Source organism: Herbidospora daliensis (genome assembly GCF_001570585.1).
GTDB classification, from domain to species: Bacteria; Actinomycetota; Actinomycetes; order Streptosporangiales; family Streptosporangiaceae; genus Herbidospora; species Herbidospora daliensis.
This window is the reverse complement of sequence record NZ_BBXF01000002.1, coordinates 512,969-736,200: the sequence shown is the minus strand read 5'-3', so window position 1 is coordinate 736,200 and position 223,232 is coordinate 512,969. Positions and strand designations below refer to the sequence as shown.

At 69.3% G+C, this 223,232-nt stretch carries 232 protein-coding genes, 6 tRNA genes, 1 pseudogene and 3 riboswitches (1 of these 242 cut by a window edge); of the genes and pseudogenes, 104 read left to right on the top strand and 135 right to left on the bottom strand.

The genetic code is table 11. The features are described 5' to 3' along the window. Nucleotides 1-121: 121 nt before the first annotated feature. Nucleotides 122-250, bottom strand: a riboswitch (cobalamin riboswitch). Nucleotides 251-315: 65 nt separating this feature from the next. The 3 genes from AW274_RS09845 to AW274_RS09835 all read right to left on the bottom strand — a co-directional run bounded on the left by AW274_RS09845 (nt 316) and on the right by AW274_RS09835 (nt 2,681). Then, nucleotides 316-1,095: a hypothetical protein gene (locus AW274_RS09845; RefSeq protein WP_157519968.1), complete on the bottom strand. Its 780-nt coding sequence runs from the start codon at nt 1,093-1,095 to the stop codon at nt 316-318. A gap of 23 nt (nt 1,096-1,118) precedes the next feature. Beyond that, nucleotides 1,119-1,688, bottom strand: coding sequence for a DUF6461 domain-containing protein (locus tag AW274_RS09840; protein ID WP_062430735.1), 570 nt, complete (start codon nt 1,686-1,688; stop codon nt 1,119-1,121). A gap of 426 nt (nt 1,689-2,114) precedes the next feature. Then, nucleotides 2,115-2,681, bottom strand: coding sequence for a TetR/AcrR family transcriptional regulator (locus AW274_RS09835; protein ID WP_062430734.1), 567 nt, complete (start codon nt 2,679-2,681; stop codon nt 2,115-2,117). Between the two features lie 82 nt (nt 2,682-2,763). On the opposite strand from AW274_RS09835, the gene AW274_RS09830 reads away from it, so the two are divergent. Both AW274_RS09830 and AW274_RS40135 read left to right on the top strand, forming a co-directional pair. Continuing rightward, complete coding sequence (locus tag AW274_RS09830; protein ID WP_062430733.1) at nt 2,764-3,762, top strand: NAD-dependent epimerase/dehydratase family protein; 999 nt, start codon at nt 2,764-2,766, stop codon at nt 3,760-3,762. Nucleotides 3,763-4,140: 378 nt separating this feature from the next. Continuing rightward, nucleotides 4,141-4,326: a hypothetical protein gene (locus AW274_RS40135; protein ID WP_157519966.1), complete on the top strand. Its 186-nt coding sequence runs from the start codon at nt 4,141-4,143 to the stop codon at nt 4,324-4,326. Between the two features lie 244 nt (nt 4,327-4,570). Here the strand turns inward: AW274_RS40135 and AW274_RS39050 are convergent, their stop codons facing one another. From AW274_RS39050 to AW274_RS09800, 4 genes are all read right to left on the bottom strand, one after another. Next, nucleotides 4,571-6,172 carry a 3'-5' exonuclease gene (locus AW274_RS39050; protein WP_083973957.1) on the bottom strand — a complete coding sequence of 534 codons (1,602 nt, stop codon included), beginning with the start codon at nt 6,170-6,172 and terminating at the stop codon, nt 4,571-4,573. Between the two features lie 552 nt (nt 6,173-6,724). After that, nucleotides 6,725-6,797 (bottom strand) — tRNA-Arg (locus AW274_RS09810). 201 nt (nt 6,798-6,998) lie between these two features. Further along, on the bottom strand, nt 6,999-7,250 hold the full coding sequence (locus tag AW274_RS09805) for a hypothetical protein (RefSeq protein WP_062430729.1): 252 nt from the start codon (nt 7,248-7,250) through the stop codon (nt 6,999-7,001). A 39-nt stretch (nt 7,251-7,289) separates the two neighbouring features. Next, entirely contained in the window at nt 7,290-7,934 is a 645-nt protein-coding gene (locus AW274_RS09800; RefSeq protein WP_062430728.1) for a hypothetical protein, read from the bottom strand. Nucleotides 7,935-8,044: 110 nt separating this feature from the next. Here AW274_RS09800 and AW274_RS09795 point away from each other — a divergent pair, with 110 nt between their 5' ends. Together AW274_RS09795 and AW274_RS09790 are read left to right on the top strand one after the other, a co-directional pair. After that, nucleotides 8,045-9,139, top strand: coding sequence for a sensor histidine kinase (locus tag AW274_RS09795; protein WP_063813197.1), 1,095 nt, complete (start codon nt 8,045-8,047; stop codon nt 9,137-9,139). After that, a complete protein-coding gene (locus tag AW274_RS09790) occupies nt 9,136-9,747 on the top strand; it encodes a response regulator (RefSeq protein ID WP_062430726.1) in 612 nt (203 codons plus the stop codon). Before AW274_RS09795 ends, AW274_RS09790 begins: the two co-directional genes overlap by 4 nt. On the opposite strand, the gene AW274_RS09785 is transcribed toward AW274_RS09790, so the two are convergent. After that, on the bottom strand, nt 9,732-10,187 hold the full coding sequence (locus AW274_RS09785; RefSeq protein ID WP_062341919.1) for a MaoC family dehydratase: 456 nt from the start codon (nt 10,185-10,187) through the stop codon (nt 9,732-9,734). The genes AW274_RS09790 and AW274_RS09785 overlap by 16 nt on opposite strands. A 95-nt stretch (nt 10,188-10,282) precedes the next feature. On the opposite strand from AW274_RS09785, the gene solA reads away from it, so the two are divergent. After that, on the top strand, nt 10,283-11,401 hold the full coding sequence (solA, locus tag AW274_RS09780) for an N-methyl-L-tryptophan oxidase (RefSeq protein ID WP_083973956.1): 1,119 nt from the start codon (nt 10,283-10,285) through the stop codon (nt 11,399-11,401). 5 nt (nt 11,402-11,406) lie between these two features. Here the strand turns inward: solA and AW274_RS09775 are convergent, their stop codons facing one another. The 7 genes from AW274_RS09775 to AW274_RS40130 form a co-directional block, all read right to left on the bottom strand. Continuing rightward, complete coding sequence (locus AW274_RS09775) at nt 11,407-12,012, bottom strand: response regulator transcription factor (protein ID WP_062430725.1); 606 nt, start codon at nt 12,010-12,012, stop codon at nt 11,407-11,409. A 10-nt stretch (nt 12,013-12,022) separates the two neighbouring features. After that, nucleotides 12,023-13,129, bottom strand: a complete 1,107-nt coding sequence (locus AW274_RS09770; RefSeq protein WP_062430724.1) for a sensor histidine kinase — start codon at nt 13,127-13,129, stop codon at nt 12,023-12,025. After that, a complete protein-coding gene (locus tag AW274_RS09765) occupies nt 13,126-13,857 on the bottom strand; it encodes an ABC transporter permease (RefSeq protein ID WP_062430723.1) in 732 nt (243 codons plus the stop codon). The genes AW274_RS09770 and AW274_RS09765 overlap by 4 nt, the downstream gene beginning before the upstream one ends. Beyond that, nucleotides 13,851-14,741 carry an ABC transporter ATP-binding protein gene (locus AW274_RS09760; RefSeq protein WP_062430722.1) on the bottom strand — a complete coding sequence of 297 codons (891 nt, stop codon included), beginning with the start codon at nt 14,739-14,741 and terminating at the stop codon, nt 13,851-13,853. Before AW274_RS09760 ends, AW274_RS09765 begins: the two co-directional genes overlap by 7 nt. A gap of 69 nt (nt 14,742-14,810) precedes the next feature. Beyond that, the gene (locus AW274_RS09755) at nt 14,811-15,722 is read right to left on the bottom strand and encodes an RDD family protein (protein ID WP_157519964.1); all 912 of its coding nucleotides are present in this window, start codon (nt 15,720-15,722) and stop codon (nt 14,811-14,813) included. 24 nt (nt 15,723-15,746) lie between these two features. Next, nucleotides 15,747-16,691: a ribonuclease HI gene (locus AW274_RS09750; protein ID WP_157519962.1), complete on the bottom strand. Its 945-nt coding sequence runs from the start codon at nt 16,689-16,691 to the stop codon at nt 15,747-15,749. A gap of 388 nt (nt 16,692-17,079) precedes the next feature. Next, nucleotides 17,080-18,321 (bottom strand): hypothetical protein, encoded by a 1,242-nt coding sequence (locus AW274_RS40130; protein WP_157519960.1) that lies wholly within the window; start codon nt 18,319-18,321, stop codon nt 17,080-17,082. 621 nt (nt 18,322-18,942) lie between these two features. Between AW274_RS40130 and AW274_RS42930 the strand changes: the two genes are divergently transcribed. Then, nucleotides 18,943-19,485: a tyrosine-type recombinase/integrase gene (locus AW274_RS42930; RefSeq protein WP_083973955.1), complete on the top strand. Its 543-nt coding sequence runs from the start codon at nt 18,943-18,945 to the stop codon at nt 19,483-19,485. On the opposite strand, the gene AW274_RS09740 is transcribed toward AW274_RS42930, so the two are convergent. Both AW274_RS09740 and AW274_RS09735 read right to left on the bottom strand, forming a co-directional pair. Next, nucleotides 19,467-19,556, bottom strand: a tRNA-Ser gene (locus AW274_RS09740). The genes AW274_RS42930 and AW274_RS09740 overlap by 19 nt on opposite strands. A 125-nt stretch (nt 19,557-19,681) precedes the next feature. Continuing rightward, entirely contained in the window at nt 19,682-20,245 is a 564-nt protein-coding gene (locus AW274_RS09735; RefSeq protein WP_062430718.1) for a YceI family protein, read from the bottom strand. Nucleotides 20,246-20,353: 108 nt separating this feature from the next. Here AW274_RS09735 and AW274_RS09730 point away from each other — a divergent pair, with 108 nt between their 5' ends. The 3 genes from AW274_RS09730 (at nt 20,354) to AW274_RS09720 (ending at nt 22,714) form a co-directional block, all read left to right on the top strand. Next, nucleotides 20,354-20,836 carry a MarR family winged helix-turn-helix transcriptional regulator gene (locus AW274_RS09730; RefSeq protein ID WP_062430717.1) on the top strand — a complete coding sequence of 161 codons (483 nt, stop codon included), beginning with the start codon at nt 20,354-20,356 and terminating at the stop codon, nt 20,834-20,836. 142 nt (nt 20,837-20,978) lie between these two features. Further along, a complete protein-coding gene (locus AW274_RS09725) occupies nt 20,979-21,914 on the top strand; it encodes a hypothetical protein (protein WP_062430716.1) in 936 nt (311 codons plus the stop codon). A gap of 5 nt (nt 21,915-21,919) precedes the next feature. Then, on the top strand, nt 21,920-22,714 hold the full coding sequence (locus tag AW274_RS09720) for a MauE/DoxX family redox-associated membrane protein (RefSeq protein ID WP_062430715.1): 795 nt from the start codon (nt 21,920-21,922) through the stop codon (nt 22,712-22,714). 78 nt (nt 22,715-22,792) lie between these two features. Here the strand turns inward: AW274_RS09720 and AW274_RS09715 are convergent, their stop codons facing one another. Continuing rightward, the gene (locus tag AW274_RS09715) at nt 22,793-23,965 is read right to left on the bottom strand and encodes a DUF8462 domain-containing protein (protein ID WP_439648754.1); all 1,173 of its coding nucleotides are present in this window, start codon (nt 23,963-23,965) and stop codon (nt 22,793-22,795) included. 262 nt (nt 23,966-24,227) lie between these two features. On the opposite strand from AW274_RS09715, the gene AW274_RS09710 reads away from it, so the two are divergent. Further along, nucleotides 24,228-24,962 (top strand): M15 family metallopeptidase, encoded by a 735-nt coding sequence (locus AW274_RS09710; RefSeq protein ID WP_062430713.1) that lies wholly within the window; start codon nt 24,228-24,230, stop codon nt 24,960-24,962. A 9-nt stretch (nt 24,963-24,971) separates the two neighbouring features. Here the strand turns inward: AW274_RS09710 and AW274_RS09705 are convergent, their stop codons facing one another. Next, entirely contained in the window at nt 24,972-26,006 is a 1,035-nt protein-coding gene (locus AW274_RS09705; protein ID WP_062430712.1) for a S66 peptidase family protein, read from the bottom strand. Between the two features lie 326 nt (nt 26,007-26,332). Here AW274_RS09705 and AW274_RS09700 point away from each other — a divergent pair, with 326 nt between their 5' ends. Further along, the gene (locus AW274_RS09700; protein WP_062430711.1) at nt 26,333-27,136 is read left to right on the top strand and encodes a CHAP domain-containing protein; all 804 of its coding nucleotides are present in this window, start codon (nt 26,333-26,335) and stop codon (nt 27,134-27,136) included. A gap of 61 nt (nt 27,137-27,197) precedes the next feature. Here AW274_RS09700 and AW274_RS09695 read toward each other — a convergent pair whose 3' ends face one another. The 3 genes from AW274_RS09695 to AW274_RS09685 all read right to left on the bottom strand — a co-directional run bounded on the left by AW274_RS09695 (nt 27,198) and on the right by AW274_RS09685 (nt 29,972). After that, nucleotides 27,198-27,866 (bottom strand): TIGR03943 family putative permease subunit, encoded by a 669-nt coding sequence (locus AW274_RS09695; protein WP_198169113.1) that lies wholly within the window; start codon nt 27,864-27,866, stop codon nt 27,198-27,200. A gap of 5 nt (nt 27,867-27,871) precedes the next feature. Beyond that, nucleotides 27,872-28,864 carry a permease gene (locus tag AW274_RS09690; protein WP_232320057.1) on the bottom strand — a complete coding sequence of 331 codons (993 nt, stop codon included), beginning with the start codon at nt 28,862-28,864 and terminating at the stop codon, nt 27,872-27,874. Between the two features lie 244 nt (nt 28,865-29,108). Continuing rightward, nucleotides 29,109-29,972 (bottom strand): NUDIX hydrolase, encoded by an 864-nt coding sequence (locus AW274_RS09685; RefSeq protein WP_062430708.1) that lies wholly within the window; start codon nt 29,970-29,972, stop codon nt 29,109-29,111. A 735-nt stretch (nt 29,973-30,707) separates the two neighbouring features. Between AW274_RS09685 and AW274_RS40125 the strand changes: the two genes are divergently transcribed. Next, nucleotides 30,708-30,905 (top strand): hypothetical protein, encoded by a 198-nt coding sequence (locus AW274_RS40125; RefSeq protein ID WP_062341885.1) that lies wholly within the window; start codon nt 30,708-30,710, stop codon nt 30,903-30,905. A gap of 132 nt (nt 30,906-31,037) precedes the next feature. On the opposite strand, the gene AW274_RS09670 is transcribed toward AW274_RS40125, so the two are convergent. The 8 genes from AW274_RS09670 to argG all read right to left on the bottom strand — a co-directional run bounded on the left by AW274_RS09670 (nt 31,038) and on the right by argG (nt 39,354). Continuing rightward, nucleotides 31,038-31,661, bottom strand: a complete 624-nt coding sequence (locus tag AW274_RS09670) for a hypothetical protein (protein ID WP_062430705.1) — start codon at nt 31,659-31,661, stop codon at nt 31,038-31,040. A 10-nt stretch (nt 31,662-31,671) separates the two neighbouring features. Continuing rightward, the gene (locus AW274_RS09665; RefSeq protein WP_062430704.1) at nt 31,672-33,543 is read right to left on the bottom strand and encodes a bifunctional copper resistance protein CopD/cytochrome c oxidase assembly protein; all 1,872 of its coding nucleotides are present in this window, start codon (nt 33,541-33,543) and stop codon (nt 31,672-31,674) included. A 42-nt stretch (nt 33,544-33,585) separates the two neighbouring features. After that, the gene (locus tag AW274_RS09660; protein WP_062430703.1) at nt 33,586-34,182 is read right to left on the bottom strand and encodes a copper resistance CopC family protein; all 597 of its coding nucleotides are present in this window, start codon (nt 34,180-34,182) and stop codon (nt 33,586-33,588) included. Between the two features lie 27 nt (nt 34,183-34,209). Beyond that, nucleotides 34,210-35,355, bottom strand: a complete 1,146-nt coding sequence (locus AW274_RS09655) for a cytochrome P450 (RefSeq protein ID WP_232320056.1) — start codon at nt 35,353-35,355, stop codon at nt 34,210-34,212. A gap of 68 nt (nt 35,356-35,423) precedes the next feature. Then, nucleotides 35,424-35,894 carry a hypothetical protein gene (locus AW274_RS09650; protein WP_157519956.1) on the bottom strand — a complete coding sequence of 157 codons (471 nt, stop codon included), beginning with the start codon at nt 35,892-35,894 and terminating at the stop codon, nt 35,424-35,426. Nucleotides 35,895-36,030: 136 nt separating this feature from the next. Next, nucleotides 36,031-36,435, bottom strand: a complete 405-nt coding sequence (locus AW274_RS09645) for a hypothetical protein (RefSeq protein WP_062430700.1) — start codon at nt 36,433-36,435, stop codon at nt 36,031-36,033. A gap of 38 nt (nt 36,436-36,473) precedes the next feature. Continuing rightward, nucleotides 36,474-37,775: a serine hydrolase gene (locus AW274_RS09640; RefSeq protein ID WP_157519954.1), complete on the bottom strand. Its 1,302-nt coding sequence runs from the start codon at nt 37,773-37,775 to the stop codon at nt 36,474-36,476. Between the two features lie 133 nt (nt 37,776-37,908). Then, nucleotides 37,909-39,354, bottom strand: a complete 1,446-nt coding sequence (gene argG, locus AW274_RS09635) for an argininosuccinate synthase (RefSeq protein ID WP_062430698.1) — start codon at nt 39,352-39,354, stop codon at nt 37,909-37,911. Between the two features lie 102 nt (nt 39,355-39,456). Here argG and AW274_RS09630 point away from each other — a divergent pair, with 102 nt between their 5' ends. The 4 genes from AW274_RS09630 to AW274_RS09615 are packed head-to-tail and all read left to right on the top strand — an operon-like array spanning nt 39,457 to nt 41,424. Beyond that, nucleotides 39,457-39,753, top strand: a complete 297-nt coding sequence (locus tag AW274_RS09630) for a hypothetical protein (protein ID WP_062430697.1) — start codon at nt 39,457-39,459, stop codon at nt 39,751-39,753. Then, nucleotides 39,753-40,082 carry a type II toxin-antitoxin system PemK/MazF family toxin gene (locus AW274_RS09625; protein WP_062430696.1) on the top strand — a complete coding sequence of 110 codons (330 nt, stop codon included), beginning with the start codon at nt 39,753-39,755 and terminating at the stop codon, nt 40,080-40,082. Before AW274_RS09630 ends, AW274_RS09625 begins: the two co-directional genes overlap by 1 nt. A 14-nt stretch (nt 40,083-40,096) precedes the next feature. Beyond that, nucleotides 40,097-40,471: a hypothetical protein gene (locus AW274_RS09620; RefSeq protein ID WP_062430695.1), complete on the top strand. Its 375-nt coding sequence runs from the start codon at nt 40,097-40,099 to the stop codon at nt 40,469-40,471. Between the two features lie 32 nt (nt 40,472-40,503). Next, entirely contained in the window at nt 40,504-41,424 is a 921-nt protein-coding gene (locus AW274_RS09615; protein ID WP_062430694.1) for an NAD(+)/NADH kinase, read from the top strand. On the opposite strand, the gene cobF is transcribed toward AW274_RS09615, so the two are convergent. Together cobF and AW274_RS09605 are read right to left on the bottom strand one after the other, a co-directional pair. Beyond that, on the bottom strand, nt 41,403-42,134 hold the full coding sequence (gene cobF, locus AW274_RS09610) for a precorrin-6A synthase (deacetylating) (protein WP_062430693.1): 732 nt from the start codon (nt 42,132-42,134) through the stop codon (nt 41,403-41,405). The two genes, AW274_RS09615 and cobF, sit on opposite strands and share 22 nt — an antisense overlap. A gap of 13 nt (nt 42,135-42,147) precedes the next feature. Further along, nucleotides 42,148-42,573, bottom strand: a complete 426-nt coding sequence (locus AW274_RS09605; RefSeq protein WP_062430692.1) for a MarR family winged helix-turn-helix transcriptional regulator — start codon at nt 42,571-42,573, stop codon at nt 42,148-42,150. A 62-nt stretch (nt 42,574-42,635) separates the two neighbouring features. Between AW274_RS09605 and AW274_RS41195 the strand changes: the two genes are divergently transcribed. After that, a complete protein-coding gene (locus tag AW274_RS41195; protein ID WP_198169112.1) occupies nt 42,636-42,812 on the top strand; it encodes a hypothetical protein in 177 nt (58 codons plus the stop codon). Here the strand turns inward: AW274_RS41195 and AW274_RS09595 are convergent, their stop codons facing one another. Further along, entirely contained in the window at nt 42,813-43,643 is an 831-nt protein-coding gene (locus tag AW274_RS09595; RefSeq protein ID WP_062430690.1) for an undecaprenyl-diphosphate phosphatase, read from the bottom strand. A 134-nt stretch (nt 43,644-43,777) separates the two neighbouring features. Here AW274_RS09595 and AW274_RS09590 point away from each other — a divergent pair, with 134 nt between their 5' ends. Then, nucleotides 43,778-45,445 carry an alpha-keto acid decarboxylase family protein gene (locus AW274_RS09590; RefSeq protein ID WP_062430689.1) on the top strand — a complete coding sequence of 556 codons (1,668 nt, stop codon included), beginning with the start codon at nt 43,778-43,780 and terminating at the stop codon, nt 45,443-45,445. Here AW274_RS09590 and AW274_RS09585 read toward each other — a convergent pair. Beyond that, entirely contained in the window at nt 45,415-45,762 is a 348-nt protein-coding gene (locus AW274_RS09585; RefSeq protein ID WP_062430688.1) for a hypothetical protein, read from the bottom strand. The genes AW274_RS09590 and AW274_RS09585 overlap by 31 nt on opposite strands. A gap of 116 nt (nt 45,763-45,878) precedes the next feature. On the opposite strand from AW274_RS09585, the gene AW274_RS09580 reads away from it, so the two are divergent. Next, nucleotides 45,879-47,855, top strand: a complete 1,977-nt coding sequence (locus AW274_RS09580) for a SpoIIE family protein phosphatase (protein WP_198169111.1) — start codon at nt 45,879-45,881, stop codon at nt 47,853-47,855. Here AW274_RS09580 and AW274_RS09575 read toward each other — a convergent pair. After that, the gene (locus AW274_RS09575) at nt 47,830-49,053 is read right to left on the bottom strand and encodes a hypothetical protein (protein ID WP_157519952.1); all 1,224 of its coding nucleotides are present in this window, start codon (nt 49,051-49,053) and stop codon (nt 47,830-47,832) included. The two genes, AW274_RS09580 and AW274_RS09575, sit on opposite strands and share 26 nt — an antisense overlap. 19 nt (nt 49,054-49,072) lie before the next feature. Between AW274_RS09575 and AW274_RS09570 the strand changes: the two genes are divergently transcribed. Together AW274_RS09570 and AW274_RS09565 are read left to right on the top strand one after the other, a co-directional pair. Further along, entirely contained in the window at nt 49,073-49,402 is a 330-nt protein-coding gene (locus tag AW274_RS09570) for a VOC family protein (protein ID WP_062430686.1), read from the top strand. Nucleotides 49,403-49,725: 323 nt separating this feature from the next. Beyond that, complete coding sequence (locus AW274_RS09565) at nt 49,726-50,160, top strand: hypothetical protein (protein WP_062430685.1); 435 nt, start codon at nt 49,726-49,728, stop codon at nt 50,158-50,160. Between the two features lie 40 nt (nt 50,161-50,200). Here AW274_RS09565 and AW274_RS09560 read toward each other — a convergent pair whose 3' ends face one another. From AW274_RS09560 to AW274_RS39040, 6 genes are all read right to left on the bottom strand, one after another. Beyond that, nucleotides 50,201-51,169: an ABC transporter permease gene (locus tag AW274_RS09560; protein ID WP_062430684.1), complete on the bottom strand. Its 969-nt coding sequence runs from the start codon at nt 51,167-51,169 to the stop codon at nt 50,201-50,203. Nucleotides 51,170-51,172: 3 nt separating this feature from the next. Beyond that, nucleotides 51,173-52,030 (bottom strand): ABC transporter ATP-binding protein, encoded by an 858-nt coding sequence (locus tag AW274_RS09555; RefSeq protein WP_062430683.1) that lies wholly within the window; start codon nt 52,028-52,030, stop codon nt 51,173-51,175. Further along, nucleotides 52,027-52,419 carry a GntR family transcriptional regulator gene (locus AW274_RS09550; RefSeq protein ID WP_232320054.1) on the bottom strand — a complete coding sequence of 131 codons (393 nt, stop codon included), beginning with the start codon at nt 52,417-52,419 and terminating at the stop codon, nt 52,027-52,029. The genes AW274_RS09555 and AW274_RS09550 overlap by 4 nt, the downstream gene beginning before the upstream one ends. A 488-nt stretch (nt 52,420-52,907) precedes the next feature. Continuing rightward, nucleotides 52,908-54,155, bottom strand: coding sequence for a hypothetical protein (locus AW274_RS40120; RefSeq protein ID WP_157519950.1), 1,248 nt, complete (start codon nt 54,153-54,155; stop codon nt 52,908-52,910). A 341-nt stretch (nt 54,156-54,496) separates the two neighbouring features. Next, a tRNA-Ser gene (locus AW274_RS09535) sits at nt 54,497-54,585 on the bottom strand. Between the two features lie 79 nt (nt 54,586-54,664). Further along, the gene (locus tag AW274_RS39040) at nt 54,665-56,674 is read right to left on the bottom strand and encodes a MinD/ParA family ATP-binding protein (RefSeq protein WP_232320053.1); all 2,010 of its coding nucleotides are present in this window, start codon (nt 56,672-56,674) and stop codon (nt 54,665-54,667) included. A 115-nt stretch (nt 56,675-56,789) separates the two neighbouring features. Here AW274_RS39040 and AW274_RS09525 point away from each other — a divergent pair, with 115 nt between their 5' ends. Beyond that, nucleotides 56,790-57,749 carry an NAD(P)H-quinone oxidoreductase gene (locus AW274_RS09525; protein WP_062430679.1) on the top strand — a complete coding sequence of 320 codons (960 nt, stop codon included), beginning with the start codon at nt 56,790-56,792 and terminating at the stop codon, nt 57,747-57,749. 5 nt (nt 57,750-57,754) lie between these two features. Next, nucleotides 57,755-58,264: a bacterial proteasome activator family protein gene (locus AW274_RS09520; RefSeq protein WP_062430678.1), complete on the top strand. Its 510-nt coding sequence runs from the start codon at nt 57,755-57,757 to the stop codon at nt 58,262-58,264. Nucleotides 58,265-58,391: 127 nt separating this feature from the next. Here the strand turns inward: AW274_RS09520 and AW274_RS09515 are convergent, their stop codons facing one another. After that, complete coding sequence (locus AW274_RS09515; RefSeq protein WP_062430677.1) at nt 58,392-59,201, bottom strand: HAD family hydrolase; 810 nt, start codon at nt 59,199-59,201, stop codon at nt 58,392-58,394. Between the two features lie 240 nt (nt 59,202-59,441). Here AW274_RS09515 and AW274_RS09510 point away from each other — a divergent pair, with 240 nt between their 5' ends. Then, entirely contained in the window at nt 59,442-59,645 is a 204-nt protein-coding gene (locus AW274_RS09510) for a cold-shock protein (protein WP_030455233.1), read from the top strand. Between the two features lie 59 nt (nt 59,646-59,704). Here the strand turns inward: AW274_RS09510 and serS are convergent, their stop codons facing one another. The 4 genes from serS to AW274_RS09490 all read right to left on the bottom strand — a co-directional run bounded on the left by serS (nt 59,705) and on the right by AW274_RS09490 (nt 63,589). Then, complete coding sequence (gene serS / locus AW274_RS09505; protein ID WP_062430676.1) at nt 59,705-60,967, bottom strand: serine--tRNA ligase; 1,263 nt, start codon at nt 60,965-60,967, stop codon at nt 59,705-59,707. Nucleotides 60,968-60,977: 10 nt separating this feature from the next. Continuing rightward, nucleotides 60,978-61,904, bottom strand: a complete 927-nt coding sequence (pheA, locus tag AW274_RS09500) for a prephenate dehydratase (protein ID WP_062430675.1) — start codon at nt 61,902-61,904, stop codon at nt 60,978-60,980. Between the two features lie 106 nt (nt 61,905-62,010). Next, complete coding sequence (locus AW274_RS09495; RefSeq protein WP_062341803.1) at nt 62,011-62,469, bottom strand: DUF4446 family protein; 459 nt, start codon at nt 62,467-62,469, stop codon at nt 62,011-62,013. A gap of 22 nt (nt 62,470-62,491) precedes the next feature. Beyond that, a complete protein-coding gene (locus AW274_RS09490; protein ID WP_232320052.1) occupies nt 62,492-63,589 on the bottom strand; it encodes a glycosyltransferase 87 family protein in 1,098 nt (365 codons plus the stop codon). A 113-nt stretch (nt 63,590-63,702) separates the two neighbouring features. Here AW274_RS09490 and AW274_RS41880 point away from each other — a divergent pair, with 113 nt between their 5' ends. Next, nucleotides 63,703-65,865, top strand: a complete 2,163-nt coding sequence (locus AW274_RS41880) for a hypothetical protein (protein ID WP_062430673.1) — start codon at nt 63,703-63,705, stop codon at nt 65,863-65,865. A 502-nt stretch (nt 65,866-66,367) separates the two neighbouring features. Here the strand turns inward: AW274_RS41880 and mptB are convergent. From mptB to AW274_RS09470, 3 genes and pseudogenes are all read right to left on the bottom strand, one after another. After that, nucleotides 66,368-67,051, bottom strand: a pseudogene (gene mptB / locus AW274_RS43190) (polyprenol phosphomannose-dependent alpha 1,6 mannosyltransferase MptB); the annotation flags it as partial. A gap of 96 nt (nt 67,052-67,147) precedes the next feature. Continuing rightward, nucleotides 67,148-67,897 carry a glycosyltransferase family 2 protein gene (locus AW274_RS09475; protein ID WP_062430671.1) on the bottom strand — a complete coding sequence of 250 codons (750 nt, stop codon included), beginning with the start codon at nt 67,895-67,897 and terminating at the stop codon, nt 67,148-67,150. Further along, a complete protein-coding gene (locus tag AW274_RS09470; RefSeq protein ID WP_030455225.1) occupies nt 67,894-68,241 on the bottom strand; it encodes an STAS domain-containing protein in 348 nt (115 codons plus the stop codon). Before AW274_RS09470 ends, AW274_RS09475 begins: the two co-directional genes overlap by 4 nt. Before the next feature lie 164 nt (nt 68,242-68,405). Here AW274_RS09470 and AW274_RS09465 point away from each other — a divergent pair, with 164 nt between their 5' ends. Then, a complete protein-coding gene (locus AW274_RS09465; protein ID WP_062430670.1) occupies nt 68,406-68,795 on the top strand; it encodes a hypothetical protein in 390 nt (129 codons plus the stop codon). Here AW274_RS09465 and AW274_RS09460 read toward each other — a convergent pair. Then, a complete protein-coding gene (locus AW274_RS09460) occupies nt 68,777-69,418 on the bottom strand; it encodes a winged helix-turn-helix domain-containing protein (RefSeq protein ID WP_157519948.1) in 642 nt (213 codons plus the stop codon). The genes AW274_RS09465 and AW274_RS09460 overlap by 19 nt on opposite strands. 51 nt (nt 69,419-69,469) lie before the next feature. Here AW274_RS09460 and AW274_RS41185 point away from each other — a divergent pair, with 51 nt between their 5' ends. The 3 genes from AW274_RS41185 (at nt 69,470) to yidC (ending at nt 70,590) form a co-directional block, all read left to right on the top strand. Beyond that, nucleotides 69,470-69,631, top strand: a complete 162-nt coding sequence (locus AW274_RS41185) for a hypothetical protein (RefSeq protein ID WP_198169109.1) — start codon at nt 69,470-69,472, stop codon at nt 69,629-69,631. Nucleotides 69,632-69,634: 3 nt separating this feature from the next. Next, nucleotides 69,635-69,868, top strand: coding sequence for a hypothetical protein (locus tag AW274_RS09455; RefSeq protein ID WP_062430669.1), 234 nt, complete (start codon nt 69,635-69,637; stop codon nt 69,866-69,868). A gap of 62 nt (nt 69,869-69,930) precedes the next feature. Beyond that, nucleotides 69,931-70,590, top strand: coding sequence for a membrane protein insertase YidC (yidC, locus tag AW274_RS09450; RefSeq protein WP_232320051.1), 660 nt, complete (start codon nt 69,931-69,933; stop codon nt 70,588-70,590). Here the strand turns inward: yidC and AW274_RS09445 are convergent. After that, nucleotides 70,587-71,018: an ATP-binding protein gene (locus AW274_RS09445; RefSeq protein WP_062431840.1), complete on the bottom strand. Its 432-nt coding sequence runs from the start codon at nt 71,016-71,018 to the stop codon at nt 70,587-70,589. The genes yidC and AW274_RS09445 overlap by 4 nt on opposite strands. Before the next feature lie 158 nt (nt 71,019-71,176). Next, nucleotides 71,177-73,069 (bottom strand): PAS domain S-box protein, encoded by a 1,893-nt coding sequence (locus AW274_RS09440; RefSeq protein WP_062430667.1) that lies wholly within the window; start codon nt 73,067-73,069, stop codon nt 71,177-71,179. Between the two features lie 88 nt (nt 73,070-73,157). On the opposite strand from AW274_RS09440, the gene AW274_RS09435 reads away from it, so the two are divergent. From AW274_RS09435 to AW274_RS42600, 3 genes are all read left to right on the top strand, one after another. Further along, nucleotides 73,158-73,727 (top strand): methylated-DNA--[protein]-cysteine S-methyltransferase, encoded by a 570-nt coding sequence (locus AW274_RS09435; RefSeq protein ID WP_062430666.1) that lies wholly within the window; start codon nt 73,158-73,160, stop codon nt 73,725-73,727. A 96-nt stretch (nt 73,728-73,823) separates the two neighbouring features. Further along, nucleotides 73,824-74,591, top strand: a complete 768-nt coding sequence (locus AW274_RS09430; RefSeq protein WP_062431838.1) for a bestrophin-like domain — start codon at nt 73,824-73,826, stop codon at nt 74,589-74,591. Continuing rightward, on the top strand, nt 74,591-75,262 hold the full coding sequence (locus AW274_RS42600) for a hypothetical protein (protein ID WP_198169108.1): 672 nt from the start codon (nt 74,591-74,593) through the stop codon (nt 75,260-75,262). The genes AW274_RS09430 and AW274_RS42600 overlap by 1 nt, the downstream gene beginning before the upstream one ends. Here AW274_RS42600 and AW274_RS09420 read toward each other — a convergent pair. The 3 genes from AW274_RS09420 to AW274_RS09410 all read right to left on the bottom strand — a co-directional run bounded on the left by AW274_RS09420 (nt 75,227) and on the right by AW274_RS09410 (nt 79,637). Further along, nucleotides 75,227-76,594: a purine-cytosine permease family protein gene (locus tag AW274_RS09420; RefSeq protein WP_062430664.1), complete on the bottom strand. Its 1,368-nt coding sequence runs from the start codon at nt 76,592-76,594 to the stop codon at nt 75,227-75,229. The two genes, AW274_RS42600 and AW274_RS09420, sit on opposite strands and share 36 nt — an antisense overlap. Continuing rightward, a riboswitch (TPP riboswitch) is annotated at nt 76,586-76,697 on the bottom strand. Its footprint overlaps the gene before it by 9 nt. Before the next feature lie 82 nt (nt 76,698-76,779). Then, on the bottom strand, nt 76,780-77,238 hold the full coding sequence (locus tag AW274_RS09415) for a hypothetical protein (RefSeq protein WP_157519946.1): 459 nt from the start codon (nt 77,236-77,238) through the stop codon (nt 76,780-76,782). 74 nt (nt 77,239-77,312) lie between these two features. After that, on the bottom strand, nt 77,313-79,637 hold the full coding sequence (locus tag AW274_RS09410; RefSeq protein ID WP_062430662.1) for a ThuA domain-containing protein: 2,325 nt from the start codon (nt 79,635-79,637) through the stop codon (nt 77,313-77,315). Between the two features lie 294 nt (nt 79,638-79,931). Between AW274_RS09410 and AW274_RS09405 the strand changes: the two genes are divergently transcribed. From AW274_RS09405 to cqsA, 3 genes are all read left to right on the top strand, one after another. After that, entirely contained in the window at nt 79,932-80,429 is a 498-nt protein-coding gene (locus AW274_RS09405) for a C40 family peptidase (protein ID WP_157519944.1), read from the top strand. 79 nt (nt 80,430-80,508) lie between these two features. Beyond that, complete coding sequence (locus AW274_RS09400; protein WP_062430660.1) at nt 80,509-81,051, top strand: EF-hand domain-containing protein; 543 nt, start codon at nt 80,509-80,511, stop codon at nt 81,049-81,051. A gap of 1 nt (nt 81,052) precedes the next feature. After that, nucleotides 81,053-82,252 carry an alpha-hydroxyketone-type quorum-sensing autoinducer synthase gene (gene cqsA, locus AW274_RS09395; RefSeq protein WP_062430659.1) on the top strand — a complete coding sequence of 400 codons (1,200 nt, stop codon included), beginning with the start codon at nt 81,053-81,055 and terminating at the stop codon, nt 82,250-82,252. On the opposite strand, the gene AW274_RS09390 is transcribed toward cqsA, so the two are convergent. Both AW274_RS09390 and AW274_RS09385 read right to left on the bottom strand, forming a co-directional pair. Continuing rightward, nucleotides 82,240-82,563: a rhodanese-like domain-containing protein gene (locus tag AW274_RS09390; protein WP_062341775.1), complete on the bottom strand. Its 324-nt coding sequence runs from the start codon at nt 82,561-82,563 to the stop codon at nt 82,240-82,242. The two genes, cqsA and AW274_RS09390, sit on opposite strands and share 13 nt — an antisense overlap. 27 nt (nt 82,564-82,590) lie before the next feature. After that, a complete protein-coding gene (locus AW274_RS09385; protein ID WP_062430658.1) occupies nt 82,591-83,469 on the bottom strand; it encodes an Fpg/Nei family DNA glycosylase in 879 nt (292 codons plus the stop codon). Between the two features lie 26 nt (nt 83,470-83,495). Here AW274_RS09385 and AW274_RS09380 point away from each other — a divergent pair, with 26 nt between their 5' ends. Beyond that, nucleotides 83,496-84,143 (top strand): GOLPH3/VPS74 family protein, encoded by a 648-nt coding sequence (locus tag AW274_RS09380; protein ID WP_062430657.1) that lies wholly within the window; start codon nt 83,496-83,498, stop codon nt 84,141-84,143. Here AW274_RS09380 and AW274_RS09375 read toward each other — a convergent pair. Continuing rightward, the gene (locus AW274_RS09375) at nt 84,140-85,294 is read right to left on the bottom strand and encodes an LCP family protein (protein ID WP_232320050.1); all 1,155 of its coding nucleotides are present in this window, start codon (nt 85,292-85,294) and stop codon (nt 84,140-84,142) included. The genes AW274_RS09380 and AW274_RS09375 overlap by 4 nt on opposite strands. Before the next feature lie 243 nt (nt 85,295-85,537). Here AW274_RS09375 and AW274_RS09370 point away from each other — a divergent pair, with 243 nt between their 5' ends. Further along, nucleotides 85,538-86,959 carry a hemolysin family protein gene (locus AW274_RS09370; RefSeq protein ID WP_063813195.1) on the top strand — a complete coding sequence of 474 codons (1,422 nt, stop codon included), beginning with the start codon at nt 85,538-85,540 and terminating at the stop codon, nt 86,957-86,959. Then, entirely contained in the window at nt 86,956-87,954 is a 999-nt protein-coding gene (locus tag AW274_RS09365; RefSeq protein WP_062430656.1) for a hemolysin family protein, read from the top strand. Before AW274_RS09370 ends, AW274_RS09365 begins: the two co-directional genes overlap by 4 nt. 318 nt (nt 87,955-88,272) lie before the next feature. Here AW274_RS09365 and AW274_RS09360 read toward each other — a convergent pair. Further along, nucleotides 88,273-88,355: transfer RNA gene (locus tag AW274_RS09360), tRNA-Leu, on the bottom strand. A gap of 108 nt (nt 88,356-88,463) precedes the next feature. Here AW274_RS09360 and AW274_RS09355 point away from each other — a divergent pair. The 7 genes from AW274_RS09355 (at nt 88,464) to pknB (ending at nt 97,162) form a co-directional block, all read left to right on the top strand. Beyond that, nucleotides 88,464-89,207, top strand: coding sequence for an FHA domain-containing protein (locus AW274_RS09355; RefSeq protein WP_030455206.1), 744 nt, complete (start codon nt 88,464-88,466; stop codon nt 89,205-89,207). Between the two features lie 17 nt (nt 89,208-89,224). After that, nucleotides 89,225-89,698, top strand: a complete 474-nt coding sequence (locus AW274_RS09350) for an FHA domain-containing protein FhaB/FipA (protein ID WP_030455205.1) — start codon at nt 89,225-89,227, stop codon at nt 89,696-89,698. Next, a complete protein-coding gene (locus tag AW274_RS09345) occupies nt 89,695-91,005 on the top strand; it encodes a Stp1/IreP family PP2C-type Ser/Thr phosphatase (protein WP_062430655.1) in 1,311 nt (436 codons plus the stop codon). Before AW274_RS09350 ends, AW274_RS09345 begins: the two co-directional genes overlap by 4 nt. 35 nt (nt 91,006-91,040) lie before the next feature. Continuing rightward, a complete protein-coding gene (locus tag AW274_RS09340; RefSeq protein WP_062430654.1) occupies nt 91,041-92,390 on the top strand; it encodes an FtsW/RodA/SpoVE family cell cycle protein in 1,350 nt (449 codons plus the stop codon). After that, the gene (locus tag AW274_RS09335; RefSeq protein ID WP_062430653.1) at nt 92,387-93,850 is read left to right on the top strand and encodes a peptidoglycan D,D-transpeptidase FtsI family protein; all 1,464 of its coding nucleotides are present in this window, start codon (nt 92,387-92,389) and stop codon (nt 93,848-93,850) included. The genes AW274_RS09340 and AW274_RS09335 overlap by 4 nt, the downstream gene beginning before the upstream one ends. Then, nucleotides 93,847-95,193, top strand: a complete 1,347-nt coding sequence (locus AW274_RS09330) for a serine/threonine-protein kinase (protein ID WP_062430652.1) — start codon at nt 93,847-93,849, stop codon at nt 95,191-95,193. The genes AW274_RS09335 and AW274_RS09330 overlap by 4 nt, the downstream gene beginning before the upstream one ends. 64 nt (nt 95,194-95,257) lie before the next feature. Further along, complete coding sequence (gene pknB / locus AW274_RS09325; protein ID WP_062430651.1) at nt 95,258-97,162, top strand: Stk1 family PASTA domain-containing Ser/Thr kinase; 1,905 nt, start codon at nt 95,258-95,260, stop codon at nt 97,160-97,162. Nucleotides 97,163-97,240: 78 nt separating this feature from the next. Here the strand turns inward: pknB and AW274_RS09320 are convergent, their stop codons facing one another. From AW274_RS09320 to AW274_RS09315, 3 genes are read right to left on the bottom strand one after another with little or no spacing between them, the layout of a single operon-like run. Continuing rightward, nucleotides 97,241-97,807, bottom strand: coding sequence for an anthranilate synthase component II (locus AW274_RS09320; protein ID WP_083973951.1), 567 nt, complete (start codon nt 97,805-97,807; stop codon nt 97,241-97,243). A gap of 4 nt (nt 97,808-97,811) precedes the next feature. Beyond that, nucleotides 97,812-97,967, bottom strand: a complete 156-nt coding sequence (locus AW274_RS41175; RefSeq protein ID WP_198169107.1) for a hypothetical protein — start codon at nt 97,965-97,967, stop codon at nt 97,812-97,814. A 57-nt stretch (nt 97,968-98,024) separates the two neighbouring features. Continuing rightward, nucleotides 98,025-98,642 (bottom strand): class E sortase, encoded by a 618-nt coding sequence (locus AW274_RS09315; protein ID WP_062430650.1) that lies wholly within the window; start codon nt 98,640-98,642, stop codon nt 98,025-98,027. A 167-nt stretch (nt 98,643-98,809) separates the two neighbouring features. Between AW274_RS09315 and AW274_RS09310 the strand changes: the two genes are divergently transcribed. Next, entirely contained in the window at nt 98,810-99,058 is a 249-nt protein-coding gene (locus tag AW274_RS09310; protein WP_030455197.1) for a cell division protein CrgA, read from the top strand. Nucleotides 99,059-99,133: 75 nt separating this feature from the next. On the opposite strand, the gene AW274_RS09305 is transcribed toward AW274_RS09310, so the two are convergent. Next, nucleotides 99,134-100,000, bottom strand: coding sequence for a rhomboid family intramembrane serine protease (locus tag AW274_RS09305; RefSeq protein WP_062430649.1), 867 nt, complete (start codon nt 99,998-100,000; stop codon nt 99,134-99,136). Between the two features lie 107 nt (nt 100,001-100,107). Next, nucleotides 100,108-100,638, bottom strand: coding sequence for a peptidylprolyl isomerase (locus AW274_RS09300; RefSeq protein WP_062430648.1), 531 nt, complete (start codon nt 100,636-100,638; stop codon nt 100,108-100,110). Between the two features lie 144 nt (nt 100,639-100,782). On the opposite strand from AW274_RS09300, the gene AW274_RS09295 reads away from it, so the two are divergent. The 4 genes from AW274_RS09295 (at nt 100,783) to AW274_RS09280 (ending at nt 104,002) form a co-directional block, all read left to right on the top strand. Next, the gene (locus tag AW274_RS09295) at nt 100,783-101,334 is read left to right on the top strand and encodes a hypothetical protein (RefSeq protein ID WP_157519942.1); all 552 of its coding nucleotides are present in this window, start codon (nt 100,783-100,785) and stop codon (nt 101,332-101,334) included. Nucleotides 101,335-101,418: 84 nt separating this feature from the next. After that, complete coding sequence (locus tag AW274_RS09290) at nt 101,419-102,597, top strand: AI-2E family transporter (protein WP_062430646.1); 1,179 nt, start codon at nt 101,419-101,421, stop codon at nt 102,595-102,597. 66 nt (nt 102,598-102,663) lie between these two features. Next, entirely contained in the window at nt 102,664-103,140 is a 477-nt protein-coding gene (locus AW274_RS09285) for a SigE family RNA polymerase sigma factor (protein ID WP_062430645.1), read from the top strand. 1 nt (nt 103,141) lies between these two features. Next, entirely contained in the window at nt 103,142-104,002 is an 861-nt protein-coding gene (locus AW274_RS09280; RefSeq protein ID WP_062430644.1) for a hypothetical protein, read from the top strand. On the opposite strand, the gene AW274_RS09275 is transcribed toward AW274_RS09280, so the two are convergent. After that, a complete protein-coding gene (locus AW274_RS09275) occupies nt 103,999-104,820 on the bottom strand; it encodes a DUF72 domain-containing protein (protein ID WP_062430643.1) in 822 nt (273 codons plus the stop codon). The genes AW274_RS09280 and AW274_RS09275 overlap by 4 nt on opposite strands. Nucleotides 104,821-104,824: 4 nt before the next feature. Continuing rightward, nucleotides 104,825-105,562 (bottom strand): methyltransferase domain-containing protein, encoded by a 738-nt coding sequence (locus AW274_RS09270; protein WP_198169106.1) that lies wholly within the window; start codon nt 105,560-105,562, stop codon nt 104,825-104,827. Between AW274_RS09270 and AW274_RS09265 the strand changes: the two genes are divergently transcribed. From AW274_RS09265 to AW274_RS09245, 5 genes are all read left to right on the top strand, one after another. Next, nucleotides 105,561-105,944 carry a helix-turn-helix domain-containing protein gene (locus tag AW274_RS09265; RefSeq protein ID WP_062430642.1) on the top strand — a complete coding sequence of 128 codons (384 nt, stop codon included), beginning with the start codon at nt 105,561-105,563 and terminating at the stop codon, nt 105,942-105,944. The two genes, AW274_RS09270 and AW274_RS09265, sit on opposite strands and share 2 nt — an antisense overlap. Nucleotides 105,945-106,040: 96 nt before the next feature. After that, entirely contained in the window at nt 106,041-107,354 is a 1,314-nt protein-coding gene (locus tag AW274_RS09260) for an extracellular catalytic domain type 1 short-chain-length polyhydroxyalkanoate depolymerase (RefSeq protein WP_062430641.1), read from the top strand. Between the two features lie 54 nt (nt 107,355-107,408). Beyond that, nucleotides 107,409-107,894 (top strand): tryptophan-rich sensory protein, encoded by a 486-nt coding sequence (locus AW274_RS09255; RefSeq protein WP_062430640.1) that lies wholly within the window; start codon nt 107,409-107,411, stop codon nt 107,892-107,894. Between the two features lie 51 nt (nt 107,895-107,945). Further along, the gene (locus AW274_RS09250; protein WP_062430639.1) at nt 107,946-108,587 is read left to right on the top strand and encodes a response regulator transcription factor; all 642 of its coding nucleotides are present in this window, start codon (nt 107,946-107,948) and stop codon (nt 108,585-108,587) included. Between the two features lie 51 nt (nt 108,588-108,638). Next, the gene (locus AW274_RS09245; protein WP_062430638.1) at nt 108,639-109,043 is read left to right on the top strand and encodes a pyridoxamine 5'-phosphate oxidase family protein; all 405 of its coding nucleotides are present in this window, start codon (nt 108,639-108,641) and stop codon (nt 109,041-109,043) included. A gap of 51 nt (nt 109,044-109,094) precedes the next feature. On the opposite strand, the gene AW274_RS09240 is transcribed toward AW274_RS09245, so the two are convergent. Further along, nucleotides 109,095-110,636 (bottom strand): sensor histidine kinase, encoded by a 1,542-nt coding sequence (locus AW274_RS09240; RefSeq protein WP_062430637.1) that lies wholly within the window; start codon nt 110,634-110,636, stop codon nt 109,095-109,097. Between the two features lie 95 nt (nt 110,637-110,731). Here AW274_RS09240 and AW274_RS09235 point away from each other — a divergent pair, with 95 nt between their 5' ends. Next, complete coding sequence (locus AW274_RS09235; RefSeq protein WP_157519940.1) at nt 110,732-111,403, top strand: hypothetical protein; 672 nt, start codon at nt 110,732-110,734, stop codon at nt 111,401-111,403. Here the strand turns inward: AW274_RS09235 and AW274_RS09230 are convergent. Both AW274_RS09230 and AW274_RS09225 read right to left on the bottom strand, forming a co-directional pair. Continuing rightward, nucleotides 111,400-112,395, bottom strand: coding sequence for a ribonucleotide-diphosphate reductase subunit beta (locus tag AW274_RS09230; RefSeq protein ID WP_062430635.1), 996 nt, complete (start codon nt 112,393-112,395; stop codon nt 111,400-111,402). The genes AW274_RS09235 and AW274_RS09230 overlap by 4 nt on opposite strands. Continuing rightward, the gene (locus tag AW274_RS09225) at nt 112,395-114,680 is read right to left on the bottom strand and encodes a ribonucleoside-diphosphate reductase subunit alpha (protein WP_062430634.1); all 2,286 of its coding nucleotides are present in this window, start codon (nt 114,678-114,680) and stop codon (nt 112,395-112,397) included. The genes AW274_RS09230 and AW274_RS09225 overlap by 1 nt, the downstream gene beginning before the upstream one ends. A 75-nt stretch (nt 114,681-114,755) precedes the next feature. Beyond that, nucleotides 114,756-114,974: riboswitch (cobalamin riboswitch) on the bottom strand. Nucleotides 114,975-115,064: 90 nt separating this feature from the next. On the opposite strand from AW274_RS09225, the gene AW274_RS09220 reads away from it, so the two are divergent. After that, on the top strand, nt 115,065-115,838 hold the full coding sequence (locus tag AW274_RS09220; protein WP_062430633.1) for an MBL fold metallo-hydrolase: 774 nt from the start codon (nt 115,065-115,067) through the stop codon (nt 115,836-115,838). Here AW274_RS09220 and AW274_RS09215 read toward each other — a convergent pair. Further along, nucleotides 115,835-116,674: a hypothetical protein gene (locus AW274_RS09215; protein WP_062430632.1), complete on the bottom strand. Its 840-nt coding sequence runs from the start codon at nt 116,672-116,674 to the stop codon at nt 115,835-115,837. The two genes, AW274_RS09220 and AW274_RS09215, sit on opposite strands and share 4 nt — an antisense overlap. Further along, a complete protein-coding gene (locus AW274_RS09210) occupies nt 116,671-117,177 on the bottom strand; it encodes an RNA polymerase sigma factor (protein ID WP_062430631.1) in 507 nt (168 codons plus the stop codon). Before AW274_RS09210 ends, AW274_RS09215 begins: the two co-directional genes overlap by 4 nt. A gap of 255 nt (nt 117,178-117,432) precedes the next feature. Between AW274_RS09210 and AW274_RS09205 the strand changes: the two genes are divergently transcribed. Next, nucleotides 117,433-119,889: a DUF8508 domain-containing protein gene (locus AW274_RS09205; protein WP_062430630.1), complete on the top strand. Its 2,457-nt coding sequence runs from the start codon at nt 117,433-117,435 to the stop codon at nt 119,887-119,889. A gap of 58 nt (nt 119,890-119,947) precedes the next feature. On the opposite strand, the gene AW274_RS09200 is transcribed toward AW274_RS09205, so the two are convergent. The 5 genes from AW274_RS09200 to AW274_RS09180 form a co-directional block, all read right to left on the bottom strand. Then, nucleotides 119,948-124,126 (bottom strand): nSTAND1 domain-containing NTPase, encoded by a 4,179-nt coding sequence (locus AW274_RS09200; RefSeq protein ID WP_062430629.1) that lies wholly within the window; start codon nt 124,124-124,126, stop codon nt 119,948-119,950. Further along, entirely contained in the window at nt 124,107-124,490 is a 384-nt protein-coding gene (locus AW274_RS09195) for a CU044_2847 family protein (protein ID WP_062430628.1), read from the bottom strand. The genes AW274_RS09200 and AW274_RS09195 overlap by 20 nt, the downstream gene beginning before the upstream one ends. Nucleotides 124,491-124,534: 44 nt before the next feature. Continuing rightward, nucleotides 124,535-125,020, bottom strand: coding sequence for a protein-tyrosine phosphatase family protein (locus AW274_RS09190; protein ID WP_198169105.1), 486 nt, complete (start codon nt 125,018-125,020; stop codon nt 124,535-124,537). A gap of 14 nt (nt 125,021-125,034) precedes the next feature. After that, a complete protein-coding gene (locus tag AW274_RS09185) occupies nt 125,035-126,111 on the bottom strand; it encodes an aldo/keto reductase (protein ID WP_062430627.1) in 1,077 nt (358 codons plus the stop codon). Between the two features lie 90 nt (nt 126,112-126,201). Further along, entirely contained in the window at nt 126,202-126,654 is a 453-nt protein-coding gene (locus AW274_RS09180; protein ID WP_062430626.1) for a nitroreductase family deazaflavin-dependent oxidoreductase, read from the bottom strand. Nucleotides 126,655-126,726: 72 nt separating this feature from the next. Between AW274_RS09180 and AW274_RS09175 the strand changes: the two genes are divergently transcribed. Continuing rightward, nucleotides 126,727-127,143 carry a MarR family winged helix-turn-helix transcriptional regulator gene (locus tag AW274_RS09175; RefSeq protein ID WP_062430625.1) on the top strand — a complete coding sequence of 139 codons (417 nt, stop codon included), beginning with the start codon at nt 126,727-126,729 and terminating at the stop codon, nt 127,141-127,143. 4 nt (nt 127,144-127,147) lie between these two features. On the opposite strand, the gene AW274_RS09170 is transcribed toward AW274_RS09175, so the two are convergent. From AW274_RS09170 to AW274_RS09160, 3 genes are read right to left on the bottom strand one after another with little or no spacing between them, the layout of a single operon-like run. Beyond that, nucleotides 127,148-127,675, bottom strand: a complete 528-nt coding sequence (locus tag AW274_RS09170) for a hypothetical protein (protein ID WP_062430624.1) — start codon at nt 127,673-127,675, stop codon at nt 127,148-127,150. After that, nucleotides 127,672-129,048, bottom strand: coding sequence for an ATP-binding protein (locus tag AW274_RS09165; RefSeq protein WP_062430623.1), 1,377 nt, complete (start codon nt 129,046-129,048; stop codon nt 127,672-127,674). Before AW274_RS09165 ends, AW274_RS09170 begins: the two co-directional genes overlap by 4 nt. 24 nt (nt 129,049-129,072) lie before the next feature. Beyond that, nucleotides 129,073-129,750, bottom strand: coding sequence for a response regulator (locus AW274_RS09160; protein ID WP_198169104.1), 678 nt, complete (start codon nt 129,748-129,750; stop codon nt 129,073-129,075). Nucleotides 129,751-129,880: 130 nt separating this feature from the next. Here AW274_RS09160 and AW274_RS09155 point away from each other — a divergent pair, with 130 nt between their 5' ends. Continuing rightward, nucleotides 129,881-130,195 (top strand): hypothetical protein, encoded by a 315-nt coding sequence (locus tag AW274_RS09155; protein ID WP_062430622.1) that lies wholly within the window; start codon nt 129,881-129,883, stop codon nt 130,193-130,195. After that, nucleotides 130,192-130,788, top strand: coding sequence for a class F sortase (locus tag AW274_RS09150; protein WP_062430621.1), 597 nt, complete (start codon nt 130,192-130,194; stop codon nt 130,786-130,788). Before AW274_RS09155 ends, AW274_RS09150 begins: the two co-directional genes overlap by 4 nt. Nucleotides 130,789-130,803: 15 nt before the next feature. Here AW274_RS09150 and AW274_RS09145 read toward each other — a convergent pair whose 3' ends face one another. The 3 genes from AW274_RS09145 to AW274_RS09135 form a co-directional block, all read right to left on the bottom strand. Further along, on the bottom strand, nt 130,804-131,133 hold the full coding sequence (locus AW274_RS09145) for an ArsR/SmtB family transcription factor (RefSeq protein WP_062430620.1): 330 nt from the start codon (nt 131,131-131,133) through the stop codon (nt 130,804-130,806). Further along, on the bottom strand, nt 131,126-131,554 hold the full coding sequence (locus AW274_RS09140; protein ID WP_062430619.1) for an SRPBCC domain-containing protein: 429 nt from the start codon (nt 131,552-131,554) through the stop codon (nt 131,126-131,128). Before AW274_RS09140 ends, AW274_RS09145 begins: the two co-directional genes overlap by 8 nt. A gap of 71 nt (nt 131,555-131,625) precedes the next feature. Beyond that, the gene (locus tag AW274_RS09135) at nt 131,626-132,579 is read right to left on the bottom strand and encodes a helix-turn-helix transcriptional regulator (protein WP_062430618.1); all 954 of its coding nucleotides are present in this window, start codon (nt 132,577-132,579) and stop codon (nt 131,626-131,628) included. 61 nt (nt 132,580-132,640) lie between these two features. Here AW274_RS09135 and AW274_RS09130 point away from each other — a divergent pair, with 61 nt between their 5' ends. Continuing rightward, nucleotides 132,641-133,147, top strand: a complete 507-nt coding sequence (locus AW274_RS09130) for a DinB family protein (RefSeq protein WP_062430617.1) — start codon at nt 132,641-132,643, stop codon at nt 133,145-133,147. Here AW274_RS09130 and AW274_RS09125 read toward each other — a convergent pair. Continuing rightward, nucleotides 133,144-134,559 (bottom strand): cellulase family glycosylhydrolase, encoded by a 1,416-nt coding sequence (locus AW274_RS09125; RefSeq protein WP_062430616.1) that lies wholly within the window; start codon nt 134,557-134,559, stop codon nt 133,144-133,146. The genes AW274_RS09130 and AW274_RS09125 overlap by 4 nt on opposite strands. Nucleotides 134,560-134,802: 243 nt before the next feature. On the opposite strand from AW274_RS09125, the gene AW274_RS09120 reads away from it, so the two are divergent. Together AW274_RS09120 and AW274_RS09115 are read left to right on the top strand one after the other, a co-directional pair. Beyond that, the gene (locus AW274_RS09120; protein WP_062431827.1) at nt 134,803-135,435 is read left to right on the top strand and encodes an SRPBCC family protein; all 633 of its coding nucleotides are present in this window, start codon (nt 134,803-134,805) and stop codon (nt 135,433-135,435) included. An 88-nt stretch (nt 135,436-135,523) separates the two neighbouring features. Next, complete coding sequence (locus AW274_RS09115; RefSeq protein ID WP_232320048.1) at nt 135,524-136,237, top strand: carbonic anhydrase; 714 nt, start codon at nt 135,524-135,526, stop codon at nt 136,235-136,237. Here the strand turns inward: AW274_RS09115 and AW274_RS09110 are convergent. Continuing rightward, a complete protein-coding gene (locus AW274_RS09110) occupies nt 136,218-138,683 on the bottom strand; it encodes a hypothetical protein (RefSeq protein WP_157519938.1) in 2,466 nt (821 codons plus the stop codon). The two genes, AW274_RS09115 and AW274_RS09110, sit on opposite strands and share 20 nt — an antisense overlap. 59 nt (nt 138,684-138,742) lie before the next feature. Here AW274_RS09110 and AW274_RS09105 point away from each other — a divergent pair, with 59 nt between their 5' ends. Beyond that, the gene (locus AW274_RS09105) at nt 138,743-139,303 is read left to right on the top strand and encodes a DUF1707 SHOCT-like domain-containing protein (RefSeq protein ID WP_062430614.1); all 561 of its coding nucleotides are present in this window, start codon (nt 138,743-138,745) and stop codon (nt 139,301-139,303) included. On the opposite strand, the gene AW274_RS39025 is transcribed toward AW274_RS09105, so the two are convergent. Further along, nucleotides 139,281-140,393 carry a GNAT family N-acetyltransferase gene (locus AW274_RS39025; protein ID WP_198169102.1) on the bottom strand — a complete coding sequence of 371 codons (1,113 nt, stop codon included), beginning with the start codon at nt 140,391-140,393 and terminating at the stop codon, nt 139,281-139,283. The two genes, AW274_RS09105 and AW274_RS39025, sit on opposite strands and share 23 nt — an antisense overlap. Nucleotides 140,394-140,518: 125 nt before the next feature. On the opposite strand from AW274_RS39025, the gene AW274_RS09090 reads away from it, so the two are divergent. After that, nucleotides 140,519-140,752 (top strand): hypothetical protein, encoded by a 234-nt coding sequence (locus tag AW274_RS09090; RefSeq protein WP_062430613.1) that lies wholly within the window; start codon nt 140,519-140,521, stop codon nt 140,750-140,752. 38 nt (nt 140,753-140,790) lie between these two features. Further along, nucleotides 140,791-141,075: an antibiotic biosynthesis monooxygenase family protein gene (locus AW274_RS09085; RefSeq protein WP_062431821.1), complete on the top strand. Its 285-nt coding sequence runs from the start codon at nt 140,791-140,793 to the stop codon at nt 141,073-141,075. Here AW274_RS09085 and AW274_RS09080 read toward each other — a convergent pair. Then, nucleotides 141,072-141,950, bottom strand: a complete 879-nt coding sequence (locus AW274_RS09080) for an oxidoreductase (protein WP_198169101.1) — start codon at nt 141,948-141,950, stop codon at nt 141,072-141,074. The genes AW274_RS09085 and AW274_RS09080 overlap by 4 nt on opposite strands. Before the next feature lie 83 nt (nt 141,951-142,033). On the opposite strand from AW274_RS09080, the gene AW274_RS09075 reads away from it, so the two are divergent. The 6 genes from AW274_RS09075 to AW274_RS09050 all read left to right on the top strand — a co-directional run bounded on the left by AW274_RS09075 (nt 142,034) and on the right by AW274_RS09050 (nt 144,781). Further along, nucleotides 142,034-142,408, top strand: a complete 375-nt coding sequence (locus AW274_RS09075) for a MerR family transcriptional regulator (protein WP_062430611.1) — start codon at nt 142,034-142,036, stop codon at nt 142,406-142,408. After that, nucleotides 142,405-142,764 (top strand): DUF488 domain-containing protein, encoded by a 360-nt coding sequence (locus AW274_RS09070; protein ID WP_062430610.1) that lies wholly within the window; start codon nt 142,405-142,407, stop codon nt 142,762-142,764. Before AW274_RS09075 ends, AW274_RS09070 begins: the two co-directional genes overlap by 4 nt. A gap of 151 nt (nt 142,765-142,915) precedes the next feature. Further along, complete coding sequence (locus AW274_RS09065) at nt 142,916-143,719, top strand: hypothetical protein (RefSeq protein WP_062430609.1); 804 nt, start codon at nt 142,916-142,918, stop codon at nt 143,717-143,719. Further along, entirely contained in the window at nt 143,716-144,093 is a 378-nt protein-coding gene (locus AW274_RS09060; RefSeq protein WP_062430608.1) for a GntR family transcriptional regulator, read from the top strand. The genes AW274_RS09065 and AW274_RS09060 overlap by 4 nt, the downstream gene beginning before the upstream one ends. Nucleotides 144,094-144,139: 46 nt before the next feature. After that, a complete protein-coding gene (locus AW274_RS40110; RefSeq protein ID WP_157519934.1) occupies nt 144,140-144,445 on the top strand; it encodes a hypothetical protein in 306 nt (101 codons plus the stop codon). 75 nt (nt 144,446-144,520) lie between these two features. Further along, entirely contained in the window at nt 144,521-144,781 is a 261-nt protein-coding gene (locus tag AW274_RS09050) for a hypothetical protein (protein ID WP_062430606.1), read from the top strand. A 71-nt stretch (nt 144,782-144,852) separates the two neighbouring features. On the opposite strand, the gene AW274_RS09045 is transcribed toward AW274_RS09050, so the two are convergent. Further along, nucleotides 144,853-145,569 carry a Pr6Pr family membrane protein gene (locus tag AW274_RS09045; protein WP_062430605.1) on the bottom strand — a complete coding sequence of 239 codons (717 nt, stop codon included), beginning with the start codon at nt 145,567-145,569 and terminating at the stop codon, nt 144,853-144,855. Nucleotides 145,570-145,744: 175 nt separating this feature from the next. Between AW274_RS09045 and AW274_RS41865 the strand changes: the two genes are divergently transcribed. Beyond that, complete coding sequence (locus tag AW274_RS41865; RefSeq protein ID WP_157519932.1) at nt 145,745-147,004, top strand: helix-turn-helix transcriptional regulator; 1,260 nt, start codon at nt 145,745-145,747, stop codon at nt 147,002-147,004. 98 nt (nt 147,005-147,102) lie between these two features. On the opposite strand, the gene AW274_RS09035 is transcribed toward AW274_RS41865, so the two are convergent. The 3 genes from AW274_RS09035 to AW274_RS09025 form a co-directional block, all read right to left on the bottom strand. Next, nucleotides 147,103-147,600 (bottom strand): winged helix-turn-helix transcriptional regulator, encoded by a 498-nt coding sequence (locus AW274_RS09035; RefSeq protein WP_062430603.1) that lies wholly within the window; start codon nt 147,598-147,600, stop codon nt 147,103-147,105. A gap of 14 nt (nt 147,601-147,614) precedes the next feature. Beyond that, nucleotides 147,615-148,196 (bottom strand): NAD-dependent epimerase/dehydratase family protein, encoded by a 582-nt coding sequence (locus AW274_RS09030; protein WP_062430602.1) that lies wholly within the window; start codon nt 148,194-148,196, stop codon nt 147,615-147,617. 133 nt (nt 148,197-148,329) lie between these two features. After that, nucleotides 148,330-148,692, bottom strand: coding sequence for a VOC family protein (locus AW274_RS09025; RefSeq protein WP_439648753.1), 363 nt, complete (start codon nt 148,690-148,692; stop codon nt 148,330-148,332). A gap of 233 nt (nt 148,693-148,925) precedes the next feature. On the opposite strand from AW274_RS09025, the gene AW274_RS09020 reads away from it, so the two are divergent. Further along, on the top strand, nt 148,926-149,390 hold the full coding sequence (locus AW274_RS09020; RefSeq protein ID WP_157519930.1) for a hypothetical protein: 465 nt from the start codon (nt 148,926-148,928) through the stop codon (nt 149,388-149,390). Nucleotides 149,391-149,445: 55 nt separating this feature from the next. Here the strand turns inward: AW274_RS09020 and AW274_RS09015 are convergent, their stop codons facing one another. Beyond that, complete coding sequence (locus tag AW274_RS09015; protein WP_062430599.1) at nt 149,446-150,075, bottom strand: class I SAM-dependent methyltransferase; 630 nt, start codon at nt 150,073-150,075, stop codon at nt 149,446-149,448. Nucleotides 150,076-150,138: 63 nt separating this feature from the next. On the opposite strand from AW274_RS09015, the gene AW274_RS09010 reads away from it, so the two are divergent. Further along, on the top strand, nt 150,139-150,789 hold the full coding sequence (locus AW274_RS09010) for a TetR/AcrR family transcriptional regulator (RefSeq protein ID WP_062430598.1): 651 nt from the start codon (nt 150,139-150,141) through the stop codon (nt 150,787-150,789). Between the two features lie 16 nt (nt 150,790-150,805). On the opposite strand, the gene AW274_RS09005 is transcribed toward AW274_RS09010, so the two are convergent. Then, nucleotides 150,806-151,639 carry a helix-turn-helix transcriptional regulator gene (locus AW274_RS09005; protein ID WP_198169100.1) on the bottom strand — a complete coding sequence of 278 codons (834 nt, stop codon included), beginning with the start codon at nt 151,637-151,639 and terminating at the stop codon, nt 150,806-150,808. 50 nt (nt 151,640-151,689) lie between these two features. Between AW274_RS09005 and AW274_RS09000 the strand changes: the two genes are divergently transcribed. The 3 genes from AW274_RS09000 to AW274_RS08990 all read left to right on the top strand — a co-directional run bounded on the left by AW274_RS09000 (nt 151,690) and on the right by AW274_RS08990 (nt 154,626). Beyond that, entirely contained in the window at nt 151,690-152,619 is a 930-nt protein-coding gene (locus AW274_RS09000) for an NAD-dependent epimerase/dehydratase family protein (protein ID WP_198169099.1), read from the top strand. A 385-nt stretch (nt 152,620-153,004) separates the two neighbouring features. Then, nucleotides 153,005-153,283 (top strand): hypothetical protein, encoded by a 279-nt coding sequence (locus AW274_RS08995; protein ID WP_062430597.1) that lies wholly within the window; start codon nt 153,005-153,007, stop codon nt 153,281-153,283. Between the two features lie 419 nt (nt 153,284-153,702). Then, the gene (locus AW274_RS08990; protein WP_062430596.1) at nt 153,703-154,626 is read left to right on the top strand and encodes a nucleoside-diphosphate kinase; all 924 of its coding nucleotides are present in this window, start codon (nt 153,703-153,705) and stop codon (nt 154,624-154,626) included. Nucleotides 154,627-154,738: 112 nt separating this feature from the next. Here AW274_RS08990 and AW274_RS08985 read toward each other — a convergent pair whose 3' ends face one another. Together AW274_RS08985 and AW274_RS08980 are read right to left on the bottom strand one after the other, a co-directional pair. Beyond that, entirely contained in the window at nt 154,739-155,299 is a 561-nt protein-coding gene (locus AW274_RS08985; RefSeq protein ID WP_062430595.1) for a GNAT family N-acetyltransferase, read from the bottom strand. A 403-nt stretch (nt 155,300-155,702) separates the two neighbouring features. Next, nucleotides 155,703-156,407, bottom strand: a complete 705-nt coding sequence (locus tag AW274_RS08980) for a hypothetical protein (protein ID WP_062430594.1) — start codon at nt 156,405-156,407, stop codon at nt 155,703-155,705. 577 nt (nt 156,408-156,984) lie between these two features. On the opposite strand from AW274_RS08980, the gene AW274_RS40105 reads away from it, so the two are divergent. From AW274_RS40105 to AW274_RS08970, 3 genes are all read left to right on the top strand, one after another. Next, nucleotides 156,985-157,176: a ricin-type beta-trefoil lectin domain protein gene (locus AW274_RS40105; protein ID WP_157519928.1), complete on the top strand. Its 192-nt coding sequence runs from the start codon at nt 156,985-156,987 to the stop codon at nt 157,174-157,176. An 86-nt stretch (nt 157,177-157,262) separates the two neighbouring features. Further along, a complete protein-coding gene (locus tag AW274_RS08975; protein WP_062430593.1) occupies nt 157,263-157,457 on the top strand; it encodes a hypothetical protein in 195 nt (64 codons plus the stop codon). Nucleotides 157,458-157,704: 247 nt separating this feature from the next. After that, a complete protein-coding gene (locus AW274_RS08970) occupies nt 157,705-160,875 on the top strand; it encodes an FG-GAP-like repeat-containing protein (protein WP_062430592.1) in 3,171 nt (1,056 codons plus the stop codon). Between the two features lie 173 nt (nt 160,876-161,048). On the opposite strand, the gene AW274_RS08965 is transcribed toward AW274_RS08970, so the two are convergent. Continuing rightward, entirely contained in the window at nt 161,049-161,588 is a 540-nt protein-coding gene (locus tag AW274_RS08965; RefSeq protein WP_062430591.1) for a TetR/AcrR family transcriptional regulator, read from the bottom strand. Between the two features lie 93 nt (nt 161,589-161,681). Here AW274_RS08965 and AW274_RS08960 point away from each other — a divergent pair, with 93 nt between their 5' ends. The 5 genes from AW274_RS08960 (at nt 161,682) to AW274_RS08940 (ending at nt 165,294) form a co-directional block, all read left to right on the top strand. Further along, a complete protein-coding gene (locus tag AW274_RS08960; protein ID WP_062430590.1) occupies nt 161,682-162,599 on the top strand; it encodes an NADP-dependent oxidoreductase in 918 nt (305 codons plus the stop codon). 72 nt (nt 162,600-162,671) lie between these two features. Continuing rightward, entirely contained in the window at nt 162,672-163,607 is a 936-nt protein-coding gene (locus AW274_RS08955) for an aliphatic sulfonate ABC transporter substrate-binding protein (protein ID WP_062430589.1), read from the top strand. After that, nucleotides 163,604-164,362, top strand: a complete 759-nt coding sequence (locus AW274_RS08950; RefSeq protein WP_062430588.1) for an ABC transporter permease — start codon at nt 163,604-163,606, stop codon at nt 164,360-164,362. Before AW274_RS08955 ends, AW274_RS08950 begins: the two co-directional genes overlap by 4 nt. Continuing rightward, nucleotides 164,335-165,054, top strand: coding sequence for an ABC transporter ATP-binding protein (locus AW274_RS08945; RefSeq protein ID WP_062430587.1), 720 nt, complete (start codon nt 164,335-164,337; stop codon nt 165,052-165,054). Before AW274_RS08950 ends, AW274_RS08945 begins: the two co-directional genes overlap by 28 nt. Nucleotides 165,055-165,102: 48 nt before the next feature. After that, nucleotides 165,103-165,294 (top strand): hypothetical protein, encoded by a 192-nt coding sequence (locus AW274_RS08940; RefSeq protein WP_062430586.1) that lies wholly within the window; start codon nt 165,103-165,105, stop codon nt 165,292-165,294. A gap of 59 nt (nt 165,295-165,353) precedes the next feature. Here AW274_RS08940 and AW274_RS08935 read toward each other — a convergent pair. From AW274_RS08935 to AW274_RS08920, 5 genes are all read right to left on the bottom strand, one after another. Next, nucleotides 165,354-165,426 (bottom strand) — tRNA-Ala (locus tag AW274_RS08935). A gap of 62 nt (nt 165,427-165,488) precedes the next feature. Beyond that, a complete protein-coding gene (locus AW274_RS08930; protein ID WP_232320047.1) occupies nt 165,489-166,217 on the bottom strand; it encodes an HAD-IA family hydrolase in 729 nt (242 codons plus the stop codon). Beyond that, nucleotides 166,187-166,306: a DLW-39 family protein gene (locus tag AW274_RS41860; protein ID WP_212735470.1), complete on the bottom strand. Its 120-nt coding sequence runs from the start codon at nt 166,304-166,306 to the stop codon at nt 166,187-166,189. Before AW274_RS41860 ends, AW274_RS08930 begins: the two co-directional genes overlap by 31 nt. Before the next feature lie 1,370 nt (nt 166,307-167,676). Further along, a complete protein-coding gene (locus tag AW274_RS08925; protein WP_062430585.1) occupies nt 167,677-168,051 on the bottom strand; it encodes an ATP-binding protein in 375 nt (124 codons plus the stop codon). Nucleotides 168,052-168,087: 36 nt separating this feature from the next. After that, on the bottom strand, nt 168,088-168,600 hold the full coding sequence (locus AW274_RS08920; protein WP_083973947.1) for a DUF305 domain-containing protein: 513 nt from the start codon (nt 168,598-168,600) through the stop codon (nt 168,088-168,090). A gap of 94 nt (nt 168,601-168,694) precedes the next feature. On the opposite strand from AW274_RS08920, the gene AW274_RS08915 reads away from it, so the two are divergent. Then, nucleotides 168,695-173,086 carry a HAMP domain-containing protein gene (locus AW274_RS08915; RefSeq protein ID WP_439648765.1) on the top strand — a complete coding sequence of 1,464 codons (4,392 nt, stop codon included), beginning with the start codon at nt 168,695-168,697 and terminating at the stop codon, nt 173,084-173,086. On the opposite strand, the gene AW274_RS08910 is transcribed toward AW274_RS08915, so the two are convergent. Together AW274_RS08910 and AW274_RS08905 are read right to left on the bottom strand one after the other, a co-directional pair. Next, nucleotides 173,083-174,465, bottom strand: coding sequence for a sensor histidine kinase (locus tag AW274_RS08910; protein ID WP_062430582.1), 1,383 nt, complete (start codon nt 174,463-174,465; stop codon nt 173,083-173,085). The two genes, AW274_RS08915 and AW274_RS08910, sit on opposite strands and share 4 nt — an antisense overlap. After that, nucleotides 174,462-175,130, bottom strand: a complete 669-nt coding sequence (locus AW274_RS08905; protein ID WP_062430581.1) for a response regulator transcription factor — start codon at nt 175,128-175,130, stop codon at nt 174,462-174,464. Before AW274_RS08905 ends, AW274_RS08910 begins: the two co-directional genes overlap by 4 nt. A 113-nt stretch (nt 175,131-175,243) precedes the next feature. Between AW274_RS08905 and AW274_RS08900 the strand changes: the two genes are divergently transcribed. Then, nucleotides 175,244-175,891, top strand: a complete 648-nt coding sequence (locus AW274_RS08900; RefSeq protein WP_157519926.1) for a hypothetical protein — start codon at nt 175,244-175,246, stop codon at nt 175,889-175,891. Nucleotides 175,892-175,895: 4 nt separating this feature from the next. Here AW274_RS08900 and AW274_RS08895 read toward each other — a convergent pair whose 3' ends face one another. From AW274_RS08895 to AW274_RS08880, 4 genes are all read right to left on the bottom strand, one after another. Beyond that, nucleotides 175,896-176,474 (bottom strand): methyltransferase family protein, encoded by a 579-nt coding sequence (locus AW274_RS08895; RefSeq protein ID WP_062430579.1) that lies wholly within the window; start codon nt 176,472-176,474, stop codon nt 175,896-175,898. After that, on the bottom strand, nt 176,471-177,418 hold the full coding sequence (locus AW274_RS08890) for a cation diffusion facilitator family transporter (protein WP_062430578.1): 948 nt from the start codon (nt 177,416-177,418) through the stop codon (nt 176,471-176,473). The genes AW274_RS08895 and AW274_RS08890 overlap by 4 nt, the downstream gene beginning before the upstream one ends. Beyond that, nucleotides 177,411-177,776, bottom strand: coding sequence for an ArsR/SmtB family transcription factor (locus AW274_RS08885; RefSeq protein WP_232320045.1), 366 nt, complete (start codon nt 177,774-177,776; stop codon nt 177,411-177,413). Before AW274_RS08885 ends, AW274_RS08890 begins: the two co-directional genes overlap by 8 nt. 92 nt (nt 177,777-177,868) lie before the next feature. Further along, the gene (locus tag AW274_RS08880) at nt 177,869-178,219 is read right to left on the bottom strand and encodes a hypothetical protein (protein ID WP_062430576.1); all 351 of its coding nucleotides are present in this window, start codon (nt 178,217-178,219) and stop codon (nt 177,869-177,871) included. A gap of 129 nt (nt 178,220-178,348) precedes the next feature. Here AW274_RS08880 and AW274_RS08875 point away from each other — a divergent pair, with 129 nt between their 5' ends. Together AW274_RS08875 and AW274_RS08870 are read left to right on the top strand one after the other, a co-directional pair. After that, nucleotides 178,349-178,663: a DUF5709 domain-containing protein gene (locus AW274_RS08875; protein ID WP_062430575.1), complete on the top strand. Its 315-nt coding sequence runs from the start codon at nt 178,349-178,351 to the stop codon at nt 178,661-178,663. Nucleotides 178,664-178,765: 102 nt separating this feature from the next. Beyond that, nucleotides 178,766-179,578, top strand: a complete 813-nt coding sequence (locus AW274_RS08870) for an SAM-dependent methyltransferase (protein WP_062430574.1) — start codon at nt 178,766-178,768, stop codon at nt 179,576-179,578. Here AW274_RS08870 and AW274_RS08865 read toward each other — a convergent pair. Next, nucleotides 179,575-179,772, bottom strand: coding sequence for a DUF5999 family protein (locus tag AW274_RS08865; RefSeq protein ID WP_062340876.1), 198 nt, complete (start codon nt 179,770-179,772; stop codon nt 179,575-179,577). The two genes, AW274_RS08870 and AW274_RS08865, sit on opposite strands and share 4 nt — an antisense overlap. A 380-nt stretch (nt 179,773-180,152) precedes the next feature. Between AW274_RS08865 and AW274_RS42925 the strand changes: the two genes are divergently transcribed. After that, complete coding sequence (locus AW274_RS42925; protein ID WP_369408632.1) at nt 180,153-180,566, top strand: ribosomal maturation YjgA family protein; 414 nt, start codon at nt 180,153-180,155, stop codon at nt 180,564-180,566. On the opposite strand, the gene AW274_RS08860 is transcribed toward AW274_RS42925, so the two are convergent. Continuing rightward, nucleotides 180,460-182,406, bottom strand: coding sequence for an MMPL family transporter (locus AW274_RS08860; protein WP_062430573.1), 1,947 nt, complete (start codon nt 182,404-182,406; stop codon nt 180,460-180,462). The two genes, AW274_RS42925 and AW274_RS08860, sit on opposite strands and share 107 nt — an antisense overlap. Nucleotides 182,407-182,489: 83 nt before the next feature. Between AW274_RS08860 and AW274_RS08855 the strand changes: the two genes are divergently transcribed. Beyond that, nucleotides 182,490-182,903: a MarR family winged helix-turn-helix transcriptional regulator gene (locus tag AW274_RS08855; RefSeq protein ID WP_062430572.1), complete on the top strand. Its 414-nt coding sequence runs from the start codon at nt 182,490-182,492 to the stop codon at nt 182,901-182,903. Here AW274_RS08855 and AW274_RS08850 read toward each other — a convergent pair. Continuing rightward, on the bottom strand, nt 182,896-183,504 hold the full coding sequence (locus AW274_RS08850; RefSeq protein WP_062430571.1) for a class I SAM-dependent methyltransferase: 609 nt from the start codon (nt 183,502-183,504) through the stop codon (nt 182,896-182,898). The genes AW274_RS08855 and AW274_RS08850 overlap by 8 nt on opposite strands. Before the next feature lie 68 nt (nt 183,505-183,572). On the opposite strand from AW274_RS08850, the gene AW274_RS08845 reads away from it, so the two are divergent. The 3 genes from AW274_RS08845 to AW274_RS08835 are packed head-to-tail and all read left to right on the top strand — an operon-like array spanning nt 183,573 to nt 185,139. Continuing rightward, nucleotides 183,573-184,001: a hypothetical protein gene (locus AW274_RS08845; RefSeq protein WP_062430570.1), complete on the top strand. Its 429-nt coding sequence runs from the start codon at nt 183,573-183,575 to the stop codon at nt 183,999-184,001. Next, entirely contained in the window at nt 183,998-184,207 is a 210-nt protein-coding gene (locus tag AW274_RS08840; protein ID WP_425460169.1) for a helix-turn-helix transcriptional regulator, read from the top strand. The genes AW274_RS08845 and AW274_RS08840 overlap by 4 nt, the downstream gene beginning before the upstream one ends. 5 nt (nt 184,208-184,212) lie before the next feature. Next, on the top strand, nt 184,213-185,139 hold the full coding sequence (locus AW274_RS08835; RefSeq protein ID WP_198169097.1) for an NAD(P)-dependent alcohol dehydrogenase: 927 nt from the start codon (nt 184,213-184,215) through the stop codon (nt 185,137-185,139). Here AW274_RS08835 and AW274_RS42595 read toward each other — a convergent pair. The 4 genes from AW274_RS42595 to AW274_RS08815 form a co-directional block, all read right to left on the bottom strand. Then, nucleotides 185,129-185,452 carry a DivIVA domain-containing protein gene (locus tag AW274_RS42595; RefSeq protein ID WP_062430568.1) on the bottom strand — a complete coding sequence of 108 codons (324 nt, stop codon included), beginning with the start codon at nt 185,450-185,452 and terminating at the stop codon, nt 185,129-185,131. The two genes, AW274_RS08835 and AW274_RS42595, sit on opposite strands and share 11 nt — an antisense overlap. A 6-nt stretch (nt 185,453-185,458) precedes the next feature. Further along, the gene (locus AW274_RS08825; RefSeq protein ID WP_062430567.1) at nt 185,459-186,538 is read right to left on the bottom strand and encodes a ZIP family metal transporter; all 1,080 of its coding nucleotides are present in this window, start codon (nt 186,536-186,538) and stop codon (nt 185,459-185,461) included. A 149-nt stretch (nt 186,539-186,687) separates the two neighbouring features. Continuing rightward, entirely contained in the window at nt 186,688-188,184 is a 1,497-nt protein-coding gene (locus AW274_RS08820; protein ID WP_062430566.1) for an aldehyde dehydrogenase family protein, read from the bottom strand. Nucleotides 188,185-188,225: 41 nt separating this feature from the next. Next, nucleotides 188,226-188,726, bottom strand: coding sequence for a PadR family transcriptional regulator (locus tag AW274_RS08815; protein WP_062430565.1), 501 nt, complete (start codon nt 188,724-188,726; stop codon nt 188,226-188,228). 27 nt (nt 188,727-188,753) lie between these two features. Between AW274_RS08815 and AW274_RS41165 the strand changes: the two genes are divergently transcribed. After that, nucleotides 188,754-188,939: a hypothetical protein gene (locus tag AW274_RS41165; protein WP_062340887.1), complete on the top strand. Its 186-nt coding sequence runs from the start codon at nt 188,754-188,756 to the stop codon at nt 188,937-188,939. A 3-nt stretch (nt 188,940-188,942) separates the two neighbouring features. Here AW274_RS41165 and AW274_RS08805 read toward each other — a convergent pair whose 3' ends face one another. Beyond that, nucleotides 188,943-192,947 carry an nSTAND1 domain-containing NTPase gene (locus AW274_RS08805; protein WP_062430564.1) on the bottom strand — a complete coding sequence of 1,335 codons (4,005 nt, stop codon included), beginning with the start codon at nt 192,945-192,947 and terminating at the stop codon, nt 188,943-188,945. A gap of 92 nt (nt 192,948-193,039) precedes the next feature. On the opposite strand from AW274_RS08805, the gene AW274_RS08800 reads away from it, so the two are divergent. Beyond that, complete coding sequence (locus AW274_RS08800; protein WP_062430563.1) at nt 193,040-195,265, top strand: FUSC family protein; 2,226 nt, start codon at nt 193,040-193,042, stop codon at nt 195,263-195,265. Here the strand turns inward: AW274_RS08800 and AW274_RS08795 are convergent. Genes AW274_RS08795 through AW274_RS08780 form a run of 4 tightly spaced genes read right to left on the bottom strand, consistent with a single transcriptional unit; the run spans nt 195,262 to nt 198,105 of the window. Further along, the gene (locus AW274_RS08795) at nt 195,262-195,771 is read right to left on the bottom strand and encodes a CAP family protein (protein ID WP_062430562.1); all 510 of its coding nucleotides are present in this window, start codon (nt 195,769-195,771) and stop codon (nt 195,262-195,264) included. The genes AW274_RS08800 and AW274_RS08795 overlap by 4 nt on opposite strands. Nucleotides 195,772-195,811: 40 nt before the next feature. Beyond that, nucleotides 195,812-196,303: a CAP domain-containing protein gene (locus tag AW274_RS08790; protein WP_062430561.1), complete on the bottom strand. Its 492-nt coding sequence runs from the start codon at nt 196,301-196,303 to the stop codon at nt 195,812-195,814. Nucleotides 196,304-196,339: 36 nt separating this feature from the next. Next, entirely contained in the window at nt 196,340-197,758 is a 1,419-nt protein-coding gene (locus AW274_RS08785; protein ID WP_062431814.1) for a multicopper oxidase family protein, read from the bottom strand. Beyond that, nucleotides 197,755-198,105: a hypothetical protein gene (locus AW274_RS08780; protein WP_062430560.1), complete on the bottom strand. Its 351-nt coding sequence runs from the start codon at nt 198,103-198,105 to the stop codon at nt 197,755-197,757. Before AW274_RS08780 ends, AW274_RS08785 begins: the two co-directional genes overlap by 4 nt. Nucleotides 198,106-198,217: 112 nt before the next feature. Between AW274_RS08780 and AW274_RS08775 the strand changes: the two genes are divergently transcribed. Both AW274_RS08775 and AW274_RS08770 read left to right on the top strand, forming a co-directional pair. After that, nucleotides 198,218-199,324, top strand: a complete 1,107-nt coding sequence (locus AW274_RS08775) for a sensor histidine kinase (protein WP_062430559.1) — start codon at nt 198,218-198,220, stop codon at nt 199,322-199,324. Next, the gene (locus AW274_RS08770) at nt 199,321-199,977 is read left to right on the top strand and encodes a response regulator (RefSeq protein ID WP_062430558.1); all 657 of its coding nucleotides are present in this window, start codon (nt 199,321-199,323) and stop codon (nt 199,975-199,977) included. Before AW274_RS08775 ends, AW274_RS08770 begins: the two co-directional genes overlap by 4 nt. On the opposite strand, the gene AW274_RS08765 is transcribed toward AW274_RS08770, so the two are convergent. The 5 genes from AW274_RS08765 to AW274_RS08745 form a co-directional block, all read right to left on the bottom strand. Then, a complete protein-coding gene (locus AW274_RS08765; RefSeq protein WP_062430557.1) occupies nt 199,964-202,111 on the bottom strand; it encodes an MMPL family transporter in 2,148 nt (715 codons plus the stop codon). The two genes, AW274_RS08770 and AW274_RS08765, sit on opposite strands and share 14 nt — an antisense overlap. A 12-nt stretch (nt 202,112-202,123) precedes the next feature. Then, complete coding sequence (locus tag AW274_RS08760; protein WP_062430556.1) at nt 202,124-202,669, bottom strand: TetR/AcrR family transcriptional regulator; 546 nt, start codon at nt 202,667-202,669, stop codon at nt 202,124-202,126. A gap of 51 nt (nt 202,670-202,720) precedes the next feature. Then, nucleotides 202,721-203,554 carry an alpha/beta hydrolase gene (locus tag AW274_RS08755; RefSeq protein ID WP_062430555.1) on the bottom strand — a complete coding sequence of 278 codons (834 nt, stop codon included), beginning with the start codon at nt 203,552-203,554 and terminating at the stop codon, nt 202,721-202,723. A 233-nt stretch (nt 203,555-203,787) separates the two neighbouring features. Continuing rightward, nucleotides 203,788-204,927 (bottom strand): glutathione-independent formaldehyde dehydrogenase, encoded by a 1,140-nt coding sequence (locus AW274_RS08750; protein WP_062431812.1) that lies wholly within the window; start codon nt 204,925-204,927, stop codon nt 203,788-203,790. 140 nt (nt 204,928-205,067) lie between these two features. Then, nucleotides 205,068-205,496: a hypothetical protein gene (locus tag AW274_RS08745; RefSeq protein ID WP_062430553.1), complete on the bottom strand. Its 429-nt coding sequence runs from the start codon at nt 205,494-205,496 to the stop codon at nt 205,068-205,070. A gap of 154 nt (nt 205,497-205,650) precedes the next feature. Here AW274_RS08745 and AW274_RS08740 point away from each other — a divergent pair, with 154 nt between their 5' ends. After that, entirely contained in the window at nt 205,651-206,220 is a 570-nt protein-coding gene (locus AW274_RS08740) for a histidine phosphatase family protein (RefSeq protein WP_062430554.1), read from the top strand. A 132-nt stretch (nt 206,221-206,352) separates the two neighbouring features. Then, a complete protein-coding gene (locus tag AW274_RS08735) occupies nt 206,353-206,781 on the top strand; it encodes a hypothetical protein (RefSeq protein ID WP_062430553.1) in 429 nt (142 codons plus the stop codon). Nucleotides 206,782-206,836: 55 nt separating this feature from the next. Here AW274_RS08735 and AW274_RS08730 read toward each other — a convergent pair whose 3' ends face one another. Genes AW274_RS08730 through AW274_RS08720 form a run of 3 tightly spaced genes read right to left on the bottom strand, consistent with a single transcriptional unit; the run spans nt 206,837 to nt 209,224 of the window. Then, on the bottom strand, nt 206,837-208,045 hold the full coding sequence (locus AW274_RS08730; RefSeq protein ID WP_157519924.1) for a hypothetical protein: 1,209 nt from the start codon (nt 208,043-208,045) through the stop codon (nt 206,837-206,839). 14 nt (nt 208,046-208,059) lie between these two features. Next, on the bottom strand, nt 208,060-208,725 hold the full coding sequence (locus tag AW274_RS08725; RefSeq protein WP_062430551.1) for an ABC transporter ATP-binding protein: 666 nt from the start codon (nt 208,723-208,725) through the stop codon (nt 208,060-208,062). Beyond that, nucleotides 208,718-209,224: a PadR family transcriptional regulator gene (locus AW274_RS08720; protein ID WP_062430550.1), complete on the bottom strand. Its 507-nt coding sequence runs from the start codon at nt 209,222-209,224 to the stop codon at nt 208,718-208,720. Before AW274_RS08720 ends, AW274_RS08725 begins: the two co-directional genes overlap by 8 nt. A gap of 201 nt (nt 209,225-209,425) precedes the next feature. On the opposite strand from AW274_RS08720, the gene AW274_RS08715 reads away from it, so the two are divergent. Beyond that, complete coding sequence (locus AW274_RS08715; protein WP_062430549.1) at nt 209,426-210,037, top strand: DUF6461 domain-containing protein; 612 nt, start codon at nt 209,426-209,428, stop codon at nt 210,035-210,037. Nucleotides 210,038-210,443: 406 nt separating this feature from the next. Here AW274_RS08715 and AW274_RS08710 read toward each other — a convergent pair. From AW274_RS08710 to dnaA, 9 genes are all read right to left on the bottom strand, one after another. After that, nucleotides 210,444-210,517: transfer RNA gene (locus AW274_RS08710), tRNA-Ile, on the bottom strand. A gap of 81 nt (nt 210,518-210,598) precedes the next feature. After that, complete coding sequence (locus AW274_RS41850) at nt 210,599-211,480, bottom strand: DUF3566 domain-containing protein (RefSeq protein ID WP_232320044.1); 882 nt, start codon at nt 211,478-211,480, stop codon at nt 210,599-210,601. Next, nucleotides 211,477-213,996, bottom strand: a complete 2,520-nt coding sequence (gene gyrA, locus AW274_RS08700; protein ID WP_062430548.1) for a DNA gyrase subunit A — start codon at nt 213,994-213,996, stop codon at nt 211,477-211,479. Before gyrA ends, AW274_RS41850 begins: the two co-directional genes overlap by 4 nt. Before the next feature lie 37 nt (nt 213,997-214,033). Next, nucleotides 214,034-215,980 carry a DNA topoisomerase (ATP-hydrolyzing) subunit B gene (gyrB, locus tag AW274_RS08695; RefSeq protein ID WP_083973942.1) on the bottom strand — a complete coding sequence of 649 codons (1,947 nt, stop codon included), beginning with the start codon at nt 215,978-215,980 and terminating at the stop codon, nt 214,034-214,036. A 334-nt stretch (nt 215,981-216,314) separates the two neighbouring features. Further along, entirely contained in the window at nt 216,315-216,917 is a 603-nt protein-coding gene (locus AW274_RS08690; protein WP_083973941.1) for a DciA family protein, read from the bottom strand. 118 nt (nt 216,918-217,035) lie between these two features. Further along, entirely contained in the window at nt 217,036-218,208 is a 1,173-nt protein-coding gene (gene recF / locus AW274_RS08685) for a DNA replication/repair protein RecF (RefSeq protein WP_062430546.1), read from the bottom strand. Between the two features lie 49 nt (nt 218,209-218,257). Then, a complete protein-coding gene (gene gnd / locus AW274_RS08680) occupies nt 218,258-219,205 on the bottom strand; it encodes a phosphogluconate dehydrogenase (NAD(+)-dependent, decarboxylating) (protein WP_062430545.1) in 948 nt (315 codons plus the stop codon). A gap of 77 nt (nt 219,206-219,282) precedes the next feature. Next, the gene (gene dnaN, locus AW274_RS08675; protein WP_062430544.1) at nt 219,283-220,419 is read right to left on the bottom strand and encodes a DNA polymerase III subunit beta; all 1,137 of its coding nucleotides are present in this window, start codon (nt 220,417-220,419) and stop codon (nt 219,283-219,285) included. A 598-nt stretch (nt 220,420-221,017) separates the two neighbouring features. After that, the gene (gene dnaA, locus AW274_RS08670; RefSeq protein ID WP_439648764.1) at nt 221,018-222,556 is read right to left on the bottom strand and encodes a chromosomal replication initiator protein DnaA; all 1,539 of its coding nucleotides are present in this window, start codon (nt 222,554-222,556) and stop codon (nt 221,018-221,020) included. 610 nt (nt 222,557-223,166) lie between these two features. Between dnaA and rpmH the strand changes: the two genes are divergently transcribed. Next, nucleotides 223,167-223,232: the beginning of a 50S ribosomal protein L34 gene (rpmH, locus tag AW274_RS08665; RefSeq protein ID WP_155339926.1), read on the top strand. The gene runs 72 nt beyond the window's last position; only the first 66 of its 138 coding nucleotides appear in the window; the start codon lies at nt 223,167-223,169; its stop codon lies beyond the right edge, outside the window.

Here is a 223,232-nt window from a genome sequence, read left to right as displayed (position 1 = left end):
GGGGCGGATCTAAGAAAGGGATCGCTGAAGGGTCTCGCGGCGTCACCACCGGCCTGCCAGGCATCGAGGCCCGCTCCTCTCCGGGGAAATCCGCCCCAGTTCATCGAGGAGGCGACCGCGTGAGTCTCCTGGCTCTCGGGTCGACGCTCGTCCCCGCCTTCCCACCCCTTCGCCGGGGCAGTGGCACGCTTTCGGGACTCGCTCACCGATCACAGTGGCGGGACCGCACCGGATTCACACCGGTTTCCTCAGTCCGCGCTCGCCTTCGCCGTCATCATCACACGGGACGGACGGCCGTCCACGAGCGGGGCTCTCTCAATCTCGGCTGACTTCCCAGACCTCGCTCATCAGCCCGGCCAGGGGCGTGTACTTGAGCTTGACGTACACGGGCTGCTTCAGCCGCTTGAAAACCGCGGTGATGTGCCGCGCGCCGCAGGCATAGGAGCCCAGGCCGTCCTTGTCGGCCGCGTCGAGCGGGGCGGAGAGCCAGTCGGAGCCGCACGCAGCGGCGATGCGGTGGAACCCGGCCCACTCGTCATACCGGAGCGTCATCGGCCGCCCGCCCTCGGGGGTGAAGGTCACGATCCCGCTGATGCTGGGACCCGGGGTGCCGTCACCGCGATACCGCAACATGCCGAAAGCGGTGATGGGCCTCTCGGTCGCGGGACCGGCCCAGAACTGATGGATCCCGACGGCCTTGGTGCCGTTGTAGACGACGCGGACCGGCGTGGGGCCGAGATCGAAAACAAAGGCGAGGTCGCGCGGAGCACATTTGGTCGTGCCGAGCCCCTTGGCGCTCACGGCGAATTTACCGCCGATGTCTCGGGCGGCGCAGGTGGACGAGATCCGATAGAAGGAGGCCGACGAGTAGTCAAGCCGCATTTCCTTCGCTCCGGCGACGGCCTTCAGACGGTACGTCTTGATGCCGTTGTAAGCCGTGTACAACTTCGCCGCGCGCGGCACGATACGAAGCTTTCCCTTGCCGTCTGGCCAAGCCCAGCCGTAGGCGACCTTCGGAGAGGCGGCCTGGGCAGGCGCGGCGGACAGACCTGTCGCAACGAGAACGGCGACGGCTGCGGCGGCTGATAAGCGCACGGGGTTCTCCTCGGAGGGGTTGATCAGTCGGGATCGTAGACGATGAATCGATTCCTGCCGGCATACCAATCCCCGGTGAACCGCTCTCCCGTGAGGCGTTCGGCCAAAGTCAGCCCCGCGGACGCGAATTCGCGGTCATCATTCCAGGTCAGGTCACGAATCAGGGCGTCGAGTGCATCAGGTTGGGTGCCCTCGCGGCTTGCTGGGCCATACGAGACGAGGCGCGTGACCGACTCGCCGGCGATGGCGTACTGGAAGACACAGAGCGTCGGGCCGACGAAGAGAGCCAGCGCCCTTCCCTCGGCCGACAATTCCGCGAGGCGGTCTTTGGCTCGCCAGCCGGCCTCCATCTCACACGTGAGGACCCATTCGCCGAGGGGGCCGATGAGAGCGGTGCAGGGGATGCCCTCGTCCTCGTGGATTTCGTATGCGGCTTCGTCGGCGCCATTCCAGTCCAGCATGACCACGCGGTCGTCCCGCGCACCAAGGACCACCGCGACGTCGTCGACCGTCTTGCCCTGACACCAGGTGAGGCTGATGAGCTCCTCTGCGCCCTCCAACTGTCGGTGATAGCCGGCCTGCTCGTCGTTCATCAGCCTCTCTCCATGTCACAGTGTTCGGGATTCACACGGAATTGCGGCATCCAGCTGCAGGAATAGGTCGCGGTCTTTCCACCAGGCGCATTCCCGTTTGACCACATCAGGGCTGGTGGCCAACATATCTGAACGATCGGTAGCGGCATACACTCTAGGTTTCCGCAGGACCAACGAATGGGTCTAACACATGCCCTTTTGGTTGACGTCACCATCGCGCGGTAACTGCGTAAGTCCGCCTGCCAAGGCGAGATTTTGGCACCTTTGATTGACCCACCGAGCGATGGCATCGAGGTAAGGCAAGTCCACTGCCTCACGTATCCGCTCAGCTGATTGCCGACAGGGATTAGCCACTCACTTTGCGGTCTTGAGTGTATTCGCCCTCACCCTGGGCATGACCGACGCCCACGACGGCTTCTCGATTGGTTAGTCGGCAGGGAGCGCACCGAGGAGAGTTTCGAGGATCTCGTCGGCGTCGGTTCGCCATTTCTCCCGGGTGAGCTGGCCGCTCGCCTCCATGCCCAGGATTCCGTGCACGCTGGTCAGCAACAACGCCCCGTAGTGATGCGCCCGATCCGGGCCGACAAGATCGCCTAGGACGGCGAGGAACGGTACCTGGCTGCGGGCCGCCGCCCGGAGCATCTCCTCGGCGGCCGGCGGGCGGTGCATCAACCGGTAGAGGTGCGGCCTCTCGCGACCGATGGCGAGCAGGCCGGAGAGCATGGCGCGCAGCTTGTCGTGCGCCGGTCGCGCCGGGTCGGCGCTCAGTGCCACGGCCTCGTCGGCGAGCGCGTCCCAGGCCTCGGTCGCGACCGCCGTGAGCAGATGGTCCTTGTCGTCGAAGTGCCGATAGGGCGCACCCCGGCTGACCCCGGCCCGGGATCCGACCTCTCGCAGTGTGACCGCCTCGGGCCCGCCCTCACCCAGCAACGCGGCCGCCGCATCCAGCAGGGATCTGCGGGTGGCGGCGGCGGATTCAACGCGGCTGATCACGGCGGCATCCTACCCAGTTGACACCGTCAACCGCTCGATGCAACCTTTCAGATGACAACGTCAACTTTAACGGAGGGCGCTCATGGACATCCTTCTGACCGGTGGATCCGGTTCTGCTGGCGACGTGATCATCCGGAGACTGGTGGCCGACGGACACACGGTGCACGCCCTAGCGAGATCCGCCTTGGCCGCACAGAAGGTCACGGCCGCCGGGGCGACCCCGGTGCGCGGCGACCTGGCAGAGCTCACCGGCCCCACGCCTCCGGCCTGGTCCGACGTTCTCGACAAGATGGAGGCCGTGGTCCACGCGGCGGCGTACATGGAGTTCTGGGGACCCGACGACCTGTTCGTCCAGCGCAACCTGCTGCCCACCCTCGCCCTCTACCAGGCGGCGGTGACCGCCGGGGTCAGGCGCTTCGTGCTGCTCTCGGCGGCCAGCGTCTCGACCGGCGCCAACCACGCGGCCACCGTCGACGAGACGACCGAGACGGGCCGGCCGAACATCGCCTACAGCCGGGTCAAGCTACGTACCGAACAGGAACTGCTCGCCCTGCCCCACGGCGACACAACGCTGGTGATCCTCCGGCCGCCCTTCCTCTGGGGAAAACGCGAAGCCGGCAACCTGCAGGGCTTCGTCGAAGCGGTCGAAGCCGGCCGTTTCTCCTGGATCGACGGCGGCCGCCACCTGATCGACTTCTGCCACTTCGACAACCTGGCCCACGCGATCTCCCTCGCCACGACACGCGGGGAACACGGCCTCACCTGCTACATCACCGACGGCGACCCCCTGCCGGCCCGCGACTTCTTCACCCCGCTGCTCGCAACCCGCGGCCTCGACGTGAGCAAGGCCGCCAGCGTCCCGCGCCCGATCGCATCGACGCTGGCCACCCTCATGGAGACCGCCGCCAAGGCCTGGCGCAGCACCACCCCGCCGCCTCTCACGAAGTGGATCGTCGCCTTCATGGGCCGCGATCGGACCTACGACATCACCCGCGCCCGCACCCGGCTCGGCTACTCGCCCGTCACCACCGTGGACGACGGCCTCCGCCAGATGTCTCCTTCGGGAAAGACCCACCGATGAGGCAGTTCCACCTCAGACCGTGACACCCGCATCCGCCGGTCAACCTCATCAGGCCGGACATCCTCACCGAGTTGTCCCAGGCGGTCGACCTGCTCACCTGTGACGAGCAAGTCCGGAGCCCCGGCTACTTCCTCAACCACGCCGAGTCCGCCCAGTCGCCGAGCTACCGGCGATAACCGGCTCCGACTGGGTCGTCCCGATCTTCATCGACCTGACCACCCGACGATCCACCACGCCGTTCGTGGGCATCGCCTCTATCCGAGGCCGAACACGCGGCCGTTGAACTCAAGCTCGCCCTCGAACTGCGCTAAGCCAGATAGAGGCCATCCTCAACCGACTGGAAGACGGGGCTGAGCCTGATCCCGGGCGGCAGCACCCGTGAGCGACTGCGCCACAGCCACACGCATCGCCGCGCTCGATGAACAGGCGCTGATGGCAGCGCAAGACCCAGATCAACAGGGCGACCTTGCCGCCTGCGACGGACCTGCGGGACTTCTCCTCGAGATCGGCGTGGAAGAAGCGGAACGGCGTCTCGGTCACCATCTCACCGAGCTGGCCGCCTGATCTTCGGCGCCCTAGATAACACGAAAGCCCAGGTCGGCGAGACGCTGACCTGGGCTTTCCGCTGCTCAACCGAGAGAACTCAACGCCTGACCCTCTGATCCACAGGGCAAGACCAAATGCGTGACGGGGGCGGTATCTTCTCCGCGACCACGATTCAGCTTCTCCGGGATCACGCGAGTGACGACCACCCGAACGTTTCACCAAAGCGGGTGGCTCGGCGGCTGCGGCCTCGGCTCGCAAACGATCAGCCGATGATGTTGCGCATGGCTTCGGCCAATACGGCGCCGAGCCCTGATGCAAGAAGCACAAGCCCAGCGCAGCCACCGCTCTTCTGGTTGGTCGTAGCAGGGACGCCCCGAGTGGCACTCGCCGTTCTCACCGGAGAGTCGACGACAACCGAATAACGCGACCCTCGAGGGTCCCAATCGGAGTACGGGTCGATGAACTCGGCTTTGTACTGGGCGGCCGTAAGCGCATGTGGTCGCCATGCCGCGTGCCACTCCGGACCGCGCCGCCGGGCCAGTTGCTCGTGCTCGAACGCCAATTGTTCGGCGACCTCCTGACCACGTGCCGTTGCGAAAAGACTGGCGCCAGCCTGTGTGATCTCCCTGTTCAGCAGTTCTTGCGCCTCATCGGCGGTCACCACGGGAATACCAGCGGCTCGGGCTTTCACAAGGCGAGGGTCGGCGTTGTCCACATCGTCGGTGAGAACCAGTCGGACGGTCTTGGTGACGTTTACCGCAACCGCAGCTCCGTTGGCGGTCGCAAGATCCATGACCTCGATGACGGCTGAAGTGTCGGCAACCGGCAAAATGCGCCACCCCTTGAGCGGCCCATTCTTCCGCGCACGATCAGCGGCGGCGGCCTGCTCCAGGTCGCCGATCAAATGCGTGGCAGCCAGTTCCTTGGCCGCTTTCTGGAGTTCCTTCACCTCAGCTGCAGAGACCACCCCGTCGGCTTCAGCCTGAGCGCGTACGTCCGCGAGAAAGCGTTCGTGGAGGTAGCGCGCCGTCGTCTGGGTCAGCCCCGCCCGTGCCGCGAGCAGTGCCAGTTGTTGTGCTTCCTCGCCGACGATCCGCCCGTCTGCGAGGGCATGCCCCAGCATCGCTTGATAATCGGCCACTCCTGAGGCTCGCGGGCTGGGTGGATAGGTCATCAGAGGGAGACGAGCAGTGAGGGTGGCGAGCCACCCTTCGGTGCCCCGGCGCAACCCTGCGGCTCGTGGCGAGATGAATCCACTTCGCTGGAACGTCGGCAGAGCGATCGGATGGATGCCCGACCAGGAAAGCGGTGTCGGCGCTTCCTGGATGAATTTCGAGAGAACCCATGCCAGCGTGCGCGCGTCGCCTAATGCGGAGTGTGCGGCAGCCGGCCATTCACCCGTGACGAGGCTGGCGATCTCGTCGAGGCGGTAGCCGTGGCGGTCGAGGTGGGTACGTGCCATGACCAGCGTGCAGAGACCTGGGATACCGCTAAGGCGAATACCGAGTCGGCCGAACTCGGCTGTCAGGAATTCTTCCTCGTAGTCGAGTTTGTGTCCGACCACGATCGCGCCGTCCAGGTAGGCGAGCACGTCTCCGGCGATGTGATCGAACCTCGGCGAACCCTTGACGATCGTGTCCGTGATTCCGTGATACACATCATTCGTTATTGGAGACATCGGGTCGACGAGGGTCGAATACTCATCGAGAACCACTCCATCTCCGCACATTCGTACGATGCCGATTTCGCAGATCCGCGCACCCTCATGGGCATCCAGACCAGTGGTCTCGACATCCACCACCGCGAAGGTGAGGGAGCGGGGGTCGATACCGCGAGCGCGCGTGAGCTGGCCATAGGCGAACATGGCGGCCTCCAGGGGTCGGGGAGCCGAGTCGCATAATTGCACGTCAGACCAGATTGGACACCGAAATTATTGCCGCATGCCAGGAAAAGTAACTGGGTCGTGATGCCTTGTCCCCCAATCGGCCGTCATCTCCGCGAATAGAGGTATCTCAATACAGTCGGAGGTAGGCAGCGGCTTTTGACGGACAGAGTCATTGGAGGGTAATTGCCAGCCGCCGGGAAGTCTCGGGTGCCTCAGTCATGCGGCCCTTCTCTCCACGACACACAAGGTGGGGTGGCCCAGAGAACCATGGGGCCGAGTGGGTCAGTGACAGCGTCGACGTCCTCCACCGGACCTACGAGCAGTGCCTTCTCGGCAACAACACCCTCGCGAGGGCTGGTATCAGCCCAGTCTCGAACGCCAGTTTGCATAGCAGGCCCACAACGGAGGGACGCCGTAGAGCATCTGATCTAGTGAACGTGCGGACGTACCTGGCACGATCACCCGCCACTCCCCGCCCCCGTACAACACGAAAGCCCAGGTCAGCGAGACGCTGACCTGGGCTTTCCGCTGCGCGGCCGAGAGGACTCGAACCCCTAACCTTCTGATCCGTAGTCAGATGCTCTATCCATTGAGCTACGGCCGCTTGCAGAAGTAAGCATAGCGGGTCCCCGCCCCTACTCCGAACCAGTTAACCGAAGACACCCTCGTCCAACTCCCGGCAAAGTCCCCAACCCCCCGGGCATACCCCCGATCACCGCCGGTTAAGAACCGACATAACCGCACAGATCAGGGGCCTAATGTGCTGAACCTGGGCATCCTCGCCATCGTCATCCTGCTAGCCACCTCAACCATCGTCCACCGCCGGAAAAGACGCCGCACCGAGGAGGCCGAGCGTCTGCTGGTCGAGCGCATCAACGGGGTGCTGGGCGCCGACCATCGCAGCCTCTCCGACCCGATGGACCTGCTGCACCGCAGCAAGCAGGCGGGGCTGACGACGCGTCTGCACATCCAGGGGCCGACCCGCGATCTGCCCAGAGAGGTCGATCTGGCCGGCTATCGAATTGTCCAAGAGGCGCTGACCAGCGCGCTTGAGCACGGCACCACCTCGGCGACGGTCATGATCTCCTACCTGCCGTCATCGATCACGCTGACCATCGACAGCCCGATCGGCGTCCGGCCCTCGCGCAGGTCGGGGGTCCGGCTGATGCGGGCTCGGGCCACTCCGCTCGGGGGGAGCGTCCATGCCGGGCCCCACATGGGCGGGTGGCGGGTCACCGTGCGGCTTCCTACCGAACTGACGCCCCAGTGAGTCGGTGACGGGCCAGATCAGGGCGATCAGCGGGACTTTCAGGGCGTTGAGCATGAAACCGGTCAGGGCGGAGGTCCGGGAGGGGTCGTCCACCATGACGATGGCCCCGAAGAGCAGCAGGCACATGATCGTGTACGCCCCCGCGATCCTGAACCAGATCGCCCACTCGCCGAGCACTTTCGGCGGCTTCTTGAAGCCTCGGGCGACCCACTCGTCGGCCCACGTGATGGTCCGGTGGCCGAAGACGATCGAGTAGGCGATGTACGCCCCGGCCAAGCCGTGTTGCCAGGTCGCGACGGTGCCCGAGCGCATGTCGATCACGGCGGCCACCAGCAGCACCAGGTCGAGCACCGGGGTCAGGGCCAGGATCGCCCAGCTGGTGCGGCGCAGGCGCAGGCCGTACCGGACCAGCAGGCCCGTGGCGAGCAGGATCCAGAAGCCGGCCTCGACCGCGATGATCAACCAGAGCATGGAATCCATGCTCGTCTCGAAGTCGACGCCCTACCTCGCCGGTTCGGACGAACTTCTGTACATCCAAAGATGTATGCCCATTTCAGACGGGTCGTGGTGAGATTGACCGCATGACCCCCCACCGGCAGGACGCGTTGATGGCCGTCGCGGCCTTCGCGGTCGGGGTCGTGCTGCTGGCCGCGGGGGCCTACGACCATTCGAGGGGCGTGCCGGTCCAGCTGTTCCTCGTCCCGCTCGCGGTCACCTGCGTCGGCGTGGTGATCCGCCGGCGGCGGCCGGTGACGGCGTTCGTCATCGGGGTGGTCGCGCTGGCGGCCGACGCGACGATGGGGCCTTCGCTCGGTACGGCCGTCGTGTTCACCGACAACATCTACGCGGCGACCCTCTACGGGCCCCGACGGCTGATGACCGTTCTGCTGCGGATCAGCCCGCTCTGGGTGCTGGCGGCGGGCGTGTCGACGGGGCTGCAGGCGCATTCGTGGGCCTGGGGAACGGTGATGGGGTTCCAGGTCGGGCTGATCACCGTCATGCCGGTCGCGTCGGCGGCGATCGTGCGGAACCTGCGCGACAACGCCCGGCAGGCGGCGCTGATGGCCGATTACGACCGCAGGGCCGCCATCGCCGCCGAGCGCAACCGGATGGCCAGGGAGCTGCACGACATGGTGGCGAACCATTTCAGCGCGATCGCCATCCAGTCGAGCGCGGTATTGTCCAGAACCGATTTGGACGCGAGATCTGTCCAATCGATCATGGAGTCGATCCGGGAGAACAGCGTCCAGGGCATGGCCGAGATGCGCGGCATGATCGGGCTGCTCCGCGCCGAGGGCGTGGACGAGGCGCTCAGGCCGAGCCTCACCGAGGTCGACGACCTGGTCAAACGCACGGGGGTGACGGCTGTCGTCGACGTCCAGGGCACGCCCAGAGATCTGCCCCCAGCGGTCGATCTGGCCGGATATCGAATTGTCCAAGAGTCGCTGACGAATGCGCTCAAACACGGCTCCGCGCCGGTTTCGGTGGCGATCGACTATCGTCCGGACGAACTGGTGCTCACCATCGACAACCCGGTCACCGACCGGCCGCGCGACCTGCCGGGCGCGCGGGCGGGGCTGATCGGCATGAAGGAGCGCGCCAACCTGCTCGGCGGCACGTTCGAGGCGGGGCCGTGTGAGCGCGGCTGGCGGGTGACCGCCACCCTGTCGACATGATCACGGTACTGATCGCCGACGACCACGCGGCGGTGCGGACGGGCATCCGGCTGGTCCTGGAGGGCGCCAGCGACATCCGGGTCGTCGGGGAGGCCGCCGACGGCCGGGCGGCGGTCGCGCTGGCCCAGGAGCACCACCCCGACGTCGTGATCATGGACATCCGGATGCCGCGCCTCGACGGCATCGAGGCTGCCCGGCAGCTCGCCGGGCAGACCGAGATCCTCGTGCTCACCACGTTCGACCTGGACGAATACGTCTTCGGCGCACTGCGCGCGGGCGCCGCCGGGTTCCTGCTGAAGAACACCGACGCCGCCACGCTCGTCGAGGCGGTCAGGCTGGTGGCCGGCGGCGACGGGCTGATCTCGCCGCAGGTGACCAGGAAGCTCATCTCGGCCTTCGCGCGCACGCGACCGGCGGCGATGCCCGACAACCTCACCGCCCGCGAGCGGGACGTGCTGTCGTGCCTCGGCCGCGGCCTGTCGAACGCCGAGATCGCCCGCGCCCTCGACATCGCCGAACCGACCGTGAAGACGCACGTCAGCCGGGTGCTGGCCAAACTCGGCCTGCAGAGCCGGGCCCAGGCGGCCGCCTACTACGCCGGGATGTAGAGGATGAGCTGCTCGGCGACGCAGGCCGGTTTCGGCACGCCCTCGACCTCGATGACCAGTTTGAGGGTGCCCAGCACCCCCTGAGCCGTGTCGGTGAGGTCGAGGATCTCCCCTCCGGCGCGCACGCGCGACCCGACTGGGACGGGGGTGGGGAACCTGACCTTGTTGAGCCCGTAGTTGATGCCCATGGCGAGCCCGTCGACCCTGATGAGCTCGCTCGTCATGGTGGGGAGCATCGACAACGAAAGGAACCCGTGGGCGATCGTCGCCCCGAAGGGCCCTTGGGCGGCGCGTTCGGTGTCGACGTGGATCCACTGGTGGTCGCCGGTGGCGTCGGCGAACAGGTTGACCTGTTCCTGGGTGACGGTACGCCACTCCGTGAAGCCGAGATGCGTACCTTGAGCGGCTTTGAGCTCGGAGACGTTCGAGAAGATCCGCATGTCTCCGAACTTTATTTTGTCATTCGGCGTGGAGGTAGAGGCACATTCAACTCGGTATTTTAGGTAGGGAATACAGGTAAATCAGGAGGTTGCGTGTGGCCAGGCATGTGGTGGACGTCGTCGTCGTTGGCGGGGGCGGCATGGGTTCGGCGGCGGCGTGGCGGCTGGCCGGGCGCGGCGCCGACGTCGTGCTGTTGGAACGTTTCGAACCCGGCCACGTGCGCGGCGCCTCCCACGGCGCCTCCCGGATCTTCCGGGTCTCCTACGGCGACCCGGTCTACATCCGGCTCGCCCGCGAGGCCCACGACCTGTGGCGGGAGCTGGAGTCCGAGTCGGGAGCCGCCCTGCTCACCATCACCGGCAGCGTCAACCACGGCCGCACGCCCGACCTCGACGTGCTCTCCGGCGCCGTCGAGGCGGCGGGCGTGCCGGGCCAGTGGCTGGCCGCCGAAGAAGCCGCCGAGCGCTGGCCCGGCCTGCGCTACGACGGCAAGGTCTTCTTCCATCCGGCGAGCGGGCGGCTGCACGCCGACCACGCCGTCACCGCGCTCCAGCGACGTGCCGCCGCCCTGGGGGCCGACGTCCGGCATCGCACCCCGGTCCTCGCGATAGCCGTGCGCGGTGACGACGCCGTCGACGTCGTCACCGAAGACGACGTCTACCGTGCGAAACGGGTGGTGGTCGCGGCCGGCGCGTGGACGGAGAAGCTGCTCGGCGCCCTCGTGCCGTTGCCGCCGCTCCGGGTCACCCAGGAGCAACCCGCTCATTTCGCTCCGCTTCGCGACAGTGATGAGTGGCCCAGTTTCGTCCACCACCTCGACCAGCAGACCCTGGCGGCCACCGGCTTCCTCAGCGGCGTGTACGGACTGGCCACCCCCGGCGAAGGCGTCAAGGTCGGCTTCCACGGCACCGGGCCGGTCGTCGACCCCGACGACCGTGACTTCACGGCCGAGCCCCATCAGCTCCGCGTCCTGCGGGACTACGCGCGCCGCTGGCTGCCGGGGGTCGACCCGTGGGCCTGCACCCCGATCAGCTGCACCTACACCACCACGCCGACCTCCGACTTCGTCCTCGACCGGGTCGGGCCGGTCATCGTGGCCGCGGGTTTCTCCGGGCACGGCTTCAAGTTCGTGCCCGCGGTCGGGCGGGTCCTGGCAGACCTCGCCCTCACCGGGGAACGGCCGGACGCGCGGTTCGCACTGGCCGGCCGGTGAAGGGGCTACAACCAGCCGTTCCGCTCCGCGGCCTGGGCGGCCTCGATGCGGTTGCGCACCCCCACCTTCGTGATGGCCGACGACAGGTAGTTGCGGACGGTGCCCTCGGAAAGGTGCAGCCGGGAGGCGATGTCGGCGATCGTCGCGCCGACCGCCCCCGCCGCCAACACATCGCGCTCACGTTGTGACAGCGGATTCGGACCGGCGCTCAACGCCGCCGCGGCCAGGGCCGGGTCGATGACGCGTTCCCCCGCCACCACCCGCCGGATCGCCGCCGCCAGCTGCTCGGCCGGGCTGTCCTTGATGAGGAAGGCCGACGCGCCCGCCTCCATCGCCCGGCGCAGATAGCCGGGCCGGCCGAACGTGGTCAAGATCATTACATGGCACTCGGGCACCGCCGCGCGGATCTGCCCCGCCGCGGTGAGGCCGTCGGCGCCGGGCATCTCGATGTCGAGCAGGGCCACGTCGGGCCGCTCCCGCCGGGCCACGGCGACCGCCTCGACGCCGTCGGCCGCCTCGGCGACGATCTCCAGGTCTTCTTCCAGGCCGAGCAGCGCCGCCAGGGCGCCGCGCACCAGATTCTGGTCTTCCGCCAGCATGACCCTGATCATGAGGCCGACCCTACGGGCACCCTGACGGCGACGCGGAAGCCGCCGCCCGGCAGCGGGCCCGACTCCAGCGTGCCGCCTTCGCCCGTGACCCGTTCGGACAGGCCGGTGAGGCCGTTGCCCGGAACGTGCTGGCGCCGACCTGGCCGTCGTCGCGGATCTCCAGGGTCGCCGCACCGTCGCCGTGGGCGATCTCGATGACGCAGCGGGACGCGCGGGCGTGCCGGACCACGTTGGTGACCGACTCGCGTACCGCCCAGCCGAACACGCCGTCGGCCGCATCGGGCAGCGGGCCGCCCGCCATGCGGACCGTCGCGTCGACCCCGGCCGCCGCCAGCGTCGCCCGCGCGCCGTCGAGCTCCTCGCTCAGGGCCCGTCTGCGGTAACCGCTGACCACCTCGCGGACGTTGGCCAGCGCCGACCGCGCCGCCGACTCGATGTCGCCGATCTCGCCGACGGCCCGGTCGAGGTCACGGCCGGCCAGCCGGCGCGCGAGCTCGCTCTTCAGCACGATCAGCGACAGCGTGTGGCCGAGCACGTCGTGCAGGTCACGGGCGATGCGCAGCCGTTCGTCGGCGGCGGCGAGCCGGGCCACCTCGTCGCGCGCCTCCTGGAGTTGCAGCACCAGCGTGCGCGCGTGCCGCAGCGCGGCCATCAGGATGCCCAGCGCCAGCACTCCGCCGGCGACCGCGCCGTACACGGCGGGCGGCGCGCCGATGAACAGGCCGGTCCCGGCCGTCACCACCGCAGCGGCCACCACCGCGGCCGGGGCCCACCGCAGCGGCAGCGCCATCGAGTAGGGGAACGCCAGATACAACATCACCCCGAGCCAGTCGAGGCCGAAGCCCACCGGCAACCCCACCGTCAGCAGGGAGAACGTCACCAGCACCAGGATCTCCCGGCCGGTCATCGCCTCGTCCCAGCTGCGCCCCACGAACGCCACCGCGTAATAGGTGAGGACGAACACCAGCAGACCCGCCCATCCGAGCCAGCGCCGCACCCCCTCGTAATAGGCCACGTCCACCACGACCGGGGTGAGGAAGAGCAGCCCGAACGACGTCCAGAAGGCCCGTTGCAGCAGCTCGGAGCCTTGGACGTCGCCGACGAGGAGCCGTCTCACCAGGCCCGCCGGTAGGCGGCGACGGCGAACACGCCCAGCGCGACCGTCCAGGCGGCCAGCACCAGCCCGGCCGACACCGGCGGCGCGTGCCCGGCGGCCACCGCCCGCCCCAGCTCGGCGAACCGGGTCGACGGCAAAGCCGTGGCGACGTCCCTGATCACCTGCGGCAACACCGACAGCGGCACCCACATGCCCCCGGCGACCGCCAGCCCGAAGTAGGCCCCGAGGGTGATCGGCTGGGCGGCGTCGGGCCCGGCCAGCGACCCGATGAGGGTGCCGAGCGCGGCGAAGGGCAACGTGCCGACCCAGAGCAGCCCGATGATCGCGACCCACTGCGGCGCGTCGAGCCGCACCCCCTGCCAGAGCACCGACGCCAGCCCCACGAGGACCACGGCCGGCAGCCCCAGCGACATGGCGGCCAGCGTCTTCACCACGATCACCGTCGTCGGCGTCAACGGCGTCACCCGCAGCTGCCGCAACCACCCGCTGCGCCGCTCGGCGGCCAGCCGCACCCCGGTGCTCATCAAGGTCGCACCGAGTGCGCCGTAGGAGGCCATGGAAATCATGATGTCGACCGAAGACGGCAACCCGGTCACGGGATCGAGCCGATCCGAAGAGAAGATGCTCGACCACAACAGATAGAAGGCGACGGGCAGAGCGAGCGCGAAGAACAGGTAGTAGCGGTCCCGCAGGACCTGGAGCAGTTCGAGACGGAGATAGTTCAGCATGCCGGCCCTCCGGCGGTCAGTGAGAGAAAGGCGTCTTCGAGCGCGGGAGTGGTGATCTCCAGTTCGCGGACCGTCAGCCCGGTCGAGTAGAGCGAGGCGACCACCGTGTCGGGATCGCCCGTGTGCAGGGTGACGAACCCGCCGCCGACTTCAACGGCCGTGACCTGCGGCAATTTCTCAAGCCCCGCCGCAGGCTGATCGCCGAGCCGGAACCGGACCGTCCGCCCCCCGGCCCGCCGCTTGATCTCGGCCGGCGTCCCGTCGGCGACGATCCGCCCCCGCGAGATCACGACGACACGGTCGGCGTTCTCGTCGGCCTCCTCCAGATGGTGGGTGGCGAACAGAACGGTGCGCCCGCCCTCGGCATAGCGGCGAATGGCCGACCAGAAGATCCGCCGAGCCTCGACGTCGAGCGCAGCCGTCGGCTCGTCGAGGACGAGCACGTCAGGCGCCCCCGCGACGGCCATCGCGAACCGCACCCGCTGCGCCTGCCCGCCGGACAACCGCCCGGTCCGCCGTCTGGCCAGCTCGGTCAGCCCGGCGAGCTCCAGGACGTCGTCCAAGGGCATCGGCCTCGGATAAAGACCGCCCACGAACCCGACGACCTCCCGCACGGTCAGGTTCGGGACCAGCTCCCCCTGCTGGATCATCGCCCCGACCAGCCCCCGAGCGGCCGCCTCAGCCGGGCTCTTCCCCAGCAGCTCGACCCGCCCGGCATCCGGCGCGACGAGGCCGAGCATCATGCCGATCAAGGTGCTCTTGCCGGCGCCGTTGGGTCCGAGCACCGCGACGACCTGCCCGGCAGGCACTTGCAGGCTCTCCTGTACGACGGCCTGAACGGCCCCGTAGCTCTTGGCCACGCCCTCGACGTTGATCGCATCCATGTGGACAACGGTAGAAAGGGTGGAAATGTGGGGGTAGTGAAGCTTGTCGGGCGGTCACGCTGACAAAAGTCACACGCCCACTTCGTCGCGCACCGTGCGGGTGACCTCGGTCTTCAGCAACCGGTCGTGCAGCGCCCGGCCTTCGGGGTCGAGCAGCGCCCACATCCCGTCGACGATCAGAACCACGGGCCCGACGACCGCGACGAAGACGAGCAGCGACAACACGGTGCGGAGCGCCATCCGGCGGTTGGGGACGATATGAACGCCCGCGAGGCGCTTGCCTAGCGTCTGCCCCCAGAGCCGGTGCTGCACCCAGAAGTACAGAAAGACGACGAGCACGACCAACCACCGGTCGAAATCGATGACGTCCAACTGGACCGTGGCCGAGTTCAGCAACCCGTAGCCGAGGCTGTACGACAACCCGGGCAGCGAAAGGATCACGATGAGGGCCAGGTAGTCGACCAGGAACGCTACTACCCGACGCCAGGTCCTCCCGGTCGATGACGAGGCGCTTTTCCGCCAGGTGACGAGGAGGACGAGGACGGCGGCGGCGATGAGGCAGACCTGGGTGCTCCCCCAACTGTCCACCACCGTGGCGAACCACTCGCCGCTGAGGATGAGGATCGTGCCACCGCACTCCTCGGGCGAGCTGTAGAGAGGAGTGGCCGGTTTGACGACCGCGATCAGAACGAGGACACCCGCCGTTCGCCGCCCTGCGCGCCGCGCGTCCTGGCGGGCGAAGAATGCTCCCATGATGATCAGTAGCGATGGGATGGCGAACGCTTCGACGTCCATCAAGAGCGTGTCGAGATCGCCTCGCAGGGGATCGAGCGGCGACACGTCCAGCCATCCGTCGCCTAAGCAGAAGAACTCCAGCGGACCGGGGTCGAGGCGGAAGCGCCATTCCTCCCAAGTCGGATAGGCGGCGACGGCCGCGGCCACCAACCAGGTGAGCAACGCGGGTCTCGACAGGGTGGACAAAACGGTCCTTCCGAAGGCTGGGCCTCAGCGTAGCGATCTCCCGTGCCACGCCCGGAGAAAAGCGTCGACGACACCTTCCGCCCTTTCATGCCTGTCGGCCGGATTCCGCATGGCGATATCCGCGAGCGCGTCCGCCGCTTCATTTAACGGATGCCCCGTGTGACCTTTGACGTGCTCGATGCGGAGCATGGGCAACTTCGCGACCTTGGCCGCGAGGCTCACCAAAGTGGGCCGGGCACCGCTCATCCGAGGCCGGAGACTGTATCCGGCCGGCATACGCTCGACATCGCCTTTCTGCCAGGAACGCAGATAAGCAATGGCACCCGAACTGTCCAGGAGAAGCGAAGCCTTGCCCGCGCGGTCGCCGAGCGCCTTGATGGCCATGGCCGCCGCGCGTAACTCCGCGACCAGGACCTTTGACTGCCCACTCGGGTCCAGCAACCGCATGCCGGCGTCAGGCGGCCAGTGCTTCATCCCGTAATGACCGTCGCTCACGACGAACCCCAACCCACCGAACCTGCCCTTGTACGCCGCATCCGAAGCGGCGACCAGAGACCTGTGCTTCCCGAACCCGGGGACGACGCTGACGCGCTGCTCCACCTGGGGCTTCACTTGCGTCGAGGTGCCGTGGGGGTGTGCGGCGGCCTCCTCGGCGGAGGCCAGCCAGACCCACTCTTGGGCGCTTCTGCAGCGGGTGCAGTTGGAGCAGGTCAGGGCGTATTTGCGCAGGTCTTTGGCGCGTTCGGCCAGGTCGGTTGTCAGCAGGATCAAGGAGGACTCGAATTCGGCGGCTGACCTACTGCTCATGGTTCGCCCCTTCGATTCCGTTGACCGGATCGCACCGATATGCGCAAGGGTAGAGGGTGGCGAACGCGGCTGTTCAGGAAAGGGCGAACACAAACGACCAACAACCGAACCTTTTTTATCCTCTATCCATCGAACCAAAATTGATGCGAGCGCTTCCAGCACCTCCTAGGAGGCGAAGTTGCACAGCCGCCGGGCCGCATGTTTCCTGTTGTCGGATTCGACCGCTATCCCAAGTCGCTCAGCTGGTGCCGTCCACTTGTCGCGCGCTGATGCTGATAGAGCTGCTGCCACAAAGGCGTGCTTCGCTTTCCACGCGATCTAAGCTTCCCAAGCCGCCGAGTAACACAGCCTCCGCCTGGCATGGCGGCGAGCGCGACACAACGGCCCGGCATCCTAAAGGAACACCGGTCCAGCTCGGAACACTTCTCGCCAGCCACCAGCGAATGATCAGACTTCCCCGTATGAGCCCCCATGGGCGCTGATTGAGGACGGGTCTCCTATCAGAGCCGAAGGCATCGCCTCCGCTAGTGTGTAAAACAGGCCACCTATGTCACCGTCGGAAGCGATTGTCGTAGTGCCATGCGAAGTAGCGGCGACTACCTTCAGTGAACGACAGGCAAGCCCGGCCAGCCAGATACAAAAGCCGAGCTGATAGGAAGTCCTCGTTTTCTACGGCTGCTGCTACGACCTTCCCGTCTTGATCAACGGAGATGTAGCCCGTCTCATAGAGAGCATCGCAACCGAAGTGGCATGCCGGCATCGCAATATGCGCGAGGTCGCGGCGTTCTTCGTCCGTGCAGAGGCTCCGCATTTTGATGTGAGCGGCGACAAGGAAGCGCACAGGAAAGGTATCGCCGCATAGGGCGCACACTGCAACGGTGTCTGATCCGAAGAGCCTTCGGCGCAAGCGTGCTTGCTCCCCACGTTGCGCAGCCGTGACGGGCCGGTCCAGTTCACCTTCGTAGCTGAGGCTTTCCTGGTCCTGTGTTGGCGTGTCAGGCGCATCAGGAGGACGTACAGCGATGACTGGCGGTGTGCCTTCTCTTAGCTCGACCCCTGGGAAGGTAAGAAGCACCGAGCCGATGAAAGCACTCCGGTAACCCACCTCATCGGGATGGATCGTGACGCTTCCCCGAGACTGGAGTCTGGCGAGGGCAGCCTCTACGTCTGCAATCGGAATTAACTTGCCTTCGGGGGATCGACTGGTCGCGACTCGAACATTGGGAGGTTGCACTTCAAGAATACGGTTGCGCTGACCAGAGATGGTGGTGAGCTCCTCGCCGAGAAGCCGCCGAAGAACATTGGTGGCGCTCTCGTTCGCCTCCGCAGGTAGCGCCGCGGAAACGCCAGCGAACCGGTCACCGAACTGGTGCATAAACCGGTCGCTAAAGTCATCGTCCACTCGGAAGAGGTACCCCTGGTTGACACCACCGTCACGCTTAAACGGACCGCCCGGTGATGAGTGTCCTGTGCGCCACTGTTGCGGAATCTCAGTCAGCGAGACGGGCCGGGTCGCCCGACGGTAGACAGCCTCTACGAGTCGACCGTCCCGATCCCAGTCGTCCGGCAAGTCCATTGGCCGGCGAGCATCGACAGCAGCGGCAGTGACCACGCTCACCGCGACCACCGCCTTGGACGCGTAGTGGATGACAGTGTCGCCCGGACGCACCTCCGTCATGGTGTTCCAGTGTGACTTGCGATGTCCGTTTCTGTCGGCCTTGGGAGCCCAGAGAATCCCGGCCGCGAGCTCTTGATCGAACGTGTGCCGCTGGTTAACCCACCAAACCGCCATAGAGCAGATCCCTTCTCACTATCGGCGCTCAGAGTAGAGACCGATACCGACAAAACGGATCATTACGAAGGACCATCACCTATGCCAACTTTGCTGTCCTGTAGGACTTCTCGCCCATATCGCCTGCCAGGTCGCTGAAGTCGCCATCGATGCGCGGCGACGCACTTTGGGCGGCAAGACCGGTCCCGGCTGAACCTCAACGCCCCGCATCTGAGGTCAGCCGTCGAGGGGACGAACATCGGCAGCGCGACGAGGTGCGCTGGCCGGAAGCACCCGGCCTCAGTCGAGCCGGTCTAGCGCCAAGTCCGGTCGAGCTCCTTGGTGAGCACATCGACGGGCTCGAGGCTGCACCCGAGGGCCGCCGCAACGGCGGCGTGGTTGCGTTACATCTCGCCCGATGCCCATACAACCGATGGTCTGGCTGAGGAATGAAGTCCTGGCCCGCCGATCGTCACCGACAACCTGCGGCGCCCTGCGGCTAGAAATAGCACCACGTGCCGCGCATGGGGGAACTACAAGATCCACTCGCACGAACCCTCATGCAAAGAGGACCGCAAGAAGTCCGGCCACGCCTGATACCGGTGCCCCCCGCTTGAAAGACCGGACGGCCCACGCGGACAAATGCCCCCCAAATCAGGCGGCGGCCTGGAGTTCCGCCAGCGCAAGGGCAAGTCCAAACTCACCCTTCAATGCCCGCCCGCCCTCCTTGCCCTGCTGAGGGAACACCGCCGACTCCAGGCCGCCGAACGTCTGAAGGCCGGCGACAGGTGGGAAGACAATGACCTCGTCTTCGCGACCAGGCTCGGCGGCCCCATCGAACGAACCGAAGACTGGAAGGTCTGGAAGTCGGTCCTCCGTCAGGCCAAGATCCGAGACGCCCGAGTCCACGACGCCCGCCACACCGCCGCAACGCTCCTCATAGAACAGGGTGTGCACATCTGCGTCGTGCAAGAGGTCCTCGGCCACACCAAGGTCACCACGACCGAGCGCTACACCCACGTCGCAAGCCTCCAAATGAAGGACGCCAGCGACCGCCTCGGCCCCGCTCAAACTGCAACCCAAACTGCGACCCAAACTGCAACACTGACCCGTTTCAGGCAGCAAAAAGGCCCTCGTCCCGTTAAGGGAAGAGGGCCTCTGAACTGCGGAGGTTCGGGGATTTGAACCCCGGATGGGCTTGAGACCCAAACCGCATTAGCAGTGCGGCGCCATAGACCGGACTAGGCGAAACCTCCTGGCAGCCATATCGGCTCCCGACAGAGTACCGGCGATCCGCCGACGCGGCAAAGTGGATGCGCGTCGCGTCGCACAGACCTTATCCACAGCCTGTGGACAAGGTCCGCGCGACAGGGAGGAGGCGTCAGGCCTGACGCACGGCCTCGCCCTCGATCTCAATCTTGATCTTCTTGCTGACCAGCACGCCACCGGTCTCCAGCGCCTGGTTCCAGGTCAGGCCGAAGACCTCGCGGTCGATCTCGGTCTCGGCGGAGAAGCCGAAGATCTCCTGGCCCCACGGGTTCGTGGCGGCGCCGCCGAACTCGACGCGGAGCGGGACCTCCTGGGTCACGTCGCGGATGGTGAGCTCGCCGACGAGGGTGAACTCGTCGCCGGAGACGTTCTCGACGCGGAGGCTCTTGAAGGTGATCTGCGGGTACTTGTCGGCGGCGAGGAAGTCGTCGCTGCGGAGGTGGTTGTCGCGGTCGCCGACGTGGGTGGTGATCGACGCGGCCTCGAGGGTGACGTCGACGCTGGACTGGAGCGGCTCTTCGGCGACGGTGATGGTGCCGTCGAACTTCTCGAAGTTGCCCCGGACCTTGCTGACCATCATGTGCTTGGCCACGAAGCCGACGCGGGTGTGTGCGACGTCAAGGGTGAAGGTGCCGGCCGTGGGGATGGTCTGGCCGTTCCACTCGCGTACGCTCATGATCGTTAACTCCAGGAGAGGCGGTAGTTGTCCTGCGGATGTTTGCTCCAACAAATGTCTACCGGACAGATATTCCTGCCGTCAACCATCGTGGCGTAGACTCGACGCATGGATCCATTCGACGACCCTCGGCTGACCGCAATGGGGCTGTTCGCCGAGGTCTACACGGGCATCGCCGACAAAAATCGGCGCGCCTTCGCGGAGGCCGGCCTCTCCGAGGTCGACTTCGAGACGCTGATCCGGCTGGCCCGATCCCCTGGCCAGGGGCTCCGCATGAGTGACCTCGCAGCTCAGACCAACCTATCCACCAGCGGCATCACCCGCGTCATCGACCGGCTGGAGCGCGAGGGCCTGGTCTCCCGCGAGGCCTGCGCGACCGACCGGCGCGCCTTCTACCCCCAGATCACCGACGCCGGGCGGGCCCGGCTGATCGAGGTGCTGCCCCGGCACCTCGAAGACATCGAGCACTGGTTCACCGGGTTGCTGCAGCCGGCCGAGCTCGATCATTTCCTGGAGACCCTCCGCCTCATCCGGGACGTCGTGCGGCCCTGCGCCACCGCCGGCGCCGAGGAAATCGAAGCCGCCACTTAAAAGGGACAAGCCGTCGAGGTGGTGATATGCCCTGACACGGGGGACATGGGATTCCATCCAGTACGAGGATTCTGATCCCGCTCGGCAGTCAACGCCTGAATTATGCCTCTATTAGGGCAGACGACATGTGAGGCTACAGAGCGTGGGGATACCAGCGAAACGCCGGAGAGCCTTGGCGGCGGCCGTGCTCGGCCGCGAGCTCGAACCGCCGCGCGCGCACGCCGAGACGGGAGTGCTGCTCGACGCCGTCAGCGGCACCATTCTCGACGTCAGTCCCCACCTGATCATCATCGAAGACGACGAGGGCCGCGAGGAGCGCCTGGTCATCGCCCATTGGGCGAAGGCCTGGCGGGGGGGCTTCGTGGCCCCGGCGGACCTGCCGGTGGGCGCCCGGGTGATCATCCGGGCGCTCCGGCAGGGCAAGGTCGTCGACCGCATCTGGGCCGACGTGACCCGGATGACCGGGATCATCCTGTCCGTCTCGGGTCGTGATGACATCTCCGTCGTGCTCGACTGCGGGCCACACCGGGGCCGCCGGTCGGTGGTGATCCCCTATCGGTCGTCGGGCCGGGTCAGGGTGCGTTATCCGCGGCTCGAACCCGGCTTCCTGTTCGACGCGATCGGCACCGTCGAGGGCACGACCGCGCTCGCGCAGATCCCGGCCACCTCGCAGCCCGCCTACCGGGCGGCCCACGTCCCCGATCCTCCGGGGGCTTATGGCGGCGTACAGTCGAAGATCTCCGGGACGGCCGTCTGGTCAGACCACATCGAAGCGGGCGCGGCCTACCCGATGCTGGAGCAGTCGGACACCGGTTGCGGCGACGCGGGCGTCTCGTGCGCCGCTCTCCCTTATCTCGCGCTCGGTTCGAGCGTTCATGTACGGAATGTCTGCGCCGATCGCGCGACCGTGCTTCCCGTGGTGGCCTGTGGCTGCATGGCGGGGCGGTTCTGCGACCGATGCGTGGAATGTGGCACATCCCCCCGGGGGCGGGTGGTGGAGCTGTCGGCCATGTCTTACGTGGAACTCGGCGGCGATCTGACCAACGGCTGCTTCAACGTGCGCGTGGGATTGGGGTGAGCGGAATGGTCGCCGGGGCGGCGCAACCCATTCTGGTGTTCATGCTGGTGATCGGCGGGGTCGCCAAGCTCGTCACGGCCGGGCGAGACTCGGAGCCCGGCGCCTTCGGCCGGCTCGGACCGGCCGTGCTGGCCCCCGAGAGCTGGCGCAAGAACGCCCTCATCTGCTGCGCGGTCGGCGAGTTCGGCCTGGTCGCGGGCCTGCTGCTGATCGACCACCCGGCTCCCCGCTGGATGACCGTGGCGTTCTTCACGGTCGCCACCTATGTCCTGTACGACCTGCGCCGCCGCCGCCCCGACGCCGGCTGCGGCTGTTTCGGCGACGTGAGCGCGACCCCGGTGGGCCTGCGCGCGATCATGCGCACCCTCGTCCTGACCGGCATGGCCGTGGTCGTCGCCCTCGACGGCTCCCCGGGCCTGCCGTCGCCGACCTGGCAGATGCTCGCCTGGCTGGCCGGTTTCACGGTGGTGTTGCTGGCGCTGTCGCCGGAGATCGAGGAGACCTACGCCCGGCTGAAGTATCGCGCGCCCTGCGAACTGCGCCCCTTCGCTCCCGAGCGGGCCGCGGCCCGGCTGCGGTCGAGCACGGTCTGGCGCAACCACGCCCACCTGCTCGGCAGCGAGATGCCGAGCGACTCGTGGCGGGAACTCTGCTGGCGCTTCTACGTCTTCGAGGCGCTCAACGGCGCGGAAGTCGTCTTCGCGGTCTACCTGAGCGGGCGGCGCCCGCCGGTCCGCGTCGCGGTGGTCGGCGGGCACACGCCCATCCAGCAATCTATCCGTGTCTCGGCTTCTCTCTAGAAACCCTTAGACACGGCTGATTTAGCTCTCTACGACTCTCTAGCTTCCCCTCTAGAAAGCCGTAGAGAGGACAAGGGATCAGACGGGCTGCGCACGCAGGAACCGGCCGAAATGGGGAACGGTGAACGCGATCAGGCCGCGTTCGGCGCTGTAGATCAGGCCTTTCTTGATGAGACTGTCGCGGGCCGGCGACAGGCTGGACGGCTTGCGCCCCAGCGCCTCGGCGACCTCGGCGGTCGCCACCGGGTCGTCGCCGAGCTGCGCCATGGCGTGCATGTAGTCGCGCTCGGCCGGGGTCGCCCGTTCGTAGCGGCTACCGAAGAACCCGACGGCGAGCTCCTCCTCGGCCTCGGGCGCCGACACCTTGATGTCTTCGGCGGTGATCGGGCTGCGCGGCGCCAGGTCCCAGGCGACCTTGCCGTAGGCCTGGACGAAGTAGGGGTAGCCGTCGGCGGCCTCGTAAAGGGCGTCGAGGGCGTCGCTGGTGAACGCCACGCCTTCTTCCTCGGCCGGGACGATCAACGCCATGTCGGCGGCTTCCCGGTCGAGGCGGTCGATCCTGGCGTACCGGAAAAGCCGTTCTGAATAGCTCTTGGACGCCGACAACACCGACGGCAGGTGCGGCAGCCCCGCACCCACCACGATCAGCGGCCCGCCTATCTGCGACAACTCGTGACAGGCCGCGCAGAGCGCCGAGATGTCGGCGGCCGGCACGTCTTGCATCTCGTCGATGAACAGCGCGATGCCGACCCCGAGGTCGGTCGCCACGCCGGCGGCGTCGCTGAGCAGCTCGGTCAGGTCGATCTCGAGGTCGCCGGAGTCGGCGCGGCCCCGCGCGGCGGGCACGTCGATGCCGGGCGACCAGTGGGTGGTGCCCTTGGCGGCCGACGGATCGCGCATCGCGAACGCCTTCAGCACGCCCAGGAACTCGTCGATGCGCTCGGGCGCCCGATGCCGGGGCGCCAGCTCGCGGACCGCCATGTGCAGCGCCGCCGCGACGGGCCGCCGGATCGACTGCTCGGGCCGGGCCTCGATCTTGCCCGTCCCCCACAACCGCTGGATGGCCATCGACTTGAACGTGTTGAGCAGCACGGTCTTGCCGACACCCCGCAGCCCCGTGATCACCATGCTCCGCTCGGGCCGCCCGCGGGCCACCCGCTCGAGCACGACCTCGAACTGCTGCAGCTCACGATCGCGCCCGGCCAGCTCGGGAGGGCGCTGCCCCGCACCGGGGGCATAGGGGTTGCGCACAGGGTCCACGGTGTCGGACTTTATGACCGGATATAGCGGCCGTCGTAGATTTCCGTAGAAAGACCTACGGCGTGTCGCGCCGTGAGGCCGCGCCACCAGCCCGACCGCCATCGCACACCACCTACCAGGGCTTTCACAGGGAACATCTGTTCGATCCGATGCGATCGACTGTAGCGCGGATCCGAACACATGCGCGAGCGTTTCACCGTAAAACCCTGACGCTGATCGGAAAGTCCGACATCGGCGTGGGTACGCTCGAAGCATGTCAATCCGCAGGTCAGCGCTGGCAGTGGGGCTGACGGCAAGCCTGGGGGCGGTGGCGTGCGGCGCCACGACCACCCCCGCGGCCGTCTCGCCCGCCCCGATCGTGACGGAGACGACGCCCGCGGCCTCGGCCGCCGCGAGCCCATCGCCGACACCGACGGCCCCGCCCGAGTTCACGTCGAAGATCACGAAGGTGACCCGTGACCAGGTGAGATATTCCTGGCGTCCGGGCTGCCCGGTCGGCCTGAACGACCTGCGGATGATCACCATGACGTACTGGGGATTCGACGACAAGGCCCACACCGGCCAACTCGTCGTGAACGCGTCGGTGGCCGAAGACGTCGCCTCGGTCTTCAAGAAGTTGTACGACTTCCGCTTCCCCATCAAGCGCATGGAACTGGTCGACAAGTACAAGGGCGACGACTACGCCTCGATCGACGCCGACAACACCTCCGCCTTCAACTGCCGCGCCGCGACGGGCTCGACGAACTGGTCGCAACACGCCTACGGCCTGGCGGTCGACCTCAACCCGAGGGAGAACCCCTACGTGGAGGCCGACGGCGCGCACGCCCACAGCAACGCCGACGACTTCGTCGACCGACCGCTGAAGAAGCCCGGCGTGATCAACGCCGGCGACCGAGTGGTCGAGGCGTTCGCGAGCATCGGCTGGGGCTGGGGCGGCGACTGGACCGGCACCAAGGACTACCAGCACTTCAGCAAGAGCGGCCGCTGAGAGACGCGGTCAGTAGTCCACGGTGATCTTCCGAGCAGGCCCGTCGAGCCGCATCCGCCCGCCATACGGGATGACCACCTGCGGGTCGGTGTGCCCGAGGTCCACGTCGAAGACCGCCAGCGCCTCCGGCGCGTAGACGGTCAGCGCCCGGAGGATCGCCTCCCGCTGCTCCCGCGCGTACCGCGCCTTCTCCTCGGGCCCGTTCCGGTGCTCGAACGACCACGCCTTCGCCCGCCCGCACACCACGGCCGCGAACCGCCCGAGGATGCCGCGCTCCCCGAGGTTGCGCAGCATGCGGAACACCTCGGCCGCCGACGGCATCTCCTCGCTGGTCTCGATGAAGAGCACCATGCCCGTGTACGTCTGCGGCGCCGCGACGTCGCGATCGGCGGCCAGCATCCAGTGGAGGATCTCCAGGTTGCCTCCCCACGTGACGCCCTCGACCACCCGGTCGGCGTTGTGCCATATCCAGCCGCCGCATTCGGTCATGAGCGGCGCGCCATTGACGAATTCCGGATCTTCCCAGTCCTGTTCGACGTCGCCGTATTCGTACGACTCCGTCAGCTCGTACGGACCGGAGGTAAAGAAAGCGGCATGTAAAGACGCCTTGGTGATCGGGTGCATCGCGCCGCCCCGGCCGAATTGCACCATCACCGAACCCCCGTGATAACCGACGATCCCCAGCCGCCACAGGTGCGCGAGCAGGTTGGTGTTGTCGCTGTAGCCGAAGAACGGCTTGGGATTGCGTCTGATCACCTCGTCGTCGAGATGCGGGATGACGGTGATCTGGTCGTCGCCCCCGATGGCCGCGACGAGCGCCTTGATCGACGGATCGGCGAAGGCCGCGGTGATGTCGGCGGCCCTTTCCTGCGGCGTCGCGTTCATCCGCCTAGTGGTCGGCAGCTCTACCGTGACCAGCCCGAACTCGTCTCTGAGGCGCCGCAGACCATGATCGAACGGGATCGGGAAGACCTCGGGGAGACCTCCGGAGGGCGCGACGACGGCGACACGATCACCCTGTTTGAGCTTCTTTGGGTAAAGCATCCGTCGACGCTACCAGGGTCGGCGATCTTCCCGACAGTGCGCGATCCCCGTGCCCGCAAGGGAATTCGACAAAAGTAAAATCGCTTTACCTGAATCGATAAACCGGTTCGAAAGTAAAGAACCCCGCGAAGCGTTTGACCCCGGCTTGAGCGTGGATAGATTGGGACCTGTCGCGGTAATCCGTGACCAAAGTTGCCGCAAGGATCGCCCCACTCCGGTGCCCACGCCGGTAAAGCGAGAACTGCCCCACTGTCTACAGAGAGCGATTCCGGTCTACCGCCCTGCGGCGCGGTCGACAGACAGGATCGGAAACGTTCAGGATTCTCATGACGAACTATGCTGACGCGCTGATCAACGTGGCCAACTCCCAGATGGGCTACGCCGAGGTCAACGGTTCATCCAAGTTCGGAGAGTGGTTCGGCCAGAACGTCGTCAAGAAGGCCGGCTACAAGGACGCCGCCTGGTGCGACATGTTCGTCTCCTGGGCCGCCCACCAGACCGGCCAGGCGCAGGACGTCGGCCAGTTCGCCTACACCCCCGAGCACGCCCAGTGGTTCGAGAACCAGGGCGCCTGGGGAACCACGCCCGTGCCCGGCGCGGTCGTCTTCTTCGACTGGGGACACTCGAAGAACATCAGCGCGATCGACCACGTCGGCCTGGTCAAGAAGGTCATCAACGACCACACGATCGAGACGATCGAGGGCAACATCAGCAACATGGTCGTCTCCAAGGTCCGCACCGACAACACCATCGTCGGCTACGGCTACCCGGAGAAGATCCGCGAGAAGTTCCAGGCCAAGGAGAAGGTCGTCAACCTGGCCGCCAAGAAGGCCGCCGCCGAGACGGCGCTGTCGGCCACCACCAAGCAGGCCAAGTCGGCCGACGTGAACGGCATGCTGACCGGCACCCCCGAGATGGTGTCCGTCAAGCAGCCCGTCGCCGAGACCACCCAGTCGATGACGGCGCAGAAGGTCAACACCCACGACGTCAACGGCCTGCTGGCCGGCACCCCCGAGCCGCTGGCCGCCGGCACCCTGCTGCTGCCGGTCGCGCTCGGCCTGGCCGCCGCCAAGAAGAGCGGCGCGCTCAAGAAGCTCATCTCTCACTGGGTCGCGTGCGGCAAACGCTGACCCACCCTCGATCGGGGCGAACGCCGGGATTCCCCTGCCCGGCGTCCGCCCCGATCGTCTTTCACTCGTAGGGCTCGACCGGCCGCGGAATCTCCGTCACGCCGGTCGCCTCCAGTTCCGGGGCGACCGTGCCCGGCTCGGGCCCGCCGGCCGTCGGCGGCACCCACGTGCCGGTGACCTCGATCCACTGGTCCTCCGCCGGGGCCGGCCACCCGAGCACCGACACCTTCAACGGGACCGCGTCGGCCGCGCAGCAGGCGATCTGCATGCGCGCGACGTACCACTGCCCTTTGTTCTTGGACGACACCGCGAACCCGGTCAGCCGCACCTGCTTGCCCGCCAGCGACTTCGTCGGGTCGCCCCAGGCCCGCCCGAGGAACTCCCCGATGGTCATCGTGGAGACCGGCGCGGTCAGCGGCGTGTACGCCGTCAACGCCCCCACCGGCCGCGCGGGCGCCTCCTCCGACCTGGCGGCATAGCTCCCCAGAGGCGGCGGCGCGACCAGGAAGATCGCGAACACGGGCAGGGTGAGCAGCCAGGCCACCCACGGCCCCCGATGGCCGTCCTCCTTCTTGAAGAGCCCCACCGCGCCGACCACCAACACGGTCGCAGCGGCGGCGATCAGCAGGTAGCGGAACCCCGGCTTGACGTAGTTGAGGTATTCGTTCGACACCGTCGTGATCCGCAACACCGCCCCGCCGAGCAGGACGAGCACCAGACTCTGGGTCACCCGGTTCACAACAGCACCACCCCGGTGACGACGCTGACCAGCACGGCCAGCGAGAACGTGAGCGGCACGAACCTGACCGCGAACCGGCGGCCGAACGTACCGACCTGGAGGGCGATCAGCTTCAGATCGACCATCGGCCCGACCACGAGGAACGCCAGCCGCGCCGTCGGCGAGAAGGCGGTCAACGAGGCGGCCACGAACGCGTCGGCCTCCGAGCAGATCGACAACACCACCGCCAGCAACGCGAGCACGAGCACCGACACCCAGAAGTCGTCGGCCAGCGCGTCGAGCCATGCACGCGGCACGACCACGTTCATCGTGGCCGCCGCCATGCCGCCGACGACCAGGAACCCCCCGGCGTGCAGGAGATCGTGCCGCATCGCCTCGGCGAACCCGGCGTGCTCGTGCCGCCGCCGCGCCCGAAGCCACTCCCCCTTGCCGAACCGCAACCAGACCCACCCGACCAGCACGGCCACCACCAGCGACGCCACGAACCGCGCCACCGCCATCATCGGCTGCCCCGGAAACGCGACCACGGTCGCCACGACGACCACCGGATTGATCGCCGGCGAAGACAACAGAAACGCCAGCGCGGCCGAAGGGCTCACCCCCCGGGAGATCAGCCCGGACGCCACCGGCACCGAGGCGCACTCACACCCCGGCAGCACCGCCCCCGCCACCCCCGCCACCGGCACGGCCAGCGCGGGCCGCCTGGGCAGCGCCCGAGTCCAGAACGACGCGGGGACGAAAGCCGTGATCGCCGCGGAGAGCAGAACCCCGAAGACGAGAAACGGCAGCGCCTGGACGCAGATGGCGACGAACACCGTCGACCAGGTCTGCAGCGCGGGCGAGGTCAGGTAGGGCGCGTAGAAGAACTGCCCGAGCAACAACAGGCAGAGCACCACGACGAACACCCAGGAGCCGAACGACGCCTGCCCGGTGCGCTCATCGTCGGCGTGCGGCACTTCGGCGGGAGAAACCTCAAGACGCTCAGCCACGCCCCCGATGCTGACAGACGGCCCGAAGCTCCGACGACGACAACGCGGCCCCTGTGGAAAAGCCCGAACAACACCAGGGTTTCCGAGCACCAGCACCTCGGAACGCCCATCAGCAGTAAGGCACCCTCGCCGGCCATCGCCAGGCCCGACAGGCAGGGAAGCTGACTTCGGGCCCGCTCGCCAAGGCAGTGACCAGCAAAACCAGCAGCCGCCTCGTCTCGGTCACCAAGACCATCAGCCCGATTCAGGGCAGTTGGCCTAGTAGCCACTTAGGCCCGGTCACCAACGCCCCCTCCGCCTGCACCCGTTCGCGCAGCCCCCGGTCGGCCGTCACCACCAGCACCGTCTCCCACACCGGAGCCTCTCTGACGACCGCCACGATCGTGTCGTCGCCGCTGCCCTCCGCCGACCGGACGTCGATCGGACCCTCCGGCACCCTCGCCCCCCGCGCGGCCCCCTCCACCACCACGACCAGTTGGGGAAAGCGCCGGGTCAGCAGCGGCAGGCCCTCGATCGGGGCGATCACCCCGTCGACGGCCAGGGCGACCAGTTCGGCCAGCAGGCGCGACGTCGCCCCGGCGCGGTCGCGCCACCAGCCGTGTTCGGCTCGTGCGCCGATCACGTTGGCCGCGTCGACCACCACGACCAGCGGTTTCAGCATCTCCCTCACCACTGGCCACGTCTCCGCGAATCCGGGGTGCAAACGCCGCCGGGGGAGTTCGGCCAGGGTGACCCATCGGAGAGCGGTGCTCTCCATGTTCAGGTGGACGGGGAGTTTTTCCACAGCCGTCGCGATCACGGTCTGGTAGGTCCAGCCGCCGTGGTCGTCCAGGTACACGCCCCGCACCCGCAGGGCGTCGCGCGAAAGGGCGGTTTCCTCATGTGCCTCACGCAACGCGCCGGTGATCGCGTCCTCGTGGCTGTCGATCGCGCCCCCGGGGAGCCCCCACGTTCCGCCGTGGTGACTCCACAGGGCTCTTTTCTGCATCAGGACGTAGGAGGCACGCGCCGTGTGGTGCACGGCGAGCAGGCCCGAGGCTCCATACACGCCCCAGTGCTGGTGGCCGCGGCCGCAGTGGGTCCAGCCGTCCCCGTCCTTGGCTGTCATGGGGTCAATGATCGGCTACCACGACTCCAACGGAACCACCGCCTTGGTGTCGAAAAGGACGGTCCCGTCGTCGATCCTGACGACCGTCACATGGGTGACCCACCCTGACGACATCAGGTTCTCGGCCGACTCAAGCGCCAATTCGGCGAAGTGATATCGGTCAACAGATGTGAAATCGGGCGCCGGTCTGGTGCTCTTCACCTCATACCGGTCAGTCGGCCACACCTGCGGTAGTGGGGTCGATCGGTGCCACTGTTGCATCGCTGGTCTTCTCTCTGTCGTGCCTGTCATGTTGACCTGGGGCGCCGACAGAAGTTGACCCTGAGGGCGACGGCTACCGGCTGGTTGTGACGGGCCCGATGGCTGATCGTTATGGACTGGTAAGTCATCCTTCCCGATCCGTCCGGATGAGACGGTTAACGTATGGCTTCTCACCTGCGAACCGCATTCGTCGCCATTCCACGACACGCGGGAGCGGGCTGTCCATAGCACGGCAATCCACGCCCGCCCCTCCCCCGGGAGGGGTGGGCGCTAGGGTGATTTTTCATGATTCGACTCGCTACCACTCTCGCTGTTGCCGTCATCGCCGTCGCAGGGTGCGCGGGAGACGCGGAAACGGCGGCTCCGGCGACGTCAGAGGCAACGACGGCCGCAGTCCAGGCCAGCCCGACGGAGATCACGGTCCCCGCCGCCCCCGAACCTTCCGAAGGCCAGAAGAAGGCTTTCTTCACCGCTTTGGCCTCTGTCGACCCGGCCCTCGCGACCAACCAGGAGAAGGCCCTCACGGTCGGCTCCCAGGTCTGCGAGAAGATCCTCGCCTCACCCGAAGACCCCATGCAGTTCTCCGCGTTCGCCGCCGAGCAGCTCGCGGTGGCGGCCCCGACGGCGGAGGGTTTCGTCGCCGCCGTCGCGGAGTGGTGCAGCCCCGAATAGGAACGTCCCAAAACGACGGCCCGGGTTCCGCCGGGTCGCCGATGCGTCAATATCCGCGGGTCCATGGGCTTGCGGTCCCGGTCCGGCGGGTGGACGCGACCACACCCGCCGGAGCCCGATGGAGGACCGAGGTCACTCCGTGCCTTCCGGAATCTCATCCGCGTGCATGCCGCCCTCGCCGGGAGCGCCCGACAGGTAGGCGTGCTGGTGGCCGTAGCCCGCCTCGACGTTCAGCTGGTCGAGCTGGGTGGCGGCGACCGACCAGGTCGTGACCGCGAGCGTGCGCTGGCGGGTGGCCAGTTCGATGTACGGCGCCCGGTCGGCCTCGGGCAGCTTCTGCGCCGCGGCCAGCAGGTCGACGGAGATCGACAGAGCGTTCACCGCGCTCCGGAAGCCGCCCCGGGCGACGTTGGTCTCGGTCATGCCGCTCGGCGTCTCAGAGTGGCGTTCGACCGCCTTGCGGATGGCCTCCTGCCACGCCGGGACGTCCGGCGGGCCGGGCTCCCCCATGGCGGGCAGGATCTTGTCGAGCTCCTCGACCGTCAGGCGCGCCTGGTCGGTCAGGGTCTTGATCTGCTCGGCGTCCCGCTTGAGGTCGGCGATCTGCATCTTCTCGACCGAGTCGGGACGTCCGACCAGATAACCGATGCCCGCACCCACGGCCAGCACGACGACGAGCAGAACCGCGATGAGGTACGGCTTGCGGGGGGCGGGGGCCGGCGGGGGAACCGGCCGGCGGCTTACCTTGACGGCCATGGGGGTGACGTTACTTCTTCTGCCGACGATCGTCCATCTTTTGTACGTTGGGAATCGGAACCCGGCGGCGGGCCGCGAGGACCCGTACCACCAGACTCACCAGCACCCCCAGCAACACGACCAGCGTGATCCCGGTGCCGAGCAGCGCGCCGAGCTGCTGGTCGGCGGCCCGGTCGGGCACCCAGTCGACGGCGACCAGGGCATACCAGTCCTCGGCCTGCAGCGGCCCGAGCAGCAGCAGCACCCCGACCGCGACCTGCACCGCGATGGCGATCCCGACCAGCTGAATGCGCGTGTACGTGTGCACGGCCCTCGGCAGCGGATCGACGCCCGCCACCACGATGAAGAACACCAGCCCGGCCGCGACCTGGACGACGACCATCGCCACGTGCAGCGCGTGGCTCGACTGGGCCAGCTCGAAGAACCCGAGCAGGTAGAGGAAGACCGGCGAGGCGACGTAACACGCCAGCGCGACGGCCGGATTGGCGAGGAACCTCGGCAGCAGCTCCCGCCCGCCGGCGAGCCCGATCGGCGCGCCGTAGGCCAGCAACGCCGGCACCACCGTGCCGAGCAGCGCGTACTCGACCGAGACGACGGAGAAGACCGCCGGGCCATACGCGGACAATCCACCCGTGGAGGCGTAGAGCAGCACCAGGATGCCCGCGAACCAGGCGACGGTCCGCCCGACCGGCCAGACCTGACGGCGCAGGCCGACCAGATAGGCGATCACGAGCCCGGCGATGCCGAGCAGGATGATCGGGTCGAGCCGCGACTCGGACAACAACCGATCGAAGGAGATCGACGGCAGCACATAGCCGAGGGCCGCGTTGACGTTCGGCACGTCGGTGGTCGTGGGAGGCGCGGTCCGCGACAACCCGACGGCGAGCGCCATGGTCGCCGTCATGATCGCCACCTCGACGGCCGCCAACCGCAGGAAGGGCCGCCGATCCCCGGCAAGCCCGGTCCCCGATTCCGGCCCGTCATCGGCAGACTCGGCTGAGTCCCCGCCCACCGGCTCGTCCTGAGCCGGCTGCGCGGCCCCGGCCTCCAGGCGGGCGATCGTCACCTTCCGGTGCCGCCAGCCGAACCAGCCCAGGACCGCCAGAGCCGCGATCTTGGCGAGCACCAGCAGCCCGTACCGGGACTCGAACAGCGGTGCCAAGCCGCCGAGCCTGACCCACGCGTTGATCAGCCCAGACGCGCCCACCGCCGCGTACGCGCACAACGCCACCGTGCTGAACCGGCGCACCCCCCACACCAGGTCGCGGTCGCGGCGGACGAGCGTCAGCACGCCGTACAAGCCCCCGACCCAGATCGCGGCGGCGGCGATGTGCAGCATCAGGCTCGACACGGCCAGGTTGTGGTCGGCGGCCGAGGCCGAATGGCCGACATACGCGGGGGGCAGGGCGGCGAAGACGGCCGCGCCCAGGAGGACCGGTTCGGCCCCCTTGAGCATCGCGCAGACCGCGATCACCAGGGCGATCATGGCCACCAGCAGGAACGCCTGGCCCTGCGGGATGTAGAGCACGAACGTCTGGAACACCCCGGCGCCCAGGGCCTCGGGGATCGGCAGGCCCAGGAAGTCCGACAGCGTCAGGGCGATCGTGGCCAGGGCGGTCAGCGCCCAGGCCGACGACCACCACACGACCTGCCGCCGCGCGGCGGTGCGGATCGCCTCGTCGCGGGTGAAGGCGACCGACGTCAGCAGCAGGCCGACCGTCGCGACGGCGCAGACGTCGTGCAGCAGCCGGACGAGCGGGAGCCCCCATTCGGTCAGCAGGCCGGGCGAGGGCAGCCCTTCGACGAGCGCGGCGGGACGCCCGCCGCCGTACCAGAGGACCGCGAACAGGACCGTGACCGCCGCGACGACGGTGACGGCCACCTGAGCACGTGGGGGGAACCTCATATCCAGCCTTCCGGGGGGTCAGTCGCCCTTGTTCGGTTTCCGGCGCGTCGCCATGACCACGGCCGCCACCGCGACCACGCCCACCCCGATCGCCAGGATTAGGAACCCGCCGCCGCCACCGGAGTCGGCGTCTTCGGCGCTGCTCTGCGGGGCGACGTCCACCGTCGGCGGCGGCGTGGAGGCCACGACCGGGGTCGGTTCGGCGGAAGCGGAAGGAGTCTCCGCCACCTCCTCGGAAGGTTCAGGAGTCGGGGTGTCCGGAGCGGTCACCGTGAACGGCACCTCGCCCGTTCTGGGGTGCCCGTCGGAGGAGACGATCCGGTAGGCGATGACGTACTTCCCGGCCGGCAGCGGGCCCGACACGGCCTGGATCACCTTGTGGCCGTCGCGCTCCGCCTCGCCCGACGCGTAGTTCTTCTCGTCGGGGCCGTTGACGACCACCTTCGGGAACCGCACGGAGTTGCTGAACTCCAGCACCACCTCGGTCAGGCTCTCGACCTTGGCGTTCTCCTTGGGGTTGCTGCTCTTCAGTACGTCATGCGCCTGCGCCGCCGAAGCGGGCCAGAGCGTCGCGGCCGCCACGAGAATGAGCGCCGCCGTCTTGCGGAAAAGCATGAGAAAACTCCGTCCGATGGAGTCAGGTCACCATTCGACCGGCAGCGAGTCGAGACCGTAGACGATCGCGACCTGGCGGTACGCGGGCTCGCCGGCGAGTCTCAGACCGGGGAAACGCCGCAGCAGGGCGGGGTAGGCGACACGCATTTCCATCCGCGCCAACGGGGCGCCGATGCATCGATGTACGCCGTGACCGAAGGCCAGGTGGGATTTGAGCTCCCGGCGGTTCGGGTCGGCGGTGTCCATGTCCTCGCCGAGGATCGCGTCGCGGTTGGCCGCCGACAACGAGCAGAGCACCATCTCGCCCTTCGCGATCGGCTGCCCGGCGAGTTCGAGGTCTTCCCGGGCGAACCGGGGGAAGGCGACCTGGACGACGGTCATGTAGCGCAACAGCTCTTCGACGACCTGGTCGATGTGGTCGTCGGTGTCGCGTACGAGGGCGAGGAACTCGGGGTTCTCCAGCAGCCAGAGGGTGCCGAGGGCGAGCATGCTCGTGGTCGTGTCGTGGCCGCCGGTCAGCAGGCCGTCGGCGAGACTGGCCAGCTCACGGTCGCCGACGTCGTCTCCGTGTTCCCGCAGCAGCGCCCCGAGCAGACCCTCGCCGGGCGCGCGGCGTTCACGCGCGACCAGTTCGGTCAGGTAGGCCATCGAGTCGTTGATCGACTGGAGCGAAGCCTCCGGCCCGGCCGAGAAGTCGAACCGGTCGGTGGAGAAGCGCAGGAAGTCGGCGCGGTCTTCGTAGGGGACGCCGAGGAGCTCGCAGACGACGAGCGAGGGGATCGGCAGCGCGAACGACGACACGAGGTCGGCGGGGGCGCCGTCCTTCTGGATCAGGTCGAGCTGCTCGTTGACGATGGCGGTGATGCGGGGTTCGAGCCGCCGCAGCCGGTGCATCGTGAACTCGGGCGTGAGCATGCGGCGCAGCCGCGTGTGCTCGGGCGGGTCGCGGAAACCCAGGCCGCCCGGGTCGTCCTGATTCGACCCCATGCCGGTGATGTTGCCGAAGTCGTTGCTGAACCGCGCGGTGTCACCCAGCACGGCCCGTACGTCTTCGTACCGGGTCACCAGCCAGACCGTCGAGCCGCCGGGAATGGTCAGGGGATGGACGGCGCGTTCGGCCCGGATCTGGGACAACTCGGCTATGGGATCCATCCGGTCGCGCAGAAACTGCACAAGCGGAAACTCGGAATCGGACATTACAGATGGTTCCTCATCGTCATGGGTGGAAGGAGTGTGCGGCCTCACCGAGGTGGGCCACGCCCTTCGACAGGATGACGATGGGTGCTCTGCACGACAACCGGCACGACCGGGATGGGCACGCCTGTCACCGAAAGAGGTCGCGGGAGCGACAAGATCGGGACAATCCGGCCGGCGAGCCGGCGCAGCAGCGTGAAGAAGAGCTCCTCGCCCCGGCCGAGCCACCAGGCGGTGACGACGACCGCCCAGACGTGCAGGACGATCATGCTCAGGCTCGGCATGTGCAGGTGCCCGGCGAGCCGTTCGGGCGAGGAGACGTGGAGCACCGAGAAGAGCAGGTGCAGCACCACTTGCATGGCCCCCAGCAGCGGCATGATCTCGCCGGCCGTGCGCTCGCGCGCGGTCAGCGGGAAAGCGGCGATCAGGGCGAGGGCGAAGGCGGCGGACAACCCCGGAGCGGTGACCGACCCGCCGGCGAAGGTGTGGGCGACGGCGGCAAGCCCCGAACAGACCACGGCGAACACCGTGGCACGCGCGAGACGAAAGGGCAGCGCCGCAGACATAGCCCCGCAATCATCGCACGCGCACCACCCATCCGGCTGCCCCAGCCGATCAAAGCCGGCGCGAAACCGGAGGACGGCTGAGCCGTTCCTATCGGGCCGCGAGCCCGTCGAAGGCCGCGATCGAGCGGGCGAAATCGTCGGGCTCCGCGAGAACGACGCCGAGCCGGGGGTCGTAGGCGGTCAGGCCGGTCGCCCGTTCGACGATCTGGCAGACCTCGCGCAGCTGGGCGGCGCCCTCGCCGGCGGGCGGAACGGGCGAGGTGACGGTCCACCGGCCGAGGTGACAGGTCACCATGAGACCGGTGGACAGCTGGGTCACCTCGCAGTCGAGCAGGTCTTCTGACACCACGCCGAGCACGTCGCGCACCGCGACGGCGACGGTCGACCAGATCGCGTAGTCGACCGTTTCCGGGGCCTTCTCCTCCGTCGCCGCATGGGCGTCGGGCCACGACTGGCCGGGCTCGCGGCGCAGGAAGCTGATGCCGTAACTCATACGAACACGTTATCGACCGGCACCGACAAAACCCGGGCTCACCTATACAGCAGCCCGAACGCCCCCCGGACGATCGCCAGCGCCTCGGTCGCCGCCGCCACCTCGGGGATGACCTTCTTCTCGTCGACGGCCTCGACCACCACGACCCCGACCTTGTTCTGGTCGGAAACGGCCAGGAAGCCGAGCGTCAGCACCCCCGGCTCGGAGCCGCCCTTGAACCACACCGTGGGCCAGGTCTTCTGGTCGAGCCCGAGCCCGGCGTCGTTGGCGCCCATGATCTCGTCGAGTTCGGGCCCGCCGAAGCCGTGGAGGCTGACCAGGGCGCGGCACATGTCGGTGGGGCTGCCGAACCACTCGATCGTGGTGACCTCGCGAGGGCTCGTCCACACCTCGACCTCGCTGGTCGGCACCTTGTCGACGGTGTCCTCGAGGTAGGCGCGGCGGTCGCGGGCCTTGAGGAAGCCCTCGGCGTACTTGGGGTAGTCGGCGCCCTTCAGGACGAACAGTTCGCGGGTGGTCAGCAGGGGGATGTTCTTGTCGGCGTTGGACGACCAGGCGCGGATCACGGCCTCCACGGACGGTTTGCCGACGCGGTCGATCAGCAGGTCGGTGGCGGTGTTGTCGCTGATGGAGATCATCAGCTTGGCGGCCTCCTTGACCGTGACCTTCGAGCCGTCGGGACGGTCTTGCAGCTCGCCGCTGGGCAGGCTCTTCTTCGCGTCGGTGATGGTCAGCTGGTCGCCCCAGGACAGGCGGCCGGCTTTGACCTCCTGGGCGACGGCGCCCAGGACGTACAACTTGAACATCGAACCGAGTGGACGGGCCCGGTTCGGCTCGATGCCGTGGACGGGCTTGCAGTCCTGACCCGCGGCGAGGAAGCCCGACGGGGCCGCGGTCGCGAGGCGCTCGTCGATGTCGCCCCAGCTCGCGGGGGTGGGCGCGTCGGCCGGGGAGATCAGCAGGCCGGCGATCTGCCCGGCGGGATCGACCGACATGCTGAGCTTCGCCTGGTTGCCGCCCGACTCGACCAGCGCCACCAGGTCGGTCTCGGTGGCGCGCTGGATCTCGACCACGCGCAGCCCCTTGAGCTGCTTGCTGACCTCGTTGATCTGGTCGGCGGGCACCTGTTTGACGAACGACGGCGCGAAATGCCGATTGATCTGGTCGGCGGGGATGGGCAGCGAAGACAGGGCGCCCAGATACCAGGTCAGCTTCTCGCCGACGGGGCTGTCGGGAATGGGCGCCGCCGCCTGCGACGTCGCGACGGGCGCGGCCTGTTCGGCCGTCGCGCACGCGCTGAGCAGCAGCGCGAATGGAAGCATGAGTCGTGCGAGCCTCACGGCATCTCCCCCGATCGATGAGCCGGTGCCGTTCTCGGATACCCGCAGTGACGAAAAGTCACCCGTGCCCGGGGGTGAGATGCGCGAATCCCCGGCCCGCTGAGCGCGGACCGGGGATTCGGACGAACAACCGCTAGTCGGTGCCCGCCTCCATAGCGGCGGCGTCGAGGAGTGCGTCGTCTTCGGACACCTCGCCGCGCGAGGCGATGGCCTCGGCGCCGCCCTCGGGCATCGCGCCGATCAGCTCGGTCGGCGCGGCCTGCAGGGCGATCAGGTCGCCGTGGGCGCTGCCGACCATGCCGAGACCGGCGTACTGCTCCAGCTTGGCGCGGGAGTCGGCGATGTCGAGGTTGCGCATGGTCAGCTGGCCGATGCGGTCGAGCGGGCCGAACGCGGAGTCCTCGGTGCGCTCCATCGACAGCTTGTCGGGGTGGTAGCTGAACGACGGGCCGGACGTGTCGATGATCGAGTAGTCCTCGCCCCGGCGCAGCCGCAGCGTGACCTGGCCCGTGACGGCGGTGCCGACCCAGCGCTGGAGCGCCTCGCGGAGCATGAGCGCCTGCGGGTCGAGCCAGCGGCCCTCGTACATGAGCCGGCCGAGACGGCGGCCCTCGTTGTGGTAGCTGACCAGCGTGTCTTCGTTGTGGATCGCGTTGACGAGACGCTCGTAGGCGGCGTGCAGCAGCGCCATGCCCGGGGCCTCGTAGATGCCGCGCGACTTGGCCTCGATGACGCGGTTCTCGATCTGGTCGGACATGCCCATGCCGTGGCGGCCGCCGATGGCGTTGGCCTCCAGCACCAGGTCGACCGGCGAGGCGAACTCCTTGCCATTGATCGTGATCGGCCGGCCCTGCTCGAAGCCGATGGTCACGTCTTCCGCCGCGATCTCGACCGACGGATCCCAGAACCGCACGCCCATGATGGGCTCGACGATCTCGATGCCGGTGTCGAGGTGCTCCAGCGACTTGGCCTCGTGGGTGGCGCCCCAGATGTTGGCGTCGGTCGAGTAGGCCTTCTCGGTGCTGTGGCGATAGGGCAGGTCACGCTGCTGAAGCCACTCGGACATCTCCTTGCGCCCACCGAGCTCGTGGACGAAGTCGGCGTCGAGCCACGGCTTGTAGATGCGCAACGACGGGTTGGCCAGCAGCCCGTAGCGGTAGAACCGCTCGATGTCGTTGCCCTTGTAGGTCGACCCGTCGCCCCAGATCTGCACGCCGTCGTCGAGCATCGCCCGGACCAGCAGGGTGCCGGTCACCGCGCGCCCGAGGGGCGTGGTGTTGAAATAGGTGCGGCCACCCGACCGGATGTGGAAGGCCCCGCAGGCCAGCGCCGCGAGCCCCTCTTCGACCAGGGTCGCCCGGCAGTCGACCAGCCGCGCGATCTCCGCGCCGTATTCCTGGGCCCGACCGGGCACCGAGGCGATGTCGGGCTCGTCGTACTGCCCGAGTTCCGCCGTGTACGTGCACGGGACGGCCCCTCGCTCGCGCATCCACGCGACCGCGACGGAGGTGTCGAGGCCACCGGAGAAGGCGATCCCGACTCGTTCACCGACAGGGAGGGAATTCAGCACCTTGGACACAAGCAGAACTATACACACCCATGCATGACCATGCAATCAGGCTCGCCACCAGGCGTCGCAGGTCGAGTTGCAGAATCTGCGACACGAGATGCACCATGAGGTGTGGCATCGCATCGAGCACCTGTTCCCCTGTCGGAGATCGATCGGCAGTTCCTGGAGGCCATCCGCACCCCCGGCAGTCCCGAGAACCTGGCCGTCGAGCAGCTCGCGGGCACCGCCCTGGGCCCTGAGACCTCCACCGCGACAGCCCTGCACACCCTCGTCGACGTCGCCAGGAAAGCGGTGCTCAACGAGGTGATGGTCACGGGTTACGCCGCCCTCGCCGCCGCCCAGACCGAAGAAGACCACGCGCACCGGCGCGCCGCCCGCCGCCGCACCGCCGAGGTCTCCCGCGACTGATGCCTGACAACGGCGCATACCCCCTGAGAGGCAGGGTCTACATGGCCGACCTGGGAGAGGAGTACGGCGAGAAGCCCTACGTCATCGTGAGCAACAACGCCCGCAACCGCGCGCTACCGAGTTATCTGGCCGTCCGGATCACCACGTCGCCGAAACCACCATTGCCGAGCATCGTCGAGCTCACTCCGGAAGATCCACTGGCGGGCCGCGTGCTCTGCGACGACATCGTGATCCTTTTCGAGGAGGATCTCCACCGAGACCTCGGCGGCCTGAGCCTCCAGACGATGCTGCGCGTAGGCCAGGGCCTGAGACACGCACTGGCCCTCTGAGCACAGGACGGACGATGGCCCGCCAGGCACACCCGCCAACCGAATTCGAGCAGCGCCTGATCACCATCGCGAGCGAACACGGGTTCGACCTCACACGGGATCCGGTCATGTACTACTTCGAGCTCGAGCGCGACGGCGTGACCGTATATCTCGATCGACAACGATCCAAGAGGCAGGTCATCGCAGTGTTCCTGCATCCCGGAACGGCGATCGATCGCTTGCACGCCATCAACGGACTCGACGTTCCCGTCAGGACCGTCCACGCCGCCGGCATGAGCCGGTTCCCGAAGAAGATCAACAAGGGTACGTCGCCGAGCAGCTACGGATATTCGGTCGTGTGCGCCGATCTCACCTCGTACGGCCGGCTCTTCGAGGTCCTACCCGAGTGAGGTGGCCTGAGGGCCCTGGGTAAGGGGCTCTCATGGGAGTCGATTCCGGGCGGCCGCATGTCATCGGTCTCGTGGCGCATCCGCGTAATCCCGTCGCCGGTTCTGTCGCGCTGATCAGGGAGTTCGCGGCGGCTCGTGGTGCGACGCTGATCGCGCTGGAGGGCGATGCCGGCCGGCTCGGGGGCGATGTCGTGGCCGTCGGGGCCGAGGAGTTCGCCGAGCGGGCCACCGCCGTGGTCAGTCTCGGGGGTGACGGGACCATGCTGGGGGCGATGCGCCTGGTGGTGGGGCGGGGCACGCCCGTCCTCGGGGTCAACCACGGCAACCTCGGGTTTCTCGTCGAGGTCTCGCCCGCGGAGTTGCCGGCCGCGCTCGATCGGCTGACCAGGGGCGACTTCATGCTGGAGCCCCACAGTTGCCTGATGGTCGACGGCGTGGTCGCGTTCAACGACCTGGTCGTGACCGGGGCGCGGCAGTGGGCGACGGTCAACGTCGACCTGTCGGTCCATGGGATCCAGCACGGCTACTACCGGTGTGACGCCGTGGTGGCCTGTACGCCGACCGGGTCGACCGCCTACAACTACGCGGCGGGCGGGCCGGTGTTGTCTCCGTCGGTGCCCGCCCTCGCGTTGACGCCGGTCGCGCCCATGACGGGCATCGACCGGACGGTCGTCTTCGGGGCCGACGACGAGATGCGGCTGACCAACCGGTCGGAGGAGCCGGCCCGGGTGCTGCTCGATGGCGTACACACCCGGGATCTCGGCGTTGCCGATGGGCTGGGGGTGCGGCTGCACAAGGACGCGGTGAACCTGGTGCGGTTCGACGCGGCGGCGCACGCCCAGCGCACGCGGGTCAAGCTGAGCCTGCTCGATCTGCCGTTGCGGCCCGACCAGCTGCTCGAACTCGTGCCGGAGGAGCTGCGGGAACGGGCTCAGCGCCTGCGCAGCAGGTAGGTGTCCATGATCCAGCCTTTGCGTTGTCTCGCTTCGGCGCGCAGTTCCCTGATCTTCGGGGACACCTCGGCCACGGGGCCGGCGACCAGGATCTCGTCGGGGGTGCCGAGGTAGGCGCCCCAGTAGATGTCGAAGTCGTCGAGTCCCTCGAAGGCGAGGCGGGCGTCGAGCATGATCACCATGTCGTCGGCGCTCGGGCCCTCGTCGGCGAGGCGGCGGCCGGTGGTGAGGTGGACGGGGCGGGCGACCCGCGTCAGGCCGATCCGGTGGCGGGCGGTGAGGGCGGCGACCGCGCTGATGCCGGGGACGACCTCGATCTCGATGCCGGGCGGCAGTCCTTCGAGGGCGGCGAGCGTGCTGTCGTACACGCCCGGATCTCCCCAGATCAGGAACGCCCCGGTCTGGCCCTCGCCGAGGGCCTCGTCGATCATCTGGTGGTAGAGCACGCCCCGGCGCTCGCGCCAGTCTTCGACCGCTTCGGCGTAGGCGGCGGCGGTGCGGTCGCGTTCGGGGTCGGTCGCGGTGACGATCCGGTGGGGCTCGCGCGCGTGGTCTTCGATCATCTGGTGGCGCAGATCGGTCAGGTCGCGCTTCTCCGCACCCTTGTCGACGATGAAGAAGACGTCGGTGGCCGCGATGGCCTTGACGGCCTGGAGGGTGAGATGGTCCGGGTCGCCGGCGCCGATCCCGATGAGGAGGAGGCGTTTCACACAGACGAGTGTGTCATCGGGTCGCGGCGGCGATCACCCGGGTCAGCGCCTGGTGCAGGTCCTGCAGCTCGGCGACGTCCATGCCGAGGCGTTCGACGATCGTGGCGGGGATCTTCTCGGCCTCGGCGCGCAGCGCCCGGCCGCTGTCGGTGAGGGTGACGGCCAGCGAGCGCTCGTCGGCGGTGCCCCGCCGACGCTCGACGAGCCCGGCCGCCTCCAGCCTCTTGAGCAGCGGCGACAGGGTGGCCGGTTCGAGTTGCAGCAGCCCGGCGAGGTCTTTGACCGACAGCGGCGCCCGCTCCCAGAGCGCCAGCATGACTAGGTATTGCGGATGCGTGAGGCCCATCGGCTCCAGCACCGGCCGGTAGAGCGCGATCACCGAGCGGGAGGCGACGGCCAGGGCGAAGCAGACCTGGTTCTCCAGAGACAGCGGATCCATTTTCGTCGCCCCCTAATAGTTAGTACACTAAATGTTAGTGCACTACCCGACGGAGGATGGCCATGATGCGAAAGCCCCTGGAAGAGCGGATCGCCGACCGCCAGGCGAAGCGCCCGCCGTTGAAGGACGACAAGACCTTCGAGCACGGCCCGGCGAAGTGGCTGTTCGTCGCCTTCATGGTGTTCGTGGTCCTGATCCACCTGGTCGGGCTCGTGATCGTGATGGCGATGGAGACGTGATCAGCCCTGCGCGGGGATCCAGCCCATGCCGACCGACAGGATGACGAACACTCCCAGGATGATCCGGTAGATCACGAACGGGGTGAACCGGTGGGTGCTGATGTAGCGCAGGAACCACGCCACCGCGGCGTACCCCACGAAGAACGAGATCACCGTGGCCAGGATCGTCGGCCCCCACGCGGGCGCCTGACCCTCGCCGATCTCGAACAGCTCCAGCCCGCCCGACGCCAGCACGGCCGGGATGGCCAGCAGGAATGAGTACTTCGCCGCGTCTTCACGCCGGTAGCCGAGCAGCAGACCCGCGGTCACCGTGCCGCCCGAGCGGGAGACGCCCGGGATCAGCGCCAGCGACTGGGCGAAACCGTAGCCGAGCGCGTGCTTGAAGTTGAGGTGGGTCTGCAACGACAGCGTGTTGCGCGCGGTGTGGTCGGCCCACCAGAGGATGAGCGCGAAGACGATCAGGGTGACGCCGACGATGCGCAGGTCGCGGAAGACCGTCTCGATCTGGTCTTTGAGCACCAGGCCGAGGATCGCGATGGGCAGCGTGCCGGCGATGATGTACCACCCCATGCGGGCGGCCCAGTTGTCGCGCAGCGACTTGTCGAACAGCGAGCGCGTCCAGGTGGAGATGATCTCCCAGAGCTCTTTGCGGAAGTAGATCAGCACGGCCGCCTCGGTGCCGAGCTGGATCACCGCCGTGAACGCCGCTCCCGGGTCGGGCCAGCCGGCGAACGCCGACACCACGCGGATGTGGGCGCTGGAGGAGATCGGCAGGAACTCGGTGAGCCCTTGGATCAGCCCGAGAATGACCGCTTCGAACCAGCCGATCACGACTGCACCTTTCCTCTGTTCAAAGGGTGGAGCGGCCAGGCTAGCGGATCACCACACTCAAGACGACTGCCCGTTTTATGGTGATTCGTCACGTTTAACTGGGCACGCTTCCCTCAGACGACAAGGGGGAGTCCATGGCCACCACCGTGATCGAGCACGTCCTCAACCGCCTCCGGGACCTCGGCGTACGCCACGTCTTCGGCGTCCCCGGGGACTACGCGTTCCCCGTCGACGACGCGATCGTGGCCCACCCCGACGTCGAATGGATCGGCAGCTGCAACGAACTCAACGCCGCCTACAGCGCCGACGGCTACGCCCGCGTCAACGGCGTCGGGGCCGTCTGCACCACCTACGGCGTCGGCGAGCTCAGCGCGATCAACGGCATCGCCGGGGCGTACGCCGACCATCTGCCGGTGTTCCACCTGGTCGGCATGCCGAAGATGCCCGTACAGGCGCATCGTGCGCTGGTCCACCACACGCTCGGCAACGGCGAGTTCGACCTGTTCCGGCGCATGTGCGAACCGGTCGTCTGCGCCAGCGCGATCTTCACCCCGCAGAACGCCGCCGCCGAGATCGAGCGGCTGATCGGCGCCGCGCTCTACCATCGCCGCCCGGTCTACCTGGCCTTTCCCGCCGACATGGCCTCGATGCCGATCGTCAGCGAGGCCGCGCCGCTGCCACCTCCGGCCAGCGATCCGGCGCAGGTCAGGGCCGTCGTCCAGGCGATCACCCGGATGCTCGGCAAGGCCGAGACGGCGTGCGTGCTGCCCGGTCTGCTGACCGTGCGCGCCGGGCTGGGCTGCGAACTGCGTTCCTTCCTGGACGCCACCGGCCTGCCCTTCGCCACGATGGTCGCCGACAAGGGCATCCTCGACGAGGACGACCCGGCCTTCGCCGGCATGTACGACGGCAAGCTCATGAACGAGAGCGTGCGCCGCTTCGTCGAGGACGCCGACGCCGTCGTCATGATCGGCGCGCTCATGCACGACTTCAACAGCGGCGCCTTCACCGCCGACCTCGACCCGGCCAAGGTCATCGACATCCGCCACCACCACACCCAGGTCGACGGCCTGACCTACCAGAGCGTCGAGATGAAGGACCTGCTGCCCGCCCTGGTCAGCGACCTGCCCGACCGGAACTGGCCCATGCCCGGCACCGACCTCACCCGCATGGACCAGGTCCGCGGCAGCGGACAAGACCCGATCACCGCCGAGACCCTCTACCCGCGCTGGGAGTCGTTCCTGAAGCAGGGCGACATCCTGGTCGCCGAGACCGGCACCCCGTCGCTCGGCATGGCCTTCGCCCGCCTGCCCGAGCACGTCGCCTTCGAGAACCAGACCATGTGGGGCTCGATCGGCTGGGCCACCCCCGCCGCTGTCGGCGCGGCCTTCGCCGCCCCCGACCGGCGGGTGGTGCTGATCACCGGCGAGGGCTCGCACCAGCTCACCGTCCAGGAACTGAGCGTCTTCGGCCGGTACGGCCTGCGTCCCGTCGTCTTCGTCCTCAACAACCAGGGCTACCTGATCGAACGCCTGCTCTGCCGCGACCCCGACAGCGCGTACAACGACCTCGGCCAGTGGCACTACGCGGAACTGCCCGCGGTCTTCGGCTGCGAGGGATGGCAGATCGCCAGGGTGACGACCCTGCGGGAACTCGACGAGGCCATGGACGCGGCCCAGTCGGCGAGGGGCGGCTGCTACATCGAGGTGGTCACCGACACATACACGGCACCGCCCCTGGCGGAACAACTCCACGCCAACACCGACACCCTCTACTCGGGTCTGATCACCCGACCGGCCTGAGGGTCGTAACAGATCAGCCCGTTGCGCTTGGCCAGGGCCACCAGGGTGGACGCGACTTCGGCGCTCCTCTTCCAGGAGATGCACGCGACGAGGAACCCGGGACCGGTGAAGAGCTCGGCCGTCCAAGGGCAGGTCTCGAGATCCTCGTCGGACGTCAGATCGGGATATACGGCGACAACCTGTTCGCGGAACGTCTCCACGGCCGGTACGTCCGGCACCAGGCCGGATTCCTCCTCGAGGAGGCGGTTGTAGATCTCCGCGGCGTGGGCGACGTCGATGTCGTCAGCGGCGTGCCAGAAGGCCAGATCGAAGCTCATAGGCGACCGTACAGGTGCCGCAAAGCTTGGTCCAAGTTCATATAAGGCCAGTTCAGCACAGTTATTCTGACATTTCTGGCACTGAACGGGTGATGGCATTGAAATCAGCTGACAGTGTGCTCGGAGGTGCGACCCCGGCAGTCGCCGTCGTCGACGGCTCGGGCGCGGTGATCGGCTGGACTCAGGCCGCCGAAGAGCTCACCGGTTACCTCGCCGAGGACATCTTCGGCCGTCCCATCGGCACGCTCCTCACGCGTGACGGCCACGCCGGCGCCTTCTCGCCCCGCAAGGGGATGATGGAGGTGCGGCGGCGGGACGGCCGCGTGGTGATCGTGCGGGCCGACGCCGCGCCGCTCACGCTGGGCGACGACAGCCGGGGGAAGTCCTGGTTGTTGTCGGCGATCCCGCTGACCATCGACCTGTCCACCGACACCGGCGCCCTCCTGGAATCGCTCATCGGCAGTTTCCCCATCGCCATGGCCATCTGGGACAAGGACCTGCGCTGCGTCTGGTTCAACGAGGCGGCCGAGCAGCTCCGCGACGGCTACCCCTACTACCGGATCGGCCGATCCCTGACCGAGGTCATCCCGGGCGTCGACAACGAGCGCGTGCGCGACGCCGTGCGTGAGGTCCTCGCCGACGGGCGTCCCCTGATCGACCGGGAGGCCCACTGGTCCTACGGGACCGAGGAACGGGTCCTGTCGATCTCCCTGCTGCCGCTGACCGGCGCCGACGGCCGCACGCTGGGCGTCTGCTCGGTCGCGCTCGACTTCAGCAACAGCAAGGCGCGCGATCATCTCGATCTCCTGCGCCAGGCGGGCGTCCGGCTCGGCAGCACTCTGGACGTCATGAGCACCGCCCAGGAACTCGCCGAACTGGCCATCCCGGTGCTGGCCGACTTCGTCACCGTCGACCTGCCGGAGGAGATGCTCCCCGGCACCGAGCCGCTCCGGCGCCTGGCCACGGCCGAGGCCGGCATCCCCGCCTTCCGGCGGGCGGGCGTGGCGTCGATCCACGAAGGCGCCCCCGAGTCGCTGTGGGAACGCGGCGAAGCCGTCTTCGTACCGCCGAGATCGCCGTTCACCGAGGTCCTGCACTCCCGCCGCTCCCACTTCGAGCCCGTGCTGGACACCTCGCCCGGCACCTGGCTGGAGCTGGACCCCGGCCGCTGCCGGATCATCCACGCCACCGGCATGCACTCCCTGATCGTCGTCCCTCTTGAGGCCCGCGGCGACGTGCTCGGCGTGGCCGCCTTCGCCCGCACGTCCAACCCCGCGCCGTTCAGCAAGGACGACCTGCTGGTGGCCGAGGAACTCGTCACCCGCGCCGCACTCAGCCTCGACAACGCCCGCCAGTACACCCGCGAACGGCTGACCGCCCTGGCGCTCCAGCGCGACCTGCTCCCGCACCACCTGTGCGGCGGCGACGCCGTCGAGGTCGCCTCCCGCTACCTGCCCTCCGACACCCACGAGGGCGTCGGCGGCGACTGGTACGACGTCATCCACCTCCCCGACGCGCGGTTGGCTCTGGTCGTCGGCGACGTCACCGGCCACGGCATCAACGCGGCCGCCGCCATGGGCCGCCTGCGGACGGCCGTACGCGCCCTCGCCTATCTGGACCTGCCACCGGACGAGCTGCTCACCCACCTCGACCACCTCATGACAGAGGACGCCCTCACCCCCGACGCCATGGGCGCCACCTGCCTGTACGCCGTCTACGACCCCCTGACCGGCTGCTGCACCATGGCGACCGCAGGCCACCCGCCCCCCGCGATCGTCACCCCGTCGGGCGAGGTGACGTTCCCGCCGCTGCCCCCCGGCACCCCGATCGGCGTGGGCCTCGGCACCTTCCAGAACTGCGAGCTGCACCTGCCCACCGGCACGCTGCTCGCCCTCTACACCGACGGCCTGATCGAGACGCGGCAGGCCGACCTCGACGCCGGCATGAAGCGACTCGGCGACGTCCTCACCCTCGCGACGCGGGAATCGGCGACGCTGGAGCAGATGTGCGCGACCGTGATCGACTCCATCGTGGGCGACGGCCCGGCCGAGGACGACATCGCCCTGCTCATGGCCCGCATTCAGATCCCTTGACGCAGGCCCGCCAGAGAACGGCGTGGGAGGCGTCGGGTCCCACCGCGTAGACCTCCCGAGTCCCCGGCCGCCAGGCCAGGGAACGGACCTTCGGTGCGGTGCCGGGTATGCGATGGCGGGTCCAGCGGGCGCCGTCGAGGTGCCAGAGCTGGTCGGGAAGGCCGACCACCCAGAGCCCGCCGGCGCCGTCGGGCTCGGCCTCGCGGAAGCGGATCATGTCCCCGGCGGTGGAGGTGACCGGCCCCCAATGGCAGGTCCAGGCCGTTCCGTCCCAGTGCATGGCCAGGGGGTGGCCCTTCTCCAGGGGCTCGTTCTCCTCGTCGTACTCGCCGAAGACGAGCCACGCGATCCCGCCGACGGCCCAGACGTCGTCGGCGCCGACCACCACGACGTCGGTGAGGGACACCGTCGTGCCTTCGGGCCGCTCGAAGGCGGGGGTGGCGATCTGACGCCAGCTCCCGGACTTCCATCGCATCGCCGCAGGCGGATGGAGTTCCCCGCCGACCGCCCAGATCTCGCCGTCACCGGCTCCCAGGGCCGCGACCCCCACGGGGAACGGGTGCTGGCGCCACCGCCCTCCCGTCCCTGAGACCGCCACCTTGCCGTTGACGGCCCAGACCTGCCCGTCGACGGCACGAACCCCGGTGGGGGCCAAGCCGACGTCTCGTGCGGCCGGTTCGGGCAGCGGTTCCGCGCGCCACTCACCGTTCTCGAAGGTGGCCGCGTAGCCGGCGATTTCCTTGGACGATTTTCCGTTGGAGACGCCGAACATCCACGCCTGGTCCGCGGAAGCCGCCGCGATCGCGATGTCGGACTGGACGTGTGGTGGGCGGGCCAGGGGAATATGGGAGGTCTCCCATCGGGAACCGTCCCAGCGGCGCACCCCGCCGTCCCTGATCACCACGGCGCGGCCCTCCTGTTTCTCGCTGGAGAAACTCGACCACAACGCCCCGTCGGGGGCCGCCGCGAGCAGCGACATGGACCCACGGGCCTCGTCCACCCAGACGTTTCGCCACGCCGTCTCCACGTCGACGGCCCGGAAATCGTCGACGTCCTCGGCCGGGAGCTCGCAGTTCACCGACGCGGCCTTGATGGGCGGGATCGGCGTCGTCGCCGGGGCCTTCTGGACGGGTTCCGCCGGCGCGGGCACACAACCGGCGACCAGCACGACGATCACGAGGAGGGGGGCCGGTCTCATCCCGTCTAAGCTACGCGGCATGCAGCTCGTGTTCGACTGTGCCGACCCGGCCATGTTGGCCGCATTCTGGGGCAAACTGCTCGGCGTGCCGCCGGTCGACCGGGACCCTTCGTGGTCTTATGTGGACGGACCCGTGCGGATCGCCTTCCAGCGTGTGCCTGAGCCCAAGATCGGCAAGAACCGCGTCCACCTGGACATCGACGTGAGCGACGTCGCCGCCGCGGCGGCCATGGCCGTAACCTGGGGCGCGGCGGAGAACGGCCCGCTGCAGACCGACGCGCAGGGCGCGTTCCAGGTCATGCGCGACCCGGAGGGCAACGAGTTCTGCCTGACCCAGCCACCCTCGTGACGGCGTCGGGCTACGCCGGCCTTCGTGGTGGTCACGATGCGAACCGGCTCAGGTCTCGAAATAAATAGCCCGGCGCTATTGAGGGTGAAAATTTCAGCTCCTGCGGTCCAGACCGTAAATGCGCGCCACCGCTGGTCACGCCTGGGAAGCGTCACCGATGATTCGATTGATATTCGTGAGGCCGATCCCAAATGGCGTCTGCTGGACGACCCAAGATCGCATATGTAGCCTCCGGGCGTTCCGTCACTCCTGAATAGACGAGGTGTGAATTGACCAAACGCCCGAGGGGACGTCGCCTGACGACATCGATCGCCTTCGCCTTCATGGCACTGGCCGCCCTCATCCTCCCCGCCACCCCCGCCCACGCCGCCTACGGCCCCGACCAGTCGGTCTGGGTGCAGGTGACCGCCAACGACGGCTCCGGCATGCCGCTCGCCCAGCTGCAGGGGACCATCGCGTTCGACGACTCCAACACGAAGTACCGCTACTCGCTGAGCATCTGCTGGCAGAGCGGCGCCTACCCCCAGCCGTCCGCCGTCATCGTGGTGAACGGATCCTCTGGCAGCTACCCCATCTGGTCGGGCTCCAGCTCGGCCCCGGGATGCCAGCAGGTGGCGCTGTACAGCTCTGAGGTCAACTTCGGCAGCGCCGTCTACAACCTGCGCTTCGACGTCACCGCCGGCTGGTTCAGCAGGACGAACGGCCAGTACATGAGCCGCACCAAGAGCAGCGGCACCTACGACAACCCCTTCAACTGATCGACCGGCCGGGCGGCGAAAAGGGCCGCCCGGCCGCGCCTCAGGAGGTTCGGCGCCGGACCAGATAGGCGGCGGCGGCGAAGAGCGCAAAGGCCAGTCCGAGGTAGAGGCCGATCTCGATGATCAGCATGATCGGGTAGCGGTCGGCCGGGTGGTATTCGGTGTAATGCCGCAGGCCGTGTTCGGCCAGGTAGCGTTCGAGGGCGGCGCCGCCCTCGCGGACCGTGTCGCCGTCGTACACCTGCTGGAGGATCTTCCTCTCGTCGCCGTCGGATAGCCGGTTGCCTGCGGTGGTGATGAGTCCTTCGTCCACGACCCAGGCCGTCGGAGGCAGCGCGTCGGCGGCCTTCTGCGCGTCGGTCCTGACCAGGGGGCTCAGGTAGTGGGGCCGGAGCGTCTCCTCCAGCGTGATGCGCACGGTGAGGTAGACGGCGAGGGTCAGGCCCATGGCGATCACGGTCCGGCGGAGCAGGACGCCGGCGAACAGGCCGAGAGCCAGGGCGAACAGGGTGAGTGCGACCAGGCCCGGCGACACGGTGAACGCGGCGGTGCGCATGGGGCTGCTCATCGCGTCCAGGGGCCCGCGCCACCAGGTGAACAGCACAGAGCAGGCCAGCGCCAGAACGGCCGCCGCGGCGCCGACAACGGTCAGTTGCGTGAGGAGCCATCGGGTGCGGGAGACGCCCTGGGTGAACGCGAACCGCCACGTACCGTTCTCGAACTCCCTGGCCAGCAGGGGCGCGCCGACGAAGGCGCCGATCAGCGCGGGCAGGAAGGTCACCCAGATCATCCGGTTCCCCCACTGGCCGTAGTGGGCGGTGAACTGGTCGAGGAGCTGCGCGCACCCCGCGCGGGCTTCGGGATCGGTGAGGCAGGCGGCGATCCCGGCGGCGCGGTACTCCTCGTGCATGGCGAAGCCGCTGACGAGGGTCGGGACGGTGACGGCGGCCAGCAGGAACAGGCCGGTCAGCAGGGCGGCGCGGTGCTGGCGCCAGGTTACCCAGAGCACGAGTCAGTCCTGCCCTTCGAGGTAGGCGAGGACGAGTTCCTCCAGGTTCACGGGATGGGCTTCCCATCGGGGATGGGTGGGCGCGGTGGCCGGTTGGCGTACCAGAAGATGGCTGTTGCGCTCGCCGTGCGTGGCGGTGACCAGACCGTCGAGGGCCGCGTCGTCGACGCGGGGGCCGGTCAGGACGCGGTGCCCGGCCAGCAGGTCGTCGATGTCACCGGCCAGGCGCACCCGCCCGCCGCGCAGCAGGACCATGTGGTCGCAGATCCGTTCGAGTTCGGTGACCACATGGGAGGAGAGCAGGACGGTGACGTCGGTCTCGGCCACCGCGGCGATGAGGGTCTTCATGAACTCACGGCGGGCCAGCGGGTCGAGGCTGGCGACGGGCTCGTCCAAGACCAGTAGGCGCGGCTGCTTGGCCAGCGCGAGAGTGAGCGCGACCTGGGCCTGCTGACCACCGGAGAGACGGCCGGTCCTGCGGTTGAGCGGGATGCCGAGATCTCGCAACCGGCCTTCCGCGCCCGCCTGGTCGAAGCGGGTGTTTGTCTTGCGGCAGTAGCGCAGCATCTCGGCGACGGTGAACCCTCGGTAGAGCGGATGGTCCTGGGCGACGAACCCGACCTGGGACAGGGTCTGGGGGCGCCCCGGCTTCAGGGGCGTGCCCAGCAGGGAGACGGAGCCCTCGGTGGGCGGCATCAGGCCGATGGCCAGGTGGAGCAGGGTCGTCTTTCCCGCGCCGTTGGCCCCGACGAGGGCGATGATGCGGCCTGCGGGCAGCGACAATGTGCAGTCGCGCAGCGCCCAGTGACGGCCGTAGCGCTTGCCCACACGATCGATCTGAACAGCGACGTCACTGCTCACGCCGTCTCCCGGCGCCGCTCGTCGTCCATGACCGCGTCGACCATCGCGCGCACCTGTTCGGGGGCCAGCCCCGCCTCCCGCGCGTCGGCGAACCACTGCCGCAACCTGCCCGAAAGCCGCGCGTAGGTCGCGGCGGGCACCTGCTCGATGTTGCCGGTGACGAAGGTGCCCTGCCCGGCGCGCGCCACGGCCAGCCCGGCGTGCTCCAGCTCGCGATAGGCCTTGGCCACGGTATTCGGATTGATCACCACCGCGGACGCGACCGCCCGCACGGTGGGCAACTGGTCGCCCTCCTGAAGGTGGCCCAGCAGAAGGCCGCGACGCACCTGATCGACCAGCTGGAGATAGGCCGGTACGCCTGACCGGTCAAGCACTCGGAACGCGAACACGCACGACCTCCATGACAGCATGTCTCAATGTACTAGTGAGATAGTACACAGAAGCATGCCTGCAAGGCCCAGGAACCAGGTCAGGCGATGTGGTCAACGGTCTCTGATCAGCCGAAAAGGAGGGCTGGAATCGACATAAGCCCATTTTCCAAGCTAGGCGGAGAACCCACGAGGCACGTCACCATCCCCTGACGGTTTCAAGACCCCGCGAAATTGGCGATGATAGCCCTCCCATTTGCGATCAAGACTCACCACAAGATCATCTCGCGTATATCGCGTACGCCGCCTGCCTCCACGGCGCGACCGGCCGACTGGACAACCGTCTCCACCACCTCTTGGGCGTTCGCAAGCAGCAAGCCGGCGACCTCTCCCGGGCTTCCTTTCGCGGGCTTCTTGAACGGCGCCCAGGAAGCGCCGGCCGCGCCGTCGAGCGGCCGGCGGCTCGATCTCGTGCACATTCGAAGACGCGGCGGTCCTAAATGCTTCATTTACTTCTCGCGGACCTGGGCGGCGTGGATGGGGACGTCGTTGTTTCCGCAGATCTTCGTCTTCTTCTTGGGCTTCCAGGTCATCTTCCAGGAACTGCCGTTCTCCTGAATGGCTCCGACACTGACGTTTCCGATCTTTATCGAGGCCGACGCCGTGTGGGTGGAGTCTCGCGACACCCACGTGTCGCTTCCGATCTGGGTGGTGTTATCCGACTTGCAGGGCCAGCTGCTCTTGAGAGACTGCTTTGAGTTTCCTCCCGTAAAGCGGTCCGGGCGCCACTCGAAGACTCCAACGAGCTTGGTTTTGAGCGTGATGTTGTCGACACACACCAGATCCCATGTTCTGAACTCGAACTCGGCCCGAAGGCGGACGTTCTGGTTGGTCCCGATCTTGAATTTGACCCCGCTGGAGACGGTCTGCGCGTGCGTGTATCCGGCCTTGAACTCACGGCCTTGGCCGCTGACGACGGCCACCGCCTCGACTGAGGTCTTCGCGGTCGTCGACCACTCGTACAGGGCGGTGGTCTTCGATCTCGTGTGCACGGTCTGGAGCGGGACCCAGCGTTTGATGACCGGGAGGCTCGACTTCCTCCAGGAGTAGCCGCCGTAGCCATCGGGGCAGTATTTCCCCGGGTTGGGAATCGACGTGGTGGAGCGATGGCCGGTCAGTTGCAGACGGGGTGCGCCCGAGCTTGCGGCGAGGCGGCGGACGGGTGATTCCACACCGGTTGGGCCGGCATTCAGCCAGCGTGCCGCTTTTCTCGATGGAGGATACAAATACGTCCTGCGCATGACCGCGTGCTGCCCGCCCGCGGAGGTGACGAGGACGGAGACCCGCCCCGAGGCGTCGATGTAGCCGTCGAGGGAGGTCAGCGCCGGGGCGTCGAACGTGAAGGCGCCGCTGCCGTCAGTGGTGGTCTCGTCAAGCTTGATGACCTCGACGCCGACACCCGCTGCCGTGGCGGCGGTGACCTCTCGCGACGGTTCGAGGTCCAGGCGCAGCGGGGTGTCCCTGATGGGTTCGCCCGCTTCGTCCAGGAGGATTCCCGAGAGGATCGGCGCCCGCCGGGCACCCGGCGTGGCCGCGGCCGCCAGGGCCCTGGAGAGTTCGAGATTTGGACGCTTGAGGCTGTTGGCCGTGATTTCGGATGTGGGCGCTTGGATTTCGTGCGCCTGAGCCGGTGGAACAGCTGGAGCTACGAAGATCGAGATGAGGAGTAAGGCGACTACCGACTTTGATGCAGCCATGTACTGTCCTCCGATTTGCACCGTTAAAGGCATGGCGAAGTCGATCCCCCGTTTTGAACACCCCGTCAGTGTCGATGGCGCCGCTTCCGGCGCGATGAGTCGAAAGCACCGTAAATAGTCACGCGACCCCGGTCAACACGTTCCGGTTGAGCCTCATATCAAGCGCGCATGGAGGCGGTAGGTCACCAGGTAGTCGGCGCCGGTGATGTACGACGCTCGATCCGAGGCTAGGAAGGCCGAAGCGGGGCAGGGCCGCCCACGACGGCTCACGGCTGCATACCCAAGAAATGATCACCCAGGCCACCCGTCAGGCCAGGTCAGACCACGTTTTCCAAGCTAGGCGGAGAGCGTGGGATTCGAACCCACGAGGAACGTCACCGCCCCTAGCGGTTTTCAAGACCGCCGCCATCGTCCACTAGGCGAGCTCTCCAACAGCACCCCCAAAGGGGCACCACAGAACGCAACCCTACTCTCTCCCGCCCCCACCAGAAGACGGGAGAGCCACGCCACTAGATGTGATCCGGAATCTCGGAGTACCGCCGTTCCCCCATCCCCGGCGCCCCCGCGAACCCATCCCCCACAGAAGCAGCCAGCCGAAGGAACGCCGCCCGAGTAGGCTCCTGCAGCCTCTCCAGGTCGATCTCCGCCCCTTCCTCAAGGTGCGGGTCGTAAGGCACCCGAACCACAGCCCGGCACCGAGCCGCGAAGTGCGCCTCAAGCCGCTTCAGGTCCACCGTCGACTTCGACCGAGGCCGCACACTGCACAACACCACAGTCGCCGACCGAACCAGGTCTCCGTAGTCGTGCGCCTCCAGCCAGTCCAGCGTCGCCGAAGCCGCCCGAGCCCCGTCCACAGAAGGACTGCTGACGAGAACCAATTGGTCAGCAAGCCCGAGCACCCCGGACATGGCCGAGTGCAGCAGCCCCGTCCCGCAGTCGGTGATGCAGATCGAGTAGAAGTTCTCCAGGACCGCGGAAACCGCCTGGTAGTCCTCGGCGGAGAAGGCTTCGGACACCGAAGGGTCCCGGTCAGACCCCAGGATCTCCAGCCGCGAGGGCGTCTGAGAGGTGAAGGCCCGGATGTCGACGTACCGCCGGATGTCCCCGCGCTCGTTCAGCAGGTCACGGATGGTCGCCGAGGTCTCCAGTTCGACCTTGTCGGAGAGCGTTCCACGGTCGGGGTTGGCGTCGACGGCGATCACGCGGTCGCCGCGGACCTGGGCCAGCGTCGCGCCGAGGCCCACGGTCGTGGTCGTCTTGCCGACGCCGCCCTTGAGACTGAGGACCGCGACGCGGTGGTGGCCCGCCGAGACGGGGGTGCGGGCGCGGGCGACCAGTTCCTGCCGGCGGCGTACCTCGGGCGCCTCGCCGGGCTTTATCAAGCCGGCCGTCGCCTTGAAGACGACGCGGCGCCAGCCGGTGGCCGGGCCGTCTTTGCGGCCCTTGAGCAGGGTCGCGGGGTCGAGGCTGTCGGCCGAGGGCTTCGACGTGCGGGGCACGAGGGCCCGCGACGGGGTGGAGAAGGCCGGTGCGGGCAGGTTGTCGGGCTGGCGGCGGCGCGCCTGGTAGGGCTCGCGCTCGGCGATCTCGCGCGACTCCGAGATCGGTGGCTGCACTTCTCTCGTGTACGCGTCCAGCGCCTCACGCGCCGACGACCGGAACGCCTCTCCGGGGGCGGGGGCGGCGGCTTCGGCCGGGGTGCTGAGGTTCTCCCGCAGGGATCCCCTTAACGGCTCCTCGGCGTCGCGGATGGGCCGGAAGCGGTCGCCCGGGTCGGTGTCGTCCGGGGCGGGGATCTCCTCGGGCTCGGTGCCGGGCCAGGAGAAGCGGCCGGAGTCGCTGTCGGTGCGCGACTCCGAGGGCAGCTTGAACGGCCCTGAGTCGGTCTCGGGGCGGGAGACCCGGTCGGTGTCGCGGGAGAACCGGAAACCGCCGGAGTCCGATTCGTTCTCGGTACGCAGCCCGAAGGTCCCCGGGTCGGTGTCGTGGCGGCCGTAGGTCGCCAGATCGGAGACGACCTCGGGCGAGAAGCGGCCCGTCTCGGCGTCGGGCCGGGGGAAGCGGCCGGAGTCGGCCTGCTCGTCCGACACCGGCACGGCCGGTTCCAGCCAGCCGCGTACCGGCTCGTCGGAGAGGTCGGGCTCGGCCGGCGGCCGTTCGCCGAAAGCGCCGACGTTGTAGGAGTCGGTGTCGACCGGGGAGTCGGCGAACGCTCCCCGGCCCGTCGTGAACGGCAGCGGGTCGAGCGTCTCCACCCCGTTGTCGGCCGCGGGCGGCTCGTCGACGTCGGCGACCGCGCGGAACGGAGCCGGCTCGGCCGGGACCGAGCGCCATGGGTCCTTCGGGTATGGCGAAGGCACCTCGTCGGTTGGCGTCGCAGGCTGCTGGGACGCAGCAAGCGACGACGCCGTCACCGCGGACACCGCGATGTCGACCTCGTCGGGCATCTCCTTGATCGCGTCGAGCCAGGCCAGCTGGTCTTCGAGCGAGTGGGGATCCTCACGATCGTGTCGTGCCACCGTGTTTCCCCCTCGGGATGGGCTAAAGGGGCAGCAAACACATTGCAGATTAGCGCCCCGTATACAGGCGAACGCGGCCAACCGTCGAGTTGGCTGCTCGGTTACTTTAGGTCACATGCGTGCGATCGTGATTTCAAGCCCCGGCGGACCGGAGGTCCTGGAGTGGCGCGGGGTGCCGGATCCCGTCCCCGCCCGAGGTGAGGTGGTGATTGAGATCACGGCGTCGGCCGTGAATCGAGCCGACCTCCTGCAGCGGCAAGGACTCTACTCGCCTCCGCCCGGCGCGTCTGAAATTCCCGGGTTGGAATGTTCTGGGGTGATCACCGAAGTCGGCGAGGGTGTCGACAGTCTCACTGTCGGTGACGAAGTCACCGCCCTGCTGGCCGGCGGCGGATATGCCGAAAAGGTGGCAGTTCCGTGGCAGCAGGTGATGCCCGCCCCCACCTCGCTGGCCGAGTCGGCCGCGCTGCCCGAGGTGGCGTGCACGGTCTGGTCGAACGTCTTCATGGCCGCGCGCCTGCGCAAGGGCGAGACCCTGCTCGTCCACGGCGGCGCCAGCGGCATCGGGACGATGGCCATCCAGCTCGGCAAGGCCTTCGGGTCGCGGGTGATCGTCACGGCGGGTTCGGAGGCGAAACTCGAACGATGCCTAACGCTCGGCGCGGATAGAGGAATCAACTACCGAGAAGAAGATTTTTCCCAAGTACTCGTAGATGACCGCCCCGACGTCATCCTCGACATCATGGGCGCCAAGTACCTGAAGCCCAACGTCGCGATCTTGGCCAAAGGCGGACGACTGGCCATCATCGGGATGCAAGGCGGCACGAAGGGCGAGCTCGACATCGCCGCCCTGCTGCAGAAGCGCGCGACCGTCATGGCCGCGGCCCTGCGCAGCCGCACCCCCGACGAGAAGGGCGCCATCTGCCGGGGCGTGGCCGACAGCGTGTGGCCGCTGGTCAGCGCGGGTGCGATCAACCCGATCGTCCACGCTGAGATACCGATGGAACACGCTGCGGAGGCCCACCGCATGCTCGAAGCCGGCGACCACATCGGCAAGATCCTGCTAGTAGGTTGAGAGACATGAACGCTGACGAGAGCACTCCACACATCGTGGTTCTTCCGGCAGGCGAAGAGGCCCCGGACGGCGAGGAGCGGTCGGTCGCCGACCTGGTGGAACAGCCCGCGAAGGTGATGCGGATCGGCAGCATGATCCGCCAGCTCCTCGAAGAGGTCCGCGCGGCCCCGCTCGACGAGGCCAGCCGCAAGCGTCTCATGGAGATCCACCAGAGTTCGATCAAGGAGCTCGAAGACGGACTGGCCCCCGAACTCGTCGACGAACTCGAGCGCCTCTCCCTCCCGTTCACCGACGCCAACGGCACCCCGCCCAGCGAGGCCGAGCTCCGCGTCGCCCACGCCCAGCTGGTCGGCTGGCTCGAAGGCCTCTTCCACGGCATCCAGACCACCCTGTTCGCCCAGCAGATGGCGGCCCGCGCCCAGCTGGAGCAGATGCGCCGCGCCCTCCCGGGCGGCTTCTCCCAGCAGGGCGGCCAGGACGACCCCGGCCGCGGCGCCTCAGGCCCCTACCTCTAAGCCTTTCGTGTACGGGCTGGGCGACCCCCCAGCCCGAACACGAGATCGGGCGAAATCTCGTGACATCGCCCGCCCCAAGGGTGCCGGCGAAGCAGGAACCACCTGCCCACGACCGGACCATGCGCCCTCAGGCCGCCGAAGCGCCCCCATACAGGCGTTCGAGGACCAAGGCCACCCCGTCGTCGTCGTTGGCCGCCGTCACCTCGTCGACCGCCGCCAGCACGTCGGGATGGGCGTTGGCGACCCCGTACGACGTGCCCGCCCAGCTCAGCATCGGCAGGTCGTTGGGCATGTCGCCGAACGCCGCCGCCTCCCCGGGCGCGATCCCGTTGCGTTCGGCGAAGCGGGCCAGGGCGGTCGCCTTGGTCACCCCCAGTGCGCTCATCTCGATCAGCGCCCGTCCGCTCGAGTGCGTGGGCGTCACCAGGCCCCCGACCAACGCCACGACCTGCTCGTAGAGATCGTCGGCGTCCATCGTGTCGTGGTAGGCGAGCAGCTTCGCGCACGAACGGCCGAGGACCGAGGGAACGGGCGGCCGGCCGTCGCCGAAACGCAGGTCCCAGCCGCCCAGGGGGAAATCGCCCTCGTAGGCGTAGCCGTCCTCGTACTCGACGGAAAAGGCCAGCGAAGGCACGGCGGCCCGCAGCAGGTCGACCGTTTCGGCCACCACCTCTGACGGCATCAGGTGGGCGTCGGCGATCGACTCGGTGTGCAGGTCGTAAAGGAGCGCGCCGTTGGCGCAGATGGCCAGCCCTCGGTGGTTGACGACGTGGGAGACGGTCGTCATCCAGCGGGGCGGGCGGGCGGTGACGAAGACCAGGGTCGCCCCGGAGTCCTCGACGGAGGCGAAGGCGGCGGCGGTGCGGGCCGAGATGGTGCCGTCGGAGCGCAGAGCGGTGCCGTCGAGGTCGGTGGCGATGAGGCGCGGTGGGGCCATAACAGCTCCCAGTTTGCCCTGTCCCCGAGACGCCCCGGTCAGGGGGATCTCAGGACAAGAATTCTCCCCCGGACTTGGAACACCGGGGGGTCGACATAGTGTTAGATGTGAACGCGTTGTATTAGCTGTTCCCGCTAGCGAAAACCAGCTTGACTGTTATGAGCCACCCGGGGAGCTGTGCGACACACCGGGGCTCACGAGGTGTGTGCCCCAAGATTCACTTCCTTAGGGAGAGCGTTAATGGCTCAGGGAACCGTCAAGTGGTTCAACGCTGAAAAGGGCTTCGGCTTCATCGCCCCGGACGGCGGCGCGCCGGACGTGTTCGTGCACTTCTCGGCCATCACCGGTTCCGGTTACCGGAACCTGGAAGACGGCCAGCGGGTGGAGTTCGAGGTCACCGAGGGCCCGAAGGGTCCGCAGGCCTCGCAGGTCCGCGCCCTCTAGACCACTGACAACGGCGAAGGCCGGGGCTCTTCGAAAGAAGAACCCCGGCCTTCGTCGTGTTATTTGACGGGTTCGAGAACGTCGAGCCCCACAAAGGGCCGCAGCGCCTTGGGAACCACGACCGAACCGTCGGCCTGCTGGTGGTTCTCGAGAATCGCCACAATCCATCTGGTGGTCGCGAGTGTGCCGTTCAGCGTCGACACCACGCGAGGCTTGCCGTCTTCGTCGCGGAAACGCACCTTGAGGCGGCGGGCCTGGAACTCGGTGCAGTTCGAGGTCGAGGTGAGTTCGCGGTAACGCCCCTGGCTGGGGATCCAGCCCTCGCAGTCGAACTTGCGGGCGGCCGACATGCCGAGGTCGCCGGCGGCGGTGTCGATGACGCGGTAGGGCAGCTCGCACTTGTCGAGCATCTGCTTCTCCCACGCGAGCAGCCGCTGGTGCTCCTCGGCCGAATCCTCCGGCTTGCAGTAGGAGAACATCTCGACCTTGTCGAACTGGTGCACCCGGATGATGCCGCGGGTGTCCTTCCCGTACGACCCGGCCTCCCGGCGGAAGCACGACGACCAGCCGGCGTAGCGGTAGGGCAGCTGGGAGCCGTCGAGGATCTCGTCGGCGTGGTAGGCCGCGAGCGGCACCTCGGAGGTGCCGACCAGGTAGAGGTCGTCTTCGGGCAGCCGGTAGATCTCGCTGTCGTGGGCGATCGTGAAGCCGGTGCCCTGCATCGACTCGGGCTTGACCAGCACCGGGGTGATCATCGGCACGAAGCCGGCCTCGACGGCCTGCTGCATGGCCATGTTGAGCAGCCCGAGCTGGAGCCGGGCCCCGGCGCCGCGCAGGAAGAAGAAGCGCGAGCCCGAGACCTTGGCGCCCCGCTCCATGTCGATCGCGCCGAGCAGTTCGCCCAGCTCAAGGTGGTCGCGTGGGGTGAAGTCGAACTCCCTGGGGGTGCCCACGTGGTCGAGGACGACGTAGTCGTCCTCGCCGCCGACGGGCGCGGCCGGGTCGACGATGTTGGGCACCGCCATCGTCATGGCCTCGAGTTCGGCGCCGAGCTGCTCGGCCTCCGCCTCGGCCGCCTTCACCTGCGCCGCGAGATCCTTCGCCCGGTCGAGCAGCGCCTGCCGCTCGTCGCCGGACGCCTTGGAGACCGACTTGCCCACGTTCTTCTGCTCGGCGCGCAGGGACTCGAAGGAGCCCAGCGCACTGCGACGACGCTCGTCGAGGGAGAGCAGCGTGTCGACGACGGTGTCGTCCTCCCCGCGGGCGCGCTGCGAGGCGCGCAGCCGGTCGGGATCTTCGCGTAGGGTTCGCAGGTCAATCACAAGGCAAACGCTACCGTTGCACGGAGCCTGCCCGCATTCGGCTTAGCCACCCGGCGGCCTCGGCGAAATCGGGGTCGGCCGTGCCGCGCTTGACCTGCGTCGGCACCTTGTCGGCCCGGGGGTAGCTCCCGAGGAAGCGCAGATCGCCGGAGATGCGGTGGAGCCCCGAGATCGCCTCTCCGACCCGCGCCTCGGCGATGTGCCCCTCGCAGTCGAAGTGGAAGAAGTAGCTGCCGATGCCGTCACCGGTCGGCCGCGACTCGATGCGGGTCAGGTTGACGCCGCGTACCGAGAACTCGGAGAGCATCTCCAGCAGCGCGCCCGCGTGGTCGTCGCGCAGGAAAGCCACCATCGACGAACGGTCGGCGCCGGTCGGCTCGGGCAGCGTCCCGGGGGGCGCGACCCGGACGAACCGGGTCACCGTGTCGTTGCGGTCGCCGATGTCGGAGGCCAGCTCGGTCAGTTCGTAGATCTCACCCGCGATGGCCGGCCCGATGGCGGCGTCGTAGGGGGACTCGGGGTTGGCGATCTCCTGGGCCGCGCCGGCGGTCGAGGAGGCGTGGACGACCACGGCGCCCGGGATCTCCCGGTCGATGAAGTCGCGGCACTGGGTGTGCGCGGCGGGGTGGGTGAAGATGCGCTTGATCTGCCGCATCTCGGTGCCCGGACGGACGAGAAGGGAGAACTCGACCGGCAGCAACAGTTCCGCGACGATCAGCAGCGGCTGCCCCCAAGCGAGCTCGTCGAGCGTCTGGGCGATGCCGCCTTCGAGCGAGTTCTCGAGGGGCACGACGGCCCCTTCGGCCTCACCCTTGCGGACCGCGTCGAGCGCGGCCCTCACGTTGGCGCACGGCAGGCGCTCGGCCTCGGGCGCCAGTTCACGAAGGGCGGCCTCACAGAAGGTGCCCTCGGGGCCCAGATAGGCGAGCTTTGACATAACACCAGGTTAGCCACAGGCGGGGGTGGTGTATGCGGAAAAGGAGACACAGACGACCGCAGGTTGGCCGTGTCTCCGCCATGAATCCGCCAGGAGACAGGCGAGCTCAGCGGGCGGAGTTGCTCCAGAGCCCTCCGGCGGGTCGCAGCAGGTCACCGTCGGCGGCCTCGACTTCGGGCCCCAGGCCGAGCCGCGCGGCCCGCACCGCCTGCTCCTCCTCCGGAGAGAGCGGCTGGAGCCCCTTGCCGCCCCTTAGGGCCCTGACGTAGGTGCGGGTTTCGGTCCGCCCGTTGATGGACGTGAGCACGATCCCGTCGCCCAGCCCGTTGATCAGCGCGACCGAGAACGACAACCGCCCGGTCATCTCCTCCAGGGCGTCGTAGCGGAAGACGGCGACGTCGCGGATCGCCTTGGTGTCGACGACCCCCTCGACCGCCGCCCGCCTGGCCAGCACGTCGAGGCAGTCTTGGACGGCGGCCCGCGCGTTGCGCAGCGAATAGAGCCCTATGACGACCCCGGTGAACCCGGCGAGCAGCCCGACGATCACGAAAGCGGTAACCAGCACGCGACCGAGCGTAATGGCGCGGTCACGGTTTCGCCCGGGTTCGGGCAAGGATGAACACCAGGGCGACGGCCCCGAGCCCGAACGCGTTCTGCACGATCTTCCCCAGCGTCGGCGACAACACGGGGATCTCCCACATCTTGATGTAGGCCCCCCACCAGGGGATCGGCAGCACGTAATAGACCCAGGCGACCGCCTTCTGCCGGAGTTCCGGCAGCGCCGCCAGCACGACCACGATCCAGGCGAGATGGTGAATCCAGGCGACGGGCGAAAGCAGCACCGCCATCAAACCGGTGAGCGCCGTCGCGGTCAGCAGGTCGCCGTCGAGGTAATGGCGGCAGGCGGCGCGGAAGCCGTACCAGCCGATAAAGGCGACGGCGGCGAGCCAGAGCACGGTGGTCAGCGCATCGGGCCAGTAGAGGCGCAGCAGCATCCCGCGCATCGACTGATTCGTGGTCGCCGTATTGGCCCCGAGCCTTTCCGAATCGAGCAGCGCCCCGAACCAGAAGTCGACGGCGTCCCGCGGAATCACCAGAAACGGAATGACCGTCAGGACGGCCGCCGTTCCCGAGGCCGTGAGGAACGTTTTCATTTCCTCATTCCGGTACGGCTTCCGCCACGCCACCAGCAGCAAGAGGATGAGAAACACGCCGGGCGTGAGCTTCACCGCCGTCGCGATGCCGATGAGAATGCCGCGCGGCCACCAGGGGCGTTTGACCACGACGTCGAACAGGCACAACGCGACGAGGAACAGATCGACCTGACCGAACCTGATCTGGTCGCGGATGGGCATCAGGTAAAGGCACGCGATCGTGACCAGCGGCAACCATTTCCGCTGCTCGGGAAAGGCCACCCAGACGACGGCGACGAGCGTCGCGACGATGGCCGCCGTCCAGACCCACTGGAGCACCGGCCACGACAGCAGCGCGAGCGGCACCGCGAACATGGCCGCGATCGGCGGATAGGTGAACGGCAGCAGCTGCGGCGCCGGGGTGACCACCCCGTAGACGGGCAGCCCGTCGAGCAGCGCCTGCCCGCCGAGGCGGTAGACGTCGAGGTCGACGAGCCGCTGGTCGTCGGGGTTGGTCAGCCAGTAGTGCACCAGCGGCGCGGCCGCGGCCACCACCAGCAGCAGGCCCGCCAGCGGCCACCAGCTCGTCCGACTCCGCGCAACGCTTCCCACGACCAGGCAGGCTACCGTTTAGCCCGCCGACCGACCGCGGGGAAGGAGACCCTGTGCACGACCCCTCCACAATCGAGGCCGCACGGGGACCCGCTCCGGACACCGCAGGCGACCACGCCCTTCTGAAGAGTCACACAGCAACGATCCGGGCCAGGAGGCGACCGCTGATCCACCGGATCGTCTGGGTTCTGTTCGTCGCCTTCTTCGCCGGGGCCTTCTGCCTGCCGGGAACCGCGCTCGCCGCGCCCCAGGGCCAGGTGGTGATCATCGGGGTCCCCGGTCTGGAGTGGGCCGACCTCAGCCCCTCGGGAACGCCCAACCTGTGGAAGCTCGCCGAAGGCTCCGCGAACGCCTCGCTCTCGACCCGCGCGGTCCCGCTCGAAGGCCGGGGTGTCACGTGCCCGGTCGCGGGCTGGCTGACCGTCTCGGCCGGGCAGCGGGCCGCCTCGCCGGGTTGCGCGCCGCCTGTCGAACCCCGGGGCAGGGAGGTGCCCGACTGGCCGGCGCTCCTCGCGCTCCAGGAGGACTCGTCGTTCCAGGCCGGGATCGGCACCCTGGGCCAGGCGGTGAAGGACGCGGGCGGCCAGACCGTCGCGGTGGGCCGGGGGGCGCTGCTGGCCGCCGCCGACCGGTCCGGAGCCGCCACCAGCTGGTTCGAGAGCATCGCCGATCTCGACCCCGCCGGCTACCAGCTCATCGTCACCGAGGCCCCGGAGATCTCCGACGCCTGGCTCGCCGCCGGACTGAGCGACCGCGGACGCGACCAGGCCGTCGCCGCCGCCGACGCGACCGTGGGGGCCATCCTCGCCAAGGTCCCCGCCGGGGCCACGATCCTGGTCGGCGGCATCTCCGACGCCCGTCCCGGCGCGCACCTGCACGTCGCCATGGCCAAGGGTCCCGGGTTCGGGACGGGGCTGCTGACCGCGTCGTCGACCCGGCAGGTCGGCCTGGTCACCATCACCGACCTGACCGCGACCGCGCTGACCGCCCTCGGCCTGCCCGTCCCCGACGGCGTCGTGGGCCGCGCCTGGACGTCCACGACCGCGCCCGCCGATCCGCAGGCCCTCGCCGACGACGATCTTGCCAGCCAGGTTCTCAGGGACGTGCGGGAGCCGTTCTTCTTCGCGTTGGTCATGATCCAGGTGCTCTTCTACGCCGTCGCGTCGTACATCATGCGCCGTCAGGTCGCGGGCGCCGGGCGGGCCATGATGATCGTCGGCGTGATCAGCGGCGCGGTGCCGATCTCGACCTTCCTGGCGCAGCTCGTGCCGTGGTGGAGCGTCGCCCATCCGATGCCCGCGCTGGTCGGCACGATCCTCGGCTTCGCCCTGCTCATCGCGGGGGTCGCGTTCGCGGGTCCGTGGCGGCGCGACGTGCTCGGGCCGCTGGGCGTGGTGGCGGGCGTGTCGTCGGTCGCGCTGCTGCTCGACGTCATGACCGGCTCGCACCTGCAGGTCAACGCGGTCACCGGCTACGAGCCCGTCACCGGCGGCCGGTTCTACGGCTTCGGCAACATGGCCTTCGCCGTCTACTCGACCGGCACGATCCTGTTCCTGGCCGCCGCCGCGCACTTCATCCGCCGCCGCGGGCCCGCGTTCGTCTTCTGCGGCCTGTACGGCCTGCTCGCCATCGCCGCCGACGGCTGGCCCTCCTGGGGGGCCGACTTCGGCGGGGTGCCGTCGTTCGTGCTCGGTTTCGCGGTGTTCCTGCTGCTCCTGGCGGGCCTGCGGGTGTCGGTGACCCGGCTGGCCCTGATCGCCGTCGGCGGCGCGGCGCTCATCACGGCGATCGCGCTGGCCGACTGGTCGAGACCGGCCGAGCAGCGCACCCACCTGGGCGCGTTCGTCCAGCAGGTCATCGACGGCGAGGCCGGCGGGGTGCTGGCGCGCAAGCTCGGCGCGATGCTCGGCACCCTGGGCAACTGGCCGCTGACCCTGCTCTCGCTGGTCGCGGTGGCGTTCCTGTTCCTCGTGCTGGCCCGGCCGCGCGAGATGAAGGTCGCCGCGCTGAGCGTGGCCTACGAGCAGGCCCCGGAGCTGCGGGCCGGGTTGATCGGCGCGCTGACGGCGGCGTTCGTGGGGTTCCTGATCAACGACTCGGGGATCGCGATTCCGGCGATGGCACTGACGGTGGCCGTACCGCTGACCCTCGCGGCAGCCGTACGAGCAGAAACACCACCACCGCGAGCAGCGCCCACGGAACGAGCTCAGACCTGACCACGTCGACCAGCCACTCCGACCCGGCGGGCTGGTCGAACTGGCGCGCCGGCAGGTAGGCCAGCGACAACAACGCGATCCGGGCGACCAGGACGTAGTCGAGCCACGACCGGGGCACCAGCGCGAGCAGCGCGAACGCCAGCCCGTCGTACCAGGGCAGCGCGTAGGGCGTGGCGAACAACCACGCGACCGAGAACGCCACGGCGACCCGCGCGGCGTCGAGCGGCGCCAGCGCCCGCAGCAGCAGCGCGGCCAGCGCGGCGAACAGCAGCAGCGAGCCGATCTGGATCCAGACCTGGTAGGACCCCGGGCCGACCACCGTCTGCAGCCCGGCCTTGACCACGCTCCACGGCGTCGCGAGCGAGACCATCTTGCTGGCGTTGAGCACCTGGCCCAGCGAATGGGGTCCGGCGAGCCAGTAGGCCACCCCCGACACCGCCAGCGCGGTCGCGGCGACCAGCGCCAACCGGCCCAGGTTCCTGCGCAGTTCCCAGGCGACGCCGAGCGCGGCCACCCCCACGGTCACCTTGGCCGCGACCCCCAGGCCGAGGAAGACGCCCTTGAACCGGGTGACGAGCGCGGCGACCACGAAGGCGACGGCGAGGGTGTCGGCGTGCATGCCGCCGACGAGGTGGTGGACGACCAGCGGATTGGCCGTCCAGAGAACCACCCCGCGTGACCCGAGCATCCAGGCGACGGCGAGGAAGGCGGCGGCGTTGACGAGCGCCATCACGAACACGGTCAGCCGAACGGAGTCGCCGCCGATGAAGCTGGCCAGCGCCTGCACCCCGGTCGTGACGGGACCGTAGACGCTCGGCGTCGAGGCCCACTCCTCGACCGCCCCGAGAACCGGGTCACCGGGTATTCGGTCAGGCGTGACCGAATAAGGGTCATGCCCCAAAGTCACGAGCCGCCCGTAGGCGGCGTAGTTCAGATGGTCGGACGACCCGATCGGCGGCAGGAAGGCGAGCAGCACGACCGCCCCGACGCCCAGCCACCGCAGCACCCGCAACGAGGGTGTGCCATAGAGCCCCAGCAGAGTCCCGATGGTCCCGAACACGACCACCGCCGCCGCGAGCCCGATCGCGGTCCAGCCGGGCAACCCGGCGTCGACGAAGAAGGGCAACCACCCGGCCCCGGTCAGCCGGGGCTGCAGCGCCGACGGCCCGAGCAGGGCCAGCAGCACCGTCAGCCCAAGGGCCGCCGCCACACACCCGACGGCCAGCCTGCCCGCAACCACACGCTCCACGCCGAGAAGCCTAGAGCCGCACGTCACCCGCGCCTAAGGACGCGTGTTCGGCCGCAGGCCCTCGATCGTCTCCATCGCCTTGACCACCGTCGGCTCCCGGGCCGCCAGCGCCCGCGACACGTCGCGCAGTTGCTTGGCCCGGTGCAGCTGGGCCCGCCAGTCGGTGCCGGTGGCGCGGTGGGCCATCTCCACCTCGACCTCCTTCACCCGGAAGCCCTTCCGGACGAGGTCGATCGTCAATCCGGTCTCCACGCCGAAGCCGGCCGCCAGCGGCCGGGCCGCCTCGAACGCCGCGCGGGTCAGGCAGCGCTGGCCGTTGAGGGGTTGCGCCGGGTCGAAGCCGGTCAGCCGTTTGATGCCGTCGCGGGCGACCCTGACCACGACGCCGTGGCCGCCGAGTTTCACGCGGGTGGTGAAGGTCGCGATGGTCATGTCGGCCATGCCGTCGCGGACCGGTCCGATCAGGGGGGCCGCGGCGGCGGCCGTCTCCCCCAGGTCGGCGTCGAGAAAGAGCAGGTTGCAGTCTTCGTCGAGCAGGCGCACGGCCTCCGCGCCGCTCTCCATGGCCGCGGCCTTGCCCCGGTTGCGGCTGTGGCGCACGACGCGGGCGCCGGCGGCGCGCGCCACCCGCCCGGTCTCGTCTGACGAGCCGTCGTCGACCACCAGGACGATCGAGACGCCGGGCAGGCGCAGGGCGGCGGCCACCGTCGTGGCGATGCGGTCGCCCTCGTCTTTGGCCGGGATGACGACCGCGGTGTCCGAGCGGGGGGAAAGGTCGCTCATCCGGTCGGGTTGGCCAGCTCCGCGGGCACGCTCTCGTGCACGGTGAACACCGAGTCGAGACCGGTGACCTGCAGGATCTTACGGACAGCCGGACGTGGTGCGGCCACCTCCAGCACGCCGCCGCGTTCCTTGAGCCGCTTGAGAGCGGACAGCAGCACGTTCATGCCGGTGGAGTCACAGAACTCCACGCCGGACATGTCGATGACGACCCGGTCAAGCGCGGTCTCTTCGAGCACTCGGGTGAACTCCGACTGCAGGCGAGGCGCGGTATAGAGGTCGATTTCTCCGATTACGGCCATCACAGCGTGACCCGCATGCGATCGAGTCGAGACTTTGAGCTCCACAGCGCGCACACTAGCGCCGGTCGGGCGCTGGGTCACGTTCCTCTGGGATTACCGAAGAGTCGTCCGCCCTTTGTCCCCGATTTCGGTCCCATGTAAACGCAGAGTGCGCGAAGCTTGACGCTATGGAACCGGCTCCCGCCGGAGCCCGAGGAGGAGCGGCGCTCATGAACACGGAACTTCCCGAAGATCCACAGAGACGGCGGCTTCGTGAGCGGCTGGAAGTCATCCAGATCCGCACCGACAAGGCGAGTTCATGGCGTGACGCGGTCAGACCTTTGCGATACCTGCTGAACCGTGAGGGCTTCGTACCGATCAAGACGCGGCTCGCCTCGACCGACCTCGACTTCCTGGAAGCGTCCCGAGACGATCTGCTGGCCTTCTCCGAGTTGTCGCTGCGGCTGATCGACCTCCACCAGCCGCGCGACGCGGGCGGCATCACGAGTGACACGGCCCATCCGATCCTGCGGTGCCGCAGCTGCATGTGGCGCTGGCCGTGCCCGACGTTCCGGGCGATCACCGAGGCGTTCTCGATCGGTCACGACATGGGTTCGTAGCGGTAACCGACGCCCCACACGGTGATGATGCGGCCGGGGTCGGTCGGGTCGCGTTCGATCTTCTCCCTCAGGCGACGCACGTGCACGGTGACCGTCGAGGAGTCGCCGAAGGCCCAGCCCCAGACCCGGTCGAGCAGGTCGGTGCGGCTGAACGCCTGACGCGGGTTGCGCAGCAGGTAGACGAGCAGGTCGAACTCGCGGGCGGTCAGGGTGACCTCCGCGTCGCCCAGGCGCACGTGGCGGGCGCCGACGTCGACGACGAGGTCGGCGTCGCGCAGCACCCCGGTTCCGGCCGGCACGATCGATCCACGGGCTCTGCGGAGCACCGCGGCGACCCGCAGGGCCAGCTCACGGGGGCTGAAGGGCTTGGTGACGTAGTCGTCGGCGTCGGCGTCGAGGTCGACGGCCAGGTCGATGGCCTCGCCGAGCATGATCACCGGGACCGGCCAGCGGGCCCGCAGCTCGCGGCCGACGGCGAGCCGGTTCATGTCCAGGATGAGCAGATCGGGCGGCCCGGTGAGGGCCAGGGGATCACGTTCGACCTCGTGGCCGTCACGTTCGAGATAGCGTGCGACGACCTCGGCCACGGCGGGGTCGTCGTCGACCACGAGAATGACGGTCACGCACCAAAGACTAGGTCGCACGGCGATCGCCGAACGCGTAGTTTGTTGGCCATGACCCGTACTGTTCTGGCGGTCGTGGGGATCTTCCTCGCCATCTGGCTGGTGATCGGATTCGTCATCCCCGCGCTCTTCGCGACGCTGAAGTTCCTCCTTATCGTCGCGCTGATCGCGGCGGTCGTGGTCGGTGTGATCACGCTGGTGGGCAAGAAGTAACACATGTTCGTCCAGGCCCTGCTCGGCGCGCTCGCGATGCCCGGTGGCATCGCGTTCCTCGCCGTGCTGGGCCTGCTGCTCGTCGCGTGGGCGCTGCGGCTGCTGTCCGCAGCGCCGCACGTCGCGCACGCGCCGCTCGGCGCGGGCGTCGAAGCCGTTCTTGTACGGCTCCGCCGCCCCAATTCACCGGGCCGCACCCGGTCGAGAGCTCCGACAGGAACCCCGGCGCCCCGCTGATCGCCTTTGATCGGCAAGGGCGCCTTCGTCATTCCCGAAAACCGACGAAAGGTTCCTGAATCGTGTTCGACTTCATCCTGGGCCCCGCCTACGACGCCACGGCGGCGCTGGCCGGCCTGATCGGCGCCGCCCCGGCGATCGTGCTGCTGACCCTGCTGGTCCGGCTCGCCCTGCTTCCCCTGGGGATCCGCCAGGCGAAGATCCAGCGCGTCCGCCAGAAGCTCGCCCCCGACCTGGCGAAACTCCGCAAACGCCATGCCAACGACCCGGAGCGCATGGCCAGGGAGGTCCAGGCCCTCTACGCCGGCGCCGGCACGTCGATGTTCGCGGGCGTCGGTACGGGCCTGGCCCAGATCCCGTTCGTGTTCGTGTTGTACAACCTGTTCAGCCACCCGGTGATCGCCGGGCAGCAGAACGTCCTGATGACCCACAGCGCGCTGTCGGTGCCCCTGAGTGAGCACCTCGGGGCGGTCGTCGCCCACTCCGGATTGTTCGGCGGGCCCACCCTGGTGTTCGTCGGCCTCCTCGTGCTGATCGCACTGGTGGCCTGGCAGTCGTCCCGACTGGTGATCGGGACGCCTGAAATGCCGGGAAGCGGGCTGTTGAAACTGCTTCCCTACGGGACCGTGCTCGCCGCCGCGTTCCTGCCGTTCGCGGCCGGCGTCTACCTGCTGATCAGCACCGCATGGACGACGACCGAACGGCGACTACTCGCCGTTTAGACGACTTCGCGCAGTGCGCTTATTTCGGACTCACCTGACTGCCCTTTTCGGGCAGGCTGCGGGGCGTGGACGATGGCCCAAACAGTCGTCGTCTCGCCCTCGTGGCGTACTCCCCAGCGCTCTGCCAGGAACTCGACGATGCCGAGCCCCCGGCCCCCCAGAGACGAGAGGGTAGGCCTTCCGGCACGCGGCTCGGTGGTCGCCCCACCGTCGCTCACGGCCACTTCCACATGTCCGTCACCACAGGCCCATGTGACTCTGAGCTGCCCAGACGCGAGGGGGTGTGCGTGGCGTAGGGCATTGCTCAACAGTTCGCTCATCACCAGGACCGTGTCGTCGACCGCCGCTTCGAAAACCCCGGAAGCGAGCAGGTCGGCGCTGAGGCGTTGACGCGCCACAGCCACGCTCGACAGAGCGTACGGCAGCATGACGACGCTCGACGCACTCACCTCCCCGTTCTCCCGAACCCCCTGAAGATGGTCACCCCAGTAAGACCGAAATGCCCCGTTCGCTGACCGTGGAAACCGAGCACTGATTACAGCTTGTGCACATTGGACAATAGGTCAGCTTCGGTGTTACCCCGGCCTTACCGCCCCGGTGTGTCGGGTGCGGTGACAAACCCCTCTCTGCGCAGCACGAACTGCATACGTGTACCACCCTCGGGTCGAGGCAGTGCGGCCACCTCCCCTCCTTGGGCCCGCGCGAGGCTCCGGACGATGTAGAGACCCAGCCCCACCCCGCCGAACCGGCGGCGGTCGCCGCTCTCGCCCTGGACGAACCGCTCGAAGACGCGCTCCCGGTCTGACGGGGCGATGCCGATGCCCTCGTCGTCGACGGTGAGGACCACCCGGGACTCCTCCGACCAGGCCGACACCTGGATGAGACCCCCGTCGGGGGAGTACTTGAAGGCGTTCTCCAGCAGCTGGTCGAGCAGTATGTCGGTGGCGAGCGCGTCGCCGCGTACCAGGGGAAGGTCGTCGGGCACCCGCACCTCGACGCGGTGGCGGTCGGAGAGCACCGGCAACCCCAGAGTCGCGGCCCGCACCCGTTCGGCCAGGTCGAAGGCCTCGTCGCGGACCGACGGCTCGGCCGCGCCGGCGCGGGCGCCGAGCAGCAGGTGGTCGATCAGCCGCCCGAGCGACTTGGCCCGTTCGGCGATCGTGTGGACGTGGGCCCGCCGGTCGGCGTCGGAGAGCTTGTCCCAGCGGTCGGCCAGGGTGCTGGCGAAGCCGGTGACGACGGTGATCGGGGTGCGCAGCTCGTGGCTGGTGGTGGCCAGGAACAGATCTTTGGCCTCCTCCAGCTCCTTGGCGCTGGTGATGTCGCGGAAGTCGGCGACGATCTCGCCGGTCTCGGGGATGGTCGCGCAGAGCACGTCGAGCCAGCGGCCCGATTCGAGCTGGAAGGTCAGCTTCTCGCCGGGGGCGGGCAGGTCGAAGGGCGAGGGCTTGCCGATCACGTCCTCGTAGGCGTAGCCGGTCAGCTCGGCCGCCTTGGGGTTCCAGCGCATGACCGTGCCGCTCTCGCTGAGCACGGCGATGCCGTCGGCGCTGGCGTCGAAGACCGCGCGTTCGTGCGCCCGCTGCCTGATCGCGTCCTGGTAGGCCACCGCGTTGCCGACCGCGATGCCGGCGTGCCCGGCGAGCAGTTCGAGCAGTTCGAGCTCGACGTGGCCGGGCTTGCGCCGGGCGAACAGGGCGTAGAGGGCGCCGTAGGGCCGCCCGCCGACGGCGGCGATGCCGACCGCGATGGTGTGCAGCCCGTCGAGCTGGGCCCAGATGAGGTCTTGCAGGCCCTCGGGCCCGGTTTCCAGGATCACCGGCTTGCCGGTGCGCAGCAGCTTGCCGACCAGGCTGCTGCCCAGGTCGGCGGTGGCGCCCTTCATGCCCTCGGGCAGCCGGTGGGAGCTGACCAGCCGCAGCTTCTCGCCGTCGATCAGCACGAACCCGCCCGCGTCGGCCCCGGTCAGCTCGGTCAGCGAGCCGGCGATCCGGTCGAGCACCACGTTCTGGTCGAGTTCGGCGTTGATGTCGCCGACGACGTCGGTGAGGCGGCGGACCAGCTGGGCGCGGCGCACCGACCGGGCCCGCGCGGCCTCGTTGTCGTCGCGCTGGTGGTAGACGCCCACGTAGCCGAGCAACGCGCCCGAGGGCGTGCGCAGCCCGCTGATGTCGGCCTGCACCTCGATCAGCGTGCCGTCGCGCCGGAACCTGCGGGTTCTCAGCTGTACGGTGCCACCCGTGCGCACCCGTTCGAGCACCGCGTTGTGCTCGGCCATCAGCTCCTCGGGCACGAAGGGGGGCCGGCGGCCGAGGATCTCGTCGGCGGGCCAGCCGAACAGCCGCTCCGCGGCCGGGTTCCACGTGACCACCGACAGATCGCGGTCGAGGGCGACGATGGCATCGGCCGCGCTGGCGACTACCGCCCGCGCGATCCCTTCGTCCTCGTCATCACGTTTGTCCCAGTGGTCACATTCCACGGGTCCATCGTGCCGCTTTTCCGATCGTGATCATGACCTTTTCCAATGCTCCGCTACGCTGCCCTCGAACCCGGGGAAGGGAAGTGCCATGGACGCGTCGGCCGCATCGGGCGACCTGGAGGCACTGCTCCGGGTCACCTCGCCCACGTACGTAGGGGAATCGGCACCCGACATCGCCTTCGGCACCCACGACACCTCCGCCGGGCGGCTCGTGCTGGCCGTCACGGCGAAGGGTGTGATTGCCACCACATTCGACGACGAACACGCCGTCTACGAACGCGTCTACCGCGAGGTCGGGTCGTTCATCGGCCACGACTCCAAGCGCCTCGACCCGCTGAAGCGGGAGATCGACGCCTACTTCGACGGCCGGCTGCGGACCTTCACCCTGCCGTTCGACCTCCGCCTGGCGACCGCCTTCGCCCGCAGCGTGCTCCAGATGATCACCTCGGTCCGCTACGGCACGACCACCACCTACGCCGAGGTCGCCGCCCGCATCGGCCGCCCGCAGGCGCTGCGCGCGGTCGCCAACGCGGTCACCGAGAACCCCGTCTGCCTCCTGGTTCCGTGTCACCGGGTGATCGAGGGGCCGGGGTCGCCGGGGGCGTACGCCGGTGGAAAAGCCGCCAAAGAACTGCTGCTGACCATGGAAATCGCTTAGCGCAACGTGTCTGTCCCCACACGGTAAACCTGTGATCACTCAATGTGATAGTAATCTCACGCCGAGCAATCACCAGGTCACTAGTGGGGAGTGGTCATGCTGGGGTTCATCGTCGCCGTGGGGTCGGCGATCGCCGTGGTGGCACTGTCGGCGTTCCTGTTCCGGCGCTTCGGCGCCGGAAGTGAAGACTCCGACCCGGGCGGCCCGTCCGTCGGTCACGCCGGGTCGATGTTGTCGGCGCTGTTCCTGCTGGTCTTCGCCATCGCGATCGTGGTGCCGTGGACGACCGCCGACTCGGCCCGCCAGAACACCTACACCGAGAGCCAGTCGGCCGTGGAGGCCTACTGGGCCGCCAACGAGCTGCCCGGCCCGTCCGCCATCCAGATCCAGGCCGGTCTGCGCGACTACGTCGGCTTCGTGGTCGACCAGGAGTGGCCGCTGATGGCCGACGGCCAGCTCAGCACCGAGGGCACCACCCGCCTGAACACGCTGCGCGCCCAGGTGTCCGGTCTGATCGTCGACGGCGAAGACCAGGAGGACGCCAAGGCGGCCGTCATGGACCAGATCTCCCAGCTGAGCTCGTCGAGGCGGCAGCGCGCCGCCGACGCCGGGGCGACGCCCCCGACGATCCTGCTGGTGCTGACCGTGGTGACCGGCCTGATCGTGCTGGTCTTCCCGTTCCTGGCCGGGGCCCGGCCGAAGGGGATGGCGCTGCTGCCGATGCTGGCCATGGCGGCGCTGCTGGGGGTCGGCATCTACATGGCGTTCGACATCGTCCACGTGTTCGACGGCGGGCTGGCCGTGAAGCCCGACGCGTTCACCAGCGCGCTGGCCGAATTCGGCCGCATATCGGGGTTGAGCTGATGAACAGCCGCATCACCGCCGCCGCACTGGGCTTCCTGATGTTGTCGACCCTGACGGTGGCCTCGGCCCCGGCGGCGACGGCCGACGACATCCTCGGGGTGGGCCTCGACGTGGGTCCGGGCGTGGGCGTGTGCGTCCAGGTCGGAGTGGTCATCGACGTGGAGCTGGGGGTCGGCGTCCTCCAGCAGCCGCCGTGCGGCCAGCAGCCGCCACCACCGCCGCCACCGCCTCCACCACCGCCTCCTGCTGAGGAGGAGCCGCCGCCTCCGCCACCGCCGGCCGAGGAGGAACCACCGCCGCCCCCGCCGGAGGAACCGGAGGTGGAGCAACCGCCGCCACCGCCGCCGGCCGAGGAACCGCCACCGCCGCCTCCTCCGCCACCGCCGCCCCCACCCCCGCCGCCGCCTCCGGTGAAGGAGCCGACGCCGAGGGTGGAGCGCCCGGCCAGGGTCGTTCCGGTACGTCTGCCGAAACCGGCCCCGACCACGAAGAAGCCGTCTCCGCGTCCCAAGCCGACCCCGGCCGCCACGCCGGAGCCGCGCAAGCCGAGGGTCGCGGCCGTGGCCACCCCGCCGAAGCGGGAGAACCCGCTGAAGTCGGTGCTGTTCATGGTCGTGTTGTCGACCGTGATCGCGTCAGCCGCGGCGGTGGCCTTCACCCGCATCAGATAGCCGTCGCGGCCGAGCGCCGCGTGAGGCCCCGATCGCCAGCGTGACCAGCGCGGCGACCAGGAACGAGCCGAGCGCGGCGCTCATCCAGGGCGCGGGGGTGAACCCGAGGGCCTCCCGCGCCGACGTCCAGATGGCCGCCCACCACTCGATGTCGGGCAGCGCGCCGAGCATCCACCAGGTGGCGAACCCGAGCAGCCAGGGCACCGTCATCAGCCACCGCGAGGGCGCGTGGTCGGAGGTGTCCCATCCGCGCGACCCGCCGAGCAGGAAGTAGTCGACCACCAGCACGGCGAACATCGGCACGAACACCGCCCCGATGATCCCCAGGAACGCCGAGTACGTGTCCGCGCTCACGAAGATCGCCAGCAGCGTGACCAGCACCCCGATGACGACCGAGAGAATGCGCCGGTCGACCCTCGGCATCAGGTTCTGCAGCGACATCGTCACCGAGTAGACGTTCACGAACGACTGGTCGGTCTCCCGCAGCACCAGGATCCCGAAGAAGACCGCGCCGAGCGACGCGGTGACGAACGGGTCCCACACCTTGTTCGTGTCGTTCCCGACCAGCGCCAGCGCGGCGATCCCCAGCGCCAGGCACGACACCTGGGCGATCGTGTAACCGCCGACCACCCCGCCGAACGCCGCCCGCGAGCTCCGCGAGAACCGCGAGAAGTCGGCCGCCAGCGGCACCCACGACACGCTCAGCGCGATGACGTAATCGACGGCCGGCGTGAACGCCTCCCACGATCCGGCCCCCAGCGAGGGTCCTCGGGAGATCAGCTCGTACGCGAAGTAGACCATCGCCACGACGACGCCGACGGTGACGTACCGCCGCAGGATGCGCACCGCCCCCAGCGGCTTGATCGTGAGCGCCGTCGTGATCACCCCCGCGATGACCACCCACACCGCATACGGCACGGTGACGCCGAACTGCCCCGCGATGGCCTGCGCGCCCTGGGCGATGACCCAGAGCTCGAACGCCCCCCAGCCCAGCATCTGGATGATGTTCAGCACGCTCGGGAGATAGGAGAGCCGCGCCCCGAAAAGCCCTCTGAGCAGCATCATCGCCGGAGCCCCCGTCTGGGTGCCCGGGATGGCGGCCAGGCCGACCATGGCCGTACCGATGAGACTGCCCACCACGGCGGCCGTCAGGGCCGCGACGAAGCTCAGCGGACGGTCGCCGAGAGGATTGACGAGCGCGATCGCTCCTGAGAACCCGAGCAGTGACACTCCGAGGTTGGCCCACAGTGCACCCTGATCGAGCAGGCCGAGAGTCTTCGGCGGAGCCTCGTGAAGGGTGAGCGGGGCCTCGGAATCGACGACGGCTGTCATCACACACGCTCCCTACGCCGGCATTACCCGGACAGGTTCATGCGGTCGGCGACGCTGGTCGCCCTCTCAGCCCGGTTACGCCCGAGCTCCCGCGGTTCTTAGGTTGTCGCTAGCCGGGATCATCCCGGTTCGCTCCCACATGATGCATCATGCGCCGGGCTTCGACCACCCCCGGGGGCTCGATGTCACGGGGCCTCGTGGTCGGGTGCCTGGCCGGGGGCGCGGGAGCGGGCCAGTTCGGTGAGCTGGTCGGTGTCCAGGCCGTCGCAGGTGAGTTCCGTCGAGGCGATGGCGGCGCGGATGACGGGCTCGGCCTCCCCCGGTATGGCGACCGTCGCGGTCTGCATCGCGGCCCAGTCGCGCAGCGCGTCGACCGACGGCTGGGGCAGCTGCGGGGAGTACTGGACGATCACGGCGTTGTCCCCGACGATCAAGTGTTCCAGGCTGCCGCCGGTGGGCACGTCGGGGTCGCCCGCGGCGTAGAACGAACGGTCGGGGTGGCGCCACTGGGTGTCGCCGGGGGTCGCCAGAGACGTACGGGGGCCTGATTCGCAGGTGACCGCCCCCGGCGGAGAATCGGCCGGGGTCCCGCACGCGGCGCACCACATGAGCGCGGCCACGGCCGGGATGAGACGGCGGCGCATGAAGTTCAACTCCTGATGGATCGCCAGGCCGGTGGCCCGAGGTGTCTCGGGCCACCGGTGGTGAGACAGACGGGTCAGCCGACCCGCAGAACCGCCGAGCGCGAGACGATCTCGCCGGTCGGGTCGGTGGCGCGGACCCGGTACTCGGAGCCGTCCAGTTCCGGCGTCGCGGTCAGGGCGATCGCGAACGAGGTCTGGCCGGCGACGTCGGCCCAGTCGGCCGAACCCGGGGCCTTGACCTGCCACTGGTAGGCGACGTTCTGGCCCTCGGCGGGCGCCGCGAAGACCGCGTCGTCACCGGCGGCGTGGGTGGCGGACACGGGCTCCGACTGGAAGCGCAGGATGATCGCCTCGTCGGCGAGCACCTTCATCCACTCGGCCAGTTCCTTCGCACGCTCCCGGATCGGGGTGTTGTCGGCGCCGGGCAGGTTGGCCTTCACCTCGCGGCGGACGACCTTGGCCTGCTCCATGGCCTCGACGTAGTCCTTGACCAGGTAGGCGTTGTACGAAGCGTCGATCGCGCCGTTCAGCGTGGCGGCCAGAGCGGTGTCGACCGATCCGTCGGTCACGCCGGCGGCGACCAGCGCGCGCATCTCGACGTGGGTGACGCAGTTGCCGGAGGTGGCGCCGGCGGCCCACTTGATGCCTTCCAGGATGTTCTTCTGGAAGATCGGGTCGGCGGTGTTCTTCCAGTTGTGCATGAGCGCCTGGGTGAACGAACGCCCGCCGTCGTAGTTGGCGCACCACGAGATCGGGTGGTCGGCGCCCTCGACGCGGCCGGCGCTGTTGCCGATGCCCGACACGTAGGTCGACTCGGTCAGCGTCTGCAGGACGTGCACCTTCTCGCGGGGGAGGAAGCCCCGCCAGTTGTACAGCTCGTCCATGACCGGCATCTTCTTCTCGAAGTGACGGGTGGACGGGTGGGTGTCGTCCTCGGTGACCAGTTCGCCGATGACGCAGCCGCCACAGGTGTTCTGGATGCCGCCGGCGTTGGAACCGTGGTTGTCGAACTCGCCGCCGACCAGGTTCTTGTACCAGTCCCAGTTGTGCATGGAGTCGGTCGCGCCGTGGATGGCGACGAAGCCGCCGCCGTTGCGGATGTAGGTCTGCAGCGCGGCCTGCTCGTCGACCGTGGCGCCGGGGGTGGTCGTCGAGGGGCGGTTGGTGACGAACACGTCGTTGCCGACGCTGGAGACGCCGATCAGGGCGTCGTACTGCGACAGGCGCTCGGCGCTCTCGAACGGGTTGCCCGCGACCGACACCTCGGGGCTGAGGTAGTCGTACACGTCGACGTCGAACGAGTTGGCGCGGCCGAGGTCCTGGATCATCGCCATCGTGGCCGGGATGTGCTCGTGCCGGAAGGCGCCCGGACGGTTGCCGAACAGCAGGACCTTGAACTTGGGCCGGTTGTTGCGCACGGCCTCGCCCGGAGCGCGGAACGGGTAACGTTCCATGCCCTGGCCGGCGCTGACCGCGACGCCGGTGACGACGTCGGGGTGGTCGACGCCCTGCAGCTCCTCGACGAGCCAGGCGGCGTCCTTGACCAGCGAGTCCCGCATGTAGCCGGCGGGGGTCACCTTCGCGGCCAGCGCGCCGAACTTGACCAGAGACGCCTCGGCGGAGCCGGCCTCGGCCTCGGTCAGCAGCGCCAGCAGGCGGTTGCCGTTGGCGGCGGAGACCTTGCCGGCCGTGACGTAGCGCTGGACCAGCGCGCGCAGGTCGGCGATCGAGGTGGTGATCTCGAAGGTCAGGGTGTACTTGGCGGCGTTGCCGGCGGAGTCGCCGACGTTGACCGCCCAGGTGTGCTGGCCCACGGAGAGGGTGGCCAGGTCGAGCGGCATCGGGTAGGTCCAGACGCCGTCGATCCACATGTCCCGGACCGCCGCGCCGCCCGCACCGGGGGTGGGGTCGGTACGGGTCGGGGTGATGGCCGCGGGCAGCGCGCTGTGCGCGACCTTGCCGTTGGGGATGCCGGGCCAGGCGGCCACCGGCACCTTGGTGTCGATGCGCACGGTGATCGACCGCGAGGCCGAGGCGTTGCCGGCCGCGTCGACGGCGACGTAACTCACGCTGCCGTTGCGGTCTCCGCTGATCACGTGCTGGGCGGTGCCCCGGTTGCCGTTCCGGACGGCGGGCACCTCGACGGTGACGCCCGCGACGGTCACCCGGAACAGGTTGACGGCGTCGTCGTCGGTCGCCGAGAGGTTCAGCGTGACGTCGTTGCCGGTGAACCAGCCGCCGGGGCCGGTGCTGGTTGAGGTCACATATGCGTTGTTGGCCACGCCGTTGTAGTTCGGGACGGGGTGGACCGGGGAGAGCGTGGCGACGTCGAGGACGGGCGGGGCTCCGGTCTCGGCGGCGAGGGCTACGCCGGGGGTGCCGAGCAGCAAGGCGGGCACTGCCAGCAGGGCAGTGGCTAACGATCGGGTGGGACGGGGGCGAGAGGACGGCATGTCGCTCCTCTTTTTCGGGTCGTACAGGAACTCCATCGCGTCTGAGTGCCGACCCAATGCCTAACGCGATGAATGTCGAGAGTGTGAACTTCGTCCCACACATTTGTCAACGATCTTACGGACTTCTGATTTTCATCGACGAAACTTTTCACCTAAAAGTTTCGCCCGTACGTGGCGCCCGCCGCCAGACGCGATCAACACCGACCGCGGATGACGACTGTCACCCATAGGCTCATATCGATGAAGATTTCCGTGATCGCGGCACTGATCCTGGTCTTCGCGGTGGCGTCGGTTCCCCGGCCGGACGAACGGGCCCAGATCCTCGCTTCGGCGTACGCGCTGATCGGGCAGTACCCCTACTCGTGGGGCGGCGGTCACGCCGGGAGCGCCGGGCCGTCGCCGGGCACCTGCCGGGGTTACCGGGGCGACATCAAGCCGTGCCCGGCCGAGCGCACCACCGGCCTCGACTGCTCCGGGCTCGCCCGCTGGGTCTACGAGATCGCCTACGACCACGACGTGCTGGGCCCCGGCACGACCGACGACCACCTGCGCAGGCTGCGCGAGGCGCCCGTTCCGGCCCCCGGCGACCTGGTCTTCTTCGGCACGGCCAAGCGCACCCACCACGTCGGCGTCTACATCGGCGACGGCAAGATGATCAACGCGTACAAGACCGGGACCGTCGTCAGGATCGACCCGGTGAACGCGCTCGACGACCTGCTCGGTTACTACCGGATGTGAACCCTATCCCCGCGGCCATTAACAGCCCGATCTTCGCTATTTACTCTCGGTAATCGTCGTCTCACTGAGAGGAAGCCTCGTGGATCACTACAGCCGCAAGATGCACAAGTTCTTCACCCTGCTCGACGCCGACGGCGACGACGTCCTGACCCTCGCCGACTTCACCGCGGCGGCCAACCGGGCCGCGACGGCCTTCGGCTGGAGCCCGGCCTCCGACGAGAGCATCGCCATCCGGCAGAGCTACACCGCCCTGTGGCAGGAGGTCTACGCGCCGATGGACCTCGACGGCGACGCCGGCCTCGACTTCCACGAATACCTGACCGCCCACCGCAAGACGATCCTCGGCCTGCCCGACGGCTACCAAAGAGTGCAGCCGGTGGCGCAGGCGTTCCTCCAGCTCGCCGACACCGACGGAGACGGCGTGCTCACCCGCGCCGAATACGTCACCACCATGAACAGCGCCTTCGGCCTCCCCGAGGAGGACGGCGAACACGCCTTCGACCAGCTCGACGCCGCGAACGCGGGCGCGTTGTCCTTCGGGGAGGTGCACCGCGCGGTCGAGGGCTACTTCTGCAGCGAAGACCCGGCGGCCTACGGCTCGGCGCTGCTCGGGCGGATCTGACGTGGGCGGGGCGCGCGACCACCTCCAGAGCCGGCTCGACGCCTTCCACCGAGACCGGGTGACCGCGACGTGGGCGGGCCGCCGGGCGCTGCAAGGGCGCGCGCCCGGCCCGTCCTCGATCGTGCTGACCCGCAACGACTACCTCGACCTCAGCGGCCATCCCCGGCTGCTCGACGCCATGGCCCGGTCGATCGGCCGCGAGACCGCGCCGTTGCAGGCCGCGCCTTTCCTCCGCGACGACCACCCGCAGACCCTGCTCGAAGGCGCGTTCGCCCGCCATCTCAAGGCCGCCGCCGGGGTGCTCTGCCAGTCGGGCTGGATGGCCAACGCGGGCCTGATCCAGGTGATCGCCGGGCCCGGCGTGCCGGTCTACCTCGACCAGCGGGCCCACGCCTCGTTGCGGACCGGGGTCCAGCTCGCGGGCGCCCCCATGAAGATCTTCCGGCACAACGACCCGGTCCACCTGGCGGCCAGACTCGAACGCCACGGCCCCGGCGTCGTGGTCGTCGACTCGGTCTACAGCTCCCACGGCTCCCGCTGCCCGCTGGCGCGGTTCGTCGAGGTGGCCGAGCGCTACGACTCGCTGCTGGTCGTCGACGAGTCCCACTCGGTGGGCACCCACGGAGCGCGGGGCGAGGGCCTGGTGGCCGCCGAGGGCCTGGAGGGCCGGGTGGCGTTCCGCACGGTCAGCCTGTCGAAGGCGATCCCCGGCCGGGCCGGGCTGGTCGTCTGCGACGATCCCGAATTCGTCGACTACTTCAAGTACGAAGCCGGCCCCGCCGTCTTCAGCAGCGCCCTGCTGCCCCACGACACCGCGCTGCTGGCCGCCGCCCTCGACCTGGTCGCCCAGGAGGAGGGCCGGCGCACCCGGCTGCGGGAGCTGACGGCCTGGTTGCGGCCCGAACTGGCCGAACTCGGCTACGACCTGGGCGGGGGCACCGAGCAGATCATCGCCCTGGAGGTCGGCCGGGAAGCCGACGTGATGCTCCTGCGCGACCTGCTCGAACGCCACGACGTGTTCGGCGCGGTGTTCGTGCCGCCCGCGACCTCGGTCACCCGCACCCTGCTGCGCCTGTCACTGCACGCCGGCCTCACCGACGCCCACGCCGAACAGATCATCCGCGCCTGCGCGGCAGTACGGAATGAGGCGGGCATGGCCGGCTGGTTGTCCAGCCGGAAGCGCGAAAGTCAGGCCACGTAGGGCGGCTGGCCGCTCTCGCTCTGCATCGGCAGCCCCGAGGCCGCCCACGACTGCATGCCGCCGCCGACGTTGACCGCTTCCCAGCCCACGTGGTTGAGCCAGGTCGCCGCCTGGGCCGACCGGCCGCCGACCCGGCAGATCACGTAAACGGGCTGGCCCTGCGGCACCTCGCCGACCCGGTTCTGCAGCTGGCCGAGCGGGATGTGGGTCGCCGAGGGGGCGTGGCCGGCCCGCCACTCGTCGAGTTCACGCACGTCAAGCAGGTAAGCGCCGTCAGGCACACCGGTCGGTTGCACGTCCCGCAGAGTCATGCGCCCCAGTGTAGGGACAGCTGCTCCCTACTTGAGCAGTTTGCTCATCCGCCGGTCGGCCAGCGGTTTCCCGCCCGTCTGGCAGGTCGGGCAGTACTGCAACGAGGAGTCGGCGAACGACACCTCGCGCACCGTGTCGCCGCACACCTCGCACTTCTCGCCGGTACGCCCGTGCACCCGAAGCCCCGACTTCTTCTCGGCCTTCAGGTCCTTGGCGGCGATGCCCCGGGCCCGCTCGATCGCCTCTTTCAGGGTGACGACGATGGCGTCGTACAGGGAGGAGATCTGTTCGGGCGTCAGGGTCGAGGCGACCTTGAACGGAGACATCTTCGCCGCGTGGAGCACCTCGTCGGAGTAGGCGTTCCCGATGCCGGCGATGATCTTCTGGTCGCGCAGCAGGCCCTTGATCTGGGTGCGCTTGCCCTCGACGATCGAGGTCAGCGTCTCGACGGTGAACGAGGGCGTCAGCGGATCGGGGCCGAGGGCTGCGATGCCCGGCACGTCGCCGGGCGCGGTCGCGACATATACGGCCAGCCGTTTCTGGGTGCCCGCCTCGGTCAGCTCGAAGCCGGGGGCGACGCCGAGCGGATCGGGGGCGAACCGCACCCGGAGGGCGAGCGGGCCCTTCCCCGGCCTGACCGGCTTGGCGCCCGAGAGGTCGTCGCGCCAGCGAAGCCAGCCGCCGCGGGCGAGGTGGAAGATGAGGTGGATCCCGTCGCAGTCGAGATCGAGGAACTTCCCGTGGCGGGCGACCGTCGTCACGGTAAGACCGCCCAATGCGGAGATCTGGGGCGAAACGGTCTTCAGCGCCGAGAAGGCCACCACGTCGACGGCCTGCACGACCTGACCGACCGCACGTTCCCGCAGGTACTCGGCCAGCGACTCCACCTCGGGCAATTCAGGCATACTTCAGACTACGTAGGGACGGGCACATGACCAGCATCATCGCCGAAGACGTGCTGCTTCTCGGTTACGACGAGAAGACGGGCCAGCCCACGATCGGCTCCACCGAACTGAACGCGGGCCTCGCCGGCGCGCTGTTGGCCGAGCTGTCGATCAAGGGCCGGCTCAGCCTGGCCGACAAGAAGGTCGTCGTCACCGACGCGACCCCCGTCGGCGACGAGGAACTCGACGCCGCGCTGGCCCGGATCGCCGCCGAGGCCAAGGTGCGCAAGCCCGAGTGGTGGATCGACAAGCTGCAGGGCGCCAAGCTGCGCGAGCGGCTGCTCGTCCGGCTCGTCGAGGGCGGGGTGCTCTCGGAGGAGCGCGGCAAGATCCTCGGCCTGTTCAAGACCGTCAAGTACCCCGAGCTCGACGGCAGCGTCGAGAGGGCCGTACGCATGCGGGTCGAGAGCGTGCTGAACGGCGCCGAGCCCGATGAGCGGACCGCCGTGCTCATCGGGATCATGCACGCCACCAAAGCGCTGAAGAAGCAGTTCCCCGGCTCCGACGAGGCCCGGGTGAAGGAGATCACCGAGGGCGACTGGGCCGGGGAGGGCGTCCGCGACGCCATCAAGGCCGTGGAGGCGGCCGTGCTGATGGTGATCGCCACGGTCGTCATCGTCACCGCCGTGAGCTAGCCCTTCTCGAGCGCGCTCTTCGGCACCGGCTTGTCGGCTTCCAGCGCCTCGAACAGCTGGTTCGCCCGGGTCGTGTCCCACTTGACGACCGACTGCCCGTCGATGGTGGGCAGCGAGCCGATCGGCACCGCGGTGGTGACCGGGTTGTTCTTCATGGCCAGGCCCAGCGAGAGCAGGTTGAACGGGCCGGTGTTCGGGTCGACCGCGACCGACTCGGCGGCGCTGTTGGCCAGCGGGACGGCCGTGAACGGGTTGATCAGGGTGCCGGGGCTGGCGGCCTTCTTGACCACGGCGGAGAAGAACTCGCGCTGGCGCTGGGTGCGGTCGAAGTCGGGGATGGCGCCGGTCTTGCGGGTGCGGACGTAGCCGAGGGCGGTGCCGCCGTCCATGACCTGACAGCCCTTCTTGATGTTCAGGGCCGCCTTCGGGTCTTTGATCGCCTGCTTGGGGCAGATCTCGACGCCGCCGACCGCGTCGACGATGCCGACGAAGCCGCCGAAGCCGATCTCCATGTAGTGGTCGATCCGGATGCCGGTGACCTGCTCGACCGTCTGCGTCAGCAGCTTGGGGCCGCCGAAGGCGTAGGCCGCGTTCAGCTTGCCGTTGCCGTTGCCCGGGATCGGCACGTAGGAGTCGCGCGGGAGGCTGACCAGCGTGGGCCGGCCGTCGCCGTCGGGGATGTGCAGCAGCATCATCGTGTCGGTGCGCCGCCCGACCGCCGACCCGGTGCGCAGCTTCTTCTTCTCGGCCGCGCTCAGCCCGGCCCGGCTGTCGGAGCCGACCAGCAACCAGTCTTGCCCGGGGGTCTCGGCCGGCCGCCCGTCGTACTCGGTGAAGGCGTCGACGTTGTTCATCTTCCCCTGGACGCTGAAGAACACCGCCACGACGCCGATGAGCACCAGCGAGAGGAAGACCGCCACGCCGATCGCGATGTTGCGGCCGATCCGGCGCGGCTTGCGCGGGCCCTTCTCCGCCCTTGGCTCGTTCCCGCCGTCGAACATCCTGACCGGTGAGTCGCCCTTCCGGGGCTTGCCGTAGACCTTGGAACGGCCTTTGGGCTCGGGTCCCTTGACTTCCGGCTCGCGTACCGGGTAGGCCGGAGGCTCCAGCGGCCGCCGCACCATTCGCGTCGGCTCGTTGTCCTCAACCACGTTCCTCTACCCCCCGCTTGCCGACATCTGACTCTGCCTTGACGGTACGCCGATCCGACCCCCCGGGGCGGGCCCGTTATCAAGGTTTTCCTATGGAAAAGTACACAGATCCGATCCGGGAAACATCATCGGCAGCTCGCCCGTTACGGTTGAAGCACCCCTAGTTGAAAGGACCGTCGTGTCCGTTTCGGACCCCTGGAGTACCGGCCCGTGCCTTGGCACGGGTCCACGTGAGGCGATGAGATGACCATCGCCCTCGGCCTCCTCGCCGTCCTGCTCCTCACCTTGGCGACCGGCTTCTTCGTCGCCCAGGAGTTCGCTTACGTCGCCGCCGACCGCGCGCTGCTGCGCCAGCAGGCCGACACCAACCCCGCCGCCCGCCGGGCCCTCGACGTCACCGGCCGGCTCTCCTTCATGTTGTCGGGCGCCCAGCTCGGCATCACCGTCACCACCCTGCTGGTCGGCTTCCTCGCGGAACCGGCCATTTCGGTCTCCTTCCGCGGCCCGCTCGAAGACCTCGGGCTGCCGCCGGGGGCCGTGCCCGGGGTGAGTGTCGCGATCGGCGTCGCCATCGCCACGATCATCCAGATGATCCTCGGCGAGCTGGCGCCCAAGAACCTGGGCATCGCCAGGCCCGAGCCGGTCGCCATGTGGTTGTCCAGGCCGACCCTGCTCTACTTGAAGATCTTCGGGCCGCTGATCCGGTTCTTCGACGGCTCCGCCACCCGGCTGGTCCGGCTGTTCGGCATCGAGCCCGTCGAGGAACTCGAGCACGGCGCCACGCCCGAGGAACTGCACCGCATCGTCGACGACTCCCGGGAGGCCGGCGACCTGCCGCCCCGGCTGGCCGACCTGCTGGAGCGCGCCCTCGACTTCGGCGACCGCGCCGCGGAGGACGTCATGGTCCCCCGCCCCCGTGTGGTCTCGCTGCACGCCGACGCGCCGGTGTCGTCCCTGGTCGACGCCGTACGCGACCACGGCCACTCCCGCTACCCGGTGCTCGGCAGCGACACCGACGACGTCGTGGGCGTCGTCGGCCTGCTCGACTACCTGGGCCACGAGGGCGAGGCCACCATCGCCGGGATCATGCGCACCCCGCTGCTGGTCCCGGCCACCCTGCCCGTGCCGGTCCTGCTCTCCCGCATGTCCGGCGGCACCTTCGCCTGCGTCATCGACGAGTACGGCGGCCTCGCGGGCGTCGTCACCATCGAAGACCTGGCCGAGGAGCTCGTCGGCGAACTGGTCGACGAGAACGACCCCGAGCCCCTCGGCGTCACCGTCAACCCCGACGGCTCCTGGGACGTGCCCGGCACGCTGCGCATCGACGAGGTCGAGCGCGCGACCGGCGTCACCCTCCCCGAAGACGACGGCTACGAGACCGTCGGCGGCCTCGTGCTGGCCGAGCTGGGCCGCATGGCCGAGCCCGGCGACGCGGTGACCGTCGCGACCGTCGAGGAGCACGACCTGCTCGACGACGACGAGGAGCCGCGCCACGCGCTGCTGACCGTGCTCGACGTCCACCGGCGGGTGCCCCAGATGATCCGTCTCGCCTTCGCGGCCCCGGCCGCCGAGGCGGCCGTCGAGGAGCCCGCCCACGAGAGCACCGGGCCGCAGGACTACGCGCCCGAGCTCTTCTCGGCCCTGTTCCAGGGGAGGCCGGTGTGAGCTCCACGATGGCGCTCCTGCTCGGCGTCGTGCTGCTGGCGCTGAACGGGTTCTTCGTGGCCGCGGAGTTCGCGGTCATCTCGGCCCGCCGTCACCGCCTCGAAGAGTCGGCCACCGGTCCGTTCGCCCGAATCGCCGCACGGGCCGCACTGCGCGGCAGCCGCCAGCTCTCGCTGATGCTGGCCGGCGCCCAGCTCGGCATCACGCTCTGCTCGCTGGGCCTGGGCATGGTGACCGAACCCGCGCTGCACCACCTGCTCGAACCGGTCCTGTCCGGCCTGCCCGAGAGCGTGGGCACCGCGCTCTCGTACGTGCTCGCCCTCGGGATCGTCACCTTCCTGCACATGGTGGTCGGGGAGATGGCGCCCAAGTCGCTGGCCCTGACCCACCCCGAGCCGGCCGCCCTGGCCCTGGCGCTGCCGTTCCGCGGCTTCGTCTGGGTCGTCCGCCCGCTGCTGGCCGGCCTGAACGGGCTGACCAACGGCCTGCTGCGGCTGTGCGGCGTCCGCCCCCGCGACGAGCTCGCCACCGCCCGCACGCCGCACCAGCTGGCCGTGCTGGTGGCCGAGTCGGGCCGGATGGGCATGCTCGACCGCGACGAGCACGACCTGCTCACCCGGGCCCTGCGGGTGCAGAACCAGTCGGTCGAACGCCTCATGACGCCGCTCGCCGACGCGGTCACGATCGCCGCCGACGCCCCGGCCGACCGGGTCCACAAGACGGCGGTGGCGGCCAACCGGCTGCGCATGCTGGTGACCTCACCCGAGGGCGTCAGAGGCGTGCTGCACGTCCGCGACAGCCTGGTCCATCCCGAGATGACTCCCGGGGAGCTGGCGACACCCGTACCGACCCTGAAGGTCTCGACCCCCATCCCCGACGCGGTGACCGCGCTCCAGGAGGCGCGCGCCCAGCTGGGCCTGGTGGTCGACGAACGCGGGGAGGTCGTCGGCGAGATCAGCGTGACGTCACTGATCGGCGAACTTCTCACGATGTAGAAGGCCGCGCCTCCGGCGCGGCGGGCTCGGGCGCTTTCAGCCCCCGCCCTCGCTTCACCCGTCTAATCTCACGGGTCGCTCCTGTAACAGGGAGCGGCCCGCATTTCGGGACATTCGGTCTCGCATGACGAGACTTCGGGCAAACTTTTTTCATCAGAAGACCGGTGCAAGCGGTTTGAAAGCCGCGCTTCGGAGAATATGGATCAACGCCGTTCAGACTACGGAGGATCCGCCGTGCCAGCAGGGACGTTATGCCCCACAACGAAAAAACCCCGCAGGTGGAAGGTGATCCTTCCGACCAGCGAGGTCGATTCTCTGTGGGCAAGGGGGGAGTTGAACCCCCACGTCCTTTCGGACACACGGACCTGAACCGTGCGCGTCTGCCATTCCGCCACTTGCCCCTTACGGGTGCGCCTCTTTTCGGCTGCCTGGAAAGGTTAGCACGGATCCGCCAGTGCCACTGAACCCGGATACGATCCGTGTAGACGATGGAGGAAGGGAGGTACCCGGTGGGAGTCCTTCAGCGCTTCGAGCGCAGGCTCGAAGGTTTGGTTGAGGGGGCCTTCGCACGTGCGTTCAAGTCCGACCTTCAGCCCGTAGAGGTCGCCAGCGCGGTGCAGAGGGAGATGGACGACCGTGCCGCGATCGTCGCTCAGGGCAGAACGCTCGTGCCCAACGACTTCGTGGTGGAGCTGTCCACGACCGACAACGAGCGTCTCGAGGTCTATGCCGACAGCATCAGCCACGAGCTCGCCAACCTCGCTCGGGAATACGCCAAGGAGCAGGGCTACTCGTTCGTCGGACCCGTCCGGGTGCGCTTCGAGATCGCCGAAGACCTAGCGGTCGGGCTGTTCCGGATCAGGTCCGGGGTCATCCGCGGCGCGACGGTCGAGCAAGACGAGATCAGACAGCCGGTCAGCGACGTGCCCGCCGCTCGCAAGAGCAGCGCGTTCGGCGGCCGGCCCCGCCTGCTGGTGTCCACCCAGGACGACCCGCAGGGCCAGCGGTCCTACGAGCTGACCACACCGGTCACTCTGCTGGGCCGGGGGACCGATTGTGATCTACGGCTGGTGGATCCGGGCGTATCGCGGCATCATGCCGAGCTACGGGTCGAGGGTCAGCAGGTCGTTCTGGTTGATCTCGGTTCCACGAACGGCACCTTCGTCAACGGGCAGCCGGTCCGCAGGATCGAGATGCAAGACGGGACGAGGGTGACACTGGGGCGCACGACCCTGGTGTTCAGACGCGATTAAAGGTAGACAAACGGTCCATGTCCGAGCTCGCGCTGCTGCTGATCAGGCTCGCCTTCCTGGCGGTGCTCTGGTTCTTCGTCATTGCCGCGGTCGGCGTGATCCGGACAGACTTGTTCGGTCCGCGAACGGCTCCTTCCGCGAATCCCAGGAAGCTGCCCACGAAACCGGCGAAGAATATTCCTGCCAAGCCCAAGAGGGGGGAGCCACGTCAGATGGTCGTCACAGGTGGCCCCCTGCAAGGGACCATCATCAACCTCACCGAACAGCCGATCACGATAGGCCGGGCCACTGACTCGACGCTCGTCCTGAGCGACGACTACGCGTCCAGCCGCCATGCCCAGCTCTTCCCCCAGGACGGCCAGTGGATCGTGGAAGACCTCGGCTCGACCAACGGAACCTATCTCGACCGTTCCAAAGTGACCCGCCCGACGCCGGTGCCTCTCGGGACTCCGATCCGCATCGGCAAGACCGTCATCGAATTGCGCAAATGACAACAGCACTCCGATACGCCGCCCGCTCGGACGTCGGCCTCCTCCGTGAAGGAAACGAGGACTCGGCGTACGCCAGCGGCCGCCTGCTCGCCGTCGCCGACGGCATGGGCGGGCACGCTCACGGTGAGGTGGCCTCCTCGGTCGCCATCGCCGCACTGTCGTCCCTTGACCGGGACGCCTACGGGAGTGACCTGGTCGGCACGATCGAGGCCGCGGTCCGCGACGCCAACCACCAGCTCCACATGATGGTGGCCCGCGATCCCAGCCTCAAGGGCATGGGGACCACGCTCACCGCCATGTTGTGGAACGGCACCAGGTTCGCGCTCGTCCACGTGGGCGACTCGCGGGCCTACCTGCTGCGCAACGGTGAGCTCTACCAGATCACCCACGACCACACGCTCGTGCAGTCGCTGGTGGACGACGGCCGCATCACCCAGGAAGAGGCCGCCAACCACCCGCAACGCTCGATCCTCCTGCGCGCCCTCGACGGCAGCGGCGAGGTCGACCCCGACCTGCAGGACCGGGAAGCCCAGATCGGCGACCGCTACCTGCTGTGCTCGGACGGCCTGTCCACCGTCGTCAGCGCCGAGACACTCCATCACACGCTCTCCACCATCGACGATCCCGACGACGTGGTACGCCAGCTCATCGACCTGGCCAATCGCGGCGGCGGACCTGACAACATCACCTGTGTGGTGGCCGACGTCATCGAGACCGACGACGTGCAGCCGCTCAGCCACGCGGCGGCGGTGGTCGGGGCGGCCGGTTCCGGACGCGTCCGTTCGGCGCCGCCCGACAACCCGGCGGGCCGGGCCACGACGGTGACCGCGCCCCAGCCGGTCATCGTCGACCTCGACCTCGACGACAGACCCGCGCCGGAGGCCCTCGCGGTCTCCGGCCGCCGGGCCGCCCGCAAGCGGCGCACCTGGCCGGTCGTCACGACGTTACTGGTCGTCGTCGTCGGAGTCCTCGGAGCCGGGGGCTACTTCGGCTACCAGTGGACGCAGAACCAGTTCTACGTCGGCGCCGACAAGGGCCGCCTGGTGGTGTTCCAGGGGGTCGACGCCGACCTGGGCTTCATCTCGTTCAAGCACGTCGTCCACACCTCCGACCTGTCGGTCTCGGCTCTCCCACAGGTGGAACAGGACAAGGTGCAGAGCGGGATCATGGTCAACGACGTCGACGCCGGCAAGGCCAAGATCGCCGCGCTCACCGGCGGCACCGAGAGCCCCACGCCCGACGCGTCCCCCAGCCCCACCGAGAGCTCCGCCGACCAGCCGGCCGACAGCTCGGAAACGCCGTCGTGACCACCGCACCCGTAGCGGAGGCCCCGGCCGTCCCGATGACCGCGAAGCGGCGGGGCGCTCAGCTCGCCATGCTCGCCTTCGCGATCGTCGTCGTGATGGGCGCCTACGCGAGCGTCGGCCTCGGCCTCGACGGTCAGATCCCCTCGGGCACCTTCACCTACGGCCTCGGCCTGGCCGCGCTGATGTTCGCCGCCTACGGCGTGCTGGCGAAATGGGCCCCCTGGGCAGATCCCCTGCTGCTCCCCCTGGTGACGCTGGTCAACGGCCTCGGCCTGGTGATCATCTACCGGATCGAGCAGACCGGTCAGGGCGGCGCCTCGGCCACCAACCAGCTCATGTGGACCGCGCTCGGCGTGGTGATGTTCTCCGCGACCCTGATCGTGTTGAAGGACCACCGGGCCTTGCAGCGCCTCACCTACACGATGGGCTTCATCGGCCTCGGGCTGCTGATCATGCCGCTGCTGCCGTTCGTCGGCCGCGAGATCAACGGCGCCCGCATCTGGATCGGCGTCGGCCCGTTCACCATCCAGCCGGCCGAGTTCTCCAAGCTGGCGCTGGTCATCTTCTTCGCCGGCTACCTCGTGGCCAAGCGCGACGTGCTGGCGCTGGCCGGGCGGCGGCTGCTCTTCATCGACCTGCCCCGCGCCCGCGACCTCGGGCCCGTCCTGGCCACGTGGGGGCTCAGCCTCGGCGTGCTGATCCTGCAGAAGGACCTGGGCAGCTCGCTGCTGGTGTTCGGCACGTTCATCGTGATGCTCTACGTCGCCACCCAGCGCACCTCCTGGGTGCTCATCGGCATCCTGCTGTTCATCGGCGGCGCCGTGCTGGCGGGGCAGCTGTTCGACCACGTACAGGCGCGGTTCGAGGTCTGGCTCCACCCCGAGCTGCCCGAGTACTACGACCGTGAGCTGGGCGGCAGTTACCAGCTCATGCAGGGCCTGTTCGCGTTCGGCTCCGGCGGCATCCTGGGCACCGGGCTCGGCGAGGGCTTCCCCGACCTGATCCCGCTGTCGTTCTCCGACTTCATCATGGCCGTCGTCGGCGAGGAGCTCGGCCTGACCGGGCTGATGGCGCTGCTGATGGTGTACGCCCTCATCGTCCAGCGCGGCCTGCGCACCGCCCTGGCCGCTCGCGACCCGTTCTCGAAGCTGCTGGCGGGCGGGTTGTCGTTCATCCTCGCCTGGCAGGTCTTCATCATCGTCGGCGGCGTGACCAGGCTGATCCCGCTCACGGGACTCGTCACCCCGTTCATGTCGGCGGGCGGTTCGGCCCTGCTGGCTAACTGGATCCTTATCGCCCTGCTGGTACGCATGTCGGACGCGGCACGACGCCCGCCGCCCCAGGCAATCCAGAACGAAGGACTCACTCAGGTGTTCACGCGATGAACGGCACCCTCAAACGCGCGGCGGTCGCCTGCATCGTCATGTTCGGCCTGCTCATGATCAACGTGAACTACCTGGGCGCCGTCAAGGCCGGCGACTACAGCACCGACAACCGCAACCAACGATCGTTCTACGCCCGCTACGCGATCGACCGAGGCTGGATCACCGCCGACGACGGCAAGACCACCCTGGCCAAGACCGTCGACACCGGCGACAAGACGTTCCGCTACGAGCGCGAATACCCCAACGGACGCATGTACGCCCACGTCCTGGGCTTCTTCGCACCCGAGAGTGCGCGCGGGATCGAACTGAACGAGAACAAGCTCCTCAACGGCAGCGACCCCGACCTGGTCGTCGGCCGCCTGATCGACTTCGTCAGCAAGAAGCCGCCGAAGGGCGCCAGCGTCGACCTGACGCTCATTCCGGCCGCCCAGAAAGTCGCCTACGACAAACTGCGGGCGAGCGGCAAGCGCGGCGCGGTGGTCGCGCTCAATCCGAAGAACGGCGCCATCCAGGTGATGGTCTCGCTGCCCACCTACGACCCCAACGAGCTGGCGATCCCCGACCGCGGCGACGTGGCGAAGGCCTACAACAAGCTGGCCAAAGACGACACCGACCCGCTGCTCAACCGGGTGACCGAGAAGACCTACCCCCCGGGCTCGACCTTCAAGGTCGTCACCGCGGCGGCCTTCCTCGAGGCCGACCGCAGCCGCGACCCCGAGACGACGGTCCCGGCGCCGCAGGTGCTCGACCTGCCCGACACCACGGCGGGCCTGCCCAACTACGGCGGCGCGGCCTGCGGCAGCGGCGAGGTGACGCTGCGGTTCGCGCTGGAGCGCTCGTGCAACACCCCATTCGGCCAGATGGGCATGGACCTCGGGTGGGAGAAGATGCGCGAGGAGTCGGCCAAGTTCGGCATCGGCGAGCCGATCCAGTTCGACCTGCCGACCGCCGACACCACGATCGGGCCCGAAGAGGAGACGGCGGCGCTCGCGCAGCTCTCCATCGGCCAGCGCAACAACCAGCAGACCCCGCTCCAGATGGCCCAGATCGCCTCGGCGATCGCCAACAGCGGCGTGCTGATGAAGCCGACCCTGATCAACAAGATCACCGACCCGGGCGGCAGCGTCATCGAGGAGCTGAAGGGCGAACAGCTCACCGAGGCGCTGAGCGGCGAGGTCGCCGACGAGCTCAAGCAGATGATGGTCTCGGTCATCACCAACGGCACCGGCACCGGCGCCCAGATCCCGGGCGTGACGGTGGCCGGCAAGACCGGCACCGCCGAGGCGGGCGACGCTCCCGCCCCGCACGCGTGGTTCATCGGCTTCGCTCCGGCCGAAGACCCGCAGACGGCCATCTGCGTCTTCATCGAGGCCGGCAGCGCCGGCAACGACGCCACCGGCGGTGGCACGGCGGCGCCGCTGGCGCGTGACGTCATGCAGGCGGTGCTCGAAGCGAAATGAGCCATGGCCTGCTCGGCAACCGATACCGTCTGACCTCCCGGATCGCCATCGGCGGAATGGGTGAGGTCTGGCGCGCGACCGACGACCTCCTCCACCGGGAGGTCGCGGTCAAGCTGCTGCGCGCCCACGTGGCCGCCGATCCGGCGTTCCGCGACCGGTTCCGGACCGAGGCCCGCATCACCGCCGGGCTGGCCGACCCGGGCATCGCCCAGGTCTTCGACTACGGCGAGGCCAACGACCTCGCCTATCTGGTGATGGAGCTGGTGCCGGGAGAGCCGCTGTCGGCGATCCTGGCCCGCAACGGGAAGCTCAGCGCCGAGGTCACCCTCGACGTCGTCTCGCAGTCGTCACGCGGGCTCCACGCCGCCCACCAGGCGGGCGTCATCCACCGCGACGTCAAGCCGGGGAACCTGCTGGTCACCCGCACCGGGCTGATCAAGATCACCGACTTCGGCATCGCGCGGGCCCTCGAGTCGGCCTCGGTCACGGCGACGGGAACGGTCCTCGGCACCGCCCAGTACGTCAGCCCCGAGCAGGCGTCGGGCCATCAGCTGACCCCCTCGACCGACCTCTACTCGCTGGGCGTGGTGGCCTACGAGTGCCTGACCGGCCGGCCGCCGTTCCTGGCCGAGACCCAGGTGGCCGTGGCGCTGCTCCACCTCAACGAGCAGCCGCCGCCGCTGCCCGCCGACGTGCCCGAGGGCGTACGGGCGCTGGTGATGGCCCTGCTGTCGAAGGACCCCGCACGGCGTCCCGGCAGCGCGCGTGAGCTGGGCGACCGGGCGATGGTGCTGCGCGACTCGCTGGCCGGGCCGCAGGAGGCGGCGCTGAGCACCCTGACCGGGCCGAGCGTCGTCATCACCAACCGGGTGGGCGCCCCGCCGTCGGGCGGGCCGCTGTCGACCAAGCCGCTGCCCCAGAACGGGCGTCGCACGACCGCCCTCGTCGTCGCCGCCGTCGGTGCGGCCGCGGCGGCCGGGTTCGGGGCGATTCAATTCATACCGACTTCGAACGAGCCGGAGACGGTGACCGGGAGGTCACCCGAAGACGGTGGTGAGGTGACGTTCTCCCCGGTCGACCAGCCGAGGCGGGCCACCCTGACACCCCTCGTCCCGGCCACGCGCCGGCCGCCCTCGGCGCCGTCGGCCCGGCCTATTTCCACGCCGTCGGCTACCGTTGTCAAGACGGCGATCCCGAGCAGGAGCCCCGCGCCGTCGCCGACGACCACGACGACTCCCACCCCGACCCCGACGCCGAGCGAGACTCCGACGCCCAGTGAGACTCCAACAATGCCCTCACCTTCCCCAAGCGCCACGACCCTCCCGAACGAGGAGACGCCATGACGTATGGGGTCGATGATGGACAACGGCGGCACCCCACGATGAACGGCAAGGGACTGTGCAGGAAATGACTCAGCCACGGCTACTCGGCGGTCGATACGAACTCGACGGCGTCGTCGGGCGTGGCGGCATGGCCGAGGTCTATCGCGCCCGGGACATCCGGCTCGACCGTATCGTCGCGATCAAGACCCTCCGCTCCGACCTGGCCCGTGACCACACGTTCCAGGCTCGATTCCGGCGCGAGGCACAGTCGGCGGCGTCACTGAACCACCCGTCGATCATCGCGGTGTACGACACCGGCGAGGACATGATGGACGGCACCCCGGTGCCCTACATCGTGATGGAGTACGTCGACGGGCGGACCATCCGCGACGTGCTGCGCCAGGACCGCCGGCTGATGCCCGAGCGCGCGGCCGAGCTGATCGACGGCATCCTGCGGGCGCTCGACTACAGCCACCGTGGCGGCATCGTCCACCGCGACATCAAGCCGGCCAACGTCATGCTGACCCGCAACGGCGAGGTCAAGGTGATGGACTTCGGCATCGCCCGCGCGATGGCCGACTCGGCCGCCACCATGACCCAGACCGCCCAGGTCATCGGCACCGCCCAGTACCTCTCGCCCGAGCAGGCGCGCGGTGAGCGCGTCGACGCCCGCAGCGACATCTACTCGACCGGCTGCGTGCTCTACGAGCTGCTGACCGGCCAGCCCCCGTTCACCGGCGACTCCCCCGTGGCGATCGCCTACCAGCACGTCCGCGAAGACCCGATCCCGCCGTCGCGGATCGACCCGGAGATCCCCCGTTGGTGCGACGCCATCGTCCTCAAGGCGATGGCCAAAGACCCGGTGCAGCGCTACCAGAGCGCGGCCGAGATGCGGGCCGACCTCCAGCGCGCCGTGCAGGGCATGCCGATGGACCCGCAGACGATGGCCCTGGCCACCAACTACGGCCAGATCGCCGGCGCCGACCGCACCCGCACCATGACGAGCGCCCAGGGCGCCGTCCCGGCGCAGGGCACCCGGCACATCCCCGCCTACGAATACGGCGACGAGGAGCGCACCAGCCGCAGCGACCGGCACCGGCAGAAGAGCAGCGCCGGGGCGACCGCCGCGAAGACGGCCGCGTGGATCCTCATCCCGCTGCTGATCATCGGCGCGTTCGTCTGGGTCGGCCTCACCTTCCTGGCGCCCACCGACTCGGGCGACAAGGTCGAGACCATCCCGGTCCCCATCGTGGAAGACCAGCCGAGGGCCGAGGCCGAGGCGGCGCTGACCAAGGAGGGCTTCAAGGTCTCGGTCGAGGAGGAGTTCAGCGAGGACTACCGCAAGGGCCGCGCGATCCGCACCGACCCGGCGGCCGGCGAGGACATCCAGAAGGGCACCGAGGTCAAGCTCTTCGTCTCCAAGGGCGTCGAGACCATCGCAGTCCCCAACGTCGTGGGCAAGACCCGCGAGGAGGCCTCGGCCGAGCTCCAGGCGGCCGGGCTGAAGTTCACGGTCGAGTTCAAGGGCTCCTCGGGCAAGCAGGGCACGGTCATCGCGTCCGACCCCGCCGCGGGTGAAGAGGTCAACAAGGGCAGCCGGGTCAAGCTGACGCTGCCGACCGAGCTGATCGAGGTCCCGACCGTCACCACGCTCACGGTCGACGACGCGCGCCAGACGCTCGAAGAGGCGGGCTTCAACGTCAACATCTCGGAGCAGCCGAGCGACGTGGTCCCGCGGGGCATCGTGATCGACCAGACCCCCGCAGGCGGGTCGAAGCAGCAGCCGAAGCGGACGATCACGCTGGTCGTCTCCAGCGGCCCGTCGACCGAGCAGCCGCAGTTCCCGCCGAGCGAAGACCCGGGCGGCGACTTCCCGAGCGAAGACCCGCCCGGCGGCGGCACCGAAGACCCGACCGACCCGAACAACCCCGGTGACGGCGTCGACGTCGACACGGGCGGCAACGGCGGGACCGGCGAGTTCGGCCAGTAGGAAAGCAGAAAGGGTTTCCGCCACTCGGGGGCAATGGCGGAAACCCTCACTGTGACTTCGGTTACAGCCCCCGCCGCGTTACAGGTTTCTGAGCCAATTTCCGAGCAATTGTGAGCCATGCTCGGACAGGACCGACTCTGGGTGGAATTGCACCCCTTCCAGGGGCGCCGACCTGTGCCGCAGTCCCATGACCACCCCGTCCGGGGTGGTCGCGGTGACGGCCAGCTCCCCGGGCACGGTCTCCGGCACGACCGCCAGCGAGTGGTAGCGGGTCATGGTGACCGGGCTCGGCAGCCCCTCGAAGACCCCGTGGCCGTCGTGGGCGATCGGGCTGGTGCGCCCGTGGAGGAGTTCGGGGGCCTGCTTCACCTCGCCACCGTAGGCCACGGCCAGGGCCTGATGGCCCAGGCAGACGCCCAGATAGGGCACCCGCCGGGCGGCACACCAGTGGACCAGCGGCACGCTGACCCCGGCGTCTTCGGGAGCCCCGGGGCCCGGTGAGACCAGCACCCCGTCGAACCCGCCGGCGTCGCCGACGTCTACGTCGTCGCGGGGCCGGACGTCGCAGTCGGCGCCGAGGACCCGCAGGTACTGCACGATGGTGTGCACGAAACTGTCATGGTTGTCGACGACCAGAATGCGCACCTGCTCACCCTACGGTCACCTCGTCAAGGGCGACACGCGGCTCCAGCCAGGGGAACACGCCGTACCAGAGGGCGAGCCCGGCCAGCACGAGCAGCAGGAGCGTGCCGGCCAGCTTGGCGGCGAGGTTGCCGGGCAGGTGGCGCCAGATGAAGGCATACACGAGCTCTCCTGATGTCTGGGCGGCTTTCCGGGCGCGAGCCACGGCCGACCGCGACCGCTATATGACGTCGCGTTCCTCGGTCTTGCTCAGGGTGCCGAAGACGATGAGGCGCTGGCGGGCCGAGTATTCGGGGTGGCAGGTCGAGAGGGTGATCACGGCCTTCTCGGCCTTCCTGCCGGGGTGGCCGGGGACGGGCTCGATCACGTCGACCTCGGTGGGTTCGACGATCTTCGTGCCGGTGACCTGGTAGGTGTACCGGGCCTCGCGGGCGTCGACCACGATGGGGTCGCCCTTCTTGAGTTCGTCGATGCGGTTGAACGGGGCGGCGTAGGTGGTGCGGTGGCCCGAGACGACGAAGTTGCCGACCTCGCCCGGCTGGGCCGAGCCGGGATAATGGCCGGGGCCCTGGCGGAGGTGTTCGTCCTCGACGCCCTCGACGATGGCGTACTTGTAACTTGCACCGAGGCGGGGGATCCGGATGAGGGCCACGGCGCCGCCGAGTTCGACCTTTCCGAGGGGCTTGGCGGCCTGCTCGGCCTCGAGTTGCCGCTGAAGGATGCGCTGGTGGCGTTCGGTGTAGGCGCTGGTGCCCCACAGCAGGTAGGCGCAGAAGAGCAGCAACACGACACCCAGGGTGATGCTGAGCTCACCGATGGTCCGCAGGATCGCCCTCACCGGGCCACCGTAGAAGCGGGGGTGCCCGAGATCCCCGGTGTTGACCTATTGTTTGCGGACGCCCGATGGAAAGGGGAATCGCCCTTCGGGGACGTCGGCGTCTATTCTTAGCGACTACGCTTACTGCCAGACCCGCATCGAGCGCGGGTGACCATCAGGAGACTCCCGTGCCCAACTCGAAGGTTCGCAAGAAGGCCGTCTACACCCCGCCGCAGAAGACGACGACGGTCAAGGTGAGCCCCCGCTGGCTCGCGCCGGTGATGGTGGCGTCCTGGATTCTCGGCATCGGCTGGATCGCGGCCTACTACATCGTCGGTCGCACGGGCCCGGTGTTCGAGCCCCTCGGCAACTGGAACCTGGCGATCGGGTTCGCCCTGATCATCTTCGGTGTGGTTCTCTCCACCAAGTGGCGCTAGCCGGGTTCACGACGACGGGCTGACACTTTCCACAGGTTTTTCCACAGCCTGGGGAAGCATCAGCCCGTTATTCGTTCACTGGGGGCCGAACCGTCGCTCCAGCTCGGCGATGAGCGCGTAAGGGTCGGCCAGGAAGACCGTCAGCACCAGCACGAGCAGCACCGCCGCCACGCCTGCCCACTGGATGACCGACCGGTTGCGTTCGGGCGCGTAGGCGAAGATGACCGCCACCAGCGCGCCCACGACCAGGCCGCCCAGGTGGCCCTGCCAGCTGATGCCGGGGATCACGAAGGTCACGAAGACGTTGATCCCGATCAGCCAGAGCACTCCGCGGGCGTCGTAGCCGAGGCGGCGGGCCATGACGAACATCGCGCCGAACAGGCCGTAGATGGCGCCCGAGGCGCCGACCGCCGAGAAGGCGCTGAACAGGTAGACGGCGACCGAGCCGCCCAGCGCGGCGGTCAGGTAGAGCGCGGCGAACCGCGCGTGGCCCAGGCGGCGTTCGAGTTCCGGGCCGATGGCCCACAACGCCCACATGTTGAACAGGATGTGGGTGATCGCGAAGGCCGACGTGGGCCGGGAGTGCAGGAAGGCGCCGGTGATCAGCCGCCAGTATTCGCCGTTGAAGATGTGGAACGGCGAGGTGGCGTACTGATCGACGAACTCGTTGCCGAGCACCAGTTCGGCCAGGTAGGCCACCACGTTGAGGCCCAGCAGCGCCCAGGTGACCCGGGGCACGGTGACGTGGCCGCCGCCGAACTGGGCCTTGGCCTGCCGGACGCCCTTGTTGCCCTCGCGGACGCACTCGACGCACTGGAAGCCGACCGCCGCGTCTTGCATGCAGTCGGGGCAGATGGGCTTGTCGCACCGCTGGCAGCGGACGTAGGTCTCGCGCTCGGGGTGCCGGTAGCAGGTGGGCACCGCCGCCGAGCCCGGTTCCATCGAGGGAGGCTGGGTGGTCAATGGGGTCCTTCCGGAGGGGCCTCACCCCAGCCTGCCACAAGGAAACGGCGAAGGCGCCCACCGTGGGGCGCCTTCGCCGCGGGCGATCAGACCCGGTCGATGACGACCGACTCCAGCACGACTTCCTTGATCGGCCGGTCGCGGCCGTCGGTGTCGGTGACGGCGATCGCGTCGACCACCTCGGTGCCCTCGATGACCTCGCCGAAGATCGTGTGCCCCTGGTTGAGGTGGGGGGTCTTGGCGACGGTGATGAAGAACTGGGAACCGTTGGTGCCCTTGCCGAACCGCTTGCCCGCGTTGGCCATGGCCAGCAGGTAGGGGCGGTCGAACTGGTTCTCGGTGTGGATCTCGTCGTCGAAGTCGTAGCCGGGGCCGCCGATGCCCTGGCCCAGCGGGTCGCCGCCCTGGAGCATGAACCCGGCGATCACGCGGTGGAAGACGGTGCCGTCGTAGAGCTTGGCGTTGGTCTTCTGGCCGGTCTCGGGGTGGGTCCACTCCCGGGTGCCCTCGGCGAGCTCGACGAAGTTGCGGACGGTCTTCGGCGCCTGGTTCGGCCAAAGCTTGATTTTGATCGTGCCCCGGTTGGTGTTCAGGGTCGCGATGAGGTTCTCAGCCATGCGAGGCCGCCCCCTTTGTGTCACAGACTCGATGTTTTCCAAGGGCAAGGGTAGCGATCGTCCGGAGCGCCCCTGGTGATGATTGAGGGGCATTCCGCCGGGAAGGTGACGCTTCGGGGCCCCAATTCGACAGGGGAGGTTGTCGTGTCCCGGACAATGAAGAAGAAGGCGCGCGCCGCGCTCGACTATCCAGAAACGTGGGCTAGCCGGGCGAAACACTCGGCGTACCGCACGGCCAACAGGGTCGGCCCGATGGCCGGCATGGCCCGTGACAGCGCGATCGGCATGGCCGGCAACGCGCGTGACTACGCGGGCAGCGCCCGTGACGTCGCGTCGAGCCGGTTCGAGGACGCCCGTTACTGGGCCGCCCCGCGGCTTGACCACGCGGCGGTGTCGTTCGAGGAGCACATCGCGCCGAGGGTGGCCGCGATGATGGCCGAGATGGCGCGGCGGATCGACCCGGCGCCGCCGATGCGCCGGCGCAGCCGGATGCCGATGATGGTGCTGATGGGCGGTTTGGCCATGGGCGCGATCGGTTTCGCGCTCTACAAGCGGAACGCCCGGCAGTGGGCGGACACCATGTCCGACACCAAGGAGGCGGTCCGCGGCAAGGTCGAGCACGTGCGGCACCGCGCCCAGCAGGCGGGCGAGACGATGGAGCAGAAGGCCGACGAGATGCAGAACCGCATGTCCTGAGGCCCAGGTCGGAGGAGCCGGTGCCCATGATCGGGCGCCGGCTTCTTTGTGTATGAGGGCACGTTTGGGGCAGTCTTGGCTCTCGTGACGGACAAATCCGTTTCCTCCGGGCCCTCGCCCGTCGAGACGCCCATCGCACACGCTCCCATCGGCGCCGTAGCCGAACCGGCGCCCCCGCCTCCGCCGCGGACCGAGTCGACCGGCGAGCACAAGCTGCCGTTCGGCCGCCCCGGCAAGCCCATGGGCAACAACCCGTTCATGTTCGGCCTGGTGGCCGCGCTGGGCGTGCTGACGGCCTGGTGGCTGGTGCAGATGATGGCCGCCGCCGGGTCGGTCCTGGTCCTGATCGTGGTCTCGCTGTTCCTGGCGATCGGGCTCAACCCGGCCGTCGAGTGGCTGCACGGCCGGGGCATGGCCCGCATCTGGGCGATCACCATCGTGTTCGTCGGGGTGATCGCGTTCTTCGCGATCTTCGCGGTGTCGATCGTGCCCGCCCTCACCGAGCAGACGACCGGGTTCATCCAGGACGTGCCGACGCTCGTCCAGCAGCTCCAGAACCATCCCCTGATCCGGTCGCTCGACCAGGAGTATCAGGTCCTCGACAAGCTGACGCAGTACGTCACCAGCGGCGACCTGGCCACCCAGCTCTTCGGCGGGCTCCTCGGCGTGGCCGGGGTGGTGATCAGCGCGGTGTTCAGCTTCCTGACCGTGCTGGTCCTGACGCTCTACTTCCTCGGGTCGCTGAACACGATCAAGGAGTCGGGCTACCGCCTGGTGCCGCGCTCGCGGCGCGAGCGGGTGACCAAGCTCGTGGACGAGGTGATCAGGCAGATCGGCGGCTACGTCGGCGGCAACCTGATCATCTCGCTGATCGCCGGCATCGTGACGTTCATCTTCCTGAGCATCGCCGGGGTGCCCTACGCCCTGGCGCTGGCCATCTTCGTGGCGATCACCGACCTGATCCCCATGGTCGGCGCGGTCATCGGGGCCGCCGTGGCCTCCCTGGTCGGCCTGCTGACCTCGTTGCCCGTCGGCATCGCCTGTGTGGTCTTCTTCGTGATCTACCAGCAGATCGAGAACTACATCATCTCGCCGAGGGTCTTCAAGTCGTCGGTCGACGTGCCGCCGATCGCGACGATCATCGGGGCGCTGCTCGGCGGCGCGCTGCTCGGCGTGGTGGGCGCCCTGCTGGGCATCCCGCTGGCCGCCGCCCTGCTGCTGATCCTGCGGGAGGTGGTCCTGCCCCGGCAGGAAAAGCTCTAGAGCCGTGCAACCTTTCCGCGGGTTCGGGCCATCAGAGATGTGACGGCATCCCCGGGAGGGCACCTGATGGCGGCGGACGCCGAGTTCATCGAGTACGCCACGGCGAAGTCGCCCTGGTTACGCAGGGTGGCCTATTTGTTGTGCGGCGACTGGCACCAGGCCGACGACCTGGTCCAGGCGGCGATCACGAAGTTGTTCGTGCACTGGAAGCGGGCGAGACAGGCCGGCAACCTCGACGGCTACGCGCGGGCGGTGCTCGTGAACGAGTTCCTGGCCGAGCGTCGGAGGTTCTGGGCGCGGTGGGTGGTGCCGTGGACGGGGACGGACGAGGCGGTAGCCGTACAGGACCTGGAGACCGCTCTCGACCTGCAGACCGCCCTCGACGCGCTGCCGCCGCGGCAGCGGGCGGCGGTGGTGCTGCGGTACTACTGCGACCTGTCGATCGAGGAGGCGGCGCGGACGATGAACTGTTCGCCCGGGAACGTCAAGAGCCAGGCCTCGCGGGGGCTGGCGACGCTGCGCAGGAACCTGGAGAGGGTCTGACGTGTCCGACGGGCTGACCGCGCAACTTCATGATCTGGTACGAGACCCGCCCCCGCACACCACCATCGACGTCGGCGCGGCCGTGCGCGGCGGGCGGAGACGGCGGCGGGCGCGGCGGGCCGGCGGCCTGGCGGGGGCACTGGCGCTCGCGGGGGCGCTGGCGGTGTTCATCAACCCGGCCGACCGGGAAGCGGACACCGTCGCCGGTCCTTCGATCACCCGCGGCGTGGTCCTCGACCGCTATCCCGTCTTCGGCTGGTTGCCCGAGTCGGTCAGGCGCGGAGGCGGCAGCCTGTCGATCTACGACGTCGACGACGAGCGCGCGGCGATCTACGAGTCGGGAGACCAGCCCAAGTCGGCGATCCTGCTCGACCTGCTGGTGCCTCCGGGGAGCGGTGAGGCGGCGCCGCCGGTGAACGGCAACCCGGCGTTCTGGCAGGACGACTGGCTGCGCTGGCGCATGCCCGACGGCACCTGGGTCCAGGCCGGCGCGAACGAACTCGAGGAGCCGGGCGTGCGCGGCGTGCTGCACCGCGTCGCGTCGGAGCTGACGGTCGTCCAGCGGGCGAGGTCGTACGCGGCGGACACGCTGCTGCCCGAAGGGTGGCGGCTCGACCGGATCGAGGTGGTCAGGCTCGGCGCCGAGACCGCGCCCAGGTCCTGGGAGCAGCGGGTGCACTACACGTTCCACGGCCGGCCCGTGACGGTGCGGATCGGGTCGGGCGTCTCCCGCGCCGGAGCCTGCCTGGACGCCGTGAGCCGCCAGTCGGAACGGGTGACGTTGTGCGCCGACGACGCCGCGACGCTGCGGCTCTTCGACCTGTACGCCGTCGGCGAGGGCCTGCACCTGTCGGTGCTCTAGAAGAGGGTCAGCGGCTCGGTCTCGGGAGGCTCGGGCAGCGGCTCCAGTTCGGGCAGGCGGGCCCTGACCGCCTCGTGGAAACGCCGGTTGAGGGTGAGCGCGTCGACGTTGTCGGGGGTGTGCACGAACATCGTCGGCGAGCGGCCCTCCTTCAGCCACTCGACGGTCTTCTCCACCCAGAAGGCCCAGCCCTCGACGGTCCGGTCGGGGTCGTCGCGGCCGATGTAGCGGATCAGCGGGTGGGCGGTCAGCGCGCGGTCCCTCCTGGGCATGCGCGGCTTGCGCGTCCACGCCTCGCGTTCGGTGTCGGAGGTCGGCGGGCGCTCGAACAGGACCGTGGTGTCGAAGGGCACCCATTCGGCGTCGCGGGCGGCCAGTACCTTCTCCAGGGCCGAGGCGGCCCGCTCGTCGTCGAAGAAGGCCCGGTGGCGCACCTCGACGGCGTAGCGGTGGCCCGTGGGCAGCCCGCGCAGGAAGGCCGCCAGGACGCCGAGGTCGGGCGGGCCGAAGCCGCCGGGCAACTGGATCCACAGGGCGTGGTTGCGGGGGCCGAGGGGCTCCATCGTGTGCAGGAACGCCCGCAGTTCGTCGGCCGCGCCCGTCAGGCGGCGTTCGTGGGTGATGGTCTTGGGGAGCTTGATCAGGAAGCGGAAGTCGGGGCCGGTCTGGCGGGCCCACGACTCGACGGTCTCGCGCGACGGGACGGCGTAGAAGGTCGTGTTGCCCTCGACGGCGGTGCAGTAGGCCGCGTAGTCGGCCAGGCCCTGTGACGGCCACGACTTCTGGTTCCACATCGCACATCCGACGCCAAGACGCATGGAGTCATGCAATCACCTGGCCCGAGGTGACGAAAACCGGAACGGCCAGGAACAGGCGGCCTTCGGCCGCTCTGCGGCGCTGGTCGTCGCGCCAGGCGGCGATCTCCTCGCCCTCCTGGTCCTTGGCCAGGTTCAGCACCACCGGCAGGCCCTCGGGGCCGGTGACCACGGTGCCGAAGACCTCGGTGGCGACGTCGGCGAAACCGGCCTCGCGCAGCAGGTGGTGGGCCCGGCGGGCGGCTCTCGGGTCGGCGATCTGGTCGGCGCGGGCGTGCACGACACGGCGGGTGACCTCGGGCAGGGAGGAGTCGACGGCGAACAGGTCCCAGTCGTGCCCGGCCAGGACCAGCCGGCCGCCCGGGCGCAGCACCCGCCTGGCCTCGGCCAGCGCCCTCGGGGCGTCCAGCACGTGGATCACCCGTTCGGCGCGGTAGCCGTCGAGGCTCGCGTCGGGGAAGGGCAGGGCGTGGGCGTCGGCGACGTGGAAGCGGGACCCGGGGTAGCGGGCGCGGGCGATGGCGACTGTGGCCGGGTCGTGGTCGACGCCGACCGCGCGGGCGCCCAGTTCGTGGACGGCCCGGCCGCCGCCGCAGCCGACGTCGACGATTTCGGCCGCCGCGCCGAGCAGTTCGTAGGTGCGCTCGCGGACGCGGACCGCGTCGGGGTGCTTCTCTATCTCGTCCAGCAGGGCGATGACCTCGGTGTTCGACATGCCGAACATCGTGCGACTTAATGTCGACATGAAGTCAAGCGTGGCGATCGGGACGCTGGCCGGGGAGTTCGGCCTGGCCGCCCACGTGCTGCGGCACTGGGAGGCCGAAGGGCTGCTGCGGCCGGCCCGCGACTCCGGCGGGCGGCGGCGGTACGGCGACGACGACCGGTTCCGGGTGGCGGTCATCGTCAAGGCCCGGCAGGCGGGGTTGTCGCTCCCGGACATCCGGGCGCTCTTCGCGGTCCCGTCGGATCGGCGGGCGATCATCAGGCGGCACCAGGACGACCTGAAGCGGCGGATGGCCGAGATCCAGGCCGCGGTCGACTTCCTGGAGGGCGGGCTTCGCTGTACCCACGATGACTTCACCACCTGTCCGGTCTTCCGGAAGAACCTCTTTCCGAATGTTTCATGACCCGTCCCAGGTGGGCGGATCTCCTCCGTGCTGAACGTTGCCTGTTGAAATATTTCGGATCACTCTCCGATATATTTCGAACGTTCGGAGGAGAGCATGAAACGACTCCTGGTCGCGCTCCTGATCCTCGCGGCGGGGTTGATACCCGTGCGGTCGGCTCAGGCGGCCTCGCTCGTCGAGGTGACGGGTTTCGGCACCAACCCCACCAACCTGCGCATGCACCTGTACGTCCCCGACAACGTCGCCCAGCGCCCGGCGATCCTGGTGGCCGTGCACTACTGCACCGGGACCGGCCCCGCGTTCTACTCGGGCACGGAGTTCGCCTCGCTGGCCGACCGCCACGGCTTCATCGTGATCTACCCGTCGGCGACCCGCAGCGGCCAGTGTTTCGACGTCTACTCCTCCGGCGCGCTCACCCACAACGGCAACAGCGACCCGGTGGGCATCGTCTCGATGGTCAACTACGTGAAGTCGCGCTACAACGCCGACCCCAACCGGGTCTTCGCGACCGGGGCCTCCTCGGGCGGCATGATGACCAACGTGCTGCTCGGCGACTACCCCGACGTGTTCAAGGCCGGGGCGGCGTTCATGGGCGTGCCGTTCGCCTGCTTCGCCACCACGGGCGGGTCGACGTGGAACAGCCAGTGCGCCAACGGGCAGCTGATCAGGAGTGCGCAGCAGTGGGGTGACCTGGTGCGCGGCGCCTACTCCGGCTACGGCGGGCCGTGGCCGAGGATGCAGATCTGGCACGGCACCGAGGACGCCACGCTGCGCTACCCGAACTTCGGGGAGCAGATCAAGCAGTGGACCAACGTCCACGGCCTGTCGCAGACGCCGACCTCCACCGACACCCCGCGCTCCGGCTGGACGCGGACCCGCTACGGCACCCAGGTCGAGGCGATCAGCCTCCAGGGGGTGGGCCACAACCTGCCGCTGTCGGGCCAGGCCGCGATGGCGATCAGCTTCTTCGGCCTCGACGGCACCCAGCCGTCGCCCTCACCCTCGCCTTCTCCGTCGCCCTCGCCTTCTCCGTCACCCTCTCCGTCGCCCACTCCCAGCCCGACGCCCACGCCGACGCCCACCCCCGGCAACGGGCCCTGCCGGGTGGCCTACACGGTCAACCCGTGGAACACCGGGCTGACGGCCGGCGTGACCATCACCAACACCGGGACCAGCCCGATCAGCTCGTGGAACCTGGCCTTCACGCTGCCCTCCGGGCAGACGGTGACCTCGGCGTGGAACGCCACCGTCTCGCCGGCCAGCGGGAACGTCACGGCCACCAACATGTCGTACAACGCGACGATCCCCGTGAACGGGAGCCAGTCGTTCGGGTTCAACGCCAACCACACCGGCAACAGCGCGCGGCCGGGCGCGTTCACGCTGAACGGGAGCGCCTGCACCGTCGCCTGACCGGAAACGGCCCGGTTCCGGCCGGGCCGTTTTACGGGACGTTACGGTGTCACCATGAGTGAACCCCCGCGTACCCACTGGCTCCGGCGCTGGCCGGGGCTGGTGCTCGCGCTGCTCGCCGTGCTGGCGACGGCGATCGACAACCGGGTGATCGCACAGAACGCGCGGCCGGGGCTCGCGGAGTTCCAGCGTCCCCCCTTCGAGCTGCCCATCTGGCTGCACGGGCCGATGTTCGCCTTCCTCTCACTCACCATCGCCCTGATCGCCGGTCTGCTCTGGTACGAGGAGGCCCGGCCGCTCGCCCTGTGGTGGTGGGTGGCCCTGCTGATCGCCTACGGGCTGTGGGCGCCCCTCTCGCTCGGGCTGCGCCTCCACTACGTGGCCGCGGTCGAGGCGTCGATCTTCCTGCTGCTCCAGCTCGCCGGCTTCTTCGTCTTCTGGCGCGACAGCAAGATGGCGGCCCTGCTGCTACTTCCGTTCATGGCGTGGACGACCTATCTCATCGCGCTGAGCTACGAGTTCGGCCGCCTCAACTCGTAGGGAGGGCTTAGGTCCCTTCCCCTGGAGACCTCGGGTATCTAGATTCGTCCCATGATTCGTGTCTTCCTGCTCGACGACCACGAGGTCGTGCGGCGTGGTGTGGCGGCGCTGCTGGAGTCGGAGGAGGACATCGAGGTCGTCGGCGAGGCGGGCACCGCCGCCGCGGCGGCCGCGCGCATCCCCGCCCTGCGGCCCGACGTGGCGATCCTCGACGTACGGCTGCCCGACGGCGACGGTGTGCAGGTCTGCCGTGAGGTGCGCAGTCAGGTGCCCGACCTGGCCTGCCTCATGCTCACCTCCTACGCCGACGACGACGCGCTCTTCGAGGCCGTGATGGCCGGGGCGGCGGGCTACGTGCTGAAGCAGATCCACGGCTCCGACCTGGTGGGCGCGGTCCGCACGGTCGCCGCCGGGCAGTCGCTGCTCGACCCGCAGACCACCCGGTCGATGCTCCACCGGCTGCGCGACCAGGCCGCCCGCACCGACCCGCTGGGGACGCTGTCGGAGCAGGAGCGCACGATCCTGGAGCTGATCGGCGAGGGGCTGACGAACCGGCAGATCGGCGAGCGCATGTATCTGGCGGAGAAGACCGTCAAGAACTACGTCTCCAACCTGCTGGCCAAGCTGAACATGCAGCGCCGGACCCAGGCGGCGGCGCTCGCGGCCCGGATGAGGGCAGATCGGCGCGATTGACGGGACTTAAGTCCCTAATCCCCTATATGCCGTTACCGGCAGACTCACGTCATGAGAATCGACTCGGCCGGACTCTCGGTGTTGTCGCGGGAGGAGTGCCTGGGCCTGTTGGCCACCACGCCTATCGGGCGGCTGGTCTTCACCTACCGGGCGCTGCCCGCCGTCCAGCCGGTCAACTACGTCCTCGACGGGGAGACCGTCGTCATCCGGACCGCCATCGGTTCCCGCCTGGCCGCCGCGACCCGGGACGCCGTGGTGGCGTTCGAGATCGACGACGTCGACAAGGACACCGGCTCGGGCTGGTCGGTGACCGTGCTCGGGCACGCCCGCGGGGTGACCGCGCCCGAGGAGATCGCCCGCTTGTCGGCGCTGCCGCTGATGCCCTGGGCGCCGTCGGCGTTCGACCACTTCGTGACGCTCTCGACCGAAGAGGTGTCGGGGCGCCGCCTCACCTGAGCGAGACACGGGCTGCCGAAGGCGGGCGGTGTCTCGCGTTCGGAATCTGCCTCATCGAACGGGCACGCTCCAGCGCAGCCGGGTGTGCCAGCCGTCGGCCGGGCCGATGGCGAAGGAGCCGCCCAGCAGGACCGCCCGCTCCTCCAGGTTGCGCAGGCCGCTGCGGCGGCCCCCGGCGGTGACGCCGACGCCGTCGTCTTGGACGATCAGGGTCAGCACGCCGTCGGTCACCTCGGCCACCACTTCGGCGCGGGTGGCCTTCGCGTGGCGTACCAGATTCGACAGGGCCTCGCGCAGGACGGCGAGGAGCTGTTCGGCGACCGCGTCGCTGACGGCGTTGTCGAGCCAGCCGTCCATCCGCAGGCCCGGCATGAAGCCCAGGTGGCCGCGGGCGCCCTCGACCAGTTCGACGATGTGGGAGCGCAGGCTCTGCTCGCCCATCACGGCCGGCGACTGCAGGGCGAAGATGGTGGAGCGGATCTGCCGGATCGTCTCGTCGAGCTCGTCGATCGTGTGCCTGACCCGGGTCGCCGCCTCGGGGTGGTCGACCAGCCGGACCGTGCTCATCAGCGTCATGGCGGTGGCGAACAGCCGCTGGATGACGACGTCGTGCAGGTCCTTGGCGATGCGGTGGCGGTCTTCGAGCAGGCCCAGGCGCTCGGCGTCCTCGCGGGCCTCGGCCAGTTCCAGCGCGATCGACGCCTGGTCGGCGAAGGCGCTCAGCATGCGCAGCAGCGACGGCGTGAACGGCAACCGGCCCGGACGTTTGCCGAGCAGCAGCACCGCGCGCACCGAACCGACCCGGCCGAGCGGTATCGACGCCTGGTCGACGAGGTCGGCCAGGTCGCCCTCGACGATCTCGGTGCCGTTGCCGAAGCGCAACACCGCGACGTCGGCGTCGGCCATCTCGCGGGCCCGGCCGACCACGTGGGTGAGCACCTCGTGGGGCCCGGCCCCCGACAGCAGGCTCGTGGTCACCTCGGACGACGCCTGTAACCACATCTCGCGGCGGCGGGTCTCCTCGTAGAGGCGGGCGTTCTCGATCGCGACGCCGGCGGCGGTGGCCAGCGCGGTGACGACCGCCTGGTCCTCTTCGTCGAACTCGGCGCCGCCGCGCTTCTCGGTCAGGTAGAGGTTGCCGAAGACCTCGTCGCGCACCCGCAGCGGCACGCCGAGGAAGCTGCCCATCGGCGGGTGGCCGGGCGGGAAGCCGTAGGAGTCGGGGTGGTCGCTGATCCGGGCCAGCCGCAGCGGCTTCGGCTCCTTGATGAGCAGGCCGAGCAGCCCGAGGCCGTGGGGCCAGTGCTCGATGCGGGCGATCTCCTCCTCGCTCAGCCCGACCGGGATGAACTCCAGGAGGGTGGACTCCTCGCCCACCACGCCGAGCGCGCCGTAGGTGGCGTCGACCAGCCGGGCGGCGGTCTCCACGATCCGGCCGAGCACGGTCTCCAGCTGGAGGTCGCTGCCGATGAGCACGACGGCTTCGAGCAGGGAGTGGACGCGGTCGCGGGTGGCCAGCACCGCCTCGAGCCGGGTCTGCAGCTCGGCGAGCAGCTCATCCAGGCGCATGCTGGGCACGAGGGGGTGAGCCATGCCGACATTCTGCTCCTAACCGGCGGGACTTTGGTCCTTTCGGGGCGAGCCGTCCGGCCCTACTCGGGAAATCTTGACGCGGGCAGCCTGGGGGCGTGGTTTCCATTCCTGGTGAGGTGGCCGTGCTGGCACGGTCGGAGGCGGTGCTGGTGGCGCTAGTCGACGTGCTGCCGGTGTGTTCCTACGTGCGGGCCGACGACGCGGAGATGCTCACCCATTGGGGCGACGACCCGCTGACGACCGTCATCGTCGTCGACTCGCTGGGGGATCCCCGGGAGTTCGCGCAGGTCGCGGCGCGGGTCAGCCGCCGTAAGCCGATCGTGGTCCTCGCCCCCGCCGGCGTGACCGAGGGCCTGGCGGCGCTGGCCCGCGCCACCGGGGTGATCCTCGTCGAGGGGCTGCGTGATCTGGTCGACACGGTCCGGCTGCTGGCCTACCAGCCGCTGCCGGCGGGCCGCCGGGTGGCGGTCGGCGGCGACCTGCCGCACACCGTCGCGGCCACGCCGCTGCTGCCGTGCGGGCCCGACGACGACGCCGACGCGTGTCTGGTCGTCGCGCCGTTCGGGTCGGACCTCGGGACGGCGTGGAAGACCGTGCTGGCGGCCGAGCGCGAGGTGACCACGCTGGCATGCGTGCTCGGCCACGACGGGCTGGTCGGCGGCCGGGTGCCGTGTTACGCCTACCCCGAGCAGGCCGTCGGGGCGCTGGCCCGGGTGACGGCGTACGCGGAGTGGCGCGATCGGCGGCACCCGGGTGCCCGCGGCTAGAAGTCGGCGTCGAAGCTGACCGAGCCGGTGACGCCGACCTGGTAGGCCGAGACCTTGCGCTCGAAGAAGTTCGAGAGCTCCTGCACGTCCTGGAGCTCCATGAACGCGAAGGGGTTCTTCGAGCCGTACAGGGGCGCGATGCCGAGCTGGGCCAGCCGCCGGTCGGCGACGTGCTCCAGGTAGAGGCGCATGTCGGCGATCGACATGCCGGGCACGCCCTGGTTCAGCAGGTCCTCGGCGAACTGGGCCTCGCAGTCGACCGCCTCGGCGAGCATGGTCCTGATCTGGGCGACCAGGTCGTCGTCGAACAGGTCGGGCTCCTCGGCGCGGGCCACCTCGACGACGTCGAACGCGAACGCCATGTGCATCGACTCGTCGCGGAACACCCAGTTCGTGCCCGAGGCCAGGCCGTTGAGCAGGCCGCGGGAGCGCAGGAAGTAGACGTACGCGAAGGCGCCGTAGAAGAACAGGCCCTCGATGCACGCGGCGAAGCAGATGAGGTTGAGCACGAAGGCCCGGCGGTCGGCCTTGGTCTCCAGGCTCTTGAGGTCGCCGAGGGAGTCGATCCAGCGGAAGCAGAACTCGGCCTTGCGGCTGATCGACGGGATGTTCTCCACCGCCGCGAACGCCGCGAAGCGCTCCTGCTCGTCGGGCACGTAGGTGTCGAGCAGGTTCAGGTAGAACTGCACGTGCACGGCCTCCTCGAAGAGCTGCCGCGACAGGTAGAGGCGCGCTTCGGGGGCGTTGACGTGCTGGTAGAGGTTGAGCACCAGGTTGTTGGCGACGATCGTGTCACCCGTGGCGAAGAAGGCCACCAGCCGCGACACCAGGTGGCGTTCGGCCGGCGACAACCTGCCCAGGTCGGCGAGGTCGGAGTGCAGGTCGACCTCCTCGACGGTCCAGGTGTTCTTGATGGCGTCGCGGTAGCGCTCGAAGAACGCCGGGTAGCGCATCGGGCGCAGGGTCAGGCTCATGCCGGGGTCGAGCAGCATCACTGGCACGCCTCACAGGACTCGGGGTTCTCCAGGGAGCAGGCGATGGCGGCGTCGACGGCGGCGACGGGCACGGTGGCCTGCTGGATGCGCGTCGCGGGGCGCGAGCGCAGGTAGTAGGTGGTCTTCAGGCCCGACTTCCAGGCGTACAGGTACATCGACGACAACTTGTCGATGGTCGGGCTGGCCATGAACAGGTTGAGCGACTGGCTCTGGTCGATGTACGGCGCCCGCGCCGCCCCCATGTCGATGAGGGCCCGCTGGGGCAGCTCCCAGGCGGTCCGGAACAGGCTCCTGACCTCGCCGGGCAACTCGGCGATGCCCTGGACCGAGCCCTCGGCCTGGCGGATGGCGGTCCGGATCGGCTCGGTCCACAGGCCGCGGGCCTTGAGCTCGGCGACCAGCGCGTTGTTGATCTGGAGGAACTCCCCGCTCAGCGTCTCGCGCTTGAAGAGGTTGGACACCTGCGGCTCGACGCACTCGTAGCAGCCCGCGATCGAGGCGATGGTGGCCGTGGGGGCGATGGCGATCAGCAGGGAGTTGCGCAGCCCGTGCTCGGCGATCTTCGCGCGGAGGGCGGTCCACTCGGGGCTGAGACCGTGCAGGTCGGGCTGGAGCTTGCCGCGGGCCGCCCAGGTCTCGGCGTACGCCGGGTGCGGCCCGTGCTCCGCCGCGAGGTCGGCCGAGGTGTCGAGGGCGGCCAGGTAGATCTCCTCGGAGATCCGGGTGGACAGCTCCTTGGCCTCGGGGGAGTCGAAGGGCAGGCGGAGCGCGAAGAAGACGTCCTGGAGGCCCATCAGGCCCAGGCCGACCGGACGCCAGCGGGGGTTGCTCGCCGCGGCCTGCTCGGTCGGGTAGTAGTTGATGTCGATCACGCGGTCGAGGAAGACGACGGCGGTCTTCACGGTCTTGCGCAGTTTGTCCCAGTCGATTCCGCCCGCTGACAGGTGGGCGGCCAGGTTGATCGAACCCAGGTTGCAGACCGCGGTCTCCGTGTCGTTCGACACCTCGATGATCTCGGTGCACAGGTTCGACAGGTGCACCACGTTGCCCGGCTCGGCGGCCTGGTTGCAGGTGCGGTTGGAGGTGTCCTTGAAGGTCATCCAGCCGTTGCCGGTCTGGGCCAGGGTGCGCATCATCTTGGCGTAGAGGTCGCGGGCGCGGATCTGGCGTACATAACGCTGGTTTTCTTCGGCCTCGCGGTAGACCTCGTCGAAGGCGTCGCCCCACAGGTCGGGCAGCTCGGGCAGCTCGTTCGGGTCGAACAGCGACCACATGCCGTCCGACTCGACACGGCGCATGAACTCGTCCGGGATCCAGTTGGCCAGGTTGAGGTTGTGGGTGCGGCGGGCGTCCTCGCCGGTGTTGTCGCGGAGCTCCAGGAACTCCTCGACGTCGGGGTGCCAGGGCTCCAGGTAGACGCACGCGGCGCCCTTGCGGCGGCCGCCCTGGTTGACGGCGGCCACGGAGGCGTCGAGGGTGCGCAGGAACGGCACGATGCCGTTGGAGTGGCCGTTGGTGCCCTTGATCAGGGCGCCCCGCGAACGCACCCGCGACCACGAGATGCCGATGCCGCCGGCGAACTTCGACAGGTGGGCGACCTGGGCGTACCGCTCGTAGATCGAGCCGAGCTCGTCGCGCGGGGAGTCGACCAGGTAGCACGAGGACATCTGGGTGTGCCCGGTGCCGGAGTTGAACAGGGTCGGCGAGCTGGGCAGGTAGGCCAGCGACGACATCAGCCGGTAGAGCTCGACCGCCTCGCCGGGCGTCCGGGCCAGGCCGCAGGCCACCCGGAGCAGCCAGAACTGCGGGGTCTCCACGGGCAGCCGGGTCTGGGGGTGGCGGAGCAGGTAGCGGTCGTACACGGTGCGCAGGCCGAAGTACTCGAACCGCCGGTCGTTGTCGTGATCGATCGTGGCGTCGAGCAGGTCGGCGTGGTCGGCCACGAAGGCGGCGGTGGCGTCGCCGATCAGGCCGAGGGCGTGGCCCTCCTTGATCGACCGGCTGAACGTGTCGGCGTCCACCTCCTTGCGGATGTAGGCCGCCAGCAGCCGCGCGGCCAGCCGGGAGTACTGCGGCTCCTCGCCGATCATCTCGGCGGCGGTCTGGATCGACAGGCGGTCGAGTTCGGCGGTGGTGGCGCCGTCGTACAGGCCGCTGATCGTCCGGGTGGCGACCCGCAGCGGCTCGACGTCGGCGAGCCCGCCGGAACAGCTCTCCACCGCGGCCACGATCCTGGTCACGTCGACCGGTTCGAGCGAGCCGTCGCGCTTCTTGATGCGCATCCTCGTCCTCTCCTCGCGAACTCACCGAGGCGCGCGGGCACGAAGGCACCGGGCGGGGCCGTCCCACGCGGCCTCGGACCAAAAACGCGATTGGCAGGTCTTCGGACTCGCGGGCGTGCTTCGTTCTCGAAGCGCCTAATGGCCGTCGCTTCCCAGGCTTTTCGAAAAACCCAGTGCTCGATTGACGGCTTTCGTTCCCACTCACCGCTGCGGGGCAGTCCCGGACTCTCACCGGGTTCCCTCTTACGGCGCCCCGCCTGGCGGGCGGGGCGAACCAACGCGGGGGACACCATATATGGGATCGATCTCGGCTGTCACATCAACATGTGGTGTCCGGCACCCCCGGACGAATCCCCACAAGCGGAGTGTGCGCAGGATGGGGTGATGGAGCGGAAAACCTGCACCGTGCGCCTGGTGGGCGGGCCCACCGCGCTGCTGGAGATCGGCGGCCTCCGGCTGCTCACCGATCCGGCCCTGGACGCGCCCGGACCGATCGCCAGCGGCACCCGGACGCTGATCAAGACCACCGGCCCGGCCGTCTCCCGGGAGGAGCTGGGCGACCTGGACATCATCCTGCTCTCCCACGATCAGCACGCCGACAACCTCGACCGCTCGGGCCGGGCCCTGCTCGACGAGGTGCCCGAGGTGCTGACCACCCCGGAGGCGGCCGAACGGCTCGGCGAGGACATCACCGGCCTGCGGCCCTGGGACCACGTGACCTTCGAGCGGCCCGACGGCGGCTCCCTCCGCATCACGTGGGTGCCGGGCAGGCACGGCCCGCCGGGCACGGAAGATCTCACCGGCCCGGTGACGGGCTTCGTGCTGACCGCCTTCGATCTACCGGCGATCTACGTCAGCGGCGACAACGCCTCACTGGAGGCCACCAGGGAGATCACCGAACGGCTCGGCCCGATGGACGCCGGGCTCTTCTTCGCCGGCGCGGCCCGCACCCCGTTGCTCGACGGCTTCCTGACCTTCACGGCCGAGGAGGTGGTGGAGGCGACCCTGATCACCGGCGCCGAGGTGGTCGTGCCCGTCCACATGGAGGGCTGGCAGCACTTCACCGAGGGCCCGGCCGACCTGCTCGACGCGTTCGAGAAGTACGAACTCGCCGACCGGTTGCGCCTCCTGGAGCCGGGCCAGTCGACGTCGTTCTAGCCGCCGGTGACGGGGTTGCGGTCGAGCGCCTCCTCGGTGACCAGGAGGACCAGAGTGCCGGGATCGTCGTGGAACCGGACCGCCCCCCAGACGTGCCAGTCGTGGTCGACCTCTTTCCGGATCGGCCCCGTCCCCCAGCCTCCGGGGTTGCCCGGCGGAATGTCGATGACCATGAACTCGACGGCCTCCTCCGGCAGTCCGGGCAGCGCCTCGCCGACGGTCCGGCCTTCGATGCCGGGCACGTCCGCGAACCGGAACGGCTCCTCGATCGCCTCTCCGCCGAAGGGCGGTCTCGGTACGAGTTCGCACGCCGCCACCGGCCCCCGGTAGACCAGGGTGCTGACGCTCCCGCCCGCGCCGACGGTGAAGACGATCGTCTGGGCGGGCTTGAGCAGCTTGCCGTCGATGCGCATCGTGAAGACCGGGCCGTCCTGGGGGAGCGAGTAGAGGCCCGGCGCGGGGTCGAGCACGGTCTCGCCCCTCGGCTCCCGGCACCAGTGACCGGCCGGCACGCCGTCGACCATGGCCGACACCCCGAGCCCGGCCAGATCGGCCCGCAGGCCGCTGACGTCGCCGAAGTCGTGGATCTTGATCCAGACGACGCCGTCGGCGTCCTTGGTGACGGCGTAGGAGGGCGAGCCGGTCTGGAGGAGCGCGACCCCGGCCACCGCGGTCGCTCCGGCGAGAGCCAGGCCGAGGCGCCTGAGCTTGCCGGCCGGTTTCCGCGCGGTGATCTGGGCCAGCAGCGTCCGCGCCCCCGCGCCGGACGCATCGGCCCCAGGACGGCCGGGTTCGACCCTGGCCAGGGAAACGATGAGGTCGTCGGTGTCGTTCACGGGGACCTTTCCGCCCGGAGGGCTGCCTTGTCGAGGAGGTCGGAGAAGCGTCGCCGGGCCCGGTGGAGACGGATGCGGACCGCGTTGCGGGAGATGCCCAAGACGGCGGCGATCTCCTCGTGGGACAGGCCCTCCCAGGCGATCAGGCCCAGGAGCTCCCGGTCGTCGGCCCTGAGGGTCGCGAAGATCTCGTGGATGGCGGTCAGTTCGACGGGGTCGGCGTAGAGGGCCGCCAGGTCGGCGTCGAGTTCGGCCAGGCGGGACCGCCGCCTCGCCTCGCCCCTGCGATGACCCGCGACGACGCGGCGGGCGATGCCGTACAACCAGAGCAGGGCCTCGTGGCCGGACGGTAATCGGGCGATCTTCCGCCAGGCGATCTCATAGGTCTCGGCGACCACGTCGGCGGCGTCGTGAGGGTCGGCGCAGCGGCGGGCGGCGTACGCGCTGAGGTGGCCGTACGTCTCGTGGTAGACCTGCTCGAACCGGGCCTGGCGTTCATCCACTTGCGTCCTTCGTCGGCGGGGCTGCGTACACCCTCTTCATGCGGGAACCGGCTTCGGCATTTCACTGAAGCTGTGGCCGACCCGTCCACGAGTGCCGTCAGAAAGCCGTTTGCCCACGTCGCGAACTCAGACGTAGTGAAACGTCACGGAAAGAAACGGAGAACTCCTCGGTAGTAGCAGAATGTGCCATTTCCAAGGGATATGCGGTGGCACCATGCTCTGTGGAGACCATCTCCCCCAAGGAGCAGAACACCTGTGGCTATTCCCAGAGCACGCCGCCTGATCGCCGCGGCAGGTCTGTCGTTAGCGGTCGCCGCCACCCTGACGACCGTACCGGCGCCCGCGAACGCCCTGTCGACCGACGTCGTGATCTCCGGCGTCTACGGTGGCGGTGGCAACTCGACGGCGACCATCAAGAACGACTACATCGAGCTGGCCAACCTGACCGGCAGCCCGGTCAACGTGTCCGGCTGGAGCGTTCAATACGCCTCGGCCGCGGGTTCCGTCTTCCAGATGACGAACCTGAGTGGAACGATCCCGGCGAACGGGAAATACCTGGTCCAGCAGGCGGCCGGCGCCGGCGGCACGCTGAGCCTGCCGACCCCCGACGCCACCGGCTCGATCCCGATGTCGGCCACCTCCGGCGTCGTCGCGCTGGTCACGTCGCAGATCCCGCTGGTCGGCTGCGGCATCTCGTGCTCGACCGCCCCCAACGTCAAGGACCTCGTCGGCTACGGCGCCACCGCCAACGTCGAGACCCTCGCCGCTCCCGGCCTGACGAACTCGACGGCCGCCGCCCGCACCGGCTCGATGGCCGACACCGACAACAACTCGGTCGACTTCTCCTCGGGCGTGCCGAAGGCCACCAACAGCGCCGGCACCACGGTCACCGCGACCGACAACCCCGGCGGCGGCCCGACCGACCCGACGCCCGGCTCGGTCCGCATCCACGACATCCAGGGCTCCGGCCGGATCTCCCCGATCGTCGGCCAGAACGTCACCAACGTGCCCGGCATCGTCACCGCCGTCCGCACCACCGGCAACTCGCGCGGCTACTGGATGCAGGACCCGTCGGCCGACGCCGACCCGCTGACCTCCGAGGGCATCTTCGTCTTCATGGGCTCGACGTCTCCGACGGTCGTCCCCGGCGACTCGGTCCTGGCCACCGGCCGCGTCACCGAATACCGCCCGGCCACGGGCTCGCAGGCGCTGACCGAGCTCGGCGGCACCATCAGCACCGTCAAGCTGTCGGGTGGCAACGCGCTGCCCGCGCCGGTCACGGTGAACCTGCCCGCCGTCTACACCAAGTCGGGCGCCCTGGAGGCCCAGCCGCTGGAGCCGTCGTCGTACGTGCTCGACTACCTCGAGGTCCACGAGGGCATGCGGATGACCGTCGCCCAGGACACCAAGCTGGTCAGCCCGGTCAACACCGAGTTCGGCGAGCTCTGGGTGACGTACACCCCGAACCACAACCCGACCCCGCGCGGCGGCCACGTCTACCTCGACTACGCCGACAACAACGCGGGCCGGTTCTTCATCCAGTCGCTCGTCGGCGCCCCCGCCGCCAACGTCGGCTCGACGCTGGCCGCCGGCACCACCGGCGTCATCGACTACCAGAGCTTCGGCGGCTACGTCCTGCAGGCCACCCAGCTCGGCGCCATCACCGAGGGCGGCCTCAAGCGCCAGAAGGTGACCCCGCCGAAGAAGGCCGGCGACCTGTCGATCGCGACGTACAACGTCGAGAACCTGACCGTCGCCGACTCGGCCGCGAAGTACCAGCGCCTCGCCGAGGCCGTGGTCGTCAACCTCGGCACGCCGGACATCCTGGCCCTCGAAGAGATCCAGGACAACAACGGCACCGCCACCGGCGGCGTCGTCGCGGCCGACCAGACCGTGGCCAAGTTCATCGCGGCCATCGTCGCGGCCGGCGGCCCGACCTACGACTGGCGCTCGATCGACCCCAACGAGGGCACCGACGGCGGCGCTCCCGGCGGCAACATCCGCCAGGTCTTCCTGTTCAACCCGGCCCGCACCACCTTCGTCGACCGTCCGGGCGGCGACGCCAACACGGCCGTGACGGTGCTGCGCGAGCGCCCGACGAGCAACCAGGTCTACCTGTCGGCCTCCCCCGGCCGCATCAACCCCTCGTCGTCCGCCTGGTCGTCGAGCCGCAAGCCGCTGGTGGGCGAGTTCCTGTACGACGGCAACAAGCAGCTGTTCGTCGTCGCCAACCACTTCAACAGCAAGGGCGGCGACCACCCCCACTCGGCGGCCGTCCAGCCCCCGAACCGGACCACGGAAGTCCAGCGCATCGCGCAGGCGACCGAGGTGCGCAACTTCATCGCCGACCTCAACACCAAGAGCGCCGGCCAGGCCCGCGCCGTCGTGCTGGGCGACATCAACGACTACCAGTTCTCGCCCGCCGTCGGCACCCTGACCGACAACGGCGCGCTGCTGAAGGCGCTGATCAACGACCTGCCCGCCGGTGAGCGCTACTCGTACATCTTCGACGGGAACTCCCAGGCGCTCGACCACATCCTGGTGACCCCGAACATCAAGGGCTACGCGTACGGCGTCGTGCACATCAACGCCGAGTTCTCCGACCAGGCCTCCGACCACGACCCGCAGATCCTGCGGATCCTGACGGGGTGCAACACGGAGCCGCTGCCCGAGCGGTGCCGTCCGGGCAGCCCGGTCGTGGACGTCGAGTAACACCTTCCGCAACACAGAAGCGTCCGTCCTCTTCCCCGGGGGACGGGCGCTTCGCCCTTTACGGGAGGTCTTCTCTGAGGCGGCGGTAGGGGACGTCGGGGCCCAGGTGGTGCTGCCATTCGCCTTCCGTCAGGTTCTTCGCGAGACGGCCCAGCGCCTGGGCGATCAGCTCCTCGGAACCCAGGGCCCACACGCGGGCCGAGCCGTCGCCGCTCGCCGACGCCAGCCGGGATCCGTCGGGGCTGAACGCGACCGACCACACCGCGTCGTCGTGCGGCAGTTCGGCCAGTTCCTCGCCCGAGGCGGGGTCCCAGATCCGCACCGAGCCGTCCCGGCAGGCCGTCGCCAGCCGGGATCCGTCGGGGGCGAACGCCGCCCAGTTGACCTCGCCGTCGTGGACCAGCCGCGACACCTCCGCGGCCGAGTCCGCGTCCCACACCCGCACGCATCCGGCGTCGTCGACCGACGCCAGCAGATCGCCGTCGGGGCTGAACACCACCGACCGCACCAGGACGTCGTGGACCAGCCGGGCCCGTTCCGCACCTGATCGCGCGTCCCAGAGGCGAGCCGTGCCGTCGCCACTCGCCGACGCCAGCAGATCGCCGTCGGGGCTGAACACCACCGTCCACACCACACCGTCGTGAGCCAGACGCAGAATCTCGGTCCCCGCCTCCCAGACCCGCGCCGTGCCATCGCCGCTCGCGGTCGCCAGGCGGGCGCCGTCGGGGGCGAACGCCACCCAGTTCACCGCACCGTCATGTGTCAGGCGCAGAACTTCAGTGCCCGCGTCCCATATTCGGGCCGTGCCGTCGCTGCTCGCCGTCGCCAGGCCGGCGCCGTCGGGGGCGAACGCCACCCAGTTCACCGGCCCATCGTGCGGCAGGCGCAGAACCTCAATGTCCGCGTCCCAGACGCGTGCCGTGCCGTCGCCGCTCGCCGTCGCCAGGCGGGCGGGGCCGAAGACCACGCAGTTCACCTCACCGGCGTGGGGCAGCCTGACCAGTTCCGCGCCGGTGGCCGCGTCCCACACCCGGACCGTGCCGTCGTCGCCGGCTGAGGCGACGCGGTCGCCGTCGGGGGCGAAGGCCACCAGGCGCGCCCCGCCGTCGTGGTCGACCCGGGCGAGTTCCGCGCCCGCGCGGGCGTCCCACACCCACGCCGCGCCGTCTTCGCTCGCCGAGACGACCCGGTCCCCGCACGGGCTGAACGCCGCCGACCACACCCAGCCGCCGTGGTCGACGCGGGCCTGTTCCCGGCCGGTGCGCGCGTCCCAGACCCGGGCCGAACCGTTCACGGCGGCCGAGACGACCCGGCCGCCGTCGGGGCTGAACGCCGCCCGCCACACCCAGTCGCCGTGGTCCATCCGGGCCAGTTCGCTGCCGGTGGACGGGTCCCAGACGCGGGCGACCCCGTCGGCGCAGGCGGTGGCCACCCGGCCGCCTCCGGGGTCGAACGTCACGGAGTACACCGGGCCGCCGTGGTCGAGCCGAGTCGGCTCCGCGTCGGAGCCCGTCGTCCAGACCCACACCGACCCGGTCTCGGCGGCGGTCGCGAGGCGGGTTCCGTCGGGGCTGAAGGCCAGGGACCACACCCGGCCGCCGTGGTCGAGCCGGGCCAGTTCTTCGGCCGACCACGCGTCCCACAGGCGGGCCGTACCGTCTTCTCCGGCGGTCGCGACCGTGCCGCCGTCGGGGCTGAAGGCCACCGACCACACCGGGCCGCCTCCGTGGTCGAGCCGGAGCACGCCGCCGCCCAGCACCTGGGCCGATCCGTCGTCGGCCGCCGTGACGAACCGGTGCCCGTCGGGGCTGAAGGCGACCCCGTACACCGGGCCCTTGTGCTCCAGCCAGGCCAGTTCCGCGCCTGACGGCACCCGCCACACCCGTCCTGACCCGTCGGCGTCGGCGGTGGCGACCGTAGTCCCGTCGGGGCCGAACACGATCGCCTGCAGGGGACCGTTGACGTCGAGCCAGGTCAGCACCTCGCCCGAGACCGCGTCGTGTACCCGCGCCGTGTGGTCGAGGCCGGCCGTCGCCACCCGGCGGCCGTCGGGGCTGAAGGCCGCCGAGCGCACCGCGCCCTCATGGGGCAGGCGGGTGCGGATGGTGGCCGCGAGGGCGAGGGCGCGGCGGACCGCCCGTTCTCCCTCGGCGGTCGGCGCCGACTGCAGGGAGCAGACGCCGAGCGCGAGCGCCGCATGCACGTCCGTGCGCAGGGCCGACTCGCTCTCCCTGGCGAGGCGGGGGGCGGCCACCCGGAAGAGCAGGTTGCCGCGTTCGGCCCGTTCCCGGTCGGCGTTCCGCCTGCTCAGGGCCACGTATTCGGCGACGCCCGCGCTGTCGGCGGCGTGCCCGGCCACCATCTCGACCGCCGTGGCGAGCGCGGAGCCGCGCAGCAGCTGGTCGTCCTCGCGGTCGTTGCTCTCCCAGCGCTGCCGGTCGGCGATGACGCCCGCCTTCCACACGCGGAAGTCCCGGCTCAGCGCGGCCCAGTCGGCCAGCCGCCGCCAGCCGCGCAGCAGCGCCTCGTGGGCGACCTCGACGATCTGGTCGCCGCCCGCGGCGGTGGTGACGGCCAGCAGCCGGGCGTCGCGCAGCAGTTCGACCGTCGGCCAGTCGTCGGGGCGCAGGTCGATGCGCCTGATCTGGCGGGCGAGCTCGTGGTCATCGGGTTGCAGGAGTTCGGTGAAGATCCGTCGGGTCGCCTCCTGCTGGGCCGAGGTGAGCGCGGCGAACCGTTCTTCGGCGTAGCGGGCCAGCGTGCTGCCGACCCCGCCGAGCTCCCGGTAGGAGCGGAGGGTGAGTCTGCGGCCCCGTTGCAGTTCCCACAGGCGGGTCAGGGTGAACTCCAGCAGGGGCAGCTCGGCCGGGCGGCCCTCGAACTCCTCGCAGATCTGCTCGGCGAGCCCGTCGTCGAAGGCGACCCCGCCGGCCACCCGCGCGGGGCCGACGACGGCGAGGTGCAGCTCGTCGGCCGTCATCGGCCGCAGCTGGTGCCAGTGGGTCTTGGCGTAGGGGCCCAGCGGGGCGGGGGCCTCGGTGAGCAGCCAGTGGAAGTCGGCGCGCATGCTGACCGCCACCCGGACGGCCCGGGGCCGCTCGGCCACCAGCCGGTTCAGCACGCCGAAGAGGGCGGCCCGCTCGTCGGGCCCGCACTCGGTGAAGACCTGCTCGAACTGGTCGATGATCAGCAGCGTGCGGGCGGTGCCCGTGGCGACGCCGACCTGGCGGGCCACTCCGGCCAACCCGCCCTCGGCCAGCCGGTCGTGCCACGCCTGGAGCACCTGGATCGGGTAGGGCAACCTGGTGCCCGCCGCTTCGGCGACGGCCCCGATCAGGCGGGTCATCGGGTCGTCTCCCGGCCGGCACGAGCCCACCGCCCACGAGTCCCGTTCGCGGAGCCGGGGCACCAGCCCGGCCGCGACCGCCGACGACTTGCCCACGCCCGACCGTCCGGCCACCAGGATCAGCGGGTGTTCCTCGACGGCGTCGGCCAGTTCGGTCACGAAGTCGTCCCGGCCGAAGAAGAACGGCGCGTCGGCCTCGGTGAACGCGCTCAAGCCCCGGTAGGGGTTGGGCGGCGGCCGGTAGAGCACCTCGGGCCAGGCGCGGACCAGGGTGGCGGCGCTGACGACGTACACGTCGTCGGCTCTGGAGCTCGTCGGCACGGCCTGCACGATGCCGACCACCTGGCCGGTGCCCTGGTCCCAGACCGGGCCGCCGCTGTAGCCGTGCTGCACCCGGAAGGAGCCGCGCAGGTCGACGTCGACCTGGAGGCGGGCCGCGTCGTAGGCGCCGGCCAGGGTCCCGGCGACGTTCCCCGTGCGGGCGGCCCCACCGTCGCGGTTCGGCCCCCATGCGCCGACCCGCCGTTCTCCGCACGGCCCGTCGTCGGCCGCCAGGGTGGCCGGTTCGACGCCGGGCGGGAGATCGGCCTCCAGTTCCAAACCGGCCACGTCGGTCTCGTCGAAGGGCAGGCCGCCGCGCGGCATCCAGCGCACGACGGCGGCCATCCGGGTCACCCGGCTGCCCGAGTCGGCCGCGAACGGGAACTCGACCTCGACCCAGGCCCCCGACGGGTCGTCGGTGCTGCGTTCGTCGACGCCGAGCGCGGTGTTGATCACGTGGGCGCAGGTCACCACGTGGCGGTCGCCGGCGGCGAAGGCCACCCCGACCGGCTTGCGGCCGGTCCGGCTCAGGACGCGGGCGAGGTAGCGGTCAGGGCTGGTCCGCGCCATCTCCGCCGACCTCCTCGACCACGACTGGCTCTGGACCGTTCCAGGTCACCGTCACCTTGAGCGCGGCCTCGGCCTTGCCCTTGGCGAAGATGACGCCCGTCTCGCCGCCGAACTTCAGGCCGAACTCGACGGTGATCGCGTCGGGGGTCCTGGCCGCTTTCCTGAGGCGGGTCACGATCGCGGACACGGCGGGTTCGAGGTGGTCGAAGGAGTCGGCGAGGCTGCGCAACGCCTGGGCGGTCCGGCCGGGCCCGGTGTCGGAGACCAGTTCGACGCCCTGTTCGTCGGCGATGTCGTCGTAGTCGACTTCCACGACCATCACCGGAGCGTCAGGGGTGTCGTCCAGCGGGATCCGCATCAACATGAGCAGAAGATAGCTCGCGTCTAATGATTTCACCCCGGGATGTATTAAGGCAGTTCTGTATTTCGTGTTTGCGCCAAGCCGCTTGCCAGATAGTCGACGAAAAACGGGTTGTGCAGGGCGAACTCCGATCTGCGCGTCCGCACCAGGTTGATCGCGTCGTCGAGGCCGTAACCGAGCTGGAGCAACGTCTGGGCCACCACCAGACCCGAGCGGTTGTAGCCCGCCCTGCACCTGACCAGCACCTTCAGCTTCGACCGCACCGCCTCGGCGGCGAGGTCGGCCATCGCGCAGACCTCGCCGATCTCCGAGGGGTTCAGCGGGCCGTCGGGCACGTGGCAGGCGTGGTGGACGGCTGCGGCCCCTGGGCCGTGGCCGTCGAGGCGGATCATGCTGATGACGACGTCGAACTCGTCGGCCACGACGACGGGCAGCAGGCCGGTGGGGTCGTTGCGGAAATGGCCGCCCATGAACAATCCGGGGATGATTTCGTGCCACGGCTGGTCGTCAAAGGGAATGACCTTGTATTCCATTCGCCCATTCTGCGTCAGTAACGCACGGAACTCTGGAGCAGCGGCGGATAGACGGTCGAGGGTTCGCCGTCGACCGTGGTCCCGGCGAACTGGAGCATCGACCGGACCTCGCCGTTGACCGCCGCCGGGTAGCCCAGGTCGGGGGCCGAGACCTCGTCCAGTGACCGGAGTTGTTCCTCGGAAAGGGCCGCCTCCACCAGGTTGCTCTCCAGGTGTTCGACCTTGCGCGCGCCGACGATCGGCACCACCGTGCCGGGGCGGGCGCGCAACCACGCCAGGGCGACCGCGGCCGAGGTCGCGCCGGTCTCCTCGGCGACCGCAGCCACGGCGTCGATGACCCGGTAGTCCTCGTCGGTCGGACCGCCCACGTAGGCGGTGCGGGCCGAGTCGGTCACGTCGGCGCCGCGGCGGTATTTGCCGGACAGGAAGCCGTTCTTCAGCGGGCTCCACGGGGTCAGGGCCAGGCCCTGGTCCCGGGCCAGCGGGGCGATCTCGCCTTCCACGGTTCTGGCCAGCAGCGAGTATTCGACCTGGAGGGCGACCAGCGGGGTCCAGCCGCGCAGCAGGGCCGTGGTCTGGGCCTGGGCCGTCACCCACGCCGGGGTGTTGGAGAAGCCGATGTAGCGGATCTTGCCGGCCCGCACCAGGTCGTCGAGGGCGCGCATGGTCTCCTCAAGGGGAGTGTTGCGGTCCCAGTTGTGCAGCCAGTAGAGGTCGAGGTAGTCGGTCTGGAGGCGGCGCAGGGTCTCGTGGAGCTGGGCGGTGATGGAGCCCCGGCCGGCGCCGCCGCCGTTGGGGTCGCCGGGGTGCATGTTGCCGAAGAACTTCGAGGCCACGACCGTGTGGGCGCGCAGTCCTGGGCGGGCGGCGAAGTAGTCGCCGAGGATCTTCTCCGAGTGGCCGTTGCTGTAGAAGTTGGCCGTGTCGACGAAGTTGCCGCCCCGGTCGAGGTACGTCGTGAGGATCTTCTCCGACTCGGCGACGTCGCACCCGGCCGAGCCGGGGTCGTCGCCGAACGTCATCGCCCCCAAGGCGAAGGGACTCACGCGGAGGCCGGAGCGGCCGAGGGTCACATAGTGGTCGAGCGGCATGATCGGGTTCCTTTCTCGTCTCCTCCATCGAAGCGCTGAGCTGCGACTTCAGGTAGAAAGATCCGCTCGACCCCTTGCACGATCCTGCCGTCAGCGGGGGCGCAGCCGGATGACCGGCAGTCGCCGGTCGGTCTTCTCCTGGTATTCGGCGAACCGGGGCGACCGGGCGACGATCTCCTTCCAGGCCTGCTCGCGTTCTGCTCCGTGCAGTTGGTCGGCGGTGACGTCGATCGCCTTGCCGGCGACTTCGATGCGCACCTGGTCGGGGTGGGCGGCGAGGTTGAGGTACCAGGCCGGGTTGCCGGCCGCACCCGCGGCCGAGGCGACGATCAGCCAGCTGCCGTCGGGGCCGGGCCACCAGCCGACCGGGGTGGTGCGCGGCTGCCCGCTCTTGCGGCCGACGGTGGTCAGGACCAGCGCGTCGAAGCCGCTGAAGCTGCCGCTCCTGCGGATGCGCCGGGCCATCAGCTTGTTGAACCAGACGAACAGGCGGCCGCCGGGCTGGCGGCTGCCGCGGGTGCCGGCGGGGGTGTCGAAGGTCATGGCGAACCTCTATTGGTTAATGGCGCGTACTGTACGCGGCGCTAACTATATGCACGATGTACCGTTGCGTCCATGAACGACGTCGCCATCGGGCTGGTCCAGCTCTCCGGGCTGGTGCAGAACCGGTACGCGCGTGTCTCCCAGCGGCACGACCTGACCCCCGTACAGGCCAAACTGCTGTGTGTGCTGCTGGAGGGCCCCCGGGGCATGGCCGAGCTGGCCGGGGTGTTCGGCGTCGAGAAGGCGGCTTTGACCGGGCTGATGGACCGGGCCGAGAAGCGCGGGCTGGCCCGGCGCTCCCCGGTGCCGGGCAACCGGCGGGCCGTGGCGGTGACGCTGACCGACGAGGGAAGGCGCGCGGCGACCGCCTTCTACGAGGAGATCCACGCCGAGCTGGAAGAGCTGGTCGCGACCCTGACTCCCGAGGGGCGCACCCATTTCGAGCAGGCGATGGCCGAGATCGTCAAGCGCTGCGGCGGGGGCTGCTGACCCCTCATTCGGCCGCGCGCGGGAACTCCGAGCAGCGGAACGACCCGAAGCCCTCCCGGCCGCGCCTGACCTCGACCGTCACCGCGTCGGCGTCGATGTTCGACCGGGCGGCCAGCGCGGCGGCGGCCGTGCAGGTGAGCTGGCCGAGCCACAACAGGCGGTCGCGCTGGGCCGGGTAGGCCTCCCGTGGGGCCGGCACCGGCACGGGCACCGTGGCGGGCGCCTCGACGGTGATCCGGACCTTGGCGTCGTCGGCGGTGACCGAGCCGACGCCGCCGATCCAGTCGGTCAGCTGGGTGGCGAGGCCGAGCCGGCGTTCGGGTTCGCTGGGGCCGTCGACGAGCAGGTTGAGCGTCTCCTTCAGCGACGGCCAGGCCATCGGCCGGGTGACCGCCTTCAGCCGCTGGCCCGACACGAAGTAGAGCCGGATGCTCGGCTGGAAGCCGGTCGCGGGTTCACCGCCGTCCTGTACGCCCGTAGGGCTGATGCCGCACCCCGCGACCAGCAGCAGCGCCGCCAGCAGGAATCTCATCGCGGCTCCCTGGGCAGCGTGAGCCGGAACACCGCGCCGCCGCCGGGGCGGTTGCCGACCTCGATCGAGCCGCCGTGCAGGCGGGCGTTCTCCAGCGCGATGGCCAGGCCGAGGCCGCTGCCGTCCGACCGGGTGCGGGCGGCGTCGGCCTTGGAGAAACGGTCGAAGACCCGCGGCAGCAACTCGGGGTCGACGCCGGGGCCCGCGTCGGCGACCTCGATGACGACCCCGTCGCCGACCTCAGCGAGCGTGACGGTCACCGGCTTGGCGCCGTGCCGCAGCGCGTTGCCGACCAGGTTGGCCAGCACGACGTCGAACCGGCGCGGGTCGAGCCTGATCCGCACCCCGGGTTCGACGTCGACCTCGACGTCCGAGGTCCATCCCCGGGTACGCAGGCTCGCCGCCACCGCCTGCGCGACGTCCACGTCGTCGACGACGAGGCCGACGGCCCCCGCGTCGAACCGGGAGATCTCCATGAGGTCCTCCACGAGCTTGACCAGGCGTCCGGCCTCCAGGTTCAGCAGCCGGGCCGCCTCGGGCAGGTCGCCGTCGAGCCGGGCCGACTCCTCCTCGATCACCTCGGCCATGGCGAGGATCGAGGCCAGCGGGGTGCGCAGCTCGTGGGAGACGTCGGCGACGAACCGCCGGGCCATCGACACGTTGGTCTCCAGCGCCTCGGCGGTGGCGTTGAACGTCTTGACCAGCCGGGCCAGCTCGTCGCGGCCGGTGACCTTGAGCCGGGTGTCGAGCTCCCCGGCGCCCAGGCGGCGGGCGGCGCGGTCGAGGTCGCGTACCGGCCTGAGCACTCCACCCGCGGCGACCAGCGCGAACAGCACGGCCAGCAGCAGCACGGGCACGACGCCGTTGCGCGCGGCGGCGACCAGCGCCTCCTGGTCGGCGGCCTCGGGGTGCAGCGAGGAGACGAGGTAGACCTCGACGCCCGACGGGGTGCCCTCGCGGCGCAGCAGCACCGGCGTGCCGACCACGAGGTAGGGGTCGCCGTCGCGCACCACCCGCTGGTAGACGAGCCGCTGTTCGGCGGCGACGCGGCGGCGCAGGTCAGCCGTCAGGGGCGCGACGGCGTCGCCCGAGGCGATCAGGCCCGAGTCGCCGTGGACGGCCGCGCCGGTCGCGTCGAGGAAGGCGGGCGCGACGCCGTTGGCGAGTTGTTGCAGGGCGGCCCGGCCCGGCGGGTGCTGCATGTTCTCGGTGAGGGTGGAGACGCGCAGCCGGAACTCGTTGACGACCGACCACTCGGTGCGGGTCAGCATGAGGTCGCGGGCCTGCTTGTAGACCAGCCCGGCGGCGGTGAGCGCGCTCAGGCCCGCCAGCACGGCGAACACCACGACCAGCCGGGCCCGCAGGCCCCTCACAGCGGTTCTCTCACAGCGGTTCTCTCACAGCGGGCCGAACCGGTAGCCGAAGCCGCGGGCGGTCTGGATGTAGCGGGGCTGGGCCGGGACGTCCTCGATCTTGGTGCGGAGCCGCTGCACGCACGCGTCGACCAGCCGCGAGTCGCCCAGGAAGTCGAGGTCCCAGACCGATTCGAGCAGCTGCTGGCGGCTGAAGACCTGCCCGGGAGAGGCGGAGAGCTCCAGCAGCAGCCGCAGTTCCAGCGGGGGCAGCGTGACCGGGTTGCCGTTCTTGGCGACTGTCAGCGCCCCACGGTCGATCACCAGGTCGCCGTGGCTCTCCTGGCCGGCGTCCAGGGGCGCGGCCCAGCGCCGGAGCACGGCGCGGATGCGCGCCTCCAGCACCCTCGGCCTGACCGGCTTGACCACGTAGTCGTCGGCGCCCGCCTCCAGCCCGCTGACCACGTCGAGGTCGTCGCCCCGCGCGGTGAGCATGACGATCGGCAGGTGGCCGCCGGCCCTGATCCGGCGGCAGACCTCGAAGCCGTCGAGGCCGGGCAGCATCAGGTCGAGCACGACGATGTCCATCGTCGTCTCGCGGAGCCGCCGCAGGCCCTCCTCGCCGGTCCCGGCGGTGGCGACCTCGTGGCCGTGACGGCTGAGCGACAACCGCAGTCCTTCTCGCACGGACTGGTCGTCCTCGATGAGCATCACCCGGGCCACGCGACCCAGTATCCGGCTTGATCAGCACATATACGGCCGAAAGCGACGTTCATTACACGCTCATGACATTCCGCTCATGGCCAGCGGACATCGCGCTGCCAGGATCCCGGGTCGAGACCTAGGAGGATGTATGCGATTCACTCTGGCCGCCATCGGCCTCGTCGCGGCCACGCTCACCTTCGCCGCCCCGGCCGCCGCCGCGCCGTCGCCCGCACCCGTGCCCGCCGAGCAGGCCGGGGAGCCCTCTCCGGTGCCCTCGACCCGCGCGCGGGCCGCGACTCCGGCGCCGGCACCGGTGCCGCGGCGCGGCGAGAGCCGCCCGGTTCCCGACGGCGCGCCGCAGACCGGCGGCGGCGTGCCCGCCGCGCTCCCGCTGGGTGGGGTCCTTCTCGTCGCGGGGGCCGCGACGGGCCTCATCGCCCTGCGGCGACGCGGCGCGGCGTGACCCGCAGGGTCCTCGGCCTGGCGGCCGCCGCCCTCACCGTGACCGGGACCCTGCTCGCGGGCGGCGCCCTCCTGCCCAGGGAGGCGCCGCCCGCCCCGCCGCCCGCCGAGGCCGTCGCCGCGGTGCTCCCGGTCGCCCGTTCCGCCGTCGGCCTCCCCAGGTCACGCCCGGTCAGGCTCGACGTCGAGCGCATCGGCGTCCACACCGGTCTGATGATGCTGGGCCTCAACGCCGACGGGACCGTGCAGGTCCCCGAGGAGCCCGAGGACGCCGGCTGGTACGCCCCCGGCTACGCGCCCGGGGAACCCGGCGGGGCGGTGATCCTCGGGCACGTCGACGGTAAGGGCCGCGACGGCGTCTTCCACGACCTCGGCCGGATGCGGCGCGGCGACGTCATCGCGGTCACCCGCGCCGACGGGAAGACGGCCCGGTTCACGGTCACGTCGGTGGAACGGGTGGCCAAGAACCGCTTCCCCGCCGAGCGCGTGTACGGCCCCCTCGACCACCCCGCGCTGAGACTGGTGACCTGTGGTGGGTCCTTCGATGCCGCGACGGGCCACTACCGCGACAACGTCATCGTCTACGCGGAGTAGGGGCGTGCGGGCCCGTCATTCCAGATGGGCCCGCAACGCCGCCAGCGGCCCGTCCCAGTCGCGCGCCAGCACGGCCAGGAACCGCTGCGCCACCCGCATCGGCTCGGTCTCCACGCGGTAGCGCACCCGCCGCCGTTCACCCGGCTCGGCCACCACCAGGCCCGCGTCGGCGAGCAGCACGAGGTGCTTGGCGATGCCCTGCCGGGTGATCGGCAACCGTCCGGCCAGGTCGGTCGCGGTGGCCGGCCCCCGCTCGGCCAGCGCGGCCAGGATGGCCCGCCGGTTGGGGTCGGCCAGGGCGGCGAAGACCGCCTCCGCGACCGTCTCGGGCGACTCGTCAGCCATTGACGTAGGCGACCAGTTCGTCGAGCTCGCTCTTCCAGCCGCGGGTGTTGCCGTCGTAGGCCTTGGCGTGCTCGTCGTGGTCGAGCTGGGCGAAGCCGGTCTCGACGACGGTCAGGCTGGTGCCCCCGTCGTCGGGCGTGAGGGTGAACTCGACGTAGGTCCGGCGCGGGTCGTTCTCGGGCAGGCCGTAGATGTGCCACGAGTAGGCGAAGACCGACTGCGGGTCGAGCCGCTCGACGCGCAGGCGGGCGCTGTCGCCGCTCTGCCAGCTCAGCTCGACCGTGCCGCCGACCTTCACCTCGCCCTCGGCCGCCTCGCCGAACCAGGTGCCGAGCCCTTCTGCGGTGGTGATGGCGGCCCAGACCTGTTCCTGCGGGCGGCCGATGTGGACGGTGCGTTCGATCCGATCGGGAAATGCCATCGGAACCCCTCCGTGTGTCGCAACCATTTGGTTGCCACTAATCTATGGCAACCGATTGGTTGCGTCAACCCTCAGGCCCGCCGGAAGCGCGAGCCCCACTCCCTGACCTGTTCGGCCAGCTCAGGCGGCTGGACGATCTCGAAGTCCGCCCCCACCACCCCGAGCGCCATCGTCGGCCAGTCGAGGGTGTTGCTCGTCATCACCATCCGGCAGCGCGCCTCCCCGATCGCCTCGACCGTGCACCACCGGCCGATCCGCTCCCGTACGACGTCGGCCGGGGCCTCGATCAGCGCCTCGACCTCGTAGGGGACGAACTGGTTCTCCAGGCCCTCGTTGACGAACGCGGCGGCGTCGGCGGCGGGCAGGTCTCTGGGGCGGAAGCGGGTGCCGGTCTTCTCGGGCCCGGTCATCCGGTCGACGCGGAAGCTGCGCCAGTCGTGCCTGGTCAGGTCGTAGGCCACGAGATACCACCGGTAGCCGGTGCAGACGAGGCGGTGCGGCTCGGTCAGCCGGTCGGACTCGCGGCCGCCGGCCGCCGTGTAGGAGAAGCGGATCTGCTCCTGGTCGCGGCAGGCCAGGGCCACGGCGGTGAGCACGTCGGGGTCGATGCCCGCCCGGGGCGAGCCGTTCCAGCCGCTCGGCACGGTCATCGTGCGCAGCGCCTCGACCCGGTGCCGCAGCCGGGCCGGCATGACCTGGACGACCTTCGCGAGCACCCGTACCGACGACTCGGCGATGCCCTCGACGGCGCCCTGCGCGGCGGCCTGGAGGCCAACGGCCAGGGCGACCGCCTCCTCGTCGTCGATCACCAGCGGGGGCAGGGCCGCCCCGGCGGCCAGCTGGTAGCCGCCGTCGACGCCGCGTTGTGACTCGACCGGATAGCCCAGCTCGCGCAGCCGGTCGACGTCGCGGCGCAACGTGCGGACCGAGACCCCGAGCCGTTCGGCCAGTTCGCCGCCGAGCCAGTAGCGGCGGGTCTGGAGCAGGGAGAGCAACCGCAGGGTCCGGTTGCTGGTGTTCGCCATACGTCGATTCTGGCCGTCATAAAGGACAGGAAGTGGCCGCTATGGGGGTCAAGCTGGATTCATGAGCGAACGAGACGACCTCCTCCAGGCCCTGGCCGCGCACCGCGACTTCCTGCGCCACACCGTCAGGGAGCTGACCGACGAGCAGGCCGGCCTGCGCACCACCGCGAGCGAACTGTGCCTCGGCGGCCTGATCAAGCACGTCACCTCGGTCGAGCGCGGCTGGTCCGAGTTCATCGTGCGGGGGCCCTCGGCCATGGGCGACTTCACCCAGATGACCGAGGCCGACTGGCAGCGCCGCGCCGACGAGTTCCGCATGCTGCCGGGCGACACCGTCGCCGGGATCCTGGCCGAATACGAGAAGGTCGCGGGCGTGACCGACGAGTTGGTTAGGAACCTTCCCTCACTCGACGCGACCCAGCCGCTGCCGAAGGCGCCCTGGTACGAGGAGGACACGTCCTGGACGGCCCGGCGGACGCTGCTGCACGTCATCGCCGAGACCGCCCAGCACGCCGGTCACGCGGACATCATCCGTGAGTCCCTCGACGGTCAGAAGACCATGGGTTAGAAGTCGTCGGCGGTCCGGATCCGGTCACGCACCCAGACACCCGCCTCCTTCAACCTGCTGGTTCCCGTGTACGGGCCGCTGTTGCAGGTCCCGGTGGTGAAGACGGCCCCCGTGCGGAAGTCGTCGGAGAAGTTCCAGTTGACCCAGCTGACCTTCTTCTGCGCCATCAGGTCGATGTACTGCTGGGCCCTGCTGAAGTTGTTCCCGCCGTCGCCGGACGCCTCCTGGGTGCCGAACTCCGAGACGAACATCGGCAGCAGGTCGGCGGCCCTCGACAGGGCGTTCAGGTACTGGGTGCCGTGCGAGGCGGCGTAGAAGTGGAACGTGTACATGATGTTGGTGCCGGAGACCGGGTTGTTGCGGATCGTGTCGGTCTGGTCGCCGGGGCCGGAGACGCCGAGCGACGACCAGGCCGGCGTGCCGACCAGGACGGGGGCGTCCGGGTCGTACTGGCGGATCGTCGGGACCAGCGAGTTGGCGTAGTTGCGGATGACCGACCACGTGACGCTGTCGCCGTTGGGCTCGTTGGCGATCTCGTACAGGACGTTCTTCTTGCCGTTGTGCCGCTGGGCGATCTCGGTGAAGAAGGTCCGGGCCCTGGTCAGGTTGTAGTTGGGGTCGCCGGGGGTGAGCATGTGCCAGTCGACGATGGCGTACATGCCGCGGGCGGAGGCCATCTCGATCAGGTTGTGGACCCGGTCGGTGTAGAGGCGCGGGTTGGTCTCGTAGCCGCCCTCCTGGATGTACATGGAGATGCGCAGGACGTCGGCCTTCCAGTCGGTGGCCAGGGCGTCGAGCGAGGCGCTGTTGAGGCACTGGTTGTACCACTGGATGCCGTGGCTGCTCATGCCCCTGAGCTGGATCTGCTTGCCGGCCTCGTTGCACAGCTTGACGCCGCAGACGCGGAGCTGGCCGTTGGCGGCCACCGGGGTGCCGCCACCGGTCGACGACTCGGTGTAGACCTCGAACTCCCAGAGGGAGTAGCCCCACTGGGTGGCGCGGGTGGTGCCGTACATGCGGATGTAGCGGCCGGTGCCGGAGACCGTGAGGTCGTCGGTCGCGCCGTTGCCGGTGGTCGTCGAGTAGATGCTCGACCACGTTGCGCCGTCAGGCGAAACTTCGATCCGGTACGCCGACGCGTAGGCCGTCTCCCAGGTCAGCTTGACGCGGGAGATCGGGTACGAGGCGCCGAGGTCGATCCTGATCCACTGCGGGTCGACGCCCTCGGCCGACGCCCAGCGGGTGCCGGTGTTGGCGTCGACCGCCTTGCCGGCCTCCAGGCCGGAGCCCTCGATCGACGACGAGGTGGCGGTCTTGCCGGTGGAGATCAGGACGGGTGCGGCGGCGGCCGGCGCACTGACCGTGGTCAAGCCGGTCAGTATGAGCAGGGCGACGAGCGTGCTACGTAACATAGGCGCTCCTATGGCGAGTAGTTAGGAAGGTTTCCTAATTTGACGTGGAGCGTAAAACAACGTCAAGCAACACGCAAGCGCTTCGGATAGTTGATCATTCAACAGATCGCGGTCAGCCGGTCGCTGTCCGCTTTCTGGCACGAAGTGCGACTTGTCCGCCCCGATCAGGGCACCTGTTGGCAATCAGTGACAGACATGATCATGGGCGATGTGTTCAGGTCCTGAATGCGATAAATGTTCTGCATGAAAACGAGGCTGCTTCGCTTTTTAAGCGCTCCCCTCCTCGCCGTCTCCCTCGTGCTCTCGGTCTTCGGCGCGCCGGCGCGTGCCACGACCGACCCCCTCGCACAGGAGTGGCTGACCACTTGGAACACCTACAAGTTCACCCAGGTCGCCGACCCGCTGCCGGCCGGCCGATCGCGCGCCTCCCAGAGCATCTCCATCGTGATCAATGCTCCCCGGGCCCAGGTCTTCGCGGCCTACTCGAACTTCAACAACCACATCGGCGCCAACCCCGTGCTTGAGCGCGTGGTCACCCACAGCGACAACACCCGGCTGGGCAAGCGGTACAAGAACCTCACCGCCATCGAGGTCATCCCGATGGAGCCGGCCCCGCTCACGCTGAACACGCACGCGCGGCAGGTGCTCGACCTGAACGAGTTCTATTACACGGTCGACTCGTGGTCGACGGGCTACATCGTGACCCACCAGAAGATCACCTTCGAGCGGGTCGGCCTGTACAAGACCAAGGTGACCGAGAACCTGACGTTCGAGACGCCCTCTGAGCTGATCGACCTCGCACTGACCTCCGGCGTGCAGGCGCACCAGGGCATCCAGACGGTCCTGAAGCAGCGCATCGAGAGCGGCGCCCTCTAATTCGTCCACGGCGACCGCCACCTGGCAGCGGTCGCCGTCCTCCGTTTTTCCGTCGGCCCGGGTGGAGAAGATCCAGGTCATGGACGGTATGGGGCGAAGAACACTATTCGCGGGCGCGGCGTCTCTCGCGCTCGCCGGTTGCGCCGCGACCGACACGACGCTCCGGGCCGTGCCCGTGGCCACCGCGTCCGAGGGTTACCCCGGCTCGCCGAAGGCCGCCTTCGACCGCCTGATGGCGGGCAACCGGCGCTGGATCACCGGCGCGCTGCAGCACCCCGACCGCGACCCCACCCGCCGCGAAGTGCTGGCCGCCAAACAGAAGCCCTACGGCGTGGTGTTGTCGTGCATCGACTCCCGGGTGCCGCCCGAGCTCGTCTTCGACACCGGCCTCGGCGACCTGTTCGTGATGCGCACCGGCGGCCAGGCCATCGGGCCCGTGGTGACCGGGTCGGTCGAATACGGCCCGATGACCGGCGGCACCCCGCTGATCGTCGTGCTGGGTCACCAGCGGTGCGGGGCGGTGGAGGCGGCGTACACGGCGCTGAAAGACGGCAAACCGCTCCCCGGGAACCTCCAGTCGATCGTCGAGGCGCTGCGGCCCGCCTACGAGGCGACCACACGCGAGGGCAGCGCCGACCCGATCGAGACGATGACGAAACACCAGGTCACCCTGACCGCCGACGCGCTGCGCGGCAACGGCGACCTGGGGCCGCTGGTGACGGACAAGAAGCTGGCGGTGGTCGCGGCCTACTACTCCCTCGACACGGGGGAGGTCGAGGTGCTCAACGGGACGCCCGGCTGATCGCGTCCAGGAGAGCCCTGGCCTCCGTCGTCAGGCGGTTGCCGGTCGTGCGCGCCGCCGTCTCGGCCAGGCCGGGGAGCTCGGCCGGGGCGTCGGCCAGCAGGGCGGCCGTGGTCGCGACGGCCAGCAGGTCGGCCAGGCCGGCCGGCGCCCGGTCTCCGGCCTTCGGCAGCAGCGTGGGGATCGCTTCGGCCAGCAGGGCCCACGTCTCACGATGGCCGCCGGAGAAGACGAGCTCCTTCAGCAACGGGGACACCCGGGCGAGCTTCACGGCGCCGGCCCGGACCAGCTCTCCCAGGGCCCAGCCGAAATCGGCGCCGGCGAACTCGTCCCGGGCGATGAGGATCTTCATGGCGTCGAGGGCGAAGACCTGCTCCGCGGGTCTCTTGTGGCTGAGGGCCGTCACGATGGCGCTCGCCGTCGCCCGCCCCACCGGCCCTTCTCCCTGGACGAGGGTCGTCAGCACCTCCGCTTTAGCCTGGCTGGTCAGCACGACGCCGGTGGCGAAACACTCCAGCACGTGGGCGGCGACCACCTCCCGGTGCGACGGCAGGAAGAACGGCCACCACCCCATGTCGTCGGAGAGCCCGGCCCAGTAGTCCCCCGGTTTCAGCGAGCACACGCCGGCGATCGACGCCGGGAGGTCGGGCCGGCCCGGCCGCATGCGCACGTGCATGGCGGGGACGCGCCGGTAGGTGTCGTATCCGATGACCCGCGTCATGGCCTCGACGCCGCACTCCATGATCGGTTCGGGCAGGCCGCCGTCGTGCAGCCGCAGGAGCGCCTGGGCGTGGTCGAGCGGGAGCGGTTCGTGCTCTCCCAGGAGTTCGCGGCGGCTGGTCAGCGTCGCCGCGTCGACGTGGCCGGTGGCCTCGGTCGGGGTGGCGAGCAGGACCGGGATCGTCCGGCCCGACTCCAGCAGGGCGATGACCTCACGCACCCGATCGGGGAACATCCGGTCGAGCGGCGGGTGGTGCGCACCGCTTTGGCGCAGGTATTCGGCGTTCTCCCGGGACGCCTCGGCGCTCTGCTCAGGCGACACGATCGCGCTCACGCAGTGGCGCAGCAGGAAGTAGGGATTGCCCGTGGTCCAGCTGCTCGCCGAGTTGAAGAGTTTCGGGCCATAGCCCTGACAGTTCTCCGCCCACCAGGGCCGCAGCGCCTCGGCGGTCGCGGCGCGGTCGCGGTGCGTCAGCTCGACGAGGGCGGCCAGGGTCCGCTCGACGTCGACCATGCGGAACGAGGGCTCGGCGTCGAGTGCGGCGATCAGCTCGTCCGCCGAGACGATCGGCGGGGGCATCTCGGGCAGCGAGAAGGTGATCTCCAGGGGGCCGGCCACGGGCAGGTCCGCCGGGGGCGGGGCGGCGACCTCGCCGAAGGCGGCGGCGATCTGGGTTCGCAGCTCCCACGGCAGGGCGCTCGCCGCCTCGCGGATCGGGTCGACCGCGGCGGGGGTGGCGTGGGGGGCGAGCTTGCGCGCGAGCCGTACAGCACGGGCGCGGAGCGCGTGGTCTTCCTGGCCGAAGACCAGGGCGAGGGCGGCGAGTGCGCCGTCGGCGCGGTCGGGGGTCGCCGCGGCGATCCAGCGCACGGCGGTCGTGACGTGGGCGCGCTCCGGCCGGAACGCCAGCGCGCCGACCGTCTCGGCGAACAGGTCGGGGCTCAGGCCGACGGCGTCGTCGTAGCGGCGCAGTTCGCCCGCGGCCAGCCGGGCCAGCGGGCCTGCGGCGATCGGCAGGGCCCTGGCCAGGTCGAGCACGGGCATCTCGTCGAAGGTCGGCTGGAGCCGGTTCCACAACTGCACGAAGGGGTCGACGTCGCGGGCCTGCCCGTGGGTGAGGAAACGGGCCGCGCAACCGTCGATGAGGGTCTGCCGCTTGAGGCGGCCCCCGGCCGCGAGGTCGGCCAGCGCGCCGACGACGTGCCCGCGCCGGCTCAACGGCGCGGCGACGCCTTCGGCCGCGAAGAGCCGGTCGACCATGACGTCGAGGAGAGGATGGTCGCCGACCCGGGTGACGTCCCAGAGCCAGCCGGCGACGAAGGCGTCGTTCGCCGGCGGCTCGACGCCGGTCTCGATCACCAGGGAGGCGGCGAGGCGCCAGTTCGGCGGGGCGCCGCGCCGGTTGGGCCGCAGGCCGGTGACCAGCCGGTGGGCGAGGTCGCGGCGCCAGGCCTCGGGCCGGTCGCGGAGGACGTCGAGGACGTGCTCGGCGTCGGCCTCCGGGTCCTCCGGCTCGCGTAACTCGCGGCGGTCGAGCCAGGCGGCGACCTGGGCCGCACCCGGGAGGCAGGCCGCGCCGGCGACGCGGAACGGGTGCGCGGAGACCCGCCGCCCGGCCAGGTAGCCGGGCAGTTCGGCGGCGACCGCCTTGCGGTCGACGTCCCCTGTGGGGAAGGCGTGGTCTCCGCCGAGTTCGATCCATTCCCGCACCCGCTGCCAAGTCATGCGCGGCACGTTAGAGGCGACCACCGACAAACCGCCTCAGTCGACCGTAAATTGACCCCATGGACCTTGAAGCCCGCGCCTCCGACCAGGACCGGGAGACGACCGTCAGCCGCCTCAAGCAGGCGTACACCGACGGACGGCTCGCCGCGGACGAGATGGAGCAGCGTGTCGAACGCGCCCTCACGGCCGTCTCGCAGGGCGACCTGGCCGCGCTGCTGGCCGACCTGCCCGAGCGGCCGGGGGAGGTGGTCACCGTCTCGACGAAGGCGGGCAAGATCCTGCGTACCGGGCAGTGGCGGGTGCCGAAGACGCTGCGTATCGAGTCCGTCTACGGCAACCCCCACCTCGACCTGAGCGAGGCGGTGATCGAGCACGCCGAGGTCACCTTCGACCTCAACCTGAAGTACGGCTCCGCCGAGATCCTGCTGCCGCCGGGCGCGACGGCCGACACCGACGGCGTGCACTGCGAGTGGGGCAGCGTGGCCTCCGACGTCCCGGGCGCGCCCCGGCCGGGGTTCCCCCACGTGCGGGTGATCGGCGAGGTCGGCTACGGGAAGGTGCGGGTGCGTTACCGGGGGGCGCGCAGGCGGCGGTGGTTCACTCGGGGCGGCGGGTCATGAACACGTCGACGTCGTCTTCGGTGTCGAGGGTGAAGCCCCGGCGTTCGTAGAGGCGGCGGGCCGGGCTGCCCCGGAGCACGTTCAGCCGGACCGTCACGCGGTCGCGGTCGCAACGTTCGAGCAGCCGGTCGAGCACGGCCGAGCCGATGCCGCGCCCCTGGTGGGCCGGGTCGAGATAGAAGTGTTCGAGCCAGACGACGTCGCCGTCGGGCCGCATCGCCACGCAGCCCGCGAAGGCGCCGCCCACCTCGATCGTCCAGGTGTGGCCGGGGACGAAGCCGTCGCGCAGGCGCTGCCGCACCCGTCGTCCGTCGTAGCGGCCGAGCCTTTCGAGGTCGGCCCGCAACACGACGGCCCGCAGCTCGGCCACGGCCTCGACGTCGTCGGGCGAGGCGGGCCTGAGCACCCATTCGGCCAGGATGCGGGCGAGGTGGTAGTCGACGGTACGCCCTACCTCGGCCTTGGTGCGGCGGCCGTGGAGCAGGTCGAGGCCGAGGCCGCTGACGCCGCCGACGAGCAGGTCGGCCTCGCGGGCGGCGTCGATCGACGGCTTCGGCCCGGCGGCCGTGATCAGGGCGGCGACCAGGTCTTCGAGCGGGCTGTCGTCGGGGAGGAAGACCTCGGCCAGGGCGGGGTCGGTGAGGCTGCGCGCGTAGTAGGCGGTCAGCACGCGCAGGCCGGTCTGCCGCTGGTCGTCGAGCGGCAGCAGCTCTTCGAGGGTGGCCCGCAGCACCGCGCGCGGATCGGCGGGGTCGCGCAGCGCCGCGATGCGCTCACGGGCCCGGCCCTCGTTGTCGCGGTGCAGCATGCGCAGCGCGGTCACCAGCAGGTCGTGCTTGCCGGCGAAGTGATACTGCACGACGCGGGGTGAGACCCCCGCCTCGGCGGCGATCTCCCGCACGGTGGCCATCTGGAGCCCGCGCCCGGCGGCGATCCGCCAGACCGCCTCGACGATCTGCCGTCGCCGCCCGGCCGGCTCGGGCTCGGCGGGCGCCGGGACCGGCGGATCGCGCCGCGACCGGTAGGCCCTGGCCTGGCACGCGCGGGAGCAGTAGACCGGGCGGCGCCCCCGGGCCGGTGCCCGCAACACGCCGCGACAGACCTTGCACGTCATTTCGTCACGCACCTGACCAGCCTAAATTGCGTGACGTATTCGTTGCTACGCCGAGTTTCCTGCTGCTGTCATTGATACGTCCGTACCACAAGGAGGGAACTGTGAACGAGGCCTGGTATCGGCTGGCGATGCTCCTCACGCTCGTCGCGGGGGTTTGGGAGGGGCCGATCGCGATCATCTTCCGGGTGTTCACCGACAAGGGCCCGAGCTGGCTCGTGGCGGCCAACTACCTGCCCGAACCGTGGTGTTACGTGGTCGCCGTCACGGCGGCGGCGGTCGCGTTCGCGGTGATCGCCGTGCTGGACGTACGACACAAGAAGGCAACTAGTCACTGATTTTGACTGTCATGATTAGTGACTATATGGTCGGATCCATGACGACAGTGGAAATCACCAGGTTCCGGGTCTCTCCCGAGCGCACGGCCGAGCTGCTGGCCACCCGCGCCGGCATGGTCGCCGACTTCGAGGCCGACCGCGAGGGGTTCCTGGGCGCGAAGCTCATCGAGCTGCCCGGCGGCGAATGGCTCGACATCGTCGAGTGGCGCACCCCGGCCGACTTCGCCGCCTCCCGGGCCAAGGGCGGCAACCTGCCGGGCATCCAGGCGTTCTTCGCCGTCATCGACGCCCTCGTCTCCTCCGAAGAGGGCACGCTGCGTTAGCCGCCGACGAGCTGCCGCGACCGTTCCCACAGACGACGGCCGAGCTCGGCGTCCCTGGCCGCCGCCGACAGCGGCACCAGGGTCGGGTATCCCGATCGCCCGCCCCGGCCGCCGGGGCCGACGTACGACCCGGTGGCGAGGCCGGGCTCGGTCGCGGCGAACAGCTGGGGCAGCGCGCCCATCTCGGGGCTCTGGGCGAAGAGCCGTCCGGTGACGCGCATGACGACGCCCGTCAGCCCGGTCCCCTTGCTCTGCATCGGCGTGTTGCTGTAGCCGGGGTGCGCCAGCACGCTGGTGATCCCCTCTTCGCGCCGGGCCAGTTCGACCGCGAAGAGCGCGTTGGCCAGCTTCGAGGCCGAGTAGGCCGCCAGCGGGCTGTACCTGCGCGTCCAGGCGAGGTCGTCGAGGTCGAGTTCGGCCTTCTCGTGCAGGTACGACGTCACGGTGACCACCCTCGGGGCCGGCGACCGGCGCAGCGCCGGCATGAGCAGCTCCGTGAGGGCGAAGTGGCCGAGGTGGTTGGCGGCGAAGTGCCGCTCCGCGCCCAGGGCGGTCACCGAATGGGCGACCATCGAGATCCCGGCGTTGTTGACCAGCACGTCCACCGATTCCGAGCCGATCTCGGCGGCCGCCCGGCGGATCGACCCGAGGTCGAGCAGGTCGACCCGGCGCACCGCCACGTCGGCCCCCGGATGGGCCCGCCGCAACGAGGCCGCCACGCCCTCGCCGCGCACGGCGTCGCGGACGGCGAGCAGCACCCGCCCGCCGCGCGCCGCGAGTTCCCGGGCCGTCACCAGCCCGAGCCCGCTCGTCGCTCCCGTCACCACGAAGGTGCGCCCCTTCTGATCGGCCATACGGTCCGCGGTCCAGTTCATCTCTTCTCCTCTGCAGGTCAGGAACGCGGAAAAGCTAAACCTTTCCATTAATGTGAAGGTCAATAGCCTGGGTGAGGAGAGCGATGAAGATCGGTGACCTGGCCGCGAAGACGGGCGTCGCGCCGCGGCTGCTGCGCTACTACGAAGAGGTCGGCATCCTGCACCCGTTCCGCAGCGCCAACGGCTACCGCTCCTACGGCGAACCGGCGATCGAGCGGGTGCTGCAGATCCGTGAGCTGCTCGAATCGGGTTTCACGACCGAGATGATCCGCGAGGTGCTGCCCTGCCTCGACGACCCGCGCCCGGCCGAGTGCGTGGTGAAGGTCGACCTTGAGGCGCTGCGCCGCCAGCTCGGCAACGTGGAACGCCGGATCGACGTGCTCCAGCGCAACCGCGACGCGATCAAGACGTACCTCCAGATCTGGGAGGAGAGCCCAGGCGTAACGTCGGACTCATGAGCGAAGTGCGGGTACGCCGGGTCTACGAAGACCCGGCCGACGACGACGGCACCCGGGTGCTGGTCGACCGGCTCTGGCCTCGCGGGCTGGCCAAGGCCGCTGCCGACCTCGACGAGTGGTGCAAGGAGATCGCCCCTTCGGCGGAGCTGCGCACCTGGTATCACCACGACCCCGACCGGTTCGCGGAGTTCGGCCGCCGCTACCGGAACGAACTGACCACCCCCGAGCGGGCGGCGGCGGTCGCGCACCTGCGGGAACTGGCCCACGAGGGGGTGCTGACCCTGCTCACCGCGACGAAGAAGGCCGACGCCAGCGAGGCGGCCGTACTCGCCGACCTGCTCAGGTCCGCCGGCTAGGCCACCTGGTCGGCCGCGCCCTCGACCGGCCGACCCGCACGGGGCTCGTCACCCAAATGGCCGCCGCGCTGCACGCCCTCGCGAGTCGTTGACTTTGTCGCAAGCTTTGACGCACTATGTTGAGACAAAGCTTGCGACAAAGGAGCCCACCATGACCCGTGAGCCGTTAACGGACGCGCCCGAGGCCGCTCTCAAAGAGGCGGAGTCCTGGCTGGCGCAGCACGACCTCGCCGACGCCCGCCCGACCCCGCTGCTGGCGCACCGGCTGGTCGCCCGGAGGTACGCCCGTCTCTACGGCTCGATCATCCTGGCCGTGCTGATCGTCGGAAGCTCGGGCGCGGCGACGTTCAGCCGGTTCGGCGACGGAACCGCCCGCACGTGGTCGCTGGTGGCCATGATCGTGCTGGTCGCCGGCCTGCTGGTGGCCCAGGTGCTGCTCGACCGGTGGGTGCGCCAGGTCGACCGGCGAGCGGGCGCCACGTTGTCGCGCCGGGCCGCCCATCTGATCCAGCCCGGCTGGCGGACCGTGCTCGGCCGCCCCTACGCCGTCTTCGCCGCCGCGGTCTTCGTCGGCTCGATGCTGCTCACCGGCAGCGCTCTGGCCCTCCCCGACGAGACCGTGCGGCGGCTGGCCGTCGTCATGCTGATCGGCCTGCTAGGCGCGACCGCCATCAACGCCCTGCAGCTCCGCCACCTGGTCCGCCACCCGGTCGTGGCCGAAGACGAGCGGTCACTGACCGCCGACGTCATCATGCGCGTCGAAGACGCCCGCGACCTGACCACACCGAACGTGCAGTGGACGCTCCCCATGATCCTGCTGTTCGGCACCGCCCCCGGCTGGTGGAGCGCCGCCGCGATGGGCTACCTCCTGGTGAGCCTGGCCGCGTTCATCGTGCTCCGCAAGAAGACCCCGTCGAGCACGACGGTCGCCAGACAGGCCGTGGGCGCCCGATGATCGTCATCGACGCCACCTCACCGGTCCCCCCCTTCGAACAACTGCGGGCCCAGCTGGCCAAGCAGATCCACGACCGCACCCTGCCCGTGGGCGCCCGCCTCCCCACCATCCGCCACCTGGCGGCCGACCTGGGCCTGGCCGTCAACACGGTCGGCCGGGCCTACCGGGAACTGGAGGAAGCGGGCCTGATCGAGACGAGAGGCCGCGCCGGCTCGTTCGTGTCGGCCTCCGGCGAAGAGGGCCGCGAACGCGCCCGCCAGGCCGCCGCCGACTACGCGGCCGTGATCGCCAGCGTCGGCATCGACGCGACCGAGGCGCTCCGCATCGTCCAGGCGGCTCTGCGCTCCGGCACGACCGCCCCGACCTCGCCCTGATGAACACGTCGACGACATGGCGCACGCCGCCAGTGGAGGAACCGCCGTGTACAGCTGCGTCCTGCTGGTGACGACACTCTGGGGACACCGTTCGTTCCTCGGCGTCCCGGCCCTGGACTGGGCCGGCGTGGCCTGGCTGGGCGTGGTCGTGCTGCTGTCCGGATCAGTGACGGCGGTCGCGACGGTAGCCCTTCATGGGCCTCAGGAGAAGGCGAAACACAGCGAGGACCAATGCGACCGCGAACAACGAGGAACACATGTTCAGGAGATCGCCCAACGACGTCCGGCCGGTCTCACGGGCCCATTCCGTGAGCAGAAACGTGGCGATCAGGCCCAGCACATAGCCGAGTAACACCGACGCCCCATCGTCCCCATCTCGCATGAATTGATCATAGAACTGCCATCGGCCCGGTGGCACGATGGCGATATGGCCGACGCGAAGAAGACTCAGCTGAACATGCGTCTGACACTCGAGCTCAACGAGCAGCTCACCTGGGGAGAGCTCTACCGTTTCGTCGAAATGGCGAAGCGCGAAGGCCGGGGCCTGCACGAGCAGGTGGGCACCGAGCCAGACGAGAAGGGGACCGGCGTAAACGCGTTCTTCCTCTATCTCGATGACGAAGTACAGGCGGCCGCGACTTTGCTCCCCAGAACGGAACCGTCCGTGAGAAGAGCGAAACCCGCCTGAATTCCATCCGGAATTCACCGTGCACCCGTGGGGCGGGCGAACGCTGCACGGCGCCGCCCGCCCCCATCGCCTCAGCGGGAGCCGGCCTGTTCGCGACCCGGCAGCGAAGTGACGGGCATGCCGTCCGGCTCCGCAGGCCACAACCTCCGTCGCACACCCTCCGCCCGCCGGACCCTGCTCACGACCACCGCCCCGAGTCCGAGTACGGCGATCACGAGGTGGATCACCGCTACGAACACGGCGACGCCTCCCCAGCCGCCCGCCTCGACGGGATCGAGGAAGAAGTACGGGTACCAGCGGTCGCTCGACTCGGCCGCATAGGTGAGGGCCATGGCCGTCCAGACGGCCGGATGGACCAGCCACAGCGCCACCGCGGCGAGGGGCAGCGGCCGCGCGGGCGGCGCGGCGATCCACCACACGACCATGAGAACCGGCACCGCCTGGTGGAGCACGAAATCGGAGAAGCTCCACGGCGCCCCGGGTTCGGCCAGCAGGACGTTGGCGACGATCCCGGTGATGGCCATGTCCACCACGGCGAGCCCGCGCAGGTACTCGGCCGCCTGACCCGGATGCCGCCCACGCAGGAGCGCAACCCCGAACACCACGCAGGCGGCCACGGCCAGCAGATTCGATTGGGTCGTGAAATACAGGAACAGCCGGCCTCGGCCGAGGAAGGGGTTGGCGTCGTCCCAGGCGAGCAGCGGATCGACGACCACGAAGGTGACCGTCGCGACCAGCAGCAGCGCGCCGGCGACGAGGACGGGACGCGCGGGAGAAGCAGCGACCACGGGATACCTCTCTGATCAGGTGTGTGTCGGAGGACGTCCGAGCACTCTCACCCGCCGAGGGCCGCAGCCGGTATCCGGAGCAGCCCTGACAAGGCCCTCTGCGCTGTACGGGGTAGCCCTGAATCTGGGCTTGGCATGCCTTGTCCGGACACGGGAGACGCCCGGAGGAGGGCCGTTGCGCGACGTTCCCTGGCGAAGTCTCGGGCCCGTACTGCTCATCGCGGGACTCGGGTCGTGCTCGGTGGTCATCCTCGCCATCGCCCGCGCCGGCGGCATCGGCGGTTACACGACCCACCCGGTCTCGACGCTCGCCCTGGCGGGTGGGGCGACGGGCGTCGCGCTGCTCTCCCGGCGCTCGGCCGGCCGCACCGGCCGTTGGCTGCTGGCACTGGCGGCCGCCGTCCTCGTCTATCTGATGCTCGGCGCGTTCGCCGTCGTCGCGGTCACCGCCGACTCCGCGCTGACGCCGTTCCTCCTGGGCGCCTGGGGTGGATGGTGGCCGATACCGCTCGCCGTGTTGCAGCTGGCGGCGCTGCGCGCCGATCCTCGCGCCCGCCGGTGGTCGATCGGGTTCGGCGTCGTCGTCACCGGCGCGGCCGTCTGCCTGGCACTGGCCCTGGAACCGGTGAAACCGTTCGCCGGTCACCCGCCGGCGGCTCCGGACGGCTGGCGTACGGCCGCCGCGACAGCGGCCTCCACCATCCTCATCAGCGTCGTGATGCTCGCCGTCGTGCTGTTCCTGGCCCATCGGGCGCGCCGGGTCCCGGTGGACGAACGCGCCGGCGCAGCGCTCGCCGCGGCCGCCGCGGCGGTGGCACCTCTGTCGATCATCGTGTGCATGGGCACCGCCGTGGCGAGCGGCCCCGGCGACATCGCGCCGACCGACGGCAGCGTCGTCTACCTCGTCTCACTGGCCGGGGGTTGCCTCGTCGGCGCGTGGGCGCTGATCGCGTCCACGAACGTGCGGTGGCTCCTGTCCGGCGTGCTGGGCGGCTACGCCGCGATCGGCGTGACGCTCGCGGTGACGTGGACGGGGGCGGCGCTCCGCCCGGAGGGCCCGTTGATCTCCGGTCTCGCCGTGGCCTCGGTCACCGCGGTCATCGGGGTGGCCTGGTGGCGGGCCTCCACGGCGTTGACGGCCTTCGTCCATCCCGTCGTCCCGCAGCCCGCCGAACCGCCACCAGCCAGAGAGTCGCCTCCCGGGCTCGAAGTGCTCAGCCCCCGCGAGCGCGAGGTCCTCGCGCTCGTCGCCACGGGCGCCCGCGACGCGGCGATCGCCGAGCACCTGCACCTTTCGCAACGCACCGTCGAGACCCATCTGCGGCGCATCTTCATCAAACTCGGGCTCGAGAGCGACGACGGCCGCAACCGCCGGCTACTCGCCGCCCGCGCCTGGCTGGAGGCCGTGGGCACCGACGTCCCGACCGACCGCTGATCAGCCGGCCGATGGGTGCGGCCGCGCCTGGAAGGCCGGGGGGCCTGGCGAGGCCGGCCCACACGAGCAACCGTCGTCGGCGGCGGTGGAGTAGTCGCTCACGACGGCTGCGGCCCGGCCCAGTCGCCGTGCGCCACGATGGCCAGGTCTTCGGGGTCGACGTCCCTGCCCGACACGGTGCGTGCCCCGATCACGACGGCTTCGCCGGTGCCCTGCTCCACCAGGCGCAACGGTCCGCCGTCGTCGCCCTGCAGGTGCTTGTTTCCCCACTGCATGAGCGCGAACACGACGGGAAAGAGGTCCCGGCCCTTGTCGGTGAGGTGGTATTCGTACCGGGTCCGCTTGCCCGGCTCTCGGTAGGGCCGCCGGTCGAACAGCCCGATGACAGTCAGCTCCTTGAGCCGCGCCGCCACGATCGCGTCACCGATCCTGGTCCGCCGGGTGAAGTCGTCGAAGCGGGTCGTACCGTAGAACGCCTCCCGCAGGATCAGCATCGACGAGCGTGTGCCGACGACCTCCATCGACTTCGCGATCGAGCAGTCGTCCAGCCGCCACGTGCTCCGATCGGCCAGCACCCCCTCGAACGTCAGCGACATCGTCTCCCCTGCCCTCAATCGACGATGACGACGACGCCCGAGGGCGCATCGAGCAGTTCGACGGTACGGTCGGCCGCGCGGTCGATCTGGATGCGAGGTTCGGCGGGAATGCGCTCTTCGTGGTAGGTGCCGGGGCCGTAGAACTGCCCGTAACTCAGCACCACGCCACCCTCGGCCAGCACCGAACGCTCCAGCTCGACGACCGCCTCCGCGCCGGGCCCATCGGGCAGCTGCCACGCGACGGACTGGGCGAGGATCTTCGGCGATCCACTCCGCCGCGCCGCCTCGATCAGGTTGTGGTTGCCCTCGGTCCGGATCCGGGCGTTCAGGTCGGTGTACTCACCGATCTTCTCGACGTCGTCGGGGAGGTCGGTGAGCTCGTTCAGCACGACGTCGGGGGTGAAGTCGCCGACGGCCTTGATGAGCGCGTCCCGGTCGAAGACGTCGCACACGATCGGCTCGGCTCCCAGTCGGGAGAGCAGGTCCGCCTTGGCGGGCGAGCGGGTCATACCGCCGACGACGTGGCCCGCCTCGACCAGGCGGGGGATCAGCTTCTGCCCGATGACACCGGACGCGCCTGCCAGGAATACCCTCATTGACCTCACCTGACTTTCCTAGTTGATAGCCAGCCTAGGAAACTGACTTCCAAAGGGTCAAGCCAGGCTTCATACAGCCACGTCGGTTTCCTGAGCATGTGTCACGGCGCGCATGATCCCCTTCAATGGAAGATCAGGATGTGGTGGCGGCACGCTCGGCGGCGCTGCGCTCGACGCAGAACTCGTTGCCTTCGATGTCGGCGAGGGTGACCCAGCCGGTGCCGTCGGGACGGCGGCGGTCGGCGACCAGAGTGGCGCCGATGGAGAGCAGACGCTCGACTTCCTCGTCGCGGTTGCGGTCTGTGGGCTGGATGTCGAAGTGGATCCGGTTCTTGACCGTCTTGCCGTCGGGGACGGCGACAAACAGGATCTCGACGCCCGCCGCCTCGACCAGGGCCTCGGGGTCACCGGGGTGATCGTCGTCACCGAGCTTGCCATCGAGCACCTCAGCCCAGAACGTGCCGAGCCGATAGGTGTCCGCGCAGTCGATGGTCACATGGTGCACAACAGAAGCCATAGGCGACAGTATGGCAAGCAACGCCCATACAAGGTCAGACCACCGGAGCGCGAGCCCGTTTATGCAGGTCGATGGCCGTCCGGCGTGGGGTGCGCAACGGGCCCTCAGCGGACTGGTGAGAGCTTCGCCGACTGTTTAATCCCTAGACTTCAAGGCCCGATCGGCCGAAAGTGCCTTTGGGTAGCCGAGATCACGGGAGTGGGCAGGGACCGATGAATTCCGATCCTCAACCCGAGGCTCTGGACACCATGCCCGACGTGCCGACCTCGGTGTCGCGACTGGCGGAGACGCTGGTGATGCTTGCCGCCTCCGCCGAGGAACAGGTCGCGTGGGTTGACCGGCACGGGGGGATCGTCGACGAATTGGCGCTCGAATTCGACTGGGCGAACGGGTGGGTGCCGTGGAGTGTCGACGAGCGCTCGCCAGGCCTTCTGTCCCCGTTGCTTCATGAGCTGTTGCAGCGTATCGACGCCCGTTTGGCAGAGATGAGTGGTGAGTGCAACGCCGACAAGTGGGCCCCAGAAGGGCTCGCCATCGATCCCGGATGGGCTGAGGTCCGGTCTCTCTCTCGTCAGGCACTCGCCGCTCTGGGTCTGATCGACATGTCGCCGCCGCGGGTCGACGGCAGTGATCGGGTGGCCGGAGGTGGTCGGGTGGCCGGCCAGGCGGAGCCGTAACGGAAAAAAGGCTTTTGACTGGCCAAGCCACTACGTCGCCGCAGGCCGGGGATCGTTAGGCGTCGCGGCGCAGGGTGAACCAGAAGGTCGGCACCGAGTTGGTGCCCGGGGTTACGTCGAGTAGTTCCCAGCCGTGGAACCTGGCGCGGAGTTCGTCGGCCGTGACGCCCGCCGCCCACGACGTGATCTGGGTGGTGGAGCTGCCGAGCGGCTCGGGGCCGTAGCCGAACATCAGCAGCCGTGCTCCGGGAGCGGCGCGGTGGGTGAGCCCGGCGGCGTAGGCGTCGCGGCGGTGCAGCGGGATCCCGCAGTAGCAGCTCAGGTCGAAGAACAGGTCGAACGGGCCGGGCAGGCCCAGTTCGTCGAGGCGGGTGGCGTCTCCGTGCAGCAGCCGTACCGCAACTTCCGCCTCCGCGGCCTTCTTCCTGGCCTGGTCGACGGCGCGGTCGATCAGGTCGACGGCCGCCACTTCCCAGCCGTGCCGTGCGAGGTAGACGGCGTTGGTCCCGGTGCCGCAGCCGAGTTCGAGGGCGCGGCCGGGTGACAGCGCGCCGGGCCCTTCTACCAGGGCGACCAGCTCGCGCGGCGTCACGCCGGTGTCCCACGGCACCTTGCCGGCGCGGTAGTAGCCCTCCAGCGCGCGGTGGACGGACTCCTCCTCCGGGTCTCGCGTGTACTGGTCCATCTCGTCTCCTCCAAGAATTTAGAGTCAAACTCTAGTGACGTACTCTAGAGATATGCTCCCGACATGGACAGTGTCAAGCGGCCGGACAAACGAGCCGAGCGCTCACGCCGCACGCGGGAAAAGGTGGTCGAGGCGGCCCGCGAGTTGTTCGTCGCGCAGGGTTACGGGGCGACGAGCCTGCAGGAGGTCGCCGACCGGGCGGGCGTGGCCGTCCAGACGGTCTACTTCGTCTTCCGCAACAAGCGCACGCTGTTCAAGGACGTCGTCGACACGTCCATCGCCGGCGACGCCGAGCCGGTCGCCACCATGGATCGTGAGTGGTTCCGCACCGCGTGCGCCGAGCCCACCGCGGCCGGGCAACTGCGCGCGCACGTCCACGGCACCCGCGAGATCCTGGGCCGGGTCGCCCCGATCATGCCGCTGATCGCGGCTGCCGCGGCCACCGACCCCGAGATCGCCGCGCAGTGGCCGGACGACCGCGACCCGCGTTACACCGTGCACCACGCGGCGGCCGAAGCCCTGGCCCGCAAGCCCGACGCCCGTCCCGGCGTCTCCGTCGAGATGGCGGCCGACCTGCTGTTCGGCCTGCTCAGCCCGCAGCTCTACCTGATCTTCGTTTGCGACCGAGGCTGGTCACCGGACACGTGGGAGGAATGGGCGCGCACCGCCTTGATCTCCCAACTCTGCACTCGGCCGAGATCCTCGATCTCGTAGCTTCGCACCCACCGAACTAGGAGCGAGGGGTCAGGTCCTGGAGGCCGACGACCCGCAGGAGTTCGAGCCGCTGATAGGTCTCGGTGCCCGGCCGCGCCGAATGCACGATGAGCTGCTGGCTGTGGCCGTCGCTGACCAGCACCTCGCAGTCGAGGTCGAGGACGCCGACCACCGGGTGCAGGAAACGCTTCGGCGAGGGGCGGCGCACCACGACGTCATGCGACTCCCAGAGTTCCTCGAACTCCGGTGAGGCGGAGCGGAGTTCGGCCACGAGGGCGGCGGGGCCCGGGTCGTGGGGGCGTGCCGCGGTGACCGCACGCAGGCTCGCCACGTGGGCGCGGGAATGCTCCTCGTATCTCTCGGGTGGGATCAGGTCCCGTGCGCCCGGCACCGTGAACCAGCGGCGGATCATGTTCGTCCCGACATTGTCGCCGGTCACGGCCACGGACATGGTGTTCTGCGCGAGCATCTGGCCCCAGTCGCTCACCACCGACGCCGGGATGTCGTGCAGCCGGTCGAGGATCAGCAGCAGCCCCGGGCGGACGTGGTCTGAGGACCCACCGGGCCGGGGCGGCTCCTGGCCGGCCAGGTGGAACAGGTGGTCGCGCTCCACGTCCGTGAGCCGCAGGGCCCGGGCGAGAGCGGTGAGCATCTGCCGCGACGGGTTGGAGCCGCGGCGCTGCTCCAGCCGCGTGTAGTAGTCCGTGGACATCCCGGTGAGCTGCGCCACCTCCTCGCGGCGCAGACCCGGGGTGCGCCGCCGCGGACCCGCGCTCAAGCCCACGTCGGAAGGGGCCAAGCGGATGCGGGCACGGCGCAGGAAGTCGGCCAGTTCGGTGCGGTCCACCATTCGAGGATGCCCTGCTCACGGGCTCGTATCCAGGGTGTGCCGCTCCCTGGATGACCACGTCTCTCCCGCCGCCCCCCGTCCTCCCCGCACGCTTCAAGGGTGGCTACGACGACGAGGAGGCGGCCATGCTGATTTTGGTGACAGGAGCGACAGGCCAGGTCGGGCGGCGGTTCGTGCCGCGGCTGTTGCAGAACGCGGCGCCTGGCGACGAGGTGCGGGTCCTGGTCCGGGACGCGGCGCGCGGCGAACGGTTCGCGGAACTCGGCGCCCACGTGCTGGTCGGCGATCTGCGTGACGCGGAGGTCCTCGGCAAGGCGACGGCCGGCGTCGACGCGGTGGTGAACGTCGCCGCCGCGTTCCGCGGGGTGCCGGACGAGGAGGCGCGGGCGGTCAACCGGGACGCGGCCATCGAGCTCGGCCGGGCCGCGGCAGCTTCCGGCGTGCGACGGTTCGTGCAGGTCAGCACCGGTCTCGTGTACGGCACGGGGCGCGGCAGGGCCCTGGTCGAGAGCGACGAGACGGTGCCGGGCGATCATCTGTGGGGCGCCTACCCCGAGTCGAAGTGGGAGGCCGAGCGTGCGCTCAGGACGATGAACGGCCTCGACGACCTCCGCATCGCCCGGTTGCCGTTCGTGTACGGCGACGGTGACCCGCACCTGGCCGACGCGATGAAATGGGCGCCGAACTGGCCCGCCATGCAACGCCTGCACATGGGCCACCACCTGGACGTGGCCCAGGGCCTGCGGCGCCTGCTCTACGCGCCTGGGGCACACGGCGTCTACAACATCGCCGACGACGCCCCGGTCACCATGGTCGACCTCTTCCAGTTCCACGGGCTGCCGGTGCCGCAGGACGCCTACGACAGGGACGCCCCGGATCCGTGGCACAGCGTGATGTCGACGACCCGCATCCGCCACGAACTGGGCTACCGGCCGCTGATCCCTTCGGTGTGGACGGCGCGGGAGATGGGAGTGCTGTAACCGGCGCGTGTCCCTCTGCTCGCTCAGACCGGCGGGCGGCTGAGATCGCGCACTGGGCGCACGCAACGGGCACCGAAGCCCACAGGTGGTTGGTCCCACGTAGGCCCCACAACGGCTCGTGCCAGCGGAGACGGCGGCTCTGTAGGAGTCATGGGGATCCCGGTTTCCTTGCTGCACCCCCGTTTCGGGGCCGCTGACCCCCAACCCAGATCCCCTTCGTTTACGGCGGCTGGTTGCGGCTCGTCAGTTGGCTTCTTTCCACGCCGGGCTAGGCCCCGCCAACCGAAATGCCACTTCTGCCTTTCTTGAGTAGGGGGCGACTCATGCGTGGGGCCGGCCGGAGAGGGACCTTGGCGGGGAGTCACCTTCGACAGAGGAGAGCACCATGGCCAGGAAGGTCACCACCATCGGGGTAACACTGGACACCAACCCGCCACGTCCCTCGGGCGGAGCGGGCGAGGTCGTGGTCCAGGTCGGCTCCGCCGAGGTCCTGCTCGAATGGAAGGACGGCGTGATCTCCGACGTCCGTGCCATCGACGGGAGCGCCCCCATCAACGACATGCAAACCGTGGAACAGGAGACCGGCGCCATCGTGTGCTACCGCTGCGCGGTCGACACCGAGACCGGCGCCTGGTGGTGCTGGCAGGTGATCTGCGGCACCTGAGGGGCCCTCCACATGCTCGGCGAGCCTTCCCCGGGCGCGGGCGGAGACCGGACCGTCTCCACGTCAGCGAAAAGCCATCGAGCACGCAACGGGCGGGCCCCGATAGACGCTGAAGCCCAGGCAGAGGAATGGCCTCTGACCTGGGCTTTGACGTGGGTGGAGCCGGGGAGATTCGAACCCCCGACATCCTGCTCGCAGACAGGCTGCGGAATTCCTACGCGCCGGCGACGTCTGGAAGATGTGTGGTCCCGTCGCTGTACTCGGCTGCTGTACGCCTTCCGTCGGCATTTGCGCAATCACTCCGCGGAGCATCAGTCAGGCCCCTGATTTTTCTTCCGTCTCGGATGCATACACCACACTCGTGATGGGACCAATCCGTTTGGACGGGTTCTGTCGCACCGAGAGGAGCAGGAGTTGCCGTGAGCGGCACCAGTTGGAGCTATGCGCTCGTGACTCCAGACGCGCTGGTCACCCAGGCGCTGCCTCACCTGTTGGCTGCCTTCCGCAGGGCCGGGCTTGATCCGGTTGCCGCCGAGCTGATCCGCCTGGACGCGGAAACCATGCTCCGTCTCTACGAGGTTCCGGCGCGCGGTCGCCCTGTCAGGTTGCCGCCGCACCGCGCTTTCCAGTTGTGGTACGACCTCGGCCCAGCTTGTCTCACGATCCTGCGACACGACGGAGCCGACGCCTGTGCGGCGATGGGCCGACTCAAAGGGGCCACCGATCCGGCCTCGGCACGGCCCGGTTCCATCCGGCACGCCGGTGAGAACATCCCGATGAACCTGGTCCACTGCCCGGACGACGAACCCGCCGCGATCGCCGAGCTGCACCAACTGGTAGGCCCTCGGCATGCGGAGGCGCTCATTCTCCAAGCCGCCTGGCCCGACGACCGGGTCCGTCTCCTCACCGTCGACACCATTGAGGCATCGTCGCCCCTGTTCGGCGGCCCCCACGCCTTGTCGCTGCCGTTGGCCGTGAACCGGCTCCGCCTACGTGTCGTGCAGCACCTGGCGATCCTCGGGGTCGCCGCTCAAGACCTGCTGCCCTTGCTGGCGAAGGCGCGCCTCGCCCTGCTGGAGGAACGCGACGAACTCCTCGGCATCCAGACGGCCCCGGCCCGGACGGCGGCCGCGCGAGCCCGTAACCCCCGGACCCAGGCACTGTTGCGGGATGCCATTCGCACTGCGCAGGACCCTGCCGCGGAGAACGCGGTGAACAGGCTCTCCGACGTGCTCATGGGCTCTTCCGAGCATTGGACGCCCGTCCAGGAGGCGATCCACGCCGCAGACGTCTACCTGTCGGACACGGAAAGCGCCGTGCTGGAACAGAGCCACTACATCTGAGGTGAGCCGCTCATCCGGTCGGTCGAATACGTCACGATGCCGGTCAAGCAATGGCAGGGCGACGCGAGTAGACCATGACCGTCTTCGTCCACGCCGGGCCGATTCCATCCCGTCACCACAGCCGGTCGATCACGCCGGGGAACAGCGCGACCCGGGCCCCGACGAAGGCGGATCGCAGGTGCACGGCACGCGGAGAGAAGAAGGCCCCCATGGTGACCTTGTCGAACTGGTCGCTGGGGAACGGGTCGTCCGGGGTGCCGCCGATCAGCACCGTACCCGGTAGGCACTCCCAACCGGCGGCTTCGTAGAAGGCCCGCAGAGGCCGGTCACAGGTGAAGATCCCCAGATCGGGCGGGGCCGCCACGGAGTCAACCATCGATCTCAGGGCCGCCGCGACGAGCGCCTTCCCGTAGCCCCGTCCGCGCCGGTCGCCTCGCGTCACCACGGCGCTGAGACCGCTCGCCTGGAAAGTCTGTTCAGCATGGACGATCGGCTTGCTCAGGATGTCGAGGGTCGCGACCACCTCGTCGCCGTCGAGGAGCAGCAGGGACACCGGGTCGAGCAGCGGATCATGACCGGAGGAGGAACCGGGCCACTCAGATGCGTGCAGGGCCACCACCTGCTCCCGGAACACCCCGGGCACCGAACTTTCGGGAAACGAGACGATCCGCACCTACGGCACGTTATCCGTCCTCATGGCCCCTTGGACGCCCATCTCCTGACGGCTGCCCACGCCGGATGATCTCCATGTCGTAGATACCACTTGTATCCCACAGCCGCCCCGTCCGCTTGGTGCCGCCGGTGGCGAGCAGGCGCCCTCGAACGCACAGTGCCAGTCAACCGTCTGATCTCCAATTCGACGGTGGGTCAGCGGCGCAAAGCAGCCTGGCCTTCCTGGTCGTAGCAGCGGCCCCAGCGGTGGCCGCATTACAGGAGATACATAGTCCTTGACGACATGGGCGACCAGCAGCGTTCAGCCGTGCACCATGAGACGGGCGTTAGCTTGAGCCACGAAGACCTCCGACGTGGGGAGTAAGGCGGCTTCCACCACGTCAAGCACCAGCTACCCAGTACATCTAGAGCGCGACCCGCCCCCCTCTCGAAAACACCGCATCCGCAGGGACCGCCGGGAAAGGATATTCATATTCATCAAGAATTGACTTCAGCCAGGCAACCCGCTCCGGTCCACCGAGTATCAAGGCACCTGCCCACGGATGAAGGTCGAGCGGAACCAACAGCACGAAATCGCTAGCCGATATACCGGAAAGATGGGCCCCGATGATTTGGTCGTCCAGCGACTCGATGGATTTCTGACGGCTCAAGGCAAGCATGTTTCGCCAAATCACGCCTGATGTCAGCGCCGTCCAGTCATTGAGAAAAGCATCAGGCGCCGCCAGCCCAAGACAGCCCGACCGCCCCTTTCCCCTGCGTATCGTCTGCCAGAGATCGAAGAGTTCAGGCGAAGTCGGATCGAGCGTGCACCAATCGACCCTAGTCCACACCGGCGAAACGCTTCGTAGAAGGCTGTGCGACATCGTGTCCCGAATAAGGCTTGGCCTGCGATCGTACAAACCCCGCGGCGGAGTACTCTCGTTTTTTGCGTGCGAAAGACTCATGGACACCCAGCGTTCGTTGCGACACGCATGCGCGAGCCAGGTGAGCAACTCCGCCTCCCTCCTCTTATCCACGGCGAAGAGGAGGGCAGCCGCGATATCAGCGTCGGCGCCGATCAGCCCGAACGGCCAGATCTCGAGCTCTGTCACGTCTTCTATCAGGTGCATGTTCTCATTCTTCTCTAGCCGGATACATGCAGTGCCCTTCCATATTCCCCCCATTGGAGCGGGCGGACGCGCGCCTGTGCCTAAAGGTGCCGGATTCCCGCGAAGGCGAGCGTGACGCCCAGCATGGTTCTCGGCGCGTTTCCCCCTGAGGTCGGCGCTGATGCTGATGTGCGGTGGCAAGGGTCGTTCACCTGGCGGAACAATCTCCACTTCTGAATCCGCGAAATTCCTCAGGGGCGAGCGGAATTTCCCTTCGATTGTTTGTGCCGTCGCCCGGGCGCAGCCGTAAGGAATCGGTAGGGACGTCGAGCTCTCATGGCGACGGCGAGCCCCTCTCACGTTGACACGGCCGAGTGTCTCCTGCATTCAAGTCGATTCGTTTTACTTGGCCGAAACAAAATCACGGAAAGCACTTGCCTCACGACTCATCGCCGAATCTCGAAACTTTCGTGGTCATCGCCATCTGGCGACGAGTAGCCGTTCATCCTCCGTACACCGTGCGGCGCATTTACTCGGGTTATATGCGCGCTTAGAAGGGCGGGGACGCCGACCGGGGTGTCCTTGAAACGGAGGAACAATGTCCGATACCAGAAGGACCTGGGCTCGACTCGGCCGTAAGACCAACGCCGTCGCGGCCGGCGCCACGCTGACACTGGCGCTTCCCTCACCCGCGCAGGCCTATGTCGGTGAGAACGTCCTGAGCAGCAAGCAGACCGGCCGCTGCCTGGACAGCAACTGGTCCGGCGCCGTGTACACCCTCCCGTGTTAGCCGCTCCTTCAGCTGTCGCACACGTCGTCCTCAGGAACAAGGCGACGCAGAGGTGCCTCGGGTTCGTCTACTCCGGCCCGAGGCTCATGACGACGACCGAGCGCGACTCGGCCGACAGCGCGCTCGACCCCGAGTGGTACGCGGCAGGCACGAACTGGAAGAACGTCATCTTCTACCAGAGGCACGGCAACCAGAACCACAGCATCTGGACCTGGCCTGATGGCGCGGTAGGCACGAGGGTCTCCGCGAACTTCCTGAACGAGCGCTGGCAGCTCGGATGACAGGCGCCGGGCGAGGTGGTTGCGCTCCCACACCACTTCCCCCGCCCTCTGGAACGGCAGCCTTCACCAGCAGCAGCTCCGCCTCGCGGGGACAATTCGCCGCCGCATCCTGCTCGGCCGCCCTCGGCGAGGCACCCCGATGGTTGATCAGCCGATCCACTCGGCGAGCCGCCGGTGGACGAATCGATGGAGGGACATGCCCACGTCAGGCCGTATGACGTCCACACGAATTCGAAGAAGGGGCAGGGTGCTCACCATCCTGCTCGTCACCCTGTCACTGCTGCTTCAGGTGGGCTTCCAGTCCCAGGCGCAGGCTGCGACCACGAACACGATGGAGTTCGAGCTGCCTGCGGGCTTCGACCGGGCCGACCTGGTCGCCCATGTCGAGGAGATCAACAACCGGAACGAGCTACTCAGCGACACCATTCGTGAGGAGGTCGAACGCCGGAACCCGAACTGGCCGGCCGAGTGGCCCATCGACGGACCGGCCGCCGAGTTCGACGAGGATTTCGACGGTCACTTCACCGTGACGAGCAGCGGGGTGTCGGTCACGATCGTGTCGCCGGAGGCGCACACCGACCTCAACTGGTGGCAGGAGATGTTCATCTGGGCGGGCGTCGTCGTCGTGGGACTGGCCATCCGGGCCGTCTGCGTGGTCGGATTCCTCTCCAGTGCGGTCTTGGCTCCGTTCGCCAAGTCCTTCTGCGCCGCGCTTCAGACCGTGTTCGTCACCGCGGTCTTCGGTACGGTCTCCATCCTCACCCGTGGAGGAGCCGGCGAGTGGGATCCATGGATCAGGTTGCTCGGATGGTGCATCGTCCAGGCCGCCAATGCGATCATCTGGGAGCAGTGGCTCGGGCCGGTCGCGAACCAGGGTGGTTTCACCGTGCAGATGAACAACGCCGCCGGGGTGTTCGCCAAGATCGAGCAGAGGTGGCCGAACTCCGGGGTGGGCAACATGGCCGGCCGGATCAGCCTCGCGCTGAGAACGGAAGGCCCCCGCGTGGGCGAGGCCGTGGTGGAGGCGGCGGAGGACATCGGTCTGGAGACCACCACCACCGCGCTACGGGTGATGCCGCTCGGTGACTCCATCACCCACGGCGTCGGCGGCACGCCCGGTGGCGTCGGCTACCGGGCCCGTCTGTGGGACCTGTTGCAGGACGACACGAGCTCACTCGATTTCGTCGGCTCCGTCGACTCCGGGCAGGGTCACCTCCCCGACACCGACCACGAGGGGCATCCCCGCTGGTGGGTCAGCCAGATCGACGCTCTGGCGGCCGAATGCAACATCGCCCGCTATCGGCCCAACGTCGTCGTCCTCCACATCGGGACCAACGACCTGTCCAACGGCCAGGACCACCAGACGACTCTCAACCGCCTCAGCGGTCTGATCAACAACGTCCACGACGTCGCGCCGCTCACCACGATCATCGTCTCCAGCCTCGTGCCGTCGACGACCCCGGCGACCAACTCGCGGATCGACCTGTTCAACGCCTATCTTCCGCAGGCCGTCAACACCTGGCGTGCCGAAGGCAAGCGAGTCCGGCTGGCCAGACCCATCCTCACCGCGGCCGACCTGACCGACACGCTGCACCCCAACAACAACGGCTATCGCAAGATGGCCGACACCTACCACAACGCGATCAAAGCGGCCATGGGCGAAGGGCTGGTCAAGCCCGCGCTCCCCGGCGACAACCGGCCGTGCACCCCGGCGTCGGGAAATCCGACGCCGGAGCCTCCCCCAGGCCCCGGTCCGGCCGGCTGGGACTACGTCGGCAGGATCGCCTCGGTCTCCGGTGCGAGCCGGGCGCAGGTGCGCTTCGCCGACCTGAACGGCGACGGCCGCGACGACTACCTCCTGGTCGGCGACCAGGGCCAGGTCAGGGCCTGGTTCAACAACCGCGCGGGTCAGGGCGGCGGCTGGAACTACGCCGGTGAGGTCGCCTCGGGTGCGGCGGCACGTGAGCGGGTCAGGTTCGCCGACATCAACGGCGACGGCCGCGACGACTACCTGTCGGTCGGCGACGGCGGCGAGGTCTCGGCCTGGCTCAACGTCGGCACCGGCAACGCCGTGAGCTGGGCGTCCAAGGGCGTGGTCGCCACCGGCGTCGGCGCTACCCGCGACCAGGTGCGGTTCGCCGACGTCGACGTCGACGGCCGCGACGACTACCTCGTCGTCGACGGACAAGGCAGGGTGCGCGCCTGGCTGAACGGCTACACCGCCGCCGGCGGGGCGTGGACGGCCCGAGGCGAGATCGCGTCAGGGGTCGGCGCCGGCGGGAGCCAGGTGCGCTTCCACGACCTCGACGGTGACGGCGACGACGACTATTCGGTGTTCGACGACTCGGGTTACGTCCGGGCTTGGCTGAACAACTACGGCGGCAGCCGGCCGTGGATCTACCAGGGCACCGTCGTCGGCGGCGCCGGGGTCGGCCCGGCCGGCCTGCTCATGGCCGACATCGACGGCAACGGCCGCGACGACTTCCTGACCGTCAACGAGGCCGGCGAGGTCGGCGCCTGGCTGAACGACCGCTTCGGCCGTCCCGACCCGTGGGACTACCAGGGCCAGATCGCCTCCACCGACGCGCCCCGCCAGGAGGTCCGGTTCGCCGACCTCAACGGCGACGGGCGTGACGACTACCTCCTGGTCAAAGGCGACGGCCGGGTGCAGGCCTGGCTGAACGTCCGTGAGGGTGACGGGGTCGGCTGGAACTTCCGGGGCGACGTCGCCTCCGGCGCCGGGCCGCGGGACCATGTCCGCTTCGCCGACCTGAACGGCGACAACCGCGACGACTACCTGGTGGTCGGTGACCAGGGCCAGGTCGACGCCTGGTTCAACACCGGCACCGGAGACGGGATCGCCTGGACCAGCAAGGGCCGGCTGGCCTCGGGCTCCGCTCCCCGCGACCAGATCAGGTTCGCCGACGTCGACGGAGACGACCGCGACGACTACCTCGTGGTCGACAGCCTGGGCAAGGTCCAGATGTGGCGCAACACGGGCAACGCCACCGGCGTCACCTGGGTCAGCCAGGGTGAGATCGCCTCCGGGGTCGGCGCCTCAGGCCCCACGGTGACCTTCGCAGACGTCAACGGTGACCGCCGCGACGACTACCTGGTCCTCGGCGACGCCGGCCAGCTCCGCGCCTGGATCAACAACCGGGGCGGACCCGGCTCGGCGTGGACGGCCGTCGGCGAGATCGCCTCGGGTGTCGGCGTGGCCCGGGCGAACGTCACCCTGGCAGAGATCAACGGTGACCGCAGGGCCGACTATCTCGCCCACGACAGCCTGGGCGGGGTGAAGGCCTGGTTCAACAACGCTCCGGGCGGTTCGACCGGACCGACCAACCCCATGGCCGACGATCCCCAGCCGCCCCCGCCGGACGGGCTGCCGCTCTGCGTGGCCAACCGCTGCTGGTAGAGCACTTGTGAAAGGTGCTCCGCCGTTACGGCGGGGCACCTGAGCGGGTGAGGAGCGTCAGGACAGCCGCCTGCCACTGGAGACGGCGGGCGGTGTCAGGGTGGGCGGAGCCGTACACCCGGCGAACTCACGTTCCTCCGGAAAGGCAGGCTTCTTCGGCGGCTGACGGTATGTCATGATCCCGCTTTGATCCCGGCGAGCAGCATCTCCAGCAGTCTCCCGATCGCGGCCTCCCGGCTGATCTCCCGCGACCCCCGAACCGATGCGATGGCCGTCAACGCCACCTTCACGTCCCGAGAAGAGACCCCCGCCCGGTCGGCCAACTCCTGCAACAGCAAGGCGTTCGCCCGCCGGTCATCCCCGAACGGGTCTCCGGCGTCCTGTGTCGCGAACAGCGCCTGGACCAGTCCCATCGACCGGGCCTGGTGGGCCGCGAAGCGGCGGATGGCCGAGGACAGGGCCGTCCACGGGTCGGGTTCCGCGCAGGCGGCGCGCAGGTCGGCGCGGCAGGCGGCCACGTGGTCGGCCAGGGCGGCGGTGACGAGGTCGGTGCGGGTGGGGAAGTGGCGGTAGATCGTCGCGACGCCGAGTCCGGCCAGGCGGGCGATCTTGCGGGTCGGCACGTCCAGGCCCTCCCGTGCGAAGGCGTCACGTGCGACGGCGACGATGGCGGAACGGTTCGACCGGGCGTCGGTCCTCTCTTTCCGAGACACTCCGCCCCGACCTCCTCTCACTTCGTCCTGTTCCGGAACACCTGCTTCGGAATCGGGTTCTGCCTCAGTGTCGTCCACGAAGGAGAGGCAACCATGCTGGCAGTGCAGTTCGACCGATTCGGGCCGCCGGACGTGCTGAAGATCGGTGTCGCGCCGGACCCGCATCCCGGCCAGGGACAGGTGCGTATCAGGGTCAAGGCGGCCGGCGTCGCGCCGGTCGACCTGGCGCTGCGCGCGGGGACGTCCCCGGGGAGCGGGAACCTCGCACTGCCGCACATCCCGGGCGTCGACGCCGCCGGGGTGGTGGACGAGGTCGGTCCGGGGGTCGTGGACGTCTCCGCAGGTGACGAGGTCTTCGGCACGGTCGCCCTCGCCGGGCTCGGCGGCGCCACCGCCGAATATGCGATTCTCGACTTCTGGGGACGCAAGCCCGAACGCATGCCCTGGCACGAGGCGGGCGGGGCGGGCTCCGGGGTGGAGACCGCGACCCGGGCGCTGGACCTGCTGGGTGTCCGCGACGGCATGACCCTTCTCGTGCACGGCGCCGCGGGCGGGGTCAGGAGCATCGTGGTGCAGCTGGCCGCCGCGCGGGGTGCCCAGGTGCTGGGGACAGCGCGGGCGGAGAGCCATCCGTTCCTGGAGTCCCTCGGTGTCCGGCCGGTGAGCCTCGAAGACGTCTCGCAGAGCGTGGACAGGGCGCTCGACGTCGCCGGAGCCGGGGCGCTGGACGACCTCATCAAGATCACCGGCAGCGCCGGCGACGTCGTCACCCTGGCCGACTTCGAGGGTCCGTCCAGAGGTGTACGCCTGTCCATGGGCCGGCCGGCCGGGCAGGCCGACGGCCGTCATGGACTGGGGGAGGTCGCGGCCCTCGTGGAGCGGGGGCTGTTCCGGGTTCCGGTACGCGAGGTCTTCCCGCCCCACGACGCGGCGGCGGCCCATGCGCTGGCGGCACGGTCTCCCCGGCGCGGAAAGGTGATCATCTCCCACGTCAGGACAATTCCCTACTAATCCTATACATAAAGTAGGTTTAGTAGGCATACTGGCGCCGTTTGCTTCGTTCCCCGCAAGGAGCCCCCCGCTATGCGCCGCATCGCTGCCCTATTTGGCGTGCTCACCCTGATCGGCAGTCTCGCCGCCTGCGGGGGAGGTGAGACGACGGCCGACGGCGAGCAACTGCGCGTCGGCTACCAGCGCTTCGGCGGTCAGAGCCTGCTCAAGGCCAGGGGTCTGGCCAAGGACGCCACCTGGTCGCTCTTCGAGAGCGGCCCGGCGCTGACGGAGGCGCTCAAGGCGGGCGCGATCGACATCGGCCAGACGGGCGAGGCCCCGCCGATCTTCGCGGCCGCCGGCGGCACCAAGTTCAAGATCATCGCGACCTCGCAGCCGGTGCCGAAGGGCGAGGCCGTGCTGGTCAAGGAGAAGAACGGCTTCACCTCCTTCAAGGACCTCGCGGGCAAGAAGGTCGCGCTCAACAAGGGCTCCAACGTCAACTGGCTGCTGGTCAAGCTCCTCGAAGCCAACGACATGAAGATCAGCGACATCCAGGTGCAGTACCTCAAGCCGGCCGAGGCGCGCCCCGCCTTCGACAACGACCAGGTCGACGCCTGGATCATCTGGGACCCGTACTTCTCACTGGCCGAGGCGCCCGGCGTGAAGGTGCTCGCCGACGCCACCGGCCTGGCCAACAACCGGGAGTACCTGCTGGTCTCACCAGAGGCTCTCAAGAACAAGCCCGATCTTGTACGCGAGTACCTGAAGGTCTACCGCGAGGTCACCGATTGGGGCATCGCCAACCCGGAGGAGCGCGTCAAGCTGCTCGTACCGGAACTGAAGATCCCCGAGGACGTCGCCCGCCGCGCCCTGGAGCGCAGCGCCCAGCCGCTCGCCCCGGTGGACGCCACGATCGGCGACGAACTCCAGCAGATCGCCGACGGCTTCGCCGACCTGACCCTCATCCCCGGCAGGGTCGACATCAAGAACCTGATCGACCCGAGTTTCGCGGACGTCTTGACGTGAAGATCCGGCCAAGGCGGCTGATCACCCCGATCGCCATCGTCGCCGTGTGGGAGGGCGCCGCGCAGGCCGGCGTCCTGTCACCCGACAAGCTGCCCCCGCCGAGCAAGGTCGCCGAGGCGGCCTGGCGCCTGACCGTGGACGGCTCCCTCGGCCTGCACCTGCTGGAATCGGTGGAGCGGGCCGCCCTCGGACTGCTCATCGGCGGCCTGCTCGGACTCTTCCTGGGCGCGGTCGCGGGCCTGTTCCGCAACGGCGACGACCTGGTCGACCCGCCCGTGCAGGCGGCCCGCATGCTGCCCCACCTCGGGCTGGTGCCGCTGCTCATCATCTGGGTCGGCATCGGGGAGTCGCTGAAGGTCTCGCTGGTCGCCCTGGGCGCGTTCTTCCCGATCTACCTCAACACCTACGCCGGCATCCGCGACATCGACGAACGCCTGGTCGAGGCCGCCCGCACCTGCGGCCTCACCCAACTGGAGCGCATCCGCCACGTCGTGCTGCCCGGCGCGATGCCGTCGTTGTTCCTGGGCCTGCGCCTGGCGTTCGCGGCCGGCTGGCTCAGCCTGGTCGTGGGCGAGCAGGTCAACGGCCAGAGCGGCCTGGGCTTCATGATGATGGAGGCCCGCGACTTCAGCCAGACGGAGATCGTCGTCCTCGGCCTGATCGTCTACGCCTCCCTCGGCCTGCTGTCCGACCTGGCCCTGCGTACCGCGGAAAGGAGAGCGTTGTCATGGCGTCGCGGCCTGAAGGTGTCGTAACCGCCACCGGCGTCCGCCGCGTCTTCGGCGGCACGACCGTCCTGGCCGGCGTCGACCTGCGCATCGAGAAGGGCGAGGTCGTCGCCCTGCTGGGCGAGAGCGGCTCGGGCAAGAGCACGCTGCTGCGCATCCTGGCCGGCCTCGACGAGGAGGCGACCGGCGAGTTCACCACGTCCGGCTCCAGGGCCGTGGTCTTCCAGGAACACCGCCTGCTCCCCTGGAAGCGGGTGGCGGAAAACGTGGCCCTGGGCGTACGCGGCAACGACGCCCCCGACCGAACGGCGACCGCGCTGGCGGAGGTCGGCCTGGCCGACCGCGGCCACGCCTGGCCGTCGGAGTTGTCCGGCGGCCAGAGCCAGCGGGTGGCCTTCGCCCGAGCGCTCGTACGCGAACCCGACCTGCTCCTGCTCGACGAACCCTTCGGCTCGCTCGACGCCCTGACCAGACTGAAGATGCAGGCGCTGTTCGGCCGGCTACGCGCCAAGCACGGCTTCGCGGCCCTGCTGGTGACGCACGACGTGGAGGAGGCACTGCTCCTGTCGGACCGTCTCCTGGTGCTGGACGGGGGACGCATCGCCGAGGAGATCGAGGTGGACCTGGGCCATCCGCGCGCGGTTGACGTTCCGGGCTTCAACGAACTACGCCGCCGCCTGTTGGCCCTGCTCCACGTCCCGGCCGATCCAGAGGAGTAGACGGCACCAGTTGGAGCTACGCACTCGTGGGAGGTCGCGACCACACGCATGGTTGTTCTCGCCGGCGCCTCCACTCGCGACCTCATGAAGCGAATGGGCCACAGCAGCTCCGGCGCCGCCCTCATCTACCAGCACTCCACCGACGAGCGCCAACGCGAAATCGCCGACAAGCTCAACGACCTCGCCCAGCGGGCACAGGAAAAGCCATCGGGCACGCAACGGGCACGGGACCGAAAATAGCCCGAGAAACACTGAAGCCCAGGCAGAGGAATGGCCTCTGACCTGGGCTTTTACGTGGGTGGAGCCTAGGAGATTCGAACTCCTGACATCCTGCTTGCAAAGCAGGCGCTCTGCCAGCTGAGCTAAGGCCCCGATTGCGCCCGCACCGAGCAGACGTCGCTACACCGTAGCAAGGATCTCGAGGTGCCCGCCACTCACCGGACGGCGGCCACGTCACTCCCCATCACGACCGCCGGGAAATCCGCGATCGACTCCAGGATGTGGGTCGCCCCGCCGGCGGTCAGCCGATCGCGGCTGTGCACCCCGGTCAGCACTCCGGCCACCACGGAAGCCCCCGCCCGGCGGGCGGAGAGCATGTCGCTCTCGGTGTCGCCGGCGACGGCGACCTCGCGGACGTCTTCGACGCCCAGCTTCATGACAGCGGTGAGGATCATGTCGGGGTAGGGCCGCCCTCGGCCGCAGTCTTCGGGCGAGAGGGCGAGGTCGACGCGGTCGTACCAGCCGAGGGCGCCCAGGATGCGGCCCATGGTCCCTCGGGAGAAGCCGGTCACCAGGGCGATCTTGATGCCGGCGCCGCGCAGTTTCTCCAGTGCTTCGACGGTTCCGGGGAGCGGCGTGACGCCGGCACGCTCGATGGACCCCTCGTAGGAGCGCTCGAAGGTCAGGTTGGCGGCCTGGGCCTGCGCCTCGTTGTCGGGGAAGATGCCCCGGAATACGTCGATCTTGGGGCATCCCCGGGACCGGTGCACATGCACCATCGCGCGTGCGTACGCGCTGGTCCCGGGGACGATTCCCTGCGTCGCGATCGACTCGGCGAACGCCCGTTCGACCAGGGCGATGTCGCCGATCGTGGTGCCCGCCAGGTCGAGGCAGGCCAGCTTGATCACGAAGATCAGTTCTCGCTGCCGGTCGCCTCGGTCCACAGGTCGAGCTCGGCCCGATCGGCCTGGACCTTGCGCCAGAACAGCAGGCCAACGACGGCAACGATGGCAAGAAGGAGCAGCTTCTTCATAGTGATGACCCCATTTCCCGGGTGAGACAAACGCCCGGTTCCGCCCCCGGGCCGCGCGCCGAATACAACACTTTATCCCCCCGAGGATTTCAGCCGTGAAAGCCGTACCGAGGAGGGCTCTGCTATCAGCGAAAGAGACGAGACCCCAGGTGAGCCACGAGCTTAGCCCCGCACCAACCCCTGCGTCAGCCGCACTCCGGTGACTCCGGAGGCCCCACGAATCGCGCCGATACCGGCTCCCACACTCCCACAGTCGACCACACGATCGACACCGAACCCGCCCTTCCGGGACATCCGGCTTGCCGCCAGAGACCGGTTCCAGGACTTGATACAGGGGAGCCGGGACCCCTCAGGCCATCGATCAGCGCGTGGAAAACGGCCGAAGCGCCTCACGACCCAGGACCTCAGCCCTGCTGCGGCTCCTCCTTGGGAAACATCGAGATCACCCCGCGCGAGTCCGCGATGAGAGACCGCCAGACGACCCGAACCCCGTCACGCTGTAACCACCTGAGGCCCTTTCGCCAGCATGGCCACCAGAAACATGGCAGCCCAACGGCAACCTTCAGCACCGGAATTGCGCGGGACATATTCGCCGACTTCACGTCATCTCGAGGACCATTTCCCGGGACGAGCTGACTTCGCCTGGCTAGGCGAAACGTCGCGCGACGCCGACCGAAAGATACTGACCGCAGACCAGCTCACCGGCCGTCTAGAAGGCGCTGATCAGCGCCGTTGCGCGCAGACGCGAAACCTCGCCGAGCCCTGGTGGCCGCAGCCAACCGAGGCACACCACGCGAAAACCAGATCGCCAGCCCTCAACAGCCTCAATCACCATCCGGGCAGCTCCCCAGACGCAAACCGCCGCCGCAGCCCCAGCAGCGGCGACCGAGCCCAACCGATCGCGGCTCATTTCACCCGGCCCCAGAGCCTCTGATCAGCACCGCCGCAGCTCAATCCGCCGCGCAGCATCGACGGAGGCGACCAGCCCCCAGAAATCCCAGAATCAGCACCATGGCAGCTCACACAGGCCTGACACGCTGCCCAGCGCCGATCAAGGCATACCAGCGCAACTCAACCCAGCGGCCTCCGATCAGCCTCGCCGCATGGCCCCAGCAGCACCGAATTAGTCGCGGACTCAACGCCGTCGCCAGGACCATTTCCCGGAACGAACTCACTCCGACTGGGGTCGCGAAGCGTCGCACGGCAACAACCCCGCGGACCAGCTCGCTGACCCTTCAGAAGGCGCTGATCAGCGCGTTGCACGCAGACGCGAAACCTCGCAGGCCCTCAGCCAACCCAGGCATACCGGCCGCAGCTCAGCCCACCGGCCCGCGAAAACAACCCCAAACCAGCCCCCGCCGCACCGCAAGTCAGCCCCGCGACAACCCCACCGTCAGCCGCACCGTGGTCCCCTCAGGCGCCGTACTCACCACGATCGTCGTCAGCCGGTGCATCAGCCACAGTCCCCGCCCACCCGTAGGAGTCCGCGACGGCCCGCCCGCGATGCCCGGCCCCCCGTCGGACACCTCGCACAACACCCGCTCCCCCTCGCGCCACAACCGCAGTTCCCGCGGCGACTGCGCATAGCGCACCGCATTGGTCACCGCCTCGTGGATGGCGAGGACGAAATCGTCGAGGCCCAGCCCCGACAACCCGACCGCCCCGGCGCATTCGTGGACGCGCCGACGCACCTCGGGCACGGTCGATTGGTCGAGGTCGAGGGACAGAAGGAGGTCGTTCGCCACCGGCACCGCCTCCTGGGATTTCGACTACCGCCCAGCCTAGGCCAGTTGACGCCCTATCTCGGCGAGCATCTCCTCCTGATCGTTGACCAACCGGCGGGCGAGGTCGGCGGTCGGGGAGTGGTCGCCGACGGCGAGGACGATCCGGCCGATGGTCATGCCCGCTTCGAGGTGGCGGGACATGAGGCCGTACCAGGCGCTGTCGAAGGCCTGGCCGGTGAGGCCCTGCAGTTTGGCGAACTCGGCGTCGGTCACGTTGCCCGGTCCGATGGGGCGGGCGCCGCCGGGGGGTTCGGCGACTTCCCAGGTGGAGAGCCAGTTCGCCATCATCTGCAGGTCGGCGGGGCCCTGGGCCCTGATCTCGGCCGAGGCGGCCTTGACCCAGTCGCTGTACGCCCGTCCCTTGGCCATCTCGGCCAGCTGCAGGGTCTGCCGGTGGTGGGGGATCATCTCCAGGGAGAACCGCACGTCTGGATCCGCCGGATCCGTACCGGAACACGCGACGACCAGCAGCAGTACGAAGCTGGTCGCCAATAGCCGAATCGCGCTCATCAGCCGGAGGTACGTGTGATGACCCGGTCAGGTTCAGGTTCTACGGTGGAAAGGCGAAATCCAGGGTCAGGAAGATGGAGCGGGTGTGGACACGATCAAGCGTGAACGGGAACTCGATCTCCGCCAGCTGCTCGCCGGTCTGACGGCGGTCCGCGACGGCGACTTCGGCACCCGGCTCCCCACCGACGACGGCGACGGTCTGCTGAAGGAGATCGCGACCGTCTTCAACGGCATGGTCGACCAGCTCTCCCTGTTCACCAGCGAGGTGACCCGGGTCGCGCGCGAGGTCGGCACCGAGGGTCAGCTGGGCGGTCAGGCCGACGTGCCGGGCGTCTCGGGCACCTGGAAAGACCTGACCGACTCGGTGAACGCGATGGCCGGCAACCTGACCGACCAGGTGCGTGACATCGCGCAGGTGGCGACGGCGGTGGCGAAGGGCGACCTGAGCCGCAAGATCACGGTGGACGTCCGGGGCGAGATCCTGGAGCTGAAGAACACCCTGAACACGATGGTCGACCAGCTTTCCAGCTTCGCCGACGAGGTGACGCGCGTGGCCCGCGAGGTCGGCACCGACGGACGCCTCGGCGGGCAGGCCGACGTGCAGGGCGTGTCGGGCACCTGGCGCGACCTCACCGACTCGGTGAACTTCATGGCCGGCAACCTGACCGACCAGGTGCGGTCGATCGCGCAGGTCACCACGGCCGTGGCGAAGGGCGACCTGTCGCAGAAGATCACCGTCGACGCCCGGGGCGAGATCCTGGAGCTGAAGAACACCATCAACACGATGGTCGACCAGCTCAGTTCGTTCGCCGACGAGGTCACCCGCGTGGCCCGTGAGGTCGGCACCGACGGACGCCTCGGCGGCCAGGCCGACGTGAAGGGCGTCTCGGGCACCTGGCGCGACCTCACCGACTCGGTCAACTACATGGCCGGCAACCTCACCGACCAGGTCCGCAACATCTCCCAGGTGGCCACGGCGGTGGCCCGGGGCGACCTGTCGCAGAAGATCACCGTGAGCGCGCGCGGGGAGATCCTCGAACTCAAGAACACCCTGAACACGATGGTCGACCAGCTGTCCAGCTTCGCCGACGAGGTGACGAGGGTCGCGAGAGAGGTCGGCACCGAAGGGCGCCTCGGCGGCCAGGCCGACGTGAAGGGCGTCTCGGGCACCTGGAAGGCCCTCACCGAGTCGGTCAACGTCATGGCCGACAACCTCACCGCGCAGGTCCGCTCCATCGCCGAGGTCACCACGGCGGTCGCCAAGGGCGACCTGACCCAGAAGATCCGCGTGGACGCCCGAGGCGAGATCATGGAGCTGAAGGAGACCATCAACACGATGGTCGACCAGCTCAGCGCCTTCGCCGACGAGGTCACCCGCGTCGCCCGCGAGGTCGGCACCGAGGGGAACCTGGGCGGCCAGGCCACCGTGCGGGGGGTGTCGGGCACCTGGAAGGACCTGACCGACAACGTCAACGTGATGGCGTCCAACCTGACGAGCCAGGTGCGGTCGATCGCCCAGGTCGCCACGGCGGTGGCCCGGGGCGACCTGAGCCAGAAGATCACCATCGAGGCGCGCGGCGAGGTCGAGGCGCTGGCCGCGACCCTGAACCGGATGGTCGACACGCTGAGCGCCTTCGCCGACGAGGTCACCCGTGTCGCCCGCGAGGTCGGCACCGAGGGCCAGCTGGGCGGTCAGGCGCGGGTGCCCAACGTGGCCGGCACCTGGAAGGACCTCACCGACAACGTCAACTCGATGGCCAACAACCTGACCAACCAGGTGCGGAACATCGCCCAGGTCACCACGGCGGTGGCGCAGGGCGACCTGACCAGGAAGATCGACGTCGACGCGCGCGGCGAGATCCTGGAGCTGAAGACCACCATCAACACGATGGTCGACCAGCTCTCCAGCTTCGCCGCCGAGGTCACCCGCGTCGCCCGCGAGGTCGGTTCCGAAGGCCGGCTCGGCGGCCAGGCCGAGGTCGAGGGTGTCTCCGGTACGTGGAAGCGCCTCACCGAGAACGTCAACGAGCTGGCCGGGAACCTGACGCGCCAGGTGCGCGCCATCGCCGAGGTGACCAGCGCCGTGACCTCGGGCGACCTGGCCCGGTCGATCACCGTCGACGCCTCGGGCGAGGTCGCCGAGCTGAAGGACAACATCAACTCGATGGTGAAGTCGCTGCGCGAGACGACGCTCGCCAACAAGCAGCAAGACTGGCTCAAGACCAACCTGGCCGGCATCTCCGGCCTCACCCAGGGCCACCGCGACGTGGCCGTGGTGGCCGAGCTGGTCATGAACGAACTGGCCCCCCTGGTCAACGCCCAGTACGGCACCTTCCTCCTGGTCGAGGAGACCGGCACCCTCCAGGTGGTCGGCAGCTACGGCCACCGCGACCACGACCGCCGCTACGAGTTCGGCGAGTCGCTCGTCGGCCAGGCCGCCGCGGCCAGGGAGCCGATCCTGGTCGAGGACATCGCCCCCGGCTACCTGACGATCTCCTCCAGCCTCGGCTCGGCCGGCCCGGTCAACCTGATCGTGTTGCCGATCGTGGTCGAAGACCAGGTCCTGGGCGTGATCGAGCTGGCCAGCCTCAACCGCTTCACCGCGATCCACCGCACCTTCCTGAGCCAGCTGGTCGAGACGATCGGCGTGAACGTCAACACGATCGTCGCCAACGCCCGTACCGACACCCTGCTGGTCGAGTCGCAGCGCCTGGCCACCGAGCTCCAGGTCCGGCAGGAGGAGCTCCAGCGCTCCAACGCCGAACTGGAGGAGAAGGCCGAGCTGCTGGCCCAGCAGAACCGCGACATCGAGACGAAGAACAGCGAGATCGAGCAGGCCCGCCAGGAGCTCGAAGACCGGGCGCAGCAGCTCGCGCTGGCGTCCAAGTACAAGAGCGAGTTCCTCGCCAACATGAGCCACGAGCTGCGTACACCCCTGAACTCGCTGCTCATCCTGGCCCAGTTGCTCGCGCAGAACCCGGCGCGCAACCTGACCGCCAAGCAGGTCGAGTACGCCAACGTCATCCACTCGGCCGGCACCGACCTGTTGCAGCTCATCAACGACATCCTCGACCTGTCGAAGATCGAGGCCGGGAAGATGAACATCACGCTGGAGGCCATGCCGCTGCGGCAGCTGCTCGACTACGTCGAGGCGACCTTCCGGCCGCTGACCACGGAGAAGGGCCTGCGCTTCGACGTCGTCGTGGGGCCCGACGTGCCGACCCACCTGCTCATGGACGAGCAGCGCCTCCGCCAGGTGCTCAGGAACCTGCTGTCAAACGCGATCAAGTTCACCGAACGCGGCTCGGTGGAGCTGCGGATCGAGCGGTCGCAGGACGACATGCTCGCCTTCCACGTCGTCGACACCGGCATCGGCATCGCCGAGGGCAACCTGTCGCAGATCTTCGACGCCTTCCAGCAGGCCGACGGCACCACGAGCCGCCGCTACGGCGGCACCGGCCTGGGCCTGTCGATCAGCCGAGAGATCGCCGCGCTGCTCGACGGCGAGATCAGAGCGGTCAGCAAGCTCGGCGAAGGGTCGACGTTCAGCCTGTTCATCCCGCTGGCCGAGGCGATGCCGATGATCCAGCCGCCGCGCCTCGACCCGCCGCGCCGGATCGTGCGCATCCCGCTGACCCGCGAGGGCCGCCATCTGCTGGTGGTCGAGTCGCGCCCCAACGGCCTGCTGGCCCAGCTGGCCGAGTCGGTGGTCGCCGACCTCGGCGAGTCGCACGGCCCGGTCTGGGTGTCGACGGCCAACGACCCCGATTCGGCGATGACCGCGCTGATGCAGGGCGGCTACCAGTGCATCGTGCTCGACCTGGGCATGCCGCAGGACGCCGCCGCCGAGTTCCTGCGCCGCCTCGACGAGCACCACGCCCTGCGGGAGGTCCCGATCCTGGCCCACCACACCCGCACGCTCACCCGCCCGCAGGAGAACCTGCTCCAGGGCCGGTCGAACACCCAGCCGCTGGAGCGCCTGCCCAGCCTCGACGAACTACGCGAACGCATCACTTTGCACCTGACCGCGCAGGACCCGGGCGCGGTGCTGCCGCTCGTGGAGGCGAGCCCCGACGAGCGTCCACAGGCTGTGGATAACGTCGACACCGGCCTGGTCGGCCGAAAGGTCCTGGTGGTGGACGACGACGTCCGCAACGTCTTCGCGCTGACCAACATCCTGGAACTGCACGGAATGCAGGTCCTGTACGCCGAGAACGGCCGCAAGGGCATCGAGGTGCTGGCCCGTCACGAAGACGTCGACCTCGTCCTGATGGACATCATGATGCCCGAGATGGATGGCTACGCCGCCACGGCCGCCATCCGCAAGATGCCCCGCTTCGCCAACCTGCCGATCATCGCCGTCACCGCCAAGGCCATGCACGGCGACCGCGAGAAGACCCTGTCGGCGGGCGCGAGCGACTACGTCACCAAGCCCGTCGACGCCGAAGAGCTGATCACCCGCATGCAGCAGTGGCTGGAGTTCTAGGGAAGGGTCAGCCGGAACAGCGCACCGCGCGGGCTGTCCGCGATCGTCAGCGTGCCGCCGTGGGCGACGACGATCTCCCGCGCGATGGCGAGCCCGAGCCCGGCCCCGCCGGCGTCGCGGTCGCGCGCCTCGTCGAGCCGGGTGAACCGGTGGAAAACGGTCTCCCGGTGCTCCTCGGCGATGCCCGGCCCGTCGTCGAGCACCTCCAAGACGGGGCCGGGCGCGACCCGTACCGAAACGCTCGACGAGCGGTGCCGCACCGCGTTGGCGATCAGGTTCGTGATCACCCGGGTGAGCTGCGCGGGGGAGCCCTGCACCACCACGCCGGGCGCGATGTCCAGATCGATCGGTACGGGACATCGCAGCGCCTCCTCCGTCGCGAGTTGCCCCAGATCGACCTCCTGGAGGCGCAACGGCTCCCCGGCGTCGAGCCGCGCCAGCACCAGCAGGTCGGCGGCGAGCGCCTGGAGCCGGGTGACGTCGGTCAGCGACTCCTTGGCCAGCGCAGGGGCGTCGCGTTCGCCGAGCTCCAGCCGGGTGCGCAGGGTGGCGATCGGGCTGCGCAGCTCGTGGGCGGCGTCGGCGACGAACCGTTTGTGCAGGCCGACGGCGGTTTCGAGACGGTCGAGCGTGCCGTTGACCGTGGTGGCCAGGGCGGCGATCTCGTCGCGGGCGTGCGGTTCGGGCACCCGCTGGTGCAGGTCGCGGGCGGTGATGTCGGCCAGTTTCGCGCGGATCGCCGACACGGGCGCGAGCGCCCGGCCGACCGAGAACCAGGTCAGCGCGGCCACCATGGCGAGCAGCACCGGAATGCCGACGACCAGCACCCAGGTCAGCGTCTGCAGCGCCAGCTGGGTCGGCGCGAGCGAGGCGCGGACCGAGACGGTGGTGGTCGCGTCGAGAGCGCGGGTGGCGGTGACGAACCCGTCGCCGGCGGCGACGGTCCCCACGGGCAGGGCCGGATCGAGATGCCCGACGATCACGTTCGGATCGGTGATCGAGATCGACCCACCGGTCGCCCGCAACCCGGTCACTCCGGTCACGCCGGCGGCGGGCTCCCCCGGCTGGGTGATCACGACCGTGCCGGCGGCGTCGGCCCTGACCGCGGAGATCGGCCCGGCCTCCTCATGGATGACGAGCGGACCGAGCGGCTGAGCGGGCGCGGGTGACGTGACCGGGGTGACCGGCGTGAACGACTCGGCCGGGGAGGCGATCAGCGTGGCGACCTGGTCGGCGCGGCGGCCCGCCTCGTCGGCGGCCCCGGTGAGCAGGCTGGTGCGCAGCACCCCGATCAGCACCGCCGAGGCGATCCCCAGGGCGGCGGCCACGATGACGGTGACCGTCACGGTGGCGCGCAGGCGTACCGACCAGCCGCTCATGATTCGAGCCGGTAACCGGCGCCCCGGACGGTGACCAGCGACGTGCGGCCGAAGGGCGCGTCGATCTTGCGGCGCAACGCGCTGATGTAGACCTCGATGATGCTCGGGTCGCCGTCGTACGCGAAATCCCACGCCTGGGCCAGCAGGTCGGCCTTGGAGACGACCTCCCCCGGACGTCTGGCCAGCGCGTGCAGCACGGCGAACTCCTTGGGCGTGAGGGCGATCCCCGTTTCGCCCCGGCGGCAGCGCAGCCCGGCCGGGTCGACGACCAGGTCTCCCACGGTCAGCGCGACCGGCCGGGCCGACTTGCCGCGCCGGACCAGCGCGCGGAGCCGGGCCAGCAGGACCACATAGGAGAACGGTTTCGACAGGAAGTCGTCGGCACCGGTGTCGAGGGCCTCGGCCTCGTCGTATTCGCCGTCCTTGGCGGTGAGGATCATGATCGGGGTCCAGTTCCCGTCGTCACGCAGGCGGCGGCAGACGGCGTAGCCGTTGAGCCGGGGGAGCATCACGTCGAGCACGATCGCGTCGTAGTCGTGCTCCCCCGCCAGCCAGAGCCCTTCCGCGCCGTCGTGCGCGACGTCGACCGCGAACCCCTCGTCGGCCAGGCCCGACTTCACCAGGTCGGCCAGACGCCGTTCGTCCTCCACCAGCAGCACGCGCATCCGGCCAGCCTGGCAAAGGGCACCTAAAGCCAACCTGAAGAGGCGTCCTTCAGCCTGGCTTCAGGTAGGCCCCGCCAGTGTGGCTGATCAACCGAACGAAGGAGATGTTCCACGTGAAACACCGCCGCCTGGCCGTATCGGGCCTGCTGGCCCTGGCTGTCACCTTCGGCGTGACCGGCGCCGCCAACGCCACCGACGACACCCCGACCCTCAAGCCGGTCGGGGGCTCCATCGCCTGCACGGCCGGGGCCGAGGGCATCGAGATCAAGGAAGGCGTCGTCACCATCGACGGCAAGGAGGTCACCAGCCTCTCCCTCACCAAGGCCATCCCGGCCACCCCCGCCGAACCCGGCGCCCAGACCGGCGGCGCGGGCGTCGCCTCGGCGGTCCCGGTCTCCCCGGAGAAGGCAGGGCCGACCGACGTGGTAATCGCCGCTCCCCTCCCCGGACAGCCCGGAGAGCCCGGCGGACCCGTGACGCTGCGCGCGCAGCCGTTCCCCGGCAAGCCCGGCGACCCCGTCGAGTTCGGCAAGGTGGTCGCCGCGATCCCGGCGGGCGAGGCAGGCGTCAAGGCGAGCGTCGACGCGGCACAGCCGGCCGCTCCCGAAGGCCCGACGCACACCACCACCGAAGAGCCCGGCGAGGCCGGCCCCACCTTCTCCAGCGACGGCCCCAACGCACCCGACGGCGCCAAGGTCGTCTGCTTCGCCACCGCGGTCCCGGCCGAATCGGCCGCCCCCCTGGCTCCCGCAGAGAACTGACCCGCTACAGCTTGGGGACGAACCGGCCCGTTCGGGCTGTGTAGGCGGTGAAGGCCGCTCCGTGGACCCGGGCCAGGTAAGGCTCCTCGACCACCCTCACCTGGATCTCGACCGCTGCGATCAGGGAGACAAGGGCGGCGAGGGAGATCCAGGTCGGTACCAGGAGGGGGAGTCCGGCCAGGGCGACGACCATCGCGGTGAAGATCGGGTTGCGGACGAGCCCGAAGACGCCGGTGGTCACCAGGTCGGTGCGTTCGTCCGCGTCGACGCCGACGCGCCAGGAGGGGCCCATGGCGTGTTGGGCGGCGAGGGTCAGGATCAGCCCGGCGATCGCGAACAGGAGCCCCACGGCCATCGGCTCCCGCGACGCCGGGGTGATCCCGGCCAGTTCCAGGACCGGCGCGGCCACCGTGAGCGCGATGCTCAGGATGAAGAGCATTCCGCCCCACCAGCCGAGGCTGAGGACCGGCTCTCGGATGCCGACGAAGCCGGTGCTCCCGGTGGCCCGCCATTGGGCCCAGCTCCGGTAGCCGAAGGCCAGGGCGAGGCCCAGGCCGTAGATGAGTAACGCGGGGAGGCTCATTCCTCGCTCCGGTGGACGGGGCCGTGGGGGTCGGCGCAGTGGCCGTCGCCGATGGTCAGCATGTCGGGGTGGGCGTGGTCGACCTGGAGGGTGGTGTGCTCGATGCCGTAGGCGTCGTGGACGAGCTTCTCGGCGGCCAGCCGGGCCGCGTGGCAGTCGGAGCCGGGGGTGACGAGGATGTGCGCCGAGAGGGCGGCGTACCCGGAGGTGACCTCCCAGATGTGCAGGTCGTGCACCTCGACGACGTCGGGGATGCCGGCCAGCCGCCGGCCGGTCTCGGCGGGGTTGAGGCCCACGGGGGCGGCCTCCATGAAGACCCGGCCGGCGTCGCGGACCAGCCCCCACCCGGCCTTGACCATCAGCAGGGCGACGACCAGGGCGGCGACGGCGTCGGCGCGGGCCCAGCCGGTGAAGTAGACGACGAGTCCGGCGACCGTGGTGGCGATGAACGCGAACAGGTCGTTGAGGATGTGCTGGTAGGCGCCTTCGACGTTGAGCCGCGACCGGTCGGCCTTGCGCAGCAGCCAGGTCGCGATCAGGTTGATCACGATGCCCGCGAGGCCGGTGAAGACGACGAACAGGCCCTCGACCTCGGGCGGGGAGATGAGCCGGCGCACGCCTTCGTACACGAAGAAGGCGGCCAGCAGCAGCAGGGTGATGCCGTTGAGCTGGGCTGAGATGATCTCGGCGCGTTTGAGGCCGTAGGTGAAGCCGCCGCGCGGCGGCCGGGCCGCGATGCGCATGGCGACGAGGGCGAAGAAGATGGCGAACGCGTCGGTCAGCATGTGACCGGCGTCGGTGATCAGCGCCAGCGATCCGGCGATGAAGCCGATGACCACCTCGACGGCCATGAACGCGATGATGAGCGCCAGCGCCGCGCTGAGGTAACGCCGGTCGGCGTCCTGCGAGACGGCGTGGCCATGCCCGTGCCCGTGGTCACTCACCGGTCTTCCCGTCGTGCCGCATGTGGGTGATGGCCAGGTCGAACAGCAGCCGCACGTGGGAGTCGGCCAGCTGGTAGTAGGCCATCCGCCCGGCCCGCCGCACCTTGACCACCCGGTGGCCGCGCAGCAGCCGCAGCGCGTGGGAGGCCGCCGACATGCTCTGCCCGGTGGCCGCCGCCAGGTCGCACACGCACATCTCGCCGCCTTCGAGGAGGGCGGCCAGCAATCGGAGGCGCCCGGGGTCGGCGAGCAGCCCGAACACCTCGGAAAGGTCGCCGACCAGGTCGTCGTCGGGCATCACGGAACGGACGTGGGCCACGCGCTCGGCGTCGACGCACGCGTCGGGGGCGATGGCCACTACGACATTTGAACGATTATTCATACGTCGATGCTAAAACAACGGGCCGCCCCCCGGAAGGGGACGGCCCGCGGTTGGTTGTGGACTACCCGTCAGAAGCGGTTGTAGTAACCGCCCAGCTGATCCCGGTAGAGCGGGTCCTTGAAGGTCGTCTCGTCGTACTCGGGAGCGTTCTTGATCTCTTCCTTCGTACGCGCGACGAACACCTTCTGCTGCTGCGGATCGATCTCGGTGACCGTGCCGGCAGGCAGGACGACCTTCTTACCGAAGATCCACGGACCGGTGTCGACGACGAGGTAGCTGTCGCCCACCTCGTAGTTCGACTCGTCCACGGAGCCGATCTTTCCGTCTGTCGCCTCGACCGCGAATCCGGTCACGTCCAGGGTCGTGGTGGGATCCTGTACGCCCTGACGGTAGGTCCAGAGGTTGTCGTTCGGCTGCATGATGCCTTCGCTCTCCTTTGTGGGGGTTGCGGTTGTGGCACCACATCCACTGCCCCGCCGAACCGCGCTAAACATGCCGTTTCGCGGCGATCGTCTCGGGCAACCCCTGACTGAAGGGGGCGAACAACCATGACAGAACCCGATGACCAGGGCATTCAAGACGTCGATCTCGACGCGGAAGACCTCGTGGAGGACACCGACCATCCGATCGGCCTCGACGACGACCCCGACGACGACTCCCTCGACCGGCGGCTGTCCGCCGAGGAGCCCGAGGCCCATCTGCACCACGCCCGCGAGGAGCGCGAGGGCGCCGGACGCCTGGTCGACCCCGACCAGGGCTCACGCGAGGACGTCGACGACGAACTCGTCGGAGACGACGCCGGAAACGACGACGGGCGTTATTCGGCCGAGGAAGCGGCGATGCGGGTGGAACGCGATATGTGATCTAAACCACAAATCCGGAAATGTCGGGTCATGATCCGCGTGGATGAGCCTCGTCCCATAACATCCGTTACAACCGAGGCTGCAGCCGCGAAGGAGAAGGACGTGACGTCCGAGGAGCAGGCCCCCGCGGGAATCGACCCATCGGTTCCGAGCGTGGCCCGGATCTACGACTACTGGCTCGGCGGCAAGGACAACTTCGCGTCCGACCGCGCGGCGGCCGACAAGTTATTGGAGTTCGTGCCCGACGCCCGGGAGATGTGCCGGGAGAATCGGGCCTTCCTCACCCGGACGGTCTCGTTGATCGCCGGTGAGGGCGTCGACCAGTTCGTCGACATCGGCAGCGGCCTGCCCACCCAGGACAACACCCACCAGGTGGCGCAGCGCGTGAATGCCGACGCGCGGGTCGTGTACGTCGACAACGACCCCATCGTGCTGGTGCACGGCCGGGCTCTGCTCGAGGAGAACACGAACACCCGGGTCGTCAACGGAGATCTGCGGAAACCCGGCGCCCTGCTGAGCGATCCCGAGGTGACCGAGCTCGTCGACTTCAGCCGGCCGGTGGCCGTGCTGCTGCTTTCGATCCTGCACTTCGTCAACGACGACGACGAAGCCGGTGCGATCATGGCGGAGATCCGGTCGAGGCTCGCCCCCGGCAGCTACGTGGTGCTGGCCCACGGCTTCCCCGGCGAGATGAGCGACGACAAGCTCGAGTCGGTGCGGGAGGTCTATGCGAAGACCGCTCCCGGCGGTGTGACCGGCCGGTCCCGCGCGCAGATCGCGAGTTACTTCGAGGGTATGGAGGTCGTCGAGCCCGGAATCGTGCCCAGCGAGGCCTGGCGCCCCGACGTTCCGTGGGACGTTCCGGTCGACTTCACCAAACACAGCGTGCTCGGAGTGGTCGCGCGGGTCCGCTAGGCCATGACCAGGTGCTCGGGCGCGCGGTGCGGGATCGCGACCGTGCAGTCGGGCATCAGCAGACCGGTGTCGTCGAACAGCACGACGCCGTTGCACAGCAGGCTCCAGCCCTGTTCGGGGTGGGCCGCCACGACGTGGGCGGACGAGCGGTCGGAAGCGTAAGCGGACGGACAGTGCGGCTGGTGCTGACACATGATGGGCACCTCTCCCCAGGTGGTGCGGTTTGATGTTCTTCTCTGTCGGCCTCAGTAAGGCAGGAGGCGACCTGATGGAGTGCGGAGGTCGAGACTCGGCTGAGGCGCCTTCGGCGGCTTCGGCCGGATGCGGATCTGCTTCATCCTCATCACGATCCTTTAGCTGTAGGTCGGACCGACTCGGACGTGCACCCCTTCATCATCTCAACCGCGACCGACAGTTTCCTCGTCTTTTTGCGGGTTCGGGATGCTTCTCCGGGCTGACTTGTGGCCCATGGACTTATCGCTTCAATCGTGCTAACGGATGACCTTCAGGTCTTAAAGGTTCAACTCTCTTGTCGATCAAAGCCAGGCGACTCGCGGCTCTCACCGCTTCCCTCGTGATCGTCGCTTCCGGTCTTGCCGTTCGGGCGGTCTTCGAGGGCCCCTTCGCCAAATACTGCGGCACTTCGTTGTACTCATCCTTTATAACCACTTTTGCCCTTGCATGGTTCCCACGGACACGACCTTTTCTCGCCGCTGGGGCCTCTGTGATCTTCTGCTGGGCCGTCGAGTTCACGCAGCTCACCCCCCTCCTGGCGGAACTCGCGGCCCGATTCCCCGTGTCCGCAGTGGTTTTCGGAACCACCTTCAATTGGCCTGATCTTTTCTGGTACGTCGTCGGCGCCCTCGCGGCGGCCGGATTTTTTACCTGGCTGGAGCAGAGGAATTCGAGGGCAAAGGATGACGATCGTCGACGATCTTTGACCCGAGGCCCGAAGGCCACCAGATCCGGTCTCCGGCGTCGATCGTGAGGGCCGTCAGCAGCACCGACCTGACCACGAACGTGTCGAGCAGCACGCCGAACGCGACGATGAATCCGATCTCGGCCAGCACCACCAGAGGCAGCACCCCCAGGACGGCGAAGGTCGCGGCGAGCACCACCCCGGCCGAGGTGATGACCCCGCCGGTGGCCGACAACGCGATGAGCGCGGCCTTCCTGGTGCCGTGTTCGGCGGTCTCCTCGCGGACGCGGGTGATCAGGAAGATGTTGTAGTCGACCCCCACTGCCACCAGGAAGACAAACGCCAGCAGGGGCACGCCTGTTTCCGTCGCGGCGAATCCGAAGACGTGCGTGAAGATCAGGCCCGACACCCCCAGCGTGGCCGCGAACGAGAGCACGACCGTGGCGATGACCAGCAGCGGCGCGACCACGGCCCGGAGCAGGATGCCGAGGATGACCACGATCACGACCAGGATGAGCGGGATGATCAGCCGGGCGTCGTGCTCGGAGGCGAGTTCGGCGTCGAGGGCCTCGGCGACGGTGCCGCCGACCTGCGCGCCGGGGATCTCCCTGAGCCGTTCGACGGTCTCCGGGTCCTTGACCGAGCCGTTGATGAGCGCATTGGGGCCGGCCACGACCGGCTCGGCGACCGACGTCACGCCGGGGTCGGCGTCCAGGGCGGTCTTGACCTGCGCGGCCTGCGCGGCGGGGGCGATGACGACCAGGGAGCCGTCCTGGGTGGCGGGGAAGTTCTTGGCGAGCAGTTCGGCGCCGATGACGGAGTCGGGGCGGCCCCGGTAGGTGTCGGCGTCGGCCAGGGGGCCGATGGTGATCACGCTGAGCGTGGCCGCCATCCCGGCCAGCACGACGGTGGTGGCGATCCAGGTCTTGCGGGGGCGGCGCTCCACGGCCGAGCCGATGCGGCTCCAGATCCCGGCCGAGGTCTCGGCGGTGCCGTACCGGGGGATCCGGGGCCAGAAGACCCCGCGCGGGACCAGCACCAGCAGGGCGGGCAGCAGCGTCAGCATGGCGATCAGGGCGCAGACCACACCGGCGGCGCAGACCGGGCCGAGGCCGCGGGTGGCGCTCTGGTCGGCGGCGAGCAGGCAGAGCAGGGCCGCGACGACGGTCGCGGCGCTGGCCACGATCGCGGGGGCGGCGCGTTTCCAGGCCACGGTCATGGCCGTCACCCGGTTCTCGTGCCGGGTGAGCTCCTCGCGGTAGCGGGCCACGAGCAGCAGGGCGTAGTCGGTGGCGATGCCGAAGACCAGCACGAGCAGGATGCCGCCGCTCTGCCCGCTGACGGTGAAGTCGGCGTAACGGGCCAGCAGGTAGGCGCCCGCCTGGGCGCTGACCAGCGCGGCCCCGGCCGAGAAGAAGGGGATGAGCCAGAGCAGCGGCCCCCGGTAGGTGAGCAGCAGCACGACGATGACCACGATCGAGGTCGCGATGAGCAGCGTCAGGTCGATGGAGCCGAACACCTCGATGGCGTCGGCGCTCTGCCCGGCCGGACCGGTCACGTAGGCCCCCGGCCCGGCGAGTTCCCGCAGCCGGTCGACCTCGGCGGTCAGCGATTCGAGGTCACCGCCTTCGAGCGGCACCACCGCCCGCACCACGTTCCCGGACGCCTCGGCCCGGGGGAAACTCTCCTTGACCTCCTCGACCGACTTGTCCTCCCAGACGATGATCGCCGGGATCTGCCCGCCCTGTGAGAAGGCCCGCCTGGCCTGCTCGACCTGGGTCGACTCGGCGCTGGCGGGCAGGTAGGCCGAGGGGTCGTTGTTCCTGACCTCCTCGAGCTTCCCGCTCAGCATTCCGGCTCCGGCCAGCAACACCAGCCAGACCGCCAACGTCAGCCATGCCCGTTTCATCACACTCTCCTCGTCAAAGCTAAGGGACCTTAGCATCAACTTCGCGGCACGGACCGCTTCGGTTGCATCGGAGAATCGATGTCATGGACGACCTGCCCACCTGGCCCACCGGACGCCTGCTGCTGGTCGCCGCCCGGCTGGTCGAACGCGAGTGGAACCACATCCTGGCCGGCCACGGCCTCACCCACGCCGGTTTCCTGGTGCTGCACACCCTGGCCGAAGGGCCGCTGGCCCAGCGCGAGCTCGCCGTCCGCACCTACGTGGAGGAGCAGACCATCGGCCCGGTGCTCGAACGCCTCGAACGCGCCGGGCACGTGACGAGGGAACGCGACCGGGCCGACCGCCGCCGGATCGTGGTGACCAGAACCGCGTCGGGCGCCGAGGTGTACGACGCCCTCACGGCCGCCGACGCGGCGGAGTCGATCATCACGGTCCGGGATCTGGGGGCGTTCCGTGACGACCTGATGAGGATCATCACGAAGATCCGCCCTACGTAGCCACGTACACCGAGATGGCGAACGGCCGGTCGGCGTCCTCGACGACCTGTTCGGCGGACAGTTTGAGGCCGGCGTCGAAGAAGCGGTGCAACCGCCGGGCCTCCGGCCACGGATGCACGCTGAGGAGCACGGCCTCCGGAGCAAGTAGCCCGCAGAGCCGCGCCGAGGCGTCCTCCAGCCGGCCGCCGAGGTAGTAGAGGGTCTCCGAGCAGACGACGAGGTCGTAGTGCCCGGTCAGCGAGAACAGGTCGGCCTGCAGGAAACGGACCGACGGCGCGTTACGACGAGCCCGGGTCAGGGCGGTCTCGGAGATGTCCACGCCGGTGATCTCGGCGTCAGGACGCGCGGCGGCCAGCATCCCGGTGAAGACGCCCTCGCTGCACCCCACGTCGATGATCCGGCGGTAGTCCCGGTCGGGCAGCGCTTTCAGGGTCTCCTCGTACTTGCGCCGCTCGTAGGGGCTCGTCGCGTGGAGCCAGGGGTCGGGGCTGCGGTGCCACCAGTCGAAGTAGCGCCGGAGGACGAGCGACTGCCGGTGGGGGGTCAGCAGGGAGATCGTCCGGAAGAGGGTGCGGTGGAGCAGGTCGGAGAGCTGGGCCAATGCGCTTCCTCTCGAAGGGGATGTAAAACAAACTAGACACGATGTACAACTTGCTTTACCTTCAGGCTATGACAATGCTGGAAAAACGGGCATGGGTCTACCTACTGGTCACCGTCGTCATCTACGGGGGCTACGTCGTGGTGGTGCTCAGCCGGAGCGGCTCGGGACCGCTCACCGAAGTCGACTATGTACCCGTCCTGCTCTGGTCACTAGGGATCTCCATCGGCGCGTCGATCGTGGTCGGCATCGTCGCCGGGATGATCGGCGACCGCAGCACCCGGACCGACGTCCGCGACAAGGAGATCGACCAGCTCGGCGACCGGATCGGCCAGGCGTTCGCGGTCATCGGGGCGCTCGGCGCGTTCGTGCTCGCGCTCGTCGAGGCCCCCTACTTCTGGATCGCCAACGCGATCTACCTCGGGTTCGCCCTGTCGATGATCGTCGGCTCGCTGGCCAAGGTCGTCGCCTACCGCCGAGGCGGATTCCAGCAGTGGTGAAGCCCACGAAGGTCACCAACACGATCCGGGCGCTGCGCTTCGCCAACGGGGAGATGACCCAGGCGGAGCTCGCCGACCGGCTCGGCGTCACCCGTCAGACCGTCATCGCCATCGAGGCCGGCCGCTACTCGCCCTCGCTGGAGATGGCCTTCCAGATCGCCCGCGTTTTCGACGTCTCCTTGGAAGAGGTGTTCCAGTACCCGTGAAAGCCATGGTGCACAGGACCTACGGCCACTTAGAGCTGGCCGAACTGCCCGTCCCCGCCGTCAAGGACGACGAGGTGCTGATCCGCGTCAAGGCCGCCGGGGTCGACCCCGGCGCCTACTACCGGATGGTCGGGATCCCGTATCTGGTCAGGTTCATGGGCTTCGGGTTCTCCCGGCCCAACCAGCCCGTCGCCGGCGGCGACGTCGCCGGGGTGGTCGAGAAGGTCGGCGCGAAGGTCACCCGCCTGAAGGTCGGCGACGAGGTCTTCGGCGCCTCCGAGGGCAGCTTCGCCGAGTTCGTCGTCGCCAAGGAGGGCCTGCTGGCCCACAAGCCGCCCAACGTCAGCTGGGAACAGGCCGCGGCCGTGCCCACCTCGGCGACCACCGCGCTGCGCGGCGTCAAGACTGCGGGCCCCGGCAAGAAGGCGCTGGTCGTGGGGGCCGGCGGCGGCGTGGGAACGTTCCTGGTGCAGCTCCACGAGGGCGAGGTCACCGCCGTGTGCAGCGGCGCGAAAGCCGACCTGGTCCGCAAGCTCGGCGCCGCCCACGTCGTCGACTACACCAAGGACGACCTCGGCACCGGCCGCTACGACGTGATCTACGACGTCTACGGGGGCCGCGACATCAACGTGCTGCGCCGCCGGCTCACCCCGAACGGGAAGCTGATCCTCCTCGGCGGGAAGCCGAAGGGGAAGGTGATCGGCATCGGCCGGACCCTGCGCGCGATGCTGCTCAACCCGTTCATCCGCCAGCAGATCGTGATGCTGTTCGTGTTCCCGACCACGCGGGAGTTCGAGGAACTGGGCGAACGGCTCGCCGACGGCACGCTGGTCCCCGCGCTCGACCGGACCTTCCCGCTGAGCGAGACGAAGGAGGCCATCGCCCACGTCATGGCCGGCCGAGCGAAGGGGAAGAGCGTCATCACCCTGTGAAAGTCGCCACCTCCCTGATCAGCTCGTGTACGCGGACGGCCTGATGTTCCAGGCCCGACCCGACCTCTCCCAGTAGTTCCGCCGCGGCCCGCAACAACTCCTCGGCCCGCCGCTCCCGGTTCTCCGCCGCCGCCATCACCTTGGCGGGATCGACCGTCACCATCGCGGACAGCCGCTCGTTCTCCTGGTGCAGCCAGCGCAGGCTGCTCTCCACCTCGTTGAGGAACACGTCGACCTCGGCCAGGTCGTATCCCTCACGCAGTCGTCCGGTCGTGAACACCTTGGTCCGTACGTCCTCCGGTGTCAGCACCATGTCGGGTCAGCCCTTTCTCGCTACCGCGTCTACCAGATAGTCACGCTGGGGCAGGGTCAGGTCGCCCACCGTGGACGACTCGGGGATGCCGTGGGCGTCCATGTCCCGCCCGGCCAGCCGGCCCCGGAGCAACCACCAGATCGAGGTCTGTCTGGTCAGCCGGTCGGTGCGGGCGAGGATCTCGGCCAGGCTCAGGCGTCCGGTGGTCAGCGCCCAGCGCAGCTGGGAGCGGTCTTTCGGGGTGAACGCCGGGGCGGGTTCGGGGAGCGGCAGCGGGATCGCCACCGGCCGCCGGATCATGGCGGCCACCGGTGTGGTGGTCTCGCCGGCGGAGACGGGCATCCACTGGGCGACGGCCAGGGTGGTGGCCAGGGCCGCGGCGACGCCTCCGGCGGCCACCGCCGCCCGCCGGGGCAACCGCCCGGTCTCGCCGCCCGCCAGGCGGAAGCCGACCAGGGCGGTGCGCAGCAGCACCCCGGCGATGGTGCCCAGCAGGATCGGGGTGGCCTGCGGGGGGATCGGGCTCATCTCGGCGATGAGGATGCCGGCGACCGGGCTGAGGCAGGCCAGCACCATCCAGAAGGCGATCTTCCGCCCGGCCAGGTCGAGCATGGCGGTGAGCGCCAGCCCCTCGCTGACCGAGTGGACGAGCAACGCCAGCAGCACCACCAGGGAGGCGCCCGACAACGTGAGGCTGGCGCCCTCGATCGCCCGGTGGATGGCCAGCGCGACGGCGGTGCCGGTGCCGCCGAACAGGGCCGCCGTGGCGACGGCCTTCACTCTGCGATGCACCCCGGCGGCGTGCCGGGCGGCCTCCTTGGTGTGTTCGTGGGCGCAGCCCTCACGGGTGAAATAGGTGATCACGGCGAAACCGAGGACGATCGACACACCGAGCGCCCACAGGGGCACGTTCTGTTCGATCGCGTCGTCGACCGCTTCGGGCAGGATCTCGCCCAGCGCGGTGACCAGCATCAACGCCGACGCGATCGCCAGACCGACGCTCACTTTGGCAGAACTCCGCCGGGCCAGCCATGACCCGGCGAGCGTGGCCACCGCGATCAACACCGCCTCGAGCCATACGGACATGACCATTCAACACCTCTCCGCAGCACAAATGACCTGCGATGATTACGGAGAGTAGATAGCCACGTGACGCTCGGTTTACACATGTGATCAGATCTTCAAACGACAGCCGCAGTGCGCGGGGGCACACTGCGGCTGATCGTCAGCGAAACTCAGGGATGGAGCTGGGTGCAGACCGACTTGACCTCGGTGTAGGCCTCCAGGACCTCGTGGCCCATCTCGCGGCCCCAGCCGCTCTGCTTGTAGCCGCCGAACGGCAGGGCGGCGTCGAAGACGTTGTAGCAGTTGATCCAGACCGTGCCGGCGCGCAGGCGCTTGGCCAGCGCGTGGGCCTTGTTGACGTCGCGGGTCCAGATGCCGGCGCCGAGGCCGTAGGCGGTGTCGTTGGCCTGGGCGGCGAGCTGGTCGAGCGAGGAGAACGGCGAGGCGACCACGACCGGCCCGAAGATCTCCTCACGCACGATCGACATGTCGGGCGTGGTGTCGGTGATCACGGTCGGCTGCACGAAGTAGCCCTTGTCGCCGTGGCGCTGACCACCCGCGACGGTCCGGGCGCCCTCGGCGCGGCCCGACTCCAGGAAGCCGGTGACCCGGCGGAACTGCTCGTCGGAGACCAGCGGGCCCATCTGGGTGTCGGGGTCGAGGCCCGAGCCGAGCTTGATGCCGCGGGCGATGTCGGCGACCCCGCCGACCACCTCGTCGAAGCGGCTCTCGTGGACGAACAGCCGCGACCCGGCGACACAGCACTGGCCGTGGTTGAAGAAGATCGCGTTGGCCGCGCCGGGGATGGCCAGGGCCGGGTCGACGTCGTCGAAGACGACGTTGGGGCTCTTGCCGCCGAGTTCGAGGCTGACCTTCTTCAGGTTGCCCGCGGCGGCCTGCACGATCAGCTTGCCGACCTCGGTCGAGCCGGTGAAGGCGACCTTGTCGACCCCGTCGTGGGCGGCCAGCGCGGCCCCGGCGGTCTCGCCGTAGCCGGGCAGCACGTTGACCACGCCCTCGGGCAGGCCCGCCTCGGCCATGATCTCGGCCAGCCGGAGAGCGGACAGCGGCGTCTGCTCGGCGGGCTTGAGGATGACCGTGTTGCCGGTGGTGAGCGCGGGCCCGAGCTTCCAGGCCGCCATCAGCAGCGGGAAGTTCCAGGGGATGATCTGCGCCACCACGCCGATCGGCTCTCTGAGGGTGTACGCGTGGAACTCCGACCCCGGCATGTAGGGCACGGAGAGGCTGATCGTGTTGCCCTCGATCTTGGTGGCCCACCCGGCCATGTAGCGGAACAGCTCGGCCGCGAGGGGGATGTCGGCGGCGCGGGCGACGGCGTAGGGCTTGCCGTTGTCGAGCGATTCCAGCTGGGCGAGCTCGTCGCCGTACTGCTCGATCAGGTCGCCGATGCGCCAGATGATCCGGCCCCGCTCGGAGGCGGTCATGCGGGACCAGGGGCCTTCCTCGAAGGCGGTCCGGGCGGCGCGTACGGCCCGGTCGACGTCTTCCCTGTCGGCTTCGGCGATGTGGGCGAGCGTGTCGCCGGTGGCGGGGTTGGGGGTCGCGAAGGTGCGTCCGGAGGCGGCGTCGACCCACTGGCCGCCGATGAACAGCTGGCGTGGGGTCGAGATGAAGTCCTGAACGCTCTTTTCCAGGGTGACCGTCATCAGCGTCGGTTCCCTTCCTACTAGACGTAGTCACCATCTGACTACTCGGTAGTGGACTCCGCAAGTTTCAGCGCTGCTACGGCCGTCTCATATCGCCACGCCGCGACGGCCTGTTCCAGACCCTGGGCGGATTCCCGCAGGTCGAGGCGGTGTGCCACGATGGGCCGCAATGTTTCGGCCTGGGCCGCGAGCAGGTTCCGGGGGTCCGTTCCGGCCCACTGGAGCAACGCGAGTTTCACCAGGAACTCGGTCCGGATCTCCCTGACCCTGACCACCGGCGTGGCCAGCCACTCGGCGGCGCGGGCCGCCCCGGCGGGGGTGACGCGGAACGGTCGGCGGGCCGGTCCCCGGCCGGGTTCGACGCCGGCCTGCTCGGCCAGGCCGCGGGCCACCAGCCCGTCGAGGGCGCGGTAGACGAGGGGCCGCGGGATCGGCAGCACCCGGCCGACGGGTCCCTCGGGCGCGGTGAGGCGGGCGAGGGCGAAACCGTGGGCGGGTTCGTGCGCGAGGAGGCAGAGGACCACCCACTCGGAGTTGTTCACAGGCGACAGCGTAGTCTCAATGTGACTATGAAACCCCAGCCCAACGCGATTTGCATCGGTGGCCCGTGTCACGGGCTGCTGCTGACGATCACGCAGGAGATCGGGATCCTCGACGTCGAGGAGTCGCGCTACCGCGTGACGACCAGACGCCTCCATCATCCCTCGTGCCGTGAGCCGTTCGTCGTCCTGGCCTGGGCCGAAGAACCGGCCTGACGCTCAGCCGCAGGTCGGGCGGTAGTCCAGCGACGGGATGTGCCGGGCCCACTCCTCCCGGGTGAGGTCGCGGCCGATCTCCCGGCACAACGCCTCGGCCAGCGCCTCGGGGCGCAGCGACCAGCGGATGACACGGCCGTCCTCTCCCCCGGAGACCAGCTCGCCCGCAGCGGTGAAGGCCAGGCCGCGGATCGGCGCGGTGTGGCCGGTCAGCCGGGTGATCACGGTCTTCGACGCCAGGTCCCACACGATCACCGTGTGGTCGTCGCCGGCCGAGGCGAGGGTCCTTCCGTCGCGGCCGAAGGCCAGCACCTGGACGGGGGCGGTGTGGCCCGATAGGGCGGCGCCCTTCTCCCGGCCGGTCGCGACGTCCCAGAACCGGATCGTGTGGTCGGCGCCCGCCGTGGCGACGGTCGTGCCGTCGGGGGCGAAGGCCACGTCCAAGATCGAACCCTGGTGGGTGCGGAGGCTGCGCGCCTCCTTGCCTGCGGCGAGGTCCCAGACGAGCAGGTCGCCGGCCGGGCCCGTGGAGGCCAGCAGGGGAGCGGCCGGGCTGAAGGCCAGGGCCGAGGCGAGCTGGCCGGGGAGCGGCGCCTCCTTCAGGCCGGCGGTCCGCCAGCGGAAGCGGCCCAGGGCGGCGGCGGCCACGTAGTCGCCGCCGGGCTGGAAGGCGACGTCGGTGGAGGCCCCGAGGCCCGGGTAGGCGGTGGAGGCGATCTTCTGCCGGCTCTCCAGGTCCCAGAGGGTCAGGGTGTGGCCGCGGGTGACCGAGGCCAGCGACCGGCCGTCGGGGCTGAAGGCGACGGCCCGCACGTGGTCGGGATGGCCGGGCAGCACCGCGACGGGCTTTCCCGACGCGTCCCACAACCGGACCGTTTCGTCGCTGCTCGCCGAGGCGATCAGGCGGCCGTCGGGGCTCGCCTCGATGTCGTTGACCGCCGCGCTGTGGCCGGTGAACGGGGGGACCGGGTCCTGCCTGACGACGATGGTCCGGCCCAGGCCGGCCGAGGCGAGCATCGTGCCGTCGGCGCTCATGGCCATCGAGAGGGCCTCGGTGCGGCTGCGGTCCTGGTAGGCGGCGACGGCCGCGAGCCGGGTCAGGTCCCACACGGTGATCAGGCCGTCTTCGTCGGCGACGGCGATCCGGCCCTTCGCGGGGGCCGACATGTCCCAGGTGTAGGGCGAGCGTTCCGGCAGGCTCGCCAGGGGAGTGATCTCGGTGGGGGTGACCCGCCAGAGGCGTACCCCCTCGTGGGCGGAGCCGGTCGCCAGGGTGCCGGTCTCGGCGTCGAAGCCCAGGCGGTGGACGTTCTCGACGTCGAGCCGGCCGACCCGCTCCCCCGACGCGACGTCCCAGACGATCGGGTGGTCGGCCCCGCTGACCAGCACCTTCCCGTCGGGGCTGAAGGCCAGGGCGGCGAGCTCGGCCTCATGGCCCTTGAGGATGCGCGGGACGTCTCCGGCCAGCTCCACGTTCACGCCGTCGGCGAAGGCGAGCCGGTCGCCGTCGAAGGCGAGCGCGTCGGTGAGCCGGGGGCGTTCGAGGCGGCGGACCTCCGCGCCGGTCGTCAGGTCGCGCACCACGACCACCCCCGGCGAGGCCAGGAGGGCGGGGGTGCGCACGATGGAGGCGAGGTAGCGCCCGTCGCGGCTGAACGCGACCGCCCGGCCGTGGCCGCCGCCGGGTTCGGCGAACCGGGCGATCAGCGCCTTCCTGCGCGGGTCCCACAGGGTGATCGAGCCGTCCTCCCCCGCCGCCGCCAGCCGGGAACCGTCGGGGCTGAAGGCGACCCCGAAGACCGCCGGGCCCTCGGCGTTGAGCTCGATCGGCCGCCGGGCCGCCGCCGCCACGCTCTCCAGGCCGCCCCTGGTCTCCGCCTCGGGATCGAGCCGGTACGCCGCCACCGCGAGCAGCCCCGCGAGGTCGGGATCGGTGGCGAGCAACGACCGAGCCAGCAGCGAGACCTGGCGGGCGGTCGCGGTGAGCTGCTGGAACCCGGCCTCTGCGGCCTCTTCGAGCGCCACCACGCCGCCGGTCACCGCGAGCAGGAAGAGCACCACCAGCGTGGCGAGCAGGCGGTGCAGCCGGCGGGCGCCCCGCCTCTCCTGGTCGTGGCTGGCGGCCAGGAACGCCGACTCGACGTCGTTGAGGTCGTGAGGGTGATCGCCGGCCCAGGTGCGGGCCGCGAGGAGACGTACACCTCGGTAGAGGGCGCCCGGATCGCGGCCGAGGTCGGCCCAGGTGTGGGCGGCTTCGGTGAGGCGGCGGTGCACGAACAGGCTCTCGCGGTCGTCGGTGAGCCAGCCGTGTAATCGGGGCCAGGCGCGGATCAGCGCCTCGTGGGCGACGTCGACGCTCCCCTCGGCCAGGACGACCAGCCGGGCGGCGGCCAGCCGGTCGAGCACCCGGGCGAGCACCTCCGGCCCGGCCACCCCGGTCAGCTCTTCGCGCAGGATCGGCCGCCGGGTGTCCTCGGTGCCGTCGCCGAGGGCGGTCAGCCGCAGGAAGACGCGCCGGGCGGCGTCCTGTTCGGCGGGGGAGAGCTCGCCGAATACGCGTTCCGCGCTCTGCGCGATGGCCCCTCGCACCCCGCCCGCCGCCTGATATCCGGCCAGCGTGAGCCGGGCGCCCTCGCGGTTGCGCCAGGTCTCCATCAGGGCGTGCGAGACCAGGGGCAGGCTGCCGGGCTCCCCGGCCGCGTCGGCGACCAGCGTGGCGGGCAGGTCGGGGTCGACCGCCAGCCCGGCGAGCTCGGCCGGGCCGGTGACGATCTCGCGCAGCCCGGCCGGGGGCAGCGGGCCGACGAGGAGCTGGGCGGCGCCGATCGCGTCGGCCAGGCCGGGGAACCGGGTCAGATGGGCCAGGAAGTCGGCCCGCACGCCCAGCACCAGGCGCGCGTCGAGGTCGAGCAGGGCCGCCACGAACGCACGGCGTTCCTCCTCGTCGGCGCAGAGGGTGAAGACCTCCTCGAACTGGTCGACCACGACCAGCGGCTCGTCGCCGATCTTCGCGAGGCTCTCCAGCGGGAAGGCCCCCGGCGTCATGATCAGCGCCTCCCCCGGCCAGCTCCCGAGCAGCCCGGCCCGCAACAACGACGACTTGCCGCTGCCCGACGCGCCGTAGACGCCCACGACCGGCCGGGTCTCGACGAGCTCGCGCAGCCGGGCGGCCGGCTCCGACCGTCCGAAGAACCACTCGTGGTCTTCGGGTTGAAAGGCCGTCAGTCCCCGGTACGGGCACACGTCGGACACCGCGCGGCGCACCTGCGGCAGCAGATCGTCGTCGCCCCGGAGCATGGCCTCGTGGAGCCGCCGCAACTCCGGGCCGGGCTCGATGCCGAGCTGGTGGTCGAGCTGCTCGCGGGTCTCCCGGAACACCTCCAGCGCCTCGGCCTGCCGCCCCGACCGGTAGAGGGCCAGCATGAGCTGCCGGCGCAGGCTCTCTCGGAACGGGTGTTCCCTGGTCAGCGCGGTCAGCTCGGCGACGACCTCGGCGGGCCGGCCGAGCCCGAGCTCCGCCTCGGCCAGCTGCTCGGCCGCCGCCAGCCGGGCCTCCTCCAGCCGCCGGGCCTCCTCGGCGAGCGGCGGCGCGTCGAGGAACTCGGCGAACGCCGGTCCCCGCCAGAGGCCGAGCGCCTCCTTGAGCAGGTCGCGGGCGGCTTCCAGTTCGCCCGCCCGCAGCGCCTCGGCGCCCTGCCCGGCCAGTTCGTCGAACCGGGTCGCGTCGAGGCCGGGCGGGTGGATCGCGTAGCCGCCGCCGGGCCGTCCGGCCACCAGGTCGGCGCCGAACGCGCGGCGCAGCTGATGGACGTAGAGCTGGACGTTGCGCCGGGCCGAGGCCGGGGGACGGTCGCCCCAGACGGCCGTGATGAGCCAGTCGATCGTGACCGGCCGGCCCGCCTTCGACAGCAGCGCGGCCAGCAGCAGCAGGTATTTCGGCGCACCGGTGACGGGAGCGGTAGTTCCGTCACGGGTCACCGAAAGCGGCCCCAGCACCCTGAATTCCACGCGACATGCATCCTTGTCCGGCTGATGATGATCTGTCAATCGCGACGTAAAGATCCCCGGCGAACCACCTCTGACGTCGCAGAATGCGCCATATGAGCAGCATCCTGCGGTGGATCAGAGAGCGGGACCCGGAGCTGAACACGGTCCGCAAGGGCGCCCGCGCGGCGGTGATCATGCCGGCCGCGTTCGCGTTCTCCGACCTCGTCGTCGGCAACCCGGTGATGTCGATGTACGCCTCGTTCGGCTCGTTCGCCCTGCTGCTCATGGTCGACTTCAGCGGCTCCACCCGCGACCGGCTGACCGCGCAGTTCTGGCTGGTCCTGGCCGGCACCGTGCTGATCACCGTCGGCACGCTGGCCTCCCACGCGGTGGTGACGGCCGTGCTGGCGACGGTGGCGGTGACGTTCCTGATCCTGTTCTCGGGGGTGGTCAGCTCGGTGCTAGCCGGGGCGTCGACGGCGCTGCTGGTCTCCTACGTGCTGCCGGTGACGATCCCGGCCCCGCTGTCGGCTCTGGACGACCGCCTCTACGGCTGGTGGCTGGTCGGCGCGGCGTCCATGGCGGCGATCGTGTTCCTGTGGCCCGCGCCCACCCGCGACCCGCTGCGGCCCAAGATCGCCTGTGCGCTCAGGCTGCTGGCCGAACGCGTCAAGGTCGAGGTGGCGTGCGTGTCGGGCGGGCTGCCGCTGAACCGCAACCCGCCGCTGCGTGCCCTCGCCGAGGAGGGCGACGAGGCCGTGCGGGCGATGAAGTCCACCTTCTGGGACACGCCCTACCGCCCGGCCGGGCTGACCACGACCGGCCGGGCCGAGGTGCGGCTGGCCGGTCAGGTGGTCTGGCTGCACTCCGTGCTGGAGCGCGAGCCGTTCGAGAGCGGGCCCGGCCCGATCGACCCGGCCGTCTGCGCGGTCGAGGCGGCCGCCGCCGAGGTGCTCGAACGCGCCGCCGCGCTGCTGGAGTCGGCGGGCCCCGGCGAGCGGCTCGACCACGAGACCCGGCGCCTCATGGAGGCCCGCAAGGCGATGGAGGACGAGGTCACCGGCGCTCGGGTCACCGGCGACGCGACCGCGTTCGTGGCCTCGCTCGAACCGTCGTTCCGGGCCCAGGAGATCAGCTTCGCGATCTCCGCCATCGCGGCGAACGTCGAGATCGCGGTGGCCGCCGAGGCCCGGTCGTGGCGCGACCGGTTCCTCGGCAAACAGCCCGCCGGGTTCTCGACCCGCCTGTCGTCGGCCCGCGCCCGGGTCTCCGCGCACGCCGAACGCCACTCCGTCTGGTTGCGCAACAGCATCAGGGGCGCGGTCGCGCTCAGCATCTCGGTGCTGGTCGCGACGGTCATCGGGGTGGAGCACTCGTTCTGGGTGGTGCTCGGCACGCTGGTCGTGCTGCGTTCGAACGCGGTCACGACCGGGCAGAGCGCCCTGCGCGCGCTGGCCGGGACCGCCATCGGGTTCGCCATCGGGGCGTTCCTGTTGTGGGCCGTCCAGGGGCACATGGTCTTCCTGTGGATCCTGCTGCCGATCACGATCCTGGTCGCCGCGCTCGCGCCGACCGTGATCTCGTTCCTGTCGGGTCAGGCGGGCTTCACCGTGCTGCTGCTGATCCTGTTCGAGATCGCCGCGCCCACCGGCTGGCGGACCGGCCTGATCCGCCTGGAGGACATCGCCGTCGGCTGCACCGTCAGCCTGCTCGCCGGGGCCCTGTTCTGGCCGCGCGGGGCGCGGGCGGCCCTCGGCCGGTCGCTCGACGAGGCGTTCGCCGACAACGCGCGCTACTTCCGCGACGCCGTCGACTTCTGCGTCACCCGCTGCGACGTCGCGGCCGTCTCGCCCTCACCGACCAATGCCCGGACGCAGGCGCTGGCGGCCGTGCAGCGGCTCGACGACGCCTTCCGCGGTTACCTGGCCGAACGCGGCACCAAACGGATGCCGTTGTCGGACGCGTCGTCGCTGGTCGCGAGCGTGACCGTGCTCCAGTACAGCGCGGAGGCCATCGTCGACCTGTGGAGCCGCGACGACGGCGTCGTCGACCGCGACCGCAGCGCGGCCCAGATGGAGATCGTCACGGCCGCCGACCCGGTGGCGACCTGGTTCGAACGGGCCGGCCAGGCGCTCGGCCGCGAGGCGCCCGTCCCCGGGCGGCTGCCCTACGACCAGGCCGCCGAGGCCCGCCTGATCGCCGCGGTGAGCCGCGACCTCAGCGACGACGACGGCAGGGCCACGGCGACCGGGGTCAGGATCGTCTGGACCGCCCACCACGTCGACGCCGCCCGCCGGCTGGCGGACGGGGTCGCCGAGGTGGTGGAGCAGATCCGCTAGACCGGGCGGCCGACGTTCTGCGCGTACTGGCCGCCCCAGTTGCCCGGCGGGGTGTAGCGGGCGACGACGTACTTCGACGCCCTCGGGAAGATCGTGTTGGCCGGGCACTGCCCGACCGCCAGGGCCAGGCCCGTCGACGACTTCCAGACCACCTGCGTGAAGTGACCGGTCGCGGCCGAGAAGCCGGGCTTGTTGTAGTCGTAGTACTTGGCCTCGTCCATCCAGGCCTTCACCGCGTCCCGGACGATCGTCGCGTCGTCGGCGACCTTGGTGGAGGCGTAGAGGTTCTCGCCGTACTGGCCGGCCGGGTTGGAGTGCTGGAACCGGCAGGTGTTGGCCCACGCCTGGGTGGCGGGCAGGATGGCCGCGTTCCAGAGCAGCGGGCGGGCGCCATACTGCGCGCGGGCCGTGTTGTGGCCGGCCAGGGCGGCGTCCTTGATGGTCTCCGCGAAGGCCGGGGCCGGGATGGCGGCCAGGGCCGCCGCGACCACGAGGTATTTGATCATGGGATCAAGTCGTAGCCGCGGCGCATCCGGCGTTCAATCATCAGGAGGCGGCCTTGACCGCACCCTGGTAGCGGGCCACCACGAACTTGGTCGGCGCGTCGAAGATGGTGCCCGCCGGGCAGTCGGCGATGGCGATGCCCAGCCGTCCCGTCTTCGCCCCGATCGCCTGGACGTAGTAGCCGATGTCCTTGGCGTAGCGGTGGTTCTTCACGTCGAACTTGGCCGCCTCGTTCGCCCACGAGACGACGGCGTCGCGCAGCACGGTCGCGTCGTCGGCCTGGCTGGTGGTGACGTAGAGGTTCTCGCCGTACCGGTCGTCGTGGTCGGAGGGCGCGAACGAACAGGTCCGGGCGTGCCACTTGGCGTCCTCGCGGAGGGTGGCGTCCCATTCGACCGGGCCGGTGCCGTAGAAGGCGCGGGCCTCGTTGTGGAAACCGAGCGCGTGGCCGGGAACGGGGTCGGCCGAGGCGGGGAGCGCCGGGACCGCCGGGGCGAGGGCGGCGACGGCCGCGATGACGAGATATTTGATCACGACTCAATGTGATCGTTGTGACTATCCGTGATCAACCTAGACAACGTCAAAGTCCGCCATCATGGCCATGTCCTCGTGTTCCAGGTTGTGACAGTGCAGCATGTATCGCCCTCGGTGGCCGTCGAACCGGACGGCCGCCTCGACGGTCTCGTAGGGCCGCACGTCGACCGTGTCCTTCCAGCCCTCGTGCTCGCGGCCGAGGATCCTGAACCGGCCGAGGTGGACGTGGACGGGATGGTGGAAGTCGCTCGCGAACCGCCAGATCTCGGTCGTGCCCAGCCGGGGCGCGGCGATGGGCCGTCCGGGCCGGTAGGGGCGGCCGTTGATCGTCCACAGGTTCTCGGCGACCCGGAAGTCGAAGGTCCGGCGGGCGACGGGGTTGTCCACAGGCTGTGGACGGGCCAGCCGCGACGGCACCCGGCTGTCGTCGCGGGCCCGGCGGGTCACCACGAACCGCAGCACGTCGCCGCCGAGCAGGTCGGTCAGCGTGACGTGAGAACCGACCGGATAGCGGGCGAAGTCGACGATCACGTCATAGCGCTCACCCGGGGCGATGGTGATCGTCTCCCGGGTCAGCGGCCGTTCCAGCAGCCCCTGGTCGCTGCCGATCTGGGTGAAGGAGCCGCCGGGCCGCAGGGCCAGCCGGTAGCGCCGGGCGTTGGAGGCGTTCAGCAGCCGCAGCCGATATCTGACCGCGTCCACTTCCCGGTACGGCCACGGCACCCCGTTGACCAGCACGACGTCGCCCACGACGCCCTCCATGAACTCCCGCCGCACCCCGTGGCGCAGCAGCAGCGTGGGATCGAGCGAGGGATACCGGAACGACCCGTCGGCCTCGAACGACCGGTCGCAGATCATCAGCGGCAGCTCCCGGTCGCCTCGGGGCAGCGGCAGGGCGTCCTCCTCGTCGTCCCTGATCAGGAAGAACCCGGCCAGCCCCCGGTACACCTGCGGGCCGGTGAAGTCCATCCGGTGATCGTGGTACCAGAGCGTGGCGGCCTGCTGGTCGAGCGGGTAGACGTAGTCCTTGGTCCGGTTGTGCAGGGTCGATCCGCCGTGGTGGGGCCGGGTGGTGCCCACGACCAGGTCCGTGGGATAGCCGTCGGAGTCGGCCGGGGTGACGCCGCCGTGCAGGTGCGTGGAGGTCGGCACGGTCAGGTCGTTGCGGATCGTCACCACGGCCGGTTCGCCGCGGCGCAGGTCGAAGGTCGGGCCGGGGAAGGTGCCGTCGTAGCCCCAGATCTCCGTGGTTGTCCCGGGGATGATCTCCATGCGGGCGGGGCGCTGGGTGACGACGTACCGGCCGGGGCCGGTGGGCCGGGCCGTCCGCGGCAGGACCAGGGGCCGGGTGAACTTCGGGGGCGGCGGGAGCGTGCCGGCCAGCCGTTCGCCGGAGACCTCCGCGCCGCAGCCGGCCGCCAGCAGCAGGCCGAGGAAACCGCGCCGGGAGATCATCGCGTCGCCTTCCACAGGACCAGGGTCATGACCGCCGACGCGCCGAAGATCGCCATCCCGAGCGGGAAGTGCACGCCCAGCGCCCGCTCGTTCCCCGCCCAGATCTGCAGCGTCTCGGCCGCCACCAGCCCGCCCGTGGCCCACGACGGCCACGCCACGCGGTGCCGCCGCCAGAAGAGGAGGGCCACGACGAGCTGGACGTAGAGCAGCGAATGGGTGATCCCGGCGTTGCTCTCGTGCACGCTCAGCAGGTCGGCGTCGCCGGTCACGAACAGCCCGGCCAGCAGCGCCTGGCCGAGCACCCCGGCCAGGTGCAGCGCCGAGGTGATCCTCAGGGTCCATCTCATGGACGCCGATGCTGGCTCTTTCCCGGCGGCGTCTCGTCAGACCGTGGACGGGCATACGAAGTACATCCGGGGATGTACGCCCTCCTCCCGGTTCTGACCTACCGTGACAGGCGTGGTGCCCTGGAAGAACGACACCGTGCTCGCCCTGATCGTGCTGACCCTGGGCGTCGGCGGAACCTACGGCCGGCTGTCCAGCTCGGGCCTGGTCGAGCGGCCGATCGACACGCTCGGCGTGGTCCTGATCACGGTCTCGTCGGCGGTGCTGGTCTGGCGGCGGACCGCTCCCCTGGCGGCCGGATGGGCGACCGTGGCGTGCGCGGTCGTCTACTACGGCTTCCAGTACCCGGGGGTGTTCGCCGCCGCGCCCGTCCTGATCGTCGTCTACACCGCCGCGAGCCTCGGCCGCCGCCGGCTGGCCGTCGCGCTCATGGTCGCGCTGGCCGTGGGGGTCGGGATCGTCGCCGCGCTGTCGGCCACCGATCCCGAGCCGGGCGGGCTGAGCCTGCTGAGCGGCTGGCTGGTGGCGGTGTTCGTGCTCGGCGAGGTCACCCGGAGCCGCCGCGCCTATCTGGAGCAGGTCGAGCAGCGCGCGGCCGAGGCCGAACGCACCAAGGAGGAGGCGGCGTTGCGCCGGGCCGGTGAGGAACGCCTGTGGATCGCCCAGGAACTGCACGACGCGCTGACCCACACGATCTCGGTGATCAACGTGCAGACGTCGGTGGCGCTGGAGATGCTCGACCGCGACCCCGCGCGCACCCGCGCGTCCCTGCTGGCGATCAAGGAGTCGGGGCACAACGCGATGCGGGAACTGCGCTCGACCCTGGGGGTGCTGCGGCAACCCGGCAGCCCGTCGTCGGGTCTCGCCCAGCTGCCGGGGCTGGTCGAGCGGGCCGAGGCGGTCGGCCTGTCGGTGAAGTCGACGGTGACGGGGGAGCCGGTGGAGTTGCGGCCGGAGGCCGATCGGGCGGCGTACCGGATCGCGCAGGAAGCCTTCACCAACGTGCTGCGGCACGCGGGACCCGCCACGATCACCCTCACGGTTTCACATGAAACCAGCCGGGTGGTGCTGACGATCGCCGACGACGGCACCCCGGGCGACGCCGAACCGGGCATGGGCCTGATCGGCATGCGTGAACGCGCGGTCGCCGTCGGCGGCTCGCTGGAGGCCGGGCCGCAGGCGTCCGGCGGCTTTCTCGTCCGGGCGGAGCTCCCCCGATGATCCGGGTCCTGCTGGCCGACGACCAGCCGCTGATCAGGGCCGGGTTCCGGGCGCTGCTGGAACTGGCCGACGACATCACGGTCGTGGGGGAGGCGGGCAACGGCGGCGAGGCCGTGCAGTTGTGCCGGTCGCTCAAGCCCGACGTGGCGCTGCTCGACGTGCGCATGCCGCTGATGGACGGCATCCAGGCGACCCGCAAGATCGGCGCCGACCCCGAACTCACGGGCCTCAAGGTCGTGATCCTGACCAACTACGCCCTCGACGAGTATGTCTTCGCCGCCCTCCGCGCCGGGGCCAGCGGCTTCCTGGTGAAGGACATCGAACCGGCCGACCTGCTCCAGTCGGTCAGGGTCGCCGCCAGGGGAGACGCCCTGCTCTCCCCCGCCGTGACCCGGCGCCTCATCGAGGAGTACGTCGCCACCCCGCCCCGCCCGACCCCCGCCCCCGGCCTGGCCAGGCTGACCGACCGGGAGCGGGAGGTGTTGCGGCTGGTGGCGACCGGCAGGTCCAACGAGGAGATCGCGGGCGACCTCGTCATCTCCCACGCCACCGTGAAGACCCACGTGAGCCGGATCATGGCCAAGCTGCCTGCCAGGGACCGCGCGCAGCTGGTCGTCCAGGCCTATGAGAGCGGCCTGGTCACACCGGGGTGACCTCGCGCTCGACCGGCTTGGCCAGGTGGTGGCGCAGCTTCTCGCCCTCGACGTCGAGGTCGGGCAGGATCCTGTCGAGCCAGCGGGGGAGCCACCACGCGGCCCGGCCCAGCATCGACATGACGGCCGGCACCAGCGTCATGCGCACCACGAAGGCGTCGATCAGCACGCCGATCGCGAGGGCGAAGCCCATCGACTTGATGATCGGGTCGTCCATGAACACGAACCCGCCGAACACCGAGGTCATGATCAGCGCGGCGGCGGTGACGACGCGGGCGTTGTGCCCCATGCCGTTGATGGTCGCCTGGCGCGGGGTGTCGCCGTGCACGAAGTCCTCGCGCATGCGGGAGACGAGGAAGACCTCGTAGTCCATGGCGAGCCCGAACAGGATGCCGATCAGCAGGATCGGCAGGAAGCTGACCAGCGGACCGGGCTGCTCGACGCCGAGCAGACCGGCCAGGTGGCCCTCCTGGAAGATCGCCACGGTGATGCCGAACGTCGACCCGACCGTCAGCAGGAAGCCGAGCGCGGCCTTGATCGGCACCAGGATCGAGCGGAAGACCAGCATCAGCAGCAGCACCGACAGGCCGACGACGAGCAGCAGGTAGATCGGCATGGCCTCGCCGAGCTTGTCGGAGACGTCGATGCCCAGGGCGGTCGCGCCGGTCACCGCGATCTCCGCGCCCGAGATGGTGGCGAGCTTGGCCCGGATGTCTTGCACGGCCTGCTCGGTCTCGGCCGAGGTCGGGCCGTTCTTGGGGATGATCGCGACCAGGGCGGTGGTGCCGTCGGCGTTCGGCTGCGGCGGGGTGGCCGCCAGCACGCCGGGCACCTGCATGATCATCTGAGCGGCCTGCCCGGCCAGGGCGGTGGTGGTCGCGGCGTCCTTGGTGGTGACCACGGCGATCAACCGTGAGTTGAAGCCCTCGCCGAAGCCCTCGCTGGTCAGGTCGTAGGCGTCGCGGGCCGGGCTGCCGGGGGCGGCCGAGCCGGTGTCGGGCAGGGCCAGCCGCAGGTCCTGGGCGGGCAGCGCGAGCGCGCCGAGCCCGGCGATGCCGACCAGCAGGATCGGGATGCCGAACCGGGTGACCAGACGGCCCCAGGTGTAGCCGAAGCCCTCCTTGGCGACGGTCTCGCCGGACCGTTGCCTGCGCGGCAGCACCTTCTCCCCGGCGAACGCGAGGATCGCGGGCAGCAGGGTGATCGCGACGAGCACGGCCACGGCGACGGTCCCGGCGGCGGCCAGACCCATGACGGTCAGGAACGGGATGCCGGCCACGAACAGGCCCGCGAGCGCGATGACGACGGTGGCCCCGGCGAACACGACGGCCGAACCGGCGGTGCCGGTGGCCCGGCCCGCGGCCTCCTCGCGGTCGAGGCCCTCGGTGAGGAACTGGCGGTAGCGGGAGGTGATGAAGAGCGAGTAGTCGATGCCGACCGCCAGCCCCAGCATCAGGGCCAGAACGGGGGTGACCGAGGTCAGTTCGACGACGCCGCTGAGGGCGTACAGGCCGCCCATGCCGACGCCCACCCCGACGAGCGCGTTGAGCAGCGTCATCCCGGCCGCGACCAGCGAACCCAGCGTGATGATCAGCACGACGGCGGCGATCAGCACGCCGATCGCCTCCGACCCGCCGACCTCGGGGGCGGCGCGCAGCACGTCGCCGCCGTGCTCGACGCGCATCCCGGTGACGCCGTCGCCGACCTTCAGGTAGGCGTCGCGGGTCTCGTCGGTCAGGTCCTCGGCGGTGCCGGAGAACTGCACCGTGATCAGCGCGTAGCGGCCGTCGGGGGAGACCGACCGGGCCTGGAACGGGTCGACCGCGGCGACCACGCCGGGCACCGACGCGGCCTCCTTCACCACGGGCGCGACCGCGGCCGGGTCGAGCTTGGCCCCTTCGGGGGCCGCCACCACGATCGTGCCGGTGGCCCCGCTGGCCTGCGGGAAGTCACGGGCCAGGGCGTCGAGGGCACGCTGGGACTCGGTGCCCGGCATGCTGAACTTTTCGCTCGACGGCCCCATGAACAGGACCGCACCCGCCCCCATCAGCGCGAGCAGCAGCACCCAGACGGCCACCACCCGCCCCCGGTTGCGGAAGGAGAACCGGCCGAGCCGGTAGAGCAAGGTCGCCATGAAAGCTCTCTCTCAAGAGGACAGGCCGAGCGTGCGGAACGCTCCACTGGTCAGCTCCGCACGCATGGTCTCGTCGGGGATGTCGACCCCCCGGGCACTCGTCAGGAAGATCCCCAGCAGCGCCATCCAGCCCGCCACCCGGGGCGTCTGGCCGGGCGCCCGCCCGACCAGGGCGTCGACCAGCTGCTCGGTGACGTCGTCGACGTCGGGGAGGTCGGGGTGGTCGAGCAGCACGTCGACGCCGAGCAGCAGGATCTTGACCTGCCGGCGGAAGTGCAGCGCCAGGTCGACCACGCCGGCGACGGCGGCCTTTGCGGCCTCCTCGCCGGTCAGGAGGGCCAGCCGGCCGAGCAGCACGTCGAACTCCCGCCCGACGGGGGCGAAGAGTTCGCTGAGGATCGCGTCCTTGTTCGTGAAGTGATAAAGCAAGGACGCCTTCGAGCAGCCCACATCCGACGCGATGTCCTGCAGCGACGTGCCCCGGAAGCCGTGCGCGGCGAAAAGCCGCGCGGCCGAGTCGAGGATGTCGGCCCGCATCGAGGTCGCGGATCGGGTCATGGCATCACAATAACTGACCGATCGGACAGTTCTGTCCGATCGGTCAGCCGGTTAAACGAAACGCTGCACGAAGTTCAACGCGGTGTCACAAACCTCACGCCAGCCCGAGTCGATGGTGAGGGAGTGCCCCCGGTTCGGGATCTCCACGATCTCGGTGACGTGGTGCTCGTTCCGGTGCTGGATCTTGTACGACGCGTTGGCGATCGCCCACGGAACCGTGTGGTCCTTCTCCCCCGACACGATCAGCAGCGGCCCCCGGTCCTCGGCCTGGCTGTCGACCTTGACCTCCGACCACGGGTTGAAGTTGGCGACCGCGGCCTGGAACAACGGCGCGCCCGGGGCCGCGACGGCGAACTCGTCGAACAGCTCACGCGCCTCCTCTTCGGTGACGGCGTTCGCGAAGGCGTACCGGAACTGCTCGAAGGTCAGCGGCACGGCCCGGTGCCGGTTGGCGGGGTTGCCGAGCACCGGCGCGGAGGCCCGCAGCGTCGAGAACGGCAGCGGCAGCACCCCCTGGAACGGCGCCGGGTCGACGGCCACCGACGCGCAGGCCAGCCCGCGCCCGGCGAGGATCTGCGTGAGCAGCCCGCCGAACGAGTGCCCGACGATCACCGGCCGCCGGTCGAGCCGTCCGATCAGGTCGGCGAAGTGGTCGGCGATCTGGCCCACGGTCTTGTCGGCGAACACCTCCGGGTGCTCGCGCGCCTCCTCGACGGTGTGCGGGTCGTCGGGCCACCCCGCCTGCACCGGCGCGAACCCGGCTTCGGCGAACACGGCCGCCCACCGATCCCAGCTGTTGGGCAGCAACCACAGCCCGTGGACGAAGACGGCCGGGATCCTGCCGGTCGCGTTGGCCTGTTCGACGAGTTCAAGGTCGTGGCTCACAGCGATACTCCTTGAGAAGGCGATGCCCTGACGGACCGATGGAACCACGTGAACCTGAGCCCGCTCACCCCGGCCGACCTCGACGCCCACCTGAGAAGGCGGTGCTGCTCGCCTGCCGGTACGCCGCCGCGGAAGGCGCCCGGCTGGCGGTGATCAAGGTCGACCCGGCGAGCCGGTTTTACCCCGGCGGGCACGGACCCGGCCTTCGACCGCTACACCCTCTCTCTGCGGCCCTAACGGCCGGGATGCAGGACGACCTTGGTCCAGCCCTCGTCGCGCGCGTCGAAGTGGCGGTAGCCGTCGGGCCCCTCGCTGAGCGGCAGCTCGTGCGAGACGATGAACGACGGCTTGGCCCTGCCGGTGTGGATGAGGTTGCGCAACCGCCGGTTGTACGCCTTCACGTTCGCCTGGCCGGTCCCCATCGTCTGGCCCTTGAACCAGAAGTGGCCCATGTCGAACGGGATCTTCCCGGCCCGCGCGGCCTCGTCGGCGTTGCCCGGGTCGTCCGGCAGGAACAGCCCGACGACGCCGATGCCGCCGGTCGGCCGTACCGACATGACGACGCTGTTCAGCGCCGCGTCGGAGTGTTCGTCGCCCTGCGGGTCGTGCGCCTGGTAGCCGACGCACTCGCACCCCCGGTCGGCCCCCTCGCCCGCGGTGAGGTCGAGCACCTGCTCCACCGCCGACCCCTGGGAGTCGTCGATCGGGATGCAGCCGATCTTCTCGGCCACCTTCAGCCGGTCGGCCTGCCTGTCGACGATCATGACCTTGCTCGCGCCCTTGAGCAGCGCCGAGTAGGCCGCCATCTGGCCGACGGGCCCCGCGCCGTACACGACCACGGACTCGCCCGGACGCAGCCCCGCCAGCTCGGTGGCGTGCCACCCGGTGGGGAAGATGTCCGACAACATCACGTAGTCGTTCTCCTTCTCCCGCGCGTCGTCGGGCAGCCGCAGGCAGTTGAAGTCGCCGTACGGCACCCGCAGCAGCTCGGCCTGCCCGCCCTCGAAGGGCCCCATGCCGGCATAGCCGTAGGCGGCCCCGGCCACGCCCGGGTTGACGGTCAGGCAGAAGCCGGTGAACCCGGTCTCGCAGTTCTTGCAGTGCCCGCAGGCGATGTTGAACGGCAGGCACACCACGTCGCCCACCGTGATCCGGTCGACCGCCGACCCGACCTCGATGACCTCGCCGAGGTTCTCGTGGCCCAGCACGCGGCCGGTCTCCATGCTGGTGCGGCCTTCGTACATGTGCAGGTCGGAGCCGCAGATGTTGGCGGTGGTGACCCGTACCAGGACGTCGGTCGGGCGTTCGATGCGAGCGTCTGGAACCTCCTGGACGACGACCTCCCGGGGGCCCTCGTACACCAGTGCCTGCATGATCACACCTCCGGATTCGTCGATGATTCATGCGGCAGGTGCCCGCCGGGCATGGACGAGTACCCCTCTATGCGGCAAAAGTCCCTTTAGCACGCCAAAACGGCCCAGACCTGAAGAGGTCCGGGCCGTTTGGTCAGCGGTTAGTTGTGGTGCCAGCCGCCCCAGCCGAAGTCGCCGTTGTGGCCGTAGCCGCCGCGGACGCGGAAGTCGTCGACGTGCTTGCCGAAGACGATGTGCTTGCTGAGGAAGCTCTTGCTGCTGTACCGCTTGTAGAAGAACCACTTGCCGTCGTTCTTGTAGTAGACGTCGAAGAAGCTGTAGTCACGGTCGCGGCGGTCGCGGTCCCAGATCTTGAAGTCGAGCCAGTAGCGGCCGCCGCTCTTGCCCCACCGGTAGTCGAAGCGGCCGTCGCCCCGCTCGAACCGGTCCCAGCTGGAGCCGTACTGCGAGGCCGACGCGGAGGCCGACGCGGTGGTGGCGGACGCCGAGGCGGCCGGTGCGATAGCAACCCCCGTGGCCACGACGCCGGCGAGAACGGTTCCGGCGAGCAGCTTGCCAAGCTTGTGCACTGTTTCCTCCGTTGTGTGGGTCCGGCGTTTCTCCGGACACCGCAGACGTTAGGAGCCGCCCCGGGGGGCCTTCTGCGCACAAAGCCACACAAACCCCCGAGTGCGTACTACTGCACACGAGAGCGGCCCAAGAGCCCTCTGGCAGTATCCGGAGATGCGTTTCCTCTACCTGGCCAGACATGGCGAGGCGACCCCCGACGAGACCGGCCTCACCGACACCGGCCGGCGCCAGGCCGAGCTTCTCGGCGAGCGGCTCCGCGATCTGCCGATCCAGGTGATCCACCACGGCCCGCTGCCGAGGGCGGCGCAGACCGCGTCGATCGTGTCCGCGCACCTGCCCGGCGTGCCGGTGCACGTCTCGGAGGCGGCCGGCGACTACGTGCCCTGGTTCCCCGGCCCCGACGCGTTTCCCGAGGAGGACCGCGAGGTCGGCCCGGCCCTGGCCCGGGAGGCCGAGGCGGCCTTCACCGGCGTCACCGACGAACCGCGCACCGAACTGGTGATCACCCACGGCTTCCTGATCGCCTGGCTGGTCCGGGCGGCGCTGGAGGCCCCGGAGGCCCGCTGGATCGGTCTGAACTCGGGGAACACGGGGCTGACCTGCATCCGCTACAGCCCCGACCGGCCACCCGCGCCGCTGTTCTTCAACGACCTGGGCCACCTGCCACCCGAGTTGCGCTGGACCGGCTTTCCTCCTGCCCTGCGCCCGAGCGGCACCGACTGATCTCGGGGTGGCTTATGTGGAGTAGTACACGCTCAGCGGCTTGTGTGGCTTTGTGCGCAGAACGCCCCCCGGGGCGGCTCCTAACGTCTGCGGTGTCCGGAGAAACGCCGGACCCACACAACGGAGGAAACAGTGCACAAGCTTGGCAAGCTGCTCGCCGGAACCGTTCTCGCCGGCGTCGTGGCCACGGGGGTTGCTATCGCACCGGCCGCCTCGGCGTCCGCCACCACCGCGTCGGCCTCCGCGTCGGCCTCGCAGTACGGCTCCAGCTGGGACCGGTTCGAGCGGGGCGACGGCCGCTTCGACTACCGGTGGGGCAAGAGCGGCGGCCGCTACTGGCTCGACTTCAAGATCTGGGACCGCGACCGCCGCGACCGTGACTACAGCTTCTTCGACGTCTACTACAAGAACGACGGCAAGTGGTTCTTCTACAAGCGGTACAGCAGCAAGAGCTTCCTCAGCAAGCACATCGTCTTCGGCAAGCACGTCGACGACTTCCGCGTCCGCGGCGGCTACGGCCACAACGGCGATTTCGGCTGGGGCGGCTGGCACCACAACTAACCGCTGACGGGGGATGCTGATCGAAGGGCCCGGACCATCATGGTCCGGGCCTTCGTCATGCCCGGACGTCCGTCGAGAGGGCGCCGCGCAGCAGCGGCCGCGCCGCCAGGGCGACGAGCACCGCGGCGAGAACCCCGACCCCCGCCATGACCACGGCCCGGCCGGCCGCCCAGCCGAGCCACTGAACCTGGTAGACGTCCAGAGTGGTGACGACCACCACCGCGACCCCGGAGACGGCCGCCACCACACAGACCGGCGACGCCGCGATGACCGCCTGCCGCACCAGCACCCCGCTCAACGAGCTCTCCGGCACCCCGGAAGCCGCCAGCGCCGAGAACGAGCGCCGAAGGTCGATCAGTTCCTCCGCCTGATGCACCACCAGAGCGACCGCCGAGGTCACCAGGGCCACCAGGAGCGCGACGTCGACCAGTGCATGCGCCTGCCAGTAGCCGACCATCGCCTGCTGCGCCCCCGCCATCGCCCCGAAGAACACCGTCAAGCTCACCACGGACAAGGCCCTCGCCCACGCCCGCGGATCGGCCTCGACCAGCCGCGCCGCCAGCAGCGCCTCCGCCAACCGCGCCCGCCGACCGACCCGGCGGGCACACGCCCGAACCACCCAGGTCGCGGCCAACGTCACTCCGAACAGCAGCAGCACCAGCCCAGCCGCCATGACCACCCCGGACCCGTACTTGCCGACGAACGGAAACCCGCCCTTCACCACGGCCCCGAGGACGAACAACCCCACCCCCGCCCCGAAGAGGATCAGGTCCCGCACCCGCGGCCCCCGCACTCTTGCCCGGCGGACCACCCCCAGCGGAGAGGCGACGACATGCCGACCGGCCCGCGCCCCCGACACACCCCCGCCGAGCGTCACCAGCGCCACGACCACCGGCACGGGCAGCAGCGGCCCGGAGAGATGGGTCAGCACATAGATCACGCCGCCGCCCGACGACCCGACCAGCGCCAGCACACCCCCTTCCAACGCACCCAGCCACCGCACGTCACCCGGCGCCGCCCCCGCCAGCCGCAGCGCGGCCAGCCGCCGCTCCCGGGTGGCCGAGGCCAGCCGATTGGCCTGATGAACCAGCCCGGCGACCGGCACGGCCAGCAGAGCCAGCGCGAGCCCCGTCAGCGACCCGCCCTCATCCTCGAAGTCCGCCAGGCGAACGGCGGTACAGACCAGGAACGTCGCCACCGCCGCCCCCGCAGCCACCAGCCAGGCACGCACCCGCTCGGCCCGCGAGCGCCCCCGGTTCAACATCCGCGACACGGTGATCACCGCTGCACCCCCGCCAGCACCGACCCATCGCGCAGCGCGACCTCCCGATCGGCATAAGCGGCCACCCGATTGTCATGCGTGACCAGCACGACGGCAGCCCGCCCGGCACGAGCCGCACTGATCAGCGCACTCATCACCTGCTCCCCGCCGATCGTGTCGAGGGCCCCCGTGGGCTCATCGGCGAAGACCACCCGCGGCCCGGTCACCAGCGCCCGCGCGACCGCCACCCGCTGCCGCTGCCCCCCGGACAGCTCACCGATCCGCTGATCGGCACAGTCGGACACCTCCAACCGAGCCAGCCACTCCGCGGCAGCGGTCATCGCCTCCTGCCTGCCCCGCCGGCTGAACAACAACGGCAACGCGACGTTCTCAACGGCAGTCAGCTCAGGCACCAGCTCACCGAACTGGAAGACGACCCCGAAACTCTCCCGCCGCACCTTCGTCGACTCCGGCTCAGGCAGCGAGTCGATCCGCCTGCCGTCGAGCAGCACCTCACCGGCCTCCGGTCGAACCACCCCGGCGAGACAGTGCAGCAACGTCGACTTACCCGCCCCGCTAGGCCCGGTGACGGCGACGACCTCCCCCTCGGAGATCGTCAAGGAGACGTCGTCGAGCGCCCTGGTCCGCCCGAACGACTTGCCCAAGCCCCTGCCCTCAAGCATCGTCGTGCTCCTTCATCCGCGCGAGCGCGGTCTCGATCCAGCGCAGGTCAGCGTCAAGATGGTGCAGGGCGTAGTCGGCCGCCAGCACCTGAGCCGGCGACCCGGACGCCTTCTCGGCGGTCAACTCCCGCATCCGGGCCAGATGCGCCTCCCGTTGCAGCACCAGAAAGCCGTCGGCGTCCTTCCCCGCGACGGCAACCCGAGCGAACAGAGGACTGGCGACAAAAGGCGCCGAAGGCTCAACGGCGTTCAACCACCGCTCCAGCTCGGCCTTCCCGTCCGCAGTGATCGCATAGAGGGTGCGCTCAGGCCCACCCTCCTGCTGCGTCTCCGCGACCTCGGCCAGCCCATCGCGCTCGAGGCGCTGCAACGTGGCATAGACCTGCCCATAGGCAAGAGGCTTGGCCCCCGCGAGGCGATGATCGTGCTCCTTCTTGAGCTCATAGCCGTGCTTAGCCCGCTCAACAAGGAACCCAAGCAGCACATGACCAGTCGTCATAGCCGCGACTATACATTCAATGAATAGTCGAAGCCGCAAAGCACCAGAAGAGACTGAACGCCCGCCTCAGACGATTCACCACGGTCCGGGCATGCCCGCAGCCGTAGTCACCCAGTTGGTCACCCGGGCTCGCACCTCCTGAGGCGCCGTCCCTGTCGGTGACGCCTGGCATCATGACGCGCAACCATCAAGGGAGCCACGGTGCCAGACCTACACGAAGAGTTCGAGTGGCTTTCGAAGTTCGGGCCGTTCCACGACGTCTCCTGCGTGTCCTTCGTTCGATCTCTCTCCCCTGTGGACGCGTTGAGTCGTCTCGGAGCGGAGTCCAGCAGAACCGAAGAAGTGACCTTCGAAGCACTGCAGGAACGAACGATGAAGTGCGTCGACTCGGACAACATGCGCACCAGTTACGTAGGCGCATTGGAGACGGGCGGCTGGACCGTACTCATCCAGCTCTGGACGGTATCGATCGCGCTGAGCCGTCCCTTGCTGAGCTCACTTTCTCAAGCGACCGAGGTCGTGTCGATCCATCGAAACGTCCACGCCACGGACTACTTCGTCTACGTGGCTGACGGCAACCTGATCACACAGTTCGACCTGCTGGCTCCCTATGCACGTGCGGGTAGCGATCCAGACCGGCTGGCTCACATGATGCGCGAGGTCGGACTGGACCCAAACCTGGACTGGAAAGGCCCAGGCGTGCGGGCCTCATTCCCCCGCGCCTTCGCCCTGGCAAGGAAGATCACCAGCTTGTCCTTCTCCCAGGACAAGCTCGAAATGAGACTCCTAGGCGCCGAGATCAACACCGAGTGAGCCACTCCAGGTCTGTTGGAGCCTCGACCGTCCGTCCACCTCAAGGCATGCGGGCCAAGCCGGCAATGGCGTGCCCTAACCGGCAATCCAAACGCCCGTTCAGGAGAAATCGGGTGGCCAAAGAAGGTCGGGTGGCCGACAAGGCGAAGCCGTAACGAAAAAAGAACTTGATTCACCCCGAGCGAAGCGAGGCCGTTTCAGGGAGCGCGAGGGGCGAAGCCCTTCGCAAGGAGCGAAGCGACCCAGAGCGACAGCGATGCCAGGACGCGAAGCGGCCAGGGGGAGCGCGAGGGGGCGAAGCCCTCTCGTATCGGGGGTCCGGGGGTCGCCCCCCGGTAGAAACGACGAAGGAGACCGTGGGGCAGTTGGCCGAAGGCCAACAACCACAGGTCTCCTACTCTCCGAGTGGGGCTACCAGGACTTGAACCTGGGACCTCTTCCTTATCAGGGAAGCGCTCTAACCGTCTGAGCTATAGCCCCTCGTCAGCCAGCTAGTGCGTGGCGACGAGGTAAAGCTTACCGTGTTCCGCGGTGTGGTCGCACCGCGGAATCACGACTGGACTACTCGGCTTCGGAGAAGGTCACTTCGACGCCGCCCACGAGGTCGGCGCTCAGGTTGTAGATCACCGCGCCCAGCGTGGAAAGCGCCGTGATCAGCACGACGTTCACCGCGCCAAGAAGAGCGGTGTACCCCAGGATCCGCACCGGTTCGAACCACGTGGCGATGTTGAACGAGGCCGCGGCCCCGCCCTCGCCCTGGGTCAGCTGGTTGACCGCCTGGACGAACGCGTCGAAGACGCCCATGGCCGACAGCACCCCGTAGAGCACCGCCACGGCCACGAACAGGACGACGAAGCAGACCAGGGAGACCACGAAGCTGAACTTCATGGCCGACCACGGTTCGACCCGGCGGAGCACCAGGTGGGCCTTGCGCGGGGCCCGCCCGGAGGAGTCCTTCGGAGCGGAGGAGGTGCCGATGACGGGCCGTTCGGACGTGACCGGCTCGACCGGTGCCGGGCGGGACGCGGTCACGATCGGCTCGGGGGCCGAGACCGGCGTGGGCAGACGAGGCGCCTTGTAGGCGGCCGTCGGCTCGTCGCCGGCCGGGTGCTTCTGGTCTCCGTTGGACGACTGGGGCCGCGACCACGGCTTGTTGTCGTTGCCCACGGGACGGATGCGGACGGTGGAGTCGTCGGTCTTGGAAGGCTCGTCCTTGGGAAGGTCACGGCCGGTCTGAGGCGCTTTGGGCGTCTCCCGCTTCGGGGCCTGGGCAGGCCCCGGGGCCGGCGTCGGCCCCGCGGTCTTGGGGGTCTCGGCCGTGTCGTCGTTCTTCTCGTCGTCGATCCGGGCGGATACCCCGTCGCGCATCGACGACGAGGCAGCCGAGGTAGACGCGGGTTTCTTGGCCGCCCCGGTGTTCTTCGTCTTGCCCGAGTTGGTCATTGCTCGTCTCCTGCCCCGTTCTCAGTCTCCACCGCTTCGGCAGTCTCCAACGCTTCGGCGTTCCGGGCTAGGGCCACCACGCTGTCGCCTTCCGCGAGATTCATCAGTCTGACCCCCATCGTCTGGCGGCCGGACTGCTTGATCTCGGCGGCGCTGGTCCTGATCACTCCACCGGCTGAGGTGATCGCGAAGACTTCGTCTTCGGGTCCCACCATGACCGCTCCGACCAGCTTGCCACGGGCGCTGACTATTTTGGCCGTCAGTACGCCCTTTCCACCCCGACCTTGCAGCGGATACTGCTCAACCGGTGTGCGCTTCGCATACCCGCCCTCAGTGGCGATAAGCACATCGTCACCATGACTCATGACATTCATGGCGAGAAGTTCATCTCCGTCGATGAACCGCATACCGATCACGCCGCTGGTCGCCCGGCCCATCGGCCGGAGCGCCTCGTCGGAGGCGGTGAAGCGGATCGCCTGGGCGTTCTTGGAGACCAGGAGCAGGTCGTCTTCCTCGGAGATCAGCCGGGCGGCGATGACCTCGTCGTCGTCCCGCAGGTTGATGGCGATCAGGCCGCCGGACCTCGGGGAGTCGTACTCGGAGAGCCTGGTCTTCTTCACCAGGCCGCTGCGGGTGGCCAGGACGAGGTAGGGGGAGACCTCGTAGTCGCGCAGGTCGAGGACCTCCATGACCCGCTCGTCGGGCTGCATCGCCAGCAGGTTGGCGAGGTGCTGGCCACGGGCGTCGCGGCCCGAGTCGGGCAGCTCGTAGGCCTTGACCCGGTAGACGCGGCCCTTGTTGGTGAAGAACAGGAGCCAGTGGTGGGTTGTCGTGACGAAGAAGTGCTCGACGATGTCGTCCTGGCGCAATTGGGCGCCGCGAACGCCCTTTCCGCCGCGCTTCTGGGCCCGGTAGAGATCGGTGTTGGTGCGCTTGGCGTAGCCGCCGCGGGTGATCGTGACGACCATCTCGTCTTCGGCGATCAGGTCCTCGATGGACATGTCGCCCTCGTACGCGATGATCTCGGTCTTGCGCTCGTCGCCGTAGCGGCTGACGATCTCACCGAGCTCGTCGCCGACGATCTGGCGCTGGCGGTGGGGGCTGGCCAGGATCTCGTTGTACTCGTTGATCTGGACCATCAGGTTCTCGTACTCGTCCTGGATCTGCTGGCGCTCCAGGGCGGCCAGCTTCCGGAGCTGCATGTCCAGGATGGCCTGGGCCTGCGTCTCGTCGATCTCCAGGAGGTCCATGAGGCCCTGCTGGGCGGCCGAGGCCGACGCCGACTGGCGGATCAGGGCGATCACGTCGTCGAGCCGGTCGAGGGCCTTGAGCAGGCCGCGCAGGATGTGGGCCCGCTCCTCGGCCTTGCGCAGCAGGTAACGGGTCCGGCGGACCACGACCTCGATCTGGTGGCCGATGTAGAACTTGACGAACTGGTCGAGGCGCAGCGTGCGGGGCACGCCGTCGACCAGGGCGAGCATGTTGGCGCCGAACGTGGTCTGCAGCTGGGTGTGCTTGTAGAGGTTGTTCAGCACGACCTTGGCGACCGCGTCGCGCTTGAGCACGACCACGAGGCGCTGGCCGACCCGCGACGACGACTCGTCGCGCACGTCGGCGATGCCGTTGATCTTGCCTTCCTTGACCAGCTCGGCGATCGACAGCGCCAGGTTGTCGGGGTTGACCTGGTAGGGCAGCTCAGTGATCACCAGGCACTGGCGGCCCTTGTTGTCCTCCTCGACCTCGACCACCGCGCGCATCGTGATCGAGCCACGGCCGGTCCTGTACGCATCATCGATGCCACGCTTGCCGACGATGAGCGCCCCGGTCGGGAAGTCGGGGCCCTTGACCCGGGCGATCAACCCTTCGAGGAGCTCCTCGTCAGTGGCCTCGTAGTTCTCCAGCGCCCACCTGACGGCCTCGCCGATCTCCCGCAGGTTGTGCGGCGGGATGTTGGTCGCCATGCCGACCGCGATGCCGGCGGCGCCGTTGACCAGCAGGTTGGGGAACCGCGACGGCAACACGACGGGCTCCTGAGAGCGCCCGTCGTAGTTGGGCTGGAAGTCGACGGTCTCCTTGTCGATGTCCCGCAGCAGCTCCATCGCGATGGGCGCGAGCTTGCACTCGGTGTAGCGCATCGCGGCGGGCATGTCGTTGCCGGGCGAGCCGAAGTTGCCCTGGCCGTCGACCAGCGGGTAACGCAGCGACCACGGCTGGGCCAGGCGGACCAGGGTGTCGTAGATCGAGCTGTCGCCGTGGGGGTGGTAGGAACCCATGACGTCACCGACGACACGGGAGCACTTGAAGTAGCCGCGGTCGGGGCGGTAGCCGCCGTCGAACATCGCGTAGAGCACCCGGCGGTGCACCGGCTTGAGACCGTCGCGCACGTCGGGCAGGGCACGCGAGACGATGACCGACATCGCGTAGTCCATGTAACTGCGCTGCATCTCGGACTGGATGTCCACCGGTTCGATGCGGTCAGCCGGCGGCGGGCCCGGAGGCAGGTTAACTTCCGTCACGTCAATCCTTCACAGGGTGGGGTTCGGCTGCCGCGTTCTAGACGTCGAGGAAGCGCACGTCGCGCGCGTTCCTGATGATGAACTCCCGCCGGGGGGCGACGTCCTCACCCATGAGGACGCTGAACATCTCGTCGGCCTGGGCGGCGTCGTCGAGGGTGACCTGGAGCAGGATGCGCGTCTCCGGGTTCATCGTGGTCTCCCACAGCTGGTTGGCGTTCATCTCGCCGAGACCCTTGAACCGCTGGATGCCGTCGTGGGCGCGCGGGTCGCGCTTGCCGCGGGCGATGCCCTCTTCGATGATCGCGTCGCGCTCGCGGTCGGAGTAGGCGTAGGACGCGTCCTCGCCCTTCCGGTCCCACTTGATCTTGTAGAGCGGCGGCTGCGAAAGGTAGACGTGACCGGCTTCGATCAGCGGCCGCATGAACCGGAACAGCAGGGTCAGCAGCAGCGTCGTGATGTGCTGACCGTCGACGTCGGCGTCGGCCATCAGGATCAGCTTGTGGTAGCGGAGCTTCGAGATGTCGAACTCGTCGTGTACGCCGGTGCCGAGCGCCGTGATGAGCGACTGGACCTCGGTGTTCTTCAGCACGCGGTCGATGCGGGCCTTCTCGACGTTCAGGATCTTGCCGCGGATGGGCAGGATCGCCTGGAAACGCGAGTCGCGGCCGCCCTTGGCCGAGCCGCCGGCCGAGTTGCCCTCGACGATGAACAGCTCACACTTCTCGGGCTCGCTCCACTGGCAGTCGGCCAGCTTGCCCGGCAGCCCCGAGCCGCTTTCGAGCAGCGACTTGCGGCGGGTCAGGTCACGCGCCTGACGTGCGGCGATGCGGGCGCGCGACGCCTGGAGCGACTTGCTGATGATCTCCTTGGCCTCGCCCGGGTTGCGCTCGAACCAGTCGCGCAGGTGGTCGTTGCAGGCCTTCTGAACGAACGACTTCGCCTCGGTGTTGCCCAGCTTCGTCTTGGTCTGGCCCTCGAACTGCGGCTCGGCCAGCTTGACCGAGATGATCGCGGTCAGGCCCTCGCGGACGTCGTCGCCGGTGAGGTTGTCGTCCTTGCCCTCCTTGAGGAACTTCTGCTCGCGCGCGTACCGGTTGACGATGGTCGTCAGCGCGGCCCGGAAGCCCTCTTCGTGGGTGCCGCCCTCGGCGGTGTTGATCGTGTTGGCGAAGGTGTAGACCGACTCGGAGTAGGAGGCGTTCCACTGCAGGGCGATCTCGACCGAGATGCCCTCGCCGTGCTCCTCGAAGTCGACGACCGAGTTGTGCACCGCCTCCTTCTTGGAGTTCAGGTGCTTCACGAAGTCGGACAGGCCGCCCTCGTAGTAGTAGGTGATCTCGGTCGGCTCCTCTTCGGCGCCGTGGTCGGGACGCTCGTCGCGGATGACGATCGTGAGGCCCTTGTTGAGGAAGGCCATTTCCTGGAACCGGCGCGAGAGCGTCTCGAAGTTCCAGGTCGTCGTCTCGAAGATGTCGCCGTCGGCCCAGAAGGTGATCGAGGTGCCGGTCTCCTCGGTGGGCTCGCCCTGGATCACCTCGGTGACGGGCTTGGAGCCGACGTACGACTGGCGCCACTCGTAGCCGTCACGCTTGATCACGGCTTCGAGCCGGCCCGACAGCGCGTTCACGACCGAAAGGCCCACGCCGTGGAGGCCGCCGGAGACGGCGTATGACTTGCCGTCGAACTTGCCGCCGGCGTGGAGGACGGTGAGCACGACCTCGAGGGTCGGCTTCTTCTCTGTGGGATGCTCGGCGACCGGGATGCCCCGGCCGTTGTCCACGACCCGCACGCCGTTGTCGGCGAGCAGGGTGACCTCGATGGTGTCGCAGTGACCGGCCAGTGCCTCGTCGACGGAGTTGTCCACAACCTCGTACACAAGGTGGTGGAGACCACGCTCTCCGGTCGAGCCGATGTACATACCCGGGCGCTTGCGAACCGCCTCAAGACCCTCGAGAACGGTGATTGAGCCTGCGTCGTAGGACAAGTGCGAAATCCTCCTGCCGCGGACACGCGGCAGGAAACATAGGATGGCTGCCTGCCGTGCCCGTCACCGTCGTGAGTGCCCCGATGCGCTCACCCTGGGGAATCGGCTCGCCACGGCCGGGGTGACACGCAAACGGACGTGTCCTTAAGTCCACTTTCATTCTACCGGCTCTCGGAGCCTCAGGTGGCATTGACGGGGGCTGTGATGCCCTCTAATACGATGATCTTGGTTTTGGTGTGACACCCCGGACCCTGGGGTTCAGCGCGCCAGGCGCGATTTCGGGCCGGTGCAAGACTTTTCCACAAGAGTCATGCCGATCTTGTGGAAGTCCGCGTCAGCCGAAAGTGTCACCCGGTCCTCGACTCCCCTTCACCCGGATGTGGCCCGCCTGTCGCGGCGGTGCGAGGTTGGGCCCGCGGACCTTCACGGCGGTGACCGTACCGTCCCCGAGCTCCTCGTTCAGCCTTCTGACCAGGGTCGGAGCGAGCAAACGCACCTGAGTGGCCCAAGCCGTCGAGTCGGCGGAGACGATGACCTCGCCGTCCTCGAAGGCTTCTGGACGGGTGTGCAGACCGAGTTCCGCGCCGACGATCTCCCGCCACCGCCCGAAAACCCCGCCGATCGCGACCGGTTCCTCCCACCCGCGAGCGGCCAGCAGGTCCTGGATCGCGGCCCCGAAGAGCATCGGATCACCGGAATCCCGCTTGGGGCCGCCCTTCTTCTTCCGTGGTTCGGTACGTGGAAGCTGGCCACGGCGCTGGGCGTCGGCTTTGGCCTGGGCGAGTTTTTCGCGAGCGAGCGCGGCGCCTTTGGCGTTGGACGCCCGCTGCCCTTCGGTCGGCCCGTCAACAGCCTGTGGATAACCAGCCGACGGTGCGTCACCGAGGTTGCCGGGCGCTGGCCGATCTCCACGCTGCCCCTGTGGATATCCAGGCACTTGTGGATTGCCTAGCCCTTGGGGATCACCTGAGTCCTGTGGATTCCCGGAACTCTGTGGATAGCCGGGCTTCCGCAGGTTGCCCGGCCGCTGTGAATTCGCCGGTTCCTGTGGATTGTCACCCGACACGGGTCACGCTCCCCTCCGTCACGTCGAAGCGGGCGCCGCTCAGTTCCCTCGGTACGTCCTCCGCCACCGCCGCCGTGATCAGCACCTGCTCCGCCGGGGCGACGATCTCGGCCAGCCGCCGGCGTCGCTGGGCGTCGAGTTCGGCGAACACGTCGTCGAGGATCAGCACCGGATCGCCCCCTTCCGAACGCAGCAGGTCATATGCAGCCAGCCGCAGCGCCAGCGCGAACGACCACGACTCCCCGTGGCTGGCGTAACCACGCGCCGGCAACTCGCCCAGCCGCAGCAGCAGATCGTCGCGGTGCGGCCCCACGAGGGTGACCCCCCGCTCGATCTCCTGCGCCCGCGCCTCGGCCAGCGCCTGTCCCAACCGTACGGCCAGTTCCGCACGATCCGTCCCCAGGTCGTCCTCGTCTGTGGAAAACCACCGGTAGTCGATCTGCGCCGGGACGGACCCGGGCGCCAGTTCCGCATAAGCCTTGGCCACCAGAGGACGCAGGTTCTCCACAAGGTCCAGCCGGGCCGCGAGCAACTCGGCCCCGTGCCGCACCAGGTGCGCGTCCCAGACCTCCAATGTGGACAACACGTCGCCGGCCCCGGCCGAGGCGAACGCCGCGTCGTCCATCTGCCGCCTCGGGCTCCGGCGGCGGGCCTGGGAGGCCGTCCGGAGCAGGGCGTTGCGCTGCTTGAGGGCGCGGTCGTAGTCGGCCCGGACGCCGGCGAACCGGGGGTGGCGGGCCACGAGGAGGTCGTCCATGAACTTGCGGCGTTCGGACGGGTCGCCCTTCGACAGGGCCAAATCCTCGGGGGCGAACAGCACGGTCCGCAGCACGCCGAGGGCGTCTCTGGCCCGCGACACCGGGGCGCGGTTGACGCGGGCGCGGTTGGCCTTGCCCGGGTTGATCTCCAGTTCGACCAGCGCCCGTCTCTGGTCGCGCTCGATCACGGCCCGGATCACGGCCCGGGGGGCGCCGTGGCGTACCAGAGGAGCGTCGGTCGCCACCCGGTGCGAGGCGTGCGAGGCGACGTAACCGATCGCCTCGACCAGATTGGTCTTGCCCTGCCCGTTGGGCCCGACGAAGGCGGTCACCCCGGGTTCGAGCGCCAGCTCGGCGGTGGGGTAGGACCGGAAGTCCGTCAGCGACAGGTGGGCGGTGAACATGCCGGTAACGGTAACGGGCTCCCGCCGTGATGCGGGAGCCCGGCCGAGATCAGGAGCCGTTGGCCTCGCGCATGGTGCTGTCGGCCGCGCCGGGGGCGTCGGCGCCCTTCTCGTAAGAGCCCTCGGCCGCCGTGACGGCGTGGCCGCCGAACTGGTTGCGCAGCGCCGCGACCATCTTCATCGCCGGAGAGTCCTCCTGGCGCGAGGCGAACCGGGCGTACAGCGCCGCCGTGATGACCGGCAGCGGCACGGCGTGGTCGACGGCCGCCTGGACCGTCCAGCGGCCCTCTCCGGAGTCCTGTGCGTAGCCCTTGAGGTCTTCGAGACCAGGGTCCTCGTCGAGCGCGCGGGTGAGCAGGTCGAGCAGCCACGAGCGGATGACCGTGCCGTGGCGCCAGCTCTTGAACGCTCCGGGGACGTCGGTGACGATGTCGGTGGCCTCGAGCAGTTCCCAGCCCTCGGCGAAGGCCTGCATCATGCCGTATTCGATGCCGTTGTGGACCATCTTCGCGAAGTGGCCGGCGCCGATCGACCCGGCGTGGACGAAGCCGTCGTCGCCCTCGGGCTTGAGCGTGTCGAAGATCGGCCGGAGATGGGCGATGTCTTCGGGCTCGCCCCCCGCCATCAGCGCGTAGCCGTTCTTCAGGCCCCACACGCCGCCGGAGACGCCGACGTCGACGAACTTGATGCCCTTCTCGGCGAGTTCCTTGCCGTGCTTCTGGTCGTCGACGTAATGGGAGTTGCCGCCGTCGATGATCACGTCACCGGCGGAGAGCGCGTCGCTCAGGGACGCGATGGTCGCCCGGGTGGGCTCACCGGCCGGGACCATCACCCAGACGGCGCGCGGCGCCTCCAGGCGGTCGACGAGCTCCTTCAGGCTGCCGACGTCGCTGACGCCGGGGTCGCGGTCGTAACCGACGACCTCATGGCCACCGCGGCGCAGCCGCTCGGCCATGTTGCCGCCCATCTTGCCCAGGCCGATCATGCCGATCTGCATGAGAGCACCCCCTCAGGGTTCCATCTACGGTCACGCGATTCGCCTACCCGACCCGAGGGTTGATCATACGGATCCGGTCAGCTTGAGAGGCGAATGGGCATGATCAGGTAGCGGTAGTCAGGTATGCCCCCATCTTCCACAGGCTTTCCACCGGTGAGGATGGCGGGCTTCGTCGAGGTGGTGAACTGCAGGCGAGCAACGTCCGAATCGATCGCGCCGAGGCCTTCGAGCAGGAACTGGTGGTTGAAGGCGATGTTGATCTCGCCGCCGTCGAAGTCGACCGGCAGGACTTCCACAGCCTGTGCCTCGTCGCCGCTGCCCGCCTCGAGCACGACCTCGTCGCCCCGGAAGGCCAGCCGGACCGGGGTGTTGCGCTCGGCGACCAGGGCCACGCGCTTGACGGCTTCGACGAAGGAGCTGGTGACCAGCTCGGCGCGGGCCGAGAACTCGGTCGGCAGCAGCGAGCGGTACTTGGGGAACTCGGGGTCGAGCAGCCGGGTGGTGGTGCGCCGGCCGGAGCTGCTGAAGCCGATCATGCCCTCGCCGGTGCCGCCCACGGAGCTCAGGGCGATCTCGACCTCGGCGCCGGTGACCAGCGACTTGGCGGTGTCGGCGAGGGTGCGGCCCGGGATCATCGCGATGGCCTGGAAGTCAGGCTGGTCGGGCTGCCACTTGAGCTCACGGACGGCCAGCCGGTAGCGGTCGGTCGCGGCGAGCGTGACCGTGTCGCCGTCGATCTCCATCCGGACGCCGGTCAGCATCGGCAGGGTGTCGTCCTTGCCCGCGGCGGTGGCCACCTGGGCGACGGCCGAGGCGAAGATGTCGCTGCCGACGCGGCCCGCGGCCGGCGGCATGGCCGGGAGCGAGGGATAGTCCTCCACCGGCATCGTCAGCAGGGTGAACCGGGCGGTGCCACAGGTCACGACCGCCTTGGCGCCTTCCACCACGAAATCCACAGGCTGTGCAGGAAGCGCCCGGGTGATCTCGGCGAGCAGACGGCCCGAGACCAGCACCACACCGGCCTCGCCGGTCTGCAGTTCGAGGGTCACCTCGGCGGAGACCTCGTAGTCGAACCCCGAGAGCTTGAGCTGCTGGTCGTCGGTGACCTCGAGGCGCATGCCGGCGAGGACCGGCACCGAGGGCCGGGCGGGGAGGCTGCGTGCCGTCCACGCGACGGCTTCGGCGAGCACGTCTCGGTCGACCCGGAACATCACGTGGATCAGCCTCCTGTGGTGGGTGGGACGGCGTCGGGCTGTGATGGCTGGGGGCGGCGACGCGGTGGCGCTGAGGTGTGACTGCCCATCTTCGTCGCTTGCCGGGAGGTGTCAACTCCGGGATTTTTTGCTCCGGCCCGAGCTCGAAGGTTGCTCTTGACTTTCCTCTAGGTAGAGATATCGGTCGTCTTAATAGGCGCTGTGGAAATGTGGAAGAACCCCTATAACCGCAGGTCAGCGGCCGGATTTTTGTCCACAGCACCTGTGGACGACCTGGGGATTACTCAGCGCGTGCTGGGGATAACTTTTAGTTACCCACAGGCCGTCCACAGGTTTGCACCCAGTTATCCACCGGTTACCCACAGCTTTTCCACAGGTTCTCCACATGAGACACGCCCGACACGGAGTGTGTTTTTTCCACTACCCACAGGTCATCCACAGCGCGTCCACAGGTTATCCACCGCTGGAGGGGGCCTTGTCCACAGGTTGTCCACAGACTCGTCCACAGCCCGGTGTGGCCTGTTGATCTATGAGTTTCCAGCGCGCGACGAATTACACCTGTGTTCCGTGATCCACAGAGTTATCCACAGGCTGTGAATCAAGAGGTGCGCGCGCGCTGCTTGATCCGGGTCGTCAGCTCGTTGACCTGGTTGTACATCGAGCGCCGCTCGGCCATCAGGGAGCGGATCTTCCGCTCGCTGTGCATGACGGTGGTGTGGTCACGGCCGCCGAACTGGGCGCCGATCTTCGGCAGCGAGAGGTCGGTGAGCTCCCGGGCCAGGTACATGGCGATCTGACGGGCCACCACGAGGGCGCGCGACCGCGATCCGCCGCACAGGTCGTCGAGCGAGACGCCGAAGTACTCCGCCGTCGTCGACATGATGAGCGCAATGGTGATCTCGGTGCTGGAGCTGTCCTCGGTGATGAGGTCCTTCAGCACGATCTCGGTCAGGCCGATGTCGACCGACTGCCGGTTGAGCGACGCGAAGGCCGTCACCCTTATTAGTGCGCCTTCGAGCTCGCGGATGTTGGTGGCGATCCGGCTGGCGATGTACTCCAGCACGTCGGGCGGCGCGGCCAGGCCCTCCTGGATCGCCTTCTTGCGCAGGATCGCGATGCGCGTCTCGAGCTCGGGCGGCTGCACGTCGGTGATCAGCCCCCACTCGAAGCGGTTGCGGAGCCGGTCCTCCAGGGTGACCAGCTGCTTCGGCGCCCGGTCGCTGGAGATCACGATCTGCTTGCTGCTGTTGTGGAGGGTGTTGAAGGTGTGGAAGAACTCCTCCTGCGTCTGCTCCTTGCCCTCAAGGAACTGGATGTCGTCCACGAGGAGGATGTCCACAGCCCGGAACCGCGCCCGGAACCCGTCGGCCTTGTGGTCGCGGATGCTGTTGATGAAGTCGTTGGTGAACTCCTCGGAGCTCACGTACCGCACCCGCGCACCTTCATACAGGCTCTGCGCGTAGTGACCGATGGCATGGAGAAGGTGCGTCTTCCCCAGCCCCGAGTCCCCATAGATGAAGAGTGGGTTGTACGCCTTCGCCGGCGCCTCGGCCACCGCGACCGCCGCCGCGTGGGCGAACCGGTTGCTCGCGCCGATGACGAACGTCTCAAAGGTGTACTTGGCGTTCAGCCGCGCGGGCTCACCCGGCTTGCCGCCGGAGGGCCGGGGCGGCGCCTTGTCGTTCTTCTCCTCAGCCTGTGGATACTGCGTGTACGGCTGCTCGGCGGGCGGCGGCGCACCTGGGACTCCCTGTGGGCGACCCTGTGGAAAATCAGCCGGCTGCTCTGTGGGCTCCTGATGAAAGCCCTGGCCGAAGCCCTGCGGAGATTGCACAGGCTGTTGAAAGCCGTGATCCCCAGCCTGGGGAAAACCACCGGATGCGGGGTTCTGGGGATAACCGCCGGTGGGAGCGGCCTGGGGAAAACCACCCGTCGGGGTGCTCTGGGGATACCCGGGCGTATTGGTCTGGGGAAAAGCCGGGCCGCCACTCTGGGGAAAACCACCCGGACGGCCGTAGTTCTGCTGTTTCGGCTCCGCCTGCGTCGCGGTCGGGTCGACCATCACCGCGATGCGGACCGGCCGGCCGAACTCCTGCGACAGCGCCTGCATGATGAGCGGCCGCAGCCGCACCTCGATGACCTCTTTGGCGAAGTCGTTGGGGGCGGCCAGCAGAATCGTGTCGTTGATCAGCCCAGACGGCTGCGTCATCTGCAGGAACGCGCGCTGCTGACCTGAGACTCCCTGATCGAGGAGCGTGGTGAGCGCTCTCGCCCACAACTGATTGAGGTCGACGCCGTCCACCGTTCGGCACTCCTCCCTGACGCGGTCCCCATGATCGCTCGCCCGCGTGTCGTTATCCACACCCGCCTCTACCGGTCTGGTCCCGGTGGCGCCGGCCCCCGCTGTGACTATCCACAGAAGATCCACAGGAGATCCACAGGTGCTCTGGGTGTGGAGGGAGGGACTGGACGCCTGACAGTAGCGGTGTCCGCGACCTGCGTTCAAGACGTTGTCCACAGCCTACTGGCACCCGTTGCCCACAGGATGTGGATGACCAAGGAGCGTGTGGATAACTCCACAGCCTGTGGAAAACTAGGGGCGCCGGTTTGACCATTCGGGCGTCTACCCCGTAACGTGACCCGGTCGGCTTTCTCGGGACGGCTCTTTCGCATGCCCTGTGCCCGGTGGGCCGTAAACTTTGGTCTAATCGCCCTAACGACAGGGCACATCTAGCCTGGAGCCCATCGTGAGCAAGCGTACTTTCCAGCCGAACAACCGCCGTCGCGCGAAGACCCACGGCTTCCGGCTGCGC

Excerpts from the sequence above, each read along its gene's own strand:
- AW274_RS09840 (WP_062430735.1), bottom strand. The coding sequence starts at position 1,688 with ATGAACGACGAGCAGGCCGGCTATCACCGACAGTTGGAGGGCGCAGAG.
- AW274_RS09830 (WP_062430733.1), top strand. The coding sequence starts at position 2,764 with ATGGACATCCTTCTGACCGGTGGATCCGGTTCTGCTGGCGACGTGATC.
- AW274_RS39050 (WP_083973957.1), bottom strand. The coding sequence starts at position 6,172 with ATGTTCGCCTATGGCCAGCTCACGCGCGCTCGCGGTATCGACCCCCGC.
- AW274_RS09800 (WP_062430728.1), bottom strand. The coding sequence starts at position 7,934 with ATGCTCTGGTTGATCATCGCGGTCGAGGCCGGCTTCTGGATCCTGCTC.
- AW274_RS09795 (WP_063813197.1), top strand. The coding sequence starts at position 8,045 with ATGACCCCCCACCGGCAGGACGCGTTGATGGCCGTCGCGGCCTTCGCG.
- AW274_RS09790 (WP_062430726.1), top strand. The coding sequence starts at position 9,136 with ATGATCACGGTACTGATCGCCGACGACCACGCGGCGGTGCGGACGGGC.
- AW274_RS09785 (WP_062341919.1), bottom strand. The coding sequence starts at position 10,187 with ATGCGGATCTTCTCGAACGTCTCCGAGCTCAAAGCCGCTCAAGGTACG.
- AW274_RS09775 (WP_062430725.1), bottom strand. The coding sequence starts at position 12,012 with ATGATCAGGGTCATGCTGGCGGAAGACCAGAATCTGGTGCGCGGCGCC.
- AW274_RS09765 (WP_062430723.1), bottom strand. The coding sequence starts at position 13,857 with ATGCTGAACTATCTCCGTCTCGAACTGCTCCAGGTCCTGCGGGACCGC.
- AW274_RS09760 (WP_062430722.1), bottom strand. The coding sequence starts at position 14,741 with ATGGATGCGATCAACGTCGAGGGCGTGGCCAAGAGCTACGGGGCCGTT.
- AW274_RS40130 (WP_157519960.1), bottom strand. The coding sequence starts at position 18,321 with ATGGCGGTTTGGTGGGTTAACCAGCGGCACACGTTCGATCAAGAGCTC.
- AW274_RS42930 (WP_083973955.1), top strand. The coding sequence starts at position 18,943 with ATGCCCCCCAAATCAGGCGGCGGCCTGGAGTTCCGCCAGCGCAAGGGC.
- AW274_RS09735 (WP_062430718.1), bottom strand. The coding sequence starts at position 20,245 with ATGAGCGTACGCGAGTGGAACGGCCAGACCATCCCCACGGCCGGCACC.
- AW274_RS09730 (WP_062430717.1), top strand. The coding sequence starts at position 20,354 with ATGGATCCATTCGACGACCCTCGGCTGACCGCAATGGGGCTGTTCGCC.
- AW274_RS09720 (WP_062430715.1), top strand. The coding sequence starts at position 21,920 with ATGGTCGCCGGGGCGGCGCAACCCATTCTGGTGTTCATGCTGGTGATC.
- AW274_RS09710 (WP_062430713.1), top strand. The coding sequence starts at position 24,228 with ATGTCAATCCGCAGGTCAGCGCTGGCAGTGGGGCTGACGGCAAGCCTG.
- AW274_RS09705 (WP_062430712.1), bottom strand. The coding sequence starts at position 26,006 with ATGCTTTACCCAAAGAAGCTCAAACAGGGTGATCGTGTCGCCGTCGTC.
- AW274_RS09700 (WP_062430711.1), top strand. The coding sequence starts at position 26,333 with ATGACGAACTATGCTGACGCGCTGATCAACGTGGCCAACTCCCAGATG.
- AW274_RS09685 (WP_062430708.1), bottom strand. The coding sequence starts at position 29,972 with ATGACAGCCAAGGACGGGGACGGCTGGACCCACTGCGGCCGCGGCCAC.
- AW274_RS09670 (WP_062430705.1), bottom strand. The coding sequence starts at position 31,661 with ATGGCCGTCAAGGTAAGCCGCCGGCCGGTTCCCCCGCCGGCCCCCGCC.
- AW274_RS09660 (WP_062430703.1), bottom strand. The coding sequence starts at position 34,182 with ATGCTTTTCCGCAAGACGGCGGCGCTCATTCTCGTGGCGGCCGCGACG.
- AW274_RS09645 (WP_062430700.1), bottom strand. The coding sequence starts at position 36,435 with ATGAGTTACGGCATCAGCTTCCTGCGCCGCGAGCCCGGCCAGTCGTGG.
- AW274_RS09625 (WP_062430696.1), top strand. The coding sequence starts at position 39,753 with ATGCCTGACAACGGCGCATACCCCCTGAGAGGCAGGGTCTACATGGCC.
- AW274_RS09620 (WP_062430695.1), top strand. The coding sequence starts at position 40,097 with ATGGCCCGCCAGGCACACCCGCCAACCGAATTCGAGCAGCGCCTGATC.
- AW274_RS09615 (WP_062430694.1), top strand. The coding sequence starts at position 40,504 with ATGGGAGTCGATTCCGGGCGGCCGCATGTCATCGGTCTCGTGGCGCAT.
- AW274_RS09605 (WP_062430692.1), bottom strand. The coding sequence starts at position 42,573 with ATGGATCCGCTGTCTCTGGAGAACCAGGTCTGCTTCGCCCTGGCCGTC.
- AW274_RS41195 (WP_198169112.1), top strand. The coding sequence starts at position 42,636 with ATGATGCGAAAGCCCCTGGAAGAGCGGATCGCCGACCGCCAGGCGAAG.
- AW274_RS09590 (WP_062430689.1), top strand. The coding sequence starts at position 43,778 with ATGGCCACCACCGTGATCGAGCACGTCCTCAACCGCCTCCGGGACCTC.
- AW274_RS09585 (WP_062430688.1), bottom strand. The coding sequence starts at position 45,762 with ATGAGCTTCGATCTGGCCTTCTGGCACGCCGCTGACGACATCGACGTC.
- AW274_RS09575 (WP_157519952.1), bottom strand. The coding sequence starts at position 49,053 with ATGAGACCGGCCCCCCTCCTCGTGATCGTCGTGCTGGTCGCCGGTTGT.
- AW274_RS09570 (WP_062430686.1), top strand. The coding sequence starts at position 49,073 with ATGCAGCTCGTGTTCGACTGTGCCGACCCGGCCATGTTGGCCGCATTC.
- AW274_RS09565 (WP_062430685.1), top strand. The coding sequence starts at position 49,726 with ATGGCACTGGCCGCCCTCATCCTCCCCGCCACCCCCGCCCACGCCGCC.
- AW274_RS40120 (WP_157519950.1), bottom strand. The coding sequence starts at position 54,155 with ATGGCTGCATCAAAGTCGGTAGTCGCCTTACTCCTCATCTCGATCTTC.
- AW274_RS09525 (WP_062430679.1), top strand. The coding sequence starts at position 56,790 with ATGCGTGCGATCGTGATTTCAAGCCCCGGCGGACCGGAGGTCCTGGAG.
- AW274_RS09520 (WP_062430678.1), top strand. The coding sequence starts at position 57,755 with ATGAACGCTGACGAGAGCACTCCACACATCGTGGTTCTTCCGGCAGGC.
- AW274_RS09515 (WP_062430677.1), bottom strand. The coding sequence starts at position 59,201 with ATGGCCCCACCGCGCCTCATCGCCACCGACCTCGACGGCACCGCTCTG.
- AW274_RS09510 (WP_030455233.1), top strand. The coding sequence starts at position 59,442 with ATGGCTCAGGGAACCGTCAAGTGGTTCAACGCTGAAAAGGGCTTCGGC.
- pheA (WP_062430675.1), bottom strand. The coding sequence starts at position 61,904 with ATGTCAAAGCTCGCCTATCTGGGCCCCGAGGGCACCTTCTGTGAGGCC.
- AW274_RS09475 (WP_062430671.1), bottom strand. The coding sequence starts at position 67,897 with ATGAGCGACCTTTCCCCCCGCTCGGACACCGCGGTCGTCATCCCGGCC.
- AW274_RS09465 (WP_062430670.1), top strand. The coding sequence starts at position 68,406 with ATGAACACGGAACTTCCCGAAGATCCACAGAGACGGCGGCTTCGTGAG.
- AW274_RS41185 (WP_198169109.1), top strand. The coding sequence starts at position 69,470 with ATGACCCGTACTGTTCTGGCGGTCGTGGGGATCTTCCTCGCCATCTGG.
- AW274_RS09455 (WP_062430669.1), top strand. The coding sequence starts at position 69,635 with ATGTTCGTCCAGGCCCTGCTCGGCGCGCTCGCGATGCCCGGTGGCATC.
- AW274_RS09445 (WP_062431840.1), bottom strand. The coding sequence starts at position 71,018 with ATGCTGCCGTACGCTCTGTCGAGCGTGGCTGTGGCGCGTCAACGCCTC.
- AW274_RS09435 (WP_062430666.1), top strand. The coding sequence starts at position 73,158 with ATGGACGCGTCGGCCGCATCGGGCGACCTGGAGGCACTGCTCCGGGTC.
- AW274_RS09430 (WP_062431838.1), top strand. The coding sequence starts at position 73,824 with ATGCTGGGGTTCATCGTCGCCGTGGGGTCGGCGATCGCCGTGGTGGCA.
- AW274_RS42600 (WP_198169108.1), top strand. The coding sequence starts at position 74,591 with ATGAACAGCCGCATCACCGCCGCCGCACTGGGCTTCCTGATGTTGTCG.
- AW274_RS09420 (WP_062430664.1), bottom strand. The coding sequence starts at position 76,594 with ATGACAGCCGTCGTCGATTCCGAGGCCCCGCTCACCCTTCACGAGGCT.
- AW274_RS09415 (WP_157519946.1), bottom strand. The coding sequence starts at position 77,238 with ATGCGCCGCCGTCTCATCCCGGCCGTGGCCGCGCTCATGTGGTGCGCC.
- AW274_RS09405 (WP_157519944.1), top strand. The coding sequence starts at position 79,932 with ATGAAGATTTCCGTGATCGCGGCACTGATCCTGGTCTTCGCGGTGGCG.
- AW274_RS09390 (WP_062341775.1), bottom strand. The coding sequence starts at position 82,563 with ATGACTCTGCGGGACGTGCAACCGACCGGTGTGCCTGACGGCGCTTAC.
- AW274_RS09385 (WP_062430658.1), bottom strand. The coding sequence starts at position 83,469 with ATGCCTGAATTGCCCGAGGTGGAGTCGCTGGCCGAGTACCTGCGGGAA.
- AW274_RS09380 (WP_062430657.1), top strand. The coding sequence starts at position 83,496 with ATGACCAGCATCATCGCCGAAGACGTGCTGCTTCTCGGTTACGACGAG.
- AW274_RS09370 (WP_063813195.1), top strand. The coding sequence starts at position 85,538 with ATGACCATCGCCCTCGGCCTCCTCGCCGTCCTGCTCCTCACCTTGGCG.
- AW274_RS09350 (WP_030455205.1), top strand. The coding sequence starts at position 89,225 with ATGTCCGAGCTCGCGCTGCTGCTGATCAGGCTCGCCTTCCTGGCGGTG.
- AW274_RS09345 (WP_062430655.1), top strand. The coding sequence starts at position 89,695 with ATGACAACAGCACTCCGATACGCCGCCCGCTCGGACGTCGGCCTCCTC.
- AW274_RS09340 (WP_062430654.1), top strand. The coding sequence starts at position 91,041 with ATGACCGCGAAGCGGCGGGGCGCTCAGCTCGCCATGCTCGCCTTCGCG.
- AW274_RS09335 (WP_062430653.1), top strand. The coding sequence starts at position 92,387 with ATGAACGGCACCCTCAAACGCGCGGCGGTCGCCTGCATCGTCATGTTC.
- AW274_RS09330 (WP_062430652.1), top strand. The coding sequence starts at position 93,847 with ATGAGCCATGGCCTGCTCGGCAACCGATACCGTCTGACCTCCCGGATC.
- pknB (WP_062430651.1), top strand. The coding sequence starts at position 95,258 with ATGACTCAGCCACGGCTACTCGGCGGTCGATACGAACTCGACGGCGTC.
- AW274_RS09305 (WP_062430649.1), bottom strand. The coding sequence starts at position 100,000 with ATGGAACCGGGCTCGGCGGCGGTGCCCACCTGCTACCGGCACCCCGAG.
- AW274_RS09300 (WP_062430648.1), bottom strand. The coding sequence starts at position 100,638 with ATGGCTGAGAACCTCATCGCGACCCTGAACACCAACCGGGGCACGATC.
- AW274_RS09285 (WP_062430645.1), top strand. The coding sequence starts at position 102,664 with ATGGCGGCGGACGCCGAGTTCATCGAGTACGCCACGGCGAAGTCGCCC.
- AW274_RS09275 (WP_062430643.1), bottom strand. The coding sequence starts at position 104,820 with ATGCGTCTTGGCGTCGGATGTGCGATGTGGAACCAGAAGTCGTGGCCG.
- AW274_RS09265 (WP_062430642.1), top strand. The coding sequence starts at position 105,561 with ATGAAGTCAAGCGTGGCGATCGGGACGCTGGCCGGGGAGTTCGGCCTG.
- AW274_RS09270 (WP_198169106.1), bottom strand. The coding sequence starts at position 105,562 with ATGTCGACATTAAGTCGCACGATGTTCGGCATGTCGAACACCGAGGTC.
- AW274_RS09260 (WP_062430641.1), top strand. The coding sequence starts at position 106,041 with ATGAAACGACTCCTGGTCGCGCTCCTGATCCTCGCGGCGGGGTTGATA.
- AW274_RS09255 (WP_062430640.1), top strand. The coding sequence starts at position 107,409 with ATGAGTGAACCCCCGCGTACCCACTGGCTCCGGCGCTGGCCGGGGCTG.
- AW274_RS09250 (WP_062430639.1), top strand. The coding sequence starts at position 107,946 with ATGATTCGTGTCTTCCTGCTCGACGACCACGAGGTCGTGCGGCGTGGT.
- AW274_RS09245 (WP_062430638.1), top strand. The coding sequence starts at position 108,639 with ATGAGAATCGACTCGGCCGGACTCTCGGTGTTGTCGCGGGAGGAGTGC.
- AW274_RS09240 (WP_062430637.1), bottom strand. The coding sequence starts at position 110,636 with ATGGCTCACCCCCTCGTGCCCAGCATGCGCCTGGATGAGCTGCTCGCC.
- AW274_RS09230 (WP_062430635.1), bottom strand. The coding sequence starts at position 112,395 with ATGCTGCTCGACCCCGGCATGAGCCTGACCCTGCGCCCGATGCGCTAC.
- AW274_RS09225 (WP_062430634.1), bottom strand. The coding sequence starts at position 114,680 with ATGCGCATCAAGAAGCGCGACGGCTCGCTCGAACCGGTCGACGTGACC.
- AW274_RS09220 (WP_062430633.1), top strand. The coding sequence starts at position 115,065 with ATGGAGCGGAAAACCTGCACCGTGCGCCTGGTGGGCGGGCCCACCGCG.
- AW274_RS09200 (WP_062430629.1), bottom strand. The coding sequence starts at position 124,126 with ATGGCGCGGACCAGCCCTGACCGCTACCTCGCCCGCGTCCTGAGCCGG.
- AW274_RS09195 (WP_062430628.1), bottom strand. The coding sequence starts at position 124,490 with ATGTTGATGCGGATCCCGCTGGACGACACCCCTGACGCTCCGGTGATG.
- AW274_RS09190 (WP_198169105.1), bottom strand. The coding sequence starts at position 125,020 with ATGGAATACAAGGTCATTCCCTTTGACGACCAGCCGTGGCACGAAATC.
- AW274_RS09185 (WP_062430627.1), bottom strand. The coding sequence starts at position 126,111 with ATGCCGCTCGACCACTATGTGACCCTCGGCCGCTCCGGCCTCCGCGTG.
- AW274_RS09180 (WP_062430626.1), bottom strand. The coding sequence starts at position 126,654 with ATGACCTTCGACACCCCCGCCGGCACCCGCGGCAGCCGCCAGCCCGGC.
- AW274_RS09175 (WP_062430625.1), top strand. The coding sequence starts at position 126,727 with ATGAACGACGTCGCCATCGGGCTGGTCCAGCTCTCCGGGCTGGTGCAG.
- AW274_RS09170 (WP_062430624.1), bottom strand. The coding sequence starts at position 127,675 with ATGAGATTCCTGCTGGCGGCGCTGCTGCTGGTCGCGGGGTGCGGCATC.
- AW274_RS09155 (WP_062430622.1), top strand. The coding sequence starts at position 129,881 with ATGCGATTCACTCTGGCCGCCATCGGCCTCGTCGCGGCCACGCTCACC.
- AW274_RS09145 (WP_062430620.1), bottom strand. The coding sequence starts at position 131,133 with ATGGCTGACGAGTCGCCCGAGACGGTCGCGGAGGCGGTCTTCGCCGCC.
- AW274_RS09140 (WP_062430619.1), bottom strand. The coding sequence starts at position 131,554 with ATGGCATTTCCCGATCGGATCGAACGCACCGTCCACATCGGCCGCCCG.
- AW274_RS09135 (WP_062430618.1), bottom strand. The coding sequence starts at position 132,579 with ATGGCGAACACCAGCAACCGGACCCTGCGGTTGCTCTCCCTGCTCCAG.
- AW274_RS09130 (WP_062430617.1), top strand. The coding sequence starts at position 132,641 with ATGAGCGAACGAGACGACCTCCTCCAGGCCCTGGCCGCGCACCGCGAC.
- AW274_RS09125 (WP_062430616.1), bottom strand. The coding sequence starts at position 134,559 with ATGTTACGTAGCACGCTCGTCGCCCTGCTCATACTGACCGGCTTGACC.
- AW274_RS09120 (WP_062431827.1), top strand. The coding sequence starts at position 134,803 with ATGAAAACGAGGCTGCTTCGCTTTTTAAGCGCTCCCCTCCTCGCCGTC.
- AW274_RS09115 (WP_232320048.1), top strand. The coding sequence starts at position 135,524 with ATGGGGCGAAGAACACTATTCGCGGGCGCGGCGTCTCTCGCGCTCGCC.
- AW274_RS09110 (WP_157519938.1), bottom strand. The coding sequence starts at position 138,683 with ATGACTTGGCAGCGGGTGCGGGAATGGATCGAACTCGGCGGAGACCAC.
- AW274_RS09105 (WP_062430614.1), top strand. The coding sequence starts at position 138,743 with ATGGACCTTGAAGCCCGCGCCTCCGACCAGGACCGGGAGACGACCGTC.
- AW274_RS09085 (WP_062431821.1), top strand. The coding sequence starts at position 140,791 with ATGACGACAGTGGAAATCACCAGGTTCCGGGTCTCTCCCGAGCGCACG.
- AW274_RS09080 (WP_198169101.1), bottom strand. The coding sequence starts at position 141,950 with ATGAACTGGACCGCGGACCGTATGGCCGATCAGAAGGGGCGCACCTTC.
- AW274_RS09075 (WP_062430611.1), top strand. The coding sequence starts at position 142,034 with ATGAAGATCGGTGACCTGGCCGCGAAGACGGGCGTCGCGCCGCGGCTG.
- AW274_RS09070 (WP_062430610.1), top strand. The coding sequence starts at position 142,405 with ATGAGCGAAGTGCGGGTACGCCGGGTCTACGAAGACCCGGCCGACGAC.
- AW274_RS09065 (WP_062430609.1), top strand. The coding sequence starts at position 142,916 with ATGACCCGTGAGCCGTTAACGGACGCGCCCGAGGCCGCTCTCAAAGAG.
- AW274_RS09060 (WP_062430608.1), top strand. The coding sequence starts at position 143,716 with ATGATCGTCATCGACGCCACCTCACCGGTCCCCCCCTTCGAACAACTG.
- AW274_RS09050 (WP_062430606.1), top strand. The coding sequence starts at position 144,521 with ATGGCCGACGCGAAGAAGACTCAGCTGAACATGCGTCTGACACTCGAG.
- AW274_RS09035 (WP_062430603.1), bottom strand. The coding sequence starts at position 147,600 with ATGTCGCTGACGTTCGAGGGGGTGCTGGCCGATCGGAGCACGTGGCGG.
- AW274_RS09030 (WP_062430602.1), bottom strand. The coding sequence starts at position 148,196 with ATGAGGGTATTCCTGGCAGGCGCGTCCGGTGTCATCGGGCAGAAGCTG.
- AW274_RS09020 (WP_157519930.1), top strand. The coding sequence starts at position 148,926 with ATGAATTCCGATCCTCAACCCGAGGCTCTGGACACCATGCCCGACGTG.
- AW274_RS09015 (WP_062430599.1), bottom strand. The coding sequence starts at position 150,075 with ATGGACCAGTACACGCGAGACCCGGAGGAGGAGTCCGTCCACCGCGCG.
- AW274_RS09010 (WP_062430598.1), top strand. The coding sequence starts at position 150,139 with ATGGACAGTGTCAAGCGGCCGGACAAACGAGCCGAGCGCTCACGCCGC.
- AW274_RS09005 (WP_198169100.1), bottom strand. The coding sequence starts at position 151,639 with ATGGTGGACCGCACCGAACTGGCCGACTTCCTGCGCCGTGCCCGCATC.
- AW274_RS09000 (WP_198169099.1), top strand. The coding sequence starts at position 151,690 with ATGACCACGTCTCTCCCGCCGCCCCCCGTCCTCCCCGCACGCTTCAAG.
- AW274_RS08995 (WP_062430597.1), top strand. The coding sequence starts at position 153,005 with ATGGCCAGGAAGGTCACCACCATCGGGGTAACACTGGACACCAACCCG.
- AW274_RS08980 (WP_062430594.1), bottom strand. The coding sequence starts at position 156,407 with ATGCACCTGATAGAAGACGTGACAGAGCTCGAGATCTGGCCGTTCGGG.
- AW274_RS40105 (WP_157519928.1), top strand. The coding sequence starts at position 156,985 with ATGTCCGATACCAGAAGGACCTGGGCTCGACTCGGCCGTAAGACCAAC.
- AW274_RS08975 (WP_062430593.1), top strand. The coding sequence starts at position 157,263 with ATGACGACGACCGAGCGCGACTCGGCCGACAGCGCGCTCGACCCCGAG.
- AW274_RS08960 (WP_062430590.1), top strand. The coding sequence starts at position 161,682 with ATGCTGGCAGTGCAGTTCGACCGATTCGGGCCGCCGGACGTGCTGAAG.
- AW274_RS08955 (WP_062430589.1), top strand. The coding sequence starts at position 162,672 with ATGCGCCGCATCGCTGCCCTATTTGGCGTGCTCACCCTGATCGGCAGT.
- AW274_RS08945 (WP_062430587.1), top strand. The coding sequence starts at position 164,335 with ATGGCGTCGCGGCCTGAAGGTGTCGTAACCGCCACCGGCGTCCGCCGC.
- AW274_RS08940 (WP_062430586.1), top strand. The coding sequence starts at position 165,103 with ATGGTTGTTCTCGCCGGCGCCTCCACTCGCGACCTCATGAAGCGAATG.
- AW274_RS41860 (WP_212735470.1), bottom strand. The coding sequence starts at position 166,306 with ATGAAGAAGCTGCTCCTTCTTGCCATCGTTGCCGTCGTTGGCCTGCTG.
- AW274_RS08920 (WP_083973947.1), bottom strand. The coding sequence starts at position 168,600 with ATGAGCGCGATTCGGCTATTGGCGACCAGCTTCGTACTGCTGCTGGTC.
- AW274_RS08910 (WP_062430582.1), bottom strand. The coding sequence starts at position 174,465 with ATGAGCGGCTGGTCGGTACGCCTGCGCGCCACCGTGACGGTCACCGTC.
- AW274_RS08905 (WP_062430581.1), bottom strand. The coding sequence starts at position 175,130 with ATGCGCGTGCTGCTGGTGGAGGACGAACGGCGTCTGGCCGACCTGGTG.
- AW274_RS08895 (WP_062430579.1), bottom strand. The coding sequence starts at position 176,474 with ATGAGCCTCCCCGCGTTACTCATCTACGGCCTGGGCCTCGCCCTGGCC.
- AW274_RS08880 (WP_062430576.1), bottom strand. The coding sequence starts at position 178,219 with ATGCAGCCGAACGACAACCTCTGGACCTACCGTCAGGGCGTACAGGAT.
- AW274_RS08875 (WP_062430575.1), top strand. The coding sequence starts at position 178,349 with ATGACAGAACCCGATGACCAGGGCATTCAAGACGTCGATCTCGACGCG.
- AW274_RS08865 (WP_062340876.1), bottom strand. The coding sequence starts at position 179,772 with ATGTGTCAGCACCAGCCGCACTGTCCGTCCGCTTACGCTTCCGACCGC.
- AW274_RS08860 (WP_062430573.1), bottom strand. The coding sequence starts at position 182,406 with ATGAAACGGGCATGGCTGACGTTGGCGGTCTGGCTGGTGTTGCTGGCC.
- AW274_RS08855 (WP_062430572.1), top strand. The coding sequence starts at position 182,490 with ATGGACGACCTGCCCACCTGGCCCACCGGACGCCTGCTGCTGGTCGCC.
- AW274_RS08845 (WP_062430570.1), top strand. The coding sequence starts at position 183,573 with ATGACAATGCTGGAAAAACGGGCATGGGTCTACCTACTGGTCACCGTC.
- AW274_RS08835 (WP_198169097.1), top strand. The coding sequence starts at position 184,213 with ATGGTGCACAGGACCTACGGCCACTTAGAGCTGGCCGAACTGCCCGTC.
- AW274_RS42595 (WP_062430568.1), bottom strand. The coding sequence starts at position 185,452 with ATGGTGCTGACACCGGAGGACGTACGGACCAAGGTGTTCACGACCGGA.
- AW274_RS08825 (WP_062430567.1), bottom strand. The coding sequence starts at position 186,538 with ATGTCCGTATGGCTCGAGGCGGTGTTGATCGCGGTGGCCACGCTCGCC.
- AW274_RS08820 (WP_062430566.1), bottom strand. The coding sequence starts at position 188,184 with ATGACGGTCACCCTGGAAAAGAGCGTTCAGGACTTCATCTCGACCCCA.
- AW274_RS41165 (WP_062340887.1), top strand. The coding sequence starts at position 188,754 with ATGAAACCCCAGCCCAACGCGATTTGCATCGGTGGCCCGTGTCACGGG.
- AW274_RS08800 (WP_062430563.1), top strand. The coding sequence starts at position 193,040 with ATGAGCAGCATCCTGCGGTGGATCAGAGAGCGGGACCCGGAGCTGAAC.
- AW274_RS08795 (WP_062430562.1), bottom strand. The coding sequence starts at position 195,771 with ATGATCAAATACCTCGTGGTCGCGGCGGCCCTGGCCGCCATCCCGGCC.
- AW274_RS08785 (WP_062431814.1), bottom strand. The coding sequence starts at position 197,758 with ATGATCTCCCGGCGCGGTTTCCTCGGCCTGCTGCTGGCGGCCGGCTGC.
- AW274_RS08780 (WP_062430560.1), bottom strand. The coding sequence starts at position 198,105 with ATGAGATGGACCCTGAGGATCACCTCGGCGCTGCACCTGGCCGGGGTG.
- AW274_RS08770 (WP_062430558.1), top strand. The coding sequence starts at position 199,321 with ATGATCCGGGTCCTGCTGGCCGACGACCAGCCGCTGATCAGGGCCGGG.
- AW274_RS08765 (WP_062430557.1), bottom strand. The coding sequence starts at position 202,111 with ATGGCGACCTTGCTCTACCGGCTCGGCCGGTTCTCCTTCCGCAACCGG.
- AW274_RS08760 (WP_062430556.1), bottom strand. The coding sequence starts at position 202,669 with ATGACCCGATCCGCGACCTCGATGCGGGCCGACATCCTCGACTCGGCC.
- AW274_RS08750 (WP_062431812.1), bottom strand. The coding sequence starts at position 204,927 with ATGCAGGCACTGGTGTACGAGGGCCCCCGGGAGGTCGTCGTCCAGGAG.
- AW274_RS08740 (WP_062430554.1), top strand. The coding sequence starts at position 205,651 with ATGCGTTTCCTCTACCTGGCCAGACATGGCGAGGCGACCCCCGACGAG.
- AW274_RS08730 (WP_157519924.1), bottom strand. The coding sequence starts at position 208,045 with ATGTTGAACCGGGGGCGCTCGCGGGCCGAGCGGGTGCGTGCCTGGCTG.
- AW274_RS08725 (WP_062430551.1), bottom strand. The coding sequence starts at position 208,725 with ATGCTTGAGGGCAGGGGCTTGGGCAAGTCGTTCGGGCGGACCAGGGCG.
- AW274_RS08720 (WP_062430550.1), bottom strand. The coding sequence starts at position 209,224 with ATGACGACTGGTCATGTGCTGCTTGGGTTCCTTGTTGAGCGGGCTAAG.
- AW274_RS41850 (WP_232320044.1), bottom strand. The coding sequence starts at position 211,480 with ATGACCAACTCGGGCAAGACGAAGAACACCGGGGCGGCCAAGAAACCC.
- recF (WP_062430546.1), bottom strand. The coding sequence starts at position 218,208 with ATGTTCACCGCCCACCTGTCGCTGACGGACTTCCGGTCCTACCCCACC.
- gnd (WP_062430545.1), bottom strand. The coding sequence starts at position 219,205 with ATGCAGATCGGCATGATCGGCCTGGGCAAGATGGGCGGCAACATGGCC.